Origin of the sequence: Novosphingobium sp., from assembly GCF_965214355.1 — a bacterium.
GTDB lineage: Bacteria > Pseudomonadota > Alphaproteobacteria > Sphingomonadales > Sphingomonadaceae > Novosphingobium.
The window spans coordinates 450,737-677,072 of record NZ_CBDCBI010000002.1; the positions used below are offsets into that span (position 1 = coordinate 450,737).

The following is a 226,336-nucleotide window of genomic DNA, read 5'->3' on the forward strand; positions in this document are numbered from 1 at the left end:
CGCGGTCACGAAGTCGGCATAGGCGACCTTCCACGCGCCACCATGATGCCCACCAGCGACGATGGTGATCTTTTTGACGATGATCGGCGCAGGGATAACCTGGGGTTTGGGCTTGGCCATGCTTAATTACCGCCCATTTTCATTTACCACCCATGATTACTTGCCACGCAGCGCGTCGAGCAGTTCCGACAAGCCGGGACGGAACGCATGGCCCAGGCCCGACCGCGCGCTTTCGACGACCAGCGGTTGCGGCCAGCCGTGGAGCGAGGCGATCATCACCTGCTTGACCGCCTGGAAGATCATCTCGTCCTGGTCGAGCACCTGTTTCAGCCGGCCCGCGAGCGGCGCGACGATGCCATAGGCCAGCAGCACGCCCATGAACGTGCCGACCAGCGCCGACCCGATCATCGCGCCCAGGATCGAGGGCGGTTTGTCGATCGAGCCCATTGTCTTGACCACGCCGAGCACGGCGGCGACGATGCCCAGCGCCGGCAGCGCGTCGGCCAGGCCCTGCAACGCGTGATGCGCCTCGGCGCCTTCGTGGAAATGCGTTTTCATCGCGTGGTCCATCACGTCTTCGACCGCGTGGACTTCCAGCGTGCCCGAGCTGACCACGATCAGCGTCAGCGTGTCGCAGATCAGCGCGACCAGCGCCTTGTGGCTGGCGATCTTGGGAAATTCGGCAAATATCGGCGAATTGGCGGGGTCGGTCACATGCGCTTCCAGCGCGACCGGGCCATCGCTGCGCAGGATCTTCATCAGGCGCGTGCACAGCACGATCGCGTCGATATGGTCCTGCTTCGAATGCTTGGGCCCCTTGAACACTTTGCCAAGGCCAGCGCCCAGGCCTTTGAGCTCGTGCAGCGAATTGCCGGTGATCGTCGCGCCCAGCGCCGCGCCACCGATGATCAGCATTTCGTGCGGGATGGCTTCCATCACCGGGCCGAGCGCACCGCCGGTAAAGGCGAAACCGCCAAACACCATGACGAGCAGAACGACGATGCCCAGACCTGCGTACATATTGTATCTCGCCCCCTAAACCGCGCTCAGTTGCCGATGACGTTGAACAGCGAGAGCGAGGACAGCCGCACGAAACACGACTGGCTGGCCTGAAGCGCGGTGGTCAGCTGTTGCAGCCGGATCGCGGCAGACGAAATGTCGGTGTCGCCGATCGATTTCTCGGCAGTGGCGCGCGCTGTGCCTTGCGCGGTCAGGTTCTGCGTGTTGAGCGCGATCCACGATTCGCGCGCGCCGATCACGGTCTGCGCGGTGGTTACCGCATCCAGCCCGTTGGACAGCGTGGCCAGCCCGTTCGACGCAGCGGTCTGCGCTGCAGTGCCGCCAGCCTTCAGCGCGGTGGCGAGCGCGCCGATCGCGTCCATCACGTTCGTGGAGTTGCCATCGGCATCGGTGATATTGAAGATTTCGGGCCCGGTCAGGCTGGTCTGCACGCTTTGCCCGCCGCCGATCCCCAGTGTCTGCGACGTGGCCGCGCCGCCATAGACCGCCTTGCCGCTGGCGTCGGTGGTATAGGCGCTGCCGCTGACTCCGCCGCCGAACAGCGCATTGCCGTTCGAATCGGTGGTGTTGGCCAGGCTGATCATGTCGGCCTGGATCTGCGCCATCTGCGTGCCGATCGCGGCGCGGTCGGTATCGGACAGGGTGCCGTTCGCCGCCTGCGTGGCCAGCGTTCTTGCCGTGTTCATGTCGTTGACCATCGTGGTCATCGTCGCATCGGCCAGTTGCAGCGTGCTGGTCGCCTTGTTGGCGGTGGTGGTATCCACGGCCGCAGTCGCGTCCGCCAGTTGCAGCATGCGCATCTGCGCGGCGGCCTCGGGATTTTCCGACGCGGCCGCGTACTGGTTGCCGGTGCTGATCGACTGGTTGACCGCATTGGCCTGCGCCTGCAGCGACGACAGTTGCTGCGTGGCGGTGGAATAGAACGCGGCTGTGCTGGTCGCGGTGGAAATCGTCATGGCGTGGTCCTCTCTGCCTGTTGGGGCTGCCTGTTGCGGCTACCGATCAGGCGGTCAGGTTGAGAATGCTGTCGAAAATGGTGCTGGCGGTCTGCATGACTTTGCTCGACGCCTGGAAAGCCTGCTGAAACTTGACGAGGTTGATCGCCTCGCTGTTCAGGTCGACGCCGGCCTGCGCGGACAGGCTCGACGATGCGGCCGTCGACAGCGTCTGCAGCGTGGCCTGCGTCGTGGTCGCGCTTTGCACCGATCCCGAAATGTCGGTCAGGATGGCGTTCATCGTTTCCGACGGATCGAGCGTGGCGAGCGCGCCCTGCATCGCGGTCAGGTTGGTCGCATCGGTACTGCCCGCCGCCGAGCCGGCGGCGGCGGTCGCGATCGCGCTGCCTTTGCTGGTCGTCATGGCGAGCGTCGCTGCCGTCGTACCCGAAAACAGGGCTGTGCCCGTGGCGCCGGTCAGGTCGGCGCCATTGGCCTGCTGCGTGTTGACCGTGGTGGCGATCGACGACGCCAGGCTGTCGAGATTGGTGCCGATCTGGCCCAGCTTGGTCAGCGCGGCCTGGTTGCCCGCGATCGACCCGCCGCCCAGCGTGACGGCGGCATTGCCCACTGTCAGCGCTACGGTGCCGTCGCTGTTGGTCGTCGCGGTCAGCGTGTTGGTGCTGCTGCCGGTGACAAGCGGCGGACCGCTGACGCCGCCGATGTTGATATTGACGCTGCCGTCGGCCTGGAACGTCGTGGCGATATTGGCGTATTGGCTCACCTGATCGAGCAAACTGTCGCGCTGGTCCAGCAGGCTCGCGCGGTCGCTGGTGGTGACATCGCCGGCGCTCGATGCGGCTTGCGCTGCTGTCGCCGACAGCTGCGTGTTGATCGTCGCCAGTTGCGATGTCAGCGTGTTGACCTGCCTGACGCCGTCGTAACCTGCGCCCTGCAATCCGGCCTGCGCGGCCGACAGGCCTTGCGCTGCGATCTGGAACGAGCCTGCCATTGTCGTGCCGTTCTGGATGACTGTGGCGCGCAGCGAGGTGTCGGCAGGATTTTGCGCGAGAAGTTTCAGCGAATTGGTGAATGTGCCGATCGCGGTGAACACGCCTGAATCCTCGACGGCGGTTTCGACACCGGTCAGGCCTGCAACCGTCGCGGTCGCCTGCGCGGTGTCGGACCCGGTGCGGCGCGCCTCTGATTGCAGGAAGCTGTCGGCATTGCGCACGACACCCGACACGATGACGCCCGACAGCGACACGTCGTTGGCCGTGCTCCAGGTGCCGGGCGAGGCCAGTTCGGTCATGCTGGCGCTGCGCCGGACATAGCCCGCGGTCGACGCGTTGGCGATGTTCTGCCCGGTGATGTCGAGCGCGATTTCGGCGGCTTTCGCCCCGCTGGAGGCGATCGAGAGCAGATTGCTGGTCATGGTTTTGCGCCTGTTGCCGGGATTGCCGGCGAGCCTTTGCCCGCCAGCTGGTCTTCGATCTGTTTCGCCAGGCCCAGCGTGCCGCTGTGCGCAGTGATGTCGGCGAATTTCTCGTCGCGCATCGCGGTGAACGTGTCGTGGCCCTGGTCGCTGCCCCACAGCGTATCGCCGAAATTGTCCTTGCGCGCCGAGGCCAGCATCTGGCGCACGAAGATCGCCTCGAACCCCTGTGCCGCCTGTTTCAGGCGCGGGTCGAGCGGCTTTGCTGCTGCGCTGGCGCCTGCGGCGGCGATGGGCGAAATCGTCGTCATATCACTTCCATTTCCGCCTTGAGCGATCCGGCCTGCTTCAGCGCTTCGAGAATGGCGACGAGATCGGACGGGCTGACGCCCAGCTTGTTCAGCGCATCGACGAGCGAGGCGAGCGAGGCGCCGGGTTTGAACAGCGCGACGTGGCCATCGCCTTCGCTTAGCGAAATCGCGCTGCTGGGGGTGATCGCGGTTTTGCCCTGGCTGAAGGGGCCGGGCTGCGACACGTGCTGTTTCTCGTCGATCCGCACGACCAGCTTGCCGTGGCTGATCGCTGCCGGCGTCAGGCGCACCGCGCTGTTGATCACGACCGTGCCGGTGCGGCTGTTGACGATGACTTTGGCCTGCGCTTCGCCCGGTGTCAGCTCGAGCATTTCGATCGACGCCATCAGGCTGGCGCGGCGGTCGGCGCCGGCGGGCAGTTTCAGCGCGAGCGTCACGCCATCCTCGACTTTTGCGGTATCGGGGTATTTGCCGTTGATCGCATCGCGCACGCGCGACGCGGTGAGGAAATCAGCCTGGAACAGGTTCCAGCGCAAGGTGTCGCCATGATCGAACCCGGTTTCGACCGCGCGTTCGACCGTGGCCCCGTCGGCGATGCGGCCCACGGTCGGCACATTGACCGTCAGTTGCGATCCATCCTTGGCCGTGATGCCAAGACCCCCGACCGCCAGGTTGCCCTGCGCCATCGCATAGATTTGCCCATCGGCGCCGACCAGCGGGCTCAGGATCAAAGCCCCGCCGCGCAGAGACTTGGCCTTGCCGATCGTGCTCACGGTCACGTCGATGCGCTGGCCCGGTTTGGAAAACGCCGGCAGGTCGGCGGTGATCATCACGGCGGCGGCATTCTTCAGCCCCGGCTGCACGCCCGGCGGCAATTGCAGGCCGAGCCGCCCCGACACGCCGCGCATGGCCTGCGTGACGTATTCCAGCGTATCGTCGCCGGTGCCGGGCAAGCCGACAACGACGCCGTATCCGGTCAGCTGGTTGGTTCGGATGCCCTGGAACGAGCCGAGGTCGCGGATGCGATCGGCCTGCGCGGGCGGCGCCAGGACCACGGCGCACGCGAGGCCTGCCAGCAGAGCCAGGCGTTGCACGATGGCGCGAAAGGGGAAGGGCGTGATCATGGCAAAAGTCCCGCAATGGTCAGAAAGGGTTGATGACGCTGAAGAACCGGGCGAGCCAGCCGGGGCGGCTGGCGCGCCCGATCGATCCGTTGCCGGTATAGACGACGCGCGCATCGGCGAGCTGGCCCGACTGGATCGTGTTGTTCTGATCGATATCCGCGATCCGCACGATGCCCGAAATCTGGACCCATTCCTCACCCTGGCTGAGCAGCAGGCGCTTTTCTCCTTTTACAAAAACCGTGCCGTTGCGGCGGACTTCGGCGATCGTCACGGAAACTTCGCCGCCAAGCTGGCTCGTTTCCGAAGCGTTGCCCGAACCATTGAACGCCGAAGCGCCTGAAGCATTAAGGGCAGCAGGGTTGAATATGATCGGGCCGGCGGTTGGGGGTGTTACGCTGTAGCTGCCGCTCTTGGTGATCTTGCCGCCCGCCTGCTTGGTCGTGCTGATGTTTTCGACCAGCTGGATCGTCAGCAGATCGCCGACCGAATGCGCGCGCGGGCCCTCGACGAGCCCGGCATAGCCTGCGTTGACATTGAAGATCGCACCGTTCGCTGCGGGCGGCGGGATCGCCACCGGCAGCGTGGGTTCGAAGCCTTTTTTCGGCTGGGTCGCGTGCGCCAGGCCAGGCGACAGCACTATCACAAGAAGCCCGCAGATCAGGCTCAAGACCTGCGCGCGTCCTTCGACAGGCTCAGGATGAACGGATGTTTTGGTGTTGGGCAAAACCTTGGGAATGTGAGCGTTGCGCATCACGAAAGGCTCTGATTGGCGTTCTTGAGCATGTCGTCGACGGCGCTGATGACTTTTGAATTCACTTCATAGGCGCGCTGGCATTCGATCATGTCGACCAGTTCGGTCACGACGCTGACGTTGGATTGTTCGAGGAAGTTCTGGCGGATCGTGCCGTGCCCGGTCGCGCCGGCAGCGCCGACTTGCGGCGCGCCGCTGCCTGCGGTTTCCTTGAAGAAATTGTCGCTGGCGGTCTGCAATGCGGCGGGGTTGGCAAAGGTGGCGGTGGTGATCTGGCCCAGCGTGCTGGAGGCTGTCGCGCCCGGCAACACCGCTGACACAGTGCCGTCCTGGCCGATCGTGATCGCGGTGGCGCCTTGCGGAATGGTCAGCTGCGGCTGCAACGGATAGCCTTGCGAGGTGACCACCAGCCCTTCGGCAGAGGTCGTGAAATTGCCCGCGCGGGTATAGCTGAGCGAGCCATCGGGCAGCGTGACCTGAAAATATCCGTCGCCGCTGATCGCCATGTCGAGCCCGTTGCCGGTCGCCTGCAGCGTGCCCTGGCTGGTGTCGGTGCTGGTCGATTGCAGCGCGACACCGGTGCCCAGGTTGACCCCGGTGGCATAGGCGGTCTGGCCCGACGATTGTTCGCCGGCGACGCGCCCGTCCTGATAGGCGAGCGTTGCGAAATTGGCGCGGTCGCGCTTGAACCCGGTGGTGCTGACGTTGGCCAGGTTGTTCGCGATGACCTGCATCCGCGTATCCTGGGCCTGAAGCCCGGTGCGTGCGACATAAAGAGCCGATGATGGCATGACGGGATACTCCGTTGAACGTCAGGAATGGAAGGAAATCAGCCGGGAAGACCCATCAGCGCGGTCGATTTTTCGTCATCGTCCTTCGCCGTGGCCACCATGCGCGTGCGCATGTCGAACAGGCGTTGCGCCGAGACCATGTCGACGAGCACTTGCGTGGCGTTGACATTGGATTTTTCGAGCGTGGCACCGATGACTTTGGCATTGTCATCGGCAGGCAGCACCCCGCCACCGACGACGCGGAATTGCCCGTCGAGCCCTTTCTCTATTTGGGTTCCGGTCGTGCTCGCCAGTTTCAGCTTGCCGATCGCCTCGGCCAGGCCGCTCTGCTGCGCCGGGTCGCTTGCCAGCACGCTGCCGTCGGGCGCGATCCTGACGGTGTTGCCCGGCGGCACGGTGATCGGCCCGCTGTCCGACAGGACGGGCAGGCCGTCGCCATTGACCAGCGTGCCGTTGACGTCGATCGACAGGTCGCCGCGCCGCGTATAGGCCTCATCTCCATTCGCCGCCTGCACCGCCAGCATCGTGTCGCCGGTCATCGCCACGTCGAGCGGATTGCCGGTGGGCATCAACTCGCCCTGCCGGCTGCTGGACCCGCGCACTTGCGCATCGCTCATCGCGCGCGCCTCCAGCCCGGTGCCCTTGATCGTGGTGGGCGACGTCACGAGCATTTCGGCCCGAAACCCGGTGGTCTGCGCGTTGGCCATGTTGTTGGCGATGACCCGTTGCTGGGTCATCGACGCATTCAGGCCGGAATAGGCGGTATAGATCAGGTGGTCCACGGCGCGTCCGATCACTGATGCAGATTGATGATATTCTCGACCGTGGTGGTGTTGGCGTCGATCGCCTTGGAGTTGGCCTCGAAATACTGCTGGGCGGTGATCAGGTCGACGAGCTGGGTCGACAGGTCGACGTTGGATTCTTCCAGCGCGCCCGAGCGCAGCGTGCCATAGGTGCCGGTCGCGGGCTGGCCATAGACGGGCTGGCCCGACAGGCCGGTCGCGGTGTAATCCTGGTCGCCGTTCTGCAGCAGGCCGTCGGGCGAGATGAACGAAGCCAGCGCGATCGTGCCGACAGGCGTGCTGCCGCCATCCGAATACGACGCGCTGACGACGCCCGATGCCGAAACCGTGACGCCGGCGAATGCGGCGCCGGTCGAATCGGTCGTGGCGACGATGGCATCGCCCGGTGTGCTCGATCCGGACGTTGTAACTTGCAGGCGGTTGCCGTTGGTATCGACGATATAGCTGTTGCCGGTGGCTGCCGCATTGGTCGAATCAAGCGAAAAATTGCCGTTGCGGGTATACGCTGTCTGCGTTGTGATCGGCGATTTGACCGCGAAGAACCCTTGGCCGCTGATTTCAAGATCGAGCGCGGAACCGGTCGTCTCGACCGCACCCTGGCTGAAATCCTGCTCGATCTGCGCCACGGCCGAACCGATGCCGACGACCTCCTTGGGATTGGTGTAGGCGCTGGTGGCGACCAGGTTGGCGAACTGGACCGTGCTCTGCTTGAACCCGGTGGTGTCGGCGTTGGAAATGTTGTTGGCGATCACGTTGAGATTGGTCTGAGCGTTCTGCAGCCCGGTGAGGGATGTGGCGTAGGACATGGGGTGTTCTCCGGTGGTGGTGCGTGGTGTTTTCTTCTCCCCTCCCCTTCAGGGGAGGGGCCGGGGGTGGGGCCTTTCGGCTACAACCCACGATTGCATGGACGTGATGGACGTCGGCGAGTGGGGAGAGGCCCCACCCCAACCCCTCCCCTGAAGGGGAGGGGCTTTAGGAAAGGTATCAGGCGCTGACGCCGGTGGTGCCGGTCACGCTGCTGATCTGGCCCGAAATCGTGTTCAGATCGGTGTTGGTCTGGTTGACCCCGGCCAACGTCGAAAACTGCGCCAGCTGGGCCAGCATCTGCGCGTTGTCCGTCGGGGCGGTCGGGTCCTGGTTGGCCAACTGCGTTGTCAGCAGCTTCATGAAATCGGCCTCGTTCAGATTGCTGTAGGCATTGGTCGAGCTTGTCGGCGTGGAACCGGTGGGCGGTGTGATGCTGGAAATCGCGGTCATGACGTTTTCATCCTCATCGTATCGAGCGTGAGCTGCTTGGCGGTTTGCAGGGCCTCGACCACGTTCTGGTACTGGCGCGAGGCTTCGGACATTTCGATCATCTCGGCATTTTCATCGACGCCCGATGTCCAGGTGTCGCCGTTGGCATCGGCCAGCGGATTGTCGGGATCGTGCTGGCGCACCGGCGCCGCATTGGATTGGTACACGCCCTGGACCTTGACGGTGGCAAGGCCGGTGGTCTGGTCGAGCACGGTGGCAAACACCGGGCGCAATGCGCGGTATGCGGTTTGCGCGCTGCCCGCGACGGTGCCGGCATTGGCCATGTTCGAAGCCGCCGCGTTCATGCGCACGAGTTGCGCAGACATCGCGCGCGCGGATGCGTCGAACAGTGTCAGCGGGCGGGGCGTGTGGGACATCGTTCTATTCCCCCTTCAGCGCGCGGCTGACGGTATTGACGCGGTCCTGGATCATGTTGAGCGTCGCTTCGTAGCCGATTGCGTTTTCGGCAAAGGCGGTCTGCTCGGTCGCCATCTCGACAGTGTTGCCGTCGAGCGCGGGCATGACCGGCACGCGGTATTGCGTTGCGCCGCCGACCGCCTGGGTCGCGCTGGCGCCTTGCGCCATGGCCTTGAGCGCACCACCGAAATCGATGTCGCGCGCCTTGTAGCCGGGGGTGCCGGCATTGGCGATGTTGGACGTCAACAGCCCCAGCCGCTGCGACCGCAGCTCCAGTGCCATGCCGTGAATACCAAACAGGGCGTCGCCCATAGCGTCTCGTGCCTCCTCGCCAGTGTGCGATGCGACAGGATCAGCAAGGTGCGTGCCAAATCGGGCGAACGCGGCTTTTGCATGCGATTGGACGAAAGCCTTGGCCGGCGCATCCGGCAAGCCTTTGCCGCTTTGCCGGATGACCGGCAAATCTTTGCATTCATTGGAAAAAAGATGAAAACGCGCGGTGAATTGCCGTTCTGACATGCGCCCGGGAGCCGCGCGCTTCTGTCACACAGGACCAAGGCGCTTCATGCTTGCCCATCTGTTCGATCCCGTTCCGGCCGCCATCGTCATTGGCGGCACGCTGCTGGCCACTGCCTTGCGCGCCGGACGTGCCGATCTGCGTCAGACCGGCGTGTGCCTGGCCGCGCTGTGCCGCCGCCGGTTCGATGCCGAACGGATGCGCCAGGACCTGGTGCCGCTGGCCAATGACATCCGCACCGACGGCGTGTTCCGCACACCCGCGCGGAATACCGGTGACCGGGCGCTCGACGGGGCGATCAAGGCGATGGTCGATGGACATTCGGCCACGATGCTGATGATGCACCATACGGCCGAGCGCAAGAAACGCCTGGGCCGCGCGCAACGCGCTGCGATCACGCTGGCACAGGCGGCCGACCTGGCGCCGGTGTTCGGCCTGGCGGGCACGCTGATCTCGCTGGCCGGATTGTCGGGCAGCGGCATTGCGCGCGCGATGTTTCTTGCTGCGATTTCGCAATCGGTGCTGGCGACGCTGTATGGCCTGTTGCTCGCCAATATCCTGCTCGCGCCGCTGGCGCGCGCGATCGAGCGCCATGCCGAGCGCGAGGAACTGGTGCGGCAGGAGCTGATCGACTGGATCGCGGCGCAATTTGCCGCGGTTGCGCCGCGCTTGCGGCGCGGGACCCACGCCGCATGATCGCCCGGATGGCCAGCACCGGCTGGCAGACGATCCTGGCCGATCTGTCGCTGATCCTGTTCATGGTCACCGCGTCCGCGCTGGCCAACGCGCCCGACGGTCCGCTGGCGCCTGCAGGCGATCCCCTTCCGGCCTCGCATCCGGGCGCGCCGGGGCCTGCGCCAAAACCTGCACCGATCGCGGCGCTGGTGCATGCCGAACCGATCGGTGTCTGGCGCGCCGCTGCGGGCGCGCCGCCGCTGGGACAATGGCTGCATGACGTCGCGCGCGATCCGCGCCTACGGCTGACGATTACCGTGCATTATCCGCCCGATGCGGGGCCTGCCTTGCGCAAGGCCGCGCTGGCGCAGGCGCTGCACCTCGATGCGGCGGCGGGCGCGCATGCCGCCGATGCGCGCGTCGTGGTCGAGCCGGGCCTGCCCGCCGGCGCCAGTGCGATGCTCGGCTATGACGCGGATGGCACGCAGATTGCTTATCCAGGACCATGACCATGAAATTTTCCCTCTCGCTGTGTATCGCGGGCCTGCTGGCGCAAGCTCCACACGCCCATGCCCAGGCTCTGGCCCCGGGGCTGCACGATCCGGGCGCGATCGATCGTGCAGTCGCGAGCTTTACCGGGCAGCCGATCGGTGCGCCGGGCGGGGCTGCACGGCCGATCGACCGGCGCCTGCGGCTGGGCGCGTGCGCTGCGCCGCTCGCGCTGTCGTGGCGCGGCGAAGCCCATGCCAGCATCCTGGTCGAATGTCCTGATGCGGGCGGCTGGCACCTGTTTGTCGCGCTGGCCACCGGCGCCCGGCAAACCGCTGCCGCGCCGGTGATCGAGCGCGGGCAGTCGGTGACCGTCGCGCTGACCGGCGACGGATTTTCCGTCACGCAATCGGGCGAAGCGCTTGAAAACGGGGCAATCGATGCCTGGATCCGGGTGCGCACGGTGGCCAAGGGCGAACCGTTGCAGGCGCGTGTGGTACGCCCCGGTTTTGTCGAGGTGCCGGTCGAATAAGGCGACGAATTGCAGCCCGACCGGCAGATTTTTTCCGCCGGGCTTAAACGGGTGGCAACACAGCCGTACTTGACGATACATTCTTCGCAAGGGAGCGAACCATGGCATCGTTAGACATCGGAGCAAACCTCCCGGTCAGCGCGGTTCAGTCCAGTACCGTGCAGCCCGCAATCCAGCCGGCGGCAACACCACAAGTTGCGCCAATACCCACCGAGGCGACCGTTATCGCCGCATCCAGCGCCGCGCCCCAGGTCAAGACGAGCCTGAGCGTCGAAGCAGGGGCAGTCACGGTCGACCACACCCGGGTCGACGAGATACGCAAGGCCATCCAGAGCGGCAATTACCCGCTGGTCCCCGCCAAGATCGGCGACGCCATGGTGGCCGCCGGTTTGATGTTGCGAAAGACGAGCTGATGGGTTTTGCATTCCACGCAGAAACGCTTGATGGCACGGCGGCCGGCCCGGATCCGGCCGGCCCGTTGCATCCGTTCGATCTGCGCGAAGTGCTGCGGCAGATGCTTGCCGTGCTCGAAGACGAACGGCAGGCGCTTGCCGGGCTCGATGTGGATGGCATCGTCGGAAGCGCGGTGCGCAAGGGCGTGCTGTGCGGCCGGCTGGACAAGACCACGGCCGATGACGTGACCGACGAATGCCGCGGGCTCGTCGATGCGGCGCGGCGGCTGAATGAGACCAACCGCAAGGTGCGCAATCTGATCGCGGCCAATGTCGCCACGCGGCTCGACGCGCTGACCGGGCAGCCTGCGCTGTACCGTGCGCAGACGGATGCCGCGCGGGTGCGGCGCCTGCGCTGAATGATCCTGCCCCCTTGGGGGAGGATGCGATTGGCACGGCTTTTGCTGAACACCTGACAATGGCGCAGTCCGCGCTTGTCACAGGGGTGTTTCCAGCTTGCCCGACGCAGCTCTTCCCAATTCTCTCGCCCCTGCTGTCGGGTCGTTGCCCGCACAGATGCCGGTGCAGACCGCGATAGCGCGGGCAGCGTCTGCCACCGGAGTCGATTTTACCTATCTGCTGGCACAGGCGCGGATCGAATCCGGGCTCGATCCTTCGGCCCGGGCGCGCACGTCGAGCGCGCGGGGATTGTACCAGTTTACCGGATCGACCTGGTTGCGCACGCTCGAACGCCATGGCGGCGAGCTGGGTTTCGATGCCACTGCCGCCGGGGCGGACCCGGCGGGGCGCGCGCAATTGCTGGCGCTGCGCGGGGACCCGCAGCTTTCGGCGCTGATGGCGGGAGCATTGGCCAACGACAATTGCGGCTATCTTTACAACGTACTGGGTCGCGATCCCGACAATGCCGAGCTGTATCTTGCGCATTTTCTCGGGCCAGAAGCAGCGGGCAAGTTCCTGGGCGCGCTGTCGTCCGATCCCTCGCAAAGCGCGGCCGCGTTGTTGCCCAAGGCGGCGGGCGCCAATCACGCGATCTTCTTTGCCGGATCGGCCCCGCGCAGCGTGGGCGAAGTGATGGACCTGTTGCGCACCAAATTCGACGCCGCCATGCAGAGCACCGCGCCCGAACCGCATATGAGCATCAGCGGCGGATATTTGCCGCTGGCGGCAGGCGCGCCTGCCGCATCGCCCCGTCCGGCCGGTGGCCCGCTGGCGCAGGAGTTCGCGGCCGCCGCGCCGCTCGCACAAAGCTCGATGGCCGATACGCTCGCCTCTGCCTTCGGCACAGGCGGCGATGCGATGCCGGCCAATGTCCGCGCCGCCTATGGCCAGATCCGGGCGCTTGGGCTGTAATGCTGAAACTGTTCGGCAATGTGGGCGCGCTGGCGCTGCCTGCGGGGATCCTGACGCTGATCGCGTTGATGGTCGTCCCGATCCCGGCGTTCATGCTCGATGTGTTTTTCGTGTTCAACATCGCGCTTTCGGTGGCGGTGCTGATGGCGGCGATGAATGCGGAAAAACCACTCGATTTCTCGTCGTTTCCATCCGTCCTGCTGTTTGCCACGCTGCTGCGCCTGGCGCTCAATGTCGCATCGACGCGTGTCGTGCTGGTGCATGGCCATACCGGTGGCGCAGCGGCGGGCCGCGTGATCGAAAGCTTTGGCGCGTTCCTGATCGGCGGCAATTTCGCGGTCGGGCTGTTCGTGTTTGCGATCCTGATGATCATCAACATGGTCGTGGTGACCAAGGGCGCGGGGCGTGTGTCCGAAGTGTCCGCCCGCTTCACGCTCGATGCCCTGCCCGGCAAGCAGATGGCGATCGACGCCGATCTGGGCGCCGGGCTGATCAACGCGCAGGAGGCCAAGCAGCGCCGGCGCGATGTCGCCACCGAAGCCGATTTCTACGGTTCGATGGATGGCGCCAGCAAATTCGTCAAAGGCGATGCGATCGCCGCCGTGCTGATCCTGGGGGTGAATATCATCGCCGGGTTTTGCCTGGGTATGCTCAGCCACGGGCTGACCGCGGCCGATGCGGCGCAGAAATACGTGACATTGGCGGTCGGCGATGCGCTCGTCGCGCAAGTGCCGTCGTTGCTGCTGTCGATCGCGGCGGCGGTGATCGTCACGCGCGTGGCCGACAGCCGCAATCTGTCGGGGCAGATCGGCGGGCAATTTGCCAGCCCCTCGACCTGGCTGCCGGTCGCGGTGATCCTGACCGCGATCGGGATGATCCCGGCGATGCCGCAATCGGTGTTCCTGCCTGCCGCCGGCCTGTCGGGCTGGCTGTGGTGGAACCTGAAGAAGCGCGCCGCGCGCCAGAAAATTGCCGATACGCCAGAGGCCGAAGCCGCGGCCGACCCCGCGCGCATCACGCTGGAGGATGTGTCGGACCATACGCTGGTGACGATCGAGCTTGGCTATGGCCTGGTGCATCTGGTCGATACCAAGCGCGGATCGCCGCTGGTCGCGCGGATTACCGGGGTGCGCAAGCAACTGAGCCAGGCCTGCGGGTTTATCGTGCCGCAGTTTCGCGTGCGCGATTCGCTGGAGCTGCCGCCCAACCAGTACCGCATCCTGCTGGGCGGGGTGGCGATTGGCGGCGCGACCGTACAGCCCGAGCGGATCCTGGCGATCAACGCAGGCGAGGCCAATGACTTCCACACGATGCGCGGCGAACGGACCACCGACCCCAGCTTCGGCTGCCCCGCGCTGTGGATCGACCCCGCCAGCCGCGACACCGCGATTGCCGAGGGGTTCCTGACGGTCGATGCCGGCACCGTGATTGCAACGCATCTCAACCAGCTGCTTGGCGAACGGCCGCAGGCGATGCTCGGGCCCGACGAGGTGCGCGCGATTCTTGAAGGTGTGCGCACCCGCGCGGCGGGCCTGGTCGAAACGATCCACCCCAACCCGTTGTCGCTGGGCGCGATCACCCGCGTGTTGCGCGCCTTGCTCGAAGACGGCGTGGGCATCGGCCATCCGCTCCCTATTCTGGCCGCACTCGGCCAGGCGGTGCAGCAGACCACCGAGCACGAGCGGCTGATCGATCTGGTCCGCGCCGAACTCGGCCCGATGATGGTGGGCAAAGTGTGCAGCCCGCACGATCGCCTGCCGGTGATCACGCTGGAGGCCGGGCTGGAGGCGATGATCGTCAATGGCATGCAGGATCCCGTATCCGGCCTGCCGGTGATCGAACCGGATCTGGCACGCGGCCTTGGCGAACGTATCGCAGCGATGATTACCGAGCGCGGCGCCGGCGCGATTCCGCCCGCGCTGATCGTGCAGCCGCGTGCGCGGCGCACATTGTCGGCGGCCTTGCGGTTTCGCGCGCCGGCCTGCCTCGTCCTGTCGATTTCCGAACTGCCGCAAAGCCAGCCGATCGAAGTGATCGCGGTAATCGGCGGAGAGGCAAATTCCCCGGCGCCCCCAATTCCGGCGCTCACCGATCAATCTGCCCGTTCCGGCCGGGGGGCCGGATCCGGCCAGGCATTACCCGAAGGACTTGCCGCATGAATATGCAAATGCGCAGTTTGGGCGCGGCGCGCGCGTATCGCGACGATACCGCCGATCGCATCCGCCGTTTCCTGCCGATGGTCCGCCGGCTGGCGTGGCACGCGCATGGCTCTGGCCGCGCGGGGATCGAGGTCGACGACCTGATCCAGTCGGGCCTCGTCGCGCTGACCGAATGCGCGCAGAAACACAACGGCCAGACCGAGGACGGCTTTGCCGCCTATGCCAAATTGCGCGTGCGCGGCGCCATGGTCGATCTGATCCGGCGCACGTCGCCGATGTCGCGATCGGCCTCGGACCGGCGCCGTACGTTGCGCGATCAGACCGAAAGCCTGGCCGCCGTGCTGGGCCGGCAACCGACCGAAAGCGAGTTGGCCGAAGCGATGGGCGTGACGCTCGGCGATCTGGGCGACTTGCGCGCGGCGTCCGAACCGTTGCGGTTCGAACCGATCGACGATGCCTATTCGGACAGCTCGATGGCCTTTGCCGACGACCGCCCCGACAGCTTTGCGCAGATTGCCGACCAGGAGACCCGCCATACCGTGGCCGAAGCGATCGGCGCGCTGCCCGAGCGGTTGCAGATGGTCGTGCAATTGTATTTCGTCGAGGAGCTGAACCTGGCCGAAATCGCAGCCGTGCTCGAAGTCAGCGTGCCGCGCGTGCACCAGTTGAAGGCGCAGGCGCTCGACCGGTTGCGCGGTAGTCTGGGGAGCGAATACGAGATTGTGTAGAATGGAGCATTCGCGCTCATGGTGAGCGGCCGATGGTGTCGTTCTTCCCCCTGCCCTTCAGGGGAAGGGCCAAAAGGTCAGGATTTTGGCGCGTTGATGATCGGGTCGCCGAGTTTCAGCTGCTTGCCGTCGGTGATGATCACGCGGTCGCCCACTTGCGCCTTGGCGAACAGTTTGGCGGCGAAGCCGTTGGGGACGCCGATGCAGCCGTTGGTGGCGTAGCCGCGTTCGACTTTGCTGCTGTGGATCGACACGCCATCGTTGGTCAGGCGCATCATGTAGGGCATCGGCACGTTGAAGATGTTCGAGATATGGTGTTCGTCTTTTTGCGTGATCGGAAATACGCCGAGTGGTGTCTTCTTGTCGCCATAGCCTTTGAGGATCGCGGTCGCGCCGACTTCGTGGCCGTTTTCGAACACCGACAGCACACGCGCGGTCAGGTCGACCGTGACCACCAGCGGGCCGGGTTCGTCCTTTGATTCGTCCCAGTAATATTTGCCGAAAGGGATCGCGCCGGAGATCGGCAGGATCGAGCGCACCACGAACGGGCCATCCATCGCCGTGTGGGGCGGGGCTGGGGTCAGGACGGCGGCCGGTTGCAGCGCTTCGGTCGGACTTGCTGCCGGCCGGGGTATGGTGGCGCTGGCCTGGATCATCGCTGCCGGATGCGCCGGCGCGTGCGCGGGCAGCACCAGCCCGGCGACATCCTTCAGAACGTGCATCGCCATGTCGAGCGACAGCACAGCCACCGCCGCGCCGACGGCCAGCAGCGGCCAGCGGCGTTTCGTCCATTTGCGCCACCCGGGCGGCAAAGCCCACATCTTTGCGAACCCCTTGAGAGCGTTATTGCCGGATCATAGCCGCACGGCAGGTGCCGATTGGTTGATCCTCGCGGTTAACGCGCGGTTATCTTCGCGTCCTTTACACCCAGCCAGGTCAGCCGGCGCCACACCATTTCAAACGGTCCTTGGGCATGGGTCGTCAGCCAGCGCTGCGGCCAGGCGAGCATCGCGAGCCAGCCCAGCGGGATGAACAGCGGCAGATAACCGCGCGGTAACCATGCCGCGAGGCCAAGGCCCCAGCCCGAAAACAGCGCGGTCATCACGATCGTCGTGCCCAGGTAATTGGTAAAGGCGGTGCGCCCCGCCGCCGCCAGCGCAAGCCCGATGCGCGTATGGCAAACCAGCGGCCAGGACAGCATCAGCGCCGCGCCATAGCCCAGCGCCATCATCAGATGCGGCAGCGCGGTCAGCGTCTGGATCACGCCGAACATCGCGCGCGGTGGAAAATCGCGGGCTGCGATCCACCACGCCAGCGCCACAGTCATCGCGCCGCCCAGGCCGATGCCCAGCCCCGCCATCCATGCCAGCGTGCGCCGGCGCCACGCGCCGGTCCACAGCCCGGCGCGATGCAACCCCATGCCGATCAGCATCAGCGGCAGCGTTTCGGTAAAGGTCGCTCCGGTGGTCTGCAGCGGCAGCCACGGCGCGGTGGCCAGCCGCAGGCGGATCGCGGCGAAAAACGGCGCAATCAGGATCGCGTGGTCCTCGGCCAGCGACCGCGCGATGCGGGCCATCATCGCGGCCTCGTCCGCGCGATCGGTTGGCAGGGCCAGGGCCCCTGTCAGGACCGCGTGTTCGGCGATGATGCCCTGCACTGCGCCGATCGCGTCGAGCCCATGGCTGAGCCCGAACAGCATGAGCCCCATGCTGATCAGCATGGCGGCCGGCATGCGGCACAGCAGCAGTGCAGCCAGCCCGCACAGCGCATAGGGAAACAGGATATCACCCCACCACAGCAACAGATAATGCGCATAGCCGAACAGCAGCAACCAGCCCAGCCGCCGCGCCTGCATCCCCGGGCCCCATGCGCCGCGTGCATCGGCGGCGTTGATGAACAGCAGCATGCTTGCGCCGAACAGCAGCGTGAACAGCGCGCGCATCTTGCCCTCGAACAGCACGAACGCGATCAGGAACCACGCATCGCCACCCGGTTCCGCGCGCGGCAGATGCGGGCTGAAACCGGCCAATGTCGGGCCCCAGAACCCGGTCACATTGATCGTCAGGATGCCGAGCAGCGCGACCCCGCGCACAAAATCGATCGCGGCAATTCTGGGCTGCCTGGCCTTAACGATTGACGACAACGCACGTCAGGCCCGCGGCTTTGAGCGAGGCGCAGGCCGCCTTGGCACTGTCCTGCGAATAGCCGCCCGCCATCAGGCGCGAAATGCCGGTGCCCGCATCGATGCGCGCGTGCCCTGCGATTTCGGGCCGCCCGCGGACTTTGGCCCACAGCCCGTCGGCATTGGCTTTCTGGCCAAATGCGCCAAGCTGCAGGCGCCAGTCGCCGCCGCTGTCGTGGCGCATGGCCGGCGCGGCGACGGGGGTGGGAGCACCAGGGGCCGTCACGGGTGCCAGTTTCATGGGCTTGGTTGCAGCCGGGCGCGCCGCGACGACAGGGCGGGCCGGCATCGTGACCGGCTGCGCATAGGCGGCGCCGGCGGTTGCGGGGCCGGCCAGTGCCATCGTCGATGGGGCCTGCGCAACACGCGGGCTCGGGCCGGCGGGTGCTGCGGATGCGGCCGCAACCGGCGCGGCGGCGCCCAGATCGGCGGCGCCCATTTCGCGCGAGCGGTTGGCGGCGGCCTTGCGGTCCAGTTCTTCGGCCATCGCCACGCCCTGCTGGCGCTGTTCCAGCGGGATGCCGTCGTTCATTGCCGCGAGGCTGCTTTGCGCCTGTTGCAGCCCGGTGGCGGCAGCGCGGGTCATCAAGGCATAGGCGCGCACGACATCTTTCGGCGCGTAATCGCCGTTATAGGCGGCGATGCCCAGGATATACATCGCGCGGGGTTCACCCCGGTCGGCCGCGGCGTTCAGCCAGGGCAGCGCTTCGGACTGGCGGCTGGTCTGGAACAGCAGGATGCCGTAATTGTCCGCGGCGCGAACGTGGCCCTTCTGCGCGGCGCGGCGGTAATAATCCTCGGCCTTGCCCATGTCGCGCGGCACGCCCCGGCCCAATTTGTAGGCCTGGCCCATGTTGAACATCGCGTCGGCATCGCCCTTGTTCGCGGGGATCTGCCATTGCTGCACGGCGGTGTCGTAATCGCCGCGGCTCCACGCATCGACGCCTTCCTTGACGTCGGCCTGCGCCGGGCCTGCCACCATCAACCCAAGCAGAACGGCCGCGCCAATGCTCCGCGCCGCCAGTGCCAATCCCGCCAGTGCCAATCCCGTATGCCCCGCCGAATACCCCATCACGAATACGCCCCTGATCGTCCGAAACCCGATTTTGCCGATCCGTAAACGAATCTGTGTCATTCGTCATGGTCCTAAAGGCCAAACGCGCACCGTAGAGCGCCATATTCAGCAATAAATGGCCCTGTGGTGCTTGGCGGGGGAGCGAATCGGTCGTTTTGCCCGGCAGGCCCGCGCATTCGAAACTTCGTTAACCAAAATTTTAGACCGATCTGGAATACTTCTTACCGAGACTGTCCCGGGGTCTTTGCGGGAACCGGGATTTGACGACTCGTTTTGACAGGATCGGGGAACTGTTGTGCGCGTACTGGCACTGGCATCGCAAAAAGGAGGCGCGGGCAAGACAACCTTGTCCGGCCACCTGGCCGTGCAGGCGCAGCGCGCCGGGGCAGGACCGGTCGTGCTTGTCGACATCGATCCGCAGGGCTCGCTGACCGAATGGTGGAACGAGCGCGAGGCAGACTATCCCGCGCTTGCGCAGACCAGCGTCGCGCGGCTGGCAACCGATCTGGCGTTGTTGCGCAGCCAGGGTTTCAAACTGGCGGTGATCGACACCCCGCCGGCGATCACGCTGGCGATCCAGGCGGTAATCCAGGTTTCCGAACTCGTCGTCATCCCGACCCGGCCCAGCCCGCATGACTTGCGCGCAGTGGGCGCCACGGTCGAATTGTGCGACCGCGCGGGCAAGCCGCTGATTTTTGTCGTAAACGCCGCCACGCCCAATGCCCGCATCACCAGCGAAGCCGCTGTCGCGCTGAGCCAGCATGGCACGGTTGCGCCGGTGATCATGCATCACCGCACCGATTTTGCCGCGTCGATGATCGATGGCCGCACCGTGATGGAGGTCGATCCCGGCGGCAAGTCCGCGCGCGAAATGGCCGAGCTGTGGACGTATGTATCCGAACGGCTGGAAAAGAACTTTCGCCGCACGGTGTTTGCCGTGCCGCACGGACAAGGCGCGGGCGGCCCGTCCCGGCCGTCCGGCAGCGCACGGCCAGCCGCAGCGGGCTTTGGCCGCCGCATGGTCGGATCATGACAGGCAGCGGGCCCAAACCGATGGCCTCGCTCGGGTCCAGCCTGCTCGGCCGTCGTGCCGGCGGGCGGCGCGTGCCGCTGTCGTTTGCGCCCATCGATGCGGACGTGCCCGACGCGGCCATTCCCGAAGTCCTGCGCCAGATCGAGCGGCTGACAGTGGCGCTGGGGATCGGCACGCACGAACCGCAGCCCGGCGCCAAACAGCGTATCGCGTGCACCGTGCGGCTCGATGCCACCCGCCACGCGCGTATGCGCGAAATCGCCAACGCCCGCGCGACCAGTGCGCAACGCGTGCTGGTCGACGCGCTCGATCACTATCTCGATGCAACCTCAACGCCGAGTACACTTGCGACACCATCGTCGCGCGCGCCTCGTTCGACCGGAAACCAGCCATGACCGTCAGCCACGCTTCCTTTCGTCTTTCGCGTTTCGCCCGCGGTGCCGTTCTGGCAACCGGGGCAACCGCGGCCATGCTCGTCAGCGGATGCGCCAGCGCGCCGCACCCGGAAAAGCTGGCCGAGCAGGCGCGCGACGCGATGCACAAGGGCAACAACGGCAAGGCGATCGCGTTGTCCGAACAGGCCGTGCATGCCGATGGGCGCAATGCGGGGCTGCGGCTGATGCTGGCCAATGCCTACCTGCGCGGGGGCCGGTTCGAATCCGCACGTTCTGCCTATTCCGATGCCATCGCATTGGGCGACGACAGCAGCCGCGCCGCGCTTGGCCTGGCGCTGGCGGATCTGGCGCTGGGGCACAACCGCGCTGCGCTCGACACGCTGAACACGTATAGCGATGTCATCCCCGCCGCCGATCTGGGACTGGCGTTGGTCATGACCGGGCAGAACGAACGCGGGCTGACCGTGCTGACCACTGCGGTGCGTAACGGCAAGGCCGGCCCCAAAGTGCGGCAGAACCTGGCCTATGGCTATGCGCTGTCGGGCTTCTGGGCCGAAGCGCGCGTGATGGCCGGACAAGACATTCCCGCCAACCAGGTCGATGCCCGGCTGGAATCCTGGGCCGCGATGATTCGGCCCGAAGATGGCCGCCGCCGCGTGGCCACCATGGTCGGTGCGCCGTTGGTCGGCGACACGGGTCAGCCCGAAGCCCTGGCACTGGCCCATTTCCCAGCGCCCGCCGGACAAGCAACCCCCCTTGCGAAAACCGCGCCGGTTCAGGCCGCTGCGGCCGAACTGGCGCCGGTGCAGCCGGCACAAGTCGCAACCGTGCAGACACCGACGGCATCGGGCGCGCTCGCGCGGATCGATCTGCCCGAATCGCGTCCGGCTGCGGCCTTGCCGGTTGGGGTGCATGTCACGGACCGGGCAGATATGATGCCTGCACCGCGCCAGAACGTTGCCCGCGCCGCAAAGACCAGGGTCGCTGTGGCCATGCCCGTGAAAGGCCTGGGCACGCATGTCGTCCAGATCGGCGCATACAACAGCGATGAATCGGCGCATCGCGCATGGCAGCATATCCTGGCGCGCAATCCCGCACTGGCCGGGCACCCCAGCCTGGTGACCAAGGTCAACGTTCGCGGCCATGATTTCTGGCGCTTGCAGGCAGCCGGTTTCGGCGCGCAAGCCACGGCAACATCGGCATGCGGTTCGTGGCGTAAGCGTGGTGGCGCGTGTTTCGTGATGGCGATCAATGTTGCTGGCCAGGTCAGCGGCGTGCAGACGGCAACGGCGCAGCCGGCGGTGCACGCGCCGGTGCGGCTGAGCATGAATGCCGCGCCCAAGCGCTGAAATAGGTCGTTTTTTCAAGCCCCTCGCCTGAAGGGCTACTGGATTCACACACGCCAAAAGAGTAGCGCCTCCGGCGGCCAAGGGCGATGGCCCATAGGCGCCAACATAACAATACCGTCGCCCCGGGCTTGACCCGGGGTCCCGCTTCTTCGGCGCGGAAACGTCCGAATTTAAAGTACCGCTAACCGATCTGCGTGCCGCCTTTGAACAGGGCGGTGACGCGGCCTTCGACCGGGCGGCGGTCAAACGGGGTGTTGCCGGCGCTGGCGGCCATCTTGCCCGAATTGACGACCCAGGGCCGTGCAGGATCAATGATCGCGATATCGGCCTGTGCGCCGATTGCCAGCAGCCCGGCATCGACTTTCAGCAGGCGCGCCGGGTTTGCGGCCAGCAGGTCGAACGCACGCGCCAGATCGATCCGCCCGTCGCGCACCAGCGTCAGCGTCAAGGGCAACAGCGTTTCGGCGCCGGCCATGCCCGGCTCGGCATCGACAAACGGCAGGCGTTTGTCTTCGGGGCCGCGCGGATCGTGGCCCGAGGTGATGACGTCGATCGTGCCATCGGCAATCGCATCGATCACCGCGCGGCGGTCGGCATCCTGGCGCAGCGGCGGCGACATGCGGCTGAAAGTTCTGAAATCGGCGAGTTCCAGATCCGACAGCATGAAATGCGCCGGGCTGACGCCTGCGGTTACGCGAATGCCGCGTGTTTTGGCGGCGCGCACCAGATCGAGCGCGGCGGCGGTCGTCACCTGGCGGAAATGGACATGCGCGCCGGTCAATTCGGCCAGTGCGATGTCGCGCGCCACGGCCAGCGCCTCGGCTTGTGCGGGCGCGCTGGGCAGGCCCAGACGTGTCGCCATTTCGCCGGCGGTTGCCACGGCATTGCCAGTCATCCCGGCATCTTCGGCATGCGTGACCACGACCAGATCGAGCATCGCGCAATACGACAGCAGCCGCGCCATCACGCCCGAATCGCCGATCCAGCGCCGGCCGGTCGCAACCGCGCGTGCACCGGCTTCACGCATCAGTGCGAGTTCGGCCAGTTCGCTGCCCTCCAGCCCGCGCGTGGCGGCTGCGAGCGGGTGAATCCACATGTCGGGTTTGCCCGACAGCGCGGCAAAGCGCACGCGCGCCGGATGGTCGAGCGGCGGGCCCTGGTCGGGCATCAAAGCGGCGCGGGTGATGCCGCCAAAATGGAATGCAGGCTTGTCGATCGCGAACACGCCCAGATCGACGAGGCCCGGCGTGATCAGCGCACCGCCGGCCTTGATCACGATGTCATCGGGTCCGGATGCTATATCGCCCAGCGCTGCGATGCGGCCGTCGACAAGGCGGATCGCGCCTGGCTGGGGCTCGCCGCGAGGCAAAACCAGCCGTCCGCCGGTGATGGTAATCGGGCGCGGGATCATGCGCCGACTCCTGCCAGCATCGGCCAGCCGGGCAATCCGCGCGCGCGCCGTGTCAGCACGTCGAGACAGGCCATGCGGATCGCGACTCCGCTTTCGACCTGGCGGGTGATCAGGCTGCGCACCGGATCGTCGGCGACCTGGCTGTCGATTTCCACGCCGCGGTTCATCGGGCCGGGGTGCATGACCAGCGCATCGGGCAGCGCGCGCGCAAAGCGGTCGAGCGTCAGGCCATAGAGGTGGCGGTATTCGCGCGGAGAGGGGATGAACTGGCCCTGCATCCGCTCCATCTGCAACCGCAGCATCATGATGACATTGGCGCCTTTCAGCGCGGCATCGAAATCGTGAAAGACGGTCACGCCCATCGCCTCGATCTCGGCGGGCAGCAGCGCCGGCGGGGCGCAGACGCGGACATCGGCGCCGAGCGCGCCCAGCGCCAGAATGTTCGACCGCGCGACCCGGCTGTGCAGGATATCGCCGCAGATCGTCACGACCAGGCCATTCAGATCGCTGCCCGGCGGCAGTTTGAGCGCGTGGCGGATGGTCAGTGCATCGAGCAGGGCTTGCGTGGGATGTTCGTGCTGCCCGTCGCCGGCGTTCAAGACCGGGCAATCGACCTTGCTGGCGATCAGCCGTACCGCGCCCGAGCTCGCATGGCGAATGACGATCGCATCGGCGCGCATCGCGTTGAGCGTGATCGCGGTGTCGATCAGCGTTTCGCCCTTTTTCACGCTCGATGTCGCGGCGTGCATGTTGACGACATCTGCGCCCAGGCGCTTGCCCGCGATTTCGAACGACAGCAGCGTGCGCGTGGAATTTTCGAAGAACGCGTTGATGATCGTCAGGCCCTGCAACAGCGCGGCGCGTTTGTGTGGCTGACGGTTCAGTTCGACCCATTGTTCGGCTTCGTCGAGCAGATACAGGATCTCGTGCCGTTCCAGCCGGCCGATCCCGGTCAGGTCGCGATGGGGAAACGCATGGCCGCCTTCGGGGTACTGGCGCTTCGGGGTGGTGCTGGGGTTCGATGGTTGCATCAAAGACCGGGCAATAAGCACACAGGTGCCATTACGCCAGCGCGCATTTCTTTCGGCTGGCGCATTTGCAAAACGCCTCATAGACACAGGGCCATGAAATTCGCCCGCGCAGTCTGGAAAATCCTCGTCGCCATCAAGGACGGGCTCGTGCTCATCCTGTTGCTGTTCTTCTTCGGCCTGCTGTCGCTGGCCCTGTCGATGAAGCCGCAGGCGGGGCGGGTGCAGGACGGCGCGTTGGCGCTGACGATCGACGGCCCGGTGGTAGAGGAACGCTCGCGCATCGAACCGACCGCGCTGCTGCTTGGCGGCGCGGTGCGGCATCAGTTTGTCGAGCGCGACCTGGTGCGCGCGATCGAGGGCGCGGCGAACGACGGGCGGATCCACGCACTGACGCTCGATCTCGAAGCGTTCGGCGGCGGCAGCCAGGTTTCGCTGGCGCGGATCGGCGCGGCAATCGACAAAGTGCGCCATGCCGGCAAACCGGTGCTGGTGCGCGCGATGCTGTATGGCGACGGCACCTATCTGCTGGCCGCGCATGCCAGCGAAGTGTGGGTCGATCCGCTGGGCGGCGTGATGCTGCGCGGGCCGGGCGGGACGATCCTGTTCTATCACGATCTGCTCGACCGGCTGAAAATCAAGGCGCACGTGTTCAAGGTCGGCACGTACAAAAGTGCGGTCGAGCCGTATGTGCGCAACAATCTGTCGCCCGAAGCGAAGACCGCCGAAACGGAAGTCTATACCGCGATCTGGCATGACTGGCTCGACAATGTGAAGCGCGCGCGGCCCAAGGCCGATCTGGCGCTGGTTACGGGCGATCCGGTCAAATGGCTGCACGCGTCGGGCGACGATGCGGCCAAGGCGGCGCAAAGCGCGGGCCTGGTCGACAAAATCGGCGACAAGCCGATGTTTGAAAAGCGCGTGGCGGAACTGGTCGGCGCCGACAAGACCGATGGCTACAAGATGACGCGCCTGGGCGCGTATCTGGCCGATATCGGCAATCCGACGCCGGGCAAGGCGATCGCGGTGGTGACGGTTGCGGGCGATATCGTCGATGGCAAGGCGGGGCCGGGCGCGGCGGGCGGCGACCGGATTGCCGCGCTGATCGACAAGGCGAGCGACAGCGGCAATTATTCCGCGCTGGTCGTACGAGTCAATTCGCCGGGCGGGTCGGTAACGGGCGCCGAGCGGATCCGCGCCGCGATCGCGCGGTTCAAGGCGAAGGGTCTACCGATCGCGGTATCGATGGGCAGTCTGGCCGCAAGCGGCGGATATTGGGTGTCGACGCCCGGCGATCGCATCTTTGCGCAGCCCGATACGATCACGGGGTCGATCGGCATTTTTGCGATCATCCCCAGTTTCGAAGATGCGCTGGCTAAAATCGGCGTGGGGACGGACAGCATCCGCACGACGCCGCTGTCGGGCCAGCCCGATCCGGTCGGCGGGCTCACGCCCGAAATGTCTGCAGTGCTGCAGAGCGAGATCGACATGGGCTATCGCCGGTTTGTCGGACTGGTCGCCACATCGCGGCACCAGACGCCGGAAGCGATCGACAAGATCGCGCAAGGGCGCGTGTGGGATGGCGCAACCGCGCTGCAAAACGGGCTGGTCGACGAAATGGGCGGGCTGGATCAGGCGGTGGCCTGGGCGGCGAAGCGTGCGGGGGCCAATGCCTGGCATCCGGTGTTTCTGGCCGATGCGCCCAGCGGGTTCAGCGGATTTGTGCAAGACGTGCTGTCGGGTGACAATTCCGACAGCGGCGATACCAGCGACAGCAGCGCCATGGCTGGCGATCTGGCGGGGCGCGTCGCCTCGGCGCAATTTGCGCTGGCGGGACAATTCTCCGCCGACCTTGATCGCCTGCTCGGCGGGCAGGGCGCGCAGGCCTATTGCCTGGAATGCGCGGGCCTGATGAACCCGGCCGATGCGCCGCAAAGCAACAGCGCGGGCATTGTCGGCGCGGGCAGGGCCATCGGCCGTGCACCGTGGTTGCTATGGCTGCTGCGCGCCGGTCATTGATTTAGCGCAGCGCGGTCTAATACCGGCAATACCCCTCGTCGCGCGACACCATCAAGCAGTCGGTCTTGCCACGCAGCGCGCTGCGATTGACCGCGTCGCCCCTGCTCGGGCGCGCGGTTTCCACAATGCTGTTGCGCACGAAGCGCAGGCCCGACCGGGTAAGCGTGCCGGTGAACGTGCCATGCATGTTCGCATCGAGGCCCCACTGGTTGTCGATGACAAAATTCTGCCCGCGCCGCGTGATGGTCATGGTCGTGCCTTCGCCGCCTCGCCAGCGGCCCACGAATGCCGATGCCGTATAGATGGTTGCTCCCGCTGACGGTTGCCGGGCCCGGTCGGCCAGCACATTGCTGCGCAACTTTGTCGTATCGACCCAGCATTGCGCCACGTTCACCCCTGCGATCGTTCCGCCCCCGCGGCCTTTGGCCAGGCAGTCGCGGTCGCGCGACCGCAGCCACGCGCGTTGTTCGGCAAGCAGCGCGGTGCGTGCGGCCGTGGGCAGCGTTGCGCGCAGGCCATTGTAGCGCGTCGTCATTTGGGCATCCGCGACCCGCAGATCATGCGCGGCGCAATGCTGCAGATCGAATGTCGAGATGCATTGCGCCGGCGGTGGGTCCTGAAACGCGGGATTTTTCATGAATGCCCCGGCGCTTTGGGCGTTGGCGGGCACGGCCGCGGCCAGCGTGGCACAGGCCGCGACGATGACGATTTGCTTCATGCCGGTCTCCTTGAACTCCGCGCGCTTGGTGGCGTTTCCAATCTGAGCCGAACATGAACTGGAGTTCATGAATGCCGTCACGATCGCCCGCAAATGGCCCGTCCGCGCGTCAGCGGTGCGCACTTGCCCTTTTGCAGCCGCTACGATAGGGGCGTCGCTCGCCTTTCACCGGATGCGGGCGTGGCGGAACTGGTAGACGCGCTGGATTTAGGTTCCAGTATCGCAAGATGTGGGGGTTCAAATCCCTTCGCCCGCACCAGCACCTTCAGCCCGGCGCCGATTTTCGAACAAGACATGACGTCGATAGTATAGAGTTGGATGTAGCTGATGCAGATCGTCGAAACCAGCAACGAAGGCCTGAAACGCGCCTATTCCGTGACCATTGCGGCCGCAGATATCGCCGCGCGCATCGACGGCGAGGTCAAGAAGATCGCGCCGACGCTGAAGATGCCCGGTTTTCGTCCCGGCAAGGTGCCCGCCAATCTGGTGCGCAAGATGCATGGCCCCGCGCTGCACCAGGAAGCGTTGCAGACCTCGATTCGCGAAGCGATCGACCAGCTGGTTTCGGACAAGGGCCTGCGCCCCGCGACCCAGCCTGCGGTCGAACTGGCCGATGGCTATGATCAGGGCAAGGATGCCGAACTGGCGGTCTCGCTCGAAGTGCTGCCGGTGATCGAAACGCCATCGACCGATGGCCTGAAGCTGGAAAAGCTGACTGTGCCGATCAGCGATGCCGAAGTCGATGAAGCGGTCCTGCGTATCGCGCAAGGGCAGAAGACTTTCATCGACGCGCCCGAAGGCGCCGTGGCCGCCGATGGCGACCAGATCGTGATCGATTTCGTCGGAAAGCTCGACGGCGTGGCCTTTGAAGGCGGCACCGCCGAGGATTCGCCGCTGGAACTGGGCGCGGGTCGCTTCATCCCCGGGTTCGAGGAAAACCTGGTCGGCGTGAAAGCCGGCGAGGAAAAGACGATCACCGTCACGTTCCCCGAAGATTACCCCGCCGAGCACCTGAAGGGCCAGGCCGCGACGTTCGACATCACGGTCAAGGCCGTGAAAGTCGCGGGTGAATTTGTTGCCGATGACGATTTTGCCAAGTCGCTGGGTCTGGAAAGCATCGAACAGCTGCGCGGGCTGCTGCGCGGCCAGCTCGAACAGGAAACCGCCGGGCTGACGCGGACGCAGATGAAGCGCCAGTTGCTCGACCTGCTCGCCGCGGGGCACGATTTCGAAGTGCCGCCGTCGATGGTCGAGGCCGAGTTCGAGCAGATCTGGCAGCAGCTGACCCAGGAAGCGAGCCAGGAAGAAAACCCCGAGGACGCGCTGAAGGAAATCGAGGCCGAGAAGGACGATTACCGCCGCATCGCCGTGCGCCGCGTACGCCTGGGCCTGTTGCTGTCGGAAATCGGCCAGGCCAATGGCGTGACGATCTCGAACCAGGAAATGGAAATGCTCGTCCGCCAGGCGGCGCAGCAGTACCGCGAACAGGATCGTCAGCGTTTCGTCGAATACGTCCGTTCCGAACCGATGGCCGCCGCCCAGCTGCGCGCGCCGCTGTATGAAGACAAAGTCGTCGATTTCCTGTTCGACAAGGCCGAAGTGACCGAACGCGAAGTGACGCGCGACGAGCTGCAGGCTGCGATCGAAGCCGACGAAGACGGCAATGTCGCGAAGCCGGAAGCCAAGGAAGCGGCGCCCAAGAAAAAGGCCGCGCCGAAGAAAAAGGCGGCTGCCGAGGACGCAGCGCCGACCGAGGACGCTGCGCCGGCAGACGAAGCGCCCGCCGCGCCGAAGAAGAAGGCCGCTGCCAAGGCGCCGGTCGAAGCGGAGCCCGCACCGGACGCTGCTCCTGCCGAGGACGCTGCTGCACCTAAGAAGAAGGCTGCGCCGAAGAAGAAAGCCGCTCCTGCGGAAGATGCTTCGGGCGAATAACGCCACCTGGCCCGGGCCATGAACAAGGGGCGCGATCCGCGAGGGTCGCGCCCCTTTTGCGTAGAGCCGCCGGAGGCCTTGTTGCTGATTGCTTTGCAAATAACATCTATTGCCATGACGGACCCCGGCCCACAGTCGTGCGTTCCAAGTCCAGCTAATCCAAGGACATGGACATGACTCAGACGGTCGCAGATGTAATGGTCGAAGTGCTGTCGCAGGCAGGTGCGAAGCGGTGTTATGGCGTGCCGGGTGATACGCTCAATTATTTCACCGATGCGGTGCGGCGGTCGGATCTGCGCTGGGTGCATGTGCGGCATGAAGAGGCGGGCGGCATGGCGGCGGGCGCCGATGCGTTGCTGACCGGCGAATTGGCGCTGTGTGCCGGGTCATGCGGGCCGGGCAGTCTGCATTTCATCAACGGGCTGTGGGAGAGCAATCGGAACCGGGCGCCGGTGGTGTTGATTGCCAGCCAGATCGTCAGTGCGGAGATCGGCTTCGATTTTCCGCAGGAGGTCGATTTCAAGGCGATCTATGCTTCCGGAACGGTGTTTTGCGAAGAGGTACGCACCCCCGCGCAGGCCCGGCGCATGACCGCGATGGCGGCGCAGGCGGCGTTGTCGAAGCGCGGCGTTGCCGTGCTGATCGTGCCGGTCGATGTGTCATCGGCCAAGGCGCCGACCGAACCCAATTTTTCGGTGCATCGTGCCGCGCCGGTGGTTCGCCCCAACGAAGCCGAACTGGCGGGGATCGCCAGCGCACTGGATGCGGGCAGGAAGATCGCGATCTATGGTGGATCGGGGTGCGAGAATGCACATGGCCAGGTCATGGCGCTGGCGGGCAAATTGTGCGCGCCGGTTGCGCGGACGTCGCGGGCGAAAGATTTTCTCGAGCATGACAATCCGTTCGATGTGGGGATGACCGGGGTGTTCGGAACGGCGGGCGGGTATCACGCTCTCACCGAGTGCGACACGCTGCTGCTGCTCGGCTGCGATTTCGCCTGGCGGCAGTTCTATCCCGAACATGCGACGATCATCCAGGTGGATATCAACGGCGCGCATCTGGGGCGGCGGCATCCGGTCGATATCGGGGTGGTCGGAGATATTGCACCGACGCTCGATGCGCTGCTGCCGCTGGTTGCGCAGCGCAGCGACCGGGCGTTTCTGGACGACGCACTGGCGCGCGCGGCCCGGGCGGAGGACAACCTGGAAAAGCGGGCAGTGGCCGGCAGCGGGCCGATCCATCCGCAGTACCTGACCGAAACGATTGCCCGCCATGCGCAGCCTGACGCGGTGTATACGGCCGATGGCGGATCGCCGATGGTATGGTGTCTGCGCCATGTGCCCTCGACAGGCCGCAACCGCACCGTGGTCAGCCTCAGCCACGGGACGATGGCCAACGCGATGCCGCAGGCGCTGGGCGCGCAGGCCGCGTTCCCGGAGCGGCAGGTCATTTCGCTGTCGGGGGATGGCGGAATCGCCATGCTGATGGGCGATTTGCTGACGACGGTGCAGGAAAACCTGCCGATCAAGGTCGTGGTGTTCAACAATGGCTCGCTTGGCTTTGTCGAGATCGAGCAGAAAGTCGACGGGCTGCTCGATACCTATACCGATCTGAAAAACCCGGATTTCGGCAAAGTGGCGGAAGCGATCGGCATGTGGGGCCGCAAGGTCGAGGATCCGGCGCAATTGGACGAGGCGGTGCGCGCCTGGCTGGCGGCGCCAGGGCCGGCGCTGCTCGATGTGGTGGTCGATCGCAACGAGCTGGTGATGCCGGCGAAAATCGAACTGGCGCAAGTTTTCGGCACCGCGCTTTATTCAGCCAAAGGCATTCTGGCGGGCGGTGAGCGGGCGAAGGGTGTGGTCGAACTGATCGAGGACGCGATCACCCCGTAAAATGCGGGGTGACAGCGTTCCTACGTATTGCCACGGCGAATCGCTGCATGAGACAGTACACCCATCGCGGAAACCCAGGGGGGTCGTCGATGCACACTGTTCGCAATCGCCAAGCCGACAAATCCCGCGCCGAGGCTGCGCGATCCCGGCGCAATACCGGTAAACACGATGACGGCCATGGGCCCGTCAAGGTCGCGGCGGCGCGGTTCCCGGCCGATTGGGTCGTGCCGCCGCATCGCGGGGCCGTGATCACGTCGGGGTTCCTGCTGCAGGGCGAAGCGGTGCCAGCCGCGATCGGGCGCAAGGCGTTGCGCAATGCAGAGCGCCGGGCGGCTGCGCAAGCGCGCGCCGCAATGGCGGCGCCGACGGCTGAGCAGCTGATTATCGTGGCGGCGATACCCGAACCGTCTGCGCCGCTGGCCGAGGCTGTAAGGCCGGACCCCGTTACGATCGCCGAACCCATTCCCGCCGGGCGTGCGCTCGTGCCGCATCGGCGCGGCTTTGTCGATGTGATTGCGTTTGCCTTGCGCGACAGCGGGCGGCGGTTGGCGCGGTGGTCATCGGCGCGGCGGCGGGCCGATGACATGAAGGAGAAGCTGGTTCGTGCCGAAGCGCGGATGCGCGCGATGGAGGCGCAATTGGCCGCATTGCAGGAATTGCAGGATCGGGTGCGCAAGGCGGGCTGATCTGTCGCGCGTCAACGCAGCGCGCGTTCCCGCCACGGCGCGAAGGTCGGCTTGGCCAGCGGCACGGTCCGTGCTGCTTCATACGCTGCGCCGGCGGCCAGCACGCGCGCGTCGTCCCACGCAGTGCCAATGAACGACAGGCCGACCGGCATGCCTTCGATCGCGCCCATCGGCACGGTCAGATGGGGATAGCCGGCGATCGCAGGCAGGCTGCCGGCGCCGGCTTCGACGCCGTGGTCGCCCGAGACCAGGTCGATCGGCCAGGCGGGGCCGGCAGTCGGCGCGATCAGCAGCGCGACATGGTTGGCGGCCAGCAGGTGGTCGATGCCATCCTTGCCGGCCAGGCGCAGCGAATTGGCGCGGGCGGCCTTGTAGGCGGCCGCGTCGGTCGCGGCTTGCGCCTGTTCGAACGTGTCCTGGCCAAACCAGCGCAGTTCGGTGTCGGCATGCGCGGTGTCGAATGCGATGACATCGGCCAGGCTGCGCACGGCGACTTTGCCGGGCAGGCCGGCGAGGTAGGCGCCCAGGTCGACGCGCAATTCGTACAGCAGCACGGTCAGTTCGTCGCGGCCCATGGCCGGGTCGCGGTCGTAATCGATCTCGACCAGATCGGCGCCGGCGGCTTTCAGGTCGGCCAGCGCTTTTGCGAACAGCGCCTGGACTTTGGCATCCGATCCTGCGGACTTGCGCAGCACGCCGATGCGCAGCCCTTTCAGGTTCGCAGTCTTGAGCGCGGCGACGTAGTCGGTCCGCCGCGCATCGGCCATCGCGGTCGCGGGATCGGCGGGGTCGCTGCCGGCCATCGCGGTCAGCAGCAGCGCGGCATCGTGGACGTTTTGCGCAATCGGCCCGGCGGTGTCCTGGCTATGGCTGATCGGCACGACATGGGTGCGGCTGACCAGGCCGACAGTGGGCTTGAATCCGACGACACCGTTCATCGAGGCGGGGCAGGTGATCGACCCGTCGGTTTCGGTGCCGATCGCCGCCCACGCGAGGCCGGCGGCGACGCCTGCGCCGCTGCCCGATGAAGATCCGCACGGGGATCGGTCTGTGGCATGGGGGTTGCGCGTCTGGCCGCCTGTCGCGCTCCAGCCGCTCGATGATGCGCTCGAGCGGATGTTGGCCCATTCGGACAAGTTGGATTTGCCCAGCACCACGGCGCCGGCCGCGCGCAGGCGCGCGACCAGCGGCGCGTCGCGGCCGGTCACATTGTCGGCCAGCGCGAGGCTGCCTGCGGTGGTGGCGATCGGTTCGCGCGTTTCGATATTGTCCTTGATCAGGATCGGCTTGCCCGCCAGCGGCCCGGTGCCAGCGCCGGTCGCAATGCGTGCCGCCTGCGCCGCGTCGGGGTTGATCGCGATCACCGCATTGAGGTGCGGCCCTGCATGATTGAGCGCGGCGATCCGCGACAGATAGAATTCGACCGAGTCATCGGCGTGTGCAGGTGACGCGGCAAACGCGGCGGCGGCCAGCAGCAAGCCGCGGGTGGTGGTGTGGTACATCGCGGATCATCCCCCAAAACGCTATCGCAAGCAGAGTGTGCGGGTTTTAGGCTGCCCTGCAAGGGGGCGTTTGGCGCACAGGCCCATTATTGTGCGCAGCTTTCGCAACTGCGCGGGGCAATTGTGCGCATGTCGGGGTTAACGCCCTTGAACATCGCGCCGTGGCACGCGACATAGGGGCGCAAATCATCGAATGAGGAAATCCATGCTCGACGTGTTCGGCTCATCTGGCGCCCAAGGCAAATTTACCCACGACCCCGTCACCGGGGCCCTGATCCCGGTGGTCGTCGAGCAATCGAGCCGGGGCGAACGCAGCTTCGACATCTATTCGCGCCTGCTGCGCGAACGGATCATCTTTCTGACCGGCGAAGTCGAGGACCACATGGCGTCGGTCGTGATCGCCCAGTTGCTGTTTCTCGAATCGGAAAATCCTTCCAAGGACATTTCGATCTATATCAACTCGCCCGGCGGCGCGGTGACCGCGGGCATGGCGATCCACGACACGATGAAATACATCCGTCCGCGCGTGTCGACGGTGTGCATCGGCCAGGCGTGCTCGATGGGCAGTTTTCTGCTTGCGGCCGGTGAGCCGGGCCTGCGCGTGGCGTTGCCCAATGCGCGGATCATGGTGCATCAGCCTTCGGGCGGGGCGCGCGGCATGGCGTCGGACATCGAGATCCAGGCGCGCGAAATCCTGCGCATCCGCAAGCGCATGAACGACCTTTATGTGAAGTACACCGGCCGTTCGCTGGAAGAGATCGAGCGTGCGCTTGATCGTGATACGTTCCTTGAGGCCGACGAGGCTTTGGCGTTCGGTCTGGTCGACAAGGTTTTCGAATCACGTCCCGCTTCGGAGCAGACCGGGCAGGCCGATGGCTCGGGCGCCGCGCCCCCAGCGTAAGACCCCTTGAAAATGCGGCACTTTGGCCATTCCGGGTGCCGTATTTTAAGGTATTTCTGTGCACTTTCGTGCCCGGTTGATTAATGCCCTTGGGGTAGTAGGATAGCCGGACACGCCTCTCGCCTGAGGTTAAACAGGCGTGCTTCTCGTGGAGAAGCGTTTGGCCGTGCTTCTCGCGAGAGAAGCGTTTGGGAACAAAGAATGACTAAGCTTTCCGGATCGGATACCAAAAGCACGCTGTATTGCAGCTTCTGCGGGAAATCGCAGCACGAGGTGCGCAAGCTGATTGCCGGCCCTACTGTGTTCATCTGCGATGAATGCGTCGAGCTGTGCAACGACATCATCCGTGAAGAAACCAAGTCGGGCATCGCCGGCAAGAAGGACGGCGGCGTACCCACCCCGCGTGACATCTTTACGACGCTGAACGACTATGTGATCGGGCAGGACCGCGCCAAGCGCGTGCTGTCGGTCGCGGTTCACAACCACTACAAGCGGTTGAAGCACAGCGGCAAGGGCGGCGAAGTCGAGCTGTCGAAATCGAACATCCTGCTCGTCGGCCCAACCGGCTCGGGCAAGACGCTGCTCGCGCAGACGCTGGCCAAGACGTTCGACGTGCCGTTCACGATGGCCGATGCGACCACGCTGACCGAGGCCGGCTATGTCGGCGAAGATGTCGAGAACATCATTCTCAAGCTGTTGCAGGCCAGCGACTACAATGTCGAAAAGGCGCAGAACGGCATCGTCTACATCGACGAGATCGACAAGATCAGCCGCAAGGCCGAAAATCCGTCGATCACGCGCGACGTGTCGGGCGAAGGCGTGCAGCAGGCGCTGTTGAAACTGATGGAAGGGACCACTGCCAGCGTGCCGCCGCAGGGCGGGCGCAAGCATCCGCAACAGGAATTCCTCCAGGTCGACACGACCAACATCCTGTTCATCTGCGGCGGGGCGTTTGCCGGGCTGGAACGGATCATTTCGGACCGGTTGCAGAAGCGGTCGATCGGGTTTGGCGCGCATGTCGCCGATCCCGACAAGCGCAAGGTCGGCGAATTGCTGCAGAAGGCGGAACCGGAAGATCTGCTGAAATTCGGGCTTATCCCCGAATTCGTCGGTCGCCTGCCGGTGATCGCGACGTTGAACGATCTCGATATCGAGGCGCTGGTGCTGATCCTGCGCGAGCCGAAGAACGCGTTGGTCAAGCAGTATCAGCGGTTGTTCGAGCTCGAGGACGTGGTGCTGACGTTTACCGAGGAAGCGCTGGAAGCGATCGCCAAGCGCGCGATCGAGCGCAAGACCGGCGCGCGGGGCTTGCGTTCGATTGTCGAAAGCCTGTTGCTCGATACGATGTTCGACTTGCCGACTCTGGAAGGCGTGGTCGAAGTGGTCGTCGACAAGGATGTCGTCGAGGGCCGCAAGGAACCGATGCAAGTGCTGAAGGACAAGGAAGCGGCATAAAAATCCCCCCCGTTTCGGGGAGGGGGACCACGCGAAGCCGTGGTGGTGGGGCCTGGCCCCACGCGATTTGCTATCGAAATGTCGCGCCCGGGGGTTAACTCTCCCGGGCGTTTCCTTGCCGGTGTGGCGCCATGAGGCACTGCCCCTCCACCACCGCTTTGCGTGGTCCCCCTCCCCGTTCCGGGGAGGATTTTTTATACGACCGATTCGCTGATCAGCGCGCAGTCGTGGGCGTGGGCTTCGGTTTCGATCTGCACCGTGGCGTGGCAGATGCCGAATTTGTGATCGAGGTTGTCCGCCAGCGTGTGCAGGAACCCATCACCGGGATGGCCGCCGGGGATCACCAGATGTGCGGTGAGCGCGGTTTCGGTCGTGCTCATCGGCCAGATATGCAGGTCGTGAACCGCGGTCACGCCCGTCTGCTGGCCCAGCCAGGCGCGCACGTCCTGCTCGCTGATGCCGGGGGGGACGCCCAGCAGGCCCATGTGCAGCGCATCGCGCGCGAGGCCCCACGTGCTCCATCCGATCAGCGCGACAATCGCCAGGCTGACCACGGGATCGATCCACCAGGCGTGGGTAAAGGTGATCACCAGGGCCGCCAGCACCACGCCGGCCGAGACCGCCGCATCGCCCGCCATGTGGAGGAATGCGCCGCGCAAGTTTATATCGTGATGACGGCCGCCCATGAACATCAGCGCGGTGGCGGTGTTGATCATGATGCCGATCGCCGCGACGACCATCACCGGGCCGGTAGCGATCGGCGTCGGGTGAAACAGGCGTTGCACCGCCTCCAGCGTGATCGCGCCCAGCGCCAGCATCAGGATCGACGCGTTGCCCAGCGCGGCCAGGATCGAGCTGGCTTTCAAACCATACGTGAACCGCGACGTGGGGGGGCGGGCGGACAGGACAGTCGCGCTCCACGCGATGCCCAGCCCCATTACGTCGGACATATTGTGCCCGGCATCGGCGACCAGCGCCATCGACCCGGCCAGCACGCCGTACAGCGCTTCAAGCACCACGAACGCGATGTTGAGCGTGATACCCACAGCAAACGCGCGGCCAAAGCTGGCGGGCGCATGCACATGGCCGTGGCCGGCGTGGCTGTGGCTGGCGCCGTGGTGCGAATGGTCGTGATGATCGTGCGAATGCGCCATGGCGGGCTTCTAACCCGGCATCGGAATTTTGCCCAGTAAATGTGCCAGGGGGCCTGTAAGCCGGGTTCTGTCGTGCCGACGGTATCTGTCTGCACAGACCGTATCGGCACGGGCAACCATTCCTCTAGGCGACGCATTGCTGCGCCGCTCAAGCAACCAACCCGGGCTCCGCAGGATTTCTCCTTGGCTTGAAACATGCCTGCCGGATATCCGGCGCGTCGCCCCTATTCGGTCTTGCTCCGGGTGGGGTTTGCCGTGCCGCGGCCGTTACCGGCGCGCGCGGTGCGCTTTTACCGCACCGTTTCACCCTTGCCGCCGGATTGCTCCGGTGTGGCGGTCTGTTCTCTGTGGCACTTTCCCTGGGGTCACCCCCGGCGGGCGTTACCCGCCACCCTTGTTTCATGGAGCCCGGACTTTCCTCGGTATCGCAAGCGATAACGCGGCTGCCCGGCCCCCTGGCGATGTGGCGCCTAGCAGGTGTTTGCGGCCGGGTCAAAATCGGCGGTCAAATCAGTCATCGCGTGCCATGTCTCGCTGGATCAGCAGTTCGAACAGCAGCGCGCCGATGTGGCCGTCGATTTCGCCGGTGATGCGATGCGGGCGCCAGCGGCGTTCGAACGCGCGGATCGCGGCGGCGCGGTCGGCGATGTCATAGCCGAGGCGTTCCAGCGCGAGGTAGAATGCGCCGTCGTTGTCGTAGATCAGCCGCATGCGCGGCTTGGGGCGTGCCAGCGCCAGCCGGTAGCGCGCGAGCATGTCCCAGTCGAACAGTTCGCCCGGATCGGTCTTGCGCGCCGGCGCGACGTCGGAATGGCCGATCACGTCGGCCGGCGCGATCGCGTGGCGACGCATGATATCGGCGAGCAGCGGCACCAGCGCCTCCATCTGCGCGTCGGTAAACGGGCGATAGCCGAATTCATGACCGGGATTGACGATCTCGATGCCGATACTGGCCGAATTGATGTCGGTCACGCCGCGCCAGTAGGCACGGCCCGCGTGCCAGGCACGGTGGGCCTCATCGACCAGGCGGACGACGGTGCCGTCTTCGTCGATCAGGTAATGCGCCGACACTTCGGCGGCCGGGTCGCACAGCCGCGCGATCGCATCGGCGGCGCTGGTCATGCCGGTGTAGTGCAGCACGACCAGCGTTATCGGCAGCTTGCGCGCGTTCCAGTTCGGCGAGGGCGCCTCGCGATGGACCAGCCAGCGGTTTACGGCCATCGGATCATAGGCACCAGGTCATGCAGCGGGCAACACGGCGCCCATGACCAGCTGCCCGGCCGACACTTGCGTCTGCAATCCGCCGCCGAAGCCTGTGACCAGTTGCTCGATCATGTACGCGGGCGCGGTTTTTGGCGACAGGGCCGATGTCGCCAGCGTGCCGTCGAGCGCCTGGCCGACGGTGGGATCGAACGCGATCCGCGCGCCTGTTGCGCGGATGACGATTTCGCTGACCGGGCCCTGGGGGGTGTCGCGCGTTTCGGCGACGATATCGAGCGTGCCGCCGCGCACCAGTGCTTCGATGCCGATCATCGCCAGGTTGAGCAGCACTTTGACTGCGGGTTTGGGCATCGTTTCGCTGGCGAGCGCCCACGTGACGGCGATGCGGCCGTTGTTGCCGACGAGCGCGTCGATCACCGCGCGCGGCTCGTGCATCGCGACAGCTTCTCCAAAACCGCCGCCGGCGCCGAACGCGAGGCGGAAAAAACGCAACTTGTCGGCCGAGGTCTTGGCGCTCTGTTCCAGCAGTTCGAAACAGCGCTGGCGCATGTCGGGGTCTTTTTCGTCGGCCAGCAGTTCCAGGCCGTTGGACAGCGCGCCGACCGGGCTGAGCAGATCGTGGCACAGGCGCGAGCAGAGCAGGCTGGCGAGTTCAAGCGTAGCGAGTGTCATCCGGGATCGGGGCCTTCGTGTTTCTGGTATCGCGTCTGGCGTGCGTCGTAACACTGCCTTAACCGTCAACGCGTTCATAGGAAAGCGGTTCACGCGGCAATACGGCATCATCGCACCGGAGGATGCGGTGATGCAAATCGACAACATTTGGGGATACCTGCGGAAAAAGGGCGCATGGGCAAACCTTGTCTGACCGGCGCAGCGCCCCATATCGAGCGGATAATGGGGGCAACATCGGATATTCTGACCGGCACTTTCGCCGAGGCCGGGCAGCGGCTGGACAAGGCGCTGGCCGAGGCGTCGGGGCTGTCGCGCGAGCGGGTCAAGGCGCTGATCGCCGAGGGCGCGGTTACGATCGACGGGCGTGCGGCGGCATCCGCATCGGCCAAGTCGGGCGCGGGCATGGCCTGGGCGATTGCCGTGCCGGCGCCGACAGCCGCGCGCGCGCAGGCGCAGGATATTCCGCTGGTGATTGCCTATGAAGACGATGCGCTGATCGTGGTGGACAAGCCGGCGGGGCTGGTGGTGCATCCGGCGGCGGGCAATCTCGATGGCACGCTGGTCAATGCGCTGCTGCACCATTGCCGGGGTCAGCTGTCGGGCATCGGGGGCGTCGCGCGGCCCGGTATCGTGCACCGGATCGACAAGGCGACGTCGGGCCTGCTGGTGGTGGCCAAGACCGATGCTGCCCACGAAGGGCTGGCGCGGCAATTTGCCGATCATTCGATCGTGCGCGCCTATCGCGCGATCACTGCCGGGGTGCCGATCCCGCCGGCCGGAACCATTCGCGGGCATATCGGGCGCAGCGCGCACGATCGCAAGAAAATGGCGCTGGTCGACGACGGCCGGGGCAAGCACGCGGTAACCCATTACCGGACGTTGAAGGTCCTGGCCAAAGACCTGGGGGGCGCCGCCCTGATCGAATGCCGGCTGGAAACCGGGAGAACCCACCAGGTGCGCGTTCACCTTGCGTCAATTGGCCATGCGCTATTGGGGGATCCTGTTTATGGCAAGACTCCCGCGCGGTTGCGCCCCATTCTCACCCGACTCGGTTTTGCCCGGCAGGCGCTTCACGCCGCCGAGATTGGGTTTCTGCATCCGATCGACGGACGGCCTGTGCATTTCATCAGCTCGACGCCCGTCGATATGGAACAACTGCTTGTCGAACTGGCTTCCTGAGTTCGCAGGGTATCGTTCAGGTTTGCGCTTGCACCGATCCGAGTCGGCTGGTTAGGAAAGGCGGTAATTCAGTTGTCGTTTGCAACTTAGTAGATTTCATGTGTGGTTCTCCCGCACAACGCCCGTTAGGGGTTGTGACATAGAGGTACTGACGTCTCGAAAGGAATGTCCGGTGCGTGATACGAATAAAGCCCAAGCTGGCAAGGCACTGACCGTCCCCGCACTGGGGGGCGAACAGAGTCTCAACCGCTACATGTCGGAAATTCGCAAGTTTCCGATCCTGGCGCCCGAAACCGAATACATGCTGGCGAAGCGGTACCAGGAACATGGTGATTCGCAGGCCGCTGCGCAACTGGTGACGAGCCATCTTCGGCTCGTCGCGAAAATTGCGATGGGCTATCGTGGCTATGGCCTGCCGGTGTCCGAGCTGATTTCCGAGGGCAATATCGGGCTGATGCAGGGGGTGAAGAAATTCGATCCCGAGCGCGGGTTCCGCCTGGCGACGTATGCGATGTGGTGGATCAAGGCGTCGATCCAGGAATTCATCCTGCGCAGCTGGTCGCTGGTGAAGATGGGCACGACGGCTTCGCAGAAGAAGCTGTTCTTCAATCTGCGCCGCATGAAGAAAAACCTCGAAGCGTTCGAGGACACCGATCTCCATCCCGACGATGTGAAAAAGATCGCGACCGACCTGGGCGTGCCCGAGGCTGATGTGGTTTCGATGAACCGGCGCATGATGATGGGCGGCGATGCCAGCCTGAACGTGTCGGTGCGCGAGGATGGCGAAGGTTCGTGGCAGGATTGGCTGGCCGACGATCGTCCGTTGCAGGACGAGACCGTGGCCGATGCCGAAGAGGCGCAGATGCGCCACGGTCTGCTGGTCGAGGCGATGGACGGGCTGAACGACCGCGAACGCCACATCCTGACCGATCGTCGTCTGGTCGACGAGCCCAAGACGCTCGAAGAGTTGAGCCAGGTCTACAATGTCAGCCGTGAACGCGTGCGCCAGATTGAAGTGCGCGCGTTTGAAAAGCTGCAGAAGGCGATCCAGCATATCGCCGGCGAGCGGCACATGCTGCCCGCGCTCTGAAACAGTCGGGTTGCATCCCTGCGGCGAATGCGGTCTGGTGGCCCCTGGTGTGAACAGGGGCCAGCGTTGAATGGGCGGCAACCGCGACTGGGATGAATTGCGCAACGAGCGACAGCCGATCTCGGTCAAGCACCGCCGACGCGGTGGCGCTGCGCGATCCGGCTTTGCGGGTCGCTTGATCGGCATCGTGGTGCAATTGCTGCTGGCCTTTATCGTGCTGAGCGTTGCGCAAGTCGTCATCTATAAATTTGTGCCGGTGCCTGTCACTGTCACGATGCTTGCCGATACCAATGGCGATCGGCGCGCCTGGGTGCCGATCGGGCGGATCAGCCGCGCGATGGTCGATGCCGCGATCGCCGGCGAAGACGGCAAATTCTGCAGCCATCTCGGCTTCGATACCGATGCGATGCGCGCCGCGTATCAGCGCAACCAGGATGGCGGGCGGATCCGCGGCGGATCGACGATCAGCCAGCAGGCCGCCAAGAACACGTTTCTGTGGCAGGGTGGCGGCTATGTCCGCAAAGCGCTCGAGGCGTGGTATACCGTGCTGATCGAAGCGATCTGGGGCAAGCGGCGGATCATGGAGGTCTATCTCAACGTCGCCGAGACCGGCATCGGCACGTATGGTGTCGAGGCGGCGGCGCAGCGGTATTTCAACCAGCCGGCGAAGAATTTGGGAACTCTGGAAGCGGCGCGGATCGCGGCAGCGTTTCCCCAGCCCAAGGTGCGCGCGGTAATTGGCGCGACCGGACGCGTGCGGCGGCATGGCAATGTCATTGCCGCGCGCGAGAGCACGGTGCGCGGGGATTACGACGTGTGCGTTTACAAGTAACCCTGAGCCCCTCTCCTCAAGAGCTAGGGGAGGGCTTGTTTACGCGAATTCCACAGCGTGCCGCGCGTCATTCTCGCCTTGCGCGGTGATCAGCCAGCGGTCCGTGCCTTGCAGACCGATCGCGGTCAGGCAGCCGGTTGCAAAAGCGCCGGTGTCAATGCCGATGCGGTGGGGGGATAGTTCGGGCTCGGGGGTGATCGTGTGGCCGTGCACCACGGCGAAATCGCGCGGGGTGGGATCGTCGAAAAATTCGCCGCGGATCCAGCGCAGATCGCCCGTGACCTGGTCTTCCAGCGGGGCATCGGCGCGGATGCCGGCGTGAACGAACACATAGTCGCCGATGCGGATCAGATCCTCCATCCCCAGCAGGAACGCGATATCCGCCGCCGGAATCCGGTCGCGCATCAGGTCCTGCAACTCGGCCAGCGTGGCAGGCCCGTATTCATCCATGCTGATCGGATAGCTGAGCAGCGTCTCGCGCCCGCCATAACGCAGGAAATGCCGCAGCGTGCCTTCGTCGGTCATCGAGGCGAGGAACATCTCTTCATGATTGCCGGCAAGCACGCGAACGGTACGGCGCGCGGCCCATGCGCGCGCCGCCGCGATCACGCCCGCGCTGGCCGGGCCCCGGTCAACCAGATCTCCCAGCAGGATCACCGTCGTTTCGGCCGGGTTACGCGCGGCATCGTCGGCGTCGATCATCGCGATCATCGTCTCGAACACATCGAGCCGGCCGTGAATGTCGCCAATCGCATAGACCCGCTCGCCTGCGGGCACGCGTGTCGGCGCCGAGACGACATCCGGCGCGGTGGGCTGCGACGATGAAAACAGATTGCGGAGGTTTTTGAACATAGGACTTTGGAAATAGGGCCAGACGGTCACGATCGTGAGCTCATATCGGTGCGCTCGAGCCCGGTTGCAAGGACCTAGAACGACGGGCCGGCCCGACTGGTGCCGAATGTCATGCGAATTCAGGGACCATGCGCGGTCCATGCGTGTTCATCCCTATGCGTGCGGCCAAAGGATGCGTGATGCAAAAAAGTACCGCATATTTAATCAAACCGCATGGTCGCGCGTGTGGTGCTTGCCTGCGTCGCGGCGGCAGGTCAGGGGCAGCGGCGCAACACAACAAGACCGCCAGACAACAAAGGTCAGCAGTTGCGATCACTGCGCGTAAATCGCAGCGATACGCCAGGGGTAGAGAATGCTGCGTTTGACTGTACGAACACTGCGCGAGGTCTCCGCAGTATTGGTTTTATCTGTAACTATTCCGGCGATAGCCCACGCCAACAGCGATCCCACCGCGCCGCCTGCCGAATGGACGATCACCGGCAGCGCCGACGTCGCCAGCCAGTATCGCTATCGCGGCATTTCGCAATCGGACAATCGCCCGGTGATACAAGGTACGATCACCGTCACGCACGAAAGCGGGTTTTATGGCGCCGCCTGGGCGTCGAGTGCGCAGTTGCACAACAGTCCGGTCAATATCGGCGGGTCCGAGCTCGATATCTATGGCGGATACACCCATGCGCTCGGCCATTCCGGCCTGGTCGTCGATGGCGGGCTGTTCGGCTATATCTATGCCGGGGCGCCGAACCTGGATTTCTACGAAGTCTACGGTTCGCTGGCGGAAACGCTGGGCCCGGTCACGGCCAAAGTCGGCACGGCGTTCGCGCCGGCGCAGAAAGTGTTCAACTACAATCTGTCTTCGGCTGCGCGCGACAATCTGTATGTCTATGGAGAAGTCTCCGGCGACATCCCGAACCGCCCGGTCACATTGCACACGCATCTGGCGCATACCGGCGGCGGGCTCGACTATGCGACGCCGTATTTCGACTACATCGTGGGCGCGACCGCAAAATGGAAACGCCTTTCGCTCGACCTGTCGCTGGTCGGCACGACCGTCAGCCGCAGCGATATTGCCAGGTCGGGCATCGCCACAAACGCGTCGGGCGGCGTCGACACGCTGAAACTCGATGCGTTTTATCGGCAGGGAAAGCCCGTCGCGGTCGTATCCCTGAGCGCATCGTTCTGACATAATGCGGTCGTGACCTTTCAAAAGGATGTGCGGTGACAAAGTTTCTCCATGCGATGATCCGGGTGACCGATCCCGATGCGACGATCGCGTTTTTCGGCCTGATCGGACTGAGCGAAGTGCGCCGGCATGAAAGCGAAGCGGGGCGGTTCACGCTGATCTTCCTCGCCGCGCCGGGGCAGGCGGGCGTCGCCGAAGTCGAACTGACGTACAACTGGCCGCCCGAGGACGGCAGCGCCGAAGTCTATGGCATCGGGCGCAATTTCGGGCATCTGGCGTACCAGGTCGACAATATCTACGAGACGTGCGCGCGGCTGCAGGCGGCAGGGCATATCATTCACCGGCCTCCGCGGGACGGGCACATGGCCTTCGTCAAATCACCAGACGGTATTTCGATCGAATTGCTGCAGGACGGGCGTCTGGCGCCAGCGGAGCCCTGGGCGAGCATGGCGAACACCGGGGTCTGGTGAAAAGCGTAGGTTGCCTCCGGCGGCCAAGGGCTACTCCCTCTCTCGTCATCCCGGGCTTGACCCGGGATTGTGCTTTCTTTCGCGCTGATCGCCGGCCAGGGGCGACGTAAGACATCGCATTACCGGCGCGAAAAGAAGCACAATCCCGGGTCAAGCCCGGGATGACGACAGGAGGGATGGGGAGCGGAAACTCAAAAAAACAAGATCCAAGGGCAATAGCCCTTGGCCGCCGGAGGCCCTGTTCAGGGTTTCCCCCCGCTCCACCCCCCGCCAAGCGCCTCGAACAAAGCAGCCGTATCGGTCAGACGCGCGACCTGGGCCTGGACCAGAGTCTGTTCCGCCTGGCGCAGCGCGGTTTCGGCGATCAGCGCGTTGGCGAACGACGTCTGGCCCTGTTCGAACAGGTGGGCTGAGACTTTCATGCTGGCCTGGGCCGAATCGCGGGCCTTGACGTCGGCATCGAGCGCTTCGGTGTCGGTGCGCAGGGCAGCCAGGGTGTCGGCGACATTCTGGAACGCGGCGAGCACCGCCGATCGGTATTGCGCGTCGGCCTGGTCATAGGCGGCGCGGGCGGCGCGCTGTTTGTGCAGCAGGGTACCGCCCTGAAAGATCGGCTGGGCCAGGCCGGCACCCAGGGTCCAGAATGAATTGGCGGCGGACAGGATGCTGCCGAAACCGCCCGCGCTGGCGCCGCCGGCGGCTGTCAGCGTAATCTGGGGCAGGCGGTTTGCCGTGGCGATGCCCACTGCGGCGCTGGCGGCGTGGAGCTGGGCTTCGGCCGCGCGGATGTCGGGGCGTTGGCGCACCAGTTCGGAGGGTAGCGACAGCGGCAGGTCGCGGGGGAGCGCGATGCTGGCGAGGTTGATCACGTCGGGCAACGCGGTGGCGGCGCTGCGGCCGGTGAGGTAGGCGATCAGGTCGGTGGCCTGGGCATGAGCGCGGCGCAACGGGGGCAGCGCGGCCTGCGCGGCGGCGAGGGCGGCGTCCTGGGCGAGAACGTCGGCGCCGGCGATCTGCCCGGCGGCCAGTTGGCGGTGAAGGATGTCGAGTGTCTTTTGCTGGATCGCGATCAGGCGTTCCTGCGAGGCCAATTGTGCGCGCAGCGATGCTTCGAGCAGGGCGGCGGCGATCACATTGTTGATCAGCGAAATCCGCGCGGCCTGCGTCTGATACGCCTGCATGTCGTATTGGGCGCGCGACTGTTCGACGGTGCGGCGGTTCAGCCCGAACAGATCGAGCTGATAGCCGACAGTCACTTGCGCGGTTTGCAGGCCGTAATGGAACGAATTCGCATTGGGCACCGGCGACAGGTATTGGCTGCTCTTGTTCTGCGTGGCGTTGATCGCGCCATCGACTGTGGGCAACAGGATGCCGCGTGTCGACAGGTAGGTCTCGTTCGCAGCTTTCAACGCGGCGTTGGCCGCGGCAAGATCGGTATTGGCGCGCAGCGCCTCGTCGACCAGCGTGTCGAGCTGCGCCGAGCCATAAGCCAGCCACCATTTGTCCTGCGGCATGCCGGCGACCCATTGCTGGGCGCCGCCGGCCACCCCGGCCGGCGCGATCATCGGCGCCGTGCCCTCCTTGTCATACGCGGTTTGCACAGGCGCGGCCGGGGCGTGGAAATTCGGGCCGACGGAGCACGCGGTGACCAGCGCGCCGGCCAGAAAACACGGGGCCACGGCCAGAAAACGATACGCGCGGGTCATTCTGGCTTCTCCAGCGGGGGCCGATGCTGCGGGTTTTCCGGGCGTTTCGAAAACGTGCTGATCATCGCGGGCAGCACGACCAGGATCAGGATCGGCGCCAACAGGATGCCGCCGACGACAACCAGCGCGAGCGGTTTCTGCACCTGGCTGCCGATGCCGGTGGCGACAGCTGCGGGCAGCAACCCGACGCACGCCGCGATGCAGGTCATCATCACCGGGCGGAACTGCGTGCGCGCGGCGTGCAGGATCGCTTCGTCACGCGGCATCCCGGCCAGCAGCATCTGGTTGTAATACGACAGCACGAGAATGCCGCCCATCACCGAGATACCGAACAGACCGATGAACCCGATCGCGGCCGAAACCGAAAACGGGATGCCGGTGAAATACAGCGCAAAGATCCCGCCGACGAGCGCCATCGGCATGACGCTGGCCGCCAGGAGCGTATCGCGCAGCGATCCGAAATTGATGAACAACAGCACGCCGATGGCCAGGAACGCGATCGGCACGACGATTTCGAGCCGCGACAGCGCGTTCTGCAATTCGCCGAATTCGCCGACCCATTCCAGCCGTGATCCGGCGGGCAGATTGATCTGCTTTTCGATCTTGTTCTGCGCCTCCAGGATGGCGCCGCCCAGATCGCGGCCGCGCACGGCGAACCCGATCGGGATATAGCGGCTCTGGTTTTCACGATAGATCAGCGAATATCCGGCAACGAGCTGGATATCGGCAACGCTTGCCAGCGGGATCTGCGTGACGCCGCCGGCGGGGTTGGTGACCGCAACCGGAATGCGGCGGATTGCATCGAGGTTGGTGCGGTATTCGGGCGCGAGGCGGACCACGATCGGGAAATTGCGATCGGAGCCGTATTCGTACAGATTGCTGCCGGCTGCCTGGCCGCCGATCGCGGCCTGCACCACGGCGTTGATGTCGCCCGGCGCGAGGCCGTATTTTGCGGCTTTGAGGCGGTCGACCTTGATGTTCACGGTCGGCTGGCCCACCGCATCGAACACGTTCAGGTCGGTAATTCCGCGCACGCTGCCCAGCACGCTCTTGATCTGGTACGCAGCCTTTTGAATGGCATCGAGATCGTTGCCATACAGCTTGACCGAGTTCTGGCCTTTGACGCCCGAGGCCGCTTCCTCGACGTTGTCCTCGATATTCTGCGAAAATTCGAACGAGACGCCGGGGAAGGGCGCAGACAAGGCGTCATTGACTTCCTTGGTCAGCGCTTCCTTGGTCGGGTGCCCGGGCCACTGGCTGGATGGTTTGAGCGGGACATAGAATTCCGCGTTGTAGAACCCGGTGGTGTCGGTGCCATCGTCGGGGCGGCCAAGCTGGCTGACCACGGTTTTCACTTCGGGGAATTTCATCAGGATGTGCCGCATGCGGTTGGCATAGACCGCCGCTTCGTCGAGCCCGATCGAATTGGGCATCTCGGCGCGGACCCAGAAATTGCCCTCTTCCAGCTTGGGCAGGAATTCGAGGCCGAGCCCGGTGACGGCGATGCCCGCCGCAACCAGCAGCGCGGCCATGCCGCCCATCGCCAAAATCCGGTTGGCCAGCGCAAAGCGCAGCGCCGGATCGTAGACGCTGCGCATCTTGCGGACGAGCCAGGTCTCCTTTTCCTCTTCCTTGTCCTTCAGCATGAAATACGACAGCACCGGCGTGATCGTGAACGTCGCGATCAGCCCGCCCATGATCCCATAGGCATACGTGCGCGCCATCGGGCCGAAGATGTGGCCTTCAACGCCGGTCAGCGTGAACAGCGGCAGGAACCCGGCGATGATGATGGCCGCTGCGAAAAAGATCGCGCGATTCACTTCGCTGGCCGATAGCGCGATGACGCCCAATTTGCCTGAAAACGTCGGGACGCCGCCCATCCGGTCGAGCACGCCACGGCCGAAGCGGTCGCTGGAATGCTGGCTGAGATGGCGGTAGATGTTTTCGACCATGATCACGGTCGCATCGACGATCAGCCCGAAATCGATCGCGCCGATCGACAGCAGATTGGCCGATTCGCCCTGGATGACCATCAGGATGACAGCGAAGGCGAGCGCGAACGGGATCGTCGCCGCGACGATCAGCGCCGAGCGCGGGCTGCCAAGGAATATCCATTGGACCATGAAGATCAGCACGATGCCGCTGATCATGTTTTCGAGCACGGTCTGAATGGTGACACCGATCAGCTCGGTGCGGTCGTAGATCTTGTCGATGCGCACGCCTGGCGGAAGAATGCCTTCGCTGTTGATCTTTTCGACTTCGGCCTCGACCCGGTGCAATGTCGGCAGGCTTTCCTCGCCGCGCCGCATCAGGATCACGCCCTGGACGATGTCGTCATCGTTGTCGCGCCCGACGATGCCGAGCCGAGGCACGTTGCCGACCTGCGCGGTCGCGATATCGCTGACCAGCACGGGCTTGCCGTTGTTGGGCGAAATCATCGTGTTGCGGATATCGTCGAGCGTGTGGATCAGGCCGACGCCGCGCACGACCGCGGCCTGCGGCCCGATATTGACCGTCTGGCCACCGACGTTGACATTGGCGTTGTTGATCGCGGCCAGGACCTGGGCGAGCGACAGGCCGTATCCGACCAGTTTGCGCTGATCGACGGTAATCTCGTAGGTCTTGGATTTGCCGGCCCAGCCATTGACGTCGATCACGCCCGGCACGGCTTTGAACCGGCGCTGCAGGATCCAGTCCTGGATGGTTTTCAGATCGGTGACCGAATAGCCCTTGGGGCCGACCAGTTGATAGCGATAGATTTCGCCGATCGGGCTGGTCGGCGAAATCTGCGGCTGCGTGCCGCCGGGCAGCGGCGGCAATTGCGACAGCTGGTTCAGGACGCGCTGCTGCGCTTCCTCGTACGTGTAGTCATAGGTGAACTGCACGCGGACGTCGGACAGGCCGAACAGCGACATCGTCTCGACTTTGGTGACATTCTTGATGCCGGCAAGCTGGATTTCGATCGGGATCGTGATCGTGCGCTCGATTTCCTGCGCCGACAGCCCGGCCGTCTGCGCGATGATTTCGACGCGCGGCGGTACCGGGTCGGGATAGGCCTCGATATTCAGCTGCTTGAAGGCGAAGAACCCGGCGATCAGGAACAGCGCCAGCACGGCAAGGATCATGAGGCGCTGACGCAGCGCGAACGTGACGATCGGGTTCATCGGCTATTGCCCTTCAATCGCTTTTCGAGCCACGGTCGATGAACAGGCTGCCGGCCGTCACGACGACTTCGCCCGCGCGCAGGCCGCCGGTCACTTCGACGGTGCCGTTGCTCACCTGACCGGTCTTGATCTGGCGCAGCAGCAGCTTGTGGCCGTGGGGCATTGCAACCCAGACGCGTGCGGTGTTCGCCTCGAAGATCACCGCCGCCTCGGGCACGGTTACCGACGGGTGCTCATTGCCCGAATCGAGCGTGAACGTGGCCAGCGTTTCGGGCTTGAGGTGCCCATCGGGATTGGGCAGCTCGGCGCGCACGGTCAGGCGGCGCGTGCCTGGATCGATCGACGGGCCGACGTAATTGATCCGCGCGTGCAGCACTTCGTTGCTGCCCAGCGGGCGCACTTGCGCATATTGCCCGACATGCGCGCGGCCCGCGTCTTCTTCGCGCAGGTTGCCCACCAGCCAGACTTTGTCGAAGCTGGAAATGGTGAACGCCTGCGTCGCGGTGCCGCCAGTCGAGCTGGCGACGTATTGCCCCTGCCCGATCAAGCGCTGCGTGACGATGCCGCTGACCGGCGCGCGCACCAGGCCCTGGCCCTTGGCGATCACACCGCCCAGCGCATTGCGGCGGCCTTGCGCGGCGGCCAGGTTGGCTTGTGCAGCGGCGAGATCGGCCTGCGCCTGCTGCCAGTCCTTCAACGCGGCGCCCTGGTTGTTGTACAAATCGTGCAGCCGCGCCTCGGCCGCGCGCGCCACGGTCACTTGCGCGGCGCTGGTGGCGATATCGGCATTGCTTTGCGCGGCTTCGTTTGCTGCGACTGCAAACAGCACCTGGCCGGCACGGACATGATCGCCCACTTTGGCGATCAGCTGCGTCACGCGGCCGGTGAACGGCGAATAGACCGTCGTGGTCAGATCGTCATCGACGGCAATCTTGCCTTCGCTGGTCGGATTGTCGCCGACCATGGCGGATTGCGCAGTCGCAAAGCTCAGCGTCTGCCACTGTTTGTCGGTGGCGACGAAGCTGCCGTCGGCGGGCGGCGGTGGGGGCGGTGGCGGCGGCGGTGTCAGCGCGCTCCACACCACCGGTACCAGCCAGAACAGCACGATCGCCAGCGCCAGCAACAGGCCGGCCAGACGCCATTGGGCGCGCGTCGTCAGCTTGCGCACCGGTACGTCCTGCCCGTCGGTTGGGGTATGATCCATACTGCTAAGCCCCGCACAATTAGAAAATCTTGTGGTGTCGGATGGTGGGCTTGGGGCCTGGATGCAAGGTTTATTGCGGCGCGGCGCATTAAGGATTCGTAAAGTGCCGCATCGCAACATTGCCGCTATGCAACGTTCGGCTTTTATCGGCCCGGACTGCCCCTATCAGCCCTTGCCCATGGTGTACCCAAAACACCACCCCCGTACGCCGCGACGGCTTCCCGTCGAGGCGCGGGGCGTGCATAATCGTGCTTTGTGGCAAATTCATGCCAGACTGTCGGGGCCGGATTTTGGGGGGTAGCGTGATCACGCGCCGCGCGACTGTTGCGGGACTGGGCGCCGCACTGGTTGCGGGATGCACCGGTGCGCCCGCCGATCCGCGCCGGGTGGTCATCGGCGCGTCGCCCACCGGCGTGCCGTTCAGCTATGTCGACCCCGATACCAACCAGTTGACAGGGGCGATGGTCGATATCGCCGCGCAGCTGACCAGACAGCTGGGTCTGCATCCCGAGTTCCGGATCGTGCCGTTTTCCGGGCTGGTGCCGTCGCTGATGACCGGGCGGATCGATCTGATCGCGGCGGCGATGTTGCGCACGCCCGCGCGCGAGGCGCTGGTCGGGTTTTCGGCGCCGGTGTTTGCCTATGCCGGCGGGTTGGCGGTGCGCAATGATGCGCGCGGGGTCTATCCCGATCTGGCGGCCCTGCGGCCTTTGCGCGTCGGGACGCAGATCGGCACGCGGTTTGTGGATCAATTGCGCGAGGCGGGGGTGAACCAGGTTTCGACGTATCAGGGGCTGGGCGACATGTTGCGCGATCTGTCGCACGGGCGGATCGATGCGGCCTATGGCGATGATCCGATCCTGCGGATGATTTTGCGCATCGGGCCGCGCTGGGCGGTGCATATGCCGGCCGAGTTTCACGGGCCGGGCAAAGAGCAATTGTGTCTGATCGCGCGCAAGGGATCGCCGCTGCTGGCGCGGATCGATGGCGAACTCGGTGGGCCGGCATTGGGGCGGATCGCGCCGGTGCTGAAACGCTGGGGCCTAGAGCCGTCGGAAGGGCACGCATGACCGAATTTTTTGCTGATACGGTGCGGTTTGCACCGGTGCTGCTGCGCGGGTTGCTGGTCACGCTGGAGCTGACGGTGTGCGCGCTGGCGCTCAGCCTTGTGCTGGGGCTGGTGTGGGTTGCGATGGGCCGCGCACAGGCAGCGCCGCTGCGGTGGATCGCGCGCACGGTGATCACCGTGGTGCGCGGGATTCCGATCATCGTGCAGCTGTTCTTCATCTATTTCGTGCTGCCCGACTGGGGGCTGGATCTGCCGCCGTTCCTGGCCGGGGTGCTCGGGCTGGGCCTGGCGTATTCGGTCTATCAGGCAGAGAACATTCGCGGCGGAATCGGCGCGGTCGACAAAGGGCTGGTCGAGGCGGGCGAGGCGCTCGGCATGGGGCGGATCACGCTGTGGCGCCGGGTGATCCTGCCGCTGGGGCTGCGCCATGCTTTGCCGGCGACGGGCAATTCGATGGTCATGCTGTTGAAGGATACCTCGATCGCGTCGACCATCACCATCGCCGAACTGACGCGCGAGGGGCAGTTGCTGGCGATTTCGACGTTCAAGAACGGCTCGGTCTATGCGCTGCTGGCGCTGCTGTACCTTGCCGCCAGCCTGCCGCTGTCGGCGCTGGTGCGCACGCTCGAACGCCGGGGGCGCCTGACATGATCGGATCAAAGCCATGATCGAGCTGAAGGGCGTAACCAAGGCATTCGGCACGCGGCAGGTGCTGAACGGCGTCGATCTTGCCGTGGCAAAGGGCGAGGTGCTGTGCCTGATCGGCCCGTCAGGCTCGGGCAAATCGACAGTGTTGCGCTGTATCAACGGGCTCGAACGGCACGATGGCGGCACCATCAGCGTCGATGGCGTGACTGTTACCAATGCCAGCTTCCCCGCGATCCGCCGGCGCGTAGCGATGGTGTTTCAGCGGTTCAATCTGTTTCCGCACCGCACCGTGCTGCAAAATGTGATCGAGGCGCCGGTGTTCGTGCATGGCGAGGCGCCCGGCCCTGCGACTGCACGCGCGATGGACCTGCTGGCGCGCGTGGACATGGCCGACCATGCGCACAGCCTGCCGCATGCGCTGTCGGGCGGGCAGCAACAACGCGTCGGGATCGCCCGCGCGCTGGCGCTGCGCCCGGATGCGATCCTGTTCGACGAGCCGACGTCGGCGCTCGATCCCGAACGGGTCGGCGAAGTGCTGGCCGTGATGCGTGAACTGGCGCAGGAGGGCATGACGATGCTGATCGTGACGCACGAGATCGATTTTGCGCGCGGCGTGGCCGATACCGTGGCATTCGTGGACCAGGGTGTGATCGCCGAGCAGGGCCCTGCCGCCCAGGTCCTGACCAACCCGCGCGAGGACCGCACTGCGCGGTTTCTGGCGCGCGTGCTGAACCGCAATTGAGAGGCGCCCCCCATGTCGCAATCCCTGCGTGATACGCAATACGGCACGATTTTCTGGAAAGACAGCCTGGGCGAAGTTTTGCCGCGCGCTGCGCTGACGGGCGACGAAACGGTCGATGTTGCGATCCTGGGTGGCGGGTTTTCAGGCCTGTGGACCGCGTATTTCCTGTTGCGTGCCAATCCCGGGCTGTCGGTGGCGATAATCGAGAAGCACACATGCGGCCATGGCGCATCGGGGCGCAACGGCGGCTGGTGCAGCCCGCGCTATCCGGTGCTTGTCGACGAACTGGAGCGCAAGTTTGGCGCCGAGGCCGCACGCGCAACGATCCTGGCGCAATACGCGATCATCGAGGACATCGGGCGGATCTGTGAAGAGGAAGGCATCGACGCGCATTTCCGCCAGGGCGGGCTGTTGTCGGTGGCGCGCAGCGCGCGGCAATGGGCGGGATTGCAGGCGACGTTTGCGACGTATGACCGGCTTGGCCTGGCGCACGATGTCACGCTGATCGATGCGGCGGCGACGCTGGCCAAAGTGCGGATCAGCAAAGTGCTGGGCGGGATGAGCACGGTGGCGGGCGCGTCGATCCATCCGGCACGGCTGGTGAGTGGCCTGGCGCGCGCGGTCGAGGCGCGCGGGGGGCGGATCTATGAGGGCACCGCGGTGACGGCGGTGCGTCCGGGAAATTTGTCCAGTGGGCAGGCGGCGATGCTGGAAACCAGCGGCGGTGTCGTGACGGCGCGGCGCGCGGTGGTGATGGCGGGCGAGGCGTACCTGTCCACCGTGCCCGGCTGGCACCGCCAGATCCTGCCGATGTCGTCGGTGATCGTGGCGACCGCGCCGCTCGACAATGCGACCTGGGCGGCGATCGGCTGGGACGGGTACGAAGGCATCAGCTCGGGCGCCTATACCAAGGATTACCTGACGCGCACGCGCGACGGGCGCATCCTGTTCGGCAGCCGGGGCGCACCGTATCTGTTCGGATCGAAAATGCCGGAGTCGGCGCTGGCCGATCCGGCGCTGTATGGGCCGATCATCAAGACGTTGCGCGAATGGTTTCCGGTGTTGACCGATGTGCCGATAACGCATGCGTGGGGCGGATACCTGGGCGTGCCGCGCGATGGTTTGCCCTCGGTGTTTTTCGACAAGGCGCGCGGGCTGGCCAATATCTACGGCTATACCGGGCGCGGGGTGGCAACGACTGCGCTGGCGGGGCGGGCCTTGGCCGGGCTGATCGGCGATGTGCCCGCGATGGTCCCGGACCTGCCGATGATCCGCGCGCCCGGGCAGTTATGGGAGATCGAGCCTGCACGCTGGGTGGGCGTGCGCTATATCCAGAACGCCTTTGCGCGGATCGACGCGGCCGATTTCCGCGACGGCAGCATTCCGTTCGATGCGGGTTTGGCGAAAACGCTGGCGCCGATCTGAGGCGCAACACTCCCCAACAAACCGAGTCATTCCTGCGAACGCAGGAATCCAGTTCAACGGGCCGGCGAGACGCAATCATAGCCGGTTGCGCGACCCCTGAATGCAGCGCAACCAGCGATGGTCGCGCCAAGGCGCACAGTCGAACTGGATTCCCGTTCGCGGGAATGACTCAGTGGGTGGGGAAGCGGATGCCGCATATCCTCCGCAGCGGCCGTCAGGCCAACGCCATAAGGCTGGCGTTGCCGCCGGCGGCGGTGGTGTTGATCGAAATGCTGGTTTCGCCCAGCAGCATCGCGCCGGCATACCCGCCTGCGCAGGGCGCTTCGGCGGTGACGATCGGTCCGGGCAATCCGGCGATATGCGCGAGCGCTGTGCGCAGGAACGCCTCGCTCCCGGCGACCAGTGCGCGCGCATAAGGCCCGGCGTTGCGCCAGTCGCGCGGCACTTCGATCCGCGCGCGCAACGCTTCGGGCAGGCGGGCGATCAGGTCCGCCACGGGTGCCCCGTCGCCCAGCACGACGTAATTGCCCGCAGCCAGCGCCCAGGCAACTTGCTCGACCAGTGCCTCGCGCGTTTCGGCCAGCGCCAGTACGGTGCCGCAGGGCCCGAGCCGATAGCTGTTGCGCTCGCCCACCGGGCCCGGCAGCTCGATCTCGAACCCCAGCGGCATATCGATGTGCCCGGCAACGCCGCACAGCGCCAGCCATTGCGCCGCCGCAGGATCGCTCGCCCCGCCCGACAGCGCCGCATCGCAGCGCGGCGCATTCAGCCGCGCCAGGTACAGCGGCCCGCCGGCCTTGGGCCCGGTGCCCGACAGGCCGTGCCCGCCGAACGGCTGGACCCCGACAACCGCGCCGATGGTGTTGCGATTGACGTAGATATTGCCCGCGCGGATCGCGCCGGTGACTTCGGCAATGGTCGTGTCGAGCCGGGTGTGCAGCCCGAAGGTCAGGCCATAGCCCAAGGCATTGATCGCATCGATCAGCGATGCGCGATCGGCCCGCGCATAGCGCACGACATGCAGCACCGGACCGAACACTTCATCGCCAAGATCCGACAGCGCTGCGAGTTCGATCAGCGCGGGTGCGACGAAATACCCGTTCGCGGCAGACGGCGGCAAGGCAATGCGGTGCACGCGGGCGCCGCGCGCGGCCATCGCCGCGATGTGGTTTTCGATCCCGACCCGTGCTTCGGCGGTGATCACCGGGCCGATGTCGTGCGCCAGCACATCCGTCGGGCCCAGCCGCAATTCGGCCATCGCGCCTTTCAGCATGGCCAGCACCGGCTCGGCGATATCGTCCTGCAAACACGCCACGCGCAGCGCCGAACAGCGCTGGCCCGCGCTGTCGAACGCCGAGGCGATGCAGTCGGCAACGACCTGTTCGGGCAGCGCCGAGCTGTCGACCACCATCGCGTTTTGCCCACCGGTTTCGGCGATCAGCGGGATCGGGCGGCCGTGTGCCGACAGGCGCGTGGCCAATTGGCGCTGGATCAGGCGGCCCACCGCAGTCGACCCGGTGAACATGACACCGGCGACTTCGGGCGCGCCCACGAGCGCCGCCCCGATCGTGCCATCGCCTTGCACGAGTTGTAACGCATCGGCAGGAATGCCAGCGGCGTGCAGCAGGCGTACCGCGTGCGCGGCGATCAGCGGGGTTTCTTCGGCGGGTTTGGCCAGCACAGGATTGCCCGCGACCAGCGCGGCGGCGATTTGCCCGGTAAAGATCGCCAGCGGGAAATTCCACGGGCTGATGCACACCACCGGGCCGAGCGGTTCCGCGCAGCCGATGCGTTCGGCCTCGTCGGCGTAATAGCGCAGGAAATCGACCGCCTCGCGCAGTTCGGCGACGGCGTTCGCGACCGATTTGCCCGCCTCGCGCACGATCAACGCCAGCATCGGCGCGGTGTCGGCTTCGAATGCGTCGGCGGCGCGGCGCAGGATTGCAGCGCGGGTGCCGACCGGGATCTGGCCCCAGTGCGATGCTGCGGCGATGGCGACGGCGGCGCGCGCTTCGTCGGGCGTGGCATCGGTCACAGCGCCGACGCGATCATCCAGCCGGGCCGGATTGCGGATCACGCGAGCAGCGCCGGGTTCGCCGTGGTGCGCGCTGCCTTCGCGCTCAAACGCTTTGCCGAGCGCAAGCAGCGTCGCCTCGTCGGCCAGATCGATCCCGGCGCTGTTGCTGCGCGTGCCCAGAATCGCAGCGGGGAGCGCAATCAACGGGTGCGGATGGCCGCCATCGCGCGCGACTTGCGCCACTGGATCGGCGACGATGTCCTCGATCGGGATCGCCGGATTGGCGATGCGGTTGACGAACGACGAATTCGCGCCGTTTTCCAGCAGGCGCCGCACAAGATAGGCGAGCAGCGTCTCGTGCCCGCCGACGGGCGCGTAGATCCGGCACGGACGGCTGGCGATCACATGCGCGTACAGCGGCTCGCCCATGCCATGCAGGCACTGGAACTCGTAATCGCCGGTGGTGAAATCGGGGCCCGCACGCGCGATGATCGCGGCCAGTGTCTGGGCATTGTGCGTGGCAAATTGCGGGAACACGGCGTCGCGTGCATCTAGCAACCGATGCGCGCAGGCCAGGTATGCGACATCGGTATGTGCTTTTTGCGTGTAGACCGGGTAATCCGTCAGCCCGGCTTCCTGCGCGCGTTTGATTTCTGCGTCCCAATAGGCGCCCTTGACCAGCCGCACCATGATCCGGCGGCGCGCGCGCCGCGCCAGATCGATGATCCAGTCGATCACCGCGGGGCATCGCTTGCCATAGGCCTGCACGACAAAGCCGAGCCCGTCCCAGCCGGCCAGATCGGGATCGTTCGCCAGCACCTCGAGCAGATCGAGGCTGAGTTCGAGCCGGTCGGCCTCTTCGGCGTCGATATTGAGCCCGATGTTCTGCGCTCTCGCCAGCACGCACAGTGCCTTGACGCGCGGCAGCAGTTCGTCATGCACGCGCGCCAGTTGCGCCCGCGCATAGCGTGGGTGCAGCGCCGACAGCTTGATTGAAATGCCTGGGCCCGCCTCGATCCCGCGCCCCGCCGACGCGGCGCCGATCGCAGCGATCGCGGTGCGGTAATCGTGCATGTAGCGATCGGCGTCGGCCATCGTCAGCGCCGCCTCGCCCAGCATGTCGTAGCTGTAGCAAAAACCCTTGGCCTCTTGCATGCGCGCGCGTCCGAGCGCTTCGTCGATCGTGCGGCCAGTGACGAACTGTTCGCCCATCAGCCGCATCGCCAGGTCGACCGCACGGCGGATGATCGGTTCGCCCGCGCGCGCAATCAGCCGGGTGAGCGCCGCGCCGAGCCCGCGTTCGTCGATACTGCCGACCAGCTTGCCCGTCATCACCAGGCCCCAGGTCGCCGCGTTGACGAACACCGGCCGCGCGGCACCCAGATGCGCCCACCAGTCGCCGCCGGCCACCTTGTCGCGGATCAAATCGTCGCGCGTGCCGGCATCGGGGATGCGCAACAGTGCCTCGGCCAGGCACATCAGCGCAACGCCCTCGTTGGTCGACAACGCGTATTCCTGCACCAGTTGCTCGACGCCGCCAGCGGCGGGTGCGGCACGCAAGGCGGTAACCAGCCGCGTGGCGATATCACGCGCCTCGGTGGCGGCGGCGTCGTCGAGCGTGGCCTCGGGGATCAGTGCAGCCATGCATTGCGCCTCCGGCCTGCGGGTCACGGCGGTGATCGCGGCGCGCAGCGGGGTGGCGGGGCGCAAGGGCGGGGCGAACTGGCAAAATGGTGACATGACCCAATCATATCACGCAATCTTGCGGCAATCCGCCTTGATTGCGTCCGCCTGATATGTACTATGACTGATTTTTGAGCTTTTGGCGGGTAACATGACTGGTAATAGCCAATCAAACAGGCAACTTGATGCGTTCGATCAGAAAATCCTGGCCGTTCTCGCGCAGGATGGCCGGATTGCCGTGACCGAACTGGCCGAACGCGTCGGGCTGTCGCGCACCCCGTGCCAGCAGCGGCTCAATCGACTGGTGGCGACAGGGGTGATCCTGGGGTTTCGCGCGGTGATCGATCCGGGCACGCTGGGGCTCGATCATATCGCCTATACCGAAGTGAAACTGTCCGACACGCGCGAGGCGGCGCTGCAGGATTTCAACCGCGCGGTGCGCGCGATCGACGAGGTCGAGGAATGCCATATGATCGCCAGCAGCTTCGACTACCTGCTGAAAGTGCGCACGGCCAATATCGCGCGGTTTCGTGCGGTGCTGGGGGAGAAAATCTCGCGGCTGCCGCATGTCAGCTCGACCTCGACTTTCGTGGTAATGGAGGCGGTCAAAGATCGCGATGCGCGCGGCCTGGGGATAACGTCGAAGCCCCTCCCCTTCAGGGGAGGGGTTGGGGTGGGGCCTATCCCCACTCGCCAACGCTGCCTCAGGCGTGGAATGCAGCCGAGAGCCCCCACCCCCAGCCCCTGACAGGGAGGGGGGAAGAAGTTGGGGGTGACATCGCGGGATCACCCCTCTAGACCGCCCGGGCAATGACCTGCTTTCGCGCCTTTTTCCTGCGTCACCGCGCCCTGGCTTTGGCCGTGATCGCATTAGCGTTGGCGATGAAGGCGCTGGTTCCCGCCGGGTACATGATCGGCGGCGATGCCAAAGTGCTGACGGTGCGCGTCTGTGATGGGTATGGCGACAACCACGCTATCGCGATCGTGACCAAAGGCGCGACGCACAGCGACGCGGGCAAGGCGCTGCACGACCAGCAGGCCTGTCCGTTCTCCGCGCTGGCGCTGGCGCATATGCGCGGCGCCGATCCGATCCAGCTGGCGCTGGCGCTGGCGTTCAGCGTGCTTCTTGGCATTATCGCGCCGGTCGCAGTGACCCCGCGCGCGTTTGCCCGGCTGCGGCCACCGTTGCGCGCGCCCCCTTTCCCGGCCTGATCTTTCCGTTTCAGACCGGGCCGGCCACGCCGGCCCTCATCCTCTTTCGAGGTTCGAGGATTTTTCCCATGCATCGTTTCATGCGCGCCGTTGGCGCACCTGCCGTCCTGACTCTGCTTGCCCCCGCCAATGCCCTGGCCTGCGCCTGCGGGTGCGGAATTTTCGACACCGGCGTCACATCGATCACCCCGCAGGATTCCGCCAGCGGGCTGTCGGCGTTTGTCCGCTTCAGCCCGCTCGACCAGGACCGCAATCACGAGGGCGGGCACACCGCCAGCGCCGACGACAACGCCGACAAGCGGATCCAGACCGAATTCTACACCGTTGGCCTGAATTACGTGATTGCGCACAAGTGGCAGATTTTGGCCGAATTGCCGGTGATCCATCGCAATTTCACCACCACCGGTGCCGATGCGCAGGGCAATCCGGTGATCGAGAAAGTGCCGATGACCGGCCTGGGCGATGCGTTGATCAGCGTGACATACGCCGGGTTTGCGGCGGACCAGTCGACCGGGATCGGGCTGGGCATCAAGCTGCCGACCGGGCGCTATACCGGCCCGGTCGATCGCTATGGTGATCTGCCGTATGATCGCGATACGGTGCCGGGTACCGGCAGCACCGACTTGCAGGTCTCGGCCTATCATGTCGGTAAAATCTCGCCGGCGCTGCGCTGGTTTGCGCATGCGCAGTTCCGCTTTGCCGTCGCCACGCGCGATGCGTATCGCCCAGGCGACGAAGTCGATGGTGCGGCCGGGCTGACGTACGATTTGCAGGCCGGCAAGACGACGCTGTCGCCGGTGATGCAGGTGATCGGTGCCGTACGCGCGCATGACAGTGGCGACAATTCGGATCCGCTCAATTCGGGGTATCAGCGGATGCTGCTGGCGCCGGGGCTGCGGGTGCAGATCACGCCGCGCCTGTCAGTGTACGGCGATGTCGAATTTCCGGTGGCGCAATATGTGAATGCCGCCAGGTCGCCCGCGATCGAGGGTACGGCGGGGCAACTGGTGGCCCCGGTGATGTTCAAGATGCAGGTCAATTACGGGATTTAGGGAATCAGCACCGATGCCCCGGTGGTGGCGCGCGATTCCAGGGCGCGGTGCGCCTCGGCGGCATCGGTCAGCTTGAAGCGCTGGTCGATCCGCAGCGTGACCGCGCCCGAGGCGATCATGGCGAACATTCGCGCGGCAGAGGCGCGCATTTCGGCGGCGTCGTGGCAATAATCGCCGAGTGTCGGCCGGGTCACGAAAATCGAGCCGTGCTGCATCAATTGCAGTGCGGTGAACGGCGGAACCGCGCCCGAGGCATTGCCATAGCTGACGATAAGCCCGCGCCGCGCGACACAGGCCAGCGATGCGCTCCAACTGGCCGCGCCCACGCCGTCGAGCACGACCGAAACGCCCGCGCCGTCGGTCAGGGCTTTGACAGCATCGCCCAGCTCGTCGATCGGGCACGACAACGCATGATCGGCGCCAAGCTCGGTTGCCAGCGCGGCCTTTTGCGCATTGCCCGCATGCGCGATCACGGTGGCGCCGATGGCTTTCAGCCATTGCACCAGGATCGTCCCGACCCCGCCGGCAGCGGCGTGTACCAGCACGCTTTGCCCCGGTTTGACGTGTGCGCAGCGTTCGATCAGGTATTCCGCGGTGCAGCCTTTGAGCAGCGCAGCGGCGGCCTGTTCGTCGGAAATATCGGCGGGAATCGGTACCAGCTTGTCCTGGTCGGCCAGGCGGTGCGTCGCATATGATCCAGGGCCGAGTGTGCAATAGCCGACCCGGTCGCCGACCTTGAACACATCGACACCCTTGCCGATCGCATCGACCACGCCGGCCGCTTCGCCGCCCAGGCCCTGCGGCAGTTTGCCGGGATAGAGCCCCGAACGGACATACGTGTCGATGAAATTGAGCCCGATTGCGGTCTGCCGGACCAAGACCTGGCCAGGCCCCGGCTGCGCCGGCTCGAACGGTTCGACTGTGAGCACGTCGGGGCCGCCATGCTCGTGCATGATGATCGCATATGGATGTGTCATTGTTCGGGCCCCACGCGATCCAGCATATCCATGAAGTTGCGCGCGGCATCGCGTTCCGCCGGATTTTTGAACGCGATATCCAGATCGGGCGCCGCGCCGAGCATGTGCAGCATCGACCACAGCGCAAAACGCCGGCCGGGGTCGGTTTCCAGCCCGAGCTCGACGCGCATATGCTCGATCCCGCCGGCCATCGCCGCCGGCGTCAGCGTGTCTATGTCGCTCGTGCCGAAAAACCGGCGGAATTGATCATCGAGGTCCATGTGCGCAAGGCTATCCGGCGTGGCGGGGGGTGCGTCAAGGGGCTTGTCGCTCTGGCGTTCACAGCACCCTGAAGCAGTCTATCCCCGCGCCGTTCAGCCGCGAACACGTGGCAAATGCATCGGCACCCGAAGCACGCAGGCGGAAATAGCGGCGTGCGCCGACGACTGCCGGCACGACAGTCTTGTCCAACCGGCCGAGGTCCGGCCGATGGCTGACCAGCCAGCTCCAGCGCGCTTCAGCCTCTTGCGGGGACTGGGCTGCCGCCAACTGCACGGTTTGCCCGCCAGCGGGCCGCGCCTGGGCAACCGCCACGGGCACGGGCACGGGCATGGGGGGGCGCGGCAGGGCCGGGCTTGCGGCTGTGGCGGGCATCTGCACCGGCGCATAGGCCAGGCCGACTGGTGCTGCGCGGTCGGGAAGGGCGGGCTGCATGGCGCGTGCGAGTTGGCGCGTCTGCTCGTCGGACTGTATCGGCTGGTTCAGGATGACGACAGTCGTGGTGCTGCGCGCGGTCAGCCCGAACAACGCGCGCGCCACCCCGTAAGGCAGGCGGATACAGCCATGCGATGCGGGATAGCCTGGCAAATGCCCCGCATGAATGGCGATGCCACCCCGCGTCAGACGCTGCATGAACGGCATCGGCGCGTTGCTGTAGATGTTCGAACGGTGAAACTGCTGCTTTTCCATGATCGGAAACACGCCTGCCGGCGTGCCATGCCCGCGCCGCCCGGTCGAAACCGGCGATGTCATCCAGGGCTCGCCGTCGCGGTACACCTGCATCCGCTGCGACGCCTTGCTGACCACGATCAGCACGCCCTTGTCCAGCGCTTGCGCAATCGTTGGCGTTTGCGGGACATACAGAGCGATGGGCGATGGCGCGGCCACGGGCAATGCCACAGGCGCCGCTTGCCCGTGGGCGCGCGCGCCTGTCAGCAACGAACCAGACAGCACCGCGCCCGCCAGCAAAGCCAGCGAGGCCGACGCAAACACAACTCCAAAACGCCTGAAAATGGGCGAATCCCCCGCCAACCCGAATGGTTAACGAAGTATGACATCGCGCTGCCGGTGCCAACGACTATTTGGCAACGACTATTTGGATCCTGTATCAGGGCGGGATCTATTGGAGCGGGTGAAGGGAATCGAACCCTCGTATTCAGCTTGGGAAGCTGCTGCTCTACCATTGAGCTACACCCGCCGATTTTCGTAAAACCGGGGTTTTCGCGTCGCCGCATGGCGGTTGGCCTTCGGCTGGAGCGGCCTTGCCACAGGCATGGCGGTCTGGTCAACATGGGCCGGGCTATTTGACGCTGAATTCCGCGGTGCCCGAAGCCAGCAATGACGCGCGTTTCCCCCGGTCGCAATGATCTGACCACCATCGGCGTCGTAAACCCCCATCCACCCCACGGAGGGAGGGCTTTAAGACGCGGGAAATGCTGCGTTTTCTATCTTGCGGGCGGCGTCTTGCAGCAGGCGGAGCAAGTCATCGCGGTCCAATTTCGCCGTGTCGGCCAGCGACAACGAGATCGCGGCGGGCACTGCGCCATCGGGGGTGCGGATCGCTACGGCCAAGCAGTGCAGTTTTTCGACGATTTCGCCCTGGTCCAGCGCGAAGCCTTCGCGCCGGACCCGATCGAGCTCTTCGCGCAGCAGGGCCGGCGCGGTGATCGTCCGGTGGGTCAGCGCGACGAATGGCCCGCCCGCCAGATAGCGTTCGCGCTCGGTGGGGGGCAAATGCGCCAGCAGGACTTTGCCGATGCCCGAACAATACGCCTCCAGCTGCATGCCGATCTTGGTGAACAGGTCGGTCGCCCCGCGCCCGGTCTTTATGCGGTAGGTCACCATGTCGTTTTCGAATGTGCCCAGTTGCGCAATGCCGCGCACGCGGGCCGCCAAAATGTGCAACACCGGGGCTGCGACATTGGCGATCACCTGTTTCTCGTCGAGCCGGTGCAGCAAGTTCAGCAGGCGCGGGCCCGCCAGATGCCGTCCCTTGCCCACCGGCGCCAGATACCCCTCGGCCACCAGCGTCGCGATCTGGCGGTGCGCGGTCGCCGGCGGCATGGCGAGCGCGCGCGCCAGCGCCGTGGCATTGCTGGCGCCATTGTCGGCAATCACCGCCTCCAGCATCGCCAGCGTGCGCTTCAGCGCGCCGATATGGGGCGTCCCCTGTCTCATCAGGTGAGACGTAGCTGCAATGGCTGCGCGTTACAAACCCTCGCCGCCCACCCATTGCGAATGGGTCAGCGCGCGGGCCAGCGTCCACACCTGTCGCCGGATATCGGGCACGGCGACGATTTCCCACACCGCGCCGCGCGTGACCGGGCCGACCGCAAGCAACGCGTCCTGCGCCGTGCCCGCTGTATCGACGACCCGGCCGGCCTGGTCGACCTCGACCCCTAGTCGATGCGGATCGGGGCGCATCCGTCCTTGCGCCAGCAGCGCCTGCAACAACGGCTGCGTGCAGCGGGTAACATCGCTTTCGGGCCCGGTACACGTGATCACGCGCTGCGCGACCAGCGTCTGCGTCGTGTCGCTGCCGCGCGGGCGCCACACGATGTGCGCATCGCCGCCGTGTGCGGTGGCCGAAACCAGCCGCCCGGCGCAAAAATGCAGCCGGCCATCGTCCTGCATCGTCGCAACGCGATCCGCGACCGGCGGCGCCAGGCGATGCCGATGGACATCCCACCAGGGCCGCGCGTGGCGCAACAGGCGGCCTTGCGCGACAGGGTCGTGCAGCCGCCACAGGCTTTGCATGTGTGGGCGCAATTCATCGACCGCGCTGCGCCAGCCGATGTCGGCGGCGCGGTGGCGGACCTGGCGCAACAGCGCCGACCCGCGCGCTTCGGGACGTGGCCCCGGCGTGACATGCGGGCCACTGGGCGTATGGGCGCGCGGGCGCAGGCCCCGGCGGGAGATCGCGGTGATCCGCCCGCGATACCCGGCACTGTCGAGGCTGATCGCGACATCGACTGCGGTCAGCCCGGTACCGATCAACACGATCTGTTCGATCCCACCTAGATTTTCGGTCGCCGCCGGGTTCCACGGGTTGGCAAAGGCCACCTCGCGGTCGAGCCCGCGCATGACTGCCAGCCCCGCCGGCTCGAGATTGCCCAGCGCCAGCACGACAGCGCTCGCCGCCACCTGTTCGCCGCTGTCGAGATGGACCACTGCGCCGCCGGTTTCCGGCCAGTCGATGCCGACGGCCTCCTGCTCCTTGATCGTGAACCGCGCGGGCGCGCTGGCGATCGCCGCCATCATCTGTTCGCGCAGATAGCTGCCGTATGTTGCGCGCGGCACGAACAGATTGGCCTGTTGCTGGCTGTCGAAATCCATCCAGCGCTGAAAATGGCCCAGGTCATCGGGGTAGGCGCTCATGTTCGAGGCGCGCACATTCAGCAGATGTTCGGGGTGCGGCGTGCCGAAGGCCAGCCCGCGCCCGAGATGCGCGCGGTCGCGCTCGACGAGCACGACCCGCGCGCCGTGGCGCAACAGATTTACCGCCAGCAGCGTGCCGGAAAACCCCGCGCCGATGATAACGATCGGACTGTCGTGAACAGGCAATGGCATGCGGGCAACCTTGTCATCAAGGACATTGGGGGCTTCAAGCTTAACTCAACTCAAATAGTAGATAAATTGGCCTTGGCAACCTTTCGCTGGGCCGTGCCGGATAGCCTTGACCGGCACGGGCTACAGCGGGCACACACCGTGCCGGAGCAAGAAGGGAAGAGGACGCATGTTCAGTCATATCATGATCGGCGCGAACGACATGGACGCCGCAAAAACATTCTACGATGCCACATTTGCTGCATTCGGCGGTACGCCGGGTACGCTCGATCCCAGCGGGCGGCTGATTTATCAGCACAAGGGCGGCATGCTGCTGATCACCAAGCCGATCAACGGCGAACCGGCATGCGGTGCCAACGGCGGGACGATCGGATTTTCGATGACGCCCGAACAGGCCGATGCCTGGTGGAACGCGGGCAAGGCCAATGGCGGCACTGCGGTCGAAGATCCGCCGGGGCCGCGCGAAGGCAGCCCGTATTACCTGGCGTATCTGAAGGATCCGAGCGGCAACAAGCTGTGCGCGCTGCATTACCAGGGGTAATCGCGCCAACAGAATTTGTGATGACAGGCTGATGGGGCAGGGTGCGGGATTGACCAATCGCGCATCCTGTCGCACCGCCTGGCACGACATATCAGCGCTCGGGAATTGGTGATGGAAACGGTACAGACTGCAAAGGCCCATGGCGGCACGCTTGGCGTCTATCGCCATGCCTCGACCGCGACCGGGACCGACATGACCTTTTCGGTCTACGTTCCGCCGCAGGCCGAAGCCGGCGCAAAACTGCCCGTGCTGTATTACCTGTCAGGCCTGACCTGCACCCACGCCAATGTGACCGACAAGGGCGAATACCGCCGCGCCTGCGCCGAACTTGGCGTGATCCTGGTCGCTCCCGATACGTCGCCGCGCGGCGAAGGCGTGGCCGACGATGCGGCCGGCGCCTACGATTTCGGGCTCGGCGCCGGGTTTTACGTCAATGCGACGACGCCGCATTTTTCGAAGCATTACCGCATGTGGGATTACATCGCCGACGAATTGCCGGCGCTGATCGCGGCCAATTTTCCGATCGATCCGGCGCGCGCCGGGATCACCGGGCATTCGATGGGCGGGCATGGCGCGCTGACGCTGGGGCTGACTTACCCCGACCGGTTCCGCTCGCTGTCGGCCTTTGCGCCGATCGTTGCGCCGGGCCAGGTGCCGTGGGGCCACAAGGCGCTGGGCGGGTATCTGGGCGATGATCGCGCCGCATGGCGCGCGCACGATGCTGTCGCGTTGATCGAGGATGGCAAGCGCCCGGCCGGCGACATCCTGGTCGACCAGGGCGGGGCGGACAATTTTCTGGCCGAGCAGCTGCGGCCCGAACTGCTGCGCGACGCGGCGGACAAGGCGGGTATCGCGCTGACATTGCGGATGCAGCCGGGGTACGACCACAGCTACAATTTCATCTCGACGTTCATGGAAGACCACATCCGCTGGCACGCCGCGCGGTTGTAAATCCTGCCTGGCCCCTTTCCACGGGGGCCAGGACATGCACACCCCTTCAGCGAGATGGCTTTTTCAGCGCACATCCTTCGCCACGGCGTCGAGCAGGCCGTTGACGAATTTCGCCTCGCGCGCGTCGAAGAAGGCGTGCGTCACATCGAGGTATTCGTTGATCACCGTGCCGACGCTGATGTCGGCGCGCGCCAGCAATTCCCAGGTGCCCGCCCGCAAGATCTGCAACATTGTCTTGTCCAGCCGCGCGATCGACCACCCCGTGGCGAGCCTGGTTGTCAGCGCGCCGTCGATTTCGTCTCGCCGCGCAGCGACGCCGCGTACAATGTCGTCGAAAAACGCGATATCGGCGGGCAGGTATTCCACATCCTCGATTTCGGCGCCGAGCCGGTGCCGGTGGAATTCGTCGAGCAGGATCGGCAGCTGGGGCGTTTCCATGTCGAGCTGGTACAGCGCCTGGACGGCGGCAAGCCGCGCGGCCGAGCGGGCTTTGGCTTCAATGCGGCTCATATTCCCAATCTCAATTCGATCGATCGTGCGTGCGCGGTCAGGCCCTCGGCATTGGCCAGCTGGATCGCGGCCGGGCCGATGGCGTGCAGGGCCTCGTCGCTGACCGCGATGAACGAGGTGCGTTTCATGAAGTCGAGCACCGACAGCCCCGACGAAAACCGCGCGCGGCGGCCGGTGGGCAGGACGTGGTTGGGGCCGGCGACGTAATCGCCGATCGCTTCGGGCGAATGGCGGCCCAGGAACGCCGAACCGGCATGGCGGATCTGCGCGAAACACGTTTCGGGATCGTCGGTCGCGATTTCGACATGTTCGGCGGCGATGCGGTTGGCCAGCGCCGGCGCTTCGTCGAGCGAACCGACGATGATCACCGTGCCATAACGGTCCCAGCTGGCGCGCGCGATCTGCGCCTTGGGCAGCAGCGCGATTTCGCTGTCGATCGCGGCGATCACGGCATCGGCAAAGGCGGCGTCGTCGGTGATCAGGATCGATTGCGCGGCGGGATCGTGTTCCGCCTGGCTCAGCAGATCTGCGGCGATCCATTGCGGGTCGTTTTGGGCATCGGCGATCACCAGGATTTCCGATGGGCCGGCGACCATGTCGATGCCCACCACGCCGTACAACTGGCGCTTGGCTTCGGCGACCCAGGCGTTGCCCGGGCCGGTGATGACATCGACCGGCGCGATGCGATCGGTGCCATAGGCCAGCGCGGCAATCGCCTGCGCCCCGCCGATGCGCCAGATTTCGTCGACACCGGCCAGATGCGCGGCGGCCAGCACGAGCGGATTGATTTCGCCATCGGGCGTTGGCGTGGCGATGACCAGCCGCGCGACGCCGGCGACTTTGGCAGGGATCGCGTTCATCAACAGCGATGAGGGATACGCGGCGCGGCCACCGGGGACATACAGCCCTGCCGCATCGACTCCGCGCCAGATCGCACCGAGGCGCAAGCCCTGGTCATCGGTATAGTCCCGGTTTTCAGGCAATTGCGCGGCGTGATAAGCGCGGATGCGTTGCGCCGCCAGTTCCAGCGCGGCGCGCAAGTCGGGCGTCAATGCGTCGTAGGCTTCGCGGCAGGTCGTGGCATCGATCCGCCAGTCGGCGTCGGTCGCGGGCGTAAACCGGTCGAACCGCGTGGTGTATTCGGACAGCGCGGCATCGCCGCGCGCACGCACATCGGCGATGATCGCGGTGACATCGCGCGCGACACCGGCGTCGCTTTCGCGCCGGTCATCGACCATCGCGCCGAATGCAGCGGCAAACCCGGGGTCCGAGGCGATCAGCCGCAGCATCAGGCGCCCCGGCGTCGCGCGACAAGCTCTCGAAACGCATCGACCAGCGCGCCCAGCCGTGCGCTGTCGGTCTTCAGCGCCGCGCGGTTGACGATCAGCCGCGCCGAAACCGGCATGATCCGACTGGTTTCCACCAGGCCGTTGTCTTTCAGCGTGCGGCCCGATGATACCAGGTCGACGATCCGGCTGGCGAGGCCGAGCGTCGGGGCCAGTTCCATTGCGCCATTCAATTTGACCACTTCGGCCTGTACGCCCATCCGCTCGAAATGGCGCCGCGTCAGGTTCGGGTATTTGGTTGCGACCCGCGCGTGGCTTTCTTGCGCGGTTTCGATGGCCAGACCGGCGGGTTCGGCCACGCTCAGACGGCAATGGCCGATGTCCAGATCGACCGGTGCGTACAGATCGGCATAGTCGAATTCGTCGATCACGTCGGAGCCGACGATGCCGGCCTGCGCCGCGCCATGGGCAACAAACGTCGCGACATCGAACGCGCGCACGCGAATCAGGCGCACGTCGTCACGATTTGTGGCAAAGCTCAGCGCGCGCGAGCCCTTGTCGAAGAACGCGGGCTCGGGCACAACGCCGGCCTGTTCGAGCAAAGGCAGCGCCTCTTCGAGGATGCGGCCCTTGGGAATGGCGAAGACGAGGTTGGAAGGGGACGCGGTCATGGCCCACGCGCCCTATGGCAAAGGGCCGGAAAGGGCAACCTTGTGCAACGTCCGGAACCAGACCCCCCGACCCATCCCAACCCTGAAGTCGCAAAGGCGATCATCTGGCAGGCCGACTATGCCACGCAAAACAATGCGCCGGTCACCAGTCGCACCGTGCGCGCGCAACTGGCGCTGATCACGGGCACGACCGCTGTCGGCCAGCGCCTGGCAGCCTGGCCCGATACCGCGATGGAAGATGCCTTGCCGCTGCGGTTGAACGGCGCGCTGCACAATCTGCATCTGACCGGGCGCGACGACCGGCTGGCGCCGATCTATGCGGGCGAGCTGACCGACCAGGACGCCGTCGATCGGGTGATCGGCGATGTCGTTGCCGATCACGATGCGGTGCTGTTGCCCTGGCTCGATGGTCCGCCCCAGACCAATGAGGCGGGGCGGTCGGGCAGCGTGATGGCCGCGCTGCAATGGCTGTCGGGGCGGGTGGGCCCACGCTTTGAAATGAACGAGCTGGGCGCGAGCGCCGGCGTCAACACGATGATGGACCGGTTTGCCTTTGATCTGGGCGGGGTCAGGTCAGGGCCTGCCGATTCGCCGCTATGCATAGCGCCCGAATGGCGCGGGCCACCGCCGCCCGGGCATCCGGTGGTGATCGAGGCGATTCGCGGCTGCGATCGCGCGCCGCTCGATCTGACCGATCCGGCGCAGGCGCTGCGTCTGAAATCCTATGTCTGGCCCGATACGCCGGTGCGGATGGAACGGCTGAATGCGGCGATCGCGCTGGCGCGGGCAAAACCGCCCCGGGTCGACCGGTGCGATGCGGGCGACTGGGTTGCGGCGCGCCTGGCTGCACCGCAACCCATCGATACCACGCGGGTCGTGTTTCATTCTATCGTCTGGCAATATCTGCCCGAGGCAACGCGTGAGGCGATAACCGCGGATATCGAGGCGGCCGGCGCGCTGGCCACCGCGTCGCGGCGCCTCGCCTGGATACGGCTCGAAACCAACCGCACGACATTTCGCCACGAATTGAACGTGCGCTACTGGCCGGGCGGTGAGGAAGAGGTCGTTCTCGGCGCTGCGCATGCGCACGGTGCGTGGATCGAATGGTTCGCTATTCAGCAGGTTTCGGCTTGATCGGGAACGGCACGCCCCACCGGTCGAACCGTTCGAGCCAGCCGCCGTGGTACGATCCCCATTCCCACAGCGCGACGACGAACAGCGCCCCATCGCACAGCGCGGTGAATTTCGTCGCAGACCAATGGCCGAAACAGGCCACGACGATGACCGGGGCCAGCAGCAGTTGCCCGACCAGATGGCTGAGCGGCAGATTGCCGCGCGCGCTGGAAAACCGCTTGAACAGCGCGAGCCCGAGCAGAAACCCGACCAGACCGCCACCACCCGCGATGATCAGCGCCCGGCTGGCCGTGACGCCGGGCGACGCCATCAGCAGCGCGTCGGCGACGGCGCCCGCCACCACGCTCGCGACGATCGGGATGTGCAGATAGGTATAGGCGTTGCGCGCGATGCGGCCGACATCGTCGCTGTGCGAAATATGCTCGGCGCCGCGTTCGGCGCCGATGTCGAAATAGATCCACCACATCAGCACCGATCCCACGAAGCTGGCCAGGAACGCGCCCGTGCTGGCCTGCGTCGGCACTGCGCCGGCAAACGCGGCGCCGGTTACCACGATGCCTTCGCCCATCGCGATCAGCACGAATTGCGAAGCGCGCTCGGCCAGGTGGCTGCCCGAAATATCCCAGTCTTCGGATGTCGATCGGCCAAGACCCGGCACGCGGAAAAACGCGAAGGGCCCGGCGTATTCGATGACCAGCGCGCCTGCCCACAGCGCGATATGCCAGGCCTGGCTGTCGGCCATGGCGCCGGCCAGCCACAATGGAACCGATGCTGTGAACCATATCGCGATGCGCATCATGTTGCGCGCGCCGCTGGGGCGCTCTGTCGCCATGATCCACCTCAGGAACAGCGTGCGCCCGATCTGGATCGTGCAATACATCGCCACGAACACCAGCGCAGCCGTGTGGCCATCGAACGCGCGCGGCAGGACCGCGGCGAGCACCAGGCTGGCCAGCATCGTGACGATCATCATCAGGCGCACGCGCACGGTATCGGGATTGGCCCAATTGGTCGCCCAGGCGGTAAACATCCATGCCCACCACACCGCCATGAACAGCAGCGCGCCCTCGATCACGCCGGGCAGGCTGAGATGCTCGCGCACGAACGCCGCGATCTGGGTGATCGCAAACACATAGACGAGATCGAAAAACAGTTCGAGATTGCTGACTTCGGAATCATCATCGCTCCGACTGCGCAGCAGGCCCCTGGGCATCGTTCAGAAGCCTGTGATGCGCAGGGCGATCATTCGCCGGGTGCGCGCGCCCTGATCGCCAGCGCATGGACGCGCTGGCCGGGGATATCGCCCAGCGCCGCGATCACCATCCGCTGACGCTGCAGCCGCGATTGCCCGGCAAAGGCGCCGCATTCGATCACGACGGTGAAATGCGATTCGCCCGTGCCGTCATCACCCGAATGGCCATGGTGGCTGGCGCTGTCGTTGATCACCTCGAGATGGTCGGGGGTAAACGCGGCGGTCAGCCGCGTGGTGATTTCATGGGCAAGCGGTCCGGTCATGGCTTCCATCCTAGCGCAAGTCGCGGCATGGGAAAGAGAAATGACGCAAGACCGATTCCATGGCCGGATGAAAAATTCAGGCCGCCTGTGCGATGCCCCGGGCTGCACCGAGCCCGGCGAGTTTCGCGCGCCATCGGGGGAGGGCTCCGGGGCCGACGGCCCGGGCCAGTACCGCTGGTTCTGCCTCGAGCATGTGCGCGCGTTCAACCAGGGCTATGATTTCTTTCGCGGCATGTCGCGCGACGAGATCGAGCGGGCGCAATCGCCATTGGCCGGATGGGCGAGCGAAACCCGCGCGTTCCGCCCCACCGCCGGCATCGACGACGCGCCGAGCTGGGCCGACTTCGCCGACCCGCTCGATGCGATCGCCGCGCGCGCCAGCCGCCGCCGGCAGGATCATGCCCGCGCGCGCGATGCGCAGCGGCGCGGGCTGAACCCGGTCGACAGGCAAGCCTATGATACGCTGGGCCTCGATTTCGAGGCGGACCGGCGCGACTTGCGGGCGCGGTACACCGAACGCGTGCGGCGCTATCACCCCGATCGCAATGGCGGGGATCGTTCGCACGAGGCGGCGCTGCGCGCGGTGGTGGAGGCATACCAGCATCTGCGCAAGTTGCCGCAGTTCGCCTGAGAAAAGCGCAGTCTCCACCCATTCCCGGGGCACCGCAATATTTCCAAAGCCCGCGTCATGGCCTATGGCCGCGCTATGCTCAAACCCCGGATCGCGCAGCTCGAACAGTTTCACGCCATGACCGTTTCGGTGCTGGCGCATCGCCTCGGCGCGCAGGGCCGATCGATCATCCACATGGAATATGGCCAGCCATCGACGGGTGCGCCGGCCGCGGCGATCGCCTGCGCCCACGATACGCTCGACACCGATGCGATGGGCTATTGGGAAAGCCATGCGCTCAAGGTGCGGATTGCGCGCCATTACCTCGACCGCGATGGCATCGACATCGATCCGGCGCGCGTGGTGCTGACATGCGGGGCATCGCCAGCGCTGGTGATGGCGCTGTCGTTGACCGGCTGGCCCGGCGCGCGCGTCGCCTTTGCCCGGCCGGGCTATGTCGCCTATCGCAACAGCGCCCGTGCCTTGTTTATGGAACCGGTCGAAGTGCCCTGCGGCGCGCAGGCAGGGTTCCAGATCGGTGCGGCCGCCATTGCCGCGATTGATCCGGCACCCGACGTGCTGATCCTCGCCAGCCCGGCCAATCCCACCGGCACCGTCATCGCCGATGACGAACTGGCGCGCATCGCGCAAGTCTGCGCCGCGCGCGGCATCGCGATCATCGCTGACGAGATCTACCACGGCATCACCTTCGGCAAAATCGCGCGCAGTGTGCTCGCGGTCGCCCCCGACGCGCTGATCGTCAACAGTTTTTCGAAATATTTCAGCATGCCGGGCTGGCGCCTCGGCTGGCTGGTCGTGCCGCCTGCGATGGTCGACCAGGCGCGCGCGCGGATGGGCAACCTGTTCCTCACCCCGCCGGTGCTCAGCCAGAAGGCCGCGCTGCTCGCGTTCGACTGCACGGCAGAACTTGAAAGCCATGTTGCCACCTATGCGCGCAATCGCGACCTGCTGCTCGCGGCGCTGCCCGCGCTCGGGCTCGACCATATCGCTCCGCCAGATGGTGCGTTCTACATCTATGCCGATGTTGGCCACCTGACCGATGACAGCCTGGGCTTTGCCCTGCGCCTGCTGGAGGATACCGGCGTAGCGATCGCGCCCGGCATCGATTTCGATCCGGTCGAAGGGGGACGGTTCGTGCGGTTCAGCTTTGCGGTGTCGACACCGCTGGTCGAGCAGGCGATCGCGCGGATGGTGCCGTGGTTTGCGGCGCAACCTATACGCTGATCCTCTCCGTTCCGGGGAGGATGTTCATGAAAAAGGGCCGGGCAGCGTGAATGCTGCCCGGCCCTTTTTTATATCAAAGCACCGTGATTACAGCGCGATCGCGATCGAGGCGCGAACGCCATAGGCGACGCCCTTGTCGCTGCCACGCTCGAAGTCGGTGCCCAGGCGCCAGGTGTAGTCGAGACCGCCCTGCATGATGCTCAGACCGCCCAGCCAGGCCGAGGGCAGGTGGCCGCCGCTGACCGAGAAGGTATCGCCGGTTTCGAACGTGGCGGTGGTGGTGCCGACGTCGCCGGCCAGCCAGGTCCGGCGTCCGGCCTCGATTTCGACCGAGAACGGGCGGCCTTCGTGGCTGCTGGGGCCGACGCTCCAGATGCCGGTCAGCGTGGTGGTGGCGGTCGTCTGGGTGTTCTTGCGCGCCAGAACGGTCAGCGCGATCGGGGTGTCGCCGCTTTCGATATAGCTGTTTTCGTTCAGGCGATCATATTCGATGAAGCCGCGCGGGCGCAGGCTGAAATGTTCGCCGAACGGTGCGGTATACGACACACCGCCGGTGGCCGCGCCGGACCAGCCGGCCCAATGCCCGGCCGCGTGGTAGGCAAAGTTGGTGACGGTGACCGCGTTGCTGGTGGTTGTGGAGAATTCGCCATTGAAGGTCCGCGTCGAATCGAACGCTTCACGGCCAAGGTTGCCACCTGCCCACAGATACAGCGGGCCGGCGGATTTGCGCCAGAACAGGCCGATATCGACTTCGCTGGCCTTGACGTGCTGGTAGGTCGCGGTTTTCACGCTGCCCGACAAGTACGCCAGCTGAAACCCGATGTTGCCGACGGGTGTGACCTTTTCGATCCCGGTCGAGATGCCGAAGCCGCTGTCCTTGAAGCCCGGGGTGGCGCCATAGGCACGCGTGCCGCTGAACACGATCGGTTCGAGCCAGGCCGCCGAGTCGCTGATCGAGAACATCGTCGAATCGTTGTCGAAATGTTTGTTGGCGATGCGTGTCGCGCGGCTGACCACGTCGAACGTGCCGCCCGAATAATCGGGCAGCAATTCGTTCATGCGGCCGCGCAGATCGGGCGTGTCATAGATCTGCAGCAGCGTGGACTGCAGGTTGGTGTTGGCGCTGGCATCGTTGATGATCGCGTTATACGCCGACCCTTGCGCGCTGGTCAGACCAAGCTGCGAGGCCGACGCGGGGGCGATATTGATCGTCACGTCGTTCGCGGTGGTGTTGACCGAACCGGAGAACAGGACGGGCAGCCCGATCGCCAGCGCGCTGGCACCCACGATCGGCGTCGCCGAGGTCAGCACATCGAACGTACCATTTGTCTTCAACGAATTGAGCGTCAACGACACTTTGGCGCCGCTGGCGAAGTTCACGCTGTTGGCGACCAGCTTCGACGATGTTTCCGTTGTTCCGTCGATGAACACCCGCAAGTTGCCGCCCGCGGCGACAGTCAGCGCGTTGATCGTGCTGGTGCCGGTGGTGTTGGCGCCGAAAATGCCGGTGCCGTTGACTGCGACATTGAAATTGGCACCGCCGGTGATCGCGCCCAGGAAGATCGCCTGGTTGTTGATGGTCAGCAGACCGGCATCGTTGGCGAGCGCCAGATTGCCGTTGAACTGCGCATAGTCACCCATCGTGATATTCTGGGTGCCGCCGGCACCGTAGACGATATTGCCGACCCAGCGCGTGGTATCGGCCATCGTGATCGTGTTGCTGCCGCCTGCAGCGAAAGACGTGGTCGGGGCATTGACCGTGCCGCTGCCGATGGCAATGGTGTTGTTGCCAGATCCGAGCATGATGTTGCCGGTGATCCCGGCATATTCCGTGGCGGTATAGGCGTTGTAACCGGTGGTGGTCTTGTCGGTGGCTTCGGTCGACGCGTTGGTCGAGGTGTAGGCCTGGGTCAGCGTGACGCCGGTGGTATTGGCCGAAAGGTTGATTGCTGCCGAGGCCCCGTCCGTTTGCCCCGCGACAGTGATGAAGCCCTGGTTGGTCAACGATTTGACCGAGCCTGACAGATCCAGGATGCCGGTCAGGCTGCCGCTCGCTTCGCTGCTGGCGATGGCCTTGATCGTCCCGGTGTTGAAAATCACCGGAACGCTCGATCCGGCGTTGATCAGGATTGCCGTTGCCGAGGTATCTGCGGTGGTCGCAGAAACCGAGCCGTAGACTTCCATGCCGTTGGTCAGGGTGACATTGCCGCCCTTGCCGCCGATCACCACGCCATAGGCCGGCGTGCCGGTGAAATTGGCGCTGCTGGCGGTGACCGAGCCGTCGATGCCCAGCGCATAGCTGCCGTTGTTGGTGGCGGTGTTGGCGCCGATCGTGATGTTGGTCGCGCCGCCGATCTGCAGCGCAGGATTGTTGCCGAGCGCCGAGATCGAACCACGATTGCTGTCGGTCGATGTCGAGGTCAACGGTGCGTTGATCAAGATGCCGCCCGCGACGTTGCTGTCGATTTCGACAACCGGGGTCGAGGTGTTGAACAGCGCCTTTGAAATCATCAGTGCGGTACCGCTCGTGTCGGTATAGCTGAACGAGTTGGAAATCGCGCCATCGATCACGATTGCGCCGGAAACTGCGCCCGATTGCACATATCCCTGCGCGGCCGAGCCGATCGCGGTGACTGTGCCGCCGACCGTCACGTTGCCCGTCACCGACAACAGCTTTACACCAAAGCTGTTGTCACCGAGCACGGTGATCGCGCCCTGGTTGTTGATCGAACCGGTCAGCGCGCTGTCGAGCTGAATGCCGGCAGAGTTTTCGCCATCGACGGTGATGGCGCCGGTGCTCGAAATCGTGGCGTTGATCACGCCGCCCGCTGCACCATAAATACCATAACGGCCGCTGACGCCAGAAACCGGGCTTTTGACCAGGTTGCCGTCGATCGATTGCGGCGTGAAGTTTTCCAGGACCGAGATCGTGCCGGCATTGGTGACGGTCGTCGTCACCCCGGGATTGATCTGAACGCCGATATTGCCGTTGGAGGGCGCGGTCGCGGTGCCGGCATTGAGATTGCCGTTGGCATTGACGGTCGCATTGTTGTTTGAATTGACCGTGATCACCGGGCCGCTGGCGCCGGTCAGTGTACCGGTTCCGGCGATCGTGACGCTGCCCGCGGTCGACGTGACATACGTGCCGGTGGTGCCGGTGGAAACGGTCGTATCGGCATGTGCTGGCGTTGCCGCCATCAGGCCTGCGCATACGCCAAGCCCGCCGGCTTTGATTGCGTACGGTGCGGCCGAGCCGAGGAACTGCGAAATCTTGCGCTGAATCAGCATTGGGTCATCCGGCAATGGGTCGGCAGGCAAAAGACCTGTCGGACCGTGGTCTGAATGGCGGTGGGATGTGAAAAACCAGGCCCCCCCAACCGTCGAAATTGTATCGGTACCCTCATGATCGTCGGCACCTGTGAATTCTTTTTATCGCAGATTGTGGCCGGGTTATGGCCATGATCTGACATCCCGGTTTGGCCGGGTTCAACCTCAAACGTGGATAGTGGCAAAACCATGCAAGGCAAGCGTTCGAAACGCAAACTTCGCTCGCTTCACCGTAAATTCCCCATTCATCTGCAACCGGGCAGCACCTGGGCGGGCGGGTTTGGTCGGGTCAGGGGGTGGTGGAGCAAGCCTCGTGCGCGATCGATCGGCAAGATTTTGCGGTTCTGAATTTGGTCATCTGTGTATGGTGCGCTCAGTGACCTTCGCGGTCGGCAGCGCCGCGATTGTCAAAACGGCCCCTACCACAAGCGATGACCCCACCGCCAGCCGGATTGCTGCGGCCGGTTTGCGCGACATGACCCTGCGCGGCGATACCGAGCTGGTCGGTCTGGTCGGTGCCGGGTCGGTTGCGGCGTTTGCCGTGCTTGTCGAACGGCACAGTGCCGGGCTTTACCGGGTGGGCGTGCGGATGCTGGGCGACCGCCACGAAGCCGAGGACGTCGTGCAGGATGCCTTTGCCCGCTTGTGGCAATACGCCGCGCGGTGGAAACCGAGCGGGGCGGGGCTGATCGGCTGGCTGCACCGGGTCACGATCAACCTGTGTTTCGATCGCAAGCGGCGGTTCCGCGTGATCACGACGGACGATCTGCCCGATATCGAGGACCAGGCGCCGCTCGCCGATCGCCTGATCGAAGCAGACCAGGCGCGCGCGGCGGTGGCGGGCGCGCTGAACGCGCTGCCCGAGCGCTATCGCGCGGCGCTGGTGCTGTGCTATTTCGAAAACCATTCCAATGCCGCAGCGGCAGATATTCTGTGCCTGAATATCAAAGCGCTGGAATCGTTGCTGTTTCGCGCGCGGCGCCAGATGCGCGTGGTGCTGGAACAGCGCGAGCTGGCATGGCGCGACCTGGTGCACGCAGGGCAGATCGAACGCAGTGTGGTGGACCGGGGCGCGCCCGAGGTGACGCGGTTTACAGGCGCGTCCACACTTGCGACTGGCACAGGAACACCCCGAGCAGGCACCCGGCCACCCGCGCATGATTGTGATCGATCAGCATGATGTGCGAGGCAAAGCGCTTGCCGATGTCGGGCACGAATGCCTCGCCGGTCCAGTTGTTGGCGGCGTCGCGGGCATAGTTTTCGAACAGGCGCGTGCCGATCAGATGGTCGGTGCCGCCGGCCTTGGCATCGTCGATCGCCTCGGCACTGGCCGTCGCGACCCAGCCACACAGTTTGGGCCCGCAGGCATCGATGCGGATCGTGACCGAGCCCGTCGGATTGCGCCACATGCCCTGCAGCGGATCGGGCTGGGGCCAGTGCGGCGCGGGGGCCTGGCCGGGCGCCGGTGCGGCCAGGGCACCTGCGGCACCCAGGGTCAGAATGAGGCTCGATAGGGAAAGCACAGCGTCTCATAGCGCAATTTGGCAACAAGACTATGGCTGTATGTACAAGGTGTAATGCCAAACCACTTGCGGGGCACAAGGGGCGCGCGCATGAGTAAACCGGTCCTTGCGCAGACCTGTTGCAACAGAAAGATACCTCCCGTGTCGGCCAGAATCCTGTTGGTGGAAGATGATATCCAGATCGGCGATTACATCGCGCGCGGGCTGGATGAAGAAGGCTTCATCATCGATCGCGCCGACAATGGTCGCGACGGCCTGTTCATGGCCACCGACAGCCAGTTCGATGTCGTCGTGCTCGATCGCATGCTGCCCGCGATGGACGGGCTGTCGTTGCTGAAAGCGATGCGCGCGGCGCAGGTCGATACCCCGGTGCTGATGCTGTCGGCGCTGGGCAGCACCGATGATCGCGTGTCGGGGCTGACCGCGGGTGCCGACGATTACCTGGGCAAGCCGTTTTCCTTTGCCGAACTGCTGGCGCGGGTTCAGGCGCTCGTGCGCCGCCGTACCGGCACCAGCAAGGTTCAGGACACCACGATCCGCTGCGGCGCGCTGGAGCTTGACCGGCTGACCCGCGTGGTGCGCCGGGGCACGCGCAAGATCGCGTTGCAGCCGCGCGAATTCCGCCTGCTCGAATACCTGATGCTGCACCAGGGCGAAGTCGTGACGCGCACGATGCTGCTCGAAGCGGTGTGGGACTATCATTTCGACCCTGGCACCAATGTGATCGACGTGCATATCAGCCGCCTGCGCCGCAAGATCGACGATGGCGAACAAAGCGTGCTGTTCCACACCGTGCGCGGCGCCGGATACCGGTTGGCGGCCGATTAACGGAACGGTGCCGACCGTGTTCAGGCCGCGTCGCCTGTCGCCGACCATCCTGTGGCTGGTCGCGGCGGTGTTCGTGCTGCAATTGCTGTCGAGCGCGGCGGCGATCTTCTTTCTGCGCGGGCAGATGCTCGAAGTCGTGCGCACCGATCGCGTGCGTCAGGTGCTCGATGTGCGCGACGATCTGCTTGCGACGTACCTGCAGGGCGGCCGCCCGTCGCTGGCGCAGATGATCGTGCGCCAGCAAGGCTCTGCCGCCGATCCGACTGTGTTCATCGCGCTGACTGGCGGGGCGGTCCCGCTGCTCAGCAACCTGGGCAAGGCCCCCGCGCTCGACATCGCGCCGCGCCCGCGGCCGGTGATGGTGCACCTCGGCAATGATATCCCCGATATCGAGGGCATGGCGATCGCCGGGCAATTGCCCGATGGCGAGCGCCTGATCGTGGGGGTGATGGGCGCAACCGAGAGCCGGTTCAACCTGGCGTTCGCCACCGCCGCCGGGTTGACCATCCTGGTCGCGGTCGCGCTCGCCACCGCCAGCGCGCTGCTGCTCGGCTTCGAAATCAGCCGCCGCACCCACGCCATCGCCGAAACCGCCGCGCAATTCGCGCAAGGCAATTTCGGCGCGCGCCTGACCGATACACGCAGTGGCGACGGCTTCGACCACTTGCGCCTGCAGATGAACCGCATGGCCGAACGCATCGACCGGCTGGTGTCCGAACTCAGCTCGGTCTCGGCCTCGATGGCGCACGACTTGCGCTCACCGGTCGCGCGCCTGTCCGCCGCAATCGACACCGCGCTCGAAAAAGTGGACGACCCAGCCGCGCTCGAAGCGCTGCAACTCGCCCGCGAAAACGCCGACGGCCTGCGCCAGATGCTCGACACCGCGCTGGAAATCACCCGCCTGGAAGGCGGTGCGATCACCGATCGGCGCAGGGCGATCGATCTGGCGCGCGTCGCCGAAGACATGGCCGAACTGTACGAGCCGCTGGCCGAACAATCGGGCGTGGTGCTGGCCACCCGGCTCGATCCCGTGGTCGTCACTGCCGACCGCGAACTGGTGTCGCGTGCGATCGCCAACCTGATCGACAACGCGCTGAAATATGGCGCAAAGCGCGTGGTGCTGAGCACGTCGCCGGGTGTTTTGACCAATACGGTGGCAGGGCCAGGTATTGCCCCACCCGCAATGGCCGAAATCGCGGTGCTCGACGATGGCCCGGGTATCGCGGCCGAAGATCGCGGGCGCGCGGTCGAACGGTTCGTCCGGCTGGATAATGCGCGCACGTTGCCCGGCGGCGGGCTGGGGCTGGCGATGGTGCAGGCGGTGGCGCGGCTGCACGGCGGGGAATTGGTGCTGTCGGACGGGCCGGGGCCGGTGACTGCCGGGCGCGGGTTGCTGGCGACTTTGCGGTTGCCGCGCTGAAGCGCCTCCGGGGTGCAATGGCTTGGCCCTTGCATCCCTTGACTTCGGCGTGCTCCGGAAACCCTTAGAGCGTGATGACATTAGATTGACCCACCGTGATTGCCCTGAAAAGTCTCGTGACGAGAAGCAGCACGCAGCGCGGGCTGGTTGCCCCGTGCAAGTGCTGCGACGCTGTCACGGGGCTTTTCAGGGCAACCCCGAAGGGGCGGGCCGCTTTTGGCCCATCGCAGCGTCGATCGTCGGTCACAATGGCGGGCATTGCTCCCTCCTCTCTCCTCGCGCTGGGCCAAAATCGGCTCCGTCACGGTGGGTCAATCTGATGTCATCACGCTCTAATTGCGAACTTCTGTCCAAATAGTGGGGGACACTTGGCTATACTCGACGAGGGTAATTCATATCGGCAGCGCTGGGGAGTGGGGCGCGGCCCCACCCCAACCCCTCCCCTGAAGGGGAGGGGCTTATGTCGCGCCACATTGCCGGTGCGGCGGGGTGTAATGGCTTGAACGGTACCCGCAGCAAAACAGTAACGGGATACAAGGGCCGCTGGCCCTTGGCCGCCGGAGGCTCTGACTCAAGCCTGCGTATTGACCCGCCCGGTGCGTTCGATCTTGCCCCAGCCGATGCCCAGCCCCGCGGTCGCCGCGCCGACGGCGCGGATTACGACGCCGTACATCAGCTGGCGATAGACGAAGCGCTGGGCGAGCAGCAGGAACGCCGGGTAGTGCTTTTCGCGCACGTCCAACCGGTAGGCGACCCAGCCGCAGGCGACGTCGATCAACGTGAAGCCGATCCAGTAGACGCCCATGCGCAGCACGTCGGTCTGGGTCTGGGCCCAGCCGTGCTGCCAGGTGCGCACGATGGTGCCGATGATCGAGACGGCGAGCGCGAGGTCGATCAGCGGGGAGATCATGGCGAACACGATCTGGAACATCCAGGCCTGGGGCATGCCGACGAAGGCCAGGCCCGAAGGGGTGCGGGTGCGCAGGATCGAGCGGTGTTTCCACAGGCATTGCAGCGTGCCGTAGGCCCAGCGGAAGCGTTGCTTGCCCAACGCGCGCAGTGTTTCGGGGGCTTCGGTCCAGGCGACGGCTTCTTCGTCGTAGGCGATTTTCCAACCGTGGCGCTGGATCGCGATGGTCAGGTCCTGGTCTTCGGCCAGGGTGTCTTCGGGATAGCCGCCGACGTCTTCCAATGCCTTGCGGCGCCAGGCGCCGACGGCGCCGGGCACGACCATGATCGCGTCGAACCGGGTCAGCGCGCGGCGTTCGATGTTTTGTGCGGTGATGTATTCGACCGCCTGCCAGCGGGTGACGATATTGACCTTGTTGCCGACTTTGGCGTTGCCGGCGACGGCACCGACATCTTCGCGCACGAACCAGCGGACCAGCTTGGCGATGGTGGCGGGCTCGAACTGGGTGTCGGCATCGAGGGCCACGACGATATCGCCCTTGGCCTCGCGCAGCGCGCGGTTGAGCGCGCTGGCCTTGCCGCCGTTGACCATCGTCATCAGGCGCACGCGCGGTTCGCCGCCGAACGCGGCGGCGACGATTTCGCTGGTGCGGTCTTTCGATCCGTCATCGGCGACGATCACTTCGATCTGGTCGTAATCGCTGGCCAGGATGCGGCGGACGCTGCTTTCGATCACGCGTTCCTCGTTGAACGCGGGGATGATCACCGAGACGAGCGGGCGCAGCATGCCTTCCGGCATGTCGGGTTCCGCTTCGGGCGGCTGCATGTCTTCGTCATGTTCGGCAAACAGTGCGAGCGCGGTCATGCCGATCGCGCGGATCACGCCCAGTGCGATCGCAAAGAAGAACATCCAGTTCAGCCCGGCGAGCAGCGCAGCCAGCGCCACGAAAATGCCGACATCGAGGCGCACCGCGACCAGATCCCAGCCTTCGACCTTGGGCATGACCTGGTCGAAAGCGAGCCCGGCGAGTTGCGAGACGGGCACAAAGGTATAGCCGTCGGCGCGCAGTTTGGCGATGACGCGGGGCAGCGCGAGCACGGTCTGGCTGCGGTCGCCGCCGCCGTCGTGCATCAGCACGATGTTGACCGTGCGATCGGGCGTGGCGTTTTCGACTGCATCGATGGTGCGCTGGTAGATGTCGTCGGCGGTGCGTTTCTGCCAGTCGCCGGGATCGCCGTGCAGGCCCACGATCGTATAGCCCTGCTGCTGTGCGATCAGTGCGGGGCCCAGTTCGTCGGGCGTGCTGGGCTCGGCATCGCCGAAATAGGGCGCGCGGAACAGCCGGGTCGATCGGCCGGTATAGGCCTCGATCAGGCGCTGCGTCGCGTTGAGTTCGAACCGGATGCCGGTGTCGCTCATATCCGCCATGTTGGGATGGGTATAGCTGTGATTGCCGATTTCGCTGCCGCCGGCCAGTGTGCGTTCGAGGACGCCGCGATTGCCCACGCCGTTTTCGCCGATCACAAAGAATGTGCCGGGCACATGATTGCGTTCGAGCACCGACAGGATTTGCGGCGTGTATTTGGGGTCGGGCCCGTCATCGAACGTCAGCGCGATCTGCTTGGGCTTGTCGCCGGTGCGCCGCACGACATACGGCATCGGCAGCCGGTCATAGACCTCGTTGGCGATCAGCGTGGAATGCGCGCCATAGGTCAGCGTGCGGCTGCCGGGGGTGGGCACGGCGTCGACCCGCAGGATTTCGCCATTGCCCTCGATATCGACGTTGGTCAGTTCGGCCAGGGGCCCCAGGTTGGGGCGCAAATTGGCGGGCGCATTGACGCCGCCCTGGCGCCAGCTGGCAAGCGCGGGCCAGAATCCGGGATCTTCGGAGCCCAGCCGCCACAATGCGACCGAGCCGATGCCCAATTGCCCCAGCACCTGCATCTGGTTCCAGCTGGTTGCCGCATCGATCAGCCACACATCGTGGCGAATGCCCGGTGTGGCAGGATTGGCATCGTCGTCGTCGTTATAGGCAAAGCCGGTGTTGCCACTGTTCTTGTCCCACAACGGGCGAGTGCCCGAATCGAGCGCCGCCAGCCACGCTTCCTCGACAGTCAGCGCGTCGGCTTCGACATTCTTGCCATGCGCGTCGCCGTGCCAGTCATAGGCATAGCTGCCCAGCGCGACGATGACCTTGTTTGCCGGGATGCCGCGGATCGCGTCGGCGACATGGGTGACGAACCAGTTGTTGGATGAAATCGGCCCCGGCGTGCCGGTCATGTAATGTTCGTCATAGGCCATCAGCACGACCTTGTCGGCGACCTGGGCAAACTGGCGCACGTTCCAGGCTTCGTCGTCGATCGGCACGGTCACGCTGACCAGGCGGTGCTTGGGCGCGAGGCGCGCATGCAGTTCGCCGATGAACTGGCGCAACAGTCCGATGCCGTTCGGCGGCAAAGTTTCGAAATCGATCATCACGCCGGCGTCGTTGTTTGCGTCCAGCGCGGCGTCGATACTGCGGATGATCGATGCGCGCTGCACCGGGTTCTGCAGCGCGCGCGCGGTCGCCGCGCCGCCCCAGGTGCCGTCGGAAATGTTCTGCACCACGTCGATCACGAGCGGGCGGCGGACCTGTCCCGACAGCACGCGGCGCATCGGCGGAAAATCGATCGCGGCAAAATTGCCCTTGGCGTCGATCGTCATCGTCGTCGGCGCGATCCAGTCGAGCGATCCGACCTGCCGCTTCAGGCTTTCCAGACCGCTGCCGCCATTGGGCGAATAGAACCCGACTGTCAGGTTCTGTGCCTGCTTTGCGGCGGGAATCGCGGGGCGGCCGAACAACGAGGTCAGGCGCCGCGACAGCCGGCCGACCTGGGTGCGCAAAGGCAGCGGCTGGGGCCGTTCGAACCCGAGTTTCAGCGGCTGAGAGGCGGGAACCGTGGCCACCGTCGTGGCAAAGGCGAGCGCGGTGATGATGAGCAGTGCAATCCCCGCAAAGACGATACGGCGGGTCCAGCGGCGCCGGCGGCCGGTGGGGTCAAAGAAAATCGGACGTTGCACTCGGTAACCTCGGTGTGTTTTCTGGGTCTATTCCAGGGCCGCTTAATTTTGCGCCTATAGCCCAACCGGGTAGCGATGGACAGTCGGGTTGGAAACCGTACAGGGGACCGTCATGTCGCGCCTTCCGCCCGGCTGCCCACCGCCGGATTAATTGCCTAAATGGGCGGCTGCGAACGGGTGGTGAGCAGTTCATTACCAATTGGACATCTGCCCGGCAGGCGGACCGGGCGCGGGGAAGTGTTCGAGGTTTTCGAACGCTTGCCTGTGGTTCTTTCCAACTGCGCACCGGCCGGAAATGGCGATAAGGCGCAAGACATGACCATGCACCGCCAGCCCGTATTCTTCCTGTCTCATGGCGGCGGCCCCTGGCCGTGGCTCGAGGGGGAATTCCGTCGCGATTTCGACTGGCTGGAGGCGTCGCTAAAGGCGCTTCCCGGGCAATTGCCCGCAGTGCCCCGCGCGATCCTGGCGGTGTCCGGGCATTGGGAGGAAACCGACTTTACCGTGTCGAGCGCGGCACGGCCGGGCATGATCTATGACTATTCGGGCTTTCCCGAACACACCTATCACATTTCCTATCCCGCAATGGGTTCGCCCGAAGTGGCGGCAGAGGTGGTCGCGCTGGGCGCGGCGGCAGGCATTGCAATCGGTACCGATCCGTCGCGCGGGTTCGATCACGGCACATTTTCGATGATGCAGCCGATCTATCCCGATGCACAGGTCCCGGTGGTCAGCCTGTCGATGCGCCACAGCTATGATCCCGCCGCGCATATCGCGCTTGGCGCAGCGCTCGCGCCGCTGCGCGACCGGGGCGTCGTGATCGTGGGGTCGGGGCTGTCGTATCACAACCTGCGGATGTTCGACCCGCGTGCGGCAGTGCCATCGGCGGCGTTCGACGCGTGGTTGCGCGCGACATTGACCGGTGATGATCCGGCGGCTCGAATTGCAGCGCTCGAACGCTGGGATACGGCCCCTGCCGCGCGCATCGCCCATCCGCGCGAGGATCACCTGATCCCGCTGATGGTGGCGACAGGCGCTGCGGGCGGCGATCCGGCAACATGCATCTATTCGCAGGCGGATCTGCGCGGCGGGATCACCGCGTCGGCGTGGCGCTTTGGCGACGATACGACGCCGACCGGGTTCGACCGGCTGGCCAAGAACGCCGCCTGATCGCTCAGGGCTGTGGCGGTCCGACGAGGTATTCTTCGTCGGTTACTTTTTCCATCCAGACGACATTACGGCCGTCGAGCGATTCCTGAATGGCAATATGCGTCATGGCCGTCGTGGGCGATGCACCGTGCCAGTGCTTGTGCCCTGGCGGACACCAGATCACGTCGCCGGCGCGGATTTCCACGATCGGCTCGCCTTCGCACTGGGTCCAGCCGCATCCGGCAGTGACGACCAGCGTCTGGCCCAGCGGGTGGGTGTGCCAGGCAGACCGCGCGGCGGGCTCGAACGTCACCGTGGCACATGAATGGCGTGCCGGCGCGGTTGCCGTGTTCAGCGGGTCTATGCGCACGGTGCCGGTAAAATACGCCTCCGGACCTTTTTGCGACGGTTGCGATCCCGCCCGTTTCAATTCCATGGCGTCACTCCCATTCGATCGTACCTGGTGGTTTTGACGTATAGTCATACACCACGCGGTTGATGCCCTTTACCTCGTTGACAATACGCGTGGCGACGCGTGACAGGAAGCCGGCGTCGAACGGATAGATGTCGGCGGTCATGCCGTCGGTCGAGGTGACCGCGCGCAAGGCGCAGACGAAGTCGTAGGTGCGGAAATCGCCCATCACGCCGACCGTGCGCACCGGCAGCAGCACCGCGAACGCTTGCCAGATTGCGTCGTACAGCCCGGCCTTGCGAATTTCGTCGAGGTAGACCGCGTCGGCCTTGCGCAGGATGTCGCAGCGTTCGCGGGTCACTTCGCCGGGCATGCGGATGGCCAGGCCCGGCCCGGGGAACGGATGGCGGCCGACGAAGATGTCGGGCAGGCCGAGCTCGCGGCCCAGCGCGCGCACTTCATCCTTGAACAGTTCGCGCAGCGGCTCGACCAGTTGCATGTTCATGCGTTCGGGCAGGCCGCCGACATTGTGGTGGCTCTTGATCGTGACCGAGGGCCCGCCGGTGAACGACACGCTTTCGATCACATCGGGGTACAGCGTGCCTTGCGCCAGGAATTCGGCGCCGCCGACCTGGCGCGCCTCTTCCTCGAACACGTCGATGAACGATTTGCCGATGAATTTGCGCTTGGCCTCGGGGTCGGTGACGCCGGCCAGGCCATTGAGGAACAGCGTCGAGGCGTCGCGGTGGACCAGCGGGATGTTGTAGTGGTTGCGAAACAGGCTGACGACCTGTTCGGATTCGCCAAGGCGCATCAGGCCGTGATCGACGAACACGCAGGTCAGCTGGTCGCCGATCGCTTCGTGGATCAGCACGGCGGCAACTGCCGAATCGACCCCGCCCGACAGGCCGCAGATGACCCGCGCATCGCCGACCTGGGCGCGGATTTCGGCGATCTTGGTCTTGCGGAATTCGGCCATCGTCCAATCGCCGCGACAGCCGCAGACATGACGCACGAAATTGGCGATCAGGCGCCCGCCATCGGGCGTGTGGACGACTTCGGGATGGAACTGCGTGCCGTAATATTTGCGCGCATCATCGGCGATGACCGCAAACGGCGCACCGTCGGATACGGCGACGATGCGGAAACCGGGGGCAAACGTCGTGACCTTGTCGCCGTGGCTCATCCACACCTGATGGCGTTCGCCGACCTGCCACAGCCCGTCGAACAGCACGCAGGGTTCGGTCACGGTCAGGAACGCGCGGCCGAATTCGCCCGAATCGCCGGGTTCGACGGTACCGCCCAGCTGCTGCGACATGACCTGCTGGCCATAACAGATGCCCAGGATCGGCAGGCCGGCGTCGAACAGCTCTTGCGGGGCGCGCGGGGACCCGTCTTCGGGCACGCTGGCGGGCGATCCCGACAGGATGATGCCCTTGGGCTTCATCCGGGCGAAGGCCTCTGCGGCATGCGTATAAGGCGCGATTTCGGAATAAACGCCCGATTCGCGCACCCGGCGCGCGATCAGCTGCGTCACCTGGCTGCCGAAATCGACAATCAGGATGGATTCGCCCGAATGAGCGGGGTTTGATGCCGGTGTGTTCATGGCCAGCGGATAGAGAACGGGCTTCCCTGAGTCTAGGGCCCCTCGTCCAGACTCCACCGCTTTCACGGCAGTTGCATGGAATGCAATCGTTGCAGCTGTAACAACAATTGTCACATACGCCAAAAGGCGTATTGGCAGCCTCGTTCAGTCGCTCCTGCATTACACCCTGCCGGCGCAATGGACTTGGGACAGGGCCTGGAAGTGCACCACCATAGGAGCACACCATGCGCAGCATCACCACAATCGTGTTGCCGATGATTCTTGCCGCTGGCATCAGCGGCCTGATTTTTACCGCCACGCTCGTTTGAAGCGTCCTGGCCGGCAATCTGGCCAGGAACAGACGAAACAAGCGTGAAGGTTCGGCAAACGATCATTCAGCACAGCGGCTGGTCCTGACGGACCGGCCGTTTTGCATTTTGGCGCGGGCCATCCGATACAGCGCCCATGACCGCGCCGATCACCCGTTTTGCCCCCAGTCCCAATGGGCCGCCGCATCTGGGCCATGCCTATGCGGCGATCGTCGCGCATGACCGGGCCGTGCGCTCGGGCGGCGAATTTCTGTTGCGGATCGAGGATATCGATGGCGCGCGCAGCCGGCCCGAACTTGCCGACGAATTTCGCGCCGACCTCGCCTGGCTTGGGCTGACATGGCGCGAAGTCGCGCCGCAGTCGCAGCGTATTGCGCATTATAGTGCCGCGTTCGAGCGGTTGCGGGCGATGGGCCTGGTCTATCCGTGCCGGTGTACGCGCGCCGCTATTGCGCGCGCGGCCACGCGAACGGGCCCCGACGGCCCGGTCTATCCCGGTACGTGCAGGCCCGACTTTTCCAAACTCGCTCATCCTGAGCCTGTCGAAGGACGAGCGGGGTTGGGGGATATGGGCAAGGAAGGGCTTGGTACGCCAGACGTCGTGTGGCGTATCGACATCGCGGCAGCGATGGCGCGTTCCGGCGCATTGACCTGGCACGACGAACGGGCCGGCGTGCAAATGGCCCGGCCGGATCTGGCCGGCGATGTCGTGGTTTGGCGCAAGGACGCGCCCGCCAGCTATCACCTCGCCGCGACCGTCGATGATGCCGCCGATGGCGTCAGTATCGTGACGCGCGGCGCCGACCTGTTTGCGGCAACGCACATTCACCGCCTGCTGCAGGCCCTGCTCGGTCTGCCCGAGCCGGTGTGGCATCACCATCCGGTGCTGATCGAGGCCGACGGGCGCAAACTGGCCAAGCGGCGCGGCGCGCCCGCGCTGGCCGAACGGCGCCGCGCGGGGGAGCCGGGCCTCAGCCTCGCGGCGGCCTTGCGCGCCGCCCGATTTGACACTGGTATTCGCCTGTCCGAATCCCTAGATATCGGTCCATGATATTTGTCCTCATCCCCGTCCTGCTCGTCCTTATGGGCCTTGTCGTCTGGTCGCTGGTTCGCGGGATCGCCGCCTTCCTCAACACCACGCGCGCCGGCCTGGAACGTGGGGACGAAGGCATCAAGGAAATGCAGGAACTGCAGAACCGGATGATGTTCAACCGCATCAAATACCAGGGACTGGCGATCGTCGTGGTCGCGATCCTGCTCGCTGTCGGCGGCGGTCACAAGTAACCATGGTCCGGCTCAACAGGATCTATACCCGCACCGGCGATGACGGCACGACCGGGCTGGTCGATGGCTCGCGCATCGCCAAGCACCACCCGCGCATGATCGCGATCGGCGATGTCGATGAATTGAACAGCGCGCTGGGCCTGGCCTCGATCGCGGTTGCGGCGCCGTTCACGGATGAATTCGCGCGGATACAGAACGATCTGTTCGACCTCGGCGCCGATCTCGCCACACCGTTCGGCGCATTCGATACGACCGATTTTGCGCCGTCGGACATGGTCCTGCGGATTGTGCCGTCGCAAGTCGAATGGCTGGAACACACACTCGATCAGCATAACGATGCCCTGGCTCCGCTGCGCAGCTTCATCCTGCCCGGCGGCAGCGATGCTGCGGCACGTGTCCATCTGGCGCGGGCGATCGCGCGCCGGGCGGAGCGCGGGGCGACCGCGCTGGCCGTGGCCGAACCGGTCAACCCGGCGGCGCTCGCCTATATCAACCGGCTGTCGGATTACCTGTTTGTCGTCGCGCGCGCGATAAACGCTGGTGCCGATCCGCTGTGGGTACCCGGCGCATCCCGTTCGCAGGAAAAATAGCATGAACATGATTGGCGTGATCGGCGCGGGGCAGATGGGCGCGGGGATCGCGCAAGTCTGCGCCCAGGCAGGGCTCGATGTGCTGTTGTGCGACGTGGACCTCGCGCTGGCAGAAAAGGCCAAAGCGAAGATTGCCAAGACGCTGGCCCGGCTGGTCGAAAAGGAAAAGATGACGGCCACCGCCGCCGACAGCGCGATCGCACGGATTCGCGCGGTCGCCGATTATGCGCCAATGGCCGAAGCCGACCTGATCATCGAGGCGGCAACCGAACGCGAAGAGATCAAGGCGCGCATTTTTGCCAGCGTGGGCAAAGTGCTCGGGTCGCAGGCGATCCTTGCATCGAACACCAGCTCGATTCCGATCACGCGCATGGCTGCCACCACGACCGATCCGGCGCGGTTTGTCGGCGTACACTTCTTCAACCCGGTGCCGGTGATGGATCTGGTCGAACTGATCCCCGGCCTTGCGACGTCGCCCGCCACGCTCGAAACCGTGCGCGCTTTTGCCGCCGAGCGGCTGGGCAAGCAGGTCGTGATGTCGCAGGACGAGGCCGGCTTCATCGTCAACCGCGTGCTGATGCCGATGCTCAACGAGGCGATCTTCGTCCTCGGCAGCGGCACCGCGACGATGACCGATATCGACAAGGGCATCAAGCTGGGGCTCAACCATCCGATGGGCCCGCTGGAACTGGCGGATTTCATCGGGCTCGACACATGCCTGGAAATCACGCGCGTGCTGCTGAATTCGACCGGTGATTCGAAATACCGCCCGGCGCCACTGCTGATGAAATATGTCGAGGCCGGCTGGCTGGGGCGCAAGACCGGGCGCGGGTTCTACGATTACAGCGGTGCGGTGCCGGTGGCTACGCGTTGAGGCGACAAGGCGTTGCCATAATCTGAGCGGGCCTTGTCTAATATTGATGGCCTCAATGCGCCGCGCCCCATGATGCGCCGAACCCGATATCGATCCCCAACGGCACCGACAGCGTAATCGCCGGCTCCGCTGCCGTCGCCATCACGTGGCGGATCACGTCGCTTGCCGCTGCCACATCGGCTTCGGGCAGTTCGAACACCAGTTCGTCGTGGACCTGCAGCAGCATGCGCACGTGCGCCAGGCCGGCGTCGGCGAGGGTCGGCTCCATGCGGGCCATCGCGCGTTTGATGATGTCGGCGCACGTGCCCTGGATCGGGGCGTTGATTGCGGCGCGTTCGCTGCCGGTGCGTTCGGCCTGGATCTTGGATGCGATGCGCGGGAACCAGGTCTTGCGGCCGAATAGCGTGGTCGAATGGCCGTTTTCGCGCACGTGTTCCAGCGTTTCGTGGATGTAGCGCTGGATGCCGGGGAAGCTTTCGAAATAGCGGTCGATCATCGCCTGCGCCTCGTCCGGCGATGTACCCAGTCGGCCCGCCAGGCCCCAGCGGCTGATGCCGTACAGGATCGCGAAATTGATCGTCTTGGCACGGCCGCGGGTGTCGCGGTTGACTTCGCCGAACAGCTCCATCGCGGTGCGCGCGTGAATGTCCTCGCCCTGTGCGAACGCATCGCGCAGCGCGGGCACATCGGCCATATGCGCGGCCAGGCGCAATTCGATCTGGCTGTAATCGGCCGACAACAACACATTGCCGGGCTCGGCAACGAACGCATCGCGGATCTGCCGGCCGATTTCGGTGCGCACCGGAATGTTCTGCAAGTTGGGGTCGTTCGACGACAGGCGCCCGGTCTGCGCGCCGACGAGCGAATAGCTGGTGTGCACGCGGCCCGTGACGGGGTTGATCGCGGCTTGCAATGCGTCGGTATAGGTCGATTTCAGCTTCGACAACTGGCGCCATTCGAGCACCAGCGTCGGCACTTCGGAGCCGTCTGCGGCCAGCGTTTCGAGCACCGACTGGTCGGTCGAATACTGGCCGCTCTTGCCTTTCTTGCCGCCCTTGTAGCCCAGCCGGTCGAACAGCACGTCGCCCAGTTGCTTGGGGCTGCCGATCAGGAACGGCCCGCCGGCTTTTTCGTGGATCACGCTTTCCAGATCGGCGATGCGTGCGGCAAATTCGCCCGACAGCGCGGCCAGCCGCTGGCGATCGACCTTGATCCCCGCTGCTTCCATCCGTGCCACCACCGGCACCAGCGGGCGGTCGACGCGTTGATAGATCCGTGTACCGCCCTCATCGGCGAGACGGGGCAGGAACGTGTTGTACAACCGCCAGGTGATGTCGGCGTCTTCGGCGGCATAGCGCGTCGCCTCGGGCAGCGGCACTTGTGCAAACGAGATCGCTTTCTTGCCGGTGCCGGCGACATGCTTGAACGCGATCGGATCGTGTTCGAGGTGGCGCCGCGCCAGTTCGTCCATGCCATGGCCCCACGGCGCCAGATCGCCGCGCCCGGCATCGAGGCAGAAGCTCATCACCAGCGTATCGTCGATCGGTGAAACGTTCACGCCGTGGCGCGCCAGGACGACCAGGTCGTATTTGATATTCTGCCCGATTTTCAGCACCGCATCGCTTTCCAGCAGCGGTTTCAGCAGCGCGCAGGCGGTGGCGCGGTCGATCTGGTCGAGCGTTTCGGCAAACATGTCGCCGCCGCTGTGGCCGAGCGGAATGTAGCACGCTTCGCCAGCGCCAGTGGCCAGGCTGATACCGACCAGGTCCGACCCGATCGCATCGAGCGCGCTGGTCTCGGTATCGACTGCGACCACGCCGGCAGCAAACGCACGCGCGATCCACGCCTCCAGTGCGGGCACATCCTGCACGCAAGGGTAGGCGGCGTGGTCGATCGCCGCCCATTGGATCGGCGGCTGGCGATCGCCGGAGGACATGTCGGGCGCGTCTGCGGACACGCGCGTGTTGAGGATGCCCGGCGCTGATGTCTGTACAGGGCTGGCCGCACCCAGTTTTTTCAGCAGGCTGGTAAAGCCGTGCGTGCCCAGGAACGCGGCCAGCGGATCGGGCGGGATCGGGCCGAGCAGGAAATCATCGAGCGGCACGGGCAGGTCGCAATCTTCCTTCAGCGTGACCAGCCGGCGCGACAGGCGCGCCATCTCGGCCTCGGCGATCAGGCTGTCGCGCAGCTTGCCCGGTTTCATCGCAGGCGCGTTGGCCAGCGCTGATTCGAGGTCGCCATTTTCCTGGATCAGCTTGGTCGCGGTTTTGGGGCCGACACCGCGAATCCCGGGGATATTGTCGACCGCATCGCCCATCAACGCCAGCACATCGCCGACTCTTTCGGGCTCCACGCCAAACTTTTCATAAACTTCGGGGAGAAAAATGCGCTGATTTTTCATCGTGTCGAGCATGTCGACACGCGTGCCGCCGGGGCCTTCGCCGATCAGCTGCATCAGGTCTTTGTCCGACGACACGATCGTCACGTCCCACCCGCGTGCAGAGGCGGCGCGGGTGTAGGACGCGATCAGGTCGTCGGCCTCCAGCCCGGCTTCTTCGATGCACGCCAGGCTGAACGCGCGGGTGGCATCGCGGATCAGCGGAAACTGCGGCACGAGGTCTTCGGGCGGGGGCGGGCGGTGCGCCTTGTACGCCTCGTACATTTCATTGCGGAACGTGATCGAGCCCTTGTCGAGGATCACCGCAAGGTGCGTAGGCCCTTGAGCTATATGGAGATCTTCGGCCAGGCGCCACAGCATGGTGGTATAGCCATAGACCGCGCCGACCGGCGTGCCGGCCGGATTGGTCAGCGGCGGCAGGCGGTGATAGGCGCGAAAGATATAGGCCGATCCATCGACCAGATAGAGGTGATTGCGGGGGTGTACGGGGGCATCCATGTGCCATCTGTTAGGCTATCGACCGGAATTGACCAGAGGGGATTTGCGCGAAGGTGCCTCGCCCCGGCAACGGTCTGGCTCTGGCGTAGAACGGCCCGTCGCTCGCCGCAAACGGTCCTGTCACAGCGCGCGACAAAGCGGCAAAAAACCGTTGGCTTCCCACGCGATATGACAAGGGTGTGCGTGAACATGCGTTGAAAGCTTGCAACGCGATGAATTGCCGATTAATTGGGGCTGGAAGTCTATCGCCAGAGTAGGCTTTGCATCGGGCGTAATTGCCCGGCGCGGTTCACTTCAATCCAGGGATTCTAACGCATGCGCAAGCTCATCCTCGCCGCTGTCGCCGGCACTGCTTTTGTTGCTCTCGCGGGCTGCAACGAGACGAAGGTAGAAACGGCCACCACCGAAGCTGTTGAAGCGACCGACACCGGTTCGGCTGATGCAATGGACGCCAGCTCGGCTTCCGCTACGGACGCGAGCACCGCCGCCAAGATGTAATCTTGTCCGCAAGGACAAGTTACCGGCGTCGTTTGTTCGACGATATATGGAAAGGGAGTCTGGCCGTTCGGTCGGGCTCCCTTTTTGTGCGTGGTGTTCGGGTGTCCCTTCTTCTCCTCTCCCCTTCAGGGGAGGGGCCGGGGGTGGGGCCTCTCGGCTACAATCCCACGTCGCGATGGTCGCATAAGCGTTGGCGAGTGGGGCGCGGCCCCACCCCAACCCCTCCCCTGAAGGGGAGGGGCTTAAGTAAGAGCGCCTGTTTTTGATCAGCGGCGGCTGTCGCTCATTTCGGTGTGCGGCAGGGCTTGCGCGTAACCGTCGTACAATGCGCGGGTCACTTCGGCGATCATGATCGCGTGACTGGTGTGTCCTTCGGGCCCGGCGATGAAGATCGCCAGTGCCAGGTGGCGGCCATCGGGCAGGCGGATGATGCCGACATCGTCGGTAACGCCTGCCAGCGTGCCGGTCTTGTGCGCGAACACCGTGCCATCGGGCAGGCCGGCGCGCATGCGGTTCTTGCCCGTGCTGGTGCGGGTCATCGTGTCGAGCAGCACCGCGCGCGATTGCGGGCTGAGCACGCCGCCACGGTCGATCGCCGACAGCAGCGACAGCATCGCGCGCGGCGTGCTGGCGGTGCGCGTGTCGATCGTCGTTACCGGGTTGTAGCGGCCGTCATCGCGCACCAGCGTCGCCATCGTGCTGTCCAGATGCTGGCCGATGATCCCGCTTCTGGTCAGCCAGGCATTCACGACATTCACGCCGCCCACGGCGGTGATCAGGCCATCGGTCGCGTTGTTGTTGCTGCGCGTGATCGACAGTTCCATCAATTGCTGCGCGGCCATCACCGGGCCGGCGCGCAACGGCGCCGGGCTGCCCCGTGCGCCGCCCGGAGCCATCATCATCATCGGAAACGGTTGATCGAGCCGCAGACGGCCCTGTTCGACACCACTCAGATACGTCGCGGCAACCGCGACTTTGGCGGTGCTGGCCATCGGAAACGGCATGTCGCCGTTGATCAGAACCTGGCCACCACCATCGAGATCGGCCGCAGCAATGCCGACCCGGCCGCGCGAATGCGCGACAATGGCCTCGACCGATTGCTGGATGGCCAGATCGCGCTGGTCCTGCATCGTGGCAGGCGCGCGACTCTGGACTTGTGGTGATGTGATGACGAGCGCGGGGAATGCGGCCAGCGCCAAGGCCGCCAGCGAAAGCTTTCGAATACGCAATGCGCGCCCCACCATAGCCAACCCTGTCTGTCGCCGCGATCGATCCGCGGGGCGTTTGCCCAACGACAAATTATCCATACGCCAAGGGGGGTTACTAAACGATTGCGGATTGCCGCGATAGGCCTGGGTATTCATCCGGACGCAGCCGCAGGGCGTTCTGCCTCCCCGTTCTTCGGGGAGGCGGAACAGATCAGGCCGCCGCGGCTTTCAGATCGTCGATCAGGTCGGTGCGTTCCCACGGGAACAGGTCGCCCTCGGCCTTGCGGCCGAAATGGCCATAGGCGGCGGTGGCCGAATAGATCGGCTTGTTCAGTGAAAGTGCGGTGCGGATGCCGCGCGGGGTCAGGCCGCCCAGGCGCTCGGCCGCGACTTTGGTGACGGCGGCTTCGAGCGCATCATCGGCGACGATGCCGGTGCCATGCGTATCGATATACAGCGACAGCGGACGCGCAATGCCGATCGCATACGAGACCTGGATCGTGCAGCGCGTGGCGAGCCCCGCGGCAACGACGTTTTTCGCCAGGTAGCGCGTGACATAGGCCGCCGAACGATCGACTTTCGTGGGGTCCTTGCCCGAAAACGCGCCGCCGCCGTGCGGGCTGGCGCCGCCGTATGTGTCGACGATGATCTTGCGCCCGGTCAGCCCGGCGTCGCCGTCCGGCCCGCCGATCTCGAAGCTGCCGGTCGGGTTGATGTGATAGACGGTCCGCTCGGTCAGCAATTCGGCCGGAATCACTTTAGCGATCGCGGCTTTGACCCAGGCTTTCAGCTCGGCTTCGCCCGCGCCTTCATCCCAGCCGGCCTTGTGCTGGGTGGAAACGACGATCGCAGTCGCTTCGGCCGGGCGGCCATCGGCAAAACGCAAGGTGACCTGGCTTTTGGCATCGGGTTCCAGGAACGGCGCGGCGCCCGAATGGCGGTCTTGCGCCAGTTGTGCCAGGATCTTGTGGCTGTAATCGAGCGTCGCCGGCATCAGGTCGGGCGTTTCGTCGCAGGCAAAGCCGAACATGATGCCCTGGTCGCCGGCGCCTTCGTCCTTGTTTGCGCCGGCATCGACGCCTTGCGCGATATGCGCCGATTGCGGGTGCAGGTTGTTTTCGAACCGGAATGTCTTCCAGTGAAACCCGGCCTGTTCATAGCCGATACGGCGCACGGTGTCGCGCACCGCGTGCTCGACTTCGTCCTGCACGCCTGCGGCCCAGTTGCCTGCCTCGTCCATGATGCCCTTGCCGCGGATTTCTCCGGCCAGCACCACCAGTTGCGTCGTCGTCAGCGTTTCGCAGGCGATTCGCGCTTCGGGGTCCTTGCCCAGGAACAGATCGACGATTGCATCGCTGATCTGGTCGGCGACTTTATCGGGATGGCCTTCGGACACGCTTTCCGAGGTAAACAGGTAATCGCTGCGCATGGGTGCACCCGCCGTCAAAGGTCGAAATCACATATAAAGGTTTCTTTATGTGACGTCCCTTAGCGAGCCTTGCGCCGCGTTGCAACCAGTCCGGTGACAAGAACAACTATGCACCACGCAAGCGGCAGGGCATTTCCGCCACGCGCAAACAGCGTCGGCGGCAGGGCCCGCGGCACGCGCCCGTCGATCCGCGCGGTGGCCAAATAGGGAATCGACTGGCGCACGCCGCCGCCTGCATCGATCACTGCGCTGATGCCGGTGGTGGTCGAGCGCAGCACTGGCAGGCCTTCCTCGATCGCGCGCAGCCGTGCCTGCGCCAGATGTTGCGGCGGGCCGATCGGGCCGAACCAGCCGTCGTTCGACGGATTGACGATATAGTCGGGGCGATGCGCGCGATCGACGACATGGCCGGAAAAGACGATCTCGTAACAGATCTGAAAACCGGGACTGCCCCAATTCGGGACAGGGATCGTACGCGGCCCGGGCCCGGCGATGAAATCGAGATCGCCCCCGACCAGGCGCGACAACCCGAGCGGGGTCAGCCACGCGCGCATCGGCAGGTATTCGCCATAGGGCACCAGATGCGCCTTGGCATAACCGCCGCGAATCGTGCCGAGCGGGTCGATCAGCGTGATCACGTTGTACGCGCCGGTGACCTGACGCCTGGTCAGCGACAGATCGCTGGCGCCGGTCATCAGCAGGCTTTGCTGGCCCACGACTTCGCTCATGCGCTCGCGCGCCAGCGCCGGATCGCCGCCAAAGGTGGTCTGCTGATACCATGTTTGGTCATAGCCGGGGCGCAGGTAGTCGGGCACGCCGCCCTCTGGCCACAGCACGATCCGCGGGCCCGCTCCGTCTGCCGGCACGCGGCCCGATAGCCGGGCCAGCGTGCGGAACTGGCTCTCGAACAGGCGGGCGTTGTTGATATCGTTCTGGTTCAGGTCGGGCTGGACCAGCGTATAGGCAAGCGTGTTGTCACCCGGGATGCCGGCGATGGGCAGCAGCATCAGTGCCGGCGGCACAAGTGCGGCAAGGATTGCGGCGGCAAACCGGCGTTCGCGCGCGCGTTGCCAGGCCCAAAGCCACAGGCCCGCCAGCAGGATGACAACACCCGACAGCGCATACGTGCCGCACCATGCGGCGATTCGCGCCAGGCCCGGCCGATCGAACGGGCCCAGCGTAACGACCCCGAGCGGGTTCCACGGAAACCCCGTAAACACCCAGCTGCGCAGCCATTCGGCCACGACCCACGATGCCGCCAGCGCCGGCACCATGCCTGTGCGGCGGCGCAAGGCCCACGCCGCGGTCATGGCCAGTGCGGGATAGACCGCCAGATAGAACGCAAGCAACACAACCGCGATGTGGCCAAGCCAGGCGGGCATTTGCGCCTGGAACGTAAACGCGGTGGCGATCCACGTGTTGCCCAGCGTGAAGTGCCCGACGCCGAACAGCCACCCGATCCATGCAGCGTCGCGCGCGCGCGGCGCTGCGGCGATGAGCGGGATCAGCAGCGCCAGCGCGAGCAGGGTAAGGGGCCACAGGCCCCACGGTTGGAAACCGGTCGCGGCCAAGGCGCCAAGCAACAGCGGCGCGAGCCAGCGGAGGCGGGGAAGGATGGTCATAGGGGAGGGGTTGGGGTGGGGGCAAAGCCCACTCGCCGACGCCTGGACTGAATGATGCCGAGAGCCCCCACCCCCGGCCCCTCCCCTGACGGGGAGGGGGGCAAGGAAAGCGGGGTCATGCGTTAGCCTTCGGCGTCGACCTGAGCTTCGGGCAACGGGTTCTTGCGCGGGCGGCCGCGCTTTTTGGGCGCGGCTGGAGCGTCTTGCGCCTCAACCACAACAACCGGCGCGGCCACCGCAACCGGCTTGGTCACCCGGGTCCGCTCGGGGCGCGCAGGCGCTTCGATCACGGTGTCGTTGCGGATGCCGATTGCCGGCGGCAGGATCGAAGGATCGAACGCCGGGGCCGCTTCGGCAACCCGTTCGGAGCGCTCGGGGCGTGGATTGCCCTGGTTGCGCGGTGCCTCGGCGCGCGGTGTATCGGTGCGCGGTGCATCCTGGCGATAGCTGTCTGGACGCGGCGCATCGTTGTCTTCGCGCCGGCCGATGCGGCGATCGTTGGTGCGGCCGCGCGGTCCGCGCGGGCCACGGCCGTCCCGGACAAACGGGTTTTCGCCCCCTTGCGCAATCGGATCGCCTTCATCCGCACGCATGCCTTCGGCAGGCGCGCCCTCGGCCACCGGTTCGGGTGTGCGCTGGCGATTGTCGCGCTGTTGCTCACGCGGCTGATAATTGGCCTCGCGGTCATCACGGCGCGGCTGTTCGTCTCGGCGATTTTGGTCGCGCTGGGTCTGCTCACGCTGGGTCTGATCGCGGGGCGCCTGCTCGCGCTGGCCCTGATCACGCTGGGTCTGATCACGTTGGCTATGATCACGCTGGCCCTGCTCGCGGTTTGGCTGTTCGCGATTCGTTTCACGCGGCGCGCGATCATACGTCGGGAAATTGGCATCCATGCCGAATTCCAGCGCTTCGTCCTCGCCGTCCTGGTCCTGCCACTGGTCGCCGCTGACGCCGCCACCGTTCTGATAGCCCTGGACGTATCCCGAACCATTGGGCGCGCCGGGCTGGCCGCCGGTCTGGCGCAGCCGCTGCTCTTCCATGCGGACACGGGTATCGGCCGTGACGCGGAAATAATGATCGGCGAATTGCAGGTAGTATTCCGCCTGCACGCGATCGCCGTTCATGTGCGCGTCCTGCGCCATCTTGCGATATTTTTCGAGCAACTGGGGCGCATTGCCCCGTGCGCGGCTGTCAATCCGGTTGACCTGCTGCCCACCACCACCGCCGTTTTGCGGGCGGTTGTTGTTGCCACGCCCACGCCTGCGGTTGTTGTTGTTATTGTTGCTGCTGCTACCACGATTGTTGTTCAACTCAGGCACGTCCTTGTTTGGGCCAGCGATCGCCAGGGCCAGTAGTCCTCAGGAGTGGTCCGGTTTTTCAGGCCGGATGGACGTGCGTAGCCCCGATGCAGCGCATGCCTTTGCCTCCGCGCCCACACTGCGACGTGGCAGGTGGGTATTCCAGCATCTGTGGTGTGCCGTCAGAGTGTCGGCCAACAAGTCAAATGGTGGAGCAGACCGGGGCGGGAAGCGATCATCCGTCCCCAAGTCTGGGTCGTTGATTAGTAGGGCCGAACCGGCTTGCCAAGTGAAATATTCAGTCAAATCGGGCGAATTATGTCATTATCACTGTCGATTTCCACAACCCGCGGCCTTTGGGCCAAGTCGCAATGGACACGCGCGGCCATTCCGGCGGCCCGGGCCAGCGCCATGACCGCCTCGCCCTGGGTCCAGCCGATCTCGACCAGCGCGGTGCCGTCCGGAGCCAGCAGATCGCGAAGTACGGGAACGAAAACACGATAATCATCGAGCCCCTGCGCGCCGGCAAAAAGCGCAGCATGCGGTTCGTGTGCCAAAACCGATGCATCGAGGCTCGCGCCGGTTTCGACATAGGGCGGATTGGCCAGCACCAGATCGAACCGGCCCAGGGCGCTGGCCCAATGGTCTTGTGTCCAGTCGCCCGCGATCATTTCGGCCCGCGTCGATAACCCCAGCGCGTCGGCATTGCGCCGCGCAATCGCCAGCGCGCCGTGCGACCGCTCGATCCCGACGCCGGTCGCGCCCGGCCACTGGCTCAGCGCGGTGAGCAGCAAGGCGCCCGACCCGGTGCCCAGATCGAGTATCCGCAACGGCGGGCGCCGCCGCTCGATCGCCACGGCGATCAGGGTTTCGGTATCGCCGCGCGGGATCAGGACATCGCGCGTGACGATGAAGTCGAGACCCCAGAATTCCTGGTGCCCGGTGATATAGGCGACGGGCTCGTGGGTCATGCGCCGCTCGATCAGCGTATCGTACCCGTCAGGAACGGCCCCCTGCATATGGCGCAGGATCATCTCGCTGCGCGTCACGCCCAGCGCATGCGCCAGCAACACTTCGGCATCGAGCCGCGCGGTATCGCTGCTCTGGCCCAGCCGCCGGGTCGCGGCGACCAGCGCCTGGGCGACGTTCACTGGCCCAGCGCCGCCAGCCGCTTGGCCTGGTCTTCGCCGATCAGGGCGTCGATCAGTTCGCCAAGCCCGGTCCCGGCCAGGATTTCGGGCAGGCGGTGCAGCGTCAGGTTGATACGGTGGTCGGTCACGCGGCCTTGCGGAAAATTGTAGGTGCGGATGCGTTCGGACCGGTCGCCCGATCCGACCATCGCGCGGCGCGCCTCGGCCTCGGCGCCCTGCGCCTGAGCGCGGCGCAAGTCATAGACGCGCGTGCGCAGCACCTGCATCGCCTTGGCCCGGTTCTTGTGCTGGCTGCGCTCGTCCTGCTGAATGACCACGATGCCGGTGGGCAGGTGAGTCAGGCGCACCGCCGAATCAGTCGTGTTGACATGCTGTCCGCCCGCGCCCGACGCGCGGTAGATATCGATCTTCAGGTCGCGCTCGTCGATCGTCACATCGACTTCGTCGGGTTCGGGCAGGATCGCCACGGTCGCAGCGGACGTATGGATGCGGCCGCCGCTTTCGGTCACCGGCACGCGCTGCACGCGGTGCACGCCGCTTTCGTATTTCAGAGCCGCAAACACGCCCTGGCCCGCGACGTGCGCGACCACTTCCTTGAACCCGCCGATATCGCTGACATTGGCGGAGATCAGCTCGACTTTCCACCCGCGTTCGGCAGCATAGCGTTCGTACATGCGGTAAAGGTCGGCGGCGAACAGCGCGGCCTCATCGCCGCCGGTGCCGGCGCGGATTTCCAGCATTGCGGGCCGCGCATCGGCGGTGTCGCGCGGCAGCATCGCCAAGGCGAGCGCCAGTTCGGCCTGCGCCAGTTCGGCGCGCAGGCGCACGGATTCCTCTTCGGCAAGCGTGCGCATGTCGGCATCGCCGTCGGCGAATTCGGCGAGCGCGGTCAGTTCGTCGCGCAGCAGGCGAACGTTGCGCGCGGTCTGCGCAACGGGTTCGAGTTCGGAATAGTCGCGACTGGCGGCGATGAACGCATCGCCCTCAAGCGTGCCCGAGGCAAGCCGCGCCTCGAGCTCGGCAAACCGCGCGCCGATCTGTTCGAGCCGGGTGTCGGCGATGCTCACCTTCTGAGCCCCTCCCCTTCAGGGGAGGGGTTGGGGTGGGGCCTCTCGGCTACAACCCAGGCATGCGATGATCCCATCGGCTTTGGCGAGTGGGGCGCGGCCCCACCCCCAGCCCCTCCCCTGAAGGGGAGGGGGGCAAGAAGATTGGCGCTCATTCGCCCAGGATCATCTTTACGTGGGCTTGTACGGTGTCGTCGCCGCGCAGGCGCCATTGGGGCCTATCCTCGCTCAGCGATAATCCGATCAGCACCCTGGCCGGGATCTTCGTCGCCTTGTCATAGCGTTTGCGTGGCGATCCGGTCGCGACGATCTCGCCCGACAATCCGGCGCGGCGCAGCGCGGCCAGAGCGGCGGTGGCGGCATCGAGCGCACCATCGTCCTCGACCGCAATCACCACATCGGCCGGCACTTCGTCCTTCGTGCCGACCAGCATCGCCAGGCGCTCGATCCCGGCCGCCCAGCCGACTGCCGGTGTGTGCGGCCCGCCCAGCGCCTCGATCAGCCCGTCATAGCGCCCGCCGCCCAGCACGGTGCCTTGCGCGCCCAGCCGGTCGGTGACGAATTCGAACGCGGTATGCCGGTAGTAATCGAGCCCGCGCACCAGCGCGGGCGCGCGCACCCAGGCGACGCCGGCCGCGTGCAGCCCGGCGGTCACCTGGCCGAAGAAATCCTGCGCTTCGCCGGTCAGGAAATCGTCGATACGCGGCGCATCGGCGGTAAACGGCTTGTCGCGCGGGTCTTTCGAATCGAGAATGCGCAACGGATTGCGTTCGAGCCGGTCCTGCGAGTCTTCGCTAAGGTCGGCGGCATGATCGCGGAAATAGGCGATCAGCGCGCTGCGCCACGCCTCGCGGCTGGCCCCGTCGCCCAGCGTATTGAGCTGCAGCGTCACGCCATCGGCAATGCCCAGTTCGCGCAGCAATTGATCGGCCAGGCACAGCAATTCGACGTCTGCCTGGGGTTCCCCGGCGCCGATCACTTCGGCGTCCAGCTGGTGAAACTGGCGATAGCGGCCTTTTTGCGGGCGCTCATAGCGGAACAGCGGCCCGTGCGTGGCCAGCCGCACCGGCGCATATTGCTGCCAGCCGTTGGTCAGGTAGGCGCGCGCGATCCCGGCGGTGAATTCGGGCCGCAGCGTCAGCGATTCGCCGCCGCGATCGTCGAACGAATACATTTCCTTCGACACGACATCGGTGGTCTCGCCCAGCGAGCGCGAAAACACCGTGGTTTTTTCAAACACCGGCATCTCGATCCGGCGAAACCGGTACAGGCGGCGCACGCGTTCAAAGGTTTCAACGACATGGCCGAACGCTTCGGCTTCTGCGCCAAAAATGTCCTGGGTGCCGCGAATGGCTTGCGGCGTGGTGGCTTTGGCGGTGTCGGTCGGCTTGTTCATCGCGCAGCGCTTAGCGGATGGGCGCGCACAAGAAAAGGCAGGGGCGGGAGTTGCGCGATTCCCGTCGCCCCGGCATGATCGGCGCATGATCAAACCGACCCACCTGTTGTGCAGCGCCGCGCTGTACGCCTCCGCCCTGCTGTCATCCGCCGCACAGGCGCAAGTGCAGCCCGCCACCAACAGCTTTCCCGCCGCTGTGCCGATCACCATCAACGTGCCCGATGCGCGGGATGTCGCCTATCCCGGCGTGATCGCGCTCGATGTCGATGCGACGGATCTGGAAACCGGCGCGACGCGCGTGACCGAGAAAATTCCGGTCGAGCCCGGCACGAAGCAGCTCGCGCTGCTGCTCCCGGAATGGATTCCCGGCAATCACAGCGCGGCGGGCAAGCCGGCCGAGCTGGTCGGCGTGCATTTCATTGCCGATGGAAAGGAGCTGACCTGGCATCGCGATCCGGTCGACGTCTATGCCTACATGGTGGACCTGCCCGCGGGCGCGCGCGAAGTGACCGCGCACATGATCCACACCCCCGCGCTGAAAGGCGAACCCGGCGACCGGGTGACGATCACGCGCGAAATCGTCAATCTGGAATGGGACCAGTTCACGCTGTATCCCGCCGGGCATTATGTGCGGCAGATCAGGATCAAGCCGACAGTGACGTTCCCGGCCGGATTTACCGCCTATACCGCGCTGGACGGTCATGAAACCGGGGGCGGCAACAAGAACACCTGGGACGTCACCGATTACGAAACGCTGGTCGATTCGCCGATCTTTGCGGGCAAATATGCGCGCCGGTTCGAAATCGGCAACAAGGTCTGGCTCGATACCGTGGCCGACAAGCCCGAAGACCTGGTGATCGCGCCCGAACACCTCGAAACTTATCGCAACCTGGTCAAGGAAGCCGACACGCTGTTCGGTGCGCGGCATTACGATCATTACGATTTCCTGCTGGCGTTCAGCGACCGGATGAGCGGCGTCGGGCTGGAGCATCACCGCTCCAACGAAAGCGAATATCTGCCCAAGGCGTGGACCGATTGGGCGGCATCCGATTGGGATCGCAATGTCGTGCCGCACGAATACACGCATTCGTGGGACGGCAAATACCGCCGCCCGGCACGGCTGTGGACGCCAGACTATCGCCAGCCGATGATCGACGACCTGCTGTGGGTCTATGAAGGCCAGACCCAGTTCTGGGGCCTGGTGCTCGCGGCGCGATCGGGTGTGCAGACCAAAGAGACGATCCTGGGCGAACTGGCGGCCTATGCCGGGACGTTCGGCATAACCGCAGGGCGCGAATGGCGGCCGGTGGTCGACACCACGACCGACCCGATCTTTGCCGCGCGCCGGCCCAAGCCGTTTGCCACGATGTCGCGCAACGAGGATTATTATACCGAAGGCGCGCTGGTCTGGCTCGAGGCCGATCAGATCATCCGCGCCGGCACCGCAGGGGCGCGCGGCCTCGATGACTTTGCCAAGGCGTTCTACGGCATGCGCAACGGCGACTGGGGCGTGCTGCCCTATACTCGCGCCGATGTCGTCGCCACGATGAACCAGGTCTACCCTTATGACTGGGACACGTTCTTCAGGACGCGGATCGAGACCCCCGGGCAACCGGTGCCGGTGGGCGGCATCGAACGCGGCGGGTATCATCTGGTGTGGAAAGACAAGCCCAACCCGTATGATGCGGGCCGCGCGACCGAGGCCAAAATGCTCAGCCTGGCCTATTCACTGGGCATGGTGCTCGACAGCGACGGCAAAGTGATGTCGACGATCTGGGGCAGCGCCGCGTTCAAGGCCGGCGTCGTGCCATCGTCACAGGTGGTCGCAGTCAATGGCGATGCCTACAGCGCCGATACGATCAAGGCCGCGATTACGGCCGCCAAAGGCACCGACAAGCCGATCAGCCTGCTGATCAAACGCGACAGCCATTTCGAAACCGTCAGCATCACCTGGCGCGACGGTTTGCGCTATCCCTGGCTGGAGCGTTCGGGCGGCATCAAGGGCCCGGGCGGGCTTGACCTGTTGCTCGATCCACACCGGGCCCAATCCTCTGCGACAAAGCCCGCGACGGCGAAACATTGACCACGCGTAAACCGGCGGCGCAGGCTCGGCCGCAACGGCATCTGGCGCAACTTGGCGGATGGCTGGCGCCGCCGCGCTTCCTGATGTTCCTGGCGCTGTTCGCGCTGGGGGTCGGCGCGTGGCGCTGGCTGGGGCATGGCATCGCCGATGCGGTCGACCTTGGCTTCGACGGGGCGGCGCTGGCATTTCTGGTCAGTGTGGTGCCGCTGTTCCTGACCCATCGCGATACCGCGTCGATCCGCGCCCAATCGGCGCGCAACGATGCCAATCGCGTGGTGGTGTTGTGCATCACCTCGGCCCTGTCGGTGGTGGTCATGGCCGCGATCGCGGGCGAAGTGCCGCATGTGGCGCATGGCGGGCCGATCGTGCTGGTCAAGGTGATCGCCACGCTGCTGCTCACCTGGCTGTTCGCCAACGTGATGTATGCGCTGCATTATGCGCACCTATATTACTCGGCGGGTGAAGTGGCGGGCAAGGATACGGGTGGGCTGGAGTTTCCGGGCGACACAGACCCCGATTATCTCGATTTCGCCTATTTCGCGTTCACGCTCGGCATGACGTTTCAGACCGCCGATGTCGGGATCAGCGGGCGGCCGATCCGCCATATCGCGATGCTGCACACGTTCGCTGCGTTTATCTACAACATCGGCGTGATTGCGTTCACCATCAACGCCATTGGCGGCGCCGGGAACACCTGATCCGTGACAACGCATGTTGCGATGCACAACCCGGCAGGCTAGAGCGTGCGCCGTACCACGCAACCGGACCTGTCAACGGTCCACGCCACAAGGGTAGAGCATGCGCATCGACTTGATTCCGACCGGTGATAATCCTCCCGAAAGCCTGAACGTCGTCATCGAAGTGCCGGTCGGCGGCGAGCCGGTGAAATATGAATTCGACAAGGCGTCGGGCGCGCTGTTTGTCGATCGTATCCTGCACACGCCAATGCGCTATCCCGCCAACTACGGCTTTGTCCCGCATACGCTGTCGCCCGATGGCGATCCGCTCGATGCACTGGTGATCGCGCGCTCGCCCTTCGTCCCCGGCTCGGTCGTGCGCGCGCGGCCGATCGCGGTGCTCAATCTCGAAGACGAACATGGCGGCGATGAAAAGCTGGTCTGCGTGCCGGATACCAAGACGTTTCCGTACTATTCGGACATCAAGGAAAAGGACGACCTGCCTGAAATCACGTTCGCGCAGATCGAGCATTTCTTTACGCATTACAAGGATCTGGAAAAGGACAAGTGGGTCCGTGTCGGCACCTGGGGCGGCGCCGACGAAGCGCGCCGGATCGTTCTGGAAGCGATCGAACGCTACAACAACGAGCCGAAGTAAGGGGGCAACGCCCACCCCACGCCATACGTCATCCCGGCCTTGAGCCGGGATCCCGCTTTCTTTCGGCGCCAGCTGTTTGCGCCGACGCAGACATGAAGCGCTTTTGCGACTGGTCAGCGCGAGAAAGCAGCGGGACCCCGGATCGAGTCCGGGGTGACGCGTGGTGACAGGATGGTCCGCTATCGGGCAATCAATCCCCCGCGACAGTCATCCCGTCGATCCGTAGCGTCGGCACGTCGATGCCGTTGAGCAGTTCCAGGTCGTTCGCCGGCACCAGCGCGGCGAACATGTCGATCAGGTTGCCTGCGATTGCGAATTCCGCGACCGCCTCGCCGATCACGCCATTGCTTATGCGGTAGCCCGATGCGCCCCGGCTGTAATCGCCGGTCACGCCGTTGACGCCGCTGCCGATCAGTTCGGTGATATACACCCCCTCGGCGATGTCGGCGATCAGCGCGGTGGGGGTGACGCTCCCGTTGGCTAATGCGATATTGGCCGTGCTGACATGCGGCGCGCCCGATCCGCCGCGCCCGGCGTGGCCGGTGGGGGCAAGATCAAGCTGCCGTGCGGCGGCGCAATCCATCAGCCATCCGGTCAGGCGGCCGGCGTCGATCAGCGCGCGGGGGGTCGTGGGCAGGCCTTCGCCATCGAACGGGCGCGAACGCAAGCCGCGCAAGATGTGCGGATTTTCCTGGATCGTGACGCCGCTGTCGAACAGTTGCGCCCCGGCCTTGTCGAGCAGGAAACTGGAGCGGCGCGCGATCGAGCTGCCGGAGATCGCGCCGATCAGATGCCCGACGAGCGAGGCGCCGACGCGCGGATCGAACACCACCGGCATGGCGCCGCTGCGCATCTTGCCGGGGTTCAGCCGGCGAACCGCGCGCTCGCCCGCTTCGCGCCCGATCAGGTCGGTACCGGGCAGGTCGGCGGCGTGGCGCACGCTGCGATAGGCGTAATCGCGCTGCATCGTGCTGCCTTCGCCGGCGACGACGCTGGCGGAAAAGCCGTGGCTGCTGGCGGCATAGGCGCCGGTGAAGCCGTTGCTGGTGGCCAGCGCAAACACCGATCGGCCGCTGCTGGCGCTGCCGCCGTTGCTGTTGGTAACGCCGGCGACGGCCATGGCCGCCGCCTCGACGGCGTGGGCCATGTCGCGCAAGGCCTGGGGTTCGGCTTCGCCACCGTCATCCAGATCTAGCGCGGGCGCGGCATCGCGAAGCAGCAGTTCGGCGTCGGCAAGCCCGGCAAAGCGGTCGGGCGGGGCCAGCCGCGCCATCGCGACCGCGCGCTGCGCCAGTTCATCGAGCGCCGCATCGCCAAGGTCGGTCGATCCGATCGAGGCCGAGCCACCGCCGGCAAACACGCGCAGGCCGATGTGTTCGGATTCGGAGCGCTCGACATCTTCCAGCGCGCCCAGCCGGACCGTGACGCTTTGCGAGCCATTGGCCATATAAACCGCATCGCCGGCCTCGGCGCCGGCCAGTTTCGCACGGGCCAACAGCGCCTCGCACCGTTCGCTCGCGTCGTTGGGGGATAGCATTGGGGGAAGGGTCCGGTCGATATGGGGGAAAGGTCTGCGCTTAGCGCCAAGGCCGGCGTTCTTCAATGGCGCCCGGCGCTTGATTTACGCGTTCGCCCATGGGGCCATGGTCAGCCCAGCAGGGCAACAACAGCCTTGAACACCCCGGTCACGGCAAACGGCAGGCCTATCGCAAACAACCATACCGCCAGCTGGTCGCGGCGGAACCGCGCGCCGCATGCCGGATCGGCCGCGGCCGGATCGTCCAGGCTTTCCCATTTGCGCTCATACCGCCGAAACAGCGGGATGATCGCGGCAACCAGCACGACAAGTGCAAACAGCGGCAGCATCGACGCGGTGTTCTGCGACAGCGTATGCATCGTCACGACAATCTGCAAAGCGGTATAGACGAGCAAGGCGTGGGCGACAGTGTCGCTCATCCGTTTGCGCCAGTTCACCTGCCGCGACGGAATTGCATTACCGTTTTTGGCGCTGGTTTTTGCAGGCGGCATCCTGGCACTTGACGGACTATAGGTTTTGACCATCGCAAGCCCCCCTGGTCTGGCGAACACTAGATCATGGCGCGAGGGACGTTGCAAGAGGTGCTTAACCACGCGCTTCGTCCACGTGTACCAATACGGATGGCCGCACAAATCGTGCCAGACGCGCCTCGCGGGCTTTGCCAGCGCGTATTCAGCGGCTATGGCACGCGTGCCGCAGGTCAAGGCGGTGCTCAGCATGGTTGCGCGACACATGAACGACACTGCGATTCCCGTTTTTACCCCGGACCCTGTGGCTACCCGGGCCGAGGCTGACCTGATTGCGCGCGATGGCGGGCTCGAAGTGGTCTCGATCGCCAAATCCTATGACAAGCGCGCGGTGCTCAGCGATATTTCGCTGTCGGTGGCCAAGGGCGAAGTGCTCGGCCTGCTTGGCCCCAATGGTGCGGGCAAGACGACCTGTTTCTATTCGATAATGGGCCTGGTGCGGCCCGATTCGGGGCGCATCCTGCTCGACGGCGTCGATATCACGAAGCTGCCGATGTACCGGCGCGCGATCCTGGGGCTGGGCTATCTGCCGCAGGAAACCTCGATCTTTCGCGGCCTGACTGTCGAACAGAACATCGCCACGGTGCTCGAGCTGATCGAGCCCGACAAGGACTTGCGCCGGGCCGAGCTCGAACGCCTGCTCGACGAATTCGGCCTGACCCGGCTGCGCACCAGCGCGGCGATGGCGCTGTCGGGCGGTGAACGCCGGCGCTGCGAAATCGCGCGCGCGCTGGCGGCGCGGCCGTCGATCATCCTGCTCGACGAGCCGTTTGCAGGCATCGATCCGCTGTCGATCAGCGACATCCGCAATCTGGTCAAGGACCTGACCCGGCGCGGCATCGGCGTGCTGATCACCGATCACAATGTGCGCGAAACGCTCGATATCGTCGATCGCGCCTGCATCATCTATGGCGGACAAGTGCTGTTTACCGGCAGCCCCGAGGCGCTGGTGGCCGATCCCAATGTGCGCCGGTTGTACCTGGGCGAGGGCTTCACGCTGTAAGGAGCACTGGATATATCGAGATGGCCACGCCCCACCGCCCTTCGTCATTACCGCGAACGCGGCAATCCAGGCGCGCTGGCGTTGCGATAGTGTGCGACATGTGTGCGGCCGGACCCCCGCGTGCGCGGGGATGACATAGTAAGGTGGGCAGGGGCACCCTGAGATGACGCGGAGGGGAAACATATTCCGGGGGCGCTCATGGGACTAGGTCCCAGGCTGGACCTGCGCCAGTCGCAGTCGCTGGTGATGACGCCGCAATTGCAGCAGGCGATCAAGCTGCTGACCTTGTCCAACCTCGAGGTTGAAGCGTTCATCGGCGAGGCGCTCGATGCCAATCCGCTGCTCGATATCGGCGAGGCGCCTGCCGACGCAGCCGCACCCGCCCAAGACCCCGACCTGCGCCGCACGTCGCTGGAAACCTCGCCGATCGATCAACTCGTCGGCGAAGGGCGCGGCGCCGAGGATCGCCCGCTCGACATCGACCCGGCCACGCTGGATCGCGACCGCGACACCGGCGATGCGGCGCAAGCGGCGGCCGACAATGGCGACTGGAGCGCGGGCGGAAGCGGCGGCGATCCCGATGCGCCCGAATACGATACGCATGCTTCGGCCGCGCTCACTTTGGCCGAACACCTGCACGCGCAGATCGGCGCGACATCGCGCGATCCGCAACTGGTGTTTATCGCGCGCTGGCTGATCGATCAGCTCGATGACGCAGGCTACTTGCTGCAACCGCTGCGCGAGGCGGCAGAGATGCTCGGCGTGCCGCTGGACCAGGTGGCGGCCGCATTGGCACTGGTCCACACGCTCGATCCCACCGGGGTCGGCGCGCGCGACCTGGGCGAATGCCTGGCATTGCAGGCGCGTGAGGCGGATCGCTATGACCCGTGCATGGCGCGCCTGCTCGACAATCTCGACCTGATCGCGCGCGGCGACCTCGCACGGCTGAAGAAGATGTGTGCGGTGGATGACGAGGATTTCGCCGATATGCTCAACGAGCTGCGCGGTTATGATCCCAAGCCCGGGCTTCGGTTTGGCGGCAGCGCGGCGGAAACGGTCGTGCCCGATGTGCTGGTGGCAGAGGCGCTGCTGGAGGATGGGACGCCCGGCTGGGACATCGCGATCAACCAGGCGACGCTGCCCCGGCTGATCATCAACCGGCCGTATTATGTCGAACTGCGCAAAGGCTGCGTGGCGAAGGATGCCCGCGCGTGGCTTGGCGAAAAATTGGCCGATGCCAACTGGCTGCTCAAAGCGCTCGACCAGCGGCAAAAGACGATTCTGAAAGTCTCGGCCGAAATCGTGAAGCAGCAGGACGGGTTCTTCCGCCACGGCGTGTCGCATCTGCGCCCGCTGACGCTGCGCACGGTCGCCGAAACGGTGAACTTGCATGAATCGACGATCAGCCGCGTGACCTCGAACAAATACCTGGCCTGCGCGCGCGGCACGTTCGAGCTGAAATTCTTCTTCACCTCGGGCGTGGCTTCGGCTGATGGCGAAGGCGCGGTGTCGGCCGAAGCCGTCAAGGACGCGATCCGCCGCCTGATCGATGCCGAAGAGGCCAAGGCGGTCCTGTCCGACGATACGCTGGTCGATCTGTTGCGCGACAAGGGGTTCGACCTTGCGCGGCGCACGGTCGCCAAATATCGCGAGGCGATCGGCCTGGGCAGCTCGATCCAGCGCCGCCGCCAGAAAGCGCTCAACCAGACCGCCCGTAACCAGAATGGCATCGGCCGCGTGCGATGAATCGAGTGGGGTCATGCTTGCCATTCGCGCGGTCCGGAGCATATGGCCGATGCATGGTGGTTCCGGGCAATGGTTGATACCGAACAAGGGGTAGGCTGGCGCACCGCGTTGCTGCGCATCGGCACGGCAGGCGCGGTGATCGCGGCGATCGTGGGCTCGGGCCTCGCCATCTATCACAACCAGCGCCCGCGGTCGGGCATGCCGGTGGCGGTGTTTCGCGCCGCCCCTGCGCCGCGCGAAACCGCCGCGCCCACAGTCGAGGACGCGATCACCCACCTGCAAAACGAAGTCGCGCAGACCCCCGACAACGCCGATGCCTGGCGCACGCTGGGCTGGTCGTATTTTCAGCGCGCACAATACACGCAGAGTGCCGATGCCTTGCGCCAGTCCGCCCGGCTCGACCCGACCAGCGCGCGCACGCTGTCGTTCCTGGGCGAGGCGCTGTTGCAGGCGCATCATCCCGAAGGGCACATGCCGCGCGAGGCGCGCCTGGCGTTCGACGAGGCGATCAAGCTCGACCCCAAGGATGCCCGCGCGCGCTATTACCGTGCGGTCGGCTGGGACTTGGCCGGGCAACACCGCCGCGCGATCAACGCGTGGTTTTCGCTGCTGAAGGACACGCCGGCCGACGCGCCCTATGCCGGCGACATCCGCGCGGTCATCCGCACCGTCGCGCAGCGGCATCATATCAAGGTGGAAAAACGCCTGGCCGAGGCGCAGTTTGCAGCTCCCGCCAATGGCGCGCTGCCCGCCAGCGTGCCGGGCCCGGCCAAAGTCAGCGTGCCCGAGCCGGCGGGCGACCGCATGCGCGCGGTCGAGAATGTGCCGCGCCCCGGTTCCTCCGGGAGAGAACCGGCGGCTGCGGCGTCAAGTCATTAAGTTTCATTTGCCTACATGCTGGAATCCCAAGGCCGCTCAACCAAAAATTAACCTTTCATGTTCATAGCTCATATGGTTAATGAATGGCGCGACCCCCGGAAAGACGGGAAAAGTCATTCGGGGGTTATGGCAAGAAGGGATTGATCCATGCGGGTTCTGCTGATCGAGGACGAGCCGACTACAGCCAAAGCAATCGAACTCATGCTGTCTGCAGAAGGGTTCAACATCTATTCCACCGATCTGGGTGAAGAAGGCCTGGATCTGGGCAAGCTGTATGATTACGATATCATCCTGCTCGATCTTAACCTGCCCGATATGCACGGTTACGATGTCCTGAAGAAATTGCGCGTCGCCAAAGTGCAGACGCCGGTGCTGATCCTGTCGGGCATTTCGGAAATGGACAGCAAAGTCCGCTCGTTCGGCTTCGGCGCCGACGATTACGTGACCAAGCCGTTCCACCGCGAAGAGCTGATCGCGCGCATCCACGCCGTGGTCCGCCGCTCGAAAGGCCATTCGCAATCGGTCATCCGCACGGGCAAGCTGTCGGTCAACCTCGATGCGAAAACCGTCGAAGTCGACAGCGCCCGCGTCCACCTGACCGGCAAGGAATACGCGATGCTGGAACTGCTGTCGCTGCGCAAGGGCACGACGCTCACCAAGGAAATGTTCCTGAACCACCTGTATGGCGGCATGGACGAACCCGAACTAAAGATCATCGACGTTTTCATCTGCAAGCTGCGCAAGAAACTGTCCCACGCCTGCAGCGGCGACAATTACATCGAAACCGTCTGGGGCCGGGGCTATGTGCTGCGTGATCCGGAAGAAATTTCGGAAACCGTCGCCGCCTGATTTGTGCGTTTACAAGGGTGTATCCGGGCCGCTGGCACGCGCCCGGATGGACCAACTCCCTGGAAAATGACCCGCTTTTTGGCGGGTCTTTTTTTGTGATCTTAGAAAGTGGCGGGCAACAGCCTCGCGCTGGGCGAAATGGCGTCTCATGCTGAACGTCATCTCGCATCCGGCGGGAACACATCCATAAGCGAGGTCAGGCTTTCTGCCTTTGCCATCGCCCACGGTGCGCCGGCATCGTCTGGCGATCCTAAAGTTCCGATCGGACCTGCGCATGGGCCAGGACGGCGAACAGGCCGGTTCCTCCCACGATGTTGCCGACAAGCGCGGGAAGAATAAAACCGAACGCTGCGAATGCAAAAGTCGCATGGCCAGTCATCATCAGCAGCCACGCCTCGGCCGATCCGGCGATAACATGGCTGAAGCTGGCGAGCGCGATGATATAAGTCAGCAGCGTCACCACCCAGACTTCCTGCCCCCGGGTGTTTGGCAGCAGCCAGGCGATCGTTGCCAGCACGAAGCCTGCCGGAATACCGCGCGCAAATGCATCGCCCGGGGTCAGCTCTTTCAGATGCGAAGACACATCGATCATCGCGCCAAGCAGCTCGGGCGTCACCAGATTGACATGTGGTATCAAAATCGCAACCGCCAGCGTTCCGAGCATGTTTGCGCCGAACACCAATGCCCACAGCCGCAGCGTTCGGCCCAGGTTTGGCCAACTCAGATGGGTGGCAAGTGGCAGAACCGCGACGATCGTGGTTTCCGTGAACAATTGCAGGCGGCCCAGGATCGTCACGATGAACCCGACGCTGTATCCGAGCGCGGCAATCACCGGCTTCCAGGGCGTATCGGGCAGCTTCAGCATCAGTGCCGCCTGCGCAATCAGCGACAGCCAGATCGTCACACCGGCCGCCACACCCGACCAGACAAGAGACGCGGCTGGCCGATCGAGTTCTTCGATGCCTTGCTGACGGATCACCTCGTGAACGATGCGCGCCGGCGGTGACTTGCGCTTTTCGACTGTCTCGCGGTCAGCCTGACTCAGGTCGGGGGCCAGATCCTGCTCGTCGTCGCTGCTGCCGGCCTCCTTGCCCTCATCATCCGGTTTGTCGGCGCCGGCGTGCGTGGTCATTTCTTCTGCTCTACCGCGGCAAAGCTTTGAACGAGGGCTGGCGGCTGCGCGGCATAATAGGCAGCGACCGACGAAATCTCAGCATCGTTCAGCTTTTTGGCGATGGCGACCATCGGATCATTCGGGCGATCGCCCTCGATCCCGCCACGGCCGCCAGCGCGGAACACGCGCAACTGGTTGGCAATGTACCACTGCGCCTGTCCTTCGATCAGGGGATAGGCTTTATCCGCCGCGCGGGTAACGCCGTGGCAGCCTGCGCATGCACCAAGGCCGGCGGAGGGCAGGCCGATCAACGCGAGTTTCTGGCCGGTGGCCATATCGCCCGCTGCTCCGTTTGCAGGTGCCGCTTCGGTCGAGCGCCGTGGCAGCGAAGAATAATAGCCGGCGAGCGCATCGATCTGCGACGGCGAAAGCTCTGTCGCGACCATTTGCATGAATCCGCTGCGACGCCGGCCGGCGGCATACGCGGTGAGCGTTCGTGCGAGATAGTTGCGGCTCTGCAAGGTCAGATTGGGAAACGCCCCGCCGCCCGCGCCATTGGCACCATGACAGCGCGCACAGGTCGCGGTTACGTCACCGCTGAGCGCAAGGCCCGAAAATCCGAAAACAGGCGTTTTATAACTGTTGGCGATCAGCGGCGGCTCTTTGTCGTTGCGCAGCGCATACGGGGCAAGCGTTGGTGGATCGACAAACGGCGCTGTCGCGTTGGGTTGCGCGTGCGACACCAGGGCCAGGTTCTGAAAGGTTGCGGGCGACATGGTCGGCATGGCCCGCAGGAATGCGACGAGCTGCCAGATTTCATCGTCGCGCCGATCGGCCGGCCATGACGGCATGGCGCTATATTTCACGCCCGCCTTCACGATACGAAACAGTTCGGGCGCGGTAAATTTTGCGACGGGCAGATCGTTTACCAGATACTGCGGCTTGGGATGCATCGACAAGACCACGGGGTTCTGACCGAAACCGGGGCCGCCGTGGCACCGTGCGCACACTTGCCCATAATATCCTGCACCCGCCGCAACGCGCACCGGCGTATCAAGATCCGCCGGGGGCTGTTCGTCCGCATGAAATGCCGTCGAACGCGTGAACGTGTAATGCAAAAACCGCGCCCACAGCTCTGGATGGGGCTTTGCTGCCGACAAATCGACGATGCCGCTCGTCACGATGACGATGGCGCCGATGGCTGCCAGCAAAGCCGCGACAAGCAGCGGTCCGAGCCACTGGGTTAGCCTGAAAGGGAAGATCGATCTGAACATATCGCTCTTCAAAATCTTTGATCGGGCTTTCTGTTCCATCCACGTGTCCTAACCGGTTGACCAACCCACCCACATTTGTCATCCGCCCGCGCCATGGCGCTTATCCACGACCCCACTACGCTCAACCGGCTTTATGGTCGTGCCAAGGGGAAGCCCTTGCGCGTGTATCAGCAGGGGCTGGTCGACGATCTGTTGCCCCGGCTGCTGGTTCCAGCCGAGGGGGAAATCACCGCCGAGCGGTTGTTCGGCCGGGATTGCGCGCTGCATTTCGAGATCGGGTTCGGCGGGGGCGAGCATCTGGCCTATCGCGCCGACATGCTGCCCGATCACGGGTTTATCGGCGCCGAACCGTTTCTGAACGGCGTGGCGCAGGCGCTGTCGCATATCGATGGCGAAAGCGGATACAGCCCGATCGGCAATGTGCGGATCCAGCATGGCGATGCGCTCGATGTGTTGCGGCGCATTCCCGATGGCGCGCTGTCGTTCGTCTATCTGCTGCACCCCGATCCCTGGCCCAAGACGCGGCATATCAAGCGGCGGATGATGAACGACGGCCCGCTGGCGCTGATCGCGGCCAAGCTGAAACCGGGCGGTGAATTCCGCTTCGGCACCGATCATCCGGTCTATCTGCGCCACGCGCTGATGGTCATGCGTCGCCATGTCGACCTGTTCGACTGGCAGATCAGCGCGCCCGACGATTTCCAGACCCGCCCCGGCGGCTGGCCGCAGACGCGGTATGAAGCCAAGGCGCGCGCGCAGGGTCACGAGGTCTGGTACTTCCGCTATCGCCGGCGGTGATGCGCGCGCGAAGGATGCGGTTAACCATTTAACCTCCCGCTAACCATCGAGGCGTAGACTTGGGCGCATGGGACGGGCCTGGTGGCCTGTCCGGGAGCATCGCCGGTCATGTCGTATCCGCCAAGCGCGCAGCTGATCCTTGCCGAAATGCGTGAATTCGCAGGGTTTTCATCATGCGAACAGCGCTACATCCGCCGCAGCCTGGACATCGGCCTGGGCCGCAGCGATGCGTTTCGCGTGTGGGCACGCAATGCGGAGGAAACCGCATCGATCCGCACGCAGTATGTCGTCTATCAGGACCTGAAACTGCTGCGCCCTGCGTTGGCCGACGCCGAAGGGCCCGGCCGTGGTGAAGGCTTGGCCGGGATCGAGGCTATCATGGGCCCGATGCTGCGCCTTTCGACATTCGATCTGGCGCAGGAACGGCTGAGCGGTTTTTGCGCCTATCGGTTTTTGTACGAGCGTCTGCTGGGCGCCGGCGTGCGGCCATGGCTGCCCGCGGCGTTCTGCGGCGCGGCGGCCTTGCCACAGATCCGCCCCGAACGGCGCAAGCGGCTGCTCCAATCGATCAGCGAAGCCGCGGCGACGGCGCCCGGCTGGTCGCGGCGCGAGCCGACGTTCTTTCCGGAATTCGTCGAGCTCGAGGCGGCGTAATATTCGCGCGGCACCGCGGGCTTGACCTCATAGGCCTTAAATTGGTCCGAGGGCCCAATTTTTCCAAAATCCCAAGTTCGCTCATCCTGAGCTCGTCGAAGGACGCGCGCAACATTTGACCTGGACGCAAGAACCCCAGCCATTGGGCGAACGGGGCGCGTGTCCTTCGACAGGCTCAGGATGAGCGGATGTTGTGTGTTTGCGCCACGTCCGTGACGACGCAACAGAGCGCTAACCGCGATACAGCGCATCCATCCGCGCGCCATAGCGGTCGCGGATCTTGTGGCGGCGGATTTTCAGCGATGGGGTCAGTTCTTCGTTGGTGATGGCGAACGGCTCGTCGGCAAAGGCAAACTGGCGCACTTTTTCGGTGACCGACAGATCGGCGTTGACCCGGTCGAGCGCGGCCCGGATCGCGGCGCGAAACGCGGGCAGGTCCTGCAGCGCGACCAGATCGAAATGTTCGTCGGCCGCGCGCGCCCAATCCAGTGCCCATTCGGCGTCGGGCACGATCAGGCCGACCACGTAGGGGCGCTTGTCGCCGCTGACCATGACTTGCGCGATTTCGGGTTGCAGTGTCAGCATGCCTTCCAGTTTCTGCGGCGAGATGTTGTCGCCCTTGTCATTGACGATCATGTCTTTCTTGCGATCGGTAATCACGATCCGCCCGCCCGCATCGATATGGCCGATATCGCCGGTGTGCAGCCAACCGTCGCGGATCGTGCGCAAGGTTTCGACCTCGTTGCGCCAATAGCCATGCATGACCAGCTCGCCCTGGACGAGAATTTCGCCATCGTCGGCGATCCTCACGGTCACTTCGCGCATCGGCGGGCCGACGGTATCCATGCGCACGCCAGCGCGCGGGCGGTTGACCGAAATCACCGGCCCGGCCTCGGTCTGGCCATAGCCCTGCAGCAGCGTCAGGCCCATGGCCTCGAAGAAAATGCCGACTTCGGGATTGAGCGGCGCGCCGCCCGACACCAGCGCCTTCATCCGTCCGCCAAACCGCTGGCGGATTTTAGGGCGCAACGTGCGTTCCAGCACCATGTCGACCAGGCGATCGGTCAAGCGGCTCGTGCCGGCGGCGCGGCGGCCGGCGATCGCCAGCGCGCGGTGCATCATCGCGGCGGGCAGGCGGCCCTGTTTTTCGACCTGTTTCATGATCCGCGTGCGCAGCACTTCGAACAGGCGCGGCACCACGACCATGATCGTGGGGTGCACCTCTTCCATATTCGCGGCCAGTTTTTCCAGGCTCTCTGCATAGGTAATCGTGCCGCCCATGCCGATCGGCAGGAATTGCCCGGCGCTGTGTTCATACGCGTGGCTGAGCGGCAGGAACGACAGGAACACTTCGTCCTTCCACCCGAAATCCTCGGCCAGGATCCGCGCCGCGCCATCGACATTGCGCAGGATCGCGCCATGATGCTGGCGCACGCCGCGCGGGGCGCCGCCGGTGCCGCTGGTGTAGATGATGCACGCCAGCGCATCGCGGCCGATCGTGGTGATCCGCGCCTCGGCCTCGGCGCGGGCCTGGGCCGCGTCGCCGGTGGTCATTTCGGCCCAGTCGTGGAACGCCAGCATGCCCGATTGCATCTGGCGCAGCGGCTCGATGCCGATCACATGTTCGACATTTGGCGCGCGCATCGCCGCGGCCAGCAGCGGCGGCGCCAGCTTGGCGCTGGACACAATCACCGCGCGCGCCCCCGAATTTTCCAGGATGTGATGGTGATCGCGCTCGGTGTTGGTGGTGTAGGTCGGCACTGTGACCAGCCCGGCGGCCATGATCGCCAGATCGGCAATGCACCATTCGGGCCGATTTTCCGACACCAGCGCGACGCGGTCGCCATCGCGCAGCCCGATCCGGCGCAGCGATTGCGCCAGCAGACACACCTGGTTTTCCGCCGTGGTCCAGCTGGTCGGACGCCATGCGCCGTCGATCCGGGCGACGAGCATCGGCAGCGCGCCGCGCGTGTGCGCGCGATCGAGGAACATCGCGACAAGATTGGGGAAATGATCGAAATCGGTCAGTTGCATGGGCTTGCATGCTCCTCTGCGCCAGACCCTCTGTCGTGTTTGCGTGGCCTCTGCCGCTGACCTTAGACCAGCGCCTGCGTCATTACCATTACGGCGATACGCTCGCGCCTTCGCTGCGCGGGTCGGCCGCGCCAACCCAGCCGTCCGGCGTGCGCTGGATCGCATTGGCTTTCAGCCGCATCGGCATCGCGACGATCTTGGGATGGCCCAGCGCGGTAAGGGCAGGGACCATTGCGCCGACCGGTGTGCCCGCCTCGACCGCGATGCCGCCGGGGAACGGCATGACCACGCCCAGCGTGATCGCCGCGCGCGCATCCAGGCCCCAGTCGAGCGTGCCGATCAGCAGGCGGATGACCTGAACCGGGATCGTGATGCCGCCCGCCGCGCCGCCGGTCAGCACGATGTGGCCCGCCGCGTCGTAGACCACGACCGGGCTCATCGAACTGCGCGGGCGTTTGCCGGGCTCAACGCCGTTTACGGTCGGTTTGCCGTCGCGATCGGGCACGAAGTCGAAATCGGTCAATTCGTTGTTGAGCAGATAGCCGCTGACCATCAGGCCCGATCCGAACGCGCTTTCGACTGTCGAGGTGAAGCTGGCGCTGTCGCCCCTGGCGTCGACCGCGACGAAATGCGTGGTGCCGTGTTCGTCGATCGGCGTGCCCAGCGCGTAGTGCGGATCGGTGCCGACCGGCGTGCCCGCCGGCGCCTCTGCCATCGTGCTGTCCTCGCGGATCAGCGCGGATCGCGCGGCGATATACGCAGGATCGAGCAAGCCTTTGGTCGGCACCGGCACGAACGAGGGATCATCGACAAACCGGTCGCGGTCGGCAAACGCCAGCCGCTCGGCCTCGGCGATCAGGTGCCAGGCGACCGGCGAATTGGGCCCGAGCGCCTTCAGGTCGAACCGCTGAAGCATGCCCAGCGTCTGCAACACGATGATTCCGCCCGATGACGGCGGGCCCATGCCGCAGATGCGCCAGGTGCGGTACGGCGCGCATACCGGCGGCGCGGTGCGCGCGTGATAGGCGCCGATATCGGCAGCGGTCATCGGCGCGGGGTTGATGGGGCTGGCCGAAACCGCCTTGGCGATCGCGGCGGCATTGGCACCGGTGTAGAACGCGCGCGGACCTTCGCCGGCAACGCGCTCCAGCATGTGCTCCAGCGCCGGGTTTTTCACGACAGCGCCGACAGGCAACAGGTTGCCCTGCGGATCGAACCACAAGGCGCGGCCTTGCGGATCGAGCCCGGCGATGTCTTTGGCCGAAGCCAGCGTCGCGTGGAGGCGGGGCGTGATCGCCGTCCCATCGCGGGCAAGGCGGATCGCCGGGCCGAACAATTGCGCCCAGGGCAGATGCCCGTGCTGGGCATGCGCGAGCGCTGCCAGCGCCAGATTGCCCGGCACGCCGACGCTGCGCCCGCCGGGGATGGCGGCCCTGTGGTCGAGCGGCTGGCCATCGCGGTAGAACCAATGGGCATCGGCGGCCTTGGGCGCGGCTTCGCGCCCGTCATAGGTATCGACATGGCCATCGGCGCTGCCGGTGACGAGAAAACCGCCACCGCCAAGACCGGTGCTTTGCGGCTCGACCACGCTCAAGGCCAGGAATGTCGCAATGACCGCGTCGGTGGCGCTGCCGCCGGCGCGCAGGATTTCGGCGCCCGCGGCCGCCGCGCGCGGGTCGGCGGCGGACACGACGCCGGGTTGCGGCAATGCTGTCCTGGCAAATATCGGCGGTGCAAACGCCAGCAAGGGGATCAGGGCAGCGCGAACAGCGCGTTTGCGTAACGATTCTATGGCCATGGCGGCCAAGCTATTCGCTGCCCACCGCTTCCGCAATGCTTCCCATGCCTTCGATGCGGGTTCGTTCGGCAAGGCCCTTGACGATCCGGCGCACCAGCCCCGGCCCTTCATAGACCAGGGCGCTGTAGATCTGCACCAGGCTGGCGCCCGCGCGGATCCGCGCCCAGGCGTCATCGACCGTGGCGATCCCGCCGACGCCGATTAGCGGGATCTGCGCGCCGCTGGCCTTGCGGAAATCGCGCAGGCGTTGCAGCGCCAGGTCGCGCAGCGGCTCGCCCGACAGTCCGCCGGTTTCGGCGGCATGCGCCGAGCGCAAGGCGGGCCGGGTGATCGTGGTGTTGGATATGATCAGCGCGTCGATCCGGCGGTCGAGCGCGATCCGGCAGATCGCATCGATATCCGCCGCTGCCAGATCGGGCGCCAGTTTCAGAAAGATCGGCGTCGGCACACTGCCGCGCGCAGCGATCACCGCATCGAGCAGCGCGGCCAGGGCGCCTTCGTCCTGCAGATCGCGCAGGCCGGGCGTGTTGGGCGACGAGATGTTGACGGTCAGATAGCGCGCCAGCGGCGCCATGATCCGGGTCATTTCGGCATAGTCGGCAATGCGGTCGGGCGAATCCTTGTTGGCGCCGATATTCACGCCGATGATGCTGGCGCCGGACTTGCGCGCGCGCAACCGCCGCGCCACCGCGTCGGCGCCATCGTTGTTGAACCCCATCCGATTGATCACCGCGCGATCCTCGACCAGGCGGAACAGGCGCGGGCGCGGATTGCCCGCTTGCGCGCGCGGGGTGACCGTACCGATTTCGGCAAAGCCGAAGCCCAGCGACAGCATCGCATCGGGCGCGACCGCGTTCTTGTCGAACCCGGGGGCCAGCCCGACCGGATTGGGAAACGGAATGCCCGCAACGCGCTGGATCAGCGTGGCGGCCATTTCGCGCGGACGTAACGAGGGTGCCACCTGCAGCGCGGCGATCGTCAGGCGATGGGCGGTTTCCGCAGGCAATGTGAACAGCAAGGGCCGTAGCAAGCGATAAGACATCGGTGTTGAGGGTTCACTATCTGGTATCAGGTGAGATCACTGTTGGGGGACATGCTGCGGCACGCAAGCGGGAATGCTGCCAATCTCGCGAAAATGGTGCGATCTGCGAAAAACCTGCGCAAAAGGTTGCTGTCTTGTCACACGATCGGGTCCGTGCACCATCAGTACCTTGCCATGATGCGCCGCGATACCTAGATACCGGACCGAATCAGTCTGATTTGAATTCGGCGGGTATCTCCCGGCCAAAGGTGCGTTTCAGCAATGCGTCTTTCCAGCATGGGCGATTATGCCGTGGTCACGATGACCGCCGCTGCGCAACGGTGCGGACGTTTGCGCGTTTCGGCGCAGCAGCTGGCCGATGAAACCGGCTTGCCCACGCCGACCGTGCAGAAACTGGTCAGCAAGCTGTCGGCTGCCGGGCTGTTGCGCGCGGTGCGCGGCGCGGGCGGCGGTCTGACGTTGGCACGGCCTGCCGCGACGATTTCGCTGGCCGATATCATCGAGGCGGTCGAGGGCCCGATCGCGATGGTCGCGTGCAGCGATCGCCATCCCGCCGGCCGCCAGGAATGTTCGCTGGAAAGCGCGTGTTCGGTGCGGCCGCATTGGCCGCTGGTCGATGCCGCGTTGCGCGGTGCGCTGGCTGGCATCTCGCTCAGCCAGCTGGCCGGACATGACCGCCCCGCGCCCGCCCCGGCAAGACCCTTGTTTGTTGATGCCCCCACCATTGGGATTGAAGCATGACCGATACACTCGATACCGAACTGCCCATCCGTGATCAGGCCGCGCATGACGCAGCGGCGCGCGCCGCCGATTACGAGCACGGCTGGTCGTCGGATATCGAGCAGGAATACGGCCCCAAGGGCCTGTCCGAAGACACCGTGCGCTATATCTCCGCCAAGAAGAACGAGCCAGAATGGATGCTCGAATGGCGGCTGAAGGCCTATCGCCATTGGCTGACGATGCCGATGCCAGACTGGGCCAAGCTGAATATCGAACCGATCGATTACCAGGCGGCGTATTACTGGGCCGCGCCCAAGACCAAGGACGGGCCCAAGAGCCTGGACGAAGTCGATCCGGAAATCCTGCGCATTTACGAAAAGCTGGGCATTCCGCTGGCCGAACAGGCGGTGCTGGCCGGCGTCGAGGGCGCGCGCAAAATCGCGGTCGATGCGGTGTTCGACAGCGTGTCGGTCGCAACGACGTTCCGCAAGGAGCTCGAATCGGCCGGCGTGATCTTCCGTTCGATCAGCGAGGCGATCCGCGAATATCCCGACCTGGTGCGGCGCTGGCTGGGCAAGATCGTGCCGATGCACGACAACTTCTTTGCAACGCTCAACTGCGCGGTGTTTTCCGACGGGACGTTTGTCTACATTCCCGAAGGCGTGCGCTGCCCGATGGAGCTGTCGACGTATTTCCGCATCAATGCCGAAAACACTGGGCAGTTCGAGCGCACGCTGATCGTGGCCGACAAGGGTTCGTATGTCTCGTATCTCGAAGGCTGCACCGCGCCCATGCGCGATGAAAACCAGCTCCACGCTGCCGTGGTCGAACTGGTGACGATGGACGATGCCGAAATCAAGTATTCGACCGTGCAGAACTGGTACCCCGGCGATGCGCAGGGCAAAGGCGGGATCTACAATTTCGTCACCAAGCGCGCGCTGTGCCAGGGCGCGCGCAGCAAAGTGTCGTGGACCCAGGTCGAGACCGGATCGGCGGTCACCTGGAAATACCCCAGCTGCGTGCTGAACGGGGAAGACAGCGTCGGCGAATTCTATTCGGTGGCAGTGACCAACAATTACCAGCAGGCCGACACCGGCACCAAGATGATCCACAACGCGCGCGGCACCCGCTCGACGATCGTGTCCAAGGGGATAAGCGCCGGGCATTCGAACAACACGTATCGCGGGCTGGTGCGCGTCGGCCGTAATGCCGATGGCGTGCGCAACCATACGCAATGCGACAGCCTGCTGCTTGGCGCCGACTGCGGCGCGCACACGGTGCCGTATATCGAAGTGCGCAACCCGACCGCGACGATCGAACACGAAGCGACGACGTCGAAAATTTCCGACGACCAGCTGTTCTACGCCATGCAGCGCGGCCTGTCGCAGGAAGACGCGGTGACGCTGATCGTCAACGGCTTCGCCCGCGAAGTGCTGCAGCAACTGCCGATGGAATTCGCGGTCGAAGCGCAGAAGCTGCTGGGTATCAGCCTGGAGGGATCGGTTGGATAACCTCACCCCCCAACACGATGCACGCCGCCTGAACTCCCCTCCCCTTCAGGGGAGGGGCCGGGGGTGGGGCCTCTCGGCTGCATTCCAGGCTGAGTTGAACAGCCGTGCGTCGGACATGCGCCGCAACCCGCCCGAGCCGGAGAAACGGTTGTGGCGCGCGCTGTCCAACGGCCAGTTGGAAGGGCACAAATTCCGTCGGCAGGCGGTGGTTGGACCGTATATCGCCGATTTCCTGTGCCCCAAGCAGGCGCTGATCGTTGAAGTGGATGGTGATACGCATGATGTGGATCAGGACCGGAAGCGCGATCTGGCATTGGCGGGTTATGGCTTGCGTGTGGTTCGGGTGACCAACCGGGATGTCATGGACAACCTTGATGGAGCGCTTCGCTTCATCCTTACTGCTCTGCAATCAGCGTTGGCGAGTGGGGATAGCCCCCACCCCAACCCCTCCCCTGAAGGGGAGGGGCTTTATGTTGCGGCTGCCCCACCCGATTTAACCGGATATGACCATGCTTCAAATCACTGATCTCCACGCGACCGTCGCGGACAAGCCGATCCTCAAGGGCCTTTCACTCGCCATCAATGGCGGCGAGATCCATGCGATCATGGGCCCCAATGGCGCGGGCAAGTCGACGCTGGCCTATACTTTGGGCGGCCGGCCCGGGTATGCGGTGACCGGCGGCGGCGCGACGCTCGATGGCGCGGATTTGCTCGCTATGGCGCCGCATGAGCGCGCGGCGGCGGGGTTGTTTCTCGGGTTTCAGTATCCGGTCGAAATCCCCGGTGTGTCGATGGTGCAGTTCCTGCGCGAGGCGCTCAATTCGCAGCGCAAGACGCAAGGGCTGCCACCGTTGTCTGGTGCCGCGTTCCTCAAACTGGCGCGCGAACAGGCGGCTCTGCTCAAGCTCGATGCCGAGATGCTGAAGCGCCCGGTCAATGTCGGGTTTTCGGGCGGCGAGAAGAAGCGCGCGGAAATGGTCCAGATGGGCATTCTCGATCCGAAGTTGGCGATCCTCGACGAGACCGATTCGGGGCTCGATATCGACGCGCTGAAAGTGGTGGGCGAGGGGATCAATGCGATCATGCGCCGGCCCGATAAAGCCGTGTTGCTGATCACGCACTACCAGCGGCTGCTTGATTACGTGAAGCCCGACTATGTGCATGTGCTGGCGGGCGGGCGGATCGTGCGCTCGGGCGGACCCGAACTGGCGCTCGAACTGGAAGAGCAGGGTTATGAGGCGCTGGTCGCATGACGGCGCTGCCCACCCGGCATGACGAGGCCTGGCGCTACGCCGATCTGACGGCGCTTGAAGCGCTCTGGCCGGCACAAACCCGCACGATCACGGTCGCGCCGGGCGAAACCGCAGCGCATTCGCTGATGGTTGGCGATGCCGCGGTGCACGATATCGCGATCATGCTGGGCGCCGGTGCGCGGCTGGCGTTCCATGTGCTGAACGCAGGGAGCGGGTATGGCCGCGTGGCGATGCGCGTGACGTTGGCGGCGGGCGCGCGGTTCGATCTGGGCGTCGCGCAGATTGCGGGCGGCGAGCAGACTGTCGAGATCGTGACCGAAGTTGTCCATGCCGAACCCGATGCCGTGTCGCGCCAGATCGTGCGGCAGGTGCTGGCGGGCCATGCCACAGGCAATTATCTCGGCCGTGTGGTCGTCGATCGCGGTGCGATCGGTACCGATGGCGAACAGTCGATCCGCGCGATGCTGCTCGATCGCACCGCGACGGCCAATGCGCGGCCAGAGCTCGAAATCTATGCCGACGATGTCAAATGCGCACACGGCTGCGCGATTGGCGAGCTCGATGCCGGCGCGCTGTTCTACTTCGCCAGCCGGGGCATACCGCCCGCTGCGGCCAAGGCGCTGATGCTGCAGGCGTTTCTGGCCGAAGCGTTCGCCGGTGCGGCCGATGAAGAGGCGTTGACCGCAGCGGCGTTGACTGCGCTGGAGGCGATACTGTGACCCTGCATACCGATATTGTCGCCCACGCACCCGATGCATTTCCGGGAATGGTCACGCGCGAAGGCGCGCGCTGGCATTACCTCGACAGCGCGGCCACCGCGCAGAAACCCAATGTGGTGATAGATGCGGTCGCGCGCGCGCTCGGCCCCGATTATGCGACAGTGCATCGCGGGCTCTATGCGCGCTCGGCCGAGATGACGACCGCGTACGAGGCGGCACGGCGCGAAGTTGCCGCGCTGATCGGGGGCGCCGAGCACGAACTGGTGTTTACGCGCGGCGCGACCGAGGCCATCAACCTGGTCGCGCAGACCTGGGGCGTCGCCAATCTGCGCCCTGGCGACCGCATCCTGCTGTCGCTGCTCGAACACCATTCCAATATCGTGCCGTGGCAGCTGATCCGTGATCGCACCGGCGCCGAAATCGATGTCTGCCCGCTGACTCCCGATGGCCGGATCGATCTCGACGCGGCCGAGGCGATGTTGTCCCCGGCGCACAAGCTGGTGGCGTTTTCCCATGTGTCGAATGTGCTCGGCGGCGTGCTCGATGTCGCGCGCGCGGTGCGGATGGCGCATGCGGTCGGCGCGCGCATCCTGATCGACGGGTGCCAGGCGGTGGCGCGGGTGCCAGTCGATGTCGCGGCGTTCGATTGCGATTTCTACGTGTTTTCCGCGCACAAGCTTTACGGCCCGACCGGGATCGGCGCGTTGTGGGCGAAGGCCGAACTGCTGGGTGCGATGCCGCCGTGGCAGGGTGGCGGATCGATGATCGACCGCGTGACGTTTGCCGAAACCACCTGGGCCCCGGCGCCGCAACGGTTCGAGGCGGGGACGCCCGCGATTGCCGAAGCGATCGGGTTTGCGGCCGCAGCCAGATTCGTGAAGGCGCAAGGGCTCGGCGCGATCCATGCGCATGAAGCCGCGCTGGTCAAACGTGCGCGCAGCGAGCTTGGCCGGATCAACGCGGTACGGCTGTTCGGGCCCGAAGACAGCGCCGGCATCGTCAGTTTTACGATCGAGGGGGTTCACCCGCACGACCTCGGCACTATATTGGATGAAGAGAACGTCGCGATCCGCGCCGGGCACCATTGCGCGCAGCCATTGATGGCCGCGCTCGATATCCCTGCGACAGCGCGTGCCAGTTTTGCCTTGTACAGTGATGACAGCGATATCGCCGCGCTGGTGCGCGGGATCGAGCGCACCCTGAGGATTTTCGCATGACCGACCAGAAGTTTACGATCGAGGAAGTCGATGCGGTTGCACCGCCGCCGCGCGCCAAGGTTGAAGATGAAACCTCGGGCGACAAACTGGCGCGCAAACGCGATTACCTCGAAGGGTTTCTGGCCGAAACCCCGTCGGGTGTGAACGCGGGCGAGCCCGGCGGCGAAACCTACGAAGCGGTGATCGCGGCGTTGCGGGACATTTTCGATCCCGAAATTCCGGTCAATATCTATGACCTGGGCCTGATTTATGGCGTCGAGATCGATGGCGAGGGCCATGCTTCGGTGCAGATGACGCTGACCACGCCGCATTGCCCTGTTGCCGAAACGATGCCCGCCGAAGTCGAACTGCGCGTCAGCGCGGTGCCCGGCGTGCGCGATGCCGAAGTCGAGCTGGTGTGGGATCCGCCATGGGATCCGCAAAAGATGACTGACGACGCGAAACTCGAACTGGGGATGTTGTGATGATCGAAGTCACCAAGGCCCGTCCTGCGCGCGAGCGCCCCGCCGCCGTCCTGCTGACCGAGCGGGCCCAGGCGCGCATCGGCGCGTTGATGGCGACGGCGCCCGATTCTGCGATCGGCGTGCGTTTGTCGACGCCGCGCCGGGGCTGTTCGGGCCTGGCCTATTCGGTCGATTATATAACCGATGCGATCGCGATGGACGAGCGCATCGTGACGCCGGGCGGTACGCTGTTTATCGATGGCGCTTCGGTGCTGTACCTGATCGGCAGCACGATGGACTGGGTCGAGGATGACTTTCAGGCCGGGTTCGTGTTTGCCAACCCCAATGCCAAGGGCAGTTGCGGCTGCGGGGAAAGCTTTACCGTCTGATTCGACGGGAGGAATTTTTAGGGTAAGCTTGTTACAGCAGCCCCACCATCGGCGCGGCGCCCTGGCCCAAGATCGCCTTCACGCGCGCATCGCTCAGATCGCTGGTAAACTCCGCGCCCACGCGATCGCTGTTGGTCCAGCGGACGATCGCGCGGATCGCTTCGGTTTCGCCGGTAAAGCCCAGCCGGATGAACTGCCCCGGGCGGTATTCGATTGCGGCGGCGAAATGCAGGCAGCAGCCGTGGGTCGACAGGTCGACCAGACGCACCGCGTTCGCGTTGCTGGCGGGGGCAAGATCCTGCCGTTTGCGTATGCGCCGTTCCGAGGCGGCCTGGGCGGTATCGTGCTTGCGTTCCATTTCAACTCCTGCGTTCAGAGCGCATGAAGGCCATCAACGCCTGTTCCATCGGATCGAGATCGCCATCGGCGGGCAGGCGGTCATCGAGCCATTGCTGGTTGTCGGCCGAGACACGGTATTCCGCACGCTGTTCGGCGACGAAATCGGGTGTCGGGCGATCGGTCCGGCGGCGGCCAAATCCGCCGGTACTGCCAGCCCCGCGCCCGCGTACCGCCGAAACCAGGCCATTGGCACTGGTGCGCAGTTCACAGGCCACGGGGCGGTCCGTCGCGCGGCGCATCGGTACCGGCTCTGGGCCGATCTCGTTGTGCGGCGCATACGTCACCCCGGTCAGGCCCTGCCAGCTTTGCAGGTAATTGGCGATCCCTTGCACGAACAGCGTCGTCCATTCGGGCGCATTGTCCGCATCGAGCGTCGCGTCCTTAATGCGAAACAGCAATTCGGCTTCATCGGCATCGACCCGCGCCGAGCCCGACGCGCTTTGCGTAAAGATTACCCGGCGCAACAGCGCGCATTCCTGCGCGCTGACCCCGCCGCCTGTGATCACCGCGCGTTCGATCTGCGCCAGGATATAGCGTTTCATCGTGGCAGGCGCGGCCATCTTTTCCAGCAGATGGACCAGCAGCGCGATTTTGGCCGGCGTCGGGACCAGACCGCCGCGATCCATGTGCACGATCAGCCAATCGGCCTGCATCTGCGACAACGTTCCACGCGGATTGCCGGTATTGGTCAGGAATTCGCTGATCGCCTCGACGAAAAACATGGTCCAGGCATCGCTTGGCACCAGCACGTGTTCGTTGATCGCCAGGATGTCCTCGGCCTGCGCGGTCTCGGTGACGCCGGCGGGCCAGATATGGCGTCGCAGCGCCAGCACGGCCTCGTCGCTGATCGCTCCGCCCACCAGGCCATCGACATGTTCGTCGGCCTGCACGTCGTCGGTTGACCGGGCCGGCAATCGGTCCGGCGATTCGGGCGGCGCTACGGCCGCTAACGGGCGAAATTGCATCGTCATGACCGTACCCACTTGTCCCTAAGTGGATACGGTCATCGCAGATTGGGGTTTAAGACTGCTTTACAAGGCGTCCTTCTGTCACGCCCGTGCCATCAGGCGCGCAAATCAGGCGCCAGCGCTTCAGCTTTCAACATGGCGATCGCTTCGGCCAGCGGCACCACGCGCTGTTGCTGCTCGCCCAGCCGCCGGATCGCGACAGTGCCTTCGTCGGCCTCGCGCTTGCCCACGACGAGCAGGTACGGGACTTTCTGCAGCGAATGCTCGCGCACCTTGTAGTTGATCTTTTCATTGCGCAGATCGGCTTCGACGCGGATGCCCGCTGCGGCCAGTTGCGCAACGGCGGTCTGCGCATAATCGTCGGCGTCGGACACGATCGTGGCGACCACCGCCTGCACCGGGGACAGCCACACCGGCAGGCGACCGGCGAAATGTTCGATCAGGATGCCGATAAAGCGTTCGTACGAGCCAAAGATCGCGCGGTGCAGCATCACCGGGCGATGGCGCTCGCCATCCTCGGCGATGTAGCTGGCATCGAGCCGTTCGGGCATCACGCGGTCCGATTGCATCGTGCCGACTTGCCAGGTGCGGCCGATCGCATCGGTCAGGTGCCATTCCAGCTTGGGCGCATAGAACGCGCCTTCACCGGGCAGTTCTTCCCAGCCGTATTCGGGCGTGGCCAGGCCCGCCGTCGCGACGGCCTGGCGCAATTCTTCCTCGGCAATGTCCCACATCGCTTCGCTGCCGAAGCGTTTTTCGGGGCGCAGGGCCAGCTTGATGGCATAGGTAAACCCGAAATCCTTGTAGATCCGGTCTGCCAGTTCGCAGAAGTTCTTTACCTCCTCGACGATCTGGTCTTCGCGCGCAAAGATATGCGCATCGTCCTGGGTAAACTGGCGCACGCGCATCAGCCCGTGCAGCGCGCCATGCGGCTCGTTGCGATGGCAGCAGCCGTTTTCATAAAAGCGCAGCGGCAGTTCGCGGTACGATTTGATGCCCTGGCGAAAAATCAGCACATGCGCGGGGCAATTCATCGGCTTCAGCGCCATCCATTGCGCATCGTCGGAAACCAGTGGGCCTTCGTCTGCCACGTTGGGCACTTCGTCGGGGATGACGAACATGTTTTCGCGGTATTTGCCCCAATGGCCCGACGCCTCCCACTGGCGCGCGTCCATCACTTGCGGGGTTTTCACTTCGCGATAGCCCGCGCCGTCGATCGCGCGGCGCATGTATGCCTCCAGCTCGCGCCAGATGCGAAAGCCCTTGGGGTGCCAGAACACCGAGCCATGCGCCTCGGCCTGCAAATGGAACAGGTCCATTTCCGCGCCCAGCTTGCGATGGTCGCGCTTCGTCGCTTCCTCGAGGCGCAGCAGATGCGCATCGAGCTGTTTCTTGTTGAGCCAGCCGGTGCCGTAAATGCGGCTGAGCATCGCGTTTTTCTGGTCCCCGCGCCAATAGGCGCCCGACACGCGCGTCAGCTTGAACGCCGCCGGATCGAGCTTTCCGGTCGAGGCGAGATGCGGGCCCCGGCACATGTCGAACCAGTCGTCGCCCGACCAGTAGACGGTCAGTTCATCGCCATCCGGAAGCTCGCCCGCCCACTGCGCCTTGAACGTCTCGCCGCTGGCCTGCCAGCGCGCGATCAGGTCGGCGCGCGCCCACACTTCGCGGCGCAGCGGTTTGTCCGCGGCGATCAGCCTGCGCATTTCCGCCTCGATCGCGGGCAGGTCGTCCTCGGTAAACGGGCGATCCTTGCCGTCGATCTTTGGTGGTGCGAAATCGTAATAGAACCCATCGTCGGTCGACGGGCCAAAGGTGATCTGCGTGCCGGGAAACAGCGCTTGTACCGCTTCGGCCAGGATGTGCGCGAAATCGTGGCGCGCGAGTTCGAGCGCGTCGGCCTCGTCGCGCGCGGTTACCAGCGACAGCTGCGCATCGTGCAGCAGCGGCCGCGTGATGTCGACCAATTCGCCATCGACGCGCGCGCCGATCGCCGCTTTGGCCAGGCCCGGGCCGATCGCCGCTGCAATCGCGGCCGGGGTGGTGCCGGGCGCGACTTCGCGGACGGAACCATCGGGCAGCGTGATAGTCAGCATATCGGACATGGAGAAATTGCCTTTGCGCGTAAACGCGCACGCTTTGGCAGAAAGCGGGCGGTTCAGGAAGGGGGGAAGGTGCCCCGCCGCGCAAGCCATCGGGCCATGAGCCATCCCGCAATCATGCAGACAAACGGCATCGCCGGATAATGAAACCGCGACTGGCCCGAAAACACCACCGCGATCGCGGTCGGAAACAGCGCGACGACATAGGCGACCAGCCACCAGTCGACCACGCGCACGCGCGCTTTGCGCCGCGCGACCACGATCGGCCAGGGCGCAACGACAAAGCTGATCAGCAGCAGCCAGTACCACACCTGGTTGATCGCGCGCACGGCCAGGAACGCATGAGGCGCGGCCCTGAACGCCCATGATCCGGTTTCATAGGCCCATTGGCCTTCGCCGTCCGGGCCCCACAGATGCCACACTTTCAGCGGGGCGAGCGCGACGAAACGCACAGGGTGTGCCTTGATCCAGCCGGCGCCCAGCGCCCGCGATTGCGCATCATAGGCCACTTCGTCCCGCTCTTTCAGCGGGTCGATGCTGTGGACCAGCGCGTCGTCGGGGGTATAGCCGCCGCGCGCCGAATCGTTGTTGCCGGTCAGCAGCGTGATCCCGCCATTGGTCGACACCGTGACCCATGCGCCGAGCTCGCGGTGGTTGCGCAATGTCCACGGTGCGATCACCAGCGCGGCGGCGAGGAAAATCACCAGCGTGCGCACGGCGACATGCGGCGCACGGCGCCAGACATCGCCCTGCCGGTACAGCATGATCAGCGCGATCGCGGGGATGATCACCAGCGTCTGCGCCTTGACCAGCGTGGCGACGCCGAACACCAGCCCGGCGGCGATCGTCGCCAGCCATTGCGGTCGCGCGATCATCAGCCAGATCCCGCCCATCAGCAACGCGGTGTACAGGACTTCGGTCAACGCGAGCGGCACATAGAGGATCGCGTTGGGATAGACCGCCAGCAACAGCAATCCGCAACGCGCCGCCAGTTCGGAGCCGGTCAGACGCCGCCCCAGATCGAGCGTCAGCCACGCGGTCAGCGCGCTCGCCGCCCAGTTGATCGCGCCCACGGTCCAGATCGACACGCCGAACGCACGAAACGCCAGCGACAGCAGCCACGGCCAGCCCACCGGCCAGAACGCCGTCGGCATCCCGCGCCCGTTCAAATAGCCCAGCCCATGCGCCAGCATCGCCCCGTGGGCATAATACCAATCGGCATCGGACGACGGGACCACGGCAGCGGCGATCACCATCGCGCGCAAAGCCAGGTACACGCCAAACAGCACGGGCAGCGCGAAAGGCGCCATCAGCGCGCGGGTGATACGGTCGGAAAGACGGTCGAGCATGTTGGCAACTATACGCGCGGGGGGGTTAAAAAATGTGTGCCAACGCATCCCAAAGCGCGACCTGCCCCCCTCCCCTTCAGGGGAGGGGCCGCGCCTCACTCGCCAACGCCGATGAGATCATCGCAGCCTGGGGTTATAGACGAGAGGCCCCACCCCAACCCCTCCCCTGAAGGGGAGGGGCTTTAGAAAAGTGACCGGACCTTGGGATAAATCCGCTGTCATCGGCGAAAACGAGCGCTTATCACGCGGGCCATGCCTGACTACGCCATTCCCGCCCCGGTCGCCTGTCACACCATGCCCGATGGCCGGCGTCTGGCCTATCGCCGCCTGGCCGGCGCGCGGCCGATGGTCGTGTTCCTGCCCGGATACCGGTCTGACATGAACGGCGGCAAGGCGAATGCCGTGCTCGACTGGGCCCATACCCACGGTCGCGCGTGCCTGTTGCTCGACTATTCGGGCTGCGGGCAGAGCGACGGTGATTTTGCGCAAGGCACGTTGTCGCGCTGGTGCGAAGAGGTCGTGGCGCTGGTCGAGCTGTGCGGGCCGGGCCAGGTCGTGCTTGCCGGGTCGAGCATGGGCGGGTGGCTGATGCTGCTGGTGGCAGAGGTCCTGCGCGAGCGTGTCAAGGCGATGATCGGTATTGCCGCGGCGCCCGATTTTACCGACTGGGGCCGCGATCCGGTGGCAAAGGCGGCGCTGGCCGAGGGGCAGGTGGTCCATGACGCCAATGCCTATGGTCACGAGCCGACGCCGATGTATCCAGCCTTCTGGCTCGACGCGCAGGCTTCGCGCAGGCTCTCCATGCCGATCCCGTACTCCGGGCCGGTGCGCCTGATCCACGGGCAGGCCGATCCCGATGTGCCCTGGACGATAGCGCTGCGCCTGGCCGATGCGCTGTGTTCAGCCGATGTGCAGATCCACCTGATCAAGGACGGCGATCACCGCCTGTCGCGTGACGCCGATATCGACGTGCTGATCACCACATTGAGCGGCCTGTTTGCGCAGCCGCAAGGACTTGTCTGATGATTGCCCTGTTGATGATGCTGATGCAGATCGGGCCCGATCCGCATGTCTACAAGCAGACGCCGCTGCCGTTGATCACGCAGCAGCGTCGTGATGCGCCGGTTCCCACCACGCCGATGCCGCTTGCCGATCCGCTGTCCGAATGCATGACCCGCGCGCATGCCGATCCGGCGGCGGGGCTGGCCTATGCGCATGACTGGCTGACCGGCGCAAAGTCCGCCGATGCGCGTGTGCGCGCCAACCAGTGCATCGGCCTGATCGACAACGATCTGGCCGACTATGCCGGCGCACAAACTGCATTTGCCGATGCGGTCGCAGCGGTGCCGGCAGATGCCACAACCGCAGTGCCGATCATGGCCATGGCGGGCAATGCGGCAATGGCCAACGGCGATCCGGCGCTGGGGTTGACGTGGTTCGATCGTGCGCTGGCGGTCAAAGGCTATGATGCCGGCCCGGCACGCGGCGCGATCGAGGCCGACCGGTCGCGCGCGCTGGTCGCGCAGGATCGCATGGCGGATGCAGGCGCAGCGCTGGCCGAGGCACGCCGGCTGGCGCCGGGCGACGCCGGGGTGTTTCTGCTGTCGGCAACGCTGGCGCGGCGGACAAAGGATCTGAAAGCTGCGCAGGGCTATATCGAAACCGCCGCATCGATCGATGCGCGGGATCCGGCGATCGGGCTGGAGGCGGGCGTGATCGCGATGCTGTCCGGCCACGAAGCGGCGGCGCGCAAATCGTGGAAATCGGTGGTATCGGCCGCGCCCGACAGCAGCGAGGCCGAAACCGCGCGCGGGTATCTTGGCCAACTGGGCCCGGAAACGCCCGCGTCCCTTGAACCTGCATCGCCGCGCCCCACATCGGGAACAACCCCATAAATTCAGGCAGAACCCCGATGAAACTCTCTGTGCTCGATCTTGTCCCCGTGACCGAAGGCGGCACGATGGTTCAGGCCATGGCCGACGCCGCGCTGCTGGCACGTGCGGCCGAAGAGGCGGGGTATCACCGCTACTGGATCGCCGAGCATCACGGCATGGACGGCATTGCCGGCGGCGCGACTGCGGTCGTACTTGCGCATGTCGGCAATGCCACCTCCACGATCCGCATCGGGTCGGGCGGTATCATGCTGCCCAATCACAACCCGCTGGTGATAGCCGAACAATTCGGCACGCTCGATGCGATGTTCCCGGGCCGGATCGACCTTGGGCTGGGGCGCGCGCCCGGCGCAGACCAGCGCGTGGCGCGCGCGCTGCACAAGGATATCAATCGCGCGGCCGAAGATTTTCCGGGCGATGTCGTCGAATTGCAGGCGCAGTTTGCCGGCGATCCGCGATTGCCGCTGCAGGGCACCGCGGCCAAGGGGGCCAATCCCGAGCTGTGGATCCTGGGATCGAGCCTGTTCGGCGCGCAATTGGCCGCCATGCTCGGGTTGCCTTATGCCTTCGCCTCGCACTTCGCCCCCGATCAGCTCGATGCGGCGCTGGCGCTGTACCGCGAGAAATTTCAGCCCTCTGCCGCGCTGTCCGAACCATACGTGATGGCCGCGATCAATGTCCTGGCCGCCGACAGCGATGACGAGGCGGTGCTGCTGGCCAGTTCGATGGACCAGTCGTTCGTTCGCCTGCGCACCGGCATCCCCGGCCGCCTGCCGCCGCCGGTGCCGGGCTATCGCGAAACCCTGCCGCCGCAGTCGCTGGCGATGCTCGATCACATGCGCCAGGTTTCGGCGATCGGTAGCCCGCGCACCGTGGCCGGCCGGCTGGCCGCATTCCAGCAGCGCACCCGCGCCGACGAACTGATCGTGTCGGGCGCGACCTTCGATCCATCGAAACGCCGCCGCAGCCTGGCACTGATGATGGAAGCGCTACACGAACTGGCCTGATCATTGCGTTTGGCTTGTCAAAACGGCCAATCATTCCGAACAAATGTCATCCGGCTAGGCAAATCCACTGGCGGGGATCTGCAACAGCAGGTTAATATGCGCGCGTTAAGGACGGGCGGGTCGATGGGGCTTGCAGACTTTGGCGTGCAAAGTTAGGCCCGTTCGAATAATGCGCGGCCTTATAATAAAATAACAACACTGCCAAAAGGCGGGCTGCGCGGGAAGGACTATCATGACACCCGTGACCGATACCGTTTCGCACTCCGCTTCCGGCCCCGCGCTCGAGGCGACACTGGCGCAGCGGTTCGCTGATTCGCTGCTCCCGTCCGAAGCTGCCGATTTCGACGCGGCGCGACTGGCGCAGGCAGCACGGTTCACGCTTCGCGCCGCGGCCCGGCGCAAGGGCATCGAATCCTCGCTGGCGATCGAGAGCGTTGCCGGCACCGACACGAGCCCACGCTATCTGCGGATCGCGGTCATCAACGATGACATGCCGTTCCTGGTCGATTCGGTTTGTGCCACGGTCACCTTGCACGGGCTGGCGATCGACCGGCTGGTGCATCCGGTGATGGCAGTTCGCCGCGGACCCGAGGGCAAATTGCTCGGCCTGCCCGATGGCGAGGCGATCGGCGAATTGCGCGAATCGGTCATCTACCTTGAAACCGAGCGGGTCGATGCGCGCACCCGGCGCGAATTGACCGAGGCACTGCACCAGACTCTGGCCGATGTGCGCGCCGCTGTCGCCGACTGGCCGCGCATGCAGGCCGCGATGCTCGACGATGCGCGCGTTTTGGCCGATCCGGAGGCGGCGGCGCTGTTGCGCTGGCTGGCGGACGGGCATCTGACGCAATTGGGCCGTGTGGTCTACCACCGCGACGGCCGCCAGGAAGACCAGCTGGGCATGTGCCGGGCCAGCGCCGCGCCGCTGCTCAGCGACGGGTCATACGCGCGCGCCTTTGCCTATTTCGAACGCGCAGCCGCCGCCGAACGCCAGCGGATCCCGCTGGTGGTCAAGGCCAACCGCATCGCGCGGGTGCACCGGTTCGTGCCGATCGATTTGTTCATCATCCCGGTCATGGACAAGGGCCAGGTCGTCGCGCTGTCGGTGCATGCCGGGGTGTGGACCAGCAATGCGCTGTCGGCCGCGCCCGATCGCGTGCCGCTGTTGCGCAGCCAGCTTGAGCACCTGTCGGCCAAGCTCGGCGTCGGATCGCAAGGCCACGCGGGCAAGGCATTGGTCCACGCGATGACGACATTGCCGCATGATCTGCTGATCAGCTTTGCCGATGACGATCTGGAACGCATCGCGACGACGATGATGAGCCTGCTCGACCGGCCGCGCCCACGCATCGAACTGGTACGATCGTCGCTGGACCGGCATCTGTTTGCGTTTGTGTGGTTGCCGCGCGACCTGCAATCGACCGAAGTCCGCCACCGGGTGCAAGCGATGCTGGAAGATGCCGCCGGCGCGCAAGTGATCGACTGGAGCATGCAGATCGACGCCAATGCGCTGGCGATAACGCGCTTCGTGCTCGATATTCGCGATGGCGTCGGCGAACTCGATGGCGCCGCGCTCGACCTGGCGCTGCAACAGATGGTGCGCGGCTGGGAGGTTGCGGTCGAGGCCGAATTGGTCAAATCCGAAGACCCGTCGCGCGCCGCTGCGATCGCCGCGCGCTATGCCGACGGGTTTCCGCTCGGCTATCGCCACGCCTATGGCCCGGTCGAAGCGGCGGACGATATCCGCGTGCTGCGCGGCCTGGCGACAGGCACCAGCTCGGGAGAGGGGGTGCACCGCGCCGCACGGCTGCACCGGCTGGCTGCCGAAGACGACCTGCGCCTGAAACTGTACCAGCTCGATGGTGCGATCGTGCTGTCCGACGCGGTACCGGTGCTCGAAAATTTCGGGTTCAAGGTCATGCAGGAGGTGCCAACCGCGATCGCGAACGGCAAGCTGGGCTATATCCACGATTTCCTGGTCGGCGCGCCGGCCGACGCCGATGTCGATACGCTGCTCGACCGCGAAGGCGAGATCGAGGACGCGCTGGCCGCCGTGCTCAACGACGTGGCCGAAAATGATGGTTTCAACCGCCTGATCACCAGTGTCGGCCTGTCGCCGCAACAGGCGAACTGGTTGCGCGCGTGGTATCGCTATCTGCGCCAGACCGGGTTGTCGGTCGATCTGGCGAGCGCGGTCGCGGTGCTGCGCCGTGCGGCGCCCGTCACCCGTGCGCTGATCGATCTGTTCGTCGTGCGGCATGATCCGGCCTTTGCCGGTGACCGCAATGTGGCTGTGGCCGACATCGAAGCCGTAATCCGCACGGGCCTGGCCGAAGTCGCCGCGATCAGCGATGACCGGCTGCTGCGCGCGTTTCATGCCGCCATTACCGCGATCCTGCGCACCAATGCGTTCGTGCCCTCGGGCGAAGAAGCGCTGGCGTTCAAGATCGATTCGGCGCTTGTCCCCGGGCTGCCGCGTCCGGTGCCCTGGCGCGAAATCTGGGTGTATTCGCCGCGCGTCGAGGGCATCCACTTGCGTGCGGGCGCGATTGCCCGCGGCGGCCTGCGCTGGTCCGACCGGCGCGACGATTTCCGCACCGAAGTGCTGGGCCTGATGAAAGCGCAGCGCGTGAAGAACGCGGTGATCGTGCCGACGGGTGCCAAGGGCGGGTTTTATCCCAAGCGCCTGCCCGATCCGGTGCGCGACCGTGATGGCTGGCTGGCCGAAGGACGCGGCAGTTATCAGGTGTTCATCCGCGCGCTGCTGTCGATCACCGACAATCTGGTGGCGGGTGCCATCGCGCATCCCGCCGGTATTGTGCTGCGTGACGGCGACGATCCCTATTTCGTCGTCGCCGCCGACAAGGGCACAGCGACCTTTTCCGACATCGCCAATGCCATTGCGCAAGATCACGGCTTCTGGCTCGACGATGCCTTCGCCAGCGGTGGCTCGAAAGGATACGACCACAAGGCCATGGGCATCACCGCGCGCGGCGGGTGGATGTCGGTCCAGCGCCATTTCCGCGAGCTGGGCGTCGATGTGCAGGCCGATCCGGTGCGCGCGATCGGCGTGGGCGACATGTCGGGCGATGTGTTCGGCAACGGCATGTTGCTCAGCCGGGCGATCCGGCTGGTCGCGGCGTTCGACCATCGCCATATCTTTCTCGACCCCACGCCCGATCCGCTGGCCTCGTGGGAAGAGCGCGCGCGGATGTTTGCGCTGCCCCGGTCGAGCTGGGACGATTACAACCGCGATCTGCTGTCGGCGGGCGGCGGGATTTTCCCGCGCAGCCTGAAATCGATCCCGCTGAGCGATGCGGTGCGCCAGATGCTAGGCCTGACACAGGCCGAAATCGACCCCGAATCGCTGATTTCGGCGATCCTGCGCGCGCGGGTCGATCTGTTGTGGTTTGGTGGCATCGGCACATATGTGCGCGCGGCCTACGAAAACAACGTGACCGTGGGCGATCCGGCGAACGATCCGGTGCGCGTGGCCGCGGGCGAAGTGCGCGCGCGGGTGGTGGGCGAAGGCGCCAATCTGGGCCTGACGCAGGCCGCGCGCATCGAATATGCGCTGATCGGTGCGGGCGGCGCCGGCGGGCGGATCAACACCGATTTCATCGACAATTCGGCCGGCGTCGATTGTTCGGACAACGAGGTCAACATCAAGATCGCGCTTGCCGCTGCCAAGCGTGCCGGACGGCTCGATGAAGACGGCCGCGTCGCGCTGCTGGTCGAAATGACCGATGCGGTTGCGGAACTGGTGCTCGCCGACAACCGGTTACAGACGCTGGCGCTGTCGATTGCCGAACGGGGCGGCGCGCCGGCGGTGCCGTCGCTGCTGCGCCTGATCGACATGCTGGAAGAGGCCGGCGAACTCGATCGCAAGACCGAAGGCCTGGCTTCGTCCGAAGACTATGCGCGGCGCGCGGCGGCGGGCCAGGGCTTCACCCGGCCCGAACTCGCGGTGGTGCTCTCCACCGCCAAGCTGGCGCTGCAACGCGCTCTGGAAGACAGCACCGTCGTCGATGATCCGGTGCTGGAAAGCGAACTGGTCGATGCTTTCCCCGCTGCCATGCACGAGGCTTATGCCACGGAGATCGCCAATCACCGGCTGCGCCGCGAAATCATCGCGACCAAACTGGCCAACCGCGTGATCAACCGGCTCGGCCCGGTGCATCCGTTCGAACTGGTCGAGGAAGAAGGCTGCTCGCTGGCGCAAGTCGCCGCTGCCTTTGTTGCGGCCGAACGCCTGCTCGATTGCCAGGCGACCTGGGCCCTGCTCGACCATGCCGACATGCCCGAAGTGGCACGCCTCGCGATGTTCGACCGCACTGCGCGCGCATTGCGCGGGCATATCGCCGATGTGTTGCGCGCCGGACGCGGGACCGAGGCGATCGATGACCTGATCGACAATCTGGCCGGTGGGGTCGGCCTGCTGTCGCTAACCGCCGCCGAATTGCTGCGCGGCGAAGCGCAGAGCGAAGGGAGGCGACAGGCCGCCGAACTGGCCGCGGCGGGTATCCCCGACGAGATCGCGGCGCGTGTGGTCCATCTCTACGATATGGATGGCGCGATCGGCCTGGCGCATCTGGCGGCCGAACGCAAAGTCGATGCCAGCGTGCTGACCGCTGCTTTCGCTGATCTGGGCGCTGCGCTCGGGCTCGATTGGGCACAGCAAGCTGCCAGCCGTGCCAGCCCGTCGGACCCGTGGGAACGCCTGCTCGTCGCCGGGCTCGCGCGCGATTTTCAGCAGATGCGGCTGGAATTCCTCGCCCGCGCCGGCCACGCCGACCCCGCCGCGCACACGCAGACCTGGCTGGACCTGCAATCGGGTCCCGTCAGCCAGTTCCGCGCGCTGATCGCCCGTGCGCAGGCAACAGGTGTCGTGTCTCCCGCGATGTTGGCGCAACTGGCAAGCCAGGCGCGGACGCTGCTGATGCGTTAAAAATCCTCCCCGGAACGGGGGGGGACCGCGCGAAGCGTGGTAGAGGGGCGGCGCCTCATCATGCATCGCAAGCGATGTCGCACGATCCCCGCGAGCGCCACGGCGCATCCCGGCGTAGTCGCGTCCAGCCGCACCGCCCCTCCACCACTGCTTCGCGTGGTTCCCCTCCCCGTGCCGGGGAGGATGATAAATTTTGCCACTGTCACGCCGAAACAATCACGATCAGTTGACGCGCCCGCCAATTTGCCCAATCCGACGCATGATAAGCTGACGCAAAGGCAAGAAAATGGCGGACGTGGTGATTGTGGGCGCAGGACACGGCGGCGCGCAGGCGGCGATCGCCTTGCGCCAGAACGGTTTTGCCGGATCGATCGAAGTGATCGGTCGCGAGACTGAATATCCCTACGAACGCCCGCCGCTGTCGAAGGAATACCTGGCGCGCGACAAGACGTTCGATCGCATCATGATCCGCCCGGCGGCGTTCTGGGCGGACAAAGACGTGACGTTCACGCTCGGCCGCGAAGTCGTCAGCGTCGATGCCGAAGCGAAGACTGTGACGACCGACGATGGCGCCGACCATGCCTATGGCTCGCTGGTCTGGGCCACCGGCGGCGATGCGCGCCGGCTGACGCTCGACGGCCACGACCTGGGCGGGGTCCATGCGGTGCGTACCCGCGCCGATGCCGACCGGCTGATGAGTGAACTCGACGCCGGCGCCAAGCGCGCGGTGGTGATCGGCGGGGGCTATATCGGGCTCGAAGCCGCCGCGGTGCTGACCAAATTCGGCGTGCATGTGACGTTGCTGGAGGCTTTGCCGCGCGTGCTGGCGCGGGTCGCGGGCGAAACGCTGTCGGAATTCTACCAGGCCGAACACCGCGCCCATGGCGTGGATCTGCGCACCGACGTCGCGGTGTCGGCGCTGATGGGGGGGGCCAATGACAAAGTCATCGGCGTGCGCCTCGCCGACGGCCACGTCCTGCCCGCTGAAATCGTGATCGTCGGCATCGGCATCATTCCGGCCACCGCGCCGCTGATCGCAGCGGGCGCGACCGGCGTGAACGGCGTCAATGTCGACGAGCTGTGCCGCACCAGCCTACCCGACGTCTATGCCATCGGCGACTGCGCCGCCCACGCCAACAGCTATGCCGACGGCGCGACGATCCGCCTGGAATCGGTGCAGAACGCCAACGACCAGGCGACCACTGTCGCGAAAGGCATCACCGGCAATCCCGTGCCGTACAAGGCCGTGCCGTGGTTCTGGTCGAACCAGTATGACTTGCGCCTGCAAACCGTCGGCCTGTCGATCGGCTACGACGCCACCGTCACCCGCGGCGACCCGGCGACGCGCAGCTTCTCCGTGGTGTACCTGAAACAGGGCCGCGTAATTGCGCTCGACTGCGTGAATGCGGTCAAGGACTATGTCCAGGGCAAGAAGCTGGTTGAAACCGGCGCGGTGATTGCTGCGGAGCGGCTGGCTGATACGGGCGTGTTGCTAAAAGAAATGCTTTGATACTTGCGATCGGCATTGGCGCGTCGACAGACGTGCGAAATCATGGCGAATTCGTCACCTTCTCGCCAAATTAGTCTGGGGATGCGTTCGTTCACGAGCAACCATGGGCCAACACGCGCGGAGTTTTTTATTCAAGGTGTCGCGGGCGATTACAGTACACATGCACCGTCTCGAAATGATCAATGGTGTTGCTGTAAAGTATGGTTAATTTTCTATGGCATGAATTTTGCTCCGGGAACCGGCGTAGGGCTGGGCGCCATTCTGACTGCTTTCGTGCGTCAGGTTTTCCGGGGGGATTTTTTAGGGACCTATATACGTGTGTGACCTAAAAAGTCCCCGGCTCCCTCGTCGACCGGCGACGGCGTAGCAAGCCCGCAAAGTAGATTATAAAATAGGCCACGGTCGGAAGAGACAAAGCCATCTGCAAAATGTCCGACGCCTGTGGCGCAAGCCACCAACTCAGCATCCACGCTATCCCAAGCGATATAACAGCCCAAAAGATGCCGCCGTATATCCGTGCGTTCACGATGAGCCGGTAATCAGCCTTGCTTAGCTCCACGACTACTCCAGCCTCCTAGTTTTTGAAATATTCGCGGACAACCTGGACTTGGCAGGTGTGGTTTCCATTGCTTCCGTTCAGAGCCCCAGCGTGCCGGAACCTTCGACCTGGGCGATGATGCTGGTGGGCTTTGGCATGGTCGGTTTCGGCCAGCGCCGGCGTAGCAGAAAGGTTGCCCGCGTCAGCTTTGGCTGACGCCACCGCGCAGGGATGTCAGCTTTGTCTGGCGCCACTGCGCAGGCTGACGCCCCCATGAAGCTGCGCAGGCAGTCAATCCCCGCCAAACAAACTTCCGAGCAACCCGCCCGCCGCAACCGCTCCAATCACGCCAGCGCCGCCGCCGCCGCCGCCGCTGGCCTCGCTCCTGGGCAGATACCGCCCGATTTCCTCGGCGAGGTTCAGGATTGGCATCGATTGCAGCCACACGCGCCCTGGCCCGGTCAGCGTGGCAAGAAACAACCCTTCGCCGCCGAACAGCACATTGCGGAAACCCCGCACCATCTGGATGTCGATGCCCACGGTCGTGTCCTGCATGCCGATATGGCCGGCGTGTACCAGCAGGCGTTCGCCTGGCGCCAGGGTTTTTTCGACGACTTCGCCCGACAGGTCGAGGAAGACCACGCCGGGGCCTGTGACGCGCTGCATGACGAAGCCTTCGCCGGCGAAGAAGCCGGCGCCCAGGCGTTGCTGGAGGAACACATCAAGCGTGACGCTGTGTTCGGCGCACAGGAACGTTTCCTTGCGGCAGACCAGCGACTGGCTGGCGGCCAGCGGCACAGGCACGATCTGGCCGGGGAAGCGCGGGGCGAACGCGATGTGGCCGGTGTCGGTCGCGGTGAATTCGGTGATGAACAGGCCGCCGCCGGAAAATGCGCGTTTAAGCCCCGCCATCAGCCCGCCGCCGGTGTGGGTTTCCATGCGGATGGTGGGGGTCATCCAGGCCATGGTGGCGGTCTGGCTGTAGAGCTGCTCGCCGCGTTTGAGGTCGATCGAGACGATTTGCATCGTGGTACCGGAAACTTCGTAGCGCATGCTGGTGGTTCCTTTTACCGGGATGCGGCCGCCCGGCTGTGATCGTCGAACGCGCAGTGGATCGGCGGGATCACGACTATAGTGCGCATGGCCATGGAGCGAAAGGCGGCGACACGTTTCGAGGCAGGCTGCTGCAAGATGTCCAGCCCCCTGCGCCCTAGGACAAATACAGCGTTTGCGTGTCGCTGCCGATTACACGCGGCCAATGGGTGCTTGATTAATCGCACTATAACAAGGGTTTCCATGGCTGGCACGATATTTGCTGCAAGAGCGGCAAGGCATAGTGTCCGAAAGGCAAATATAATGAAGAATGTTCTGCGCAACGCTCTGCTGGTTGCCGCCAGCTTCGCCGCCTCACCGGCGCTTGCGACGGATTTCAGCGCCGTGACTTCGTTTACCGGCATGAACGGCTATGGCAATTTCTACTACGGCTCGACCGATGGCAGCATTGCAGGGTCTACGCTGTTCGACACCACGGGTGGCTGCGTATTCGGCCCGGGCTCAACCTGCATGCATTCCGCGACTGCCAATCTGCCGCAGGCTTCGACCGGCGGCAGTTATCCGACGGTCAGCATTCCTGGCGATGCCATCGTGCTGCACCCGGGCAATTCCAGCTCGCTTTCGGTTTTCAGCGCTTTCGTCGCCCCAGTCGCCCAGACGTATCAGTACACCATCGACCTTAAATCGGTCGGAATCGATACGACCAACGGGATCGGCTACACTTTCTTCGTCGATGACAAAGGCGCATTGACGTTCGGCAACCGCGCGACGCTGACGACTTATGGCGCGGCGACGACGATCACCGGTACGGGTGCGTTTGCGCAGGGCGACGTGTTTGGCGTGATCATCGACGACAATGGCGTGTATTATGGCGACTCGACCGCGCTGAAGTTCGACGTAAGCGCCGTCCCCGAGCCGGAGACCTGGGCGATGATGCTGTTGGGCTTTGGCATGGTCGGTTTCGGCTTGCGTCGCCGCAGCAAGCAGGCCGTCCGCGTCAGCTTCGGCTGACCCTGCCTGGACAGCGTCAGTTCTGGCTGACGCCGTGCGGGGCATCACGGCACCGGTAGAGCCGCGACCAATTGATCCAGCGCCCAGTCTGCTGCATCAGCCACGGCCGGGTCCGGATCGTTCAGCAATTTTGTGACTGCCTGAAACAGCGCGGCATCCCCGCTGTTGCCGGCGGCATAGAGGCAATTGCGTACGAAGCGGTTGCGCCCGATACGCTTGATCGGGGAGCCCGAGAACAGCGTGCGAAAGCCTGCATCGTCGAGCGTGAGCAGATCGGCAAGGCTGGGCGCCGCCAGTTCTGCGCGGGGCAGGAACGCGCGGTTCGCCGCAGCAGCGTTCGCGAACGAATTCCACGGACACACTGCCAGGCAATCGTCACAACCATAGATGCGATTGCCCAGGCTGGCGCGGAACTCGTGCGGGATCGGGCCTTTGTGTTCGATCGTCAGGTATGAAATGCAGCGCCGTGCATCGAGGCGATAGGGCGCCGGGAACGCCTGCGTCGGGCAGGCGTCCTGGCACGCACTGCACGATCCGCAGCGATCGGCGTGCGGCGCGTCGGCGGACAGGTCGAGCGTGGTAAAGATCGCGCCGAGCAACAGCCAGGATCCATGGCTGCGGCTGACCAGATTGGTGTGCTTGCCCTGCCAGCCGATACCGGCCGCCGCGCCGAGCGGTTTTTCCATCACCGGCGCGGTGTCGACAAACACTTTGACGCCGGTGCCAGGCGCTTCGGTAACGATCCAACGCGCCAGCGCTTTCAGCGCGCGTTTGACGACATCGTGATAGTCCGCGCCTTGCGCATAGACCGAAATCCGCGCCACGTCGGGATGCGCGGCCAGCGCCAGCGGGTCGATCGCCGGCGCATAGCTCATGCCCAGCGCGATCACGCTTTGCGCCTCGGGCCACAACCCCTGCGGGCTGCGCCGGTGTTCGAGCCGCGTTGCCATCCATTCCATCGACCCGTGCGCGCCTTCGCCCAGCCATTGTTCCAGGCGGTGCGCGCGCAGCGGGTCTTCGTGGGCAGGGGCAAATCCGCAGGCGCCAAAGCCCAGTTCGAGCGCCTGCGCCTTGATCCTCTGGCCAAATCCAGAGCCAAATCCTGACGCGGCATTAACCAAACTTGCTGTCCCGTCCGTTCATCGCTTACAGTTAACGCAGGTCCATGCGATACGAACCAGCAGCACGCTTTGTGGGGGAATTGGCCGGGATGGGCAAGGAAGCCGATCTGATGCCATATGAGGCTGATCTGGCGATAGAGGCACGCGGGCTGGTCAAGCGCTTTGACGGCACGCTCGCGGTCGATGGCGTGGATATTTCGGTGCCGCGCGGCGCGATCTACGGCGTGCTCGGGCCCAATGGCGCGGGCAAGACCACGACCTTGCGGATGCTCTTGGGCATCATCGATCCCGATGCCGGCTATCGCCGCGTGCTCGGCAGCGAACGTCCGACCGACGTCGCGCGGCGCATCGGCTATCTGCCCGAAGAGCGCGGGCTGTACCCGTCGATGAAATCGGTCGAGGCGATTGCGTTTCTGGCCGCGCTGCGCGGTGTGCCACTGGGCGAAGGCCGAGCGCACGCGCGCGAAATGCTCGACGAGGCAGGCCTTGGCCATGCCGCCGATCGCCAGATCCGCCATCTGTCCAAGGGTATGGCGCAACAGGTGCAATTGATCGGCACGCTGATCCACAAGCCCGATCTGGTCGTGCTCGATGAACCGTTTTCCGGGCTCGATGCGATCAACCAGGGCCGGCTGGAGCAAATGATTCGCGGGCTCGCGGCGCGCGGTGCGACGGTCTTGTTTTCCACGCACGTGATCGCGCATGCCGAACGCATGTGCGACCAGATCGCGATCATCGCCGGCGGTAAAGTGCCGTTCGCAGGCCCCGTCGACGTGGCGCGCGACCGGCTGCGCCCGCAAGTGCGGCTCGAAACGCGCGTGCGCGACGGGCTGTGGCGCGCGGCCTTGCCCGCCGATGCGCGGTGCGATGTCAAAGCAACCGGAAGCGCGTTCTGGTATTTCACCTTGCCCGAAACCGGGGTCGAGCCGCTGTTGCGCGCGTTGATCGAGGGCGATGCGGGGATTCTCAGCCTGTCGATCGAGCGTGCGGGCTTGCACGATGCGTTCGTCGCAATCGCGGGCGAAGCCGCCGCGCGCGCGCTTGAAGTCAATCGCGAAGAAATCGACGTCAAGAAGGGGCGCCGCTGATGGGTTCTGCACGGCTCCAGGCCATCTGGGTCATCGCGCGTCGCGATTTCGTCGCGGTGGTGTTTTCGCGCGCGTTCATCTTCTTTCTGCTCGGGCCGCTGTTCCCGATCATCATCGGGTTTTTTGCAGGGGCCGTCGGCGCCAGTGTGCAGCACGATCTCGACAAGGCGGTGATCGGCGTGGCCATGCCCGCGCAGCAGGGCGAACGCCTGGTCGCGGCGCGCAATGCGATGATCGACCACATGGCGGGCAATGTGCCCGATATGCAGGTGATCGCCGACATCGCGCCCGGCTCCGCATTTGATCCGCGCGCCGTGCTCAAAAAACGCCAGATGTCGGCCGTCGTTACCGGGACGCTCGACGCGCCTGTCATCACCGGAACGCAGGGCAAAGTCGACGACTGGAGCGGCATGATCGCGATGTTCGCCGGCCGCGCGCGGTCCGATCATCCCGACCAGTATCCCGAGATCCGCGCCGATGTCGTTGCCACCAGCGCCGCGCACGAACACTCCGGGCAAGTCGTCACGGCGCAGGCCGGGCAATTGCTGCTGTTCCTGCTGACGATGCTGCTGGCCGGCATGGTGCTGTCGAACCTGGTCGAAGAAAAAGCCAACAAGATCATCGAAGTGCTGGCCGCCTCGATCCCGCTCGACGCGCTGTTCATGGGCAAGCTGTTTGCGATGCTTGGCGTCAGCATGGTCGGTGTGATGGTGTGGGGCAGCGGGTATGGCATGATGGTGCTGGCCGGCGCGCGCCACATTCCGCTGCTGGCCACGCCCGCGGTAGGCTGGCCGCTGTTCCTGGCGCTGGGTTTCGCGTATTTCGCGATGGCGTATCTGTTGCTTGGGTCGATGTTCCTGACGATCGGCGGCATGGCCAACACGGTGCGCGAAGTGCAGACGCTGTCGATGCCCGCCACGATGATGCAGCTGGTCGTGTTCTTTCTCGCCAGCTTTGCGCTGGCGCGGCCGAACACCTGGATCGAAAAGCTGGCCGAGGTGTTCCCGATCAGCTCGCCCTATGCGATGCTGGCGCATGCGGCCGAGCATCCCTCGCTGATGCCGCATGTGCTGGCGCTGGGGTGGCAGGCGCTGTGCGTGGCAGTCATGGTGCGGGGCGGGGCCGCGATCTTCCGGCGCAATGTGATGAAATCGGGCGGGGGCAAAAAGGCGAAACGCGCAAAATTGGCCGAAGCCGCCGCGTGAGGCTTTACCTCTCCCCTTCAGGGGACGCGCTTTCGGCCAGTTATTGACACTGATGTAAATTGCAGGAATACTCCGGTCATGCAGCTGGCGACCAAGGCCCGCTCCCGGGGGAATTCCGATGGCAACCGCGCCTGCGCCGTTTACATATCGCCGTTCGCCCAGCGCATCGTCAGCGCTGGAACAGTGGTTGAAAGATCACCCCCAGGACGCTGTCGCACACCCCCAACCCTGGGACGTCAGCCGCTCGGAGATATACCGCGACGACACCTGGGGGCCAGTCTTTGCCGATATGCGCGCGCGCGCGCCGATCAACCGCATTACCGGATCGCGTTATGGCGATTACTGGAACGTGGCCTCGCACAAGGCGATCCTGCACGTCGAATCGTTGCCCGAGCTGTTTTCATCGAGCTGGCGGCATGGCGGCATCACGATCAGCGACCCGCCCGCGCATATCGATCCGGCGGTCCTCGCCGAACGGCAATTGCCGATGTTCATCGCGATGGACCGACCCGAACACACCGGCCAGCGGCGCACCGTCGCGCCCGCATTCACTCCCAGCGAGATCCTGCGGCTGGATGGCGAATTGCGCACGCGCACGGCGCAAGTGCTCGATTCGCTGCCGCTCGGCAGACAGTTCGACTGGGTCGACAAAGTGTCGATCGAGCTGACCACCGGAATGCTGGCGATCCTGTTCGGGTTTCCCTGGGAAGATCGCCGCTTGTTGCCGTTCTGGTCCGATTGGGCAGGTGATGTCGAATTAACCGTGGCGCGCGAACTGTCGGACGAACGCTTTGCGATACTGGGTGAAATGGCGCATTATTTCGGGCGGCTGTGGGCCGACCGCATGGGCAAGCCGCCGACGCCCGACCTCATCTCGATGATGCTCCATTCGCCCGCGATGAACCGGATGAGCCGGCAGGAATTCATGGGCAATCTGGTGCTGTTGATCGTGGGCGGGAACGATACCACGCGCAACACCATGTCGGGCGTGATCCACGCGCTGGACCAGTTTCCCGATCAGCGCGCCGTGCTGGAAAACGATCCGTCGCTGATCCCCAATGCCGTGCAGGAGGCGCTGCGTTTCGTCACGCCGCTTGCGCATATGCGGCGCACCGCCACCGCCGATACCGAGCTGCTGGGCCAGCCAATCAGCGCCGGCGACAAAGTGGTGATGTGGTACATTTCGGCCAACCGCGACGAAGCGGTGTTTCCCGACCCAGACCGGTTCATCGTCACCCGCGAAAACGCGCGGCGCCATCTGTCGTTCGGCCACGGCATCCACCGCTGCGTCGGCGCGCGCCTGGCCGAGCTGCAACTGAGAGTCTTGCTGGAAGAAATGCATGCCCGGCGGATGCGCGTGCATGTCACCGGCGCGACCGAACGCGTGCGTGCAAACTTCGTCCATGGCTTTCGTCGCATGGAGGTCACGGTCGAACGCGCTTGATCTGGAACGGGCACAATTGCGTCATCTGGCGTTCATGTGCCGGGGCCCTAGTGGCCGTTGTCCCGCGGTCGGATTGCTTGCCCCCCCGACCTGATCCACCGCGGGGCAACTTGCGTACAGAGCGTTTCATGGTGCTCGCCGTCACACGCAGAATCCACAACCCCCACTGCGACACGCAAGCCTCACCCCATTACGTCACCCCGGACTTGATCCGGGGTTGTGCTTTTTCTTTTCGACCTCACGCCAAAAGAAGCCTTGTCCCGGATCAAGTCCGGGACGACGACGGAGGGGATGTGGCGAGGAGGAGAGGGTGTGCCGCAAGGCAAAGCGGTTGCGACAATGAAGGATCGCCGCCGGAAAGCGGCCAGCGGGAGGGCAGGATACACCCCCGCCGAAAACGCAAAAAGCCCCGCCGAAGCGGGGCTTTGTCTGCCGGCCAAAGCCGAACAATCAGGCGGCGACGGTGGCCGTCTTTTTCAATTCGCGCTTCACTTTCAGCGCGTTCTTGCTGAGCGATTCGTCACGCGTCTTCAGCAACCAGTTGTCCAGCCCGCCGTTGTGTTCGACCGAACGCAGGCCGTGGGTCGACACGCGGAATTTGAAGCTGCGGTCGAGCGATTCGGACAGCAGAGTCACGTTCTGCAGGTTGGGCAGGAACACACGCTTGGTCTTGTTGTTGGCGTGGCTCACGTTGTGACCGACTTGACGACCTTTACCGGTCAGTTCGCAGATGCGCGACATGGCTTAAAACTCGCTTGTGTTCGCAGGATTGAATTTCGAAAGCGGGCTCTTATCCCATCGAACGACGAAGTCAAGGATTCGCGCAAGCGCGTTGCGCATGCTAGCAGCCCGTCATGAGCGAACCCCGCTGGCCATTGCCCGAACCGATGCGTGGCGCGCTGGCGCAGGCGCGCGCGGGTGCAGCCGCCGGCGCCGTGCCGATCGGCGCCTTGGTGGTCAGGGACGGCGTGGTGATTGCCGCAGCACACAACGGCCCGCGCGATTGCCATGATCCCACCGCGCATGCCGAAATCCTGGCGATACGCGCCGCAGCGGCGGCGTTGGGGCAGGACCGGCTCGATGGTTGCGACCTGTGGGTCACGCTGGAGCCTTGCGCGATGTGTGCCGGCGCGATGGTGCATGCCCGCGTGGCCCGCGTCTATTATGCGGCGCCCGACCCCAAAGGTGGCGCGGTCGAACACGGCGCGCGTGTGTTCGAATCCGCGCTGCACAAGCCTGAAGTCTACGCAGGGCTGGGCGAAAGCGAATCGGCGGCGCTGTTGCGCCAATTCTTCCAAGACCGCCGCTGAATCCCTGCCGCCCCTGAATTCCTAACGGCCCTGGGGCACGATCCGCAACGGGGCGGTATCGGCCGTGCCGCGATCGGTGCACGCCGCCGGGCGCAGCCGCCGGTCAAAGCACACATGCACCTCCTGCAAGGAAGCGCCTTCGCCTGTGGCCACACCGATCGCTGCGCGCGGATACAGCGGGTTGGCTTCGGCAAAGGCGCTGCGCAGATCGCCGGCGGTCAGATGCGCCCGCCGCGAGAGCGCGGCCATGTCGGGCAAGTGCAGCGCGTGAAACATCGCGGCGCTCTGCGTAAAATAAACTTCCGGACGGGGGGCCATGCAGGTGCCGTGCTTGGCCCATTCGTGCGCGATCAGGCCGGGCGAGGGCGTGGTGCACAGCATGCCGCGCGTCACATCGGCAGGCACCTGCAATGTCGCGGGCGCCTTGGCCGGGCACCATTGCGGCCAGGTGCCATGCGCCGCATCGGGCCACAGCCCGTGGAGCACAAACCCGAAGCGGGCCCCATGCAAATCGCATTCCGGCATGGCATCGGCAGTCGCGCCGTGCGTCGCGCAGAAATCGGGCGCCCAGGTCAGCGCGAGCACATAATGCGTGATCGGCAGATTGCGCGCAGGGCCGTCGGGCACGGCGATCGGCGGCGCGGTGACATGGTCGGGGATCTGGCATGACGGAGCTTGCGCAAAAACCGGGCGGGCGAACAGAGCCAGAGCGAGCAACGCGGCCTGGCGGATCACAGCGGGGTGAAATCCAGGCCGATGTCGGCGGCCGGTGCCGATTGCGTCAGACGCCCGACCGAGATGAAATCGACCCCCGTTGCTGCGATGGCCGCGATCGTATCGAGCCGCACGCCGCCCGATGCTTCGCAGGGCACGCGCTGCGCCACGCGCGCCAACGCCTCGCGCAACATCGGCGGGTCCATGTTGTCGAGCAGCAGCCGCGTCGCACCAGCGGCCAGCGCCGGTTCGATCTGGTCGATCCGGTCGACTTCGCAGATCACATCGCGCACGCCGGCGTGCAACGCGCGGCGCACCGCTTCGCCGACGCCGCCCGCCACCGCGACATGATTGTCCTTGATCATCGCGGCATCCCACAGGCCCATGCGATGGTTGTGCCCGCCGCCTGTACGAACCGCGTATTTTTCCAGCACGCGCAGCCCCGGAATGGTCTTGCGCGTATCGAGCAGCTTTGCGCGGGTATCGCCCATCGCATCGACATACGCCCGCGTCATGGTGGCGATCCCGGTAAGATGCTGCACGGTGTTCAGCGCGCTGCGCTCGGCGGTCAGCAGCGCGCGTGCCGCGCCCTCGATGCGCATCAGCGGCGCGCCGGGCGCGACGGCGCTGCCTTCGCTCACCAGCAGTTCAATAGTCGCCGAAGGGTCGAGTTTGCGGATAAACGCCGCTGCGATCGGCAGCCCGCATACGGTCACCGCATCGCGGCTGTCCATCACGCCGGCAAACCGCGCGTCTGCCGGGATCACGCTCTCACTCGTGACATCGCGCCCGCCACCGGGCCATGTGTCGCCCAGATCCTCGGCGAGCGTATGGGCGACAAAGGCTTCAAGGTCGAAACCGGGGAGGATGAATGCGGTCATGAGCGCGACATAGCGGGCGTGGCGTCAAATGACCATAAAGCCGACGCGGCAATAATGCTGTCTGCGCAAACCGGCTCAAAGGTCTATCGGCACGAACTGCGCAAACATCTGTGCCGCCTCGGGCAATTCGCGCAGCGGGACATAGTCGCACACTTGCGCATAACGGCCCCACATCGCCAGCACGTCGGGGTTTTCGTGCGCCTTGGCAATCGCGCCGGTAGCCCATTCGAACACTTCGACGATCGTGCCGTCCTGTGCTGTCATGGCCACGGGCGGCCTATCAGTGGCAAGCCCAAGCGCGCGCAATTCGGAAACATGCGTGCGCACAAGATTTAGCAGCGCCGCCTCGCAGCCGGGTTTCGGACGATAGCCCACAATTACGATGTCACCCATGGCAAAGCACCCGCAGGCTTGATGGATCCCGGATCAAGTCCGGGATGCGTTGTTTATAAATGGTAGATCAGTGAACGAACCGTGCCACGACATCGCGGTACGAACGGCTGACCTTCACCTCGGCGCCCGATTGCAGTACCAGAAAACATTCGCCGTTGGTGTGCGGCCGGACCTGGCGGACCTGGTCGAGATTGACGATTTTCGAGCGGTGCACGCGCTGAAACACCCGCGGATCGAGCCGGCGTTCGAGGTCCTTCATCGTTTCGCGCAGGATCAGCGAATTGTCGCCGGTGTAAATGCACATGTAATCGCCGGCGGCCTCGATCCGTTCGATCGATTCGACATCGACGCGGAAGATCTGCCCGCGATCCTTGATGTTGATCAGCTTTTCAAACCGGCCGGCCACCGGCTCGGCATCGTCGACCATTTCGGCGACCGCATCGGGGGCGACTTCGGCCAGCACGATCTTCAGCTTCTCGACTTCTTCCAGCCCGCGCTTTTCGGCCAACCGGGTACGTGCGCGGTCGAGCGCATCGGCCAGACGGTCGGTGTCGACAGGCTTGAGCAGGTAATCGACAGCGTTGGTTTCGAACGCCTTGACCGCGTGTTCGGAATAGGCGGTCACGAACACGAACAGCGGCGGTTCCAGTTCCATCACGCCCTTGACGACGCTGAAACCATCGAACCCGGGCATCTGGATATCGAGAAACACCAGGTCGGGCTTTTCGGTCTTGATCTTGCGGATCGCCTCGCGGCCGTTCGAGCACGTTTCGATGATCTCGACATCGGGAAACGCGGCCAGGCGCAATTGCAGGCCCTGGATAGCCAGTTTCTCGTCATCGACAAGGATCGTGCGAATGGTCATGGCGTGTCCTGTGGTTCTATTTTGGTCAGATTCTGAATGCGGTCTGTCAGATTGCCACCAGCGGGTTGAGCGGTTGATGAACGGATCGGTTGAAAGACGAAGGCGTGCGCGGCGCCGGCTCGCGCGCTTCGAACGGCAGTTCGATCGTGACGATCACCCCGCCCTCGGTGCCGGTGGCGATATCGAACCGCTGGTTTTCGCCATAGGCCTGTACGAGACGGTCGCGGATATTGGCCAGGCCCACGCCGGTCGATCCGGTCGGCTTGGTGCGCAGATCCTGCCCCATGTCGTGATTCGCGCCGAACAGATCGGCCGGATCGACCCCCGGCGGCAGTCCTGGCCCGGTGTCGGATATGATGATACGCAAGGCCTGGCCGAGGACTTGCGCGGTCACGGTGATTTCGGCGCCCTCTTCAAGCGGACTGACCGCGTACTTGATCGCGTTTTCGACCAGCGGCTGCAACAGCAGCGACGGCATCAGCGCGTCGCACGCGGCATCCTCGATGTGGAAACTGGTGCGCAGCCGTTCCTCGAAGCGCATCAGTTCGATCCCCAGATACAGCTTCAGTGTTTCGACTTCCTGCGCCACGGTCACGCGTGCGGTCGGCTCGTTGATCAGCGTGTAGCGCAGGAACGACGACAGCCGCGACAGCATCGCATTGGCCGGCTCGGTCTGTTTGAGCAGCACCAGCGTCGATATCGAATTGAGCGTGTTGAACAGAAAATGGGGATTGAGCTGATAGCGCAACATCGCCAGTTGCGCGCTGGTCGCCTGGTTTTCGAGCACGAGCAGCTGGTCGTTCTGTTCCTCGACCTGAATGTAGAAATTGATCGCATAATACAGTGCCGACCATGCGCCGAGCAGCGTCAGGTCGAGGTAGAACACACCCAGGAACAGCTGCGTAAATCTGATTCCCGCATTGGAGCGATACAGGCTGACCACCCAGCTGTCGATGAACGCGTACAAGCCCACCGCGATCGCCAGCACGATCGCGGTCACGCCCCAGGTGACGATCGCGCGGCGGTTGATCAGCGCGCGATAGATCACCGACAGGATCAGCGAGATCGAAAATCCGGTGATCGTGGCGATGATCACGATGATCAGGAACGACCACGGCACCGCATTGGCCAGGCTCGACATCGCGCGCAGCAACAGCGCCCCGATCCAGCCGAGAAACTGCAGGCGCCAGAATGCGCGGTTCTTGTTGCCGAAAAACGGCGTGGGGGGCAGCGGCAACATCGCCATGAGACTAGCCTACCCGTTCAGTACCCTTCGGCCAAGCCCATTGGCAACCGCGGGTCGATCGCGCCGAACAGATGCGCCGCGCCAATGTCCAACCCATCGTCATCGCGCGGCGGCTGTTGCGCGCCGGCGATCCTGGGGCCGCCCACCACGATCGCGGCGACATGGTTGCCGTGGCGCCGCTCGACCATTTTCTGGCCGCGCGCGCGCAGGATCGCCAGCGTGTCCGCAGACAGGCCATAGCGTTCGTAATAGGTCTCGTCGGGCAGCCATTGCTGCTGAATACGCGGGGCGTCGATCGCCTCGGTCAGTGTCATGCCGTGGTCGATCATGTTGAGCATCACCTGCAACACGCCGGCCGGGATGCGGCTGCCGCCCGGCGTGCCGATCACGAGCGCGAGCTGCCCGTCTTTGGTGACGATCGTCGGGCTCATCGAGGATAGCGGGCGCTTGCCCGGCGCGATCGCGTTGTTTGGCCCTTCGATCAGGCCATACATGTTGGGCGCGCCCGGCTTGGCCGAAAAATCGTCCATCTCGTCATTCATCAGGATGCCTGTGCCCGGCGCCGTGACATGCGCGCCGAACCAGTCGTTGAGCGTATAGGTCATCGACACCGCGTTGCCGGCAGCATCGACGATCGAAAAATGCGTGGTGTTCTGTCCCTCGGGGCTTTGCGTGACCCCGCCCAGCGACAGCGACGGCGTGGCGCGGTCCATATGGATCCCGGCGCGCAGGGTTTGCGCATACGCTGGCGAGACCAGCTTTGCGGTATCCATCTTTACGAAATCGGGGTCGCCCAGCATGACATTGCGATCGTGATACGCGCGGCGCATCGCCTCGATCAGCACATGCGTCGCATCGGCCGAATGCCAGCCCCATTGCGCCATCGGATAGCCCGCGACGATGCCCATCGTTTCGCAGATCACCACGCCGCCCGAACTGGGCGGTGGCGCGGCGATCACGTGATAGCCGCGATAATCGCATTCGAGCGGCCGCATGTCGCGCACAGTGTACCGGGCGAAATCGGCCATCGTCAGGATCCCGCCGCCTTTTTCGCTGCCGGCGACCATCGCAGCGGCGATCGGCCCCTTGTAGAACGCATCGGCGCCCTTGTCGGCAACCTGGCGCAGCGAATGCGCCAGGTCCGCCTGCACCAGGCGGTCGCCCGCGTGACGCGGCGTGCCGGCGTTCAGCAGCACTGCCGATGCCGCCGGATCCCGGCGCAATTCGGCGGCGTCCTCAAGCAGCATTTCGGCATCGCCCCGGTCGAGCACGAAGCCTTCGGCGGCCAGTTTGATGGCAGGCGCCATCAGAGCGGCTCGTTGGCGCGTGCCCCAGTGCGTGCGCGCATATTCCATGCCCGCCACGGTGCCGGGCACGCCGGCGGCCAGCCAGCCACGCGTCGATTTGGCGGGGATGACTTTGCCCGAGGCGTCGAGGTACATGTTTGCGGTAGCAGCGCCCGGCGCGGTTTCGCGAAAATCAAGGAAATGCGTGGTACCATCGGCCAGCCGCACGGTCATGAACCCGCCGCCGCCCAGATTGCCCGCCTCGGGAAATGTGACCGACAGCGCATAGGCCACCGCCACCGCCGCATCGATCGCATTGCCGCCCTGGCGCAGGATATCGAGGCCGACAGCGGTCGCCAGACGGTGCGCAGTGACGACCATGCCATGATCGGCGGCAACGGGAACGGGGGCGGCGGCGAATGCGCTCTGCGCGACGAGCACGCCCGCCGCCAGTGCCTGAACCCATTTGCCGATTGCCTGTCTCATCCGTAATCCCTCGATCTGATCGGGATACAGAACTAGCAGGCGACGACGCAGGGGCAAGGGCAGCCATGCAGGCACCACCTTCGCCTTTTGGGCTTGACCTCTAGGGCAATCACACCAGTCGCCTGAGTGCCCGACAAACGTGCCAGATAATTCCAATCCCGCTCATCCTGAGCCTGTCGAAGGACGCGCGCGAGGTTTGCATTCGCGCAGTTTCCGTGTCGGGCGGGCGTCAGCGCGTGTGCTTCGACAGGCTCAGCATGAGCGGATGATGTTGGAAAAACAAAATCCAACGAGATGGGTGCATCGCGTAGCCCGCGCGTCAGGTTTTTTCAGCCGTCGAGCGATTTGTCGGCTGCGTCGGCCAGGCCGTTGGTCCAGTAGCCGGCGGCCTTGGTCCATTCGCGGCGGTGGCCCAGCGTATCGACTACGTGCGTGCGCAAGGCTTTGGCGACCGACGTTTCGGCAGCGATCCACACGAATCCTTCGCCTTCGGGCAAAGTCAGGCCTTTAAGCGCACCCAGCAGCAGGTCGGCGTCGGTGCCGCCATCGCGGTGAACCCAGTGCCCGGTCCATGCGGCATCCGTTGCAAACGTCTGTTCGTCATCGGCGCCATCAACCACGGCCAGCGTGATGACCGGAACCCCGGCGCGCAATTCTTCCGTGCGGCGGCCGATCGCGGGCAGGGCGCTTTCATCGCCGATCAGCAGGTACCAGTCGAAATCGTCGGGCACGACGGTCGATCCGCGCGGGCCTGCGATATCGAGCGTATCGCCCACTTCGGCCAAGGCCGCCCATTGCGTGGCAGGGCCGGAATCGTGCAGGGCAAAATCGATCGTCAGCGTCTTTGCGGCGGTATCGAAGCGGCGCGGGGTAAAATCGCGCATGACCTTTTCACCCGAAGCATCGGGAAAAAACAGCTTGATATGATCGTCGAACGCGGCGCTGACGAAATCGTGCAGTTCAGGCGCAGTAAACACGATCCGGCGCATGTGCGAGCCCAGCGGTTCGATCGTGGCGATGGTGAGCGTGCGGCGGCGGGTTTCGTGGCGCATGCGGGTTGTCTGGTGGCGGGTTGTTTCGGTCATCGTTTCCGGTCTTTCGCGTGTCAATACGTCTAAGATATATCGGAGTGAGGAATTTGCAAGAGTAAAAGATATATCGCCGATTGTAATCTTACGACGCCAGCGTACCCCATCTCCTGACCGATTTGTCACGAATATCTGCTTGTGTAATACTATAACATAACATATTGCATGTGCACACGTTCCCGCATCCCCGACATGAAGACATCCGCATGATCATGATTTCCCGTTGTCTTTTGGCCGGAACTGCCCTGGCAGTCGCACTGGGCGTTGCCGGACCTGCGTTCGCCGCTGATCCCGCCCCAGCGGATCAGGCACCGGCCACCCCCGCAGCGCCGCCGTCGCCCCCTTCGCAGATCGTTGTCACTGCGCACCGGCTCGACACCGCGCGCGAAAGCATCAAGCCCAGCCTGGGCGCCTCGGTCTACACCCTGGGCGAGGCCGCGATCCAGAATCTGCCGGGCAGCGACAACCAGCCGATCCAGGACATCATCCTGCAGATGCCCGGCGTCAGCCAGGACCAGTTCGGCCAGTTCCACGTGCGCGACGAACACAATGGCGTGCAGTACCGCCTCAACGGCGTGATCATTCCCGAAAGCGTCGCGGTGTTCGGGCAAACGCTGTCGCCGCGCCTGATCCAGCGGCTCGATCTCGTCACCGGCACGCTGCCTGCGCAATACGGCCTGCGCACCGCCGGTATCATCGATATCACGACCAAATCGGGCCTGAAGGATTCGACCACGGTCAGCCTGTATGGCGGCAGCCACGATACGATCGAACCAAGCGTGCAGCTGTCGGGCAGTTCGGGTGCGTCGAGCTGGTTCGTATCGGGCGATTACAAGCACACCGGGCTTGGCATCGACAATGTCACCGGCAGCAACACCGCGCTTCACGACAAATCCAACCAGTTCAACGGCTTTGGCTATGTCGATCGCATCGTCGGCGACAGCGACCGCATTTCGCTGACCGGCGGCTATACCAACCAGCATTACCAGATCCCCAACCCGCCCGGCCAGATCGGGTCGCAAACCGATTTCGCCGGCAATCCGGTGTCAGTCGGCGGGGTCACGCAATTCCCCAGCGAAGCGCTGAATGAACAGCAGCTGCAGACCTTCGGCTTTGCCGCGCTCAGCTGGCTGCACAGTGCTGGGGCGTTTTCGTCGCAGGTCTCGGCCTTCGGGCGGGTTGCAACGCTCGATTATCGCCCCGATTACACCGGCGAACTGCTGTTCAACGGCACCGCGCAATATGCCAGCAAGCGGGTCGTATCGGTCGGTGCGCAACTCGACAGCGCCTACAAGCTGGGCGATTTTCATACGCTGCGTTTTGGCGGATTGATCAATCAGGACCGTGCAATCAGCTATACCGACACGGCCGTGTTCCAGACCAACGCGGACGGCGGTATCTTTGGCGCTCCCGCACTGCTGAACGACTTCACCGATGTCGCGCAGCGGAGCTATAGCGTGTATCTTCAGGACGAATGGCACTTGGTGCCGCATGTCGTGCTCAATTACGGCCTGCGCTTCGATGAAGTCGATGGTATTCGTGACGAGCGCCAGCTGAGCCCGCGCATCAATCTGGTGTGGAGCCCGCCGGGCGGGTTCACCGGGCACGCCGGATTTGCGCGCAATTTCTCGCCCGCGCCGTTCGAACTGGTGGCCTCGCAAAATCTGGCGCAAGTCGCCGGCACCACCGCCGCACCCCAGGCAAGCCTTGACGTTGCCAGCTATGCCCAGCGCGAAAACTATTGGGATGCCGGGTTTCAGCAGAAGATCGGCCGCCATTTCTCGTTCGGGCTCGACGGGTTCTACCGCACGCTGACGCATATGGTCGATGAAGGCCAGTTCGGCGCGCCGATCATCCTGACCCCGTTCAACTACGCCAAGGGCCGTATCTACGGCGTCGAACTGACCGCGAACTACGCGAAGGGTGGGCTAAGCGCCTATGGCAACCTGTCGTACGACAAGGCGCAAGGGACGCAGATCGACAGCAACCAGTACAATTTCAGCGCGGCCGACCTGGCGTATATCGCCAACCACTGGATCTACGTCGATCACAACCAGACCTGGACCGGCTCTGCGGGGGCGTCGTATCACTGGAATCGCGGCGCGCTGGATGGAACGCGGGTCAGCGCGGACATGGTCTACGGCTCGGGCCTGCGCCGCGACGAAACCGCGCCCGATGGCAGCAATGTGCCCAATGGATCGGCGCTGCCCGGCTATGTGACGTTCAACGCCTCGATCGGGCACAAGTTCGCGGGCAGCGGCTATGACGTGCATATCGACGTGCAGAACGTGGCCAACGCGGTGTATGAAATCCGTGACGGCACCGGCGTCGGCGTCGGCGCCCCATCGTTCGGCCCACGGCGCGGATTCTTTGTCGGCGTGTCGAAAACGTTCTGATTGATCCTCCCCGTCCCGGGGAGGATTTCAGGTGGACCGCGCCCGCCAGAACGCCCCCGCGGCGACCAGCGCGATCATCGCCAGCACGGTAAACCACACGAACATCGCGCCATAGCCGGCCGGATGGAGTGGCCCGGCGGCAAAGTGATCGTTGAGCGCGCCGGCCATCAGGTTCGATCCCGCCAGCCCCAGGCTTTGCAGCAGGTTTATCAGTCCGAACGCGGTGCCCAGGCGCTGCGCGGGGATCAGCATGGCGGTGGTCGGCCAGATCACCGCCGGGATCACCGAAAAACTCACGCCCATCATCACCGTCGTCACCCATAGCGGGCTGGCGGCGGTGCCCAGCAGCACGAATGTCAGCGGCATCAGCGCGGCGCCGGCCAGCAGCAGCGCGGCGCGGTGGCCCCAGCGGTCGGCAATCAGGCCAAAGACTGGCGTGGCGATGATCGCGGCGAAAAACACCCAGCTGTTGGTCAGGCCGGCCTGCGCCAGAGTCAGCCCGCGCGCGTCCTGGAAATACTGGATCGAAAACGTCGAGCGGAACGGAAAGAACACCGACGCGAACAGCACATTGAGCCACAGGATATACCAGAACGCGCGCGGAAACGCCCCGATATCGCGCCAATTCATGCGCTCGGACGGTTCGCCCGCGCGCCGCGTGTCGAACCGCATGCACAACAGCGCCGCGCCAAATCCTGCGCCGCATAACCCCGCCGCCAGCCACAACGGCGCCTGCCACCCGCGCGCATAAACGGGCGCCGCCCAGCCGGGCGAGGTATCGGCCAGATACGACCCGACCCGCGCCAGCGAAAAAAACAGAGCGGTTGCCAGCGCCCCGCCGCCACCTGTGAACCACCCGGCAATCGCACACAGCAGCGCGATATACAGCGTTTCGCTGCCGATGCCGAACACCAGCCGCCCTGTCACCATCAACGCAAACGGCTGGCCGATCGCGGTCAGCACTGCGCCTGCCAGGCACAGGCCCGACGCCAGCGCCGCCGCACGCCCTGCACCGATGCGATCGATCAGCACGCCGCCCAGCAGCGCCAGCGGAATATTGGGCAGGGAGTACACCGCGTTGAGCAGGCCGATATCGGCGTGGCTCAGCCCGCGCGCATGCAGCATTCCGGCGATCGGCGCGATCGCATCGTAGCTGTAATAGGCGGCCATATTGGCGATGGCGGCGAGCGCCAGCAGGATCCAGCGGCGTGGATTCGCCTGCGTATCAGTCAAGCCGCGCGCCCTGCCGGCGCAATTCGGCCTGCACCGCAGCGATATCCACGCGATGCAGGTCGCGCCCGCTTTGCAACGCAACCGCCGCTGCCACGCCCGCGCCCTGGCCCGACACCGCGCAGGCCATCATGTTGCGGACCGCGGCGTGGCTGACCTTGTCGCCGCCGGTGCTGCGCCCCACCACGATCAGGTTGCGCGGGCCCGAACGGGGCAGCAGGCTGCGATAGGGGATGTGGAAATAGCGCCCGGTGGTGGGAATGATCAGCAGGCCATAGCCGTCGATGAATTCGGGAAAGATCCCGATCGAATCCTCGAACCGGCCCTGGCCGCGCACATCGCCGTCGGTCATGTTGTACAACGCGTCGATCTTGCGCGTGTCGCGGATGCCAAGTGTCATGCCGAAATTGCGCAGCTTTGCGCCCTCGCACCCCGGCATGAACCCGCGCAGCGCGGCGATCGCCTGCATCGCCTGCGCGCGGCCCTCGATTTCGCCGCTGGTCAGGTCGTCGGGATCGGTGCCATCCTTGGTCATGTGGACGAGGTTCAGATAGGTCAGGTCGCCCTGGTCTGACACCGTGCCCCAGGTGCCCGCGATCGTCGCCAGATTGTCGGGCAGCACGCCGGCGCGGTGGGCGGCCTGGAACGGCTTGCGCAGGAACGGCGAAAACAGCGCGTCTTCCTTGCCCGATGTGGTCACGCTCCATTCGCCGTCCTTGGCCCAGTCGGCATAGGTCTGCGGGTCGGCCTTGACCGCGTCGATGAACCGCGTCTTGTCGACGCCCGACATCGAAAACATCACCGATGCGCTCATCATTTCGGCGCGCGGCATCTTGAACACCGGCGCGCCGGCGCGTTTGGCGATATCGGCATCGCCGCTGCCATCGATCACGTATTTGGCCAGGATCGCCTCGCGCCCCGCCTTGCTCTCGACGATGACCCCGCGGATGTCTTCGCCGTCCATGATCGGCGCGACGAACATGCGGTGCAGCATCGGGTGCACCCCGGCCTCGGTCACCAGGCAATCGGCGACATATTTGAACGCTTCGGCATCGAGCGCGTGGCTGATCGATTGCGGTTCGGGCAGCGCGGCACCCATCGCCACGGCGCGATCCTCGAACTCGCGGCCGATGCCCTCGCTGTCGATCGTGGCCGGGTGGCGATACCAGGCAAAGCCTTCGACGCCGACTTGCGTGATATTGCCGCCGAAACAGCCATAACGTTCGACCAATGTGGTTTTCGCGCCGGCGCGCGCCGACGCCAGCGCGGCGGCCAGGCCGCCGGGGCCTGATCCGACGACCAGCACATCGGTTTCATGGATGACATCGATCTGGCGGGCGGGTTCGGTGATGGTGCGGATCATCGGGGCTGTCTCGCTGATTCCCCTGGGGGCGTAAAGGAAATGTTGGCGGGCGTCATGCTAGGGGCAAGCGATGAAACAACGCCATGCCACCCGTCTCGACGCCTTGCAGGTCTTGCGCGCGGTGGCGGCACTGGCGGTGGTGGTGTTCCATTGCCATTGGACCGGCGTCGCCAGCTTTGGCGTGGAGCTGTTCTTTGTCATCTCGGGCTTTGTCATCTGCCATGCCGCCGCGCAGGACCCGCGTCATTTCCTGCTGAAACGCATCGCGCGCGTGGTGCCGCTCTACTGGCTGGCGACGCTGGGCGTGTTCGCGCTGGCCACGGTCGCGCCGTCGCTGCTGTCCTCGACGCAAGTGTCGGGGCTGAACCTGGTGCGATCGCTGGTGTTCTGGCCGTACTTGCGCGCAGACGGCGCATGGATGCCGCTGTTGTTCCTGGGCTGGACGCTGAATTACGAGGCCTTTTTCTACGTCGTGTTTGCGCTGTGCCTGGGCGTGTCGGCACGCCTTGCGCCGTATCTCGCAACTGCCGCATTGGTGCTGATCGCCTCGCTCCACGGCGCTGCAATGCATTGGCCCGCAACCTGGCCGCTGGCGTTCTGGACCGCGCCGATCGTGCTCAATTTCGCCTGCGGCATCGTCGCGTGGCTGATCTGGCACACGATGAAAGCGCGCCTGATGCGCATTCCCCACGGGCTCGCGACCGGCATAGCGATCATTGCGATGGGCATCCTGGCAACAGGCGCCAACCACGGCATCGGCGGTCCTTTGCCGACGGGCGGGATCGTCAGCGCAGTGCTGCTGCTTGCGCTGCTGGGCCTGGGTCCGCGTCTTCGCTGGCCAGCCGGGCTGCTGGCGATCGGCGATGCCAGCTATTCGCTGTACCTGTTGCACCCGTACGTACTCGAAGTCGTCAACCGCAAGGTGCATGCCTTCGGCCCGGACGTGCGCGGCGTGCTCGCCACGTTGCTTGGCGTGGGGGGCGCGCTGGCGCTGGCGCTGGTGATGTACCGCGTGGTCGAACGCCCCAGCAATCGCATCGCGCGCCGCCTGATCGCCTGATTGCCCGTCAGGGCGATTGTCGCTACCCTCGGCTTGTCGCGAGCCTTGGTAAGGGCGTCTTTGACGCGGAGCCACACACCCCATGCAACTGCGCCATTTGCGCTATTTCGTAACGCTTGCCCGCACGCGCCATTTTGCGCGCGCGGCCGACGAATGCGGCGTGTCGCAGCCGACATTGTCGGCGGGCATGGTCGCGCTGGAGCATGAATTCGGCCAGCGGCTGATCGATCGTGACCGGCGTTTCATAGGGCTGACCCCGCATGGCGAGGCGATGCTGCCCTGGGCGCAACAGATCCTGGGTGCGATGGGCGCGATGCATGCGGCGGTTCTGGCCGCGCCGCTCGAAGGGCCGTTCACGCTGGCGGCGATCCCTGCGGCGTTGCCGCTGATCGGCCGGTTCGGCGCGGCCCTGCTGGCGGCCAATCCGGCCTTGGTGCTGTCGGTCCGATCGGCGACTGCGCGTGAGATCGATCAGGGGCTGCACGCACTCGAGATCGATGCCGGGATTACCTATCTGGCCAAGGATCCTTCGCCGGGCCTGATCAGCGTGCCGCTGACCAGCGAAGATTATAGGTTCCTGACGCGGCGCGGCGGGCGGTTCGACGATCGCGCCAGCGTGACCTGGGACGAGGCCGTGGTGCAGGAGCTGTGCCTGCTCGACGAAACCATGTTGTATCGCCGCATTCTGGATCAGCGGCTGACTGCGCTTGGACATGTCGCGCGCCCCCGTGCCACGGCTGACAGCCATATCGCGCTGTTTGCGCTGGTGGCATCGGGTGCATTTTCGTCGATCGTGCCCGACAGCTATGCGCATCTGTTCGGCGATGTTGCCTGGGCGCGGTTTCTGCCGCTCGATCCGCTCGAGCCGGCACGCCGGGTCGGGCTGGTAGCGCTTGACCGCGACCCGCTGCTGCCGCGCGCGCAAGCCGCGCTGGCGGTGGCGCGGGCGTTTGTGATAGACGGAACCTATCAGGCATTGGGGGTTTCGATTTGACTCACAGGGGCAGGTTGCCCGATTATGACGGATGAGCGACAGACCAGGCATGACCGACACTCCCAGGGACTTTGGCGAACTAGACCGCATTCTGACGGTCCACGCATCGACAGAAGGCGCCTTGCTGCCGATCCTCCACGATGTGCAGGCGGCCTTTGGCTACGTCAGCGAAGAGGCAGAGCGCACGATCGCGCTGGCGCTCAATCTCAGCCGCGCCGAAGTGCATGGCGTGGTGAGTTTTTATCACGATTTCCATGTCGAGCCGCACACCCGGCCGGTGATCAGACTATGCCGCGCAGAAAGCTGCAAGGCGCGCGGGGTCGAGGCCTTGGCTGCGGAATTTGCGGGCGAAACGCGCGTCGCGATCGAGCCGATCTATTGCCTGGGGCTGTGCAGCGTCGGGCCCAATGCGCTGATCGGCGATACGTTGCATGCGCGGCTGACGCCGGCTCGGTTTTCGGCGCTGGTCGAGACCGCCGCCGCACATCGGTCCATGGCGGGGGAGCACGCGGCATGATCGTGCGGATCAGCGACGATGCGCTGGCGCTGGCATGCGGCGCCGATGATGTGGCAGCGGCGTTTGCTGCAGCCGGCGCCACGGTGGAGCGGGTGTCGAGCTGGGGCATGCACTGGCTTGAACCCATGGCAGACATTGACGGGCAGGGATTTGGCCCGCTGACCGTGGACGATGTCGCCGCGGTGCTGGCGGGCACCAGCGCGCTGGCGATCGGCTCGATTGCCGAACATCCGTTCATCGCGCGCCAGCAGCGGCTGACGTTCGAGCGCGCGGGCAAGACCCGGCCGCTGAATCTGGATGATTACGCCGCGACCGGCGGATGGGCCGGGCTTGATCGCGCGCGCGGACTGGGCGCGGAGGCGACGATTGCCGAAGTTACCACGTCGGGCCTGCGCGGGCGCGGCGGCGCGGGGTTTCCCGCCGGGATCAAGTGGACCACGGTCGCCAAGGCCGCGCCGGCCCGCAAATACGTGGTGTGCAACGCCGACGAAGGCGACAGCGCGACCTTTGCCGATCGCATGGTGATGGAGGGCGATCCGTTCCTGCTGATCGAGGGCATGGCGATCGCCGGGTTCGCGGTCGGCGCGCAGCGGGGTTACGTCTATATCCGCAGCGAATACCCGCATGCGATCGCCAAGATGCGCGAGGCGGTGATCCGCTCGGCGGCGATCATTGCGCCGTTCGTTATCGAGGTGCGCGTCGGCGCCGGGTCGTATGTCTGCGGCGAGGAAACGTCACTGCTCAACAGCCTGGAGGGCAAGCGCGGCGAAGTGCGCGCCAAGCCGCCGCTGCCTGCGCTCGAAGGGCTGTTCGGCCAACCGACGGTGGTGAACAACGTGCTGACTTTGGCAGCCGTGCCCTGGGTCATGGCGCATGGCGGCGCGGCCTATGCCGACATCGGTTTTGGCCGGTCGCGCGGCACGATGCCGATCCAGATCGCCGGCAATGTCCGCCATGGCGGGCTGTTCGAAGTCGGATTCGGCATCACGCTGGGCGAACTGGTGCTCGACATCGGCGGCGGCACCGCCAGCGGGCGTCCGGTGCGCGCGGTGCAGGTCGGCGGGCCGCTGGGGGCGTATCATCCGCCGGCCGATTTTCACCTGCCGTTCGATTACGAAAGCTTTGCCGCCGCCGATGGGTTGATCGGCCATGCCGGGATCAGCGTGTTCGACGATACGGTCGATCTGTCGGCGATGGCGCGCTTTGCGATGGAATTCTGCTCGGTCGAAAGCTGCGGCAAATGCACGCCGTGCCGGATCGGATCGACCCGCGGCGTCGAAGTGATCGACCGCATCCGCGCCCGGTCGGGCCGGACGGCCGATCGCGTCGAAACGCTGCCGCAGATGCACAATGCCCGCAAAGGCCCGCGCAGCCTGGCCGATGATGTCGAACTGCTGACCGATCTGTGCGAAACCATGAAGTTCGGATCGCTGTGTGCGCTCGGCGGGTTCACGCCCTATCCGGTGTTATCGGCTTTGCGCCATTTTCCCGAGGATTTCGGCATTGCCGTGCCGGCGGAGGAAGCGGCCGAATGATCGCGCAGCGGATCATGGGCGTGGTCCTGGCCGGCGGCCAGTCACGCCGTTTCGGCAGCGACAAGGCGCTGGCCGAGCTTGCGGGGCGGCCGTTGATGGCGCGCGCCGTCGCCAGCCTGGAACGCCAGTGTGATGCGGTGATCGTCGCGGGCCGGGAACCGGGCGTTGCCGATCGGCCGCAGGCCGGGATGGGTCCGCTGGGCGGGCTCAACGGCGCGCTGCATCACGCGGCTGCGCACGGTTTCGATGCGGTGCTGGCAATCCCCGTCGATGGCTTCGATCTGCCAGCCGATCTGGTCGGCGAATTGTCGCCCGGGCCGGCCTATGCGATCGACGCGCCGGTGATCGGGCTGTGGCCGGTCGCAGTCCGAGCCACGCTCGATGCGCTGCTGGCCGAAGATACCATGCATTCGATGCGCGCCTTTGCCTTGCGCACGGGCGCGCGCGGCGTACATCTGTCGCGCAAACCGTTCAATATCAACACCCCCGGCGATCTGATCGCGGCAAAGGACCACGCGCATGGGCTATGAACCCCAGGCCGATTTCGGCACTCCCGAAGTACACAGCGACACGATCGTCACCCTGTCGATCGATGGCCGCGAGATCAGCGTGCCCGCCGGCACCACGGTCATGCGCGCCGCCGCGCTGTCGGGCGGGTCGATCCCCAAATTGTGCGCCAGCGACAATCTGAAACAGTTCGGTTCGTGCCGGCTGTGCCTGGTCGAAATCGACGGCATGCGCGGCACGCCGGCGTCGTGCACCACGCCCGCCGCACAAGGCATGGTCGTGCACACGCAAAGCCAAAAGGTGCAGAAGCTGCGGCGCGGCGTGATGGAATTGTACATTTCCGATCACCCGCTCGATTGCCTGACGTGCAGCGCCAACAACGATTGCGAATTGCAGGACCAGGCCGCGAATGTCGGCCTGCGCGATGTGCGGTTCGGCTATGACGGCGACAACCACCTTGGCGCGGCGACCGACATTTCGAACCCCTACTTCGATTTCGATCCGTCGAAATGCATCGTCTGTTCGCGCTGCGTGCGCGCGTGCGAGGAAGTGCAGGGCACCTTTGCGCTGACGATCGACGGGCGCGGGTTCGGCTCCAAGGTCAGCGCGGGGCTGGCCAGCGACGATTTCATGTCATCCGAATGCGTGTCGTGCGGTGCCTGCGTCTCGGCCTGCCCGACCGCGACGCTCAATGAAAAAGCGGTCAAGACGATCGGCAAGCCCGAACGCTCGGTCATCACGACTTGTGCCTATTGCGGCGTGGGCTGCACCTTCCGCGCCGAAATGCGCGGCGAAGAGGTCGTGCGCATGGTGCCGTGGAAGGATGGCAAGGCCAATCGCGGGCACAGCTGCGTTAAGGGCCGGTTTGCCTGGGGTTATGCCAAGCATCAGGACCGCATGACCAAGCCGATGATCCGCGAACAGATCGACCAGCCCTGGCGCGAAGTCAGCTGGGACGAGGCGATCGCCCATGCCGCCAGCGAATTCACGCGGATCGGCGCGAAATACGGCAACAACGCGCTGGGCGGGATCGTGTCGAGCCGCTGCACCAATGAAGAAGGCTTCCTGGTGCAGAAGCTGGTGCGCGCAGGGTTTGGCACCAACAATGTCGATACATGCGCGCGCGTGTGCCATTCGCCGACCGGCTACGGGCTGAAAAACACATTCGGCACATCGGCCGGGACGCAGGATTTCGACAGCGTCGAACACAGCGACGTGATGCTGGTTATCGGTGCCAATCCGACTGATGGGCATCCGGTGTTTGCCAGCCGCATGAAAAAGCGTCTGCGCCAGGGTGCGAAACTGATCGTGATCGACCCGCGCCGGATCGACCTGGTGCGCTCGCCGCATGTTGCGGCCGACTATCACCTGCCGTTGCGTCCAGGCACCAATGTCGCGGTGCTGACCGCGATCGCGCATGTGATCGTCACCGAAGGTCTGGCTGACGAAGCGTTCGTGCGCGAACGCTGCGACTGGGACGAATACCGCGACTGGGCCGATTTCGTATCCGATCATCGCAACAGCCCGGAATTTCTGGCGCCGGTCACCGGGGTCGATGCCGAATTGCTGCGCGGTGCGGCGCGACTGTTTGCTACAGGTGGCAATTCTGCGATCTACTACGGCCTCGGCGTGACCGAGCACAGCCAGGGCTCTTCGACCGTGATGGCGATTGCGAACCTGGCGATGGCGACGGGCAACATCGGCCGGCGCGGCGTGGGCGTAAACCCGCTGCGCGGGCAGAACAACGTGCAGGGCGCGTGCGACATGGGCTCGTTCCCGCACGAGCTGTCGGGCTATCGCCATGTGTCGGATCCCGATGCGCGCGCCATGTTCGAGGCCGCGTGGGGCGTGCCGATCGACCCTGAGCCGGGCCTGCGCATTCCCAACATGCTCGATGCCGCGACGGATGGCAAGTTCAAGGGCCTGTATATCCAGGGCGAAGACATCGTCCAGTCGGACCCCGATACCAGGCATGTCGTGGCCGGCCTGAAGGCGATGGAATGCGTGATCGTGCAGGATATTTTCCTGAACGAGACAGCCGACTACGCGCATATCTTCCTGCCCGGATCGACGTTCCTGGAAAAGAGCGGGACATTCACCAATGCCGAACGCCGCATCCAGCCGGTACGCAAGGTGATGGAGCCGCTCAACGGCTATGAAGACTGGGAAGTGACGCAACTGCTCGCGCGCGCGATGGGCCTCGACTGGAATTACACCCACGCGCGCGAGATCATGGACGAGATCGCGCGGCTGACCCCGACATTCGCCGGTGTCAGCTTTGCCCGGCTCGACGAGGCCGGATCGCTGCAGTGGCCGGTCAACGCCGAATTCCCCGATGGCGCGCCGATCATGCACGCCGATGCGTTCGTGCGCGGCAAAGGCCGGTTCATCGTCACCGAATACATTCCGACCGATGAACGCACGGGTCCGCGCTTCCCGCTGCTGCTGACGACGGGGCGCATCCTGTCGCAATACAACGTTGGCGCACAGACGCGCCGGACCGAAAACGCGCAATGGCATGCCGAAGATTTGCTGGAAATCCATCCGTCCGATGCCGAAAATCGCGGCGTGCGCACCGGCGACTGGGTGCGGCTGGCGAGCCGGTCGGGCGAGACGACCTTGCGCGCGACCGTCACCGACCGGGTGTCACCGGGCGTGGTCTACACCACGTTCCACCACCCCACGACGCAGGCCAATGTGATCACCACCGACAATTCGGACTGGGCGACCAATTGCCCGGAATACAAAGTGACCGCGGTGCAGATCACGCCATCGAACGGCCCGAGCCAGTGGCAGGAAGAGTACGAAGCGCATTCCGACCTGTCGCGGCGCATTTCGGCTGAGGCGGCGGAATGAGCGAGGGCGGGTACCACGTCGATACCACTGCGAAGCTGGTGCGCATGGTCAACCAGATCGAGGCCAACTTGCGCCACGACAAGGACCCGGTGGCGACGTTGGCGGACCATATCCACGCGTTCTGGACCGAGGCCATGAAGAAACAAGTGTTCGATCACGGCACGCACGAACTGGGTCCGGTCGGCGCGGCCGCGTTCGCGCAACTGGCGCGGGGCATCCATCCGGCGCACCAGGTCGCCGCGACCGATCCGAAGGATCATGGCGCGGATGGTGGTTGACGGCGCGCGCGATGCGCCGGTGACGGAGCATTTCGCCAATGGCAGCGCGCCGCGCGAACTGACCCGGCCGCTGGTCGATGAAGCGCCGGTGGCGATCGAGATCAACGGCATCGGTTATGCGGTGATGATGGCGACACCGGCCGATCTCGATGACTATGCGCTGGGGTTCTGCCTGTCGGAGCAATTGATTGTCAGCGCCGGCGAATACCTGTCGTCCGATGCGTTCGAAGTGCCGCCTGTTGCGGGCATGGCGGGCGGATGGATGCTGCGCGTTGCGCTGGATGCGCCGGCGGCCGGGCCGTTGCTCGATCGCGCGCGCTTGCGGCTGGCCGAGGGCAGCTGCGGGCTGTGCGGGATCGAAAGCCTGGAACAGGTCCTGCGCCCGCTGACTCCGGTTTCGGCGCGGTTGACCGTCGAAAAGGCCGCGATTTTCCGTGCCGTTGCGGCGCTGGGGGATCACCAGGTGCTGGGCCGCGCGACGCGCGCGGCGCACGCTGCCGCGTTCTGCGATGTGGACGGCACGATCGTGATGGTGCGCGAAGATGTCGGGCGGCACAACGCGTTCGACAAGCTGATCGGTGCGCTGGCGCATGGCGGGATCGACCCGGCGACGGGGTTTGTCGTGCTGACCGCGCGGTGCAGTTTCGAGCTGGTGCAAAAGGCGGTGATCGCCAATGTGCCGGTGCTGGCGACGATTTCGGCCGCATCGACGATGGCGGTCGATCAGGCGCATCTGCATGGCCTCACGTTGTACAGCCTGGCGCGCGAGGACAGCCTGCTCGAAATCTGATAGCGGTCGGCCGATGTCCGGGTTTGCTGACACTCCTGCCCTGTCGCCGCGCGCGCGGATCGGCGCGCTTGTGGCGATCGCGGCTTTACATATCCTGCTGGGGATTGCGCTGATGCGCGCTTTTGGTGGCGTACGTGCGCTGACAGAGCAGGTCGGACTGGGGCCGGTGCTGGTGGCAATGGCACCGCCCGCCGCGCCCCCGCCACCCAGCAATAGCGTCGCCGAACACGCGCACGAAGGGGCCGGCGGCGCGGCGGGCAAGCGCGCCAGCGCGGACCAGATCGTTGCGCCTGCGCCGCGATTGCCGATCACTGCGCCACCCGCCGCGCCGGTTGCCGGGGCGGGCAGCGAAACCCGGTCGGGTGCGGGCGCGAGTGGCGAAGGCACCGGCGGTGCCAGCACGGCTGGGGGCCCTGGTAGCGGCGGCGCCGGCAATGGCTCGGGCGGGCGGTACGCCAGGACCAAACCGGTCAAGATCGCAGGCGACCTGGTCGAAAGCGATTATCCCAAAGCGGGCCGGGCCAAACGGCTCGGCACGGCGGTGATCGTGATCCTGACCGTCGGCACCGATGGGCGGGTCAGCGATTGCGCTGTGCATCAGCCCAGCGGCGATCCCGAAGCCGACGCGGTCACGTGCAAGCTGGCGACGCAACGCTTTCGATTTACCCCGGCAGTCGACCAGAACGGCGATCCGATCGCGGCGGTATACGGCTGGCAACAGCGGTTTTTCTAAGCGGTGAGGAGAAAATCTGCTACCAGAGGAAACGAGTTTGGGCGACCGGAACCGCCTAGTTCTCGCCGTTCAGGCGGTAATGAGATTTGCCTAATTGCGGACGAATGCTTTTTAGGCGCCGCTCAGATGGTCAGGTGTCGGTAGTGACATCGTCCCAATCAAGTCCGTCATAACCGATGACCCAATTTATCGCGTGATGACGTTCTTGAATGATTTCCATGTCGACGCGCGGATTGCTTGTGCGGCCCTTATGTCTTGCGTCCCTTGCCTCCCAATGAAGCCCCAGCACATCATCCGCCATTGCGATCAACTCGGTCGGTGACCGAAGTTGAGCGGCGGTAACAAAATCCGAAACGCTGATGAGAGCAAAGGGGGGCAACTTCTCCTGGAAAAGTGCGGTGTTACATTGTTCGTCAGGCGGCGGCAGCGCGTCCACCGCTCCAAGTGCCCACAGGATCATCACCAGCCGTTCGGACAACCAGCTTATGTTGACCAATTGCTGTCGAGATGGGTCGAGTGTGTCGACAAATCCAATTTCGGAAGCTGAAAGTTTCTGCCAGAGATCGTGCTCAGTTAGCCAATCCAATATGTCTGAGCGATCAGCGCCGAGCGCCAGTCCGACGACAGAAAACAGGCCGAGTGCGCGGAACGCGACCTCTCTTGGTGAACGGATTTCGTCTTCGAATGCCTCGTGATCCACGCCTCCAGCATATTGCCAGATCAAGCTTGCGCAAGGTCTGAATCATGCCGTCCGGGAATGGAAGCTGCTAGTCGGCTTCCCTCCACATTCCGCCGTTCCCGAGCCTAAGGTTGGCGCGAGACACACAATGGCTGCTCAGGACCAAAAGCAGATATTAAAGTCAGCCTGTCAATGTTTCGATCCATTTGCGCTCGACCCATCCAGTCAGACATTGCCGGGACAGCTGGACGGGAAGACCGGCATTCGTTGCACCGGCGCATCCGTTGGCCCGGCCTTTGTAAGCTATTCCAACCCAATATCGGTTCAGCCCAATTTTTAGATCAGCAGCCTCATTGCAGGTGTAGACGGTCGCACCACTTGCCACAGCGCCAACCTTTTGAAAAACTCGCCCCGGACCCGAACGCACAACTAACGGCTCGGCGCTTCGAACGACCGCTATATTGCAATATTCGCCTTTGGCACTGCCTGGTGGCGCAAGTTTGCCATCCCAGATTGAAGTGCCTGCGAGTGTTGCCAAACTGAGCAATAAAGGTAGGGGCGGAAACATGCTCAAATCATGGCTCGAAGCCCGCTCTGATGCAATGGCAGCTTTCCTCCCCTTTCCCCCGTTCAAGCGAGCCGTGAATCTGTCAACGCCGCCTAGCATTCCGCGCACCGCACTGCCATGACGGGGCCATGATTGCCCAGACCATTCAATTGTCGCTCGCGCCGGTGTTCGTGCTGGTCGCCATCGGCAATATCATGAATATCCTGACCACCCGGCTGGGGCGGATTGTCGACCGGTCGCGCGCTTTGCAGGCCTTGCATGGCAAGACCTCCGGCGCCGAACACGATGCGGTGGTCGTGGAAATGCGCTATGTCGACCGGCGTATCCAGTTGATCGGCCACGCCTTGCTGGTGCTGGTGCTCAGCGGGATCGGTATCGGGGTGACGGTGGGCACGCTGTTTCTAGGCGAACTGCTCGGGCACGAATTGCGGATCGCGGTCCAGGTCACGTTTTTTGGCGCGATCACGCTGTTGATGGTCGCGCTGGTCTATCTGCTGCTGGAAACGCGGCTGGTGGCGCAGACCTTGCGCCTGCCGCGCGAATTGCTCGAACTGGATCGCAAAGACTTGTGATGGCGTTGGACAATTTTGATCCCGTGGCCTTTTTGCGCGACACGTGGCAGCAAAAACCGATGCTGATCCGGCAGGGCTGGGCCGAGTGGCACAACCCGGTGACGCCCGACGAACTGGCCGGCCTGGCGTGTGAGCCCGATGTCGAATCGCGGATGATCGTCGGCGCCGCCGGCGCGCTCGCGGTCGAACAGGGGCCGATTGCCGAAACCCGCTTTGCCGGCTTGAAAGACCGCGACTGGACCATGCTGGTGCAGGCGGTGGACCAGCAGGTGCCCGAAGTGGCTGCGCTGATCGATGCGTTCCGGTTCATCCCCAATTGGCGGATCGACGACGTGATGGTCAGCTATGCGACCGATGGCGGCGGGGTCGGCGCACATTTCGATCACTATGACGTGTTTCTGGTGCAGGGCCTGGGCCGGCGCCGCTGGCGCGTCGGCGCGCGCTGCGATGACAGCACGCCGCTGCTGGACCACGACGACTTGCGCCTGCTCGCCCGGTTCGCGGCGACCGACGAATGGGTGCTGGAACCGGGCGATATCCTGTATGTGCCGCCCGGGTTTGCGCACGAGGGTGTCGCGGTGGGCGACGATTGCATGACCTATTCGATCGGGTTTCGCGCGCCGTCGCGGCAGGAACTGATCGGGCTGTGGGTCGATGACGTGCTGGGCGGCCTGGTCGACGACGACCGCTATGCCGATCCGGGCCTCGCGCTGCAGGACAATCCCGGCGAGATCACCCCCGCCGCGCTTACGCAATTGCAGGGGATGATCGCGCAGACGCTGCTGGATCCCGCCGCGTTTGCGCGCTGGTTCGGGCGCTATACCACCACGCGCAAATATCCCGAGATCGACTGGGCACCCGATGCGGAGATCGATGCGGCCGGTATGCGGCGGACGATTGCGACTGGGCCATGGCTGCAGCGCAATCCGGCCAGCCGGTTCGCGTTTATCGCGCACCCGGGCGGTGACGTGCTGCTGATGGTGGACGGCGAATGCCACGAATGTGCCGGGCCCTGCGCAGACTTTGCGCGGGCGGTGTGCGCGCAGGCGTGCTTCGAGGTGGATGCCGCGCTGGCGAAATCTGAGGCGACGGTCGCGCTGCTGGTGCAACTCCACAACCAGGGCAGCATAGCGTTCTAAAAATTCTCCCCCTTGGGGGAGGGGAACCGCGCGAAGCGTGGTGGAGGGGCGGTGCCTCATGACGCAAATTGCGCCTGGTCGCGCCGGTGTCCGTGCCCGCTCGCCGGGTTATCGGCATGAGGCGAGGCCCCTCCACCACCCTGCGGGCGGTCCCCCTCCCCGTTCCGGGGAGGATTAAGCCAGCAGTTTCTCGCCGCGTTTGCGGATCATGGTTTCGATCATGCCACGGGCAAAACCCAGGCCGGGCGGGATCGTGACTTCGAACACCAGCGCATCGTCGGTAATGTCCATCGTCGATGGCACGGTATAGCCCATCGCGGTCGCATCCACAGCCAGACGATCTTCGTCGATCCAGTGAAGCGCCAGATCGACTGTCCCGCCGATCATGCCGCCGACTTTGTCCTGCGCATCGCCCATTCGCGCGGCGATGCGGCGGCGGACTTCGTCCTTGCTCAGGGTATGCGGGATTTCGATGCGCATCAGGGTTGCTTCGTGCCGTCTTCGAGCGTGTTGCCATAGCGATAGTCGAGATACCGCGCCTCGGTCGCCAGCGAATCGATATCGCCTTCGGCCAGGCGGCGTGACAGCGCGTCGATCTCGTCGCTGATCTTGGCCAGGCCCTCGGTCAATTGCACGTCGGCGGTCTTGCCGCTGCGCGTTTCATTGCGCAGATGCGCCGGGATCTTGGTATAGCTGGCGACCATGCCGGGCAGATGTTCGCCGATCAGCCGGCGCACATCGCCGACCGCCGGCTCGGACGGATCGACGCCTGCCAGTTGCGTGCCCAGCGCATCGAGCCGCGTGCCGATTTCATCGAGTTGCCGCGCGGCAGGCAGGGGCAGATCGGCGCGCTGCGATTCCAGCCACAGTTGCGTGCGGCCCACGGTTGCGCGCACATCGGCGCCGCGATTGAGCGCGCCAAGATCAGGGATTTTCAGCCGGGGATAGGCCGCGAAAAATGCAAGCGCGCCCACGATTGCCAGCAGCGTGAGCATGAACCCGCCGATGCCGATGCCGCCGATCACGGTCCCGACAAGGATCGCGGCCAGCAGGATCACGCCTACGGCCAGGCTTGCGCGCATCAGTTTGCGCAACGCATGCTGGCGCTTCAGTTCGGCCGAGCGCCGCCCGATCGAACGGCCCGGCACCCGGCGCCCGCCGGTCTGCTGAAACGCCAGCGTGCTGCGCGCCGAAGCGAGAATCTGCGCATGGTCGGTGGCTTCGCCCGCCATCGTTACACGCCGCCGTCGAGCGAAAGCGCGGGATGCGGCGCGGCGATTCCGGGGGTGGTGCTGGTCGCCTGCGCGCGTGCGATATAGCCTTTCGACTTTTCGACTTCGCTCGACAGCGTGGTCACGGTCTGTTTCATCGAATCGAGTGCTTTCAGCTTGAACGTGTCGATCGAATCCATCGTTTCATAGATATTCTGGAATGCGCGTTGCAACGTTTCGAGCGGGATCGTGCTCGATGCCGCCATCTCGTGAATCCTGCCGGTGTTGTCCTTCAGCATCTTGCCGGTGGCATCGATGATATTGGCCGTCGTGGTGTTGAGCGCGGTGATCTGCGCCAGCACCAGCCGCTGGTTGGTCATCGCCTGCGCCACGGTCACGGCGGTGCGCAACGCGGCGACGGTGGTCGTGCTGGCGCGGTCGACGCCCTTGACCAGCTCGACATTGTTTTTCTTGACCAGGTCGAGCGCCAGATAACCCTGCACGGTCACCGCCATTTGCGTCAGCAGGTCCTGCGTGCGCTGGCGTGTGTAGAACAGCGCCGATTCGCGCACAGCCTTGGCCTTGGCCGGATCGGTGTGATCGAGATCGAGCGCCGCATCCTCCAGCTTCTGGTCGAGCGTGCGCGCGATGTGGATCATCTGCTCCAGCTTGCCCATCGCATCCCACAATTTGGACCGTTCGACATCGATCGCGGCATTGTCTTTCAGCAGTTCGTCCTTGCCCGACGCCAGCCGGTCGAGGATCGCCTTGATATGGCCCTGCGCCGAGACATAGCCGTCGAAATACTTCTTCACGCTGTTGCCGAACGGAATGATCCCCAGGAACTTGCGGCCCCCGGTGGTCACGCCTTTCTTGCCCGGATCGAGATCCTCGACCGTGCGGCGTAGCGCGGCAAGGTCCGATCCGACGCCGCTGTCCTTGTCCATCGCGCGCACCGGGCGGTCGAGAAACCGGTTCGACATGCCCGCCGCCGCGCTGATTTCCTGGGCGCCCATCGCGGTCAACTGGTCGATGCGCTGCCCGAATTCGGGGCTGGCGGCATCCTGTGCAACCAGGTCGGCGACAAATGCATCGGCGCGCTTGTCGAGCTCTGTGCGTTTGCTGTCGTCGATCGGCACCAGCCCGGCGGCTTGCGCAGGCGCGACCACCGGCACCGGGTCGGGCGGGGTAAGCGTGATCGTGGGGAGACTGTCGGCGCCGGTGCTGGCCATGGCTGTCAACTCGTGTGGAGGCAAATCGGGTGACGCCAAGATGGCCTGCCGGGGTCGCGGCTGCAAGAGCCAAAGCCGCGGTGTCACGCGGCGCGTCGATGGGGCTTGGCAGTTGGTCGGAAAACGTGCTGGTCGCCGGAATACGAAGCCGGTACCCAGCCTCCCATCATACGTCATCCCGGGCTCGACCCGGGATCCCGCTTTTTGTCTGGCGAGAGCGCGCAAAAAGGCAGCGGGATCCCGGGTCAAGCCCGGGATGACGAGGAGGAGGGGGCATCGCTTTGGCCGTGATCGATCGACGGGCTGTGCTTGTGGGAATTGGGGCGGCGCTCGTGCCCGCGCCTGCGTTGGCTGTGGCCATCCATCCCGGTATCGCAAGCCTGGCCGCACTGGAGCAGCATGCGGGCGGCCGGCTGGGCGTCATGGTTCTGAACTCCGCCACCGGCCACGGTTTCGGCTGGCGGCAGGACGAGCGGTTTACGCAGTGTTCGACGTTCAAGCTGTCGCTGGCCGCGATGGTGCTCGCGCAGATCGATGCCGGCCACGCGCGCGGCGACGAAGTCGTGCCGTTTACGGTGCTCGACGTGCTGCCCGCATCGCCTGTGACCGAGCCCGTAGCGGTCAGAGTCGCCGCCGACGAAAAACTGGCAGGCACCGAAGGGATGCCGATTGCTGCGCTGCTGGCGGCGGCTGTCGAACGCAGCGACAATCTGGCCGCGAACACGCTCCTGGCACGGTTTGGTGGCCCGGCGGCGGTAACGGCATTCTGGCGCAGCCTTGGCGACAGCGTCAGCCGGCTCGATCACACCGAGCCCGAACTCAATCGCGTCGGCCCCGGCGCGGTGCATGATACCACGACGCCTGCCGCAATGGCCGCGACGGTCGCCCGGCTGCTGACCGGCACTACGCTGTCGGGCCAATCGCGCGCGCTGCTGTGGGGCTGGATGAAAGCATCGCCGACGGGGCTGAAGCGGTTGCGCGCCGGCATACCGGTCGGCTGGCAGGCGGGGGACAAGTCCGGCACCTGGTTCGGTATGGCGGGCGACCCTGGCCCTTGCGCCAAGATCAACGACCTCGCGCTGGTGCTTCCCCCGGCGCAAGACCGCCATTTTCGCGCGCCGCTCGCCGTGACCGCCTATTATGAGCCCATGGGCAACACTTACGCCGCGACCGAAGGTATCCGGCCGGCAGACGAAGCGGTGCTGGCGGCGGTCATGCGGATCGCGACCAATCCCGCCTCATGGCGTTTGCGTCAGGCTGCCAGGTCGTAAGGCTCGATTGCGCCGGTCAGGTACAACGTCTTGGCCTTGGCGCGGCTCAATTTGCCCGAGCTGGTACGTGGCAGGGTGCGCGGCGGAACCAGTTCGACAACGCAATTCATGCCGGTGATCGCGCGGACCTTGTCGCGGATTTCGTTGCGCAGCCGCACCCGTTCCTCAGGATCCGAGACGCGGCAATGGACGAGGACGGCGGGGGCTTCCTCGCCCGATTCGGTCTCGATCGAAAACGCGGCGATGTCGCCCTGGTGGAACCCGGGCAGCTGTTCCACCGCCCATTCGATATCCTGCGGCCAGTGGTTCTTGCCGTTGATGATGATCATGTCCTTGGCGCGGCCGACGATGAACAGGTATCCTTCGGAATTGAGATAGCCCATGTCGCCGGTATCGAGCCAGTCGCCGATCATCGCCGCTGCCGTGGAAGCGGGATCGCGGAAGTACGAATGCATCACCGACGACCCGCGGCACAGCACTTTGCCGATGTGGTGATGCGCAACGGGCGCATCGTTTTCGCCGCGTATCTCGATTTCCATGCCGCGCACGGGCAGCCCGCAGTTGACGATCGCGCGATAGCGCGCGGGGCGCGACAGATCGCGCGGAGTGCCCGACAGGCGCTCTTCCTCGACCAGCTCGACACGGATGCCTTCGCCCGGCGGCATTAGCGTGACCGCCAAAGTCGCTTCGGCCAGGCCATAGCTGGGCAGGAAGGCGGCGGCGCGGAAACCCGATGACGCAAAGGCATCGACAAAGCTCTGCATCACGTCGGGGCGGATCATGTCGGCGCCATTGCCCGCCACGCGCCAGCGCGACAGGTCGAAACGCTGCGCGACATCGGTCTGGCTGGAAATGCGGCGCGCGCAGATATCGTAACCGAACGTCGGCGAATACGACAGCGTGGTGCCCTGGTTGCGGCTGATCAGATCGAGCCAGGCAAGCGGGCGGCGCGCGAAATCGTCGGTGCGCAGGAAATCGACCGATACCTGGTTGGCGATCGGCGACAGGAAGCAGCCGACCAGCCCCATGTCGTGATACCACGGCAGCCAGCTGATGCAGCGATCGCCATCCTGCACCAACATGCCGTGCGAATGTCCGGCCAGATTGGCCATCAGCGCGCGGTGCGTAACGGCAACGCCATGGGGAAAGCGAGTCGATCCGCTGGAATACTGCAGATAGCTGATCGCATCGGGATCGGCGCGCGGCAGGTCTGCGGTGGCGGGCTCGATCGCCGCGAATTCGGTCCAGGCGAGCCCTGGGCAGCCCTGCCGTGCAGCGGCGACCGCACACATTGCGCCGATTTCGTCGGGAAACAGCAGGACGTGCGGGTCGGAACTGGCCAGTTGTACCGCGATCTGGTCGATATAATTGTCCTTGCCGCCAAAGCTGGTGGGCAGCGGCAGCGGCACCGGCCAGGCGCCGGCATAGATCGCGCCGCAGAACAGCGCGGCGAATTCGGGCCCGGTTTCGGCGATCAGCGCGACGCGGTCGCCCGGTGCGATCCCGCGCGCGATCAGGCGGCGCGCGGCGACCAGCGCATCGGCGCGCAGTTCGGAATACGGATAGGCGCGGATCAGCGTGCCGCGCGGATCGTGGAAATTGAAACCGCGCAGACCGTTGGCCGCAAAATCGAGCGCATCGCAAAACGTCGCGAAATCGGCATAGCGCCGCGGCTGTGCATCATCATTGGGCGTTGGAACCAAGTCCGCCGCAAGGTCGGCGACTGTGGGAACGGTCATTGGCTACCCCAAAATGGTGTTCAAGGACCCTCGCACAAACACGTACATTGGGCCATGGTCCTTCTATATCCGGGAAAGTGGCACGAATAAGGCGCGGCGATGGACGACGATGAACACAAACGTGCCGGCCCCAAAAAATGGCAGCAAAAACAGCGTAAGGCGCCGCGGCCGCTCGACGCGCGCCAGATCGACGAGATGGCGCTGGGTTATGTCGCGCGGTTTGCGACGAGTGCTGGCCGGCTGACCGATTATCTGAAGCGCAAGATCCGCGAGCGCGGGTGGGATGGCGAGGCCCCGGCGGATCTGGCGGGCGTGGTCGAGCGGTTGGTTGCGCTGGGCTATATCGACGATGCCGGGTTTGCGCAGGCGCGAGGGGCAGGGCTGATGCGGCGGGGGTTTGGCGCGCGGCGGATTACCGAGACACTGGCACGCGACGGAATCGCGGCGCCGCTGATTGCGCAAGCCGGGGGCAGTGAGCTGGAACGGCGCACCGCCGCGCTGGAATTTGCGCGGCGCAAACGACTGGGGCCATTCGGGCGCGGTTCAGCGGACGGCGGTGATAGCCGGCTCGACCCCGCCACGCGCACGCGGCAGGTCGCCGCGATGATGCGCGCGGGCCACCCGCTTGCATCGGCGCGCGCGATGGTCGAAGCGGGATCTGGTACCGCGGCACAGGAATGGGTGGATGAAGCCGATGATTCGTAAATTTTCGACCGGGCTGACCGGGTTTCTCGCCGCCGGCGCGATGCTCGCCGGAATTGCCGCCTGCTCGCCGGTCGCGGCCAGCAACGCCGCCACGTCGGCCGCCAGCCCGTTGCACCCGATCTCGGGCCTGGCGATCATCCCGCTGACCATCGCCACCGCACACGGGGTGCACGCGTTCAAGGTCGAAGTCGCCGCGACCCCCGCCGAACAGGAACACGGGCTGATGTTCCGCACTAAAATGGGTGCCGACGAAGGCATGATCTTTCCCTATGCTCCGCCACAGCGCACCGCGTTCTGGATGAAAAACACCGTGATCGGGCTCGACATCATCTACATCGGCGCGGACCACAAAATTCTCAACATCGCGGCCAATGCCGTGCCCTATGACGAAACGCCGCTGCCGTCGGCGGGCGCGGTCTCGGGCGTGCTGGAATTGAACGCGGGCCGCGCGGCGCAATTGGGTATCGTGGCGGGCGACAAGGTGAGCTGGTAATAAGCCCGCACGACATCCTTGCCTCACCCCCTCATCAGAGGCTAAGCGCAGACCCCATGAGCATTCTCGGCACGATATTCACCTGGTGGAACGGCGCAACGATCGGCACGCGGCTGTTCAGCGCGCGCAACGGCGAACAGGTCGGCCATGATGCGCAGGGCAATGTCTATTTTCGCGGGCTGAAGCCCTATCCCATGGGTCATCCGTTTGCCGGGCGCGAACAGCGCTGGGTGATCTACAACGGCGCGAACGATGCCAGCCGCGTGCCGCCCGAATGGCACGGATGGCTGCACGGCAGCTTTGTCGGCGTGCCCGAGAGCAATCTGCCACCGGCGCGGGTGTGGGAAGTCGATTATACCCCCAACGCCACCGGCACGTCGGACGCCTATCTGCCGGCCGGCGCGCTGGCACGCGGCGGCCACCGCGCGCCCGCAACGGGCGATTACGAGCCCTGGTCGCCCGACCAGGCTTAAACATCCGATGAAACGCTCCGGTTCCGTATCGCGCATCGCCGTTGCCGCTTGCTGCGCGCCAATGCTGACTGTTGCGCTGCTTGCCGGGTGCAATCGCGCGACGGAAGCGCCGCCGCCGGCTGAAGCGACCGAGACCGCCGGCCCGTCGGCGCTAGCCAGCGGCGTCGATCAGAACAACTACGGCACCCCGGTAAAAGACCGCGTCGCCACGATCGGCCTGATCAACAAGCGCAACAACATCACGCAGGACGTGGTGCTGAAGCCGGGCGAATCGCGCCGCGTGGGCAATGTCATCATCAAGCTGGCGACATGCGAACGCACCGCCCCGTGGGAAGACCCGCAGGACACCGGCGCGTTCGTCCAGGTGTTTGTCGAGGAACGCGCGACCACGCAGAACCGTCTGGCCTGGAACAAGGTGTTTTCGGGCTGGCTGTTCAAGAACACGCCGTCGCTCAATGTCGTCGAGCACCCGGTCTATGATGTCTGGGTCAAGGACTGCGCGATGAAATTCCCGGGCGAGGAGGACGATCCCGCAGCCGCAGCCGCCGCAGCCAAGGCGGCAAAGCCCAAGGCCAGAAGCGAGCCCGCGCCGGCACCCGAGCCTGGCGCCGATACCGACGACACTCCGGCCGAAGCCGCACCGCCCCAGTAACGCGCGCGCGCATTCTGCGCAGACTCTTGCGTGGCGTGGCGCAACAGCTCCAGATACTCCGCCTGCGGCATTTCCACCGCACCCAGCGACACCAGATGCGGCGTGGTGAACTGGCAATCGAGCAATTCGCCGCCGCCGGCGCGCAAGGCGGCGACCAGCCAGGCCAGTGCGACTTTCGACGCGTCGGTCGCGCGCGAAAACATGCTCTCGCCGCAAAATGCCCGGTCGATGCCCACGCCGTACAATCCGCCGACCAGTCGCTCGATGCCATCTGCGCCGGTCTGCCACGTCTCGATCGAATGCGCCGCACCGCGTGCGTGCAATTCGCGATAACTGTCGCGGATGCGCATGCTGATCCAGCTTTCGGCCGCATCGGGACGCGGCGCCGCGCAATGATCGATCACCGCGTCGAACGCCGCATTGCACGTCACCCGAAACCGGTCGCGGCGCAAGGTTTTTGCCAGCGAATGCGACAGGTGAAAGCCATACAGCGGCAAAATTGCCCTCATCCGCGGTTCCACCCAATACACTTCGGGATCGTCACGGCTGTCGGCCATCGGAAAAATCCCGGCGCGATAGGCCCGGAGCAAAAGCTCGGGCGGGATGATCTGGGGTTCTTCGCGGGCCATGATGGATGGGTTGATGACTTCTCCGGTTGCATCCGTTTCGTCAACCCACTAAGGGCGCGTTCTTCCGGACGTGCAAACACCGGACGCAGGAGTGTAGCTCAGTTGGTAGAGCATCGGTCTCCAAAACCGAGGGCCATGGGTTCGAGTCCCCTCACTCCTGCCATATAAACCGCAGAGTTCCGCCATTTGTGAGGCAGGAGGGAGTGGCATCGGACGGCATCCCTAGGCGCTGATAGGCACCTCCCGGCGAATGTAGTCCCAGAATAATCCCAGACTGATCCCGAGTCGGATGCACCTTTTCCACCATTCTGGATTGACAGGGGTGGGAGGTGAGGTTACCTCGCAGGTGCAATAAGGGGTGGCGACCTCTGTTGCGCCTAGCGGGTCCCTCCAGTCCACGGAAGACCCCCGATGCCCAAGTACGATGTCACCAGTGTCACCAAAGCTCTAAACCTCATCAAGGCGGGGGAGTTGCCCCAAGCTGAGATTGCTCGCTTGTGTGACATGGGCGTATCGACCCTCCAGCGGCATGTGGTCGAATACATGAAGGGCAACCGCCCGGACATCGACGTGGGCGAGCTGTCTCCTCGCCGTGCAGTGTCCGCCCCTCGGATGAAGACCCCCGCAGCTCCCACCCCCGCAGAAGCCTCCTTCGACCGCATCCAGGCCGAGTACCGGGCGAAGCTCCAGGCAGGTCTCGTGGCGCACGAACAGGAATACTCCCAGGCAATCCGCCTCGCTGAGCGGGCCAAGGCGCAGGCTCTCCAGGTGCGGGAAGAGTTGGCTCGGCTGGAGGGTGGCGGTGAATAAGTGGGTCACCGTTGAGCAGCCCCGGAGGTATTCTCTGAGTGCCTGGCACATCTTTCTGGGCCTTGGAGCTTGGACATTCGGGATGTGGTTTGTCATTGGGTGGTGGTTGACGCCTGCGTGCCTCCCCTACTGAAATCATTGGGATAACCGCTGGTAGCTACCCTAGAAGCGAAGCATCGCTCTCGTAGCACTGAGTGGTCCCAGTTAAGGGCCACCCCGAGAGACCCTCCCAGACAGCCATCCCCTCCACCACACCCCCTAAACCAGCCCCATCCAGGAGCAACCCAGAGGATACCCTTAGGGGAGGGGGTTTGGGGGAGGGTGCTATAAGGCCTCACCTAGGCAATGGTTCCCTAGAGATACGGGGTCGCCAACAGAATGTGGTATTTATATCACATTTCCCTCTTGCCTTCAAAGAGGCCTCACCATATGATCTTCCTCAGGGCTCACATCAACAGCCCTCACCGAAGGAACCCATATGGCAACCCCAGCCAAAAGCTCAGCCGTCATCGTTGTGCGTGCTGCCAAGACCATTGCACTGCCGCCCTCACTTCTGGGCTTCCACGAGTTCGACAAGCCGGACGCATACGACCCGGACAAGCCCAAGTTCAAGGGCAACTTCCACTACACCCCACCAGCATTCCAGGCCTTGCATCCTTTGGTGAACACCGCTTGCATCGAAGGCCTCTACGCGAAGCTCAAGGCGGAGTTCCTGGAGGCCAACCCGAAGGGTAAGCTGAAGGAGCCCATGTCTGCGGACGAGTGGCTGGAGTCAAAGCTGAAGCCCGCGAAGGAGGATGCCAAGACCGACTGGCAGGCGCTCCCCTTCCTCCAGTTCGCCATGCCAGCCACCTGGAAGGACAAGTCCGGCGAAGTCCACATGAAGGAGGTGGCAGCCTGGGACGGCAAGAACCGCAAGCTCAACCTGAAGAAGCTCCGCATGAGCCGGGGATCGACGGTGCAGGCTATCGTGGCTCCCAGCCTGTTCTACAGCAAGGCCCTCGCCGGTCTCGTACAGCCCACCTTCAAGCTGGTCGGCGTGCGCGTGCTCAAGCTGGTCACCTGGTCGGGTTCGGGGGCGAGCGCTCCTGAGGCGGACGATGAGGAAATCCGCAACGTGCTCGGCGCGGATTACGAAGCGGACGACCTGAGCGCCTACATGGGCCAGGACGACGAGGACACCCCGGATGGTCCCCCTGTGGACGATGCGGGTGCGGTGGAGAAGATGTTCTGATGCGCCGCCTCTCCGCATGGCTCCTCAGCCTCTTTCACCGGGACGTGGCCTCCATCATGAGCTACTTCTACGTCCTGGTAGCACGCCTCGAAGCCCACGCAGGCAAGCTCTCTGCGGAGGCCAACGAGTTGCACCTCGAAGCGGAAGCTCTGGTCTCCCGCGCCAAGGCCCTGATGGAGGAGTCCGACAAGGCCCTCACCACCAAGGCCAAGATTGTCGAAACTTTATTGTGATCGGGGGTTGACGAGAACCCTCACCTCGACTATCTCCCAGATCGGCACGAAGGGGAAGGCTCCCTGAAGTGCCACCTATCCCGCTAGGGCTACAAACCGCATTGCCGCCCCGGAAGCTCTCCATGATATGGGAAGGGTCTCCGGGGCCGCTTTGCGTTTGGGGCCACTGCACGGCTAAATGAAACGGTAAAGCCTCACATCGTTCTATTACCGCTGGTAGCTACCCTAGACGGAGAGCATCGCCTCGGCTTGTGCTGAAGCCTCCGCCGCCTCTCATCTCCCATGAGGTAGCACCATGCCGAAAGCCACCAAGGCACTCTACGACCACGACCGACTGGTGAACGCAAGCCAGCGCACCGTATCCGAAGGTTGCGTCCGCATCTTTGATCGCATCCAGGGCTGGCCGAAGGAGAACCAAATCCTCTCGCTCGCCGCAGCATTCCTCCTGGCGTGCATGTCCGCTCGCATCCCGGCTCAGGATGCCTTCACCGCAACCAAGAACCTGATGGCCGACCCGCTCACCTCCTCGGGGATGGGCGCTCAGTTCCAGGCCATGAAGTTCCACCTGGACACGGAGGTGAATGCCTGATGCGTACCCCCGAGGAAACCATCACCATCCCTGTACGGATGCTCAATTCGTTCGGCCCGTGGGCGCTCGATGAGGCCCGCAGTTACGCGAAGCACACAGAACAACGCGCCAAGTACGAGGCTGAGGATCGCCTCCGGGATGGCACAGCTCCACTCCCCGAACGGATCAAAGCCGCGTGGGCTCGCTACGGCACGCGGGTGGACTGGAAGGGCTACGGCTGGGAAATCCACATCCCTATGCCCCTGCTCACCCAGCCCTGTGGCTACATGGATGAGGAACCGCCGAACGAAGACCTCAAGATGTCCACCTTCCTGTTCACCCGCGAAGTCACCCGCAACCCCGGCCTCACAGTTACCCGTGTGGTCTGCCAGGGTGTGACCGTTGAGGAGACCTACTCATGATCGTACTCCTGGTAGCCATCGCCGCTCTCCTCCTGTGGATGGCCTTCGACAACATCCCGCTGGACCCTCCCAGCCCCCAGCTCTGCTTCGACTTCGATTACGAGCACCTGCCCCGTTGAGGCGCGATCAGAGCCAAGCCGGGTCCGATTACCGGCGAGAGCATAATGCTCAGATGTGGCGGGAGCGGGAGCATATCCCCGTGATCGTCCCCAGGCATCCTCACCAGCGCGAACCTGAAGGTACACAAGATGGCCCGTCCCTCCTTTGGTGGTCCTAAGTTCAAGCACCTGCGGGCTGCGTATCGGTCGGGGCTGGAGGCTGCACTCGCTGCGGCCCTGGCCCTGGCCAACATCCCGGTCCTGTTCGAGACCCTCAAGGTGCCCTTCACGCAGCCCGAGAAGAAGCGCCACTACACGCCCGACTTCCTCCTCCCCAACGGCATCCTCATCGAGACCAAGGGGCTGTTCGCTGCGGAGGATCGCCAGAAGCACTTATGGGTGAGGGCTCAGCATCCCGACCTCGACATCCGCTTCGTGTTCTCGAACGCCAAGGCGAAGCTCAACAAGGGATCGCCCACTACCTACGCGGACTGGTGCGACAAACACGGCCTCAAATGGTCTCACAAAATAATCGACCCTACGTGGTTGACTGAGGCCTCATGTGAGGCTAGGTCTCGGGCAGTCGCTTCCCTCGGATAGTCCTGGGGAGCGCTCACCGGGAGCAACCCCTACATGACCGACACTACCGCACAGGCAGCCTCGCCCGCAGTGGATGACTTCTCCTCCATTGTCCTCACCATCGACCATCTCGCAGCGACACCCCACCCAGGCGGTCACCAAATCCACAAGTTCGTGTGCTCCACCCAGAGCCTCGTGGAGAGCGTGATCGGCCTGATCGACTACTACAAGCTGGATGGCTTGCTGCGGGTCGCCAGCACCCACGAGATGTTCGCCAAGTCGATGCACGGCGTGGGCCTCCCGGTCTTCATCCTCCACACTGCGGAGAACACCCAGGTGGTCAGCGATGCGGATGTCTGGGCCGTGCTGATGATGAAGGTGGGCGAGGGCTCGATGCTCAAGACCACGGAGCACATGATCGACATGGTAGGCAAGAGCCTGTCCGACCAGATCGCAATGCGCGGGCAGGCCGCTACGCTCAACCTCCTCATGTTCTCGAACGTGGACGAGGATGCACCCCTGGCCGAAGCCGCCGAATAACCTCTCCCCGGTGGAAGTCGGAGGAGACACCCAGGAGCACCCCATGCGTTACTCCAAGTTCTTCTCCGACCTCTACACCGGACCCGACCAGTCCACCTTTGCCCTGGGCCGCGTGTACTCCATCCCGGTCCTCCTGATGGGCCTCTTCGCAGCGGCCAAGGCCATCCAGACCACCACTCCGGTTCCCCTTGGGGACATCGCCCTGGAGCTTGCTGGGGTGGCTGGAGCGGTAGCCGCAATGGTCCGTGTCACCAATGGCATCGACGTCCCCACCTCCACCGAAAGGCCCTGAGCCATGCGCTATTGCGCCCAGTGCAAACTCCCCGAAGACCTGATGGACACCTGCGGTCGCTCCGCATTCGGTCCCGAATTTCAATGCCCCGTGGTGACCGAGGTGGCCGATGATGCTGTGGTGCGCGTGGCGTGCATCCCCTGCGGCAAGGCCTTCGTGGTTTCCGCTTCGGAGACGATGAAGGGCACCGGCAATCGCTTGACCACCTGCCAGCTCGGCCAGTGTGCAGCCAAGTTCGTCTTCCCAGATGCCCCCGCAGCGCCCCCCAAGAAAGGCAAGGCTTCAGTTCCTCCTCCGCTGACCCCCGATCCTGTGTCCGATCCGAACCCCCCTGCGGATACGGCCCCGGAAGCCCCGGTCGCGTGATGGAGAGGGAGGACTCCGAGCCGGTTGGGCACAAAGGCACTTGTCCGTGCGATGACCCCTCGGAGTCCTTCCAGATGTACGGAGATGGGCACGGCTACTGTTTCGCAGGTGGCTGCCCATTCCCCCACTGGTCCGCCCAGAAGCTCATCAAGTGTGGCTTCTCAGATGGCCTCGGCACGGACGGCTACGAAGCTGTCACCCACAACCCCTCCAGACCACGAAGGCCCCAGATGGCATCCGAAGACCTCGCTATTCTGGACCATGGCGAAATCCTCGCCCTGTCCCGCTGGAACATCACCCAGGCCACGGCCCGTCACTGGGACTACCGCGTGCGCGTAAACCCCAAAGGCGAGGGCGAGCACCTGGCCACAGTCCGGGATGAGCACGGGTCGATAGTCGGGGCGCACGTCCGCAATGTGGGCAAGGATGGCGAGGACAAACAGTTCCGCTGGCTGGGGGATGACAAGGCCGTGGGCCTCTACGGGCTCCACCTGATGGGCAATGGGGGCAAGATGATTGTGGTGTGCGAGGGGGCGAAGGATACGCTCACCGCCTCCCAGCTCTGGGCCAACAAGTTTCCCGTGGTCGGGATCATCCACGGCGTGCAGACCGCGAAGAAGAACATTGCGCGCTACCTCGACCGGCTCTCCAAGTTCGACAAGGTGGTCTTCGCCTTTGACATGGATGAGCCTGGGCGGACAGCGTGCGTGGACTGTGCAAAGCTCCTGCCTGCGGGAAAGGCCTTCATCGCCACGCTCCCCTACAAAGACATCAACGAGATGCACATGGCGGGACAGGATGCGGCGCTGATCGCAGCCCTCCACAATGCAGCCCCCTACCGCCCCGATGGGATCACAACCCTAGCGGACCTGGCCGGGGAGATGCTGTCCCCCACGGTCACCGGGCGCGCCTACCCCTTCCGGTTCCTCACGGACTGGACCTATGGACGGCGGGATGGGGAGGTGCTGGTGTTGGCCGCTGGTACTGGGGTGGGCAAGTCTGACCTTTCCGTCCAGATCGCAGCGCACAATATCGAGACCCAGGAGCGGGGAGGAAACTTCCTGCCCACGGCGATATTCAACTATGAGGCAGGCCCCCAGGTCACCGGCAAGCAGGTGGCAGGGAAGCTCATCCAGCGCCGCCTCCACATCCCCGACCCCGAGGACATCTACTGGAGCGAGGCCGAGCTGCGGGAAGCTGTGCGCTACGCCACGACCGAATGCGCCAAGCTGTTCATCAACGACCACCAGGGGGCGACCGACTGGGGGAGCGTGAAGGAGCGCATCCGCTTCCTCGCCCACACCGAGGGCATCAAGGACGCATTCGTGGACCCCATGGCAGCCCTCGTGGCCACCGAGGAGGACGAACGCAAGGCCCTGGACCGCCTGATGGCCGAGGCCAAGATGCTTGCGGAGGAGCTTAAGATCGGCCTGTGGTTCAACACCCACGTTACCCGGCCCAGCGAAGGCAAGTCCCACGAGGAAGGTGGCCGGGTTACCCTCAAGCACCTGCGGGGGTCGAACGCCATTGGCATGTGGGCGAGCTACGTGTTTGCCTTGGAGCGGGATCAGCAGGGGGACGAGGACGCAAGGTCGCTCACCACCCTGCGCTGCCTCAAGGATCGCTTCACGGGAGACTCTACGGGCAAGACCCAGGTGCTCCGCTACAACACCCTGACCGGGATGCTGGAGGTGGCCGTGTCGATGCTGGATGAGGAAGCGGACCTGGAGGCACCCCCACTGTGAGGAAGTTCTGGGCATGTGGCGATGGCACCATACTCACCCATGATCGACACGGGCAAATCCTCACCGTCACGATGACTGAGCTTATTAGCCTGGCCGTCATGGACCACAAAAGCAGGCGTTGGGTATGACCACCACAGCCATCTACGACATCGAGTCCAATGGGCTCCTCACCGAGAAGCGCGAACGGGACGGCTCAGTCTGCCCCCCGATGGATCGGGTCCACACGGTCACCATTATCTTGCAGCGCCCTGGCGAGGATGAGCGGCGCATCTCAGCGTGCAACCAACCCGGCTACGAGCGGTTCACCTCAGGGCGTGGCTGGGAGCGGATGCCTATCGTGGACGCCCTCCAAATCCTGGAGCTGGCTGATGTCCGAGTAGCCCACAACGGGCAGGACTTCGATGAGCGCGCCATCCCCTTGATCTACCCTTGGTTCAAACCCAAGCCCGGCTCCATGCTGTTCGACACGCTCCTCCTCTCCCGCGTGCTCTACCCAGACATCCACCGCACCGGCCCCAACCCTCACAAGCTGATGGGGTTCGAGAAGCGCCAACACTCGCTGTCCGCCTGGGGCAAACGCCTGGGTGAGCACAAGGGCGAGTACAAGGGTGGCTGGGCTGCGTGGTCCGAGGAGATGCAGTCTTATGGTGAGCAGGACACGGTGGTCCTCGCCAAGCTGTTCAAGTGGCTCATGGCCCAGAAGCCAGACCCTCGCTCAGTGGCCGTGGAGCATGACTTCGCTGCGGTGATACGAAGGCAAGAGACCCGAGGGTTCGCCTTCAACCACACTAAAGCCCTCAACCTCCTTGCGGCGCTCCAAACCCGAGAGACCTATCTCGAAGCGCAGCTCATAGAGGCGTTCGGGGAGTGGTGGGCGTATGGCAAGGCAGCTAACTCGGGTGCGGGGAAGCCCGAGAAGGACAACGATGACGATGACCTGGCGGATGACCCTGAGGAGCAGGAGAAGCGCAGGCTCGCTTGGCTGGCCCGCAAGGACTGGGGTGATGTGATAATCCCCACGAAGACCCGCCGCGTGAAGCTCCCCGAGTTTCCCAATGTGACGCTCCCCAGGTTCTCCGCCACCACGGGCAAACCCCTGAAGGACTACGTGGGGCCACCCTTGCGGGAGATTACCGCAGGCTCCGCCTACACCCCGGTCAAGCGCATCCAGTTCAACCCTGGGAGCCGCGCCCATGTGCGCCAACGCCTGATCGTCAAGTACGGTTGGGAGCCCAGCAAGTTCACCAAGGGCGGGAAGGACACCCCTCCACAGCCGGTGGTCGATGACGATGTGCTCAGCGCATTGCCGTACCCCGAGGCCAAGCTCCTGGCAGAATACTACCTGGTCCTCAAGCGGATCGGGATGCTCTCTGCGGGCAAGAAGGCGTGGCTCAAGGTGTGCCGGGAGACCGAGCAACCCAATGGCCAGAAGACCTACCGCATCCACGGGAGGGTCAACACCTGTGGGGCTGGCACTGGCCGATGCACCCACTCCGACCCCAACCTTGCCCAGGTGCCGAAGAACACAGCGGGCACCAAACAGTACCCCGATGCACCGATGCTCCATGGTTCCGCCTGTCGTGACCTGTTCGAGGCAGCCGCTCCGTATGAGCTGGTAGGGTTCGACGGATCGAGCCTGGAGCTGTGTATGCTCGCCCACTACACCTCAGCGTGGGACAAGGGTGAGTACGCAACGGTGGTGAGTGAGGGCGACAAGTCCAAGGGCACTGACCCTCACTCCTGGCTGCGAGACCTCGTAGGAACGAATTTGTTGGGGGCTGGTGATTTAGGGCGTGACAATGCCAAGACCACCATGTATGCGTTCGTTTATGGAGCAGGGAACGAGAAGCTCGGCTCCATCGTATTGCCTCACGGAACCCTCTCTGAGAAGAGGGAAGTGGGGGCCGAAGTGAAGGCTAAGGTCATGGGGGCGTTTACCGCCATGGGCAAACTTCAGCAAGCTATCGAACAGGCCGTAGAGGCCACAGGCAGATTGACCGGACTAGACGGTCGCATCCTACGAGTGAGGAAACCTCACGCAGCCCTTAACACCCTCCTCCAGTCCGCTGGTGCAGTGGTGATGAAAAAGAGCTTGATCCTGTTAGACGCCTCCGTGCAGGCGCATGGACTCCGATGCGGAACCGACTACGAATTTGTTGTCAATGTCCACGACGAAGCGCAAGCAGAAGTCCTCCCAGAACATGTGCCGCTGTATAGCCGCTTAGCACTCGCCTGCGTACCCAATGCAGGCACAGCCCTCCGGGTCAAATGTCCGCTTAAAGCTGAAGTGGCTCCTTCACCGGACCACCGCCCAGCGCGCTCATGGATGCAAACCCACTAGGCTCACTAGGGGTTCAACACTCCACGTAGTCACCCTCAAGTACCCGAGAGTGACCAACCACCAATGGCATCCCATGAAGACCCACGCCCAGCCGAACGGTTGGAGCGAGAGAGGGCGCTTGTCCATATGCTTCACCGCCTGTGGACCTACGCCCTGACCACCAAAGCTAACGAGGTGCGAGAGTACGCCGATGAGGTTGCTGAGGCAGCTTCGCGGGGGTTCATCACCACGTCCATCGTCCCCCGAGGAGCCATCTTTGGGAGGCTCTGGAAGCTCACCCCCGAAGGCCTCGTATTCCTGTTCGACCACGCCACCGATGTGGCCAGCGAGGAGTCTCGTTATGCAGAAACCCATTGCGCCTAAGCGTATTGCCCTGATCGACGCCGATGGCATCCTCTACGCAGCAGCCCTCAAGGGCGAGACTACCTGTGATGGGGAGCAGCTCCAGCTCCTTGATGCCGACCATGTGTACCGCGACTGTCTCGACCGCATCGAAAAGCTCGTGGATGCCGTGGATGCGGACGATGCCTTCATCATCCTCAGTGATCGCCGCAACTTCCGGTACGCGATCTTTCCCGAATACAAGTCGAACCGGAAGGATGGTCCCCGGCCTCTGATGCTCGATGAGCTGAGGCGGATGATTAACGAGGAGGCTCCGTACAAGGTCTGGCTGATCGAAGGCCTGGAGGCCGACGATGTGTGCGGGATCGCAGCGGGCACGCTGATGAAGGCCGGGAGGGAGACTGTCATCTGTTCCCCCGACAAGGACCTCTTGCAAATCCCAGGGAAGGTCTACGGGCCGCGCCTCAACACCCCGACCGCAGGCAAGCTCCAGGTGGTCGATGTAACCGAGGAGGAGGGCGATGACTTCCACATGAAGCAGACCCTCATGGGTGATGCGGTGGACGGCTACAAGGGCTGCCCAGGGATTGGCCCGGTGAAGGCTCGCAAGCTGTTGGCCCAGTGGAAGGAGGATGGTCTCACGCCTGCCCAGCGGTGGGAAGAAATAGTGAAACTTTATGAGGCCTCAGGGTTGACAGCAAGTGAGGCCTTGGTACAAGCACGGGTGTCTCGCATCCTCCGGGTCTCTGACTGGGACCCCATCAAGAAGGAACCGATCCTTTGGGAACCCCCATCTCACTGAGTACAGGAACGGCGGGGGAGGGCGCAAGCCTTCCTCCACTGCCCCACGTCACGGACTCCCAGCGCTTGGGTTATGATGCGGTCCACCTCCCGGAGCACTACTCCAGGTTCCCCATCGAACCCATCCACTTCATAGCCGAGAACCAGTTCCCCTTCATCGAGGGCTCCATCATCAAGTACGTGGCGCGCTGGCGCTACAAGAATGGAGTGGAGGACCTCCGCAAGGCGAAGCGTTTCCTGGAGATGCTCATTGCCCGTGAAGAGGGCAACACGGAATGGAGCAAGTGATGCGGCCTCACGAGCGGAGAGCCCAGGCGGGTCGCGTGGTGGACGCAACCGAAGACCCCTTCGGCAAGATCACCCCTCCAACCTTCGACACCCTGGAGGCCCTCCAAAAGGCGTTCCCGGTCACGCTCCCCGATGCCAGCGGCCTGGGCTCTCCAGCAGGGGCAGGAGAGTACACACTCAGCATGGTCCAGCGAATGCTCGGCCAGCAGGATGTCATCCAGTTCCTCACCAATCTCACCACCCAAGCACGCGGAGAATAACCATGGGATGCCTCCCTTCAACGCCCACCCTCAATCCACCCGCAGCCACGCCCCCTCCAGCCGCCCAAGGCGCTGATGCCCTCGCAGTAGGCCCCGCAGGCGCAGCGAACGCACCGAACGCGACCGGGGCAGTCGGACGCTTGGCCCTCCGCGTGGGTGCTGCGCCGAGCACGGGGGCTTAATCGCAATGGCATCCGAACCCGCATACGACCCCACCGAGGACGAGAGTACCGCAGCAAGTGCTTATGGCCGTATGCGGGCGGATCGTGACCCGTTCCTCCAACGCGCTCGCCGGATGTCCGAAGTCACCATCCCCTACCTGTTCCGCCCCGAGGGTGAAGCTGGGTCATCCGATGAGCTGGTCCCCTGGAACACCCTCGGAGCCTTCCTGGTATTCACCAACATGGGACCCAAACTCACGGATGCTCTGTTCCCCGCAGGCATCCCCCCGATGCTCCTCAGCCAGTCCGCCAAGACCAGGGCTGCCATGCGGGCCATCCCCGATCCTGACCAGCGGGAAACACTCTCAACGCAGATCGACGCGGGCCTGGTCCAGGTGGGCAAGGACTTCGCGGAGTGCATGGATGAGGATGGTGACCGGGGCTACCACAGCATCGCCGCCCTGAAGCTCCTCGTGGGGGGCAACCATGGCTTTCAGTTCTACCAGGACGGCACCATGCGGGGGATTAGCCTGGACCGCTTCTGCGTGCAGCGCGACCCCTCAGGTTCCCTGATCGAGTTCGCCATCGAAGACCCCCTATCGTTCCATACTCTCCCGGATGACATCCGCGCGATGGTGGAGGAGAAGGGCTACGTGGCCGCAGAGGCTCGCCCCAAGAACGTCATCTGCGTGTATACCTGGGGACGCCTCAGGGCCGGTATGTGGTACATCTCTCAGGAGGTGTTCGGAGCCAAGGTCCCAGGGAGCGAACGGGTGCTCCTGCCCGATGCGCTGGACTACCTGTTCGTCCCTTTCATCCTCCTGGATGGGGAAGACTACGGGCGCTCCTACGTGGAGATGTACGAGGGGGATTTGCAGTCGGTGGAGGGTGGAACCCAGACCATCACCGAAGGCTCCGCAGCCATCGCCCGCTTCATCCAGTTTGTCCACCCAGGCGGGCTCACCTCGAAGAAGGCCGTGGAGCAGGCAGCCAACGGAGCAGTCCTCACGGGCCGGGCCGAGGATGTCACCACGCTCATCACGAACAAGGCGGCTGACTTTCAGAGCCAACAGTACGTCATCAACTCCGCATCCGACCGCCTCAACAAGGCCTTCCTGGTCGGCTCCCGGAGGCAGGGCGAGAGGGTGACCGCAGAGGAGATACGGGCAGACATCCAAGACCTGCAATCCCAGCTCGGCTCCATCTATTCCCAGCTCGTGGTCTCCTACCAGGCCCCCTATGCCCGCCTCAAACTGGCCGCTCTCCAGCGCACCAAGCGGGTCCAGCCTTTGCCCAAGGGGGCGGTCAAGATGACGATCCTTGGGGGTCTCGCAGCCCTGGGCCGCTCCGCGATGCTCAACGCGCTGGACTCCCTCTTGCAGGGCACCGAACAGCTCTTCGGCCCCGAGGCAGTCTCCCAGGCTCTCGGCCCCAAGTCCATCCGCACCTACTTCAACCGCAGGGCAGCAGCTCTCGGGGTGAGCACGGACGGCCTTATCCCCACGGAGCAGGAAGCCGAGGCCGCAGCTCAGCAGCAGCAGCAGCAGGCCCTCACTCAGCAGGTAGCACCCGAGGCGGTGAAGCAGCTCGGAAACAACTTGACGAGCACTCAGGTGGCGGATACCAATGCCTCGGCAAAGGTTGCCACCTCACCAGTCGCAGCTCAGGGCGATCCCTCACAACAAGACCCCTCACAGCAGTAACCCCAGGAGACTATCCAGATGGCATCGACCCCTCCCGCAGATGGCGCACCCCTCGCAGTTCCTCCGGCTTCCGGCATGGAGACCCTGGCAGGTGGCACCCAGCGGTACACTCCGCCCACGCAGCAGACTGGTGCGGAAGCTCCCGCAGCCCCAACCGCTCCCACGCTCCCCGAAGGTTACGCCGACTGGGCAGCATACGGACAGGCTGTGGCGGAGGGCAAGGTTACTCCCCCGGCTGCGGCTACCACGGAGGAACCTGCGAAGGCCCCAGACGGCCCCGTGATCCCACCCGAAGTGGCTGCCAAGTTCGAGCCGTTCAATGCGGAGTTCACCGAGACCGGCACCCTGAGCGCGGAGAGCGTGACCAAGGCTGCGGCTGACTTCGGGGTCACCGAGGATATGGTCCGCCAGTATCTCGCAGGGGCTACAGCGGAGGGAGCTTCCTCGGCTGCCCCGTTCCTGGAGCAAGCTGGTGGGGCCGAAGGCTACGCTGAGTTCCAGGCGTGGTCGGCGCAGGGGATGACCAAGGCCGAACAGGACTCGCTCAATGCGGCCTACAAGGCAGGCAACCCCGCAGCGGCCCTCGCTCTCCAGCAGAAGTTTGTGGACCAGTGGAAGGCCGAGGGTAATGGCCCCGCACCCCGCGACCTCACCGCCCAGAACCGCAGCCCATCCTCCTCGGAGAACCAGGGCTACGCCTCCCTTGCCGAACAGAAGCGCGACCAGGCGGACCCCCGCTACAAGTCCGATGAGGCCTTCCGCAACAAGGTCATCAACCGGATCGACAAGTCCACCTTCTAACACCCCATCCTGGGTAGCACTCAGGTAACTCCGCCCTCTGGGGCTCTCAATGAAAGGTGCCTCTAATGGCTAACGCCACTCCCTCACGGCTCGGTCAATTCAACGCAGCCGGTGACGTCCAAGCTCTCTTCCTCAAGGTCTTCTCCGGCGAAATCCTCACCGCATTCGACCGCGTATCCGTGTTCCGTCCCCGTTCGACCGTGCGTGTCATCCCCTCGGGCAAGTCCGCTCAGTTCCCCGTCACCGGCCTCGCGCAGGCAGCCTACCATGTTCCCGGCACCGAAATCACCGGCCAGACGATCCGCGCGGGTGAACGCATTATCACCATCGACGACTTGCTCCTGGCACCGGCCTTCATCTCGAACATTGACGAAGCGATGAACCACTACGATGTCCGGTCGATCTACTCGGATGACATCGGACAGGCACTCGCCAAGACCTACGACCAGAATGTCGCACGGGTCGGCCTCTTGAACGCACGCGGTACGAACATCCTGGATGACTTGCAGCCGGGTGCTGTGGCCATCGACGCGGGATATGCCACGGATGGCACGAAGCTGTGGCAGGCGGTGTTCAACGCGGGCATCACCCTGGACACGAAGGACATCCCCTCGCAGGACCGCTCGGCCTTCTTCCGTCCGGTGCAATACGCTCTGATCGTCCAGTCGGGCAACCCCATCAACCGCGACCTCAACGGTTGGACACGGGACAACGGCTCGATCGCCCAGGGCAATGTCGATATGGTCAACAGCATCGAGATCGTCAAAACGAACAATCTGCCTGGTGCCGACGACACGAACAATCTGGACATCCCAGCCAGTCGGCGTGCCAACTACTCGAACACCTACGGCCTCATCCAGCACAAGTCGGCAGTCGGCACCGTGCAGCTCCAGGATGTGACCATGGAAAGCGCCTACGACATCCGCCGCCAAGGTACGCTGATGGTCGGCAAGTACCTGGTCGGCCATGGCAGCCTTCGCCCAGAGTCGGGTGTGGAGCTGCGTATCGCCTGATATCCCGCCTGGGAGTCCATGGCCGTCATCTCCGGGGAGACGTAAAACCCCCGGTCCCCATAAAAAATCCATGAGGAGACCATCCCGTGAGCACTCTCACGCTACCCCCCTCTGTGTCCAATCGCTTGGATGCTGTGAACGTGCTCCTCCAGGCCATCGGGGAAAGTCCGGTCAATTCGATCGACACCTCAGAAGCCGTGGATGTGTCCGCCGCCTCGCAGTGTCTCGATGAGTTTGACCGCGCGGTGCAGATGCGGGGGTGGTGGTGGAACAAGGAAATCGACCTCACCCTCACGCCCTCCAGTGATGGGACGATCCCGCTCCCGACCAACTGTCTGTCAATCGTCAAGGCCTACCCTTCGGGGGACGCTGCCTTGATCGTGGAGCGGGGCCGTCAACTCTACGACATGACCAACCACACCTACATCTTTGCCCTCCCGGTCCAGGTGGACATGGTGCTGAGGCTGGATTGGGAAGAGATGCCCGAGGTCATGCGCCGGTACATCACCATCTGGGCTGCACAGCAGTACCAGGGCCGCATCCAGACGAGCCAAGGGGTTGGGCAAATTCTCGACTCTGCGGTGGATGAAGCGCGGGCCGAGTGTGGGCACAAGGAGGATGAGGTCCAGGAGTCCAACTCGATCACCGGCAACGCATCCGTAGCGTTTCGTCTCAACGGGCGGCTTCGTCGGAGGCAAAACTGATGGGCGAGGTTTCGAGCTACATCCCAGCTCCCTACGGTGGCGTCTCCCAGGCCCCGCCCCTAGCGCGCCAGCCTGAACAGGCCGAGAGCCTTATCGACTGTATGACGGCCATCCCCCAAGGCTCCACCAAGCGCCCCCCGTGGATGCTCCAGGCGGTCCTCCAGGGCCACCCCGGCCAGACCAGTGGGCTGTTCGAGAGGATCGCCGCGAGGACTGGGGATGTGATGCTCACGGCCACGAACGAGGGTGGGGTGGTTGTGCCCCGAGTGTACGACATGGCGGGCTTCCCCAAGGCGTACAGCTCTGCGGGCCTAGCCCCCGAAGCGCTCACCATCCAGGCCGGAGCCCAGGCCTACCTCAACTCCGGCAACCCCAACCCCGTAATCGACCTCACCATCCTCACCGTGGAGGATTACACCTTCATCGTGAACCGGAAGGTGACGGTGGACATTCTGCGCACAGGCGGCGTGCCCCAGGTCAACCCCCTGCGATCCCCCGAGGCGATGCTGTGGGTGCGGCTGTCCTCGTATGGCCGAACCTACGCGGTCACCGTAACCCCCGCAGGCGGAACCCCCGTTACTGCCAGCCTGACCACGCCCACAGGCGCGAACACAGTGGACACCAACTGGGTGGATGCTGACACAATCGCCAAGGCCCTGGTCACAGGATCGTACACAGCCGTGGATGGTGCCACGATCACCGGCAACCTCAACGCCCTCAGCAGCCAAGGCTTTACGGTATCTGTGGTGGGGGGCGTTATCTCCCTCGTGCGCTCCTCAGGTGGGGACTTCACGGTCACCGCTACGGATGGCCAGGGTGGGCTCGCTCTCCAGGCAATCAAGACCGCAGTGCAGACCTTCTCGGACTTGCCCATCAAGGCTCCCGTGGGGTTCACCGTCAAGATTGCCCAGCAGTCCTCCACCTCGGATGACGACTTCTATGTCCAGTACCAGCAGACCGCAGGCCCGGACACGGGGATATGGCAGGAGGTGTTGGCTCCAGGAGCACAGCTTGGCCTCGACCCTGCGACCATGCCCGTGGGCCTCATCGAGACAGCCGGAACGTGGTCCCTCCAGGTCCTCCCGTGGAAGCCGCGCCAGACAGGCACCGAGGTCATCGCCCCCGATCCCGACTTTGTGGGGCAGACCCTTGCGGACCTGACCTTCTTCAAGGGCCGGTTAGCGGTGGTATCTGGGGAAGGCACTACCCTGTCCTCCGATGAAGACCTGTTCCGGCTCTACCCCAAGACCCTCTCCACGCAGGTGGACAGCGACCCGGTAGCCTTCATCAATCCCTACCCCAGCCGATCAACCCAGCGCTACGCGGTGCCCTTCGATAGCCGCCTGGTGGTGTTCTCGGATATTGTCCAACTGGCCATCTCCGCCTCCGGCCCCCTCTCAGCCAAGACCGGGGAGGTGGACATCCTCACCACCTACGAGTTTGCCAAGAACGCAAGGCCCCAGGCCTCCAACGGCAAGATATACTTCGTGGCTCCGCATGGGGACAACTACTCCACGATCTACGAGATAGCCACGGACAAGATATACGGGACGACATCTGCGGATGACCTGAGCGAGAGCTTGCCCCGTTACATTCCCGCAGGCATCGACCGTGTGGCTAACTGTCCGGTCAACTACACGATTGTCTATGGGAGGAGTGGGGATAGCACAGTCGTGCCTCACCTGTTCCGCTACAGGGACAAGCAGCGGGTCCAGAATGCGTTCGGCACCTGGAACCTGCCCACGGGGTACACGCTTGGGGGCCAGTGGTTCGTCAACACCCGGCTCTATGCCCTGGTCTGCCAAGGGTCGCAGGCTGCGGTGGTGATGACTGACCTGGCCCCCGACCTCCGAGACCCGGACCCATCCTCGCTCACCCTGACGTACCTGGACCTGAGGTGTTCGGAGACACAGGTGGTGGTGGCCTACGAGCACGCTACAGCGCGCACACGGGTAACCCTGCCCTGCCCAGTCACCTCGGGGACGAAGGCCGTGGTGCGGGCTCCTGGGGGAGTAGGGGGCTTCAGCGTAAACGGTGGCCCCCTGCCCACGGCCCCTGAGGGTTTCCTCGTGCCCCTCGCTGCGGACCAGTCGGGGACGGCCAACGCCAACCAGCTCTTCCTCGCAGGGGATTGGTCCGCTTGCGCTCTCTTCCTCGGCCAGACCTACACGGCCCGCCACGGCCTCACCCGCTTCTACGCACTCGCCCAGGACGGAACCCCATTGCGATCCGGGAGGCTGTCCCTTCGGAGGCTATCCATCGACTTGGCCAAGACCGGCTACTTGCGGGTGGAGGTGACACCCAGGGGCCGACCCATCCGCACCTACACCTTCTCGGGCTACCGCTACGATGACCCGGACAGTGGCTACGATGAGCCGCCTAACAGCGATGCTGTCTTCGATGTCCCACTCCTGGGCCAGAACGACCAGACCTACATCGAGTTCATCAACGATAGCCACCAGGGCCACCAGGTTCTTGGCTTCGAGTGGCGCGGTGAGTTCAACCCCAAGGCGCGCAGGCTATGAGGCCCATCTGGATAGCGCCCCTGGCCAAGCACCACTGCCAGCTCCTCGCCCCCTTAGTGTGTGAAGCGGATCGCCTCGACTTGATCGCCCATGGATCGGACGCGGGGGCAGCCCTGGCAACCGCTCTCCAGGTGCCCGGTGGGGCGTGGGCTGCGGGATACCACGATGGACCTCTGTGGGGCGCGTTTGGGTGGACCGAGGAGGGGAGTATCTGGTCGATGTGGCGAGAGCTGACCCGAGGTGAGCAGAAGCGCCTTCTCAAACTGACACCCGAGGTAGTCCGCGCTCTCGCGGAGGATGCGGGGAGGCCTCTCGGGAATGTCGTTTGGGAGGGCAACTCCCGAGTTATCTCATGGCTCAAGGCCTCAAAGTGCTTCACCTTCCTTGACAACCCCTTCATGTTCGAGGATAGGCCTTACATGCCGTTCTTTGTGAAGCCTCTGGGAGACCTCCTCAATGTGTGACCCAGTAACCATCGCAGTCGCCACCGCAGCCCTCGCAGTGGGTGGCACAGTCATGCAGACCATTGGCCAGAATGAAGCGGCCTCCAATGCGCGCACAGCCGCCAACCTCAACTACGCCCAGACCGCAGGCATCACCCAGCAGAAAGCCGGACAGCTCGACCAGGAGAAGTCCCAGACGGCTGAGGACACCGCGATCACCACAGCCAAGAGCCAAGGCGAGATTGCCAACTCAGCGGCCAACCAAGGCTTGGGTGCGCCCACGATCGCCAGCTCGCTCAATGCAGCCATGTTCGGGATCGGGAGACAGCAGGGGGTGGCGGACACCAACGATTTGAACGCCCGCGCACAACTCGCCCAGGAAATAGAAGGGGCGCAAGTCACCCGCAACTCCGCCATCGCAGGAGCCCCGAAGGCTTCGATCCTGGGGGTTGGTATCGGGCTCGGCTCGGATGTCCTCAAGGGTATCTCTGCGGGCCAAAGCGCATCCAGAGCAGGAGGGTCTTAACCCATGGCCGTTTCCACCGATCCTCTCCAGCGCCAATCCATTGCGGTCCAGGCGCGCGACACTGGAGACCGCTTCCAGGCTCCCCAGACGAACACCGCCTTGCAGCTCGCAGGGGCGCTCAAGGAGGCCCAGCCTGCCTTGGCCGGAACCCTTCAGGGTATCGCAGACAAGGAAGCCCTGAAGCAACGGGAGCTGGCCCACCGGGACGCGCTGATGACCCAGGGGCAAGTCCTGGCGGATGCGGTGAGGGACGGCAAGATCAGTGCCACCCAGAACCCGTGGTACATGGAGGCCTACGCCAAGGAGGGAGCTGCAATCCGCTCCCAGACTGCCCTCTCCGCGCTCCAGACGGACAGCACCACTTGGGCCGAACAGAACGACCCCGCAGCCTTTGCCCAGAAGTGGCGGGATGGGGTGGCGAATATCGCCAAGGACTACACCGACAAGGACTCCATCGCGGGGTTCGCTCCGGTCGAAGCTCAGTTCACCCAGCAAGCCCTCCAGGGGAATGTCGCCCAGAACCAACACCGGATCATCACCGAGCGGGGGCAGAACAATAGCGCTCTCGCAGCGGATGCCCTGGCGACCACGGCCAAGCAGAATGGCGGGGTCCTCACTCCCCAGCAAGGCATCGACGCGATGGCCCCCGCGCACAACCTCTTCATTGGCACAGGTGGGACGGAGCAGGAGTGGCACACCATGTCCACCCAGGCGATTATCTCCGCAGCGTCCTCCACCCGCAACCCCGGCCTGATCGACCTCACCAAGTCCATCGGCCTGGATGGGAAGCCTGTGCTGGATGCTCCGGTGGGATCGGGCGCGGCAATGGACCCTCCACCAGTCGCACCTTCAGCTCGCCCCCAGCTTGCCACCGCAGCTCTACCCCCCGCGCACGCCCTGCCAGTCCAAGGAGGGGTGACCGTTCCAGGGGGCCAGTTCGGGGCGCACCGCCCAGGGGAAACCCACCACGGCCTGGACCTGGCCGTCCCGCTGGGAACCACCGTGGTCTCTCCCGGCACGGGCACCGTAACGGAGGTAGGTAATTCCGGCCCCAACGGTAACTTCGTGCGGGTGGATCATGGGGATGGGGTGGTCTCATCCTACCTCCACCTCCAGAGCCAAGCCGTCAAGGTGGGCGACCAGGTGACCCCCGGCCAGCAGCTCGGGCTTAGCGGCAACACCGGCCACTCCACAGGGCCACACCTTCACTGGCAGACCACGGTGAACGGCACCCCGGTCAATCCCCAGTCGGTGGCCTTCCCGCAGGGCAACGCCCCACAGCCCAATGCCCCCCAGGACCCAGCGGCTCAGGTCACCACAGACCTCAACGCGCCTCCCGCAGACGCCCAAGCTCCGGCTCCAGTGATCGCCCGAGGACCATCCCTCTACGACATCTCAGGGCAGGCCGAGGCAGTGAGCACCGCGCGCTACCGTATCCAGCAAGCCCAGGAGTTTGACATCACGGAACGCTCACGGGCTCAGCACGCCCAACTCCAGGTGGCGGGGCAGAAGGGGTTGAGTGACCTCTACACGGCCCACGGCAACAGCCTCCTCCTGGGCAACTACGACACCGTGGCGCTCACCAAGGAGCTGACCGCCAAGGGCTACAAGCCCCAGGAGATTGGGGCCACGCTGGCAGCTCTCCACGAGGACACCTCAGCCGCAGTCGGGGTGATGAACAACCGGATCGCCCTCAATGGAGCTGACCCTGTGCGAGCTAAGCGGGTGCTGGACTTGGCAGGGGAGGGAGAGGCCAATGGCTACACCCCGGCATACGACCAGAAGGTGGGCCAAGCGGTGCTCAATGGGGACATCTCTGCATCGGAGGGCATCGGCTTTGTAACGCGCTCCCGGACTTACTCCAGGCAGATGGCCGCAGAGGCCCGCGCCAATGCCCGCCAAGACAAGCTCATCGCCAATTCGGACCCCACCCACGTCCACAGCTACGCCCAGCTCAAGCAGCAGTCCTCCTATCTGGCAGGCCTGGCAGCCTCCAACTACGCGGCGATCGCGGGGAGGCCCATTGGGGACTTCGAGCGGAAGCGGGTGGAGAAGCAGATCACGGACACCGCTGGGGCCTACCTCGCAGCCCACCCAGGGGAATACGATGGGGCGGTAGCCGCCGCTCGCGAGATTGTTGCCGCACACACCCAGCGGGTCATGGCTCAGCACGGTCACGCGGGGTTCACCGCAGCCGGTCCCGCCCCGGCCACCATCGCAACTCCCGCGAAACCGTCCTCTCCAGATGCAGGGTTCTAACCCATGGCCGACAACCTCGACAACACCATGGCCCAGATCAACCAGCTCAAGTTGGCACGTCTCGCCAACCCCGGCCTCAACCCCCAGCCACAGGCCCAACAGCCAGCCACTCCAGCCGCCCCCACCGTAGCCCCCGAAGGAGCCCTCGGCTCAGCCCTAACCGGCATCGGGGATACGGCCACCTCAGGGTTCCTGGACGAAGCCTCAGGCCTCCTGGAAACCTTGGGGGTCACCGCAGGCACCCAAGCCACAAGTGCGTGGTCTTCGGGCAAGTCGTTCTCCGACACGCTCGCCTCCAACATCGCCTACGAGCGTGGTCTCCAGAAGGCCGATGCGGCTGCCCACCCCTACGCCTACCACGGGGGCCAGATCGGTGGTGCATTCCTCGTGCCAGCCGGGACGGGTGCCAAGGGTGCCCTCCAGATTGCCCGCACGGGGGCCCTACAGGGCGCTGCCTATGGGCTGGGCTCTGGGGAGGGTGTTGGGGATCGTGTGGCCCAGGCGGGCGAGGGGGCGGTTATTGGGGGTGTTACAGCCTCCGCCCTCCACCCGATCATCGCCGGAGTGAGCGGCCTCGTGGGCAAGCTCCTTGGGCGCGGTGCTGCGGGCCTGGAGGATGCGGCTGCCACAGAGGGTACGGCTGCGGGTGAAGCTGGCGCGGTGGCCCCAGACGGTGGCCTCGTGGGTGAAGTTACGGATGACAGCCCAGCGGTGACCCCCGCAGGCGAAGGCCCTTCCGATCCGACCCCACCGAACCCCGCAGACATAACCCCAGGGACGCCCGAGGCACCCGCTACAGCGTGGACCCACCCGGACACCGAGGGGAACCGATCGCCGGTGGCCGCAGCGGAGCACCTTGCCCCGACCCCGGAGGGCGATGAACCCGTACCGCTCCATACCGCAGGCACCCCGGAAGCCCCCGAAGGCGAACCCGTGGGCACTATCTCCAGGGCTGGCCTGGACGATCTACAGACCCAGGTGCAGCACTTCCGGGACAGCGTGGGGGCTGATGGGGAGCGGGCGGTTGACGTAACCCCAGCCACCCCCGAACACCCCACCCTCGGAGCCTTCCGCCTGGGTAACCTCGGAGACGGTCCCGAGACGATGAGCCTCTTGGGTGCCCTGGTCCGCCAACTCCCCGCAGTAGCCACCAAGTCCGATCCCGAGATGTGGGCCACTGCGCAGGCAGCCGCTAAGGACATTGGCACGAACGACCCCGAAGCCCTCCACGCGCTGGCCTCCCAGATGGCCGGTCCAGACGGGAACATCGAAGGGTCCATCGCCCTCCTCCGCACCGTCCAGCGCCAAGCAGCAGATACGGTCACCACCTTCCACCAGGCCGGGGTCGATTGGAGCACCGCGTCCGACGAGATGGTGAAGGAGGTGGGTTCGGCCATCTACAACGTGCAGCGCATCAACCAACTGGTGCAGTCCGCGAAGGTCGGCGTGGGGCGGGCCCTGCGTGTGTTCTCCCTGCCCAACTCCGATACGTACTTCGCAGCGTTGAAGAATGGGGTGAGCTTGGGGACGAACCCAGGGTCGCTGGTAGCTGAGCAGGCAGAGCGCACCATCCCGCCCCTACCATCCACCCGTGAGGAGCTACAGAGCTTCTTCGACCTGTGGGGCATGACCAACGGTAACCCGGAGATGCAGTCGGACTTGCTCCAAGGGACGCTCACGGTTCCGACCAGCGGGCACTACCTGGCAAACAGCTTCGCCAACTTCTTCACCGCATCCATCCTCTCAGCGCCGAAGACCGCTCTCCTCAACGTGGTGGGGCCTGCCTTCATCAACACCTTGCGGGCCTTGGAAAAGATGAGCGGGGCGGCTGTCCTCTCCCTCGACCCTACCATCTCATCCGCAGAGAGAGCCGAGTACGCAGCCACCGCCAAGTACACCCCCATCGCCCTCTTCAGGACTGTCGGGGACGTGGCCGACATATTCCGCTCTGGGGTGCAAGCCTTCCAGGATAATCGCACGGTGTTGGGTGGGGGAGGGACGGTGAAGGACGCCAGCGTGTCCTTTGGCCCCTACAACTCCAACCTCCTCAACGCAGCCGGAGCGGACCCTAACTGGCAGTACACCCTAGGGAACGCCATCAACGTATTCCCCAAGGCGTTCGCCCGCGTGAATGCTGGCCTGGATGAGATGGCCAAGCGGTTCACCTACCTTAGCGAGACACGTCTACGGGCCATGGTCCAGGCTACCACCGATGGGCTGTCCGGGGATGACTTCCATGCGGCTGTCAAGCAGACGATGCAGGGGAGCTTGGACCAGGCAGGAGCCGCTACGAATGCGGGGGTGCTGGAGTCTGCGGAGCGAACCACCCTCACCGGTCGCCTTAGCGAGGACGGCACACTCACCCGCAACTTCTCGGACTTTGTACAGGGCCTCCGCCACGACTACCCGATGATGCGCTTCGTGCTGCCCGTGTTCAACGTCCCCGCCAATGCCCTGGGCGAGACCCTCAAGCGTGTCCCCGGCCTCAACACCATACCGGCGATGAACACCCACCTGGCCGACCTCTCCGGCGAGAATGGAGTGGTGGCCCAGGCCGAGGCTCATGGGCGGACGCTCCTGGGTGGAGCCTTCCTCACAGCGGGCTACCTGATGAACCAGGCAGGGGTGCTCACCGGCTCCGGTCCCCAGAACCCCAAGGATGGCGTAATCTGGAGGCAGACCCACGAACCCTACTCGATCCGCATCGGGGATACCTGGGTGAGCTACCGCAAGCTGGACATCCTGGGTGGGCTCCTCTCGATCCCCGCCTCCATCTCGGACTTCTCGGTCTACCACAAGCTGGACCAGGGCGACCAACAGAATGTGGCTCTGGCCGGGACCGCAGCGCTGGCCACATGGTTCAAGGACCAGGCTTCCATGCGGACTGCCACTCAGCTCCTCACCCTGGGCGACATTCCTACGCAGGACCCCGGCAAGGCCATGGAGAGCATGTTCGGGCAGATCGCTGCGGGGATGGTCCCGGCGAGTGGCTTCCTGCGTACCGCTGGGGTGGACACCACTGACCCGTATGTGCGGATGAAGCGGGGGTGGGAGGACTACATCAAGGCGGGCATCCCCGGCCTGTCCCAGCAGCTCGAACCCATGAGGAACGTGCTGGGGGAGCCCGTCAACCGCCCCAACAACACCGTGGGTGAGGCAGTCTTCCCCATCACCATGGCCCCAGTCGCCACCTGGCAGCACGAGCCGGTCCTCAACGAGCTGAGCCGCCTATACCAGAAGACAGGGTATGCAGCCGGGGCAGACCCCCGCTCAGTCCTCTTCGGGTACAAGGATGCTGCGGATGTGAAGCTGGAGGATGGGCAGAGCCTCTACTCCCACCTCATGCAGCCCCGAGCCACGTACAAGATGGACGGCATGACCCTGAAGCAGTCCCTCGGGCAGCTCATCTCCAGTCCCGAGTACAAGGCCGCTGTAGATGCGGATGCGGGGCAGGCGGTTACCTCCCTGGGCGACCAGAGCCGGGCTGCCATGGTGGCCGCAGTCTTCCACCAATACTCGGGGGCTATCAAGGCGGAGGTGGGCGCAGCTTCCCCCATCGCCCTCAAGTACCTCACCGCAGCAGCCGCCAAGCACCGCGATGATGCGTATCTCAGCACCATCCCTCTGGACAACCTCGTGAACAACCCAGGGCTCTACGCAGCCCACGGGGTAGACCCAGAGCAATACGCCGACAAGATTACCTCGGGGGCAGCCGGTGAGCTGTCCACTGCCCTCCAGAAGTAGGACCTACCCATGGCATACCTTTCCCGCGTGACCTACCTGAGTGTGTCCGGTGGGCAGACTGCATTCCCGGTGACCTTCCCGTACATCGACCAGACGCATGTGGGGGTGTTCGTGGGGGTTGTTGGGGGTGACCCCTTTCAGGCCACCCCTTTGGTCCCCAGTGTGGACTACAACTGGACCAGCTCGGGGGTGATCGCCACGACGGCTCCCCACGATGGGTTCGATATCCATATCCGCCGTAGCACGCCCTCACAGGTGGATGCTCTCTCAGGAGGTACGCTCACCGCCCAAGCCCAGAACCGCATCGACCTCCAACTCCTGTACCTCACGCAAGAGGTGACGGATGCGGCTGCGGATTTGACTGCACGGGTTCTTCAGGTGCCTGTGGGAGGGACGCCCCTACCGGTGGCCGACTTAGCGGGAGCGGCGGACGGGCTGGTGTTGGGTACGCTTGGGGGACAACTCCAACTCATCCCCAATAACTCTGTCTCATCCGCTGCCTCAGCCTTGGCCGCAGCTACCCAAGCGGGGATCGCCACCAATGAGGCAGCTACCGCTACAGCTCAGGCCGGGGTGGCAGCCGCCCAAGTGGTCCTCGCTACAGCTCAGGTGGCCTTGGCTACCACGCAAGCCAGTGCATCCGCTACCAGCGCCACGGCATCAAGCGCCAGCGCGGCCTTCTCGCAGCTGGAAGCCGGATTGTCGGCTAACTCCGCGTCCATCGCTCAGGCAACCATCCTCGGTCTCCCCTACTTCCCCCTGGCACTCAACGGGAGCACCAGCGCGGGTGGCGGAAACATCCTCCCTCAGGGGATCACCAGTGGGGCGGTGGGCGGAACAGCTATCACCGGGGCGGTAGTAGGCACCTATCCCCTGGCACCTACGGGTGGGTCCTTCACAGGCGTCACAGCCAACCTTGTTGTTACGAGCGCCACGGCGGCAACCATTGTGGTGACCAACCCAGGCCGGACAACCTCAGCGACCCCCACCGCTCCCACCTGGGCTAATCCCTCAGGTGCGGGCCTCCCAGGGGGCACCACGCTCACCGCAGTCATCGGCTCCCAGATTGCCCCCGGTGGTGCCCAGATTTATACGACATCGGACACCACTGGCTCCTACCTCCTCTACTGGCAGAACACCGCAGGAGTGGTCACGCTGGTGGCCGATGCCACGGGTGCCCAGGTAAAGTACCCTCTTGCCAATTCCCTAGCTGCGGTCCTTGCAGCTCTAGTCCCTACACCAGGAGGAAGTGGTTCCGGCCTCCAGTTCCTCGACAAACGGGGGTTGGTGATCGGGGCAGTAGGGGCGGGTGGTGTGACCCTCGCAGGGAGCCTCACCGCTGGCACCGTAACCGCACCTGTGGGTAGCTTCCCGGTGCTGAACATCAACAATGCCAACTTCTCGTATGGCCCCGATGGATTCCGCATCATCGACAAGCGCGGGCTCATTGTGCTCCAGCTTACGGCTGCGGGGGTGCTCTCCGCTCCGATGTTCTCTGGGGGAGGCTTGGGAGGAGGGTCCTCGTACACCCCGCCCACTTCCACCGTCGCCTCCCGTAAACGCATCGTCTCCAATCATGGTGCGTGGGGTGGGCAGACCGGCCAGACCAAATCGAATGGGACAACTCAGCTCACGGGGACTGACCGGTTCTCCTGGAGTGCTAATGCCAATTGCCGATCCCCGGAGTTCGTGTTCGTCAACGGTGCAATAGGAGCTGCGGGGGTGTTACAGCCCACGGGCAACGCGGTCCAAGTGGCCTTGGCTGTTGAGGCATCCCACAGTTACGCCTCGATGTATCCCGAGATTGGGGGTTGTTCGGGGCAGCCCATTTCATCGGGAGGCAAGACCGCTTACTTCATCGGAGATGGGGCAATCGCGCACAGCAAACCGTTCCCTACCAACCCCATCAACAAGGGCGACACAAACTACTATCGCCTGCACAAGAAGGTCTCTGCGGGACAGTTCTGGCCGTACAGCAAGGTTGCTTCGGATTACACCTGGGGTGGGGTGGGCACTACGGACACGGTGATGGGTTCTACCGTCACTGACGGCTCCGACCAGTCCAACACCTTCGCTACAACCGGCCTAGGGGCCTTCTCGGGGTCGGGCGGTAGTGTCTCAGCCTGGCAAGCCGTGGCCATCCTCGGGGAGCAGATTACGCCTGCGCCTGTTGTGATGGTTGGGGGTGACAGCATCGGCTATGGCTACGGAGGGACGTCTCTTGGCCGCAGTTACATCACGCGAGGGCTCGACGCCGCTGGGGTAGCTTGGTGGAATGGAGCGATGCCCGGCAACGATGCGTACAATCTTGCCATGCAGGATGAAATAGCCGCGTACTTGGCCGCCTATGTAGACCACATCATCCCTCATGTGGGCACGAATGACATATATGCTGGAACGCCCGTTTCGCCTACCCTCGCAGCCTTCCAGGCCAATTTCCTCCTCCTCGCCAAACACTGGGCACGGCCCGGATGCAAGGTCTGGTTCTGCACGCTCCTCCCTCGTGTCACCAGCACGGATACCCTCCAGACCTACGCAAACCAGACCAGGGCGAACACCACGAACGTCCCAGGGGGAACGATGTCGGCGGAGGCTCTGCGGATCGTCTGCAACAACTGGCTGATGGACGCCACATCTACTGGGGCCGCATCGTTCTTCAAGGCGAACCTCCCGTATGGGGCGGCTCAGTGGGGTGGGATCATCGACGGGAGAGCCCTCATCGAGCGGAACAGCACGGGCACCGCCCTGGCCCTTGACGGGAATGGGCAGCAGGTGGCGGGGACTGGGGGATACTGGCCAGTGAATGGGACAGCTGGTTACGCCAGCGCAGACGGTATCCACCCCTCCGATGCCATGCAGCTCATCATGTCAGCCGCAGTCCCCTCATCCGCAGCCTTTGCACTCACCTAAAGGAAAACCCCATGACAGGCCTCGTCCTCAACCTCAGCGACCTCATCTCCACAGCCAGCACAGGGCCTTTCATCCCTGTCACACGCGGGCTGCTACGCTACTACCTGCCCGGTTCTCAGGACTTCGGCGACCTCGACCTGGCTGGCTCTGGTGTCTCCGGCAACCTGCTCAATGGTACGACATACAACACGCGCGAAGCCCACGACATCCTCCCGGCGATGGGCACAAGCTACTCGTTTGGGGGGTATGCTCCGGGGATAGCAGCCGCAGCTTCCCCACCTCCGCCCGCAACGCTTCTCTGTGTCGGGTTCAATGGCGCAACGATGAGCAACTATTACACCGACGCCCAGTGCAATATCACGCTGGGTCTCGATGTTATCGGTGGCAGCCTCGTTACCAACACACAGACTAAGGGTGCGGCAAGCTCGGGTTACAATGGCCCAGCACTAGCGCTTGACGCCAGTTACGCCACGTCCGCCAAGTTCTATGCGGTAGTACAAAACTGGGTCTCAGGAGGCAATGCAACGCAGACAGTCTATTGCGGGAGTAACGGGGTCCTAACCTCCGCAACAGCAACACAAGCCGCGATAGCACAGTCAGGGACGCCAAACGTGGCGCTGTGCTCGGGGTCGATGCAGCCCTCCACCAACAACACAACTACCTCTGGCCAGCGCAAGATTTCAGCCCAGGTAGTACATAATGTCGCGCTTACCCCCGTAGAGGTTGCCGCGCACTACGCTCAATTCCAGCGGTATTTCAACGGGTACTTGCCCAACAACGGGATGTGACCCCTCAGGAGCTAACCCCTTATGACCGAAGGATTTACCGCTGGTAGCTACCCTACTAGGGGAGGTGGTCGCCCAAGCTCCTCACTACACTATGTAGTAGGTGAGATGAACGGCAAGCTCGACCAGCTCATGGCCACTCTCCTCCCCCAACTGGCCTCCCTCAGGGAAACCGATCACGACCACAACAACCGGATACGCAAGCTGGAGGTGTGGCAGGGGCGGACGCTGGGAGGTGGGGCGGTCATCGTGTTCCTCATCGTGCCCTTCATGGAGATTGTCCGCTATGTCATCCTCAAGCACTGACCTCCCCCAGGACCCCGGAGCGCGCCTCCTCAAGGGTCTTGTACTGGAGTTGCTCCGCAGGCTGGAAGACCCGGCCATTGCCTCCGAGATGAGCGCCTCCGAGATGGAGCTTATCCGCAAGCTCTGTTCCGACAACACGGTGACCCTGGCGAGCATCCGCAAGGGTGACTTCGGGAAGCTGGCCCAGTCGGTGGAGGAGGAATACCCCTTCCCTGAGGGTCCACTGAGGATCGTTAAGTGATCGACACCGGCAAGTATGTGGCTGTCTCGGCCCAAGGTGCAGTCCTCTGTAAGCCCACCTCCAAAGCCACAGCTAAGGGGCAGGCCACCACTTACTCACGCCACGCGCACTTGCGCCCCATCCGGGTGTGTAAGGTGTGGCTGGAGGCGGTGAATGTCTGACCCCCTCGACCACTTCCCCAACTTCCTCTGGAGAGCCTGGAAGACCATCGGCCTCCCGCCACCAACCCCCCTCCAGTATGACTTCTGCGAGTATCTGGATGCGGGGGCGGTGGGTCTCAATCCCCACGTTGAGGGTGACCGCAAGATCATGATGGCCTTCCGGGGCGCATCCAAGAGCTACGTCACCACGGCCTTCGCTGTGTGTTGCCTCAGGCGGGATCGCACCGAGCGCATCCTCATCACCTCGGCCACCTCCAAGTTTGCCGGGGGGATCGCCACCTTCGCGTACTCCATGGTGCGTAACTTCGAGTGGCTCGCCGACATGAAGCCCAGTAACGACCAGAGGCAGTCAGCCTTGGCGTTCGACGTAGCAGGGGCTCCCCAGGCCAAGGACGAGAGCTTCGCCTCCGAGGGCATCTTTGGGCAGATCACCGGGAGACGCGCCTCCAAGATCATTGGGGACGACCTTGAGACCCCCAACACCTCCGAGACAGAGACCGCACGGGAGGACCTGAGGAAGCGCGTGGGTGAGTTTGGGGCTATCATTCTTCCGGGTGGTGGCATCTACCTCCTGGGGACAGCCCAGACCGAGGACACCATCTACAAGCTCTATGCGGAGGATAAGGGGTTCCAACTCCGTATCTGGCCCATCCTCTACCCGACTCCATCCATCGACCCCAAGCAGGACGAGTTGGTCAAGTACGGGCCACGGCTCGCCCCCATGATCGCCAAGGCGCTGGCCGCTAACCCCGAGCTGGCAGGCACCTCCACGGAGCCCAGCCGGTTTACGGAGGTGGACATCGCTGCGAGGCGCAAACTGTGGGGCAAGACTGAGTTCGATCGCCAGTTCAAGATGTTCTTGGATGCGGGGTTGGGGAAGGGCAATCCGCTCAAGCTGCGGGACCTCGTGGTTATGGAGCTACCGGCCCCATCCGCCACCACCTCCCAGCATCTCCTCCCCAGTGAGATCGCCTACAACCCGATGCCCGCTAATCGCTGGGACATCACGGTAGACTCTCTCACTGGGGACAGCCACCTCTACGCCCCCGCCCAGGCAGACATCTGGGTCCCAGCCGAACAGACCATCTGCTACATCGACCCCTCGGGTGCCGGTAGTGACGAGACCACCTGGACCATCGGAGCGGGTCTCCTAGGCCGGGTCTTCGCGCTGTTCCAGGGGGCCTCCACAGATGGCCACACCTCGGACGTCATGAAGGCTATTGCTGCGGACTGCAAGCGGTGGAGGGTCCAGACGGTCATCGTAGAGAGCAACTTCGGACAAGGCATGTTCGGTGAGCTACTCCAGCCCCACTTCGCCGACATTAGCTGGCAGGTGGAGATTGTGGAGGAGCGGGCCGGGTCGGTCTCCAAGGAGAAGCGCATCGTGGCCACCCTCGAACCCCTCATCACGGACCACCGCCTGGTAGTCTCCGCGCAGCTCCTCAGGGATGACTTCAACGTGGACTATGAGGACCTGGAAGCGATGAAACGCCGCTACCACCGCCTCACCTACCAGCTCTCCCGCATGAACAAACAGAAGGGGTGCGTCCCTTTCGATGACCGCGTGGATGGACTTGCAGGCCTCTGCAAACATTTCGTGGGAGTGCTCACGAGACAGCTTGCATTGGCCGCTGATGCAGGTAAGGTGAGGGCTATAGAACGTGAGGCCGAGGAGATGATAACCCTCAGGAAAGCCCAAGGGATGCCCCTCTTTGGACTGGACCGCCATGAGCGGACACTGGGCCGAGCTACTCCACGCACAAGGAAGTGATGATGACCCCCAACGACCACCTCTCCCGCCTCGCCACCTTGGTCGAACGCTGCGAATACCCGGCATTCGACTTCGTTACAGGCATGGATGGGGACCAGGAAGCGCCCCAGTATTGGCTCCGCATCGAGTGTCCGGGGGGCTTCTGTACCAAGACCGGCGAACCCATGGACTGGTGTGGGCGGAAGTGGCGGCTGTCTCAGCATATGACCGATGGGGAGGTGGTCTTCACGGTCTTCAAGGCCCTCATCACCGCTCTGGAGCATGAGGCTCGGGAGATGTTCAAGTTTGATGGGGAGGCGGTGGCGGACAGTCACATCGACATCCACGCCCTGGTCGCCTTCCTGAAGACCCCAGGTTCCCGCAAGACGAGGGGCCGGGTGAATGCCTAAGCGGGTGCTCCTCGGCAAGCCCCCATGGAACGCTCCTATTCGTTGCTTGGAGATGCTGTGGCTGGAGACGGCCTACCTCTACGAGGAGCTTAACGAGACCGTGATGGCGGACACCGACTGGGACCAGTTCGCCAAGGCCCTCCAGGAGCGCAAGTCCGAGTGGAGCCCCTACTTCCGCAAGTGCCTGCCAGTCCCCGATTACAACGTGGGGACCACAGCCTCGGGGATTGACTGGGGCAAGGATATCCCGCTCCTCGTGGCCAACTCGCTGAAGGCCATGAAGGGTGACTACTCCAGCCTCCCCACCCGCCACTACATCTGTCCCCTCGTGTAACCCAAGGAGAAGACCATGCCCAAGATACCCTTCGCTCAGGTCAAGCCGGACTACCAGGACAAGAACAGCATCCTGGCTCCGCCCAGCCAAGCGCTCATCCCCACCACGGACAGCGTTCCATTCCCTCAGGGGCCTTGCATTGGGCTGTACATCGGGGGAGCTGGTAATGTGGTGGGCCGGGGGCCGGATGACACGGTGGACGTGACCTTCAACACCCCATCGGTGGGGCAAATCCTCTACTACCAATTCAGTCAGCTCTCAGCGGCCACCACCGCGACGAACCTTCGGGCTCTCTACTGATGCTCTGGGCGGGGATCGCGATGCTGCTCACTGGGGCTGTCCTCTCCCTCCGCCCCCACTGCCCCCACAACTACACCTACCGGTACGCCCATGACCGAGAGACCATGGAGTGCAGCCGGTGCGGTCGAAAGGTGCCACTATGAACCGGGACCTCTTGGAACACGAATTGATTGCCGATGAGGGCCTGAAGTTGCGGGTCTACAAGGATACCGTGGGGAAGCACACCATTGGGGTGGGCAGGAACCTGGACAGGGTTGGAGGTGGGTTGTCGGAGGCGGAACAGAAAGCCCTCCACCTCACCACCCAACAGCTCATCAACGGCCACTCGATTACCCAGCCCCAGGCGCTCCTCCTCCTGGACAACGACATTGATGAGGCTGTGAGGCAGGCGCTTCGGGAGTTCCCCTGGTGGTCGCGCCTGAGTGATCCTCGCCAGCGGGCACTCGTCAACATGGTCTTCAATATGGGGATGCACACGCTCCTCACCTTCACGCAGACCCTCGCGTACCTCAAAGCTGGAGAGTTCGCCCTCGCAGCCGTCAACCTCGCCAAGTCCAAGTGGGCTTCCCAGGTGGGCGCACGCTCCCAGCGCATCTGTGACATGATCCGGGTGGGATAACCCTCCGGTGGACCTGATGGAGGCCCCAGAGACGCTTGTAGGGTGTTTCTGGGGGCTTTCTGTTGGGAGGATGGGGTGGAAATAATTCGCTACGGACTTGCATCTCCCTAGCGCGTATTCCTGGGCCGCGTTTACCCCCAATGCCCCCTTTCGGCCAGCCCCCGCGTACTCATTTCGGGCCGATCCCCCTCGCAAACCCGCATCACTCCGCCCTTTGTCATGGACTAGGTAGTCCCTGCCATGCGTTACCAGGTGAATGTGACACTGTATCATCGCCTAAGCCCAAGCCTGTTTGTCCCTGCGGCAAATGGGCCTTTTGAGTTTATTTGATGAGGCCTCATTCAGTGGATTGACTGGGGGCTGTGGCAGGGACTAAAGAGGAGGCCTCACAAAGGAGCCTTCCCAATGTCCCACTTCATTGTTACCCTCGCTTCACCCGCTGGCACATGCTACTTGCGGTCCACAGTCTGGACATTCGCAGGGGCGCTTGACCGGGCCACTCGCTACGAGACCCAAGAGGCCGCTCGCAAGGGTCTCGATAAGGCTAAGCCCTTCATGAAGCTGGCCAGCTACAAGGCCGCTCGTGTCCAGCCCCTCGCAGATGGGGAGGCTTGAGCTGTGACCACTAACGCACTCATCGCGATGGATCACGCATCTATCGACTTCGCCCACAGCCAATCACCCCTCGCATCTGGCCCGGCATACGCCCTCATCGTGACCAATGGCATGTCCCGTGAAGTGGACCAGATTGTGTCTACGCCTTTGGAGGCCAATCGGGAGCGCAAAGACCTCATCTCCATGGATTGCGGCAAGGTGACGATCAAGCGGTTCGATAGCTGGGCGGATGCTCATGCCTACGAAGACAAACTGAGGGGGTACTGAGCCATGCCTCGTTACGAGATAACCGGTTCGGGGGTGGGCAGCAGTGAAGCCCTCCCCCTGAATGAGCAAGCCCGCATCCTTCGCGAAGCTGGGGCGATCCGCGTGCAAGAGCACTGGCACCACGGGTGGTCTAATCAGCCCCTAACCCTCAGGTTTTGGGCAAGGGACGATGACAGCGCGGATGCAATGGGGCGAGCGCTTGACAAGGCTAATAATCCCACAGGGGCCTTAGGTGGAGGTGGGGGCTTGTTGCGAGCCTACGGGTTGCACTGGCCGGGATACCGCAAGGCCTAACCTCCTGTCATTCCCTAATGCATCGCCCGCAAAGGTGGTGCCTTAGGATAATCTCAGGGAGCCTAACCTCATGACTAAGCGCAAGCGTGCCACGCAATGGACCTATCAGGGGGTCACTATCGAGAGAGTAACTCACTCCGGGATGTACCGGGCATGGGGCCTTGGCGGCTATCTCTTCTCGGATACCCTTGCGGGGATCAAGGCCCTAATTCGGGCCACGTCTCTATGACACAAGCCCTCATCACCACCCTCACCCGCGCCCTCATGATGCTCGCTATAGTCTATTCAGTGTGGTCCATCGCGGGTGACATTGATCGGGCGTGGGCGTGGATCAAGGCTAACTACTCACATGACACTGAAGAGGATATTTGACCATGCGCTACGTTCGCTTGCTCGCAGTGGCCGATGAGTACGACAACACACCGGGTCTCATCCTTAAGGGCACTCCCATGTGTGATGGGGTGATGGCAGACCGGGAGGGTGGTCTCATCGCACACGACATTCTTGAGCACCAGAACGGCCCTAGTCACATCGGCCCTATAGACGACGAATTGGAAGCCCTCGGGGGTGTGTGGCATGTGCGGGGGAGGTGGGGTGATATGTGCCAGAAGTATGCCTCCTTCCACTCCCCCGCCTCTAGCGTTGCCTCGGATATAGTTCGAATGCTGAGGGACCTAGACGGGTCCGATTGGTGGCCTGAGCTGGGTAGGTATCGCACCCACTCCACCTACTACGAGGACGACTTTGCAGACATCCTTAGGATTGCGCGGGAAGACATCCCCAAGGAGTTGAATGCGGAAGACCTTAGGGACGCACCTGTGGAGGCCTACCTCGACAACGCGCTTCACCTCATGCGCAGCGGCTTTCGTAAGGCAGAGCGGCGCTTTGGAGATAGGTTCGCCGGTCTCAACCTCTACAAGGCCATACAGGAGGAGGTGGGTAGGGTATCCATCGACTACGAGGGCCAAGAGTTCATCCTAGGATATGGCAACGGTGAGGCCACGCTCCGGGAGGTTGCCATCAATTGGGATTGACCTTTCCTCCCGCCCATCGCCCTCAGGTTAGACGCTTGGGGAGGTGGTCGGGGATGAACGGCCAGAGGAGATACGACATGGACACCCGCAGATCACTCAAACTGGTGACCTTGGAGGGCCTAGACGCGCAGCGCAAGGGGACTAAGTGGTGGGATAACCCCTATCCGGCTGGTGGCAAGCTGGCCTATGCATGGGATCAAGGGCACACCATTGGGCGTAAGCGCTCGTGACCACCCTATCAGCCTGCCTCACCCAAGCTGCCCTCTACTGGGAAACCAAGCGGGACGGCGCTAAGATGCTCCAACGGGCCACCACTTGCGTGCGCCTGCTAGGATCAACCCGCCTCGCCCACAAACTCACCCCAGCGGATGCAATCAACGTGCTCGCCGGTCTCAAACGCAGGGGCCTCGCTACAAGCTCCCAGGCGGGCCATTACGCAGCGTTCCGGCGTATGCTGTCACTCAACGGGATCACCTACCCACTATGGCCATCCGGTCCAACCCCTCCGCGCCGATCACGGGAACCACTCAGCGTTGACGCTCTGGGGCTCCTGATGCAAACCCTAGAGGCGCACGGGTCGATGCAAACCCTGGACCTGGCGCGGGTGCTGGCCGCTACGGGAATGCGGGTGGATGGCGAGGCGCTGAGCTTTGACGGGTGGGCGAGGCGGGATGCTACCCAGACCCTCCACATCACCGGCAAGGGTGGGCACGAGCGGACTGTACCTGTGACCGATCCTGTAGCGTGGTCCATCCTGTCCGACCCAGACCGCTACCTCCCCATGATGAAGCTCAGCTACCGCACGCATAGCCGTAACTGGAAGCGGGCTGTAGAGGCTGCACAGATTGGGTCAAAGCTACCAACGCCACACGCTGTCCGCCACTACTATGCCACCCAGGCCTATGCCAAGTGCAAGGACATTCGGGTGGTCCAGGACTTGCTCGGTCACGCGGACTATGGAACAACTGCCCGGTATATCGGGGTTGATATTGAGCGGATGAGGAGTGCTGTGTCATGATCACTATCTATGATCCAACCAACCCCCCACGGTCCACAGGCAACCGGCTAAGGTGGGCGGTTAGTACGATGAATGCGCGCCCGGCTGACATCCCAGGGCTGTGGTGGGTGGACGGGTATCCTGAGCTTACCACCGGCCAGTTACTCCAGATAGCGGAGCAGACAAGGGGGCGCTCGTGAGCAAACACGCTCCCAAACCACCCAAACACGTAGCCGGGTCGATCAACCTGAGGGCTATCATGAGGTCTCGCTCATTATGCATTGACGTGCTGGTCCTGAGGGGTCATATGAGGGCTGTTGCCACTCGCAAGGTGGCACACCTCACGTTCCCCGAGGACTGACACCGAGGGGAACATCCTTGCAAGGAACCCCGAATGAAACAGAACCTCTTTCGACGCTGCACCACGGCCACCCTGGCAACCCTCGCCTCGGTGGCCTTGTTGTGCCTGCCTTCGGTGGCCATGGCGGACAACATCTCCCCGGTTGGCTTCCTGCCCACCACAACTGTCTTCGGTGTGGCGGATGCGGTGGCTGGCTACACCAACTCGACCACCACAGCCTCGGACATCACCGGGGCCACGCTCACCATTCCGAAGTCAACCAAGCCCCTGGTCGGCAACACCTCGGGCGGTCCCACGGGCATCGCCTCGGCCCTTCGCCTCTGCTATTACGCGGATGCGGGCAAGGCCACGTCCACCACGGGCACAATCAACCTGGTGGTGAATGGCGTGACCATCGCCAATGCGGCTCGCCAGATCAACTTCAATGCGGCTCGTGGCGATGCGGCTGCTTGTTACGTGATGGCCCGCCCAGTGGCCACGAGCTTCGTGGTCAAGCTCCAGGGCGTGTCGGGTGATACCGCAGCGTTCACCGTCTACAATGCGCAGCTCACTGCGGAAGTTCTTTACTTCAACTGATTAGCATCCCTGTTGCCCTCCCAGTGTGATCTTTGCGGGTTCCACTGGGAGGTGCCGCTAAACAGGGGGACCGCCGATGCCAGCCTACGATACCGCAGAAGATTTACTTCAGTCGATCCGAGAACGCTTCCAGGTACGAGCCCACTTCGGCTCCCTGTTCGATGACATTCACCACCTCCTCCCCGAGAAGCACCGTATCCGATTGATGGGTCCCATGGATGAGGCCCACGAGCTGGCCCGAGCAGTGGCCGCATTGGATGTAGCTTTGGAGGCCCTCAAGAAACCCCCGGAGCCACACAAAGATGAACCGCCCACAGGACGAAACACTTAGGGATCGCCAGCGGACACGCGAAGCTGCGGCCCGAGATGCAGCCCTGGGCAAGCGCGCCAAGAGCATAGCTGAAGGTCATCTCGGGCCGGTTCTCAAGCGGTGGATCAATGCAGGCGTGGTGCCCATCGCGGCCCTCCTGCGGGAAGTAGCCCAGGCTTACATTCGGGGTGATATGGGGGAGGTGGCTGTCTTGCTGGACACGCCCACCGCAGAGCTTAGCGCCAGGGAACGCCCACTCCTACCACTCATGGAATGGTGCCTGCGAGGCAAGTCCCCAGGCCGGGCAGAGACGACAACCCATGCTGAAGACCTGGTGCTGGCTTTCATGGCCTCCACCCTCAATCGCGTAGCCCAGGACAAGGCCACCCTATCGAGTTCGCTGTGCTCAGCCGCAGACTGCCTCCGGGATACCGTCCACGGGCAGTTCATCGTGTCGATCCAGGGGGCCACTGCAATGCAGGCTCTCCGTGAGCGTAGCCCCGAGCTGTGGCAGCAGAAGAAGTCCCTTCGGCGCATATCCTCTCAGCTCCTCTCCCAGGTCCGTCCCCAGCTCCAACAAGCCCAGGAGGATGGGTCGCTGAAGGCCACCGGCAAGCATGTGCTCAAGGTCCTGGACCACCGGGGCGAGCTGCGGCGGATAGACCTGGTGCCACCCGATGAGACCGCCTGGGAGATACTCGCCCTGTGCTTCCGTGAAGAGGGCAACAGCGGGACACCCGAGAGCCGGAACCTGTGGATTGGCTTTGCAGGGCTCCTCCTCTCATGTGCCCAGAAGACAGGCGGATGGTTTGAGGTGGCTGAGAACCGGGTTGGTCGCAAGGGCCACACCCGAACCACGAAGCTCCTGGTGCTGTCCGAGAAGGCCCACGAGGCGATTAGCAAGGATGTGGAACGGTGGATGGGCCTGGGGTTCTACGCTGAGCCGATGGTCGCTGCCCCTGAGCAAGGGGATTACCTCACCGTGAAACACCGCAAGATCACCGGGCAGAGACCTCCCAAGGGACTGGTCACCGATCCTGAGAACACCGATGCGTGGGAAGCTGCCTGCATCCTTGCGGACACGCCCTGGACCATCAACCCCTACGCGCTCGCACACTTCCGGGAACACCCTGAGGAGCTGGCTGAGGGTGACACGGCTGCGGTCATGCGCTTGGCCGAACACCGGAGGCTTGCTGGGGAGGATGCCATCTATCTGCCCACGAGTATGGATTTCAGGGGGAGGCTCTACTACCGGCCCGCGTGGTGTGGCCCTCAGAGTGCGGACATGGGCAAGAGCTTGCTGTGCTTTCCGCTGGAGGGTGAGGCGCACGAGGGCAAGCTGTACACGGACGATGAGGCCCAGACAGCATTCATTGCCTTTGTGATGCACATGGGTGGTCTCTACGGGAACAAGGTGGACAAGGCACCTCTGATTGACCGGCTAGGCTGGTGGTCGAAATGGAACAAGGCCCCCACTTTTGAGGAGGCCGACAAACCCCTCACTCTGCGCGCTCACCATGAGCTTGGCGAAGCGGGGCAAACTGATCGCATCCCCATCCAACTGGATGGCACCTGCAATGGCCTCCAGCACCTCTCAGCTCTGTTCCGGGATGAGGGGGCGGCGGGACTGGTCAACCTCACGGCCAGCACGTTGAATGAGCCCCCAGCGGACTTGTATGGCAAAGTCGCGGAGATTGTCCTCGGGAAGTGGGAAGTTGGGCGCACCTGCGAGAGCCGGGACTGGGAATGGCGTTTCAACCAGACCGGCCTCAAGATCGACCGCAAGCTCTGCAAAGGCCCGGTCATGGTCTTGCCCTACGGGGGAACCCGTGAGGCTGTGCGCCTGGCTGTGAAGACCAATGTGCTCGCCCAGATCAAGGACCGCTACGGGACCACCTGTGCGCTGGAAACACCCTGGGGCAAGGTCACCGAGGCCAACTACGCGGTCTTCCGGGATAGGGACCTACACGACCACCCCCTCTTCAACACTGATGTTGGCCTTCTCTCGGGGCTCATCTGGGAGTCTATCGCACCAGCAATCCCCAAGGCCATGGCCGCTATGGCCACCTTGCAGGCGATTGGTGGGTTCGTGGGTGAACGTGGCCTTAGCTGGCGCGTGGGAACAGGAGACAAACCGCTGTGGGTTACTCAGGCCAAAAGCAAGGCGAGCCGCAAACAAGTGACCATGAGGGGCTTCCACTTGCCGGACATGGTGAGGCGGTTGACGCTGATGAGCAACTCCAACGAGGTGGACCCCAAGGCGCACCGTTCGGGCATTGTGGCCAACTTCATACACTCACTCGATGCGGCTCACCTCTCCCGTGCGCTTGTGACATTCCGTGCCCGTGGTGGAGATTGCGTGGGAGCTGTCCACGATTGCTTGCTCGTGCGCCCTTCCCAGGCTGGATTAATGGGTACGGTGCTGAGGGATAGCTTCGTGGAGCTGTACGAGGCCGATCCCCTCATGTCACCGGTGAGGCTTATCCCTCTTGACGGTAGCCCTCACATCGAATACCTCACTTGGCACGAGCTGGCAGAGGCCGCAGGTGTGGCCTTCCCAGACAGGGGCAGCTTCGATATTACCGAAGTGAGGAAGTCTGCATGGTTCTTCTCGTAATCGCGTTCTGCGTGGTCATGCTCCTGGGCGTGCGCTTGTGAGCCTCATCCCCACCATCCTCCAGCCCTACCTCACGTATCTCAAGCTGGGGGTGGCCGCAGCGGCTCTCACCGGAGCGGGATACGCAGGGTGGAAAGTGGAGAGCCTCCGCTGGGATGCGTCCCTCGTGGCCCAGGCTAAGGCAGCCGACAAGGCCAAAGCTGTAGCTCTCACCCACGAGCGGACTGCAACGGCCATCACCCAAACGAGCCGCGATGAGGGCGACACCCAGCAAGCCAAAACCCGCACGGTCTACCAGACCATCACCAAGGAGGTGCCGTACTATGTTCCATCCGTTCTGCCACCCACTCCGGTTGGCCAGCCTTGGAGCGTGCCTCTCGGTGCTCTCCGCCTGCACGACTATGCAGCCACCGGCACCACTCCCCCCATTCCCGCCCCCACCAGTGAACCTGTCGGAGCCCCTACCGGAATTGAGCTGCCTGCCCTTATCGGCACAGTTTCCGACAACTACGGGGTGTGCAGGGGATACCGGATCGAAGCCGAAACCTGGCGCGACTGGTACGCCCACGAATTTGCTGCCTGGGGAGCAGTGAAGTGACGGGGCTGTGGGCAACCCACGGGAGCACCGAGAGTGGAGACTCGCTTCCAGTCATCCTCTGGTCCTCAATCCCGGATGAGACCACCGTCCACAAGGTCTACGAGGTCCTGCTCCCCGAAGAGTATGGGCAGGGCTGTTCGGTTCGGTTCGAGCGTAGCCCGGTTGAAGACCACGCGGGGGTAACCTTGGCGTTCAAGGCCCAGGATACTCTTGCGCGGCTGGAGGCTGCGGGGGTCGATAACTGGGAGGGTTACCACCTCGCGTTCCAGGACGAGGATGAGGGTGACTGAGCTGCTTACCGCAAAGCAAGCAATGGCCCGGATGCACGTCCGGGAGAAGACCCTTCGGAGACTACGGCAAGAGGGCCTCATCCCTTTCGTCCAGGTCTCCGAAGGGATCATTCGTTATAGGCTGGAGGATTGTGACGCCTACCTCCTCAGCCGCCTCCAGAGGATCGAACCGTCATGTCCAAGCCCATCAAAACCCCGAAGAGCCCGTACTGGCAATACGACTTCCAGTTCAAAGGGGTCCGATTTCACGGCTCTACGGGATGCACGTCTCAAAGGGACGCTCAGCGTTTCATCGACAAGAAGCGCCGCGAGGTAACCCTTGGCGAAACCCCGGTAGTGGATAGCCCCACAATCGACCGTGCGTGCGGCTTGTGGTGGGAGGCTGTGGGGGAGCTGAAGGCCAACAAGGCCACCGATGAATACCGACTGGCAGCCCTGATAGCTGGTCTCGGGGGCAGCCGCCTCCTCTCCAGCCTCACCCTCCGCGACCTGGACGCCTACGTGGCCCAGCGCATGGCTCCTCGTGCGATCCCCGCAAAGACCCACATGGCCAAGGGCAAGCTGATCGTGGACAAGCCCGCTTACGAGGCTCGCCTGTCCCGCTCCTCGGTCAACCGTGAGATACAGCTCCTTCGCCGGGTGGTCTTGTGGCTGGGGCAGCCGGGCCGGGGCTACACAGTCCCCAGGCTCGAATGGAAGGCCGCTCTGGGCAAGGAAGCTGCGGAGCGCATCCGGGAGTTGTCTGGGGATGAAGAGGCGCGGCTGTTCGCGGTGCTGGATGCAGACCTGGCAGCCTTCGCGGAGTTCGCCATGCTCTCCGGCCAGAGGCGTACCGAGCTGGTCAACCTGAAGTGGTCCGAGGTGGACTTGCAGGGAGCGAGGGCGCGGACGATCCTCAAAGGTGGCGACCCCCATAGCTTCCCGCTCAGCCCACGTATGCTTGCGATCCTGAAGGGCCTTCCGCGCGTGAAGGGCATCGACCAGGTGTTCACCTACGAGTGCCGGGATGATCGTCCGTCGATGCACGGTGACATTGCCCGCATCAAAGGCAAACGCTACCCGCTCTCGAAGCAGGGGTGGACGCGGAGGTGGCGCAAGGCGTTGGCCGAGGCGGGGATTGAAGGCTTCCGCTTCCACGACCTCCGCCACACAGCCGCGACTCGCATCGTTCGGGCCACGGGAAGCCTCAAGGTTGCCCAGCGCCTCCTCGGCCACAGCAACATTGCCACCACCGCCCGCTATGCCCATGCCTCCGAGGATGACCTCCGTGAAGCCATGGAAAAGGCACAGAGCGGGGTCTCCTACCGGAATAGTCCCGGACCAAAGTTGCGCTCAGTAAAATAACGCTGTATATCAAGGCGGTGCTTGGGGGTGGGTTAGGTCTCCAAAACCGAGGGCCATGGGTTCGAGTCCCCTCACTCCTGCCATTCACCATAGAAATCAGCCGTTTTTTGGGTGAATTTGGCTAACCTCTCTGACGGGGTTATCCATTTTTTCTGATTTGGCCTGTTCGCGAGTCGTGCGATCGAACTCGATGACAGGGGCCATGGCCAGCTCTGCGATGCGTTTTTGTTCGACAGCGGCGACGCTCAAAGCATTGTAAGCCGTCGCTGTGCCGAACCCTGGCTTACAAAAACGCAAGACGTTCTCGTTATGGCTCGACAAACGTCGTACGCGCGCCGAAAAGGCGACTAGGAGTGACGCGGTCCAATGAGCGAGGCATACACCTTCAAGATTGAGGGCCAATATAAGCCCGACGATATCCCGCTGGAACGCCTAGGCGATTACCTGAAGGCGCTGGCCGATGTGCTGGGCGAGCCGGCAAACGTGCATTTTCGCAATCTCACAGAAGGTTCGGTCGTCGCTCATATCGCGGTTGACCATCCGGCAGTGCCAAAGGTCGCTCATCGTGTCATGGCCATCGCAACAAATGCGGCTGACGATAAGCTTTTCGCCGCGGTCGAGAAGCTCGATCGCATGCTGGCCGAAGACAATGCGACCGGCGAATTGCTCGCCACAGACAACGTCATCCGGGTCAATTTCGCCGGGCGTAATCGGCCTGAGCCCCTGGTATATGGGCCGATGAAGCAAAGCGGCACGCTCGACGGGGTTGTCGTGCGGATTGAAGGGCGCGATGCCACTGTCCATGTGGGCATCGTCGACAACGGGCGCGCCTGGTCGCTTGAAGCGCCATCGAGTATGGGGCGTGGCTTGGCCGCGCTTTTTCACGCAGGACCTGTTCGGTTCCATGGGGTTGGCACATGGAGCCGGCAGGGCGATGGACGGTGGCAT

208 protein-coding genes, 3 tRNA genes, 1 other RNA gene and 5 pseudogenes (2 of these 217 cut by a window edge) are annotated in these 226,336 nt (G+C 64.5%); 133 read left to right on the plus strand and 84 right to left on the minus strand.

Going from position 1 to position 226,336, the window contains the following annotated elements; translation table 11 throughout:
• The 13 genes from ACOOE2_RS02755 to flgB form a co-directional block, all read right to left on the minus strand.
• Positions 1–120, minus strand: the start of a protein-coding gene (locus ACOOE2_RS02755; RefSeq protein WP_420381497.1) for a flagellar motor protein MotB. Its footprint begins 717 nt before the window's first position; the window shows 120 of its 837 coding nt (coding positions 1–120); it begins with the start codon at positions 118–120; its stop codon lies beyond the left edge, outside the window.
• 36 nt (positions 121–156) lie between these two features.
• Positions 157–1,020 carry a flagellar motor stator protein MotA gene (motA, locus tag ACOOE2_RS02760; RefSeq protein ID WP_420381498.1) on the minus strand — a complete coding sequence of 288 codons (864 nt, stop codon included), beginning with the start codon at positions 1,018–1,020 and terminating at the stop codon, positions 157–159.
• 26 nt (positions 1,021–1,046) lie between these two features.
• On the minus strand, positions 1,047–1,976 hold the full coding sequence (locus tag ACOOE2_RS02765) for a flagellin (RefSeq protein ID WP_420381499.1): 930 nt from the start codon (positions 1,974–1,976) through the stop codon (positions 1,047–1,049).
• A gap of 46 nt (positions 1,977–2,022) precedes the next feature.
• Positions 2,023–3,390 carry a flagellar hook-associated protein FlgK gene (gene flgK, locus ACOOE2_RS02770; protein ID WP_420381500.1) on the minus strand — a complete coding sequence of 456 codons (1,368 nt, stop codon included), beginning with the start codon at positions 3,388–3,390 and terminating at the stop codon, positions 2,023–2,025.
• A complete protein-coding gene (locus ACOOE2_RS02775; protein WP_420381501.1) occupies positions 3,387–3,701 on the minus strand; it encodes a rod-binding protein in 315 nt (104 codons plus the stop codon). Before ACOOE2_RS02775 ends, flgK begins: the two co-directional genes overlap by 4 nt.
• The gene (locus tag ACOOE2_RS02780; RefSeq protein ID WP_420381502.1) at positions 3,698–4,825 is read right to left on the minus strand and encodes a flagellar basal body P-ring protein FlgI; all 1,128 of its coding nucleotides are present in this window, start codon (positions 4,823–4,825) and stop codon (positions 3,698–3,700) included. Before ACOOE2_RS02780 ends, ACOOE2_RS02775 begins: the two co-directional genes overlap by 4 nt.
• A 19-nt stretch (positions 4,826–4,844) precedes the next feature.
• On the minus strand, positions 4,845–5,492 hold the full coding sequence (locus ACOOE2_RS02785) for a flagellar basal body L-ring protein FlgH (RefSeq protein WP_420381503.1): 648 nt from the start codon (positions 5,490–5,492) through the stop codon (positions 4,845–4,847).
• 83 nt (positions 5,493–5,575) lie between these two features.
• Complete coding sequence (flgG, locus tag ACOOE2_RS02790) at positions 5,576–6,367, minus strand: flagellar basal-body rod protein FlgG (protein WP_420381504.1); 792 nt, start codon at positions 6,365–6,367, stop codon at positions 5,576–5,578.
• Positions 6,368–6,405: 38 nt separating this feature from the next.
• Positions 6,406–7,149: a flagellar basal body rod protein FlgF gene (locus ACOOE2_RS02795; RefSeq protein WP_420381505.1), complete on the minus strand. Its 744-nt coding sequence runs from the start codon at positions 7,147–7,149 to the stop codon at positions 6,406–6,408.
• 11 nt (positions 7,150–7,160) lie between these two features.
• On the minus strand, positions 7,161–7,976 hold the full coding sequence (locus ACOOE2_RS02800) for a flagellar hook-basal body protein (RefSeq protein ID WP_420381506.1): 816 nt from the start codon (positions 7,974–7,976) through the stop codon (positions 7,161–7,163).
• A 178-nt stretch (positions 7,977–8,154) separates the two neighbouring features.
• Entirely contained in the window at positions 8,155–8,427 is a 273-nt protein-coding gene (locus tag ACOOE2_RS02805) for a flagellar hook assembly protein FlgD (protein WP_420381507.1), read from the minus strand.
• Positions 8,424–8,843, minus strand: coding sequence for a flagellar basal body rod protein FlgC (gene flgC, locus ACOOE2_RS02810; RefSeq protein WP_420381508.1), 420 nt, complete (start codon positions 8,841–8,843; stop codon positions 8,424–8,426). The genes ACOOE2_RS02805 and flgC overlap by 4 nt, the downstream gene beginning before the upstream one ends.
• Before the next feature lie 4 nt (positions 8,844–8,847).
• A complete protein-coding gene (gene flgB / locus ACOOE2_RS02815; RefSeq protein ID WP_420381509.1) occupies positions 8,848–9,195 on the minus strand; it encodes a flagellar basal body rod protein FlgB in 348 nt (115 codons plus the stop codon).
• 253 nt (positions 9,196–9,448) lie between these two features.
• Here flgB and ACOOE2_RS02820 point away from each other — a divergent pair, with 253 nt between their 5' ends.
• The 8 genes from ACOOE2_RS02820 to ACOOE2_RS02855 all read left to right on the plus strand — a co-directional run bounded on the left by ACOOE2_RS02820 (position 9,449) and on the right by ACOOE2_RS02855 (position 15,746).
• A complete protein-coding gene (locus tag ACOOE2_RS02820; RefSeq protein ID WP_420381510.1) occupies positions 9,449–10,096 on the plus strand; it encodes a MotA/TolQ/ExbB proton channel family protein in 648 nt (215 codons plus the stop codon).
• A complete protein-coding gene (locus ACOOE2_RS02825; protein ID WP_420381511.1) occupies positions 10,093–10,584 on the plus strand; it encodes a hypothetical protein in 492 nt (163 codons plus the stop codon). The genes ACOOE2_RS02820 and ACOOE2_RS02825 overlap by 4 nt, the downstream gene beginning before the upstream one ends.
• Before the next feature lie 2 nt (positions 10,585–10,586).
• The gene (locus ACOOE2_RS02830; RefSeq protein WP_420381512.1) at positions 10,587–11,096 is read left to right on the plus strand and encodes a flagella basal body P-ring formation protein FlgA; all 510 of its coding nucleotides are present in this window, start codon (positions 10,587–10,589) and stop codon (positions 11,094–11,096) included.
• Between the two features lie 101 nt (positions 11,097–11,197).
• The gene (locus ACOOE2_RS02835; RefSeq protein ID WP_420381513.1) at positions 11,198–11,509 is read left to right on the plus strand and encodes a flagellar biosynthesis anti-sigma factor FlgM; all 312 of its coding nucleotides are present in this window, start codon (positions 11,198–11,200) and stop codon (positions 11,507–11,509) included.
• The gene (locus ACOOE2_RS02840) at positions 11,509–11,907 is read left to right on the plus strand and encodes a flagellar protein FlgN (RefSeq protein ID WP_420381514.1); all 399 of its coding nucleotides are present in this window, start codon (positions 11,509–11,511) and stop codon (positions 11,905–11,907) included. The genes ACOOE2_RS02835 and ACOOE2_RS02840 overlap by 1 nt, the downstream gene beginning before the upstream one ends.
• A 97-nt stretch (positions 11,908–12,004) precedes the next feature.
• Positions 12,005–12,859, plus strand: a complete 855-nt coding sequence (locus ACOOE2_RS02845; protein ID WP_420381515.1) for a lytic transglycosylase domain-containing protein — start codon at positions 12,005–12,007, stop codon at positions 12,857–12,859.
• Positions 12,859–15,018: a flagellar biosynthesis protein FlhA gene (locus ACOOE2_RS02850; RefSeq protein WP_420381516.1), complete on the plus strand. Its 2,160-nt coding sequence runs from the start codon at positions 12,859–12,861 to the stop codon at positions 15,016–15,018. The genes ACOOE2_RS02845 and ACOOE2_RS02850 overlap by 1 nt, the downstream gene beginning before the upstream one ends.
• Positions 15,015–15,746: a sigma-70 family RNA polymerase sigma factor gene (locus ACOOE2_RS02855; protein ID WP_420381517.1), complete on the plus strand. Its 732-nt coding sequence runs from the start codon at positions 15,015–15,017 to the stop codon at positions 15,744–15,746. The genes ACOOE2_RS02850 and ACOOE2_RS02855 overlap by 4 nt, the downstream gene beginning before the upstream one ends.
• A 77-nt stretch (positions 15,747–15,823) precedes the next feature.
• Here the strand turns inward: ACOOE2_RS02855 and ACOOE2_RS02860 are convergent, their stop codons facing one another.
• The 3 genes from ACOOE2_RS02860 to ACOOE2_RS02870 all read right to left on the minus strand — a co-directional run bounded on the left by ACOOE2_RS02860 (position 15,824) and on the right by ACOOE2_RS02870 (position 19,063).
• Positions 15,824–16,567 (minus strand): L,D-transpeptidase family protein, encoded by a 744-nt coding sequence (locus ACOOE2_RS02860; RefSeq protein ID WP_420381518.1) that lies wholly within the window; start codon positions 16,565–16,567, stop codon positions 15,824–15,826.
• A gap of 74 nt (positions 16,568–16,641) precedes the next feature.
• On the minus strand, positions 16,642–17,889 hold the full coding sequence (locus tag ACOOE2_RS02865) for a DUF418 domain-containing protein (protein WP_420381519.1): 1,248 nt from the start codon (positions 17,887–17,889) through the stop codon (positions 16,642–16,644).
• Positions 17,873–19,063, minus strand: coding sequence for an SPOR domain-containing protein (locus ACOOE2_RS02870; RefSeq protein ID WP_420381520.1), 1,191 nt, complete (start codon positions 19,061–19,063; stop codon positions 17,873–17,875). Before ACOOE2_RS02870 ends, ACOOE2_RS02865 begins: the two co-directional genes overlap by 17 nt.
• 235 nt (positions 19,064–19,298) lie before the next feature.
• On the opposite strand from ACOOE2_RS02870, the gene ACOOE2_RS02875 reads away from it, so the two are divergent.
• From ACOOE2_RS02875 to ACOOE2_RS02885, 3 genes are read left to right on the plus strand one after another with little or no spacing between them, the layout of a single operon-like run.
• Positions 19,299–20,036, plus strand: a complete 738-nt coding sequence (locus ACOOE2_RS02875) for an AAA family ATPase (RefSeq protein ID WP_420381521.1) — start codon at positions 19,299–19,301, stop codon at positions 20,034–20,036.
• Positions 20,033–20,431, plus strand: coding sequence for a hypothetical protein (locus ACOOE2_RS02880; RefSeq protein WP_420381522.1), 399 nt, complete (start codon positions 20,033–20,035; stop codon positions 20,429–20,431). The genes ACOOE2_RS02875 and ACOOE2_RS02880 overlap by 4 nt, the downstream gene beginning before the upstream one ends.
• The gene (locus tag ACOOE2_RS02885; RefSeq protein ID WP_420381523.1) at positions 20,428–21,780 is read left to right on the plus strand and encodes a tetratricopeptide repeat protein; all 1,353 of its coding nucleotides are present in this window, start codon (positions 20,428–20,430) and stop codon (positions 21,778–21,780) included. The genes ACOOE2_RS02880 and ACOOE2_RS02885 overlap by 4 nt, the downstream gene beginning before the upstream one ends.
• A gap of 181 nt (positions 21,781–21,961) precedes the next feature.
• Here ACOOE2_RS02885 and ACOOE2_RS02890 read toward each other — a convergent pair whose 3' ends face one another.
• Both ACOOE2_RS02890 and ACOOE2_RS02895 read right to left on the minus strand, forming a co-directional pair.
• The gene (locus ACOOE2_RS02890) at positions 21,962–23,191 is read right to left on the minus strand and encodes a dihydroorotase (protein ID WP_420381524.1); all 1,230 of its coding nucleotides are present in this window, start codon (positions 23,189–23,191) and stop codon (positions 21,962–21,964) included.
• Positions 23,188–24,222 carry an aspartate carbamoyltransferase catalytic subunit gene (locus tag ACOOE2_RS02895; RefSeq protein WP_420381525.1) on the minus strand — a complete coding sequence of 345 codons (1,035 nt, stop codon included), beginning with the start codon at positions 24,220–24,222 and terminating at the stop codon, positions 23,188–23,190. Before ACOOE2_RS02895 ends, ACOOE2_RS02890 begins: the two co-directional genes overlap by 4 nt.
• A gap of 93 nt (positions 24,223–24,315) precedes the next feature.
• Here ACOOE2_RS02895 and sppA point away from each other — a divergent pair, with 93 nt between their 5' ends.
• Positions 24,316–26,238 carry a signal peptide peptidase SppA gene (gene sppA / locus ACOOE2_RS02900; RefSeq protein WP_420381526.1) on the plus strand — a complete coding sequence of 641 codons (1,923 nt, stop codon included), beginning with the start codon at positions 24,316–24,318 and terminating at the stop codon, positions 26,236–26,238.
• 16 nt (positions 26,239–26,254) lie between these two features.
• Here the strand turns inward: sppA and ACOOE2_RS02905 are convergent, their stop codons facing one another.
• Entirely contained in the window at positions 26,255–26,956 is a 702-nt protein-coding gene (locus tag ACOOE2_RS02905) for a lysozyme inhibitor LprI family protein (RefSeq protein WP_420381527.1), read from the minus strand.
• A 174-nt stretch (positions 26,957–27,130) separates the two neighbouring features.
• On the opposite strand from ACOOE2_RS02905, the gene ACOOE2_RS02910 reads away from it, so the two are divergent.
• The 4 genes from ACOOE2_RS02910 (at position 27,131) to ACOOE2_RS02925 (ending at position 31,466) form a co-directional block, all read left to right on the plus strand.
• Positions 27,131–27,215: transfer RNA gene (locus tag ACOOE2_RS02910), tRNA-Leu, on the plus strand.
• A 68-nt stretch (positions 27,216–27,283) separates the two neighbouring features.
• The gene (gene tig / locus ACOOE2_RS02915) at positions 27,284–28,888 is read left to right on the plus strand and encodes a trigger factor (protein WP_420381528.1); all 1,605 of its coding nucleotides are present in this window, start codon (positions 27,284–27,286) and stop codon (positions 28,886–28,888) included.
• 173 nt (positions 28,889–29,061) lie between these two features.
• The gene (locus ACOOE2_RS02920) at positions 29,062–30,780 is read left to right on the plus strand and encodes a thiamine pyrophosphate-dependent enzyme (RefSeq protein ID WP_420381529.1); all 1,719 of its coding nucleotides are present in this window, start codon (positions 29,062–29,064) and stop codon (positions 30,778–30,780) included.
• A gap of 89 nt (positions 30,781–30,869) precedes the next feature.
• A complete protein-coding gene (locus tag ACOOE2_RS02925) occupies positions 30,870–31,466 on the plus strand; it encodes a hypothetical protein (protein WP_420381530.1) in 597 nt (198 codons plus the stop codon).
• A gap of 11 nt (positions 31,467–31,477) precedes the next feature.
• Here ACOOE2_RS02925 and ACOOE2_RS02930 read toward each other — a convergent pair whose 3' ends face one another.
• The gene (locus ACOOE2_RS02930; RefSeq protein ID WP_420381531.1) at positions 31,478–32,968 is read right to left on the minus strand and encodes an amidase; all 1,491 of its coding nucleotides are present in this window, start codon (positions 32,966–32,968) and stop codon (positions 31,478–31,480) included.
• A gap of 205 nt (positions 32,969–33,173) precedes the next feature.
• Between ACOOE2_RS02930 and clpP the strand changes: the two genes are divergently transcribed.
• The gene (gene clpP, locus ACOOE2_RS02935) at positions 33,174–33,869 is read left to right on the plus strand and encodes an ATP-dependent Clp endopeptidase proteolytic subunit ClpP (protein WP_420381532.1); all 696 of its coding nucleotides are present in this window, start codon (positions 33,174–33,176) and stop codon (positions 33,867–33,869) included.
• Positions 33,870–34,070: 201 nt separating this feature from the next.
• A complete protein-coding gene (clpX, locus tag ACOOE2_RS02940) occupies positions 34,071–35,324 on the plus strand; it encodes an ATP-dependent Clp protease ATP-binding subunit ClpX (RefSeq protein ID WP_420381533.1) in 1,254 nt (417 codons plus the stop codon).
• Positions 35,325–35,518: 194 nt separating this feature from the next.
• Here the strand turns inward: clpX and ACOOE2_RS02945 are convergent, their stop codons facing one another.
• The 4 genes from ACOOE2_RS02945 to ACOOE2_RS02960 all read right to left on the minus strand — a co-directional run bounded on the left by ACOOE2_RS02945 (position 35,519) and on the right by ACOOE2_RS02960 (position 38,371).
• Complete coding sequence (locus ACOOE2_RS02945) at positions 35,519–36,478, minus strand: cation diffusion facilitator family transporter (protein WP_420381534.1); 960 nt, start codon at positions 36,476–36,478, stop codon at positions 35,519–35,521.
• Between the two features lie 40 nt (positions 36,479–36,518).
• An RNA gene (rnpB, locus tag ACOOE2_RS02950) (RNase P RNA component class A) lies at positions 36,519–36,937 on the minus strand.
• 51 nt (positions 36,938–36,988) lie between these two features.
• Positions 36,989–37,699, minus strand: coding sequence for an N-acetylmuramoyl-L-alanine amidase (locus ACOOE2_RS02955; protein WP_420381535.1), 711 nt, complete (start codon positions 37,697–37,699; stop codon positions 36,989–36,991).
• A gap of 18 nt (positions 37,700–37,717) precedes the next feature.
• Complete coding sequence (locus tag ACOOE2_RS02960) at positions 37,718–38,371, minus strand: histidine phosphotransferase family protein (RefSeq protein ID WP_420381536.1); 654 nt, start codon at positions 38,369–38,371, stop codon at positions 37,718–37,720.
• 222 nt (positions 38,372–38,593) lie between these two features.
• Here ACOOE2_RS02960 and ACOOE2_RS02965 point away from each other — a divergent pair, with 222 nt between their 5' ends.
• From ACOOE2_RS02965 to mtgA, 3 genes are all read left to right on the plus strand, one after another.
• Positions 38,594–39,550: an RluA family pseudouridine synthase gene (locus ACOOE2_RS02965; RefSeq protein ID WP_420384550.1), complete on the plus strand. Its 957-nt coding sequence runs from the start codon at positions 38,594–38,596 to the stop codon at positions 39,548–39,550.
• Between the two features lie 172 nt (positions 39,551–39,722).
• Entirely contained in the window at positions 39,723–40,640 is a 918-nt protein-coding gene (gene rpoH / locus ACOOE2_RS02970) for an RNA polymerase sigma factor RpoH (protein ID WP_420381537.1), read from the plus strand.
• A gap of 70 nt (positions 40,641–40,710) precedes the next feature.
• The gene (mtgA, locus tag ACOOE2_RS02975; protein WP_420381538.1) at positions 40,711–41,472 is read left to right on the plus strand and encodes a monofunctional biosynthetic peptidoglycan transglycosylase; all 762 of its coding nucleotides are present in this window, start codon (positions 40,711–40,713) and stop codon (positions 41,470–41,472) included.
• Between the two features lie 39 nt (positions 41,473–41,511).
• On the opposite strand, the gene ACOOE2_RS02980 is transcribed toward mtgA, so the two are convergent.
• Positions 41,512–42,324, minus strand: coding sequence for a metallophosphoesterase (locus tag ACOOE2_RS02980; RefSeq protein ID WP_420381539.1), 813 nt, complete (start codon positions 42,322–42,324; stop codon positions 41,512–41,514).
• 352 nt (positions 42,325–42,676) lie between these two features.
• On the opposite strand from ACOOE2_RS02980, the gene ACOOE2_RS02985 reads away from it, so the two are divergent.
• Both ACOOE2_RS02985 and ACOOE2_RS02990 read left to right on the plus strand, forming a co-directional pair.
• Complete coding sequence (locus ACOOE2_RS02985) at positions 42,677–43,507, plus strand: TorF family putative porin (RefSeq protein ID WP_420381540.1); 831 nt, start codon at positions 42,677–42,679, stop codon at positions 43,505–43,507.
• Between the two features lie 35 nt (positions 43,508–43,542).
• Positions 43,543–43,977, plus strand: coding sequence for a VOC family protein (locus tag ACOOE2_RS02990; RefSeq protein ID WP_420381541.1), 435 nt, complete (start codon positions 43,543–43,545; stop codon positions 43,975–43,977).
• 242 nt (positions 43,978–44,219) lie between these two features.
• Here ACOOE2_RS02990 and ACOOE2_RS02995 read toward each other — a convergent pair whose 3' ends face one another.
• From ACOOE2_RS02995 to ACOOE2_RS03005, 3 genes are read right to left on the minus strand one after another with little or no spacing between them, the layout of a single operon-like run.
• Entirely contained in the window at positions 44,220–45,683 is a 1,464-nt protein-coding gene (locus tag ACOOE2_RS02995; protein WP_420381542.1) for an efflux transporter outer membrane subunit, read from the minus strand.
• Positions 45,680–48,847, minus strand: coding sequence for an efflux RND transporter permease subunit (locus ACOOE2_RS03000; RefSeq protein ID WP_420381543.1), 3,168 nt, complete (start codon positions 48,845–48,847; stop codon positions 45,680–45,682). Before ACOOE2_RS03000 ends, ACOOE2_RS02995 begins: the two co-directional genes overlap by 4 nt.
• A 13-nt stretch (positions 48,848–48,860) precedes the next feature.
• Positions 48,861–50,051: an efflux RND transporter periplasmic adaptor subunit gene (locus ACOOE2_RS03005; RefSeq protein ID WP_420381544.1), complete on the minus strand. Its 1,191-nt coding sequence runs from the start codon at positions 50,049–50,051 to the stop codon at positions 48,861–48,863.
• 302 nt (positions 50,052–50,353) lie between these two features.
• Here ACOOE2_RS03005 and ACOOE2_RS03010 point away from each other — a divergent pair, with 302 nt between their 5' ends.
• From ACOOE2_RS03010 to ACOOE2_RS03025, 4 genes are read left to right on the plus strand one after another with little or no spacing between them, the layout of a single operon-like run.
• The gene (locus tag ACOOE2_RS03010; RefSeq protein WP_420381545.1) at positions 50,354–51,121 is read left to right on the plus strand and encodes a substrate-binding periplasmic protein; all 768 of its coding nucleotides are present in this window, start codon (positions 50,354–50,356) and stop codon (positions 51,119–51,121) included.
• Positions 51,118–51,771 (plus strand): amino acid ABC transporter permease, encoded by a 654-nt coding sequence (locus ACOOE2_RS03015; RefSeq protein ID WP_420381546.1) that lies wholly within the window; start codon positions 51,118–51,120, stop codon positions 51,769–51,771. The genes ACOOE2_RS03010 and ACOOE2_RS03015 overlap by 4 nt, the downstream gene beginning before the upstream one ends.
• A 13-nt stretch (positions 51,772–51,784) precedes the next feature.
• Positions 51,785–52,510 (plus strand): amino acid ABC transporter ATP-binding protein, encoded by a 726-nt coding sequence (locus ACOOE2_RS03020; protein WP_420381547.1) that lies wholly within the window; start codon positions 51,785–51,787, stop codon positions 52,508–52,510.
• 12 nt (positions 52,511–52,522) lie between these two features.
• The gene (locus ACOOE2_RS03025; protein ID WP_420381548.1) at positions 52,523–53,935 is read left to right on the plus strand and encodes an NAD(P)/FAD-dependent oxidoreductase; all 1,413 of its coding nucleotides are present in this window, start codon (positions 52,523–52,525) and stop codon (positions 53,933–53,935) included.
• Positions 53,936–54,149: 214 nt separating this feature from the next.
• On the opposite strand, the gene putA is transcribed toward ACOOE2_RS03025, so the two are convergent.
• The gene (gene putA, locus ACOOE2_RS03030; RefSeq protein WP_420381549.1) at positions 54,150–57,692 is read right to left on the minus strand and encodes a bifunctional proline dehydrogenase/L-glutamate gamma-semialdehyde dehydrogenase PutA; all 3,543 of its coding nucleotides are present in this window, start codon (positions 57,690–57,692) and stop codon (positions 54,150–54,152) included.
• A gap of 94 nt (positions 57,693–57,786) precedes the next feature.
• Here putA and ACOOE2_RS03035 point away from each other — a divergent pair.
• From ACOOE2_RS03035 to ACOOE2_RS03045, 3 genes and pseudogenes are all read left to right on the plus strand, one after another.
• A pseudogene (locus ACOOE2_RS03035) lies at positions 57,787–58,248 on the plus strand (Lrp/AsnC family transcriptional regulator); the annotation flags it as partial.
• A 197-nt stretch (positions 58,249–58,445) separates the two neighbouring features.
• Complete coding sequence (locus tag ACOOE2_RS03040) at positions 58,446–58,847, plus strand: DUF2946 family protein (RefSeq protein ID WP_420381550.1); 402 nt, start codon at positions 58,446–58,448, stop codon at positions 58,845–58,847.
• Between the two features lie 68 nt (positions 58,848–58,915).
• Positions 58,916–59,899 carry a transporter gene (locus tag ACOOE2_RS03045; RefSeq protein ID WP_420381551.1) on the plus strand — a complete coding sequence of 328 codons (984 nt, stop codon included), beginning with the start codon at positions 58,916–58,918 and terminating at the stop codon, positions 59,897–59,899.
• Here ACOOE2_RS03045 and ACOOE2_RS03050 read toward each other — a convergent pair.
• The 6 genes from ACOOE2_RS03050 to ACOOE2_RS03075 form a co-directional block, all read right to left on the minus strand.
• Positions 59,896–60,876 carry a quinone oxidoreductase family protein gene (locus ACOOE2_RS03050; RefSeq protein ID WP_420381552.1) on the minus strand — a complete coding sequence of 327 codons (981 nt, stop codon included), beginning with the start codon at positions 60,874–60,876 and terminating at the stop codon, positions 59,896–59,898. The two genes, ACOOE2_RS03045 and ACOOE2_RS03050, sit on opposite strands and share 4 nt — an antisense overlap.
• A complete protein-coding gene (locus tag ACOOE2_RS03055; protein WP_420381553.1) occupies positions 60,873–61,136 on the minus strand; it encodes a hypothetical protein in 264 nt (87 codons plus the stop codon). Before ACOOE2_RS03055 ends, ACOOE2_RS03050 begins: the two co-directional genes overlap by 4 nt.
• 58 nt (positions 61,137–61,194) lie before the next feature.
• The gene (locus tag ACOOE2_RS03060; protein WP_420381554.1) at positions 61,195–62,127 is read right to left on the minus strand and encodes a L,D-transpeptidase family protein; all 933 of its coding nucleotides are present in this window, start codon (positions 62,125–62,127) and stop codon (positions 61,195–61,197) included.
• Between the two features lie 131 nt (positions 62,128–62,258).
• A tRNA-Gly gene (locus ACOOE2_RS03065) sits at positions 62,259–62,332 on the minus strand.
• Between the two features lie 221 nt (positions 62,333–62,553).
• Positions 62,554–63,312, minus strand: coding sequence for an IclR family transcriptional regulator (locus tag ACOOE2_RS03070; protein WP_420381555.1), 759 nt, complete (start codon positions 63,310–63,312; stop codon positions 62,554–62,556).
• 30 nt (positions 63,313–63,342) lie between these two features.
• The gene (locus ACOOE2_RS03075) at positions 63,343–64,704 is read right to left on the minus strand and encodes an FAD/NAD(P)-binding protein (protein WP_420381556.1); all 1,362 of its coding nucleotides are present in this window, start codon (positions 64,702–64,704) and stop codon (positions 63,343–63,345) included.
• Between the two features lie 166 nt (positions 64,705–64,870).
• Here ACOOE2_RS03075 and ACOOE2_RS03080 point away from each other — a divergent pair, with 166 nt between their 5' ends.
• Together ACOOE2_RS03080 and fghA are read left to right on the plus strand one after the other, a co-directional pair.
• A complete protein-coding gene (locus ACOOE2_RS03080) occupies positions 64,871–65,242 on the plus strand; it encodes a VOC family protein (RefSeq protein WP_420381557.1) in 372 nt (123 codons plus the stop codon).
• Between the two features lie 111 nt (positions 65,243–65,353).
• A complete protein-coding gene (fghA, locus tag ACOOE2_RS03085; RefSeq protein WP_420381558.1) occupies positions 65,354–66,193 on the plus strand; it encodes an S-formylglutathione hydrolase in 840 nt (279 codons plus the stop codon).
• A gap of 63 nt (positions 66,194–66,256) precedes the next feature.
• On the opposite strand, the gene nusB is transcribed toward fghA, so the two are convergent.
• The 3 genes from nusB to hisG are packed head-to-tail and all read right to left on the minus strand — an operon-like array spanning position 66,257 to position 68,660.
• A complete protein-coding gene (gene nusB / locus ACOOE2_RS03090; protein ID WP_420381559.1) occupies positions 66,257–66,703 on the minus strand; it encodes a transcription antitermination factor NusB in 447 nt (148 codons plus the stop codon).
• Positions 66,700–67,992 (minus strand): histidinol dehydrogenase, encoded by a 1,293-nt coding sequence (gene hisD, locus ACOOE2_RS03095; protein ID WP_420381560.1) that lies wholly within the window; start codon positions 67,990–67,992, stop codon positions 66,700–66,702. The genes nusB and hisD overlap by 4 nt, the downstream gene beginning before the upstream one ends.
• Positions 67,992–68,660, minus strand: a complete 669-nt coding sequence (hisG, locus tag ACOOE2_RS03100) for an ATP phosphoribosyltransferase (protein WP_420381561.1) — start codon at positions 68,658–68,660, stop codon at positions 67,992–67,994. The genes hisD and hisG overlap by 1 nt, the downstream gene beginning before the upstream one ends.
• A gap of 42 nt (positions 68,661–68,702) precedes the next feature.
• On the opposite strand from hisG, the gene ACOOE2_RS03105 reads away from it, so the two are divergent.
• Positions 68,703–69,794, plus strand: coding sequence for a DUF2332 domain-containing protein (locus ACOOE2_RS03105; RefSeq protein WP_420381562.1), 1,092 nt, complete (start codon positions 68,703–68,705; stop codon positions 69,792–69,794).
• Here the strand turns inward: ACOOE2_RS03105 and ACOOE2_RS03110 are convergent.
• Entirely contained in the window at positions 69,772–71,007 is a 1,236-nt protein-coding gene (locus ACOOE2_RS03110; RefSeq protein WP_420381563.1) for a low temperature requirement protein A, read from the minus strand. The two genes, ACOOE2_RS03105 and ACOOE2_RS03110, sit on opposite strands and share 23 nt — an antisense overlap.
• Before the next feature lie 29 nt (positions 71,008–71,036).
• Complete coding sequence (locus tag ACOOE2_RS03115; RefSeq protein ID WP_420381564.1) at positions 71,037–71,309, minus strand: BolA family protein; 273 nt, start codon at positions 71,307–71,309, stop codon at positions 71,037–71,039.
• A 40-nt stretch (positions 71,310–71,349) separates the two neighbouring features.
• On the opposite strand from ACOOE2_RS03115, the gene ACOOE2_RS03120 reads away from it, so the two are divergent.
• On the plus strand, positions 71,350–71,940 hold the full coding sequence (locus ACOOE2_RS03120; protein ID WP_420381565.1) for a J domain-containing protein: 591 nt from the start codon (positions 71,350–71,352) through the stop codon (positions 71,938–71,940).
• 75 nt (positions 71,941–72,015) lie between these two features.
• A complete protein-coding gene (locus ACOOE2_RS03125) occupies positions 72,016–73,164 on the plus strand; it encodes an aminotransferase class I/II-fold pyridoxal phosphate-dependent enzyme (protein WP_420381566.1) in 1,149 nt (382 codons plus the stop codon).
• A gap of 87 nt (positions 73,165–73,251) precedes the next feature.
• Here the strand turns inward: ACOOE2_RS03125 and ACOOE2_RS03130 are convergent, their stop codons facing one another.
• Complete coding sequence (locus tag ACOOE2_RS03130) at positions 73,252–76,452, minus strand: autotransporter domain-containing protein (protein WP_420381567.1); 3,201 nt, start codon at positions 76,450–76,452, stop codon at positions 73,252–73,254.
• A 415-nt stretch (positions 76,453–76,867) separates the two neighbouring features.
• Here ACOOE2_RS03130 and ACOOE2_RS03135 point away from each other — a divergent pair, with 415 nt between their 5' ends.
• Entirely contained in the window at positions 76,868–77,671 is an 804-nt protein-coding gene (locus tag ACOOE2_RS03135) for an RNA polymerase sigma factor (RefSeq protein WP_420381568.1), read from the plus strand.
• Here the strand turns inward: ACOOE2_RS03135 and ACOOE2_RS03140 are convergent.
• Positions 77,583–78,014, minus strand: a complete 432-nt coding sequence (locus ACOOE2_RS03140; RefSeq protein WP_420381569.1) for a DUF2147 domain-containing protein — start codon at positions 78,012–78,014, stop codon at positions 77,583–77,585. The genes ACOOE2_RS03135 and ACOOE2_RS03140 overlap by 89 nt on opposite strands.
• A gap of 141 nt (positions 78,015–78,155) precedes the next feature.
• On the opposite strand from ACOOE2_RS03140, the gene ACOOE2_RS03145 reads away from it, so the two are divergent.
• Together ACOOE2_RS03145 and ACOOE2_RS03150 are read left to right on the plus strand one after the other, a co-directional pair.
• Positions 78,156–78,842, plus strand: a complete 687-nt coding sequence (locus tag ACOOE2_RS03145) for a response regulator transcription factor (protein ID WP_420381570.1) — start codon at positions 78,156–78,158, stop codon at positions 78,840–78,842.
• A 16-nt stretch (positions 78,843–78,858) separates the two neighbouring features.
• Positions 78,859–80,262 carry an ATP-binding protein gene (locus ACOOE2_RS03150; protein WP_420381571.1) on the plus strand — a complete coding sequence of 468 codons (1,404 nt, stop codon included), beginning with the start codon at positions 78,859–78,861 and terminating at the stop codon, positions 80,260–80,262.
• A 571-nt stretch (positions 80,263–80,833) separates the two neighbouring features.
• Here ACOOE2_RS03150 and ACOOE2_RS03155 read toward each other — a convergent pair.
• Positions 80,834–84,232, minus strand: coding sequence for a glycosyltransferase (locus tag ACOOE2_RS03155; protein ID WP_420381572.1), 3,399 nt, complete (start codon positions 84,230–84,232; stop codon positions 80,834–80,836).
• Positions 84,233–84,547: 315 nt separating this feature from the next.
• Here ACOOE2_RS03155 and ACOOE2_RS03160 point away from each other — a divergent pair, with 315 nt between their 5' ends.
• Positions 84,548–85,402 carry a DODA-type extradiol aromatic ring-opening family dioxygenase gene (locus ACOOE2_RS03160; protein WP_420381573.1) on the plus strand — a complete coding sequence of 285 codons (855 nt, stop codon included), beginning with the start codon at positions 84,548–84,550 and terminating at the stop codon, positions 85,400–85,402.
• Between the two features lie 4 nt (positions 85,403–85,406).
• Here ACOOE2_RS03160 and ACOOE2_RS03165 read toward each other — a convergent pair whose 3' ends face one another.
• Entirely contained in the window at positions 85,407–85,817 is a 411-nt protein-coding gene (locus ACOOE2_RS03165; RefSeq protein WP_420381574.1) for a (R)-mandelonitrile lyase, read from the minus strand.
• A gap of 4 nt (positions 85,818–85,821) precedes the next feature.
• Complete coding sequence (gene guaA, locus ACOOE2_RS03170) at positions 85,822–87,399, minus strand: glutamine-hydrolyzing GMP synthase (protein WP_420381575.1); 1,578 nt, start codon at positions 87,397–87,399, stop codon at positions 85,822–85,824.
• 444 nt (positions 87,400–87,843) lie between these two features.
• On the opposite strand from guaA, the gene gluQRS reads away from it, so the two are divergent.
• Genes gluQRS through ACOOE2_RS03190 form a run of 4 tightly spaced genes read left to right on the plus strand, consistent with a single transcriptional unit; the run spans position 87,844 to position 90,455 of the window.
• Positions 87,844–88,758: a tRNA glutamyl-Q(34) synthetase GluQRS gene (gluQRS, locus tag ACOOE2_RS03175; RefSeq protein ID WP_420381576.1), complete on the plus strand. Its 915-nt coding sequence runs from the start codon at positions 87,844–87,846 to the stop codon at positions 88,756–88,758.
• On the plus strand, positions 88,755–88,991 hold the full coding sequence (locus ACOOE2_RS03180; protein ID WP_420381577.1) for a hypothetical protein: 237 nt from the start codon (positions 88,755–88,757) through the stop codon (positions 88,989–88,991). Before gluQRS ends, ACOOE2_RS03180 begins: the two co-directional genes overlap by 4 nt.
• Positions 88,992–88,993: 2 nt before the next feature.
• Entirely contained in the window at positions 88,994–89,581 is a 588-nt protein-coding gene (locus ACOOE2_RS03185; protein ID WP_420381578.1) for a cob(I)yrinic acid a,c-diamide adenosyltransferase, read from the plus strand.
• A gap of 1 nt (position 89,582) precedes the next feature.
• Positions 89,583–90,455 (plus strand): 3-hydroxybutyryl-CoA dehydrogenase, encoded by an 873-nt coding sequence (locus tag ACOOE2_RS03190; RefSeq protein WP_420381579.1) that lies wholly within the window; start codon positions 89,583–89,585, stop codon positions 90,453–90,455.
• Positions 90,456–90,507: 52 nt separating this feature from the next.
• On the opposite strand, the gene polA is transcribed toward ACOOE2_RS03190, so the two are convergent.
• On the minus strand, positions 90,508–93,351 hold the full coding sequence (polA, locus tag ACOOE2_RS03195) for a DNA polymerase I (protein WP_420381580.1): 2,844 nt from the start codon (positions 93,349–93,351) through the stop codon (positions 90,508–90,510).
• A gap of 315 nt (positions 93,352–93,666) precedes the next feature.
• On the opposite strand from polA, the gene ACOOE2_RS03200 reads away from it, so the two are divergent.
• On the plus strand, positions 93,667–93,849 hold the full coding sequence (locus ACOOE2_RS03200; protein ID WP_420381581.1) for a hypothetical protein: 183 nt from the start codon (positions 93,667–93,669) through the stop codon (positions 93,847–93,849).
• 266 nt (positions 93,850–94,115) lie between these two features.
• Here ACOOE2_RS03200 and ACOOE2_RS03205 read toward each other — a convergent pair whose 3' ends face one another.
• From ACOOE2_RS03205 to hisS, 8 genes and pseudogenes are all read right to left on the minus strand, one after another.
• A complete protein-coding gene (locus tag ACOOE2_RS03205) occupies positions 94,116–95,078 on the minus strand; it encodes a serine hydrolase (RefSeq protein ID WP_420381582.1) in 963 nt (320 codons plus the stop codon).
• Between the two features lie 190 nt (positions 95,079–95,268).
• Positions 95,269–96,486 (minus strand): methionine adenosyltransferase, encoded by a 1,218-nt coding sequence (gene metK, locus ACOOE2_RS03210; protein ID WP_420381583.1) that lies wholly within the window; start codon positions 96,484–96,486, stop codon positions 95,269–95,271.
• A 59-nt stretch (positions 96,487–96,545) separates the two neighbouring features.
• Complete coding sequence (gene lnt, locus ACOOE2_RS03215) at positions 96,546–98,108, minus strand: apolipoprotein N-acyltransferase (protein WP_420381584.1); 1,563 nt, start codon at positions 98,106–98,108, stop codon at positions 96,546–96,548.
• Between the two features lie 122 nt (positions 98,109–98,230).
• A complete protein-coding gene (locus ACOOE2_RS03220) occupies positions 98,231–98,701 on the minus strand; it encodes a hypothetical protein (RefSeq protein WP_420384651.1) in 471 nt (156 codons plus the stop codon).
• A 513-nt stretch (positions 98,702–99,214) separates the two neighbouring features.
• Positions 99,215–99,427 (minus strand): annotated as a pseudogene (locus tag ACOOE2_RS03225) (DUF4167 domain-containing protein); the annotation flags it as partial.
• A gap of 281 nt (positions 99,428–99,708) precedes the next feature.
• Positions 99,709–100,557, minus strand: coding sequence for a peptide chain release factor N(5)-glutamine methyltransferase (gene prmC, locus ACOOE2_RS03230; protein WP_420381585.1), 849 nt, complete (start codon positions 100,555–100,557; stop codon positions 99,709–99,711).
• Positions 100,554–101,624, minus strand: a complete 1,071-nt coding sequence (gene prfA / locus ACOOE2_RS03235; RefSeq protein WP_420381586.1) for a peptide chain release factor 1 — start codon at positions 101,622–101,624, stop codon at positions 100,554–100,556. Before prfA ends, prmC begins: the two co-directional genes overlap by 4 nt.
• 151 nt (positions 101,625–101,775) lie before the next feature.
• Positions 101,776–103,020 carry a histidine--tRNA ligase gene (gene hisS, locus ACOOE2_RS03240; RefSeq protein ID WP_420381587.1) on the minus strand — a complete coding sequence of 415 codons (1,245 nt, stop codon included), beginning with the start codon at positions 103,018–103,020 and terminating at the stop codon, positions 101,776–101,778.
• 85 nt (positions 103,021–103,105) lie between these two features.
• Between hisS and ACOOE2_RS03245 the strand changes: the two genes are divergently transcribed.
• The 3 genes from ACOOE2_RS03245 to ppa all read left to right on the plus strand — a co-directional run bounded on the left by ACOOE2_RS03245 (position 103,106) and on the right by ppa (position 106,438).
• The gene (locus ACOOE2_RS03245; RefSeq protein WP_420381588.1) at positions 103,106–105,103 is read left to right on the plus strand and encodes a M61 family metallopeptidase; all 1,998 of its coding nucleotides are present in this window, start codon (positions 103,106–103,108) and stop codon (positions 105,101–105,103) included.
• Positions 105,100–105,801, plus strand: a complete 702-nt coding sequence (locus tag ACOOE2_RS03250; RefSeq protein ID WP_420381589.1) for a DUF1345 domain-containing protein — start codon at positions 105,100–105,102, stop codon at positions 105,799–105,801. The genes ACOOE2_RS03245 and ACOOE2_RS03250 overlap by 4 nt, the downstream gene beginning before the upstream one ends.
• A 100-nt stretch (positions 105,802–105,901) precedes the next feature.
• Positions 105,902–106,438, plus strand: coding sequence for an inorganic diphosphatase (gene ppa / locus ACOOE2_RS03255; RefSeq protein ID WP_420381590.1), 537 nt, complete (start codon positions 105,902–105,904; stop codon positions 106,436–106,438).
• Positions 106,439–106,628: 190 nt separating this feature from the next.
• Here ppa and ACOOE2_RS03260 read toward each other — a convergent pair whose 3' ends face one another.
• Together ACOOE2_RS03260 and ACOOE2_RS03265 are read right to left on the minus strand one after the other, a co-directional pair.
• On the minus strand, positions 106,629–107,975 hold the full coding sequence (locus ACOOE2_RS03260; RefSeq protein ID WP_420381591.1) for a TldD/PmbA family protein: 1,347 nt from the start codon (positions 107,973–107,975) through the stop codon (positions 106,629–106,631).
• Between the two features lie 110 nt (positions 107,976–108,085).
• Positions 108,086–108,394 carry a hypothetical protein gene (locus ACOOE2_RS03265; RefSeq protein WP_420381592.1) on the minus strand — a complete coding sequence of 103 codons (309 nt, stop codon included), beginning with the start codon at positions 108,392–108,394 and terminating at the stop codon, positions 108,086–108,088.
• A gap of 313 nt (positions 108,395–108,707) precedes the next feature.
• On the opposite strand from ACOOE2_RS03265, the gene lptB reads away from it, so the two are divergent.
• The 4 genes from lptB to ctrA all read left to right on the plus strand — a co-directional run bounded on the left by lptB (position 108,708) and on the right by ctrA (position 112,979).
• Complete coding sequence (gene lptB, locus ACOOE2_RS03270) at positions 108,708–109,505, plus strand: LPS export ABC transporter ATP-binding protein (RefSeq protein WP_420384551.1); 798 nt, start codon at positions 108,708–108,710, stop codon at positions 109,503–109,505.
• Positions 109,506–109,703: 198 nt separating this feature from the next.
• The gene (gene rpoN / locus ACOOE2_RS03275; RefSeq protein ID WP_420381593.1) at positions 109,704–111,251 is read left to right on the plus strand and encodes an RNA polymerase factor sigma-54; all 1,548 of its coding nucleotides are present in this window, start codon (positions 109,704–109,706) and stop codon (positions 111,249–111,251) included.
• Positions 111,252–111,320: 69 nt separating this feature from the next.
• Positions 111,321–112,130 carry a tetratricopeptide repeat protein gene (locus ACOOE2_RS03280; RefSeq protein WP_420381594.1) on the plus strand — a complete coding sequence of 270 codons (810 nt, stop codon included), beginning with the start codon at positions 111,321–111,323 and terminating at the stop codon, positions 112,128–112,130.
• 147 nt (positions 112,131–112,277) lie between these two features.
• Positions 112,278–112,979 (plus strand): response regulator transcription factor CtrA, encoded by a 702-nt coding sequence (gene ctrA, locus ACOOE2_RS03285; RefSeq protein ID WP_420381595.1) that lies wholly within the window; start codon positions 112,278–112,280, stop codon positions 112,977–112,979.
• 250 nt (positions 112,980–113,229) lie between these two features.
• Here the strand turns inward: ctrA and ACOOE2_RS03290 are convergent, their stop codons facing one another.
• Positions 113,230–114,111: a formate/nitrite transporter family protein gene (locus tag ACOOE2_RS03290; RefSeq protein ID WP_420381596.1), complete on the minus strand. Its 882-nt coding sequence runs from the start codon at positions 114,109–114,111 to the stop codon at positions 113,230–113,232.
• Complete coding sequence (locus ACOOE2_RS03295) at positions 114,108–115,367, minus strand: c-type cytochrome (RefSeq protein ID WP_420381597.1); 1,260 nt, start codon at positions 115,365–115,367, stop codon at positions 114,108–114,110. Before ACOOE2_RS03295 ends, ACOOE2_RS03290 begins: the two co-directional genes overlap by 4 nt.
• A gap of 93 nt (positions 115,368–115,460) precedes the next feature.
• Here ACOOE2_RS03295 and trmB point away from each other — a divergent pair, with 93 nt between their 5' ends.
• On the plus strand, positions 115,461–116,165 hold the full coding sequence (gene trmB, locus ACOOE2_RS03300) for a tRNA (guanine(46)-N(7))-methyltransferase TrmB (RefSeq protein WP_420381598.1): 705 nt from the start codon (positions 115,461–115,463) through the stop codon (positions 116,163–116,165).
• 108 nt (positions 116,166–116,273) lie between these two features.
• Positions 116,274–116,819, plus strand: coding sequence for a hypothetical protein (locus ACOOE2_RS03305; RefSeq protein WP_420381599.1), 546 nt, complete (start codon positions 116,274–116,276; stop codon positions 116,817–116,819).
• 231 nt (positions 116,820–117,050) lie between these two features.
• Here ACOOE2_RS03305 and ACOOE2_RS03310 read toward each other — a convergent pair whose 3' ends face one another.
• The 3 genes from ACOOE2_RS03310 to ACOOE2_RS03320 form a co-directional block, all read right to left on the minus strand.
• Entirely contained in the window at positions 117,051–118,853 is a 1,803-nt protein-coding gene (locus ACOOE2_RS03310; protein ID WP_420381600.1) for an AMP-dependent synthetase/ligase, read from the minus strand.
• A gap of 88 nt (positions 118,854–118,941) precedes the next feature.
• Positions 118,942–120,651 carry a gamma-glutamyltransferase family protein gene (locus ACOOE2_RS03315; RefSeq protein WP_420381601.1) on the minus strand — a complete coding sequence of 570 codons (1,710 nt, stop codon included), beginning with the start codon at positions 120,649–120,651 and terminating at the stop codon, positions 118,942–118,944.
• 10 nt (positions 120,652–120,661) lie between these two features.
• Positions 120,662–121,693 (minus strand): quinone-dependent dihydroorotate dehydrogenase, encoded by a 1,032-nt coding sequence (locus tag ACOOE2_RS03320; RefSeq protein ID WP_420381602.1) that lies wholly within the window; start codon positions 121,691–121,693, stop codon positions 120,662–120,664.
• A 261-nt stretch (positions 121,694–121,954) separates the two neighbouring features.
• Between ACOOE2_RS03320 and ACOOE2_RS03325 the strand changes: the two genes are divergently transcribed.
• From ACOOE2_RS03325 to ACOOE2_RS03360, 8 genes are all read left to right on the plus strand, one after another.
• Positions 121,955–122,434, plus strand: coding sequence for an RrF2 family transcriptional regulator (locus ACOOE2_RS03325; protein WP_420381603.1), 480 nt, complete (start codon positions 121,955–121,957; stop codon positions 122,432–122,434).
• Positions 122,431–123,924: a Fe-S cluster assembly protein SufB gene (gene sufB / locus ACOOE2_RS03330; protein WP_420381604.1), complete on the plus strand. Its 1,494-nt coding sequence runs from the start codon at positions 122,431–122,433 to the stop codon at positions 123,922–123,924. The genes ACOOE2_RS03325 and sufB overlap by 4 nt, the downstream gene beginning before the upstream one ends.
• Positions 123,925–124,018: 94 nt before the next feature.
• Positions 124,019–124,450 carry an endonuclease domain-containing protein gene (locus tag ACOOE2_RS03335; RefSeq protein WP_420381605.1) on the plus strand — a complete coding sequence of 144 codons (432 nt, stop codon included), beginning with the start codon at positions 124,019–124,021 and terminating at the stop codon, positions 124,448–124,450.
• Positions 124,434–125,177, plus strand: a complete 744-nt coding sequence (gene sufC, locus ACOOE2_RS03340) for a Fe-S cluster assembly ATPase SufC (protein ID WP_420381606.1) — start codon at positions 124,434–124,436, stop codon at positions 125,175–125,177. Before ACOOE2_RS03335 ends, sufC begins: the two co-directional genes overlap by 17 nt.
• Complete coding sequence (locus ACOOE2_RS03345; RefSeq protein ID WP_420381607.1) at positions 125,174–125,896, plus strand: SufD family Fe-S cluster assembly protein; 723 nt, start codon at positions 125,174–125,176, stop codon at positions 125,894–125,896. The genes sufC and ACOOE2_RS03345 overlap by 4 nt, the downstream gene beginning before the upstream one ends.
• A gap of 47 nt (positions 125,897–125,943) precedes the next feature.
• Entirely contained in the window at positions 125,944–127,113 is a 1,170-nt protein-coding gene (locus ACOOE2_RS03350) for an aminotransferase class V-fold PLP-dependent enzyme (protein WP_420384552.1), read from the plus strand.
• Positions 127,110–127,577 carry an SUF system Fe-S cluster assembly protein gene (locus ACOOE2_RS03355; RefSeq protein WP_420381608.1) on the plus strand — a complete coding sequence of 156 codons (468 nt, stop codon included), beginning with the start codon at positions 127,110–127,112 and terminating at the stop codon, positions 127,575–127,577. Before ACOOE2_RS03350 ends, ACOOE2_RS03355 begins: the two co-directional genes overlap by 4 nt.
• A complete protein-coding gene (locus ACOOE2_RS03360) occupies positions 127,577–127,945 on the plus strand; it encodes a HesB/IscA family protein (RefSeq protein WP_420381609.1) in 369 nt (122 codons plus the stop codon). The genes ACOOE2_RS03355 and ACOOE2_RS03360 overlap by 1 nt, the downstream gene beginning before the upstream one ends.
• A gap of 31 nt (positions 127,946–127,976) precedes the next feature.
• Here the strand turns inward: ACOOE2_RS03360 and ACOOE2_RS03365 are convergent, their stop codons facing one another.
• From ACOOE2_RS03365 to ACOOE2_RS03380, 4 genes are all read right to left on the minus strand, one after another.
• Positions 127,977–128,303: a PilZ domain-containing protein gene (locus ACOOE2_RS03365; protein WP_420381610.1), complete on the minus strand. Its 327-nt coding sequence runs from the start codon at positions 128,301–128,303 to the stop codon at positions 127,977–127,979.
• Position 128,304: 1 nt separating this feature from the next.
• Complete coding sequence (locus ACOOE2_RS03370) at positions 128,305–129,315, minus strand: hypothetical protein (RefSeq protein WP_420381611.1); 1,011 nt, start codon at positions 129,313–129,315, stop codon at positions 128,305–128,307.
• 92 nt (positions 129,316–129,407) lie between these two features.
• Entirely contained in the window at positions 129,408–131,417 is a 2,010-nt protein-coding gene (gene thrS / locus ACOOE2_RS03375) for a threonine--tRNA ligase (protein WP_420381612.1), read from the minus strand.
• Positions 131,418–131,470: 53 nt separating this feature from the next.
• On the minus strand, positions 131,471–132,763 hold the full coding sequence (locus ACOOE2_RS03380; protein WP_420381613.1) for an ArnT family glycosyltransferase: 1,293 nt from the start codon (positions 132,761–132,763) through the stop codon (positions 131,471–131,473).
• Positions 132,764–133,015: 252 nt separating this feature from the next.
• Between ACOOE2_RS03380 and ACOOE2_RS03385 the strand changes: the two genes are divergently transcribed.
• The 6 genes and pseudogenes from ACOOE2_RS03385 to ACOOE2_RS03410 form a co-directional block, all read left to right on the plus strand.
• Entirely contained in the window at positions 133,016–133,786 is a 771-nt protein-coding gene (locus ACOOE2_RS03385) for an alpha/beta hydrolase (RefSeq protein ID WP_420381614.1), read from the plus strand.
• Positions 133,786–134,658 (plus strand): tetratricopeptide repeat protein, encoded by an 873-nt coding sequence (locus ACOOE2_RS03390; RefSeq protein WP_420381615.1) that lies wholly within the window; start codon positions 133,786–133,788, stop codon positions 134,656–134,658. The genes ACOOE2_RS03385 and ACOOE2_RS03390 overlap by 1 nt, the downstream gene beginning before the upstream one ends.
• Positions 134,659–134,675: 17 nt before the next feature.
• Positions 134,676–135,662 carry an LLM class flavin-dependent oxidoreductase gene (locus ACOOE2_RS03395; protein WP_420381616.1) on the plus strand — a complete coding sequence of 329 codons (987 nt, stop codon included), beginning with the start codon at positions 134,676–134,678 and terminating at the stop codon, positions 135,660–135,662.
• 232 nt (positions 135,663–135,894) lie between these two features.
• On the plus strand, positions 135,895–140,610 hold the full coding sequence (locus ACOOE2_RS03400) for an NAD-glutamate dehydrogenase domain-containing protein (protein ID WP_420381617.1): 4,716 nt from the start codon (positions 135,895–135,897) through the stop codon (positions 140,608–140,610).
• A 286-nt stretch (positions 140,611–140,896) separates the two neighbouring features.
• The gene (locus tag ACOOE2_RS03405) at positions 140,897–142,120 is read left to right on the plus strand and encodes an NAD(P)/FAD-dependent oxidoreductase (RefSeq protein ID WP_420381618.1); all 1,224 of its coding nucleotides are present in this window, start codon (positions 140,897–140,899) and stop codon (positions 142,118–142,120) included.
• Between the two features lie 640 nt (positions 142,121–142,760).
• Positions 142,761–142,874, plus strand: a pseudogene (locus ACOOE2_RS03410) (PEPxxWA-CTERM sorting domain-containing protein); the annotation flags it as partial.
• A gap of 75 nt (positions 142,875–142,949) precedes the next feature.
• On the opposite strand, the gene ACOOE2_RS03415 reads toward ACOOE2_RS03410, so the two are convergent.
• Positions 142,950–143,711 (minus strand): TIGR00266 family protein, encoded by a 762-nt coding sequence (locus ACOOE2_RS03415; RefSeq protein ID WP_420381619.1) that lies wholly within the window; start codon positions 143,709–143,711, stop codon positions 142,950–142,952.
• A gap of 303 nt (positions 143,712–144,014) precedes the next feature.
• On the opposite strand from ACOOE2_RS03415, the gene ACOOE2_RS03420 reads away from it, so the two are divergent.
• A complete protein-coding gene (locus tag ACOOE2_RS03420) occupies positions 144,015–144,722 on the plus strand; it encodes a PEPxxWA-CTERM sorting domain-containing protein (RefSeq protein ID WP_420381620.1) in 708 nt (235 codons plus the stop codon).
• A 44-nt stretch (positions 144,723–144,766) separates the two neighbouring features.
• Here the strand turns inward: ACOOE2_RS03420 and queG are convergent, their stop codons facing one another.
• Positions 144,767–145,843, minus strand: a complete 1,077-nt coding sequence (gene queG / locus ACOOE2_RS03425) for a tRNA epoxyqueuosine(34) reductase QueG (protein ID WP_420381621.1) — start codon at positions 145,841–145,843, stop codon at positions 144,767–144,769.
• Between the two features lie 110 nt (positions 145,844–145,953).
• On the opposite strand from queG, the gene ACOOE2_RS03430 reads away from it, so the two are divergent.
• From ACOOE2_RS03430 to ACOOE2_RS03440, 3 genes are all read left to right on the plus strand, one after another.
• The gene (locus tag ACOOE2_RS03430) at positions 145,954–146,931 is read left to right on the plus strand and encodes an ABC transporter ATP-binding protein (protein WP_420381622.1); all 978 of its coding nucleotides are present in this window, start codon (positions 145,954–145,956) and stop codon (positions 146,929–146,931) included.
• Entirely contained in the window at positions 146,931–148,136 is a 1,206-nt protein-coding gene (locus ACOOE2_RS03435; RefSeq protein WP_420381623.1) for an ABC transporter permease, read from the plus strand. Before ACOOE2_RS03430 ends, ACOOE2_RS03435 begins: the two co-directional genes overlap by 1 nt.
• Positions 148,137–148,254: 118 nt before the next feature.
• On the plus strand, positions 148,255–149,580 hold the full coding sequence (locus ACOOE2_RS03440) for a cytochrome P450 (protein WP_420381624.1): 1,326 nt from the start codon (positions 148,255–148,257) through the stop codon (positions 149,578–149,580).
• Positions 149,581–150,030: 450 nt separating this feature from the next.
• Here the strand turns inward: ACOOE2_RS03440 and rpmB are convergent, their stop codons facing one another.
• The gene (rpmB, locus tag ACOOE2_RS03445) at positions 150,031–150,321 is read right to left on the minus strand and encodes a 50S ribosomal protein L28 (protein ID WP_420381625.1); all 291 of its coding nucleotides are present in this window, start codon (positions 150,319–150,321) and stop codon (positions 150,031–150,033) included.
• A gap of 113 nt (positions 150,322–150,434) precedes the next feature.
• Between rpmB and ACOOE2_RS03450 the strand changes: the two genes are divergently transcribed.
• Positions 150,435–150,890, plus strand: a complete 456-nt coding sequence (locus ACOOE2_RS03450) for a nucleoside deaminase (RefSeq protein WP_420381626.1) — start codon at positions 150,435–150,437, stop codon at positions 150,888–150,890.
• A gap of 21 nt (positions 150,891–150,911) precedes the next feature.
• Here the strand turns inward: ACOOE2_RS03450 and ACOOE2_RS03455 are convergent, their stop codons facing one another.
• The 7 genes from ACOOE2_RS03455 to ACOOE2_RS03485 all read right to left on the minus strand — a co-directional run bounded on the left by ACOOE2_RS03455 (position 150,912) and on the right by ACOOE2_RS03485 (position 157,846).
• Positions 150,912–151,625: a ribonuclease T2 family protein gene (locus tag ACOOE2_RS03455; protein ID WP_420381627.1), complete on the minus strand. Its 714-nt coding sequence runs from the start codon at positions 151,623–151,625 to the stop codon at positions 150,912–150,914.
• Complete coding sequence (gene nadC / locus ACOOE2_RS03460; RefSeq protein WP_420381628.1) at positions 151,622–152,485, minus strand: carboxylating nicotinate-nucleotide diphosphorylase; 864 nt, start codon at positions 152,483–152,485, stop codon at positions 151,622–151,624. The genes ACOOE2_RS03455 and nadC overlap by 4 nt, the downstream gene beginning before the upstream one ends.
• A gap of 75 nt (positions 152,486–152,560) precedes the next feature.
• A complete protein-coding gene (locus tag ACOOE2_RS03465) occupies positions 152,561–152,878 on the minus strand; it encodes a hypothetical protein (RefSeq protein WP_420381629.1) in 318 nt (105 codons plus the stop codon).
• 67 nt (positions 152,879–152,945) lie between these two features.
• Positions 152,946–153,743: a LytR/AlgR family response regulator transcription factor gene (locus tag ACOOE2_RS03470; RefSeq protein WP_420381630.1), complete on the minus strand. Its 798-nt coding sequence runs from the start codon at positions 153,741–153,743 to the stop codon at positions 152,946–152,948.
• Positions 153,744–153,789: 46 nt separating this feature from the next.
• Entirely contained in the window at positions 153,790–154,989 is a 1,200-nt protein-coding gene (locus ACOOE2_RS03475) for a sensor histidine kinase (protein ID WP_420381631.1), read from the minus strand.
• A 17-nt stretch (positions 154,990–155,006) separates the two neighbouring features.
• Positions 155,007–156,761, minus strand: coding sequence for a gamma-glutamyltransferase (ggt, locus tag ACOOE2_RS03480; protein WP_420381632.1), 1,755 nt, complete (start codon positions 156,759–156,761; stop codon positions 155,007–155,009).
• A 329-nt stretch (positions 156,762–157,090) separates the two neighbouring features.
• A complete protein-coding gene (locus tag ACOOE2_RS03485) occupies positions 157,091–157,846 on the minus strand; it encodes a siderophore-interacting protein (RefSeq protein ID WP_420381633.1) in 756 nt (251 codons plus the stop codon).
• Positions 157,847–158,055: 209 nt separating this feature from the next.
• On the opposite strand from ACOOE2_RS03485, the gene ACOOE2_RS03490 reads away from it, so the two are divergent.
• Complete coding sequence (locus tag ACOOE2_RS03490) at positions 158,056–160,245, plus strand: TonB-dependent receptor (protein WP_420381634.1); 2,190 nt, start codon at positions 158,056–158,058, stop codon at positions 160,243–160,245.
• A gap of 27 nt (positions 160,246–160,272) precedes the next feature.
• On the opposite strand, the gene ACOOE2_RS03495 is transcribed toward ACOOE2_RS03490, so the two are convergent.
• Both ACOOE2_RS03495 and ACOOE2_RS03500 read right to left on the minus strand, forming a co-directional pair.
• Positions 160,273–161,478 (minus strand): MFS transporter, encoded by a 1,206-nt coding sequence (locus tag ACOOE2_RS03495; RefSeq protein ID WP_420381635.1) that lies wholly within the window; start codon positions 161,476–161,478, stop codon positions 160,273–160,275.
• Positions 161,471–162,838 (minus strand): FAD-dependent oxidoreductase, encoded by a 1,368-nt coding sequence (locus tag ACOOE2_RS03500; RefSeq protein ID WP_420381636.1) that lies wholly within the window; start codon positions 162,836–162,838, stop codon positions 161,471–161,473. Before ACOOE2_RS03500 ends, ACOOE2_RS03495 begins: the two co-directional genes overlap by 8 nt.
• A gap of 70 nt (positions 162,839–162,908) precedes the next feature.
• Here ACOOE2_RS03500 and ACOOE2_RS03505 point away from each other — a divergent pair, with 70 nt between their 5' ends.
• The 9 genes from ACOOE2_RS03505 (at position 162,909) to ACOOE2_RS03545 (ending at position 172,108) form a co-directional block, all read left to right on the plus strand.
• On the plus strand, positions 162,909–163,898 hold the full coding sequence (locus tag ACOOE2_RS03505; protein ID WP_420381637.1) for an acyltransferase family protein: 990 nt from the start codon (positions 162,909–162,911) through the stop codon (positions 163,896–163,898).
• Positions 163,899–163,980: 82 nt separating this feature from the next.
• Positions 163,981–164,892: a LysR family transcriptional regulator gene (locus tag ACOOE2_RS03510; protein WP_420381638.1), complete on the plus strand. Its 912-nt coding sequence runs from the start codon at positions 163,981–163,983 to the stop codon at positions 164,890–164,892.
• A gap of 49 nt (positions 164,893–164,941) precedes the next feature.
• Positions 164,942–165,409, plus strand: a complete 468-nt coding sequence (locus tag ACOOE2_RS03515; protein ID WP_420381639.1) for an NAD(P)H-dependent oxidoreductase subunit E — start codon at positions 164,942–164,944, stop codon at positions 165,407–165,409.
• Positions 165,406–166,944: an NADH-ubiquinone oxidoreductase-F iron-sulfur binding region domain-containing protein gene (locus ACOOE2_RS03520; protein ID WP_420381640.1), complete on the plus strand. Its 1,539-nt coding sequence runs from the start codon at positions 165,406–165,408 to the stop codon at positions 166,942–166,944. The genes ACOOE2_RS03515 and ACOOE2_RS03520 overlap by 4 nt, the downstream gene beginning before the upstream one ends.
• Complete coding sequence (gene mobA / locus ACOOE2_RS03525) at positions 166,941–167,474, plus strand: molybdenum cofactor guanylyltransferase (RefSeq protein WP_420381641.1); 534 nt, start codon at positions 166,941–166,943, stop codon at positions 167,472–167,474. The genes ACOOE2_RS03520 and mobA overlap by 4 nt, the downstream gene beginning before the upstream one ends.
• Entirely contained in the window at positions 167,464–170,307 is a 2,844-nt protein-coding gene (gene fdhF, locus ACOOE2_RS03530) for a formate dehydrogenase subunit alpha (RefSeq protein WP_420381642.1), read from the plus strand. The genes mobA and fdhF overlap by 11 nt, the downstream gene beginning before the upstream one ends.
• Positions 170,304–170,585: a formate dehydrogenase subunit delta gene (locus ACOOE2_RS03535; protein WP_420381643.1), complete on the plus strand. Its 282-nt coding sequence runs from the start codon at positions 170,304–170,306 to the stop codon at positions 170,583–170,585. Before fdhF ends, ACOOE2_RS03535 begins: the two co-directional genes overlap by 4 nt.
• Positions 170,575–171,375, plus strand: coding sequence for a formate dehydrogenase accessory sulfurtransferase FdhD (fdhD, locus tag ACOOE2_RS03540; RefSeq protein WP_420381644.1), 801 nt, complete (start codon positions 170,575–170,577; stop codon positions 171,373–171,375). The genes ACOOE2_RS03535 and fdhD overlap by 11 nt, the downstream gene beginning before the upstream one ends.
• A gap of 13 nt (positions 171,376–171,388) precedes the next feature.
• Positions 171,389–172,108, plus strand: a complete 720-nt coding sequence (locus ACOOE2_RS03545; protein WP_420381645.1) for a TonB family protein — start codon at positions 171,389–171,391, stop codon at positions 172,106–172,108.
• 130 nt (positions 172,109–172,238) lie between these two features.
• On the opposite strand, the gene ACOOE2_RS03550 is transcribed toward ACOOE2_RS03545, so the two are convergent.
• Positions 172,239–172,808 carry a DUF4272 domain-containing protein gene (locus ACOOE2_RS03550; RefSeq protein ID WP_420381646.1) on the minus strand — a complete coding sequence of 190 codons (570 nt, stop codon included), beginning with the start codon at positions 172,806–172,808 and terminating at the stop codon, positions 172,239–172,241.
• Between the two features lie 675 nt (positions 172,809–173,483).
• On the opposite strand from ACOOE2_RS03550, the gene ACOOE2_RS03555 reads away from it, so the two are divergent.
• On the plus strand, positions 173,484–173,927 hold the full coding sequence (locus ACOOE2_RS03555; RefSeq protein WP_420381647.1) for a DUF2721 domain-containing protein: 444 nt from the start codon (positions 173,484–173,486) through the stop codon (positions 173,925–173,927).
• On the plus strand, positions 173,927–175,066 hold the full coding sequence (locus tag ACOOE2_RS03560; RefSeq protein ID WP_420381648.1) for a JmjC domain-containing protein: 1,140 nt from the start codon (positions 173,927–173,929) through the stop codon (positions 175,064–175,066). Before ACOOE2_RS03555 ends, ACOOE2_RS03560 begins: the two co-directional genes overlap by 1 nt.
• Positions 175,067–175,240: 174 nt before the next feature.
• Here ACOOE2_RS03560 and ACOOE2_RS03565 read toward each other — a convergent pair whose 3' ends face one another.
• Genes ACOOE2_RS03565 through ACOOE2_RS03575 form a run of 3 tightly spaced genes read right to left on the minus strand, consistent with a single transcriptional unit; the run spans position 175,241 to position 177,509 of the window.
• Positions 175,241–175,546 carry a polyhydroxyalkanoic acid system family protein gene (locus tag ACOOE2_RS03565; protein ID WP_420381649.1) on the minus strand — a complete coding sequence of 102 codons (306 nt, stop codon included), beginning with the start codon at positions 175,544–175,546 and terminating at the stop codon, positions 175,241–175,243.
• Positions 175,546–176,298: a hypothetical protein gene (locus ACOOE2_RS03570; RefSeq protein WP_420381650.1), complete on the minus strand. Its 753-nt coding sequence runs from the start codon at positions 176,296–176,298 to the stop codon at positions 175,546–175,548. The genes ACOOE2_RS03565 and ACOOE2_RS03570 overlap by 1 nt, the downstream gene beginning before the upstream one ends.
• Before the next feature lie 2 nt (positions 176,299–176,300).
• Positions 176,301–177,509 (minus strand): toxic anion resistance protein, encoded by a 1,209-nt coding sequence (locus ACOOE2_RS03575; protein WP_420381651.1) that lies wholly within the window; start codon positions 177,507–177,509, stop codon positions 176,301–176,303.
• Positions 177,510–177,841: 332 nt separating this feature from the next.
• Between ACOOE2_RS03575 and bla the strand changes: the two genes are divergently transcribed.
• The gene (bla, locus tag ACOOE2_RS03580) at positions 177,842–178,780 is read left to right on the plus strand and encodes a class A beta-lactamase (protein ID WP_420381652.1); all 939 of its coding nucleotides are present in this window, start codon (positions 177,842–177,844) and stop codon (positions 178,778–178,780) included.
• Here bla and ACOOE2_RS03585 read toward each other — a convergent pair.
• Entirely contained in the window at positions 178,762–180,519 is a 1,758-nt protein-coding gene (locus ACOOE2_RS03585; protein ID WP_420381653.1) for a fatty acyl-AMP ligase, read from the minus strand. The two genes, bla and ACOOE2_RS03585, sit on opposite strands and share 19 nt — an antisense overlap.
• Positions 180,520–180,618: 99 nt before the next feature.
• Here ACOOE2_RS03585 and ACOOE2_RS03590 point away from each other — a divergent pair, with 99 nt between their 5' ends.
• From ACOOE2_RS03590 to ACOOE2_RS03605, 4 genes and pseudogenes are all read left to right on the plus strand, one after another.
• Positions 180,619–181,224, plus strand: a complete 606-nt coding sequence (locus tag ACOOE2_RS03590; protein ID WP_420381654.1) for a regulatory protein RecX — start codon at positions 180,619–180,621, stop codon at positions 181,222–181,224.
• Positions 181,205–181,717, plus strand: coding sequence for a DUF192 domain-containing protein (locus ACOOE2_RS03595; protein ID WP_420381655.1), 513 nt, complete (start codon positions 181,205–181,207; stop codon positions 181,715–181,717). The genes ACOOE2_RS03590 and ACOOE2_RS03595 overlap by 20 nt, the downstream gene beginning before the upstream one ends.
• 56 nt (positions 181,718–181,773) lie before the next feature.
• Positions 181,774–182,190, plus strand: coding sequence for an NADH:ubiquinone oxidoreductase subunit NDUFA12 (locus tag ACOOE2_RS03600; protein ID WP_420381656.1), 417 nt, complete (start codon positions 181,774–181,776; stop codon positions 182,188–182,190).
• Positions 182,191–182,251: 61 nt separating this feature from the next.
• Positions 182,252–182,629, plus strand: a pseudogene (locus ACOOE2_RS03605) (DUF2155 domain-containing protein); the annotation flags it as partial.
• A 35-nt stretch (positions 182,630–182,664) separates the two neighbouring features.
• Here ACOOE2_RS03605 and aat read toward each other — a convergent pair.
• Entirely contained in the window at positions 182,665–183,471 is an 807-nt protein-coding gene (gene aat / locus ACOOE2_RS03610; RefSeq protein WP_420381657.1) for a leucyl/phenylalanyl-tRNA--protein transferase, read from the minus strand.
• Positions 183,472–183,558: 87 nt separating this feature from the next.
• Here aat and ACOOE2_RS03615 point away from each other — a divergent pair.
• From ACOOE2_RS03615 to ACOOE2_RS03825, 43 genes and pseudogenes are all read left to right on the plus strand, one after another.
• Positions 183,559–183,634, plus strand: a tRNA-Trp gene (locus tag ACOOE2_RS03615).
• Positions 183,635–183,882: 248 nt separating this feature from the next.
• Positions 183,883–184,281, plus strand: a complete 399-nt coding sequence (locus tag ACOOE2_RS03620; RefSeq protein ID WP_420381658.1) for a hypothetical protein — start codon at positions 183,883–183,885, stop codon at positions 184,279–184,281.
• 478 nt (positions 184,282–184,759) lie between these two features.
• The gene (locus tag ACOOE2_RS03625) at positions 184,760–185,515 is read left to right on the plus strand and encodes a hypothetical protein (RefSeq protein WP_420381659.1); all 756 of its coding nucleotides are present in this window, start codon (positions 184,760–184,762) and stop codon (positions 185,513–185,515) included.
• Positions 185,515–185,748 (plus strand): hypothetical protein, encoded by a 234-nt coding sequence (locus ACOOE2_RS03630; RefSeq protein ID WP_420381660.1) that lies wholly within the window; start codon positions 185,515–185,517, stop codon positions 185,746–185,748. The genes ACOOE2_RS03625 and ACOOE2_RS03630 overlap by 1 nt, the downstream gene beginning before the upstream one ends.
• A 295-nt stretch (positions 185,749–186,043) precedes the next feature.
• Positions 186,044–186,337 (plus strand): hypothetical protein, encoded by a 294-nt coding sequence (locus ACOOE2_RS03635; protein ID WP_420381661.1) that lies wholly within the window; start codon positions 186,044–186,046, stop codon positions 186,335–186,337.
• Complete coding sequence (locus ACOOE2_RS03640; protein ID WP_420381662.1) at positions 186,337–186,738, plus strand: hypothetical protein; 402 nt, start codon at positions 186,337–186,339, stop codon at positions 186,736–186,738. The genes ACOOE2_RS03635 and ACOOE2_RS03640 overlap by 1 nt, the downstream gene beginning before the upstream one ends.
• On the plus strand, positions 186,735–186,857 hold the full coding sequence (locus tag ACOOE2_RS03645) for a hypothetical protein (RefSeq protein WP_420381663.1): 123 nt from the start codon (positions 186,735–186,737) through the stop codon (positions 186,855–186,857). The genes ACOOE2_RS03640 and ACOOE2_RS03645 overlap by 4 nt, the downstream gene beginning before the upstream one ends.
• Before the next feature lie 129 nt (positions 186,858–186,986).
• Positions 186,987–187,436: a hypothetical protein gene (locus tag ACOOE2_RS03650; protein ID WP_420381664.1), complete on the plus strand. Its 450-nt coding sequence runs from the start codon at positions 186,987–186,989 to the stop codon at positions 187,434–187,436.
• 33 nt (positions 187,437–187,469) lie between these two features.
• Positions 187,470–187,955 (plus strand): hypothetical protein, encoded by a 486-nt coding sequence (locus ACOOE2_RS03655; protein WP_420381665.1) that lies wholly within the window; start codon positions 187,470–187,472, stop codon positions 187,953–187,955.
• 43 nt (positions 187,956–187,998) lie between these two features.
• Complete coding sequence (locus ACOOE2_RS03660) at positions 187,999–188,247, plus strand: hypothetical protein (RefSeq protein ID WP_420381666.1); 249 nt, start codon at positions 187,999–188,001, stop codon at positions 188,245–188,247.
• A 3-nt stretch (positions 188,248–188,250) separates the two neighbouring features.
• On the plus strand, positions 188,251–188,613 hold the full coding sequence (locus ACOOE2_RS03665; protein ID WP_420381667.1) for a hypothetical protein: 363 nt from the start codon (positions 188,251–188,253) through the stop codon (positions 188,611–188,613).
• 230 nt (positions 188,614–188,843) lie between these two features.
• Positions 188,844–190,358, plus strand: a complete 1,515-nt coding sequence (locus ACOOE2_RS03670) for a DnaB-like helicase C-terminal domain-containing protein (protein WP_420381668.1) — start codon at positions 188,844–188,846, stop codon at positions 190,356–190,358.
• A gap of 124 nt (positions 190,359–190,482) precedes the next feature.
• Positions 190,483–192,699, plus strand: coding sequence for a DNA polymerase (locus tag ACOOE2_RS03675; RefSeq protein WP_420381669.1), 2,217 nt, complete (start codon positions 190,483–190,485; stop codon positions 192,697–192,699).
• Positions 192,700–193,039: 340 nt separating this feature from the next.
• Positions 193,040–193,843 carry a hypothetical protein gene (locus tag ACOOE2_RS03680; RefSeq protein WP_420381670.1) on the plus strand — a complete coding sequence of 268 codons (804 nt, stop codon included), beginning with the start codon at positions 193,040–193,042 and terminating at the stop codon, positions 193,841–193,843.
• Complete coding sequence (locus tag ACOOE2_RS03685) at positions 193,822–194,130, plus strand: DUF3310 domain-containing protein (protein ID WP_420381671.1); 309 nt, start codon at positions 193,822–193,824, stop codon at positions 194,128–194,130. Before ACOOE2_RS03680 ends, ACOOE2_RS03685 begins: the two co-directional genes overlap by 22 nt.
• Positions 194,118–194,390, plus strand: a complete 273-nt coding sequence (locus tag ACOOE2_RS03690) for a hypothetical protein (RefSeq protein WP_420381672.1) — start codon at positions 194,118–194,120, stop codon at positions 194,388–194,390. Before ACOOE2_RS03685 ends, ACOOE2_RS03690 begins: the two co-directional genes overlap by 13 nt.
• Positions 194,391–194,577: 187 nt before the next feature.
• Positions 194,578–196,254 carry a portal protein gene (locus ACOOE2_RS03695; RefSeq protein ID WP_420381673.1) on the plus strand — a complete coding sequence of 559 codons (1,677 nt, stop codon included), beginning with the start codon at positions 194,578–194,580 and terminating at the stop codon, positions 196,252–196,254.
• 279 nt (positions 196,255–196,533) lie between these two features.
• Positions 196,534–197,055 (plus strand): hypothetical protein, encoded by a 522-nt coding sequence (locus tag ACOOE2_RS03700; protein ID WP_420381674.1) that lies wholly within the window; start codon positions 196,534–196,536, stop codon positions 197,053–197,055.
• 65 nt (positions 197,056–197,120) lie between these two features.
• On the plus strand, positions 197,121–198,068 hold the full coding sequence (locus ACOOE2_RS03705) for a hypothetical protein (protein ID WP_420381675.1): 948 nt from the start codon (positions 197,121–197,123) through the stop codon (positions 198,066–198,068).
• Between the two features lie 86 nt (positions 198,069–198,154).
• Entirely contained in the window at positions 198,155–198,772 is a 618-nt protein-coding gene (locus tag ACOOE2_RS03710; protein WP_420381676.1) for a hypothetical protein, read from the plus strand.
• On the plus strand, positions 198,772–201,297 hold the full coding sequence (locus ACOOE2_RS03715) for a hypothetical protein (RefSeq protein ID WP_420381677.1): 2,526 nt from the start codon (positions 198,772–198,774) through the stop codon (positions 201,295–201,297). The genes ACOOE2_RS03710 and ACOOE2_RS03715 overlap by 1 nt, the downstream gene beginning before the upstream one ends.
• On the plus strand, positions 201,294–201,761 hold the full coding sequence (locus ACOOE2_RS03720) for a hypothetical protein (RefSeq protein WP_420381678.1): 468 nt from the start codon (positions 201,294–201,296) through the stop codon (positions 201,759–201,761). Before ACOOE2_RS03715 ends, ACOOE2_RS03720 begins: the two co-directional genes overlap by 4 nt.
• A 52-nt stretch (positions 201,762–201,813) precedes the next feature.
• The gene (locus ACOOE2_RS03725; RefSeq protein WP_420381679.1) at positions 201,814–202,266 is read left to right on the plus strand and encodes a hypothetical protein; all 453 of its coding nucleotides are present in this window, start codon (positions 201,814–201,816) and stop codon (positions 202,264–202,266) included.
• A gap of 3 nt (positions 202,267–202,269) precedes the next feature.
• Positions 202,270–204,525 carry a M23 family metallopeptidase gene (locus tag ACOOE2_RS03730; protein ID WP_420381680.1) on the plus strand — a complete coding sequence of 752 codons (2,256 nt, stop codon included), beginning with the start codon at positions 202,270–202,272 and terminating at the stop codon, positions 204,523–204,525.
• A gap of 3 nt (positions 204,526–204,528) precedes the next feature.
• Positions 204,529–208,269: a hypothetical protein gene (locus ACOOE2_RS03735; protein ID WP_420381681.1), complete on the plus strand. Its 3,741-nt coding sequence runs from the start codon at positions 204,529–204,531 to the stop codon at positions 208,267–208,269.
• Positions 208,270–208,278: 9 nt separating this feature from the next.
• Complete coding sequence (locus ACOOE2_RS03740) at positions 208,279–211,179, plus strand: phage tail fiber protein (RefSeq protein WP_420381682.1); 2,901 nt, start codon at positions 208,279–208,281, stop codon at positions 211,177–211,179.
• 11 nt (positions 211,180–211,190) lie between these two features.
• The gene (locus ACOOE2_RS03745) at positions 211,191–211,967 is read left to right on the plus strand and encodes a hypothetical protein (RefSeq protein WP_420381683.1); all 777 of its coding nucleotides are present in this window, start codon (positions 211,191–211,193) and stop codon (positions 211,965–211,967) included.
• A gap of 105 nt (positions 211,968–212,072) precedes the next feature.
• Positions 212,073–212,270, plus strand: a complete 198-nt coding sequence (locus tag ACOOE2_RS03750) for a hypothetical protein (RefSeq protein ID WP_420381684.1) — start codon at positions 212,073–212,075, stop codon at positions 212,268–212,270.
• A complete protein-coding gene (locus tag ACOOE2_RS03755) occupies positions 212,251–212,511 on the plus strand; it encodes a hypothetical protein (protein WP_420381685.1) in 261 nt (86 codons plus the stop codon). The genes ACOOE2_RS03750 and ACOOE2_RS03755 overlap by 20 nt, the downstream gene beginning before the upstream one ends.
• Positions 212,512–212,664: 153 nt before the next feature.
• Positions 212,665–214,443: a phage terminase large subunit gene (gene terL / locus ACOOE2_RS03760; RefSeq protein WP_420381686.1), complete on the plus strand. Its 1,779-nt coding sequence runs from the start codon at positions 212,665–212,667 to the stop codon at positions 214,441–214,443.
• A gap of 2 nt (positions 214,444–214,445) precedes the next feature.
• Complete coding sequence (locus ACOOE2_RS03765) at positions 214,446–214,832, plus strand: hypothetical protein (RefSeq protein WP_420381687.1); 387 nt, start codon at positions 214,446–214,448, stop codon at positions 214,830–214,832.
• On the plus strand, positions 214,825–215,166 hold the full coding sequence (locus ACOOE2_RS03770) for a hypothetical protein (protein ID WP_420381688.1): 342 nt from the start codon (positions 214,825–214,827) through the stop codon (positions 215,164–215,166). The genes ACOOE2_RS03765 and ACOOE2_RS03770 overlap by 8 nt, the downstream gene beginning before the upstream one ends.
• A 15-nt stretch (positions 215,167–215,181) precedes the next feature.
• Complete coding sequence (locus ACOOE2_RS03775; protein WP_420381689.1) at positions 215,182–215,466, plus strand: hypothetical protein; 285 nt, start codon at positions 215,182–215,184, stop codon at positions 215,464–215,466.
• Positions 215,467–215,605: 139 nt separating this feature from the next.
• Positions 215,606–216,085 carry a glycoside hydrolase family protein gene (locus tag ACOOE2_RS03780; RefSeq protein WP_420381690.1) on the plus strand — a complete coding sequence of 160 codons (480 nt, stop codon included), beginning with the start codon at positions 215,606–215,608 and terminating at the stop codon, positions 216,083–216,085.
• Between the two features lie 618 nt (positions 216,086–216,703).
• Positions 216,704–216,967, plus strand: a complete 264-nt coding sequence (locus tag ACOOE2_RS03785) for a hypothetical protein (protein WP_420381691.1) — start codon at positions 216,704–216,706, stop codon at positions 216,965–216,967.
• A gap of 668 nt (positions 216,968–217,635) precedes the next feature.
• Positions 217,636–218,295: a hypothetical protein gene (locus tag ACOOE2_RS03790; protein WP_420381692.1), complete on the plus strand. Its 660-nt coding sequence runs from the start codon at positions 217,636–217,638 to the stop codon at positions 218,293–218,295.
• Between the two features lie 553 nt (positions 218,296–218,848).
• Positions 218,849–219,313: a tyrosine-type recombinase/integrase gene (locus ACOOE2_RS03795; protein WP_420381693.1), complete on the plus strand. Its 465-nt coding sequence runs from the start codon at positions 218,849–218,851 to the stop codon at positions 219,311–219,313.
• 373 nt (positions 219,314–219,686) lie between these two features.
• Positions 219,687–220,229, plus strand: a complete 543-nt coding sequence (locus ACOOE2_RS03800; protein ID WP_420381694.1) for a hypothetical protein — start codon at positions 219,687–219,689, stop codon at positions 220,227–220,229.
• A 302-nt stretch (positions 220,230–220,531) separates the two neighbouring features.
• Entirely contained in the window at positions 220,532–223,156 is a 2,625-nt protein-coding gene (locus ACOOE2_RS03805; RefSeq protein ID WP_420381695.1) for a DNA-directed RNA polymerase, read from the plus strand.
• A 37-nt stretch (positions 223,157–223,193) separates the two neighbouring features.
• Positions 223,194–223,754, plus strand: coding sequence for a hypothetical protein (locus tag ACOOE2_RS03810; protein WP_420381696.1), 561 nt, complete (start codon positions 223,194–223,196; stop codon positions 223,752–223,754).
• Entirely contained in the window at positions 223,751–224,044 is a 294-nt protein-coding gene (locus tag ACOOE2_RS03815) for a hypothetical protein (RefSeq protein ID WP_420381697.1), read from the plus strand. The genes ACOOE2_RS03810 and ACOOE2_RS03815 overlap by 4 nt, the downstream gene beginning before the upstream one ends.
• Positions 224,031–224,183, plus strand: a pseudogene (locus ACOOE2_RS03820) (helix-turn-helix domain-containing protein); the annotation flags it as partial. The gene ACOOE2_RS03815 and the pseudogene ACOOE2_RS03820, both read left to right, overlap by 14 nt.
• A gap of 35 nt (positions 224,184–224,218) precedes the next feature.
• On the plus strand, positions 224,219–225,388 hold the full coding sequence (locus ACOOE2_RS03825) for a tyrosine-type recombinase/integrase (RefSeq protein WP_420381698.1): 1,170 nt from the start codon (positions 224,219–224,221) through the stop codon (positions 225,386–225,388).
• A 96-nt stretch (positions 225,389–225,484) separates the two neighbouring features.
• Here the strand turns inward: ACOOE2_RS03825 and ACOOE2_RS03830 are convergent, their stop codons facing one another.
• A complete protein-coding gene (locus tag ACOOE2_RS03830; RefSeq protein WP_420381699.1) occupies positions 225,485–225,685 on the minus strand; it encodes a hypothetical protein in 201 nt (66 codons plus the stop codon).
• A gap of 69 nt (positions 225,686–225,754) precedes the next feature.
• Between ACOOE2_RS03830 and ACOOE2_RS03835 the strand changes: the two genes are divergently transcribed.
• Positions 225,755–226,336, plus strand: partial view of a hypothetical protein gene (locus tag ACOOE2_RS03835; protein WP_420381700.1) — the 5' portion only. The gene runs 162 nt beyond the window's last position; only the first 582 of its 744 coding nucleotides appear in the window; it begins with the start codon at positions 225,755–225,757; its stop codon lies beyond the right edge, outside the window.

Bases quoted from the DNA above. Each gene is read 5' to 3' on its own strand.
- motA (WP_420381498.1), bottom strand. From the start codon at position 1,020: ATGTACGCAGGTCTGGGCATCGTCGTTCTGCTCGTCATGGTGTTTGGC.
- ACOOE2_RS02765 (WP_420381499.1), bottom strand. From the start codon at position 1,976: ATGACGATTTCCACCGCGACCAGCACAGCCGCGTTCTATTCCACCGCC.
- flgK (WP_420381500.1), bottom strand. From the start codon at position 3,390: ATGACCAGCAATCTGCTCTCGATCGCCTCCAGCGGGGCGAAAGCCGCC.
- ACOOE2_RS02775 (WP_420381501.1), bottom strand. From the start codon at position 3,701: ATGACGACGATTTCGCCCATCGCCGCCGCAGGCGCCAGCGCAGCAGCA.
- ACOOE2_RS02780 (WP_420381502.1), bottom strand. From the start codon at position 4,825: ATGATCACGCCCTTCCCCTTTCGCGCCATCGTGCAACGCCTGGCTCTG.
- flgG (WP_420381504.1), bottom strand. From the start codon at position 6,367: ATGCCATCATCGGCTCTTTATGTCGCACGCACCGGGCTTCAGGCCCAG.
- ACOOE2_RS02800 (WP_420381506.1), bottom strand. From the start codon at position 7,976: ATGTCCTACGCCACATCCCTCACCGGGCTGCAGAACGCTCAGACCAAT.
- ACOOE2_RS02805 (WP_420381507.1), bottom strand. From the start codon at position 8,427: ATGACCGCGATTTCCAGCATCACACCGCCCACCGGTTCCACGCCGACA.
- flgC (WP_420381508.1), bottom strand. From the start codon at position 8,843: ATGTCCCACACGCCCCGCCCGCTGACACTGTTCGACGCATCCGCGCGC.
- flgB (WP_420381509.1), bottom strand. From the start codon at position 9,195: ATGGGCGACGCCCTGTTTGGTATTCACGGCATGGCACTGGAGCTGCGG.
- ACOOE2_RS02820 (WP_420381510.1), top strand. From the start codon at position 9,449: ATGCTTGCCCATCTGTTCGATCCCGTTCCGGCCGCCATCGTCATTGGC.
- ACOOE2_RS02825 (WP_420381511.1), top strand. From the start codon at position 10,093: ATGATCGCCCGGATGGCCAGCACCGGCTGGCAGACGATCCTGGCCGAT.
- ACOOE2_RS02830 (WP_420381512.1), top strand. From the start codon at position 10,587: ATGAAATTTTCCCTCTCGCTGTGTATCGCGGGCCTGCTGGCGCAAGCT.
- ACOOE2_RS02835 (WP_420381513.1), top strand. From the start codon at position 11,198: ATGGCATCGTTAGACATCGGAGCAAACCTCCCGGTCAGCGCGGTTCAG.
- ACOOE2_RS02840 (WP_420381514.1), top strand. From the start codon at position 11,509: ATGGGTTTTGCATTCCACGCAGAAACGCTTGATGGCACGGCGGCCGGC.
- ACOOE2_RS02850 (WP_420381516.1), top strand. From the start codon at position 12,859: ATGCTGAAACTGTTCGGCAATGTGGGCGCGCTGGCGCTGCCTGCGGGG.
- ACOOE2_RS02855 (WP_420381517.1), top strand. From the start codon at position 15,015: ATGAATATGCAAATGCGCAGTTTGGGCGCGGCGCGCGCGTATCGCGAC.
- ACOOE2_RS02860 (WP_420381518.1), bottom strand. From the start codon at position 16,567: ATGTGGGCTTTGCCGCCCGGGTGGCGCAAATGGACGAAACGCCGCTGG.
- ACOOE2_RS02870 (WP_420381520.1), bottom strand. From the start codon at position 19,063: ATGACACAGATTCGTTTACGGATCGGCAAAATCGGGTTTCGGACGATC.
- ACOOE2_RS02880 (WP_420381522.1), top strand. From the start codon at position 20,033: ATGACAGGCAGCGGGCCCAAACCGATGGCCTCGCTCGGGTCCAGCCTG.
- ACOOE2_RS02885 (WP_420381523.1), top strand. From the start codon at position 20,428: ATGACCGTCAGCCACGCTTCCTTTCGTCTTTCGCGTTTCGCCCGCGGT.
- ACOOE2_RS02890 (WP_420381524.1), bottom strand. From the start codon at position 23,191: ATGATCCCGCGCCCGATTACCATCACCGGCGGACGGCTGGTTTTGCCT.
- ACOOE2_RS02895 (WP_420381525.1), bottom strand. From the start codon at position 24,222: ATGCAACCATCGAACCCCAGCACCACCCCGAAGCGCCAGTACCCCGAA.
- sppA (WP_420381526.1), top strand. From the start codon at position 24,316: ATGAAATTCGCCCGCGCAGTCTGGAAAATCCTCGTCGCCATCAAGGAC.
- ACOOE2_RS02905 (WP_420381527.1), bottom strand. From the start codon at position 26,956: ATGAAGCAAATCGTCATCGTCGCGGCCTGTGCCACGCTGGCCGCGGCC.
- tig (WP_420381528.1), top strand. From the start codon at position 27,284: ATGCAGATCGTCGAAACCAGCAACGAAGGCCTGAAACGCGCCTATTCC.
- ACOOE2_RS02920 (WP_420381529.1), top strand. From the start codon at position 29,062: ATGACTCAGACGGTCGCAGATGTAATGGTCGAAGTGCTGTCGCAGGCA.
- ACOOE2_RS02925 (WP_420381530.1), top strand. From the start codon at position 30,870: ATGCACACTGTTCGCAATCGCCAAGCCGACAAATCCCGCGCCGAGGCT.
- ACOOE2_RS02930 (WP_420381531.1), bottom strand. From the start codon at position 32,968: ATGTACCACACCACCACCCGCGGCTTGCTGCTGGCCGCCGCCGCGTTT.
- clpP (WP_420381532.1), top strand. From the start codon at position 33,174: ATGCTCGACGTGTTCGGCTCATCTGGCGCCCAAGGCAAATTTACCCAC.
- clpX (WP_420381533.1), top strand. From the start codon at position 34,071: ATGACTAAGCTTTCCGGATCGGATACCAAAAGCACGCTGTATTGCAGC.
- ACOOE2_RS02945 (WP_420381534.1), bottom strand. From the start codon at position 36,478: ATGGCGCATTCGCACGATCATCACGACCATTCGCACCACGGCGCCAGC.
- ACOOE2_RS02955 (WP_420381535.1), bottom strand. From the start codon at position 37,699: ATGGCCGTAAACCGCTGGCTGGTCCATCGCGAGGCGCCCTCGCCGAAC.
- ACOOE2_RS02960 (WP_420381536.1), bottom strand. From the start codon at position 38,371: ATGACACTCGCTACGCTTGAACTCGCCAGCCTGCTCTGCTCGCGCCTG.
- ACOOE2_RS02965 (WP_420384550.1), top strand. From the start codon at position 38,594: ATGGGGGCAACATCGGATATTCTGACCGGCACTTTCGCCGAGGCCGGG.
- mtgA (WP_420381538.1), top strand. From the start codon at position 40,711: ATGGGCGGCAACCGCGACTGGGATGAATTGCGCAACGAGCGACAGCCG.
- ACOOE2_RS02980 (WP_420381539.1), bottom strand. From the start codon at position 42,324: ATGTTCAAAAACCTCCGCAATCTGTTTTCATCGTCGCAGCCCACCGCG.
- ACOOE2_RS02985 (WP_420381540.1), top strand. From the start codon at position 42,677: ATGCTGCGTTTGACTGTACGAACACTGCGCGAGGTCTCCGCAGTATTG.
- ACOOE2_RS02995 (WP_420381542.1), bottom strand. From the start codon at position 45,683: ATGACCCGCGCGTATCGTTTTCTGGCCGTGGCCCCGTGTTTTCTGGCC.
- ACOOE2_RS03000 (WP_420381543.1), bottom strand. From the start codon at position 48,847: ATGAACCCGATCGTCACGTTCGCGCTGCGTCAGCGCCTCATGATCCTT.
- ACOOE2_RS03005 (WP_420381544.1), bottom strand. From the start codon at position 50,051: ATGGATCATACCCCAACCGACGGGCAGGACGTACCGGTGCGCAAGCTG.
- ACOOE2_RS03015 (WP_420381546.1), top strand. From the start codon at position 51,118: ATGACCGAATTTTTTGCTGATACGGTGCGGTTTGCACCGGTGCTGCTG.
- ACOOE2_RS03020 (WP_420381547.1), top strand. From the start codon at position 51,785: ATGATCGAGCTGAAGGGCGTAACCAAGGCATTCGGCACGCGGCAGGTG.
- ACOOE2_RS03025 (WP_420381548.1), top strand. From the start codon at position 52,523: ATGTCGCAATCCCTGCGTGATACGCAATACGGCACGATTTTCTGGAAA.
- putA (WP_420381549.1), bottom strand. From the start codon at position 57,692: ATGTCACCATTTTGCCAGTTCGCCCCGCCCTTGCGCCCCGCCACCCCG.
- ACOOE2_RS03040 (WP_420381550.1), top strand. From the start codon at position 58,446: ATGACCTGCTTTCGCGCCTTTTTCCTGCGTCACCGCGCCCTGGCTTTG.
- ACOOE2_RS03045 (WP_420381551.1), top strand. From the start codon at position 58,916: ATGCATCGTTTCATGCGCGCCGTTGGCGCACCTGCCGTCCTGACTCTG.
- ACOOE2_RS03050 (WP_420381552.1), bottom strand. From the start codon at position 60,876: ATGACACATCCATATGCGATCATCATGCACGAGCATGGCGGCCCCGAC.
- ACOOE2_RS03055 (WP_420381553.1), bottom strand. From the start codon at position 61,136: ATGGACCTCGATGATCAATTCCGCCGGTTTTTCGGCACGAGCGACATA.
- ACOOE2_RS03070 (WP_420381555.1), bottom strand. From the start codon at position 63,312: ATGAGACAGGGGACGCCCCATATCGGCGCGCTGAAGCGCACGCTGGCG.
- ACOOE2_RS03075 (WP_420381556.1), bottom strand. From the start codon at position 64,704: ATGCCATTGCCTGTTCACGACAGTCCGATCGTTATCATCGGCGCGGGG.
- ACOOE2_RS03080 (WP_420381557.1), top strand. From the start codon at position 64,871: ATGTTCAGTCATATCATGATCGGCGCGAACGACATGGACGCCGCAAAA.
- fghA (WP_420381558.1), top strand. From the start codon at position 65,354: ATGGAAACGGTACAGACTGCAAAGGCCCATGGCGGCACGCTTGGCGTC.
- nusB (WP_420381559.1), bottom strand. From the start codon at position 66,703: ATGAGCCGCATTGAAGCCAAAGCCCGCTCGGCCGCGCGGCTTGCCGCC.
- hisD (WP_420381560.1), bottom strand. From the start codon at position 67,992: ATGCTGCGGCTGATCGCCTCGGACCCCGGGTTTGCCGCTGCATTCGGC.
- hisG (WP_420381561.1), bottom strand. From the start codon at position 68,660: ATGACCGCGTCCCCTTCCAACCTCGTCTTCGCCATTCCCAAGGGCCGC.
- ACOOE2_RS03110 (WP_420381563.1), bottom strand. From the start codon at position 71,007: ATGCCCAGGGGCCTGCTGCGCAGTCGGAGCGATGATGATTCCGAAGTC.
- ACOOE2_RS03115 (WP_420381564.1), bottom strand. From the start codon at position 71,309: ATGACCGGACCGCTTGCCCATGAAATCACCACGCGGCTGACCGCCGCG.
- ACOOE2_RS03120 (WP_420381565.1), top strand. From the start codon at position 71,350: ATGACGCAAGACCGATTCCATGGCCGGATGAAAAATTCAGGCCGCCTG.
- ACOOE2_RS03125 (WP_420381566.1), top strand. From the start codon at position 72,016: ATGCTCAAACCCCGGATCGCGCAGCTCGAACAGTTTCACGCCATGACC.
- ACOOE2_RS03130 (WP_420381567.1), bottom strand. From the start codon at position 76,452: ATGCTGATTCAGCGCAAGATTTCGCAGTTCCTCGGCTCGGCCGCACCG.
- ACOOE2_RS03160 (WP_420381573.1), top strand. From the start codon at position 84,548: ATGACCATGCACCGCCAGCCCGTATTCTTCCTGTCTCATGGCGGCGGC.
- ACOOE2_RS03165 (WP_420381574.1), bottom strand. From the start codon at position 85,817: ATGGAATTGAAACGGGCGGGATCGCAACCGTCGCAAAAAGGTCCGGAG.
- guaA (WP_420381575.1), bottom strand. From the start codon at position 87,399: ATGAACACACCGGCATCAAACCCCGCTCATTCGGGCGAATCCATCCTG.
- gluQRS (WP_420381576.1), top strand. From the start codon at position 87,844: ATGACCGCGCCGATCACCCGTTTTGCCCCCAGTCCCAATGGGCCGCCG.
- ACOOE2_RS03180 (WP_420381577.1), top strand. From the start codon at position 88,755: ATGATATTTGTCCTCATCCCCGTCCTGCTCGTCCTTATGGGCCTTGTC.
- ACOOE2_RS03185 (WP_420381578.1), top strand. From the start codon at position 88,994: ATGGTCCGGCTCAACAGGATCTATACCCGCACCGGCGATGACGGCACG.
- ACOOE2_RS03190 (WP_420381579.1), top strand. From the start codon at position 89,583: ATGAACATGATTGGCGTGATCGGCGCGGGGCAGATGGGCGCGGGGATC.
- polA (WP_420381580.1), bottom strand. From the start codon at position 93,351: ATGGATGCCCCCGTACACCCCCGCAATCACCTCTATCTGGTCGATGGA.
- ACOOE2_RS03200 (WP_420381581.1), top strand. From the start codon at position 93,667: ATGCGCAAGCTCATCCTCGCCGCTGTCGCCGGCACTGCTTTTGTTGCT.
- metK (WP_420381583.1), bottom strand. From the start codon at position 96,486: ATGCGCAGCGATTACCTGTTTACCTCGGAAAGCGTGTCCGAAGGCCAT.
- lnt (WP_420381584.1), bottom strand. From the start codon at position 98,108: ATGACCATCCTTCCCCGCCTCCGCTGGCTCGCGCCGCTGTTGCTTGGC.
- ACOOE2_RS03220 (WP_420384651.1), bottom strand. From the start codon at position 98,701: ATGCGTGCGGATGAAGGCGATCCGATTGCGCAAGGGGGCGAAAACCCG.
- hisS (WP_420381587.1), bottom strand. From the start codon at position 103,020: ATGAACAAGCCGACCGACACCGCCAAAGCCACCACGCCGCAAGCCATT.
- ACOOE2_RS03245 (WP_420381588.1), top strand. From the start codon at position 103,106: ATGATCAAACCGACCCACCTGTTGTGCAGCGCCGCGCTGTACGCCTCC.
- ppa (WP_420381590.1), top strand. From the start codon at position 105,902: ATGCGCATCGACTTGATTCCGACCGGTGATAATCCTCCCGAAAGCCTG.
- ACOOE2_RS03260 (WP_420381591.1), bottom strand. From the start codon at position 107,975: ATGCTATCCCCCAACGACGCGAGCGAACGGTGCGAGGCGCTGTTGGCC.
- ACOOE2_RS03265 (WP_420381592.1), bottom strand. From the start codon at position 108,394: ATGAGCGACACTGTCGCCCACGCCTTGCTCGTCTATACCGCTTTGCAG.
- lptB (WP_420384551.1), top strand. From the start codon at position 108,708: ATGAACGACACTGCGATTCCCGTTTTTACCCCGGACCCTGTGGCTACC.
- rpoN (WP_420381593.1), top strand. From the start codon at position 109,704: ATGGGACTAGGTCCCAGGCTGGACCTGCGCCAGTCGCAGTCGCTGGTG.
- ACOOE2_RS03280 (WP_420381594.1), top strand. From the start codon at position 111,321: ATGGTTGATACCGAACAAGGGGTAGGCTGGCGCACCGCGTTGCTGCGC.
- ctrA (WP_420381595.1), top strand. From the start codon at position 112,278: ATGCGGGTTCTGCTGATCGAGGACGAGCCGACTACAGCCAAAGCAATC.
- ACOOE2_RS03290 (WP_420381596.1), bottom strand. From the start codon at position 114,111: ATGACCACGCACGCCGGCGCCGACAAACCGGATGATGAGGGCAAGGAG.
- ACOOE2_RS03295 (WP_420381597.1), bottom strand. From the start codon at position 115,367: ATGTTCAGATCGATCTTCCCTTTCAGGCTAACCCAGTGGCTCGGACCG.
- trmB (WP_420381598.1), top strand. From the start codon at position 115,461: ATGGCGCTTATCCACGACCCCACTACGCTCAACCGGCTTTATGGTCGT.
- ACOOE2_RS03305 (WP_420381599.1), top strand. From the start codon at position 116,274: ATGTCGTATCCGCCAAGCGCGCAGCTGATCCTTGCCGAAATGCGTGAA.
- ACOOE2_RS03310 (WP_420381600.1), bottom strand. From the start codon at position 118,853: ATGCAACTGACCGATTTCGATCATTTCCCCAATCTTGTCGCGATGTTC.
- ACOOE2_RS03315 (WP_420381601.1), bottom strand. From the start codon at position 120,651: ATGGCCATAGAATCGTTACGCAAACGCGCTGTTCGCGCTGCCCTGATC.
- ACOOE2_RS03320 (WP_420381602.1), bottom strand. From the start codon at position 121,693: ATGTCTTATCGCTTGCTACGGCCCTTGCTGTTCACATTGCCTGCGGAA.
- ACOOE2_RS03325 (WP_420381603.1), top strand. From the start codon at position 121,955: ATGCGTCTTTCCAGCATGGGCGATTATGCCGTGGTCACGATGACCGCC.
- sufB (WP_420381604.1), top strand. From the start codon at position 122,431: ATGACCGATACACTCGATACCGAACTGCCCATCCGTGATCAGGCCGCG.
- sufC (WP_420381606.1), top strand. From the start codon at position 124,434: ATGCTTCAAATCACTGATCTCCACGCGACCGTCGCGGACAAGCCGATC.
- ACOOE2_RS03345 (WP_420381607.1), top strand. From the start codon at position 125,174: ATGACGGCGCTGCCCACCCGGCATGACGAGGCCTGGCGCTACGCCGAT.
- ACOOE2_RS03350 (WP_420384552.1), top strand. From the start codon at position 125,944: ATGGTCACGCGCGAAGGCGCGCGCTGGCATTACCTCGACAGCGCGGCC.
- ACOOE2_RS03355 (WP_420381608.1), top strand. From the start codon at position 127,110: ATGACCGACCAGAAGTTTACGATCGAGGAAGTCGATGCGGTTGCACCG.
- ACOOE2_RS03360 (WP_420381609.1), top strand. From the start codon at position 127,577: ATGATCGAAGTCACCAAGGCCCGTCCTGCGCGCGAGCGCCCCGCCGCC.
- ACOOE2_RS03365 (WP_420381610.1), bottom strand. From the start codon at position 128,303: ATGGAACGCAAGCACGATACCGCCCAGGCCGCCTCGGAACGGCGCATA.
- ACOOE2_RS03370 (WP_420381611.1), bottom strand. From the start codon at position 129,315: ATGACGATGCAATTTCGCCCGTTAGCGGCCGTAGCGCCGCCCGAATCG.
- thrS (WP_420381612.1), bottom strand. From the start codon at position 131,417: ATGTCCGATATGCTGACTATCACGCTGCCCGATGGTTCCGTCCGCGAA.
- ACOOE2_RS03380 (WP_420381613.1), bottom strand. From the start codon at position 132,763: ATGCTCGACCGTCTTTCCGACCGTATCACCCGCGCGCTGATGGCGCCT.
- ACOOE2_RS03385 (WP_420381614.1), top strand. From the start codon at position 133,016: ATGCCTGACTACGCCATTCCCGCCCCGGTCGCCTGTCACACCATGCCC.
- ACOOE2_RS03390 (WP_420381615.1), top strand. From the start codon at position 133,786: ATGATTGCCCTGTTGATGATGCTGATGCAGATCGGGCCCGATCCGCAT.
- ACOOE2_RS03395 (WP_420381616.1), top strand. From the start codon at position 134,676: ATGAAACTCTCTGTGCTCGATCTTGTCCCCGTGACCGAAGGCGGCACG.
- ACOOE2_RS03400 (WP_420381617.1), top strand. From the start codon at position 135,895: ATGACACCCGTGACCGATACCGTTTCGCACTCCGCTTCCGGCCCCGCG.
- ACOOE2_RS03405 (WP_420381618.1), top strand. From the start codon at position 140,897: ATGGCGGACGTGGTGATTGTGGGCGCAGGACACGGCGGCGCGCAGGCG.
- ACOOE2_RS03415 (WP_420381619.1), bottom strand. From the start codon at position 143,711: ATGCGCTACGAAGTTTCCGGTACCACGATGCAAATCGTCTCGATCGAC.
- ACOOE2_RS03420 (WP_420381620.1), top strand. From the start codon at position 144,015: ATGAAGAATGTTCTGCGCAACGCTCTGCTGGTTGCCGCCAGCTTCGCC.
- ACOOE2_RS03430 (WP_420381622.1), top strand. From the start codon at position 145,954: ATGCCATATGAGGCTGATCTGGCGATAGAGGCACGCGGGCTGGTCAAG.
- ACOOE2_RS03435 (WP_420381623.1), top strand. From the start codon at position 146,931: ATGGGTTCTGCACGGCTCCAGGCCATCTGGGTCATCGCGCGTCGCGAT.
- ACOOE2_RS03440 (WP_420381624.1), top strand. From the start codon at position 148,255: ATGGCAACCGCGCCTGCGCCGTTTACATATCGCCGTTCGCCCAGCGCA.
- rpmB (WP_420381625.1), bottom strand. From the start codon at position 150,321: ATGTCGCGCATCTGCGAACTGACCGGTAAAGGTCGTCAAGTCGGTCAC.
- ACOOE2_RS03450 (WP_420381626.1), top strand. From the start codon at position 150,435: ATGAGCGAACCCCGCTGGCCATTGCCCGAACCGATGCGTGGCGCGCTG.
- nadC (WP_420381628.1), bottom strand. From the start codon at position 152,485: ATGACCGCATTCATCCTCCCCGGTTTCGACCTTGAAGCCTTTGTCGCC.
- ACOOE2_RS03465 (WP_420381629.1), bottom strand. From the start codon at position 152,878: ATGGGTGACATCGTAATTGTGGGCTATCGTCCGAAACCCGGCTGCGAG.
- ACOOE2_RS03470 (WP_420381630.1), bottom strand. From the start codon at position 153,743: ATGACCATTCGCACGATCCTTGTCGATGACGAGAAACTGGCTATCCAG.
- ACOOE2_RS03475 (WP_420381631.1), bottom strand. From the start codon at position 154,989: ATGGCGATGTTGCCGCTGCCCCCCACGCCGTTTTTCGGCAACAAGAAC.
- ggt (WP_420381632.1), bottom strand. From the start codon at position 156,761: ATGAGACAGGCAATCGGCAAATGGGTTCAGGCACTGGCGGCGGGCGTG.
- ACOOE2_RS03485 (WP_420381633.1), bottom strand. From the start codon at position 157,846: ATGACCGAAACAACCCGCCACCAGACAACCCGCATGCGCCACGAAACC.
- ACOOE2_RS03490 (WP_420381634.1), top strand. From the start codon at position 158,056: ATGATCATGATTTCCCGTTGTCTTTTGGCCGGAACTGCCCTGGCAGTC.
- ACOOE2_RS03500 (WP_420381636.1), bottom strand. From the start codon at position 162,838: ATGATCCGCACCATCACCGAACCCGCCCGCCAGATCGATGTCATCCAT.
- ACOOE2_RS03505 (WP_420381637.1), top strand. From the start codon at position 162,909: ATGAAACAACGCCATGCCACCCGTCTCGACGCCTTGCAGGTCTTGCGC.
- ACOOE2_RS03510 (WP_420381638.1), top strand. From the start codon at position 163,981: ATGCAACTGCGCCATTTGCGCTATTTCGTAACGCTTGCCCGCACGCGC.
- ACOOE2_RS03515 (WP_420381639.1), top strand. From the start codon at position 164,942: ATGACCGACACTCCCAGGGACTTTGGCGAACTAGACCGCATTCTGACG.
- ACOOE2_RS03520 (WP_420381640.1), top strand. From the start codon at position 165,406: ATGATCGTGCGGATCAGCGACGATGCGCTGGCGCTGGCATGCGGCGCC.
- mobA (WP_420381641.1), top strand. From the start codon at position 166,941: ATGATCGCGCAGCGGATCATGGGCGTGGTCCTGGCCGGCGGCCAGTCA.
- fdhF (WP_420381642.1), top strand. From the start codon at position 167,464: ATGGGCTATGAACCCCAGGCCGATTTCGGCACTCCCGAAGTACACAGC.
- ACOOE2_RS03535 (WP_420381643.1), top strand. From the start codon at position 170,304: ATGAGCGAGGGCGGGTACCACGTCGATACCACTGCGAAGCTGGTGCGC.
- fdhD (WP_420381644.1), top strand. From the start codon at position 170,575: ATGGTGGTTGACGGCGCGCGCGATGCGCCGGTGACGGAGCATTTCGCC.
- ACOOE2_RS03545 (WP_420381645.1), top strand. From the start codon at position 171,389: ATGTCCGGGTTTGCTGACACTCCTGCCCTGTCGCCGCGCGCGCGGATC.
- ACOOE2_RS03555 (WP_420381647.1), top strand. From the start codon at position 173,484: ATGATTGCCCAGACCATTCAATTGTCGCTCGCGCCGGTGTTCGTGCTG.
- ACOOE2_RS03560 (WP_420381648.1), top strand. From the start codon at position 173,927: ATGGCGTTGGACAATTTTGATCCCGTGGCCTTTTTGCGCGACACGTGG.
- ACOOE2_RS03565 (WP_420381649.1), bottom strand. From the start codon at position 175,546: ATGCGCATCGAAATCCCGCATACCCTGAGCAAGGACGAAGTCCGCCGC.
- ACOOE2_RS03570 (WP_420381650.1), bottom strand. From the start codon at position 176,298: ATGGCGGGCGAAGCCACCGACCATGCGCAGATTCTCGCTTCGGCGCGC.
- ACOOE2_RS03575 (WP_420381651.1), bottom strand. From the start codon at position 177,509: ATGGCCAGCACCGGCGCCGACAGTCTCCCCACGATCACGCTTACCCCG.
- ACOOE2_RS03585 (WP_420381653.1), bottom strand. From the start codon at position 180,519: ATGACCGTTCCCACAGTCGCCGACCTTGCGGCGGACTTGGTTCCAACG.
- ACOOE2_RS03590 (WP_420381654.1), top strand. From the start codon at position 180,619: ATGGACGACGATGAACACAAACGTGCCGGCCCCAAAAAATGGCAGCAA.
- ACOOE2_RS03595 (WP_420381655.1), top strand. From the start codon at position 181,205: ATGAAGCCGATGATTCGTAAATTTTCGACCGGGCTGACCGGGTTTCTC.
- ACOOE2_RS03600 (WP_420381656.1), top strand. From the start codon at position 181,774: ATGAGCATTCTCGGCACGATATTCACCTGGTGGAACGGCGCAACGATC.
- aat (WP_420381657.1), bottom strand. From the start codon at position 183,471: ATGGCCCGCGAAGAACCCCAGATCATCCCGCCCGAGCTTTTGCTCCGG.
- ACOOE2_RS03620 (WP_420381658.1), top strand. From the start codon at position 183,883: ATGCCCAAGTACGATGTCACCAGTGTCACCAAAGCTCTAAACCTCATC.
- ACOOE2_RS03625 (WP_420381659.1), top strand. From the start codon at position 184,760: ATGGCAACCCCAGCCAAAAGCTCAGCCGTCATCGTTGTGCGTGCTGCC.
- ACOOE2_RS03630 (WP_420381660.1), top strand. From the start codon at position 185,515: ATGCGCCGCCTCTCCGCATGGCTCCTCAGCCTCTTTCACCGGGACGTG.
- ACOOE2_RS03635 (WP_420381661.1), top strand. From the start codon at position 186,044: ATGCCGAAAGCCACCAAGGCACTCTACGACCACGACCGACTGGTGAAC.
- ACOOE2_RS03640 (WP_420381662.1), top strand. From the start codon at position 186,337: ATGCGTACCCCCGAGGAAACCATCACCATCCCTGTACGGATGCTCAAT.
- ACOOE2_RS03645 (WP_420381663.1), top strand. From the start codon at position 186,735: ATGATCGTACTCCTGGTAGCCATCGCCGCTCTCCTCCTGTGGATGGCC.
- ACOOE2_RS03650 (WP_420381664.1), top strand. From the start codon at position 186,987: ATGGCCCGTCCCTCCTTTGGTGGTCCTAAGTTCAAGCACCTGCGGGCT.
- ACOOE2_RS03655 (WP_420381665.1), top strand. From the start codon at position 187,470: ATGACCGACACTACCGCACAGGCAGCCTCGCCCGCAGTGGATGACTTC.
- ACOOE2_RS03660 (WP_420381666.1), top strand. From the start codon at position 187,999: ATGCGTTACTCCAAGTTCTTCTCCGACCTCTACACCGGACCCGACCAG.
- ACOOE2_RS03665 (WP_420381667.1), top strand. From the start codon at position 188,251: ATGCGCTATTGCGCCCAGTGCAAACTCCCCGAAGACCTGATGGACACC.
- ACOOE2_RS03670 (WP_420381668.1), top strand. From the start codon at position 188,844: ATGGCATCCGAAGACCTCGCTATTCTGGACCATGGCGAAATCCTCGCC.
- ACOOE2_RS03675 (WP_420381669.1), top strand. From the start codon at position 190,483: ATGACCACCACAGCCATCTACGACATCGAGTCCAATGGGCTCCTCACC.
- ACOOE2_RS03680 (WP_420381670.1), top strand. From the start codon at position 193,040: ATGCAGAAACCCATTGCGCCTAAGCGTATTGCCCTGATCGACGCCGAT.
- ACOOE2_RS03690 (WP_420381672.1), top strand. From the start codon at position 194,118: ATGGAGCAAGTGATGCGGCCTCACGAGCGGAGAGCCCAGGCGGGTCGC.
- ACOOE2_RS03695 (WP_420381673.1), top strand. From the start codon at position 194,578: ATGGCATCCGAACCCGCATACGACCCCACCGAGGACGAGAGTACCGCA.
- ACOOE2_RS03705 (WP_420381675.1), top strand. From the start codon at position 197,121: ATGGCTAACGCCACTCCCTCACGGCTCGGTCAATTCAACGCAGCCGGT.
- ACOOE2_RS03715 (WP_420381677.1), top strand. From the start codon at position 198,772: ATGGGCGAGGTTTCGAGCTACATCCCAGCTCCCTACGGTGGCGTCTCC.
- ACOOE2_RS03720 (WP_420381678.1), top strand. From the start codon at position 201,294: ATGAGGCCCATCTGGATAGCGCCCCTGGCCAAGCACCACTGCCAGCTC.
- ACOOE2_RS03725 (WP_420381679.1), top strand. From the start codon at position 201,814: ATGCAGACCATTGGCCAGAATGAAGCGGCCTCCAATGCGCGCACAGCC.
- ACOOE2_RS03730 (WP_420381680.1), top strand. From the start codon at position 202,270: ATGGCCGTTTCCACCGATCCTCTCCAGCGCCAATCCATTGCGGTCCAG.
- ACOOE2_RS03735 (WP_420381681.1), top strand. From the start codon at position 204,529: ATGGCCGACAACCTCGACAACACCATGGCCCAGATCAACCAGCTCAAG.
- ACOOE2_RS03740 (WP_420381682.1), top strand. From the start codon at position 208,279: ATGGCATACCTTTCCCGCGTGACCTACCTGAGTGTGTCCGGTGGGCAG.
- ACOOE2_RS03745 (WP_420381683.1), top strand. From the start codon at position 211,191: ATGACAGGCCTCGTCCTCAACCTCAGCGACCTCATCTCCACAGCCAGC.
- ACOOE2_RS03750 (WP_420381684.1), top strand. From the start codon at position 212,073: ATGAACGGCAAGCTCGACCAGCTCATGGCCACTCTCCTCCCCCAACTG.
- ACOOE2_RS03755 (WP_420381685.1), top strand. From the start codon at position 212,251: ATGTCATCCTCAAGCACTGACCTCCCCCAGGACCCCGGAGCGCGCCTC.
- terL (WP_420381686.1), top strand. From the start codon at position 212,665: ATGTCTGACCCCCTCGACCACTTCCCCAACTTCCTCTGGAGAGCCTGG.
- ACOOE2_RS03765 (WP_420381687.1), top strand. From the start codon at position 214,446: ATGACCCCCAACGACCACCTCTCCCGCCTCGCCACCTTGGTCGAACGC.
- ACOOE2_RS03770 (WP_420381688.1), top strand. From the start codon at position 214,825: ATGCCTAAGCGGGTGCTCCTCGGCAAGCCCCCATGGAACGCTCCTATT.
- ACOOE2_RS03775 (WP_420381689.1), top strand. From the start codon at position 215,182: ATGCCCAAGATACCCTTCGCTCAGGTCAAGCCGGACTACCAGGACAAG.
- ACOOE2_RS03780 (WP_420381690.1), top strand. From the start codon at position 215,606: ATGAACCGGGACCTCTTGGAACACGAATTGATTGCCGATGAGGGCCTG.
- ACOOE2_RS03790 (WP_420381692.1), top strand. From the start codon at position 217,636: ATGCGCTACGTTCGCTTGCTCGCAGTGGCCGATGAGTACGACAACACA.
- ACOOE2_RS03795 (WP_420381693.1), top strand. From the start codon at position 218,849: ATGCAAACCCTAGAGGCGCACGGGTCGATGCAAACCCTGGACCTGGCG.
- ACOOE2_RS03800 (WP_420381694.1), top strand. From the start codon at position 219,687: ATGAAACAGAACCTCTTTCGACGCTGCACCACGGCCACCCTGGCAACC.
- ACOOE2_RS03805 (WP_420381695.1), top strand. From the start codon at position 220,532: ATGAACCGCCCACAGGACGAAACACTTAGGGATCGCCAGCGGACACGC.
- ACOOE2_RS03825 (WP_420381698.1), top strand. From the start codon at position 224,219: ATGTCCAAGCCCATCAAAACCCCGAAGAGCCCGTACTGGCAATACGAC.